This window comes from Achromobacter sp. ACM03 (assembly GCF_014851665.1).
Taxonomy (GTDB): Bacteria; Pseudomonadota; Gammaproteobacteria; order Burkholderiales; family Burkholderiaceae_B; genus Achromobacter; species Achromobacter aegrifaciens.
Genome location: NZ_JACVAD010000005.1, coordinates 56289 through 280351, shown reverse-complemented (window position 1 = coordinate 280351; position 224063 = coordinate 56289). Strand labels below are relative to the sequence as shown.

Here is a 224063-nt window from a genome sequence, read left to right as displayed (position 1 = left end):
CCGGCCAGTTGGACGCCTGCTACACGCTGGAGCCCACGGGCACGGTGGGCAGGCTGAACGGCACCACCCGCGTGCTGGAATCGGGCGTCATCGCCAAGTACGTGCTGGGCGATCCGATGGCGCCGTGGTTCGGCGGGTCGGCATCGCTGACCACCGCCTTCCTGAAGAAGCATCCCGAGGAAAGCAGGAAATTCATCGCCGCCTATGCACGCGGCATCGAACTGATCCGCAGCAAGCCGGAAGAGGCGCGCCCCTACCTCAAGGGCTACACCGCCATCGAAGGTCCGATGACCGAGGAAGTGCCGCTGGCCGCCTACACCCTCTACAACGAGTTCACGCCCGGCGACATCCAGCACTTCCAGAAATTCTTCGACCTGTTCGCCGACAAGGGCGTCTTCGCCCAGAAGGTCGACGTCTCGACCATGCTCTACAAGGGCTAAGCCATGACCGCAACCACTGCAACAACCGCGGCCGGCCCGGCCGCGACAGCGCGGCCCCTGCGCAAATTCGACACGAGCCGCCTGCTGCCGCTGATCGGCCCGCTGGCGCTCTTCGTGGTGTGGGACCTGGTGGTGCGCCTGCAACTGGTCAGCCCTGTGCTGCTGCCCACGCCCAGCGCGGCGCTTGCGGCGCTGGTCAAGGGCATGGCGGGCGGCCCGCTGCTGGCGGACTTCCTGGCGTCGCTGAACCGCACACTGCAGGCCTTCCTCATCGCGGGCGTGATCGGCGTGCCGCTGGGCGTGCTGCTGGGCAGCAACGAAAAGGCTTATCGCAGCGTGGAGTTTCTGATTGATTTCTTCCGCTCCACGCCCTCTTCCGCGCTGATTCCGCTGTTCCTGATGATCTTCGGCGTCACCGACATGAACAAGATTGCCATCGCGGCCTTCGCGGCGGTGCTGGTGATCCTGTTCAACAGCGCTTACGGCGTCATCAACGCCCGCAAGCAGCGTGTCATGGCGGCGCGCGTGATGGGCGCGTCGCGCTGGCGCATCTTCAAGGACGTGCTGATCTGGGAAAGCCTGCAGCCCACGTTCGTGGGCCTGCGCAGCGGCGTGTCGATGGCGCTGGTCATCGTGATCGTGGCCGAAATGTTCATCGGCTCCGACAGCGGCCTGGGCAATCGCATCATCAATGCGCAGCAGGTGCTGAACGTGCGCGACATGTATGCGGCCATCCTCGCCGCCGGCGCGCTCGGCTATGTGCTGAACATTCTTTTTCTCGTGCTGGAAAAGCGCGTGGTCCACTGGAGCGGCCGCTGATGTCCACCGTCCTCAATCCCGTCATCGCCCCCGGCCCTGCCGCCGCGCCGTTCGAGCCCGGCCCGCTGGGCACCCACATCACCATACGCGGGCTGACCAAGTACTTCGCCGGCTGGCCGCTGTACGAGGACTTCAACCTCGACATCCCCAAGGGCAAGATCGTCTCGGTGTTCGGCCCCAACGGCTGCGGCAAGTCGACGTTGATCAACATGATCGCCGGCCTGATTCCGATCGACTCGGGCGAGATCCTGTTCGACGGCAAGTCGCTGGCTCAGACCAAGATCGGCTACGTCTTCCAGAACTACCGCGAGGCCATGTTCCCGTGGCTGCGCACCATCGACAACATCGCCTACCCGCTGCGCCTGGAAGGCCGCAGCAAGGCCGAGGTGGATGCGCGGGTCGCCGAGCTGGTGGCCTCGTTCGACGTCAAGTTCGACCTGAACCGCTACCCCTATGAACTGTCCGGCGGACAGCAGCAGACCGCCTCGATCATGCGCGCGCTGGCGCCCGGACCGGAGGTGCTGTTCCTGGACGAGCCCTTCTCCGCGCTGGACTTCGAGATGACGCTGTTCATCCGCGAAAAGCTGCAGGAGGTCTTCATGCAGACCGGCACCACCATGCTGCTGGTGTCGCACGACCTGGAGGAAGCCGTGTACCTGGCCGACCAGGTGCTGCTGCTGACCAAGCGGCCCACCCGGGTCGCGGAGATCGTGGATTACCGCGACGCGCGCCCCCGCACGGTGGCGACGCTGTCAGAACCCAGCTTCATCGAAATGAAGAAGCTCAGCCTGGAAATCTTCCAGCGCGAAGTGCGCAAGTAAATCACCCGTACCGGAGAGTCCGCCATGACCCAGGAAACCATCGACCAATACGTGCGCAGCGCCCTGGCGCTGGCCGGCTATGCCTTGCGCGAGCAGGCCGTGGCCGACGTGGCGCAGCAGTTCGCGCGCATCCAGGACATCGCGGCCGGCTTCGTCGATGAGCCGCTGGCCGTGGAGCTGGAATCTGCCGCGGTGTTCCGCCCGTGAGCGGCCCCGCGCAGGATATCGCGCGCCAGGTCCGCGCCGGCGAACGCAGCGCAATGGCGGTGCTGGACGCCACGCTGGCGCGCGTGCGCGAGCGCGATCCGCGCTACAACTGCTTCACCGCCATCACCGAAAGCCGGGCGCGGCAGGAAGCGGCGGCCATCGACGCGCGCCGCGCCCGCGGCGAGCCGCTGCCGCCGCTGGCCGGCGTGCCCTATGCGGTCAAGAACCTGTTCGACATCGCCGACCAGGTCACCCTGGCCGGCGCGCGGGTCAACGCCTCCAACCCGCCCGCGCGGCGCGACGCCAGACTGGTCGAACGCATGCGCGAGGCCGGCGCGGTGCTGGTCGGCGCGCTGAACATGGACGAGCACGCTTATGGCTTCACCACGGAAAACAGCCACTACGGCCCCTGCCGCAACCCTCACGACACCACCCGCATCGCCGGCGGCTCGTCCGGCGGCAGCGCCGCCGCGGTCGCGGGCGGCCTGGTGCCGCTGACGCTGGGCTCGGACACCAACGGCTCGATCCGCGTGCCCGCCTCGCTGTGCGGCGTGTTCGGCCTGAAGCCCACCTTCGGCCGCTTGTCGCGCGCAGGCTCGTTTCCGTTCGTCGGCAGCCTCGACCACCTGGGGCCGTTCGCGGCCAGCGCCAGCGACCTTGCCGCCGCCTACGACGCGCTGCAGGGCATGGACGCCGACGACGTGGCCTGCGCCCAACGCCCGGCCGAACCCACGCTGGCGGCGCTGGCCGGCGGCATGCGCGGACTGCGGGTGGCGGTGCTGGGCGGCTACTTCGCCGAATGGGCCGGACCGCAGGCCCGCCGTGCCGTCGAGATCGCGGCGCACGCGCTGGACGCCACGGCCGTCGTCGAACTCCAGGGCGCGGCCCAAGCCCGCGCCGCGGCCTTCGTCATCAGCGCGGCGGAAGGCGGCGCCTTGCACCGCCGCAAACTCGTTACGCACTACGACTACTACGAACCGCTGTCGCGCGACCGGCTGGTCGCAGGCAGCCTTGTGCCCGCAACCTGGGCGCAGCAGGCGCAGCGCATCCGCCATCGCGTCTATCGCGAAGCGCTGACGCTGTTCGAACACTACGACGTACTGATCGCCCCCGCCACGCCGGTGCCGGCCACGCCCATCGGCGCAGACTGGCTGACACTGGCCGGCCAGCGGCTGCCGGCGCGCGCCAGCATGGGCATCCTGACGCAGCCGGTGTCGTGCATCGGGCTGCCGGTCTGCGCCGCGCCGGTCTGGCCCGAAGCCGGACAGGACGATCACCTGCCGTTGGGCGTGCAACTGATCGGCGCGCCGTGGCGCGAAGCCGATTGCCTGCGCGCCGCACATGCGCTGCAGCAGGCCGGCATTGCCCGCCTACGCTCTCTTTAACCACCGCTCCGAGGCCACCACATGGGAACCGCCTTCGCCGTCATCGACATACCGCGCACGCTGGCCGACACCGCCTACGGCACGCTGAAGCGGGACATCCTGGACTTCCGGCTGGCGCCGGGCGACCGCTTCACTGAAACCGAGATCGCCGACCGCCTGCAGGTCAGCCGCACGCCGGTACGCGAGGCCCTGTTCCGGCTGGAGCGGGAAGGCTATCTGGAGGTGCGCCAGCGCAATGGCTGGCTGGTAAAGCCATTGGACTTCAACACGCTGGACCATTTCTACGAGCTGCGCAGCGTGCTGGAGGCGGCCGCGGTGCAGTCGCTGTGCGCAACGGCCAACGCCGCCGAACGCCAGCGCGCGCTGCGCCCGCTGGCCGACATCTGGCTGGTGGACCCAAGCGAACGATCCGCCGACAGCGAGCGGCTGGCGGACCTGGACGAGCGCTTTCACATCGATCTGGTGGCCGCCGCAGGCAACCCCGAGATCGCGCGCGTGCACCGCGCAGCCACCGAGCGCATCCGCATCGTGCGGCGCCTGGACTTCACGCTACCCGAACGCATCGGCAAGACCTACGAAGAGCACGCGGCCATACTCGACGCGGCGCTGGCCGGCGACGCCGCACGCTCGGTTGCGCTGCTGAACGCGCATATCCAGGGCAGCCAGGCGGCGGTGCGCAAGATCACGCTGCACCGGTTGTATTCCTCCCGCAGTGCGCGCGCGGCCTGAACCGGCCGCGCATGCCTGCTTCAGCTCGCCCGCAGCCAGCGCTGCAGCATGCGCGCCACCAGGGGCATGCAGATGAACACCATGACGGGCGTCAACGCTACGCTGGTGATCAGCACCCGCCAGAACACCGGCAAGAGGCTCAACGGTTCGCTGGCCAGCACGGAAAACGCCAGCAACACCGGAAAGTAAGCCAGCCAGATGCTGACGGCCTGCTTCCAGCGCGGCGGCGCGCTGGTCCTGGGCGCGAACCAGTCATCCGTGCCGCTGACGCGGCGCTCGTGGCTGGCGCGCACCAGCGACGCGCCGCGTTCGAGCCACATGCGGCGCGGCAAGGAGTTTTCCCAGCGGGCGAGGCTGGCCGCGTCGGCAAAACGCAGGACTATCTGGTACTGGTCGCCGCCTTCGGCGGGCTGCAGCACACCGGACCCGAGAAAGCCCGGGAAACCTGCCGCGAGGATCTCCCCCTGGCGCATCCAGGACAGGAAATCGCCATAGCGTTCGGGTGCGATGTGCCGGGTGACCAGCATGGTGACCGGGGCGGGAACGGTGGAACGGGACATGGCGGAACTCCTGGATCGGCGCGTAGCTTGTTATGCAGTATTAACCCTAGCAAGCGGCATGCCAGGATCGTCGCGCCGCGCTCCCCCGACGAGGCCGAAAGACCGCGGCCGCGGAGATGGGTGCGCCGCACCGCAAGACACACCACATTGGTGATTACCCCTATATTTCGCACCAGAACGGTGCCAACTGGAGCCGCAAGCATGGATATCAATCTGCCCGACGTCGTGGCGGAGGTCACAGCCGCCCTGGACCGCTACGAAACCGCCCTGGTGAACAACCAGGTGGAAGTGCTGGATGCGCTCTTCTGGAACAGCCCTCACACGCTGCGCTATGGCGCCGGCGAAAACCTCTACGGCTACGATGCCATCCGCGCCTTTCGCGCGGCGCGTTCGCCGCAAGGCCTGGCCCGCCGCGTGTTGCGCACGGTCGTCACCACCTACGGCCAGGATTTCGCGACGGCCAATCTGGAGTTCCAGCGCGACGGCAGCGACCGTATCGGCCGGCAAAGCCAGACCTGGATGCGCACGCCTGAAGGATGGCGCGTGGTCGCTGCCCATGTCAGCCTGATGAGCTGATGCGCCAGCCCGCGCGCAGCCGACATCAGCGCGTCATGATCATGAATAAACATATCCGCGATCGAGATTGAGCGGGCTTGCTTACAGGTCTACACTGACATTCCCGTCCACCCCTTGGAGCCTGCGCCCCATGAGCACCTACAAGATTGCCGTTTTCGTCGGAAGCCTGCGCGCTGCCTCGTTCAACCTGCGGCTGGCCCGCGCGCTGGAAAAGCTGGTGCCCGCGGACTTCAAGTTCGAATACGTGAGCCTGGGCGACGTGCCGCTCTACAACCAGGACAACGAAAACAACCTGCCCGGCCCCGCCGCCAAGCTCAAGCAGCAGATCGCCGACGCCCAGGGCATCCTGTTCGTGTCGCCCGAGCACAACCGCTCCGTGCCCGCCGCCATCAAGAACGCCATCGACTGGGGTTCGCGTCCCTGGGGCCAGAACTCCTGGACCGGCAAGGCCGTCGGCATCGTCGGCACTTCGCCCAGCGCTGCCGGCACCGCGTTGATGCAGCAACACCTGCGCAACATCCTGGCCGCCGAGGGCGCCAACGCCCTGACCACGCCCGAGGTCTTCCTGCAATACACGGAAGGCCTGGTCGATGACCAGTACAACATCACCAACGAAGGCACCCGCAAATTCCTGCAAGGCTGGGTGGACCGCTACGTGGACTGGATCAAGAAGTTCAACCCCTGATCGCCGCCGCTGCCGGCGCGGGCTCCTCCCGGCCGGCAGAGATCGCCCGTCTACCTCCGGGCGATCCAGCCCCCCGATACGTCGGGGGGCTTTTTTTTTCAGCGACGACGGTCGCCGCTGGCGCATCCAATGCCGCCAGGGCACCGGCCCGCCGCCGGGCCGCCCCAAGGCGGGCCAGCCCCCTCGGGGGGCAGCAAGCGAGCGCAGCGAGTGCGGCGTGGGGGCTCACACTTATCCCCGCCAACTGTGGAGAAGGTTGAGGACAGCCTTGGGGCAGAATGAAAAATCCGTGCCCCGCCAAGCACTTGCAAGGGCCGGTCAAAAATTGCGCAATCATCCTTTTGGATGATTTTTGACGCACTTATCCACTGAAATCAGGATGCCCGGGCAGACTTCCGCGGCGGTCTCGCCTGAATGTGGATTTGTCCCCGCGTTCTGTGGAGAAGCATGAGGACAGTATGAGGGCAGGTCGGAAATTCCCTTGCATATCAAGCGCCTGCAAGGGGTGGTCAAAAATGGCCCAAATGCTGTATCGAGGCGCCGAGGTTGTCCCCGCCAAATGTGGATAAGCCTGAGGACAGTATGAGGGCAGGACGCAAAAAGCCTTGTGGGCCAAGCACTTGGAGGGGCCGCTCAAGAAACGCCCACAGCCGGCGGGTTCACGATGCCACGTCGGACCTTGAGCGCCGCAGCCACAAGCGAGACAGGCTTGTCCCCACCGAATGTGGACAAGCCTCTGAACAGTCGGATAACAAGCTGAAAAACTCCTTATCCGACAATCACTTGGAAGGCGTGCTCAAGAAAGAAGCAGCAAGCGGACTCACTCGTTCCCTTCCAGCCGCATGCCTATCTTCAAGCCGACCTGCCAGTACGCCACCTTGCCATCCTTGATATGGCCGCGCACTTCGGTGACTTCGAACCAATCCAGGTTGCGCAGCGTCTCGGAAGCGCGCGCGATGGCCTGCGTGATGGCGTCGTCGGTGGACTTGGTGGAAGAGCCCACCAGTTCGATTTGCTTGTAGACATGATTCGACATAGCTCGTCTCCGCTTAGGGGGTGAGTCGTGCATCGTCGGTCTGGCGGCGGTGTTCCGGCGCTTACGACCGGCAATCCATTCGAACACACAGCATACGCCCACGGCGTTAGAGTGGTGTTACGAGTTCCGTCGCACCGGCCTCGGCGCGGCGGAGCCCGTTCCCGCAACGCAAGCAAGGAGGTGTCGTCATGCCTGAACGAAAAACCCTGGAACGAGCGGCGCGCGACAAACGGCAAGGAAAATCCGCTTCCACGCAGGCCGGAGAATTCGTGCGCGAGGAAATCGACCACGTGCGCGAAGGCAAACATGGCGTGCGGTCCACCAAGCAGGCCATCGCGATCGGGCTGTCCAAGGCGCGCCGCGCCGGCGTGGCCCTGCCTACGCCGAAGAAGGCCAGCGCGGCGACCAAGCGCAAGGCGAAGCAGGACAGCGACGCGTCTCATGATGGGCATGCCAAGTCCACCAAACGCGCCAAGGCCACCACCACCGCCCTGAAGAAGGAAAGCGCCAAGCCCGCTTCGCGCACCGCATTGTCGCGGCAGGCCAGCGCGTCAGCCTCCAAGCGCAGCGCCGCTGCCCGCTCGGCCGCCGCCAAGAAGGCTGCCGCCACCAAGGGCGCTGCAGGCCGGTCCGCTGCCGCGAAGAAAGCCGCCCGCACGCGCGCGGCAAACCAACGGGCCAGCCACGCGCATTGAAGCCCCAGAAGACCGGCTAGCCCGCCTCGAAGGCCTTGAAGCGTTCGTGCAGGAATTCGCGCAGCCGCTTTACCGCCGGCGAGAGCAGCATGCGGTGCACGCACAGCAGGTATAGCGGCGAGGGCTCGCTGGTGTAGTCGGCCAGGACTTCGATGAGCCTGCCCGCCCGCAGGTCGGCCAGCACGTCAAAGCGCGACTTGTAGGCCAGGCCATGGCCAGCCAGGGCCCAGCGGCGCACCAGTTCGCCGTCGTCGCCGACGCGGTCGCCCTTGACCGGTATGGTGAGCGCGGCGCCCTCGTGCCGGAAGGCCCAGCGGTCGTGCAGGGTTTCGCCCAGCACGAAGGACAGGCAATTGTGACGGCGCAGGTCATCGGGCACCTGCGGCACGCCATGGCGCGCAAGGTATGCGGGCGAGGCGCACACCACGCGGCGGTTGTGCTCGGACAGCGGCAGGGCCACCAGTCCCGAGTCGTTCGGCGTGCCATAGCGCACCGCCAGATCCACCGGCTGGCGGTACAGGTCGGCCAGGCGGTCGCTGATGCGCACCTGGAAATTGACGCGCGGATGCTGTTCCTGGAATTCGTCCAGCCACGGCAGCAGCACGTGGCGGCCCAGGTCGGACGGGATCGACAAGGACAGCGTGCCGGAGATCTCCGTCTTGTTGCGCGCTACGGCGTTCCTGCCCGCGTCCAGCGCCGACAGCGCCGCGCGGGCATGCTCCAGATAGCGTGCGCCGTCGCTGGTCAGCCTGAGGCTGCGCGTCGTGCGCACGAACAGGCGCGCATCCAGGGCCTGCTCCAGCCGCTTGAGCGCGGCGCTTGCGACTGCGGGCGTCAGGTCCAGTTCGCGCGCGGCGGCGGAAAAACTGCCTTGGTCCGCCGCCGCCATGAATATCTTCAGATCTTCGAACCGCACCATGCCGGCCTCATTTTCAAAAAATTATTGAAACTGACTGCGATGCTAGCCGCTTTTTCGCTGGTTTGGGCTGGGTAATCATGGCTCCATTCCCCGACACGCAAGGAGTCCCCTTCATGAAAATCGAATTGAACGGCAAGAAAGCCCTGGTTACTGGATCGTCCGGCGGCATTGGCCTGGCCATCGCCGCGGGCCTGGCCGAGGCCGGCGCCGAAGTCGTGCTGCACGGCCGCAACGCCGACAAGCTGGCCCAGGCCGCCGCGTCACTTGCCAAGCAGTTTCCCGCTGCACGCGTGAGCACCGTGCAGGCTGATCTCGCCACTGCCGACGGCGCGGCCTCGATCTCGGCCGCCCATCCCGACGTCGACATCCTGATCAACAACGCCGGCTACTTCGCACCCAAGTCCTTCACCGAAATCACGGATGACGACTGGCAGTACATGCTGGACACCAACGTCATGAGCGGCGTGCGCCTGTCGCGCTACTACCTGCCGCGCATGCTGGCCGCCGGCTGGGGCCGCATCGTGTTCATCTCCAGCGAGTCCGCGGTGCAGATCCCCGCGGAAATGATCCACTACGGCGTCAGCAAGACTGCCTTGCTGGGCGTGTCGCGCGGCCTGGCCGAACTGACCGCCGGCACCGGCGTCACGGTCAACGCGGTGCTGCCCGGCCCCACCCGCTCGGAAGGCGTGTCGGACTTCTTTGCCGAAATGGCCAAGGAACAAGGCGTCACGCAGGACCAGATGGAGCGCGACTTCATCGCCCAGCACCGCCCCACTTCGCTGCTGCGCCGCCTGGCCACCGTGGAAGAAGTGGCCAACATGGTCGTCTACACCTGCTCCACGCAAGCCGCCGCCACCAACGGCGCGGCGCTGCGCGTGGACGGCGGCGTAGTGCGTTCCATCATCTGATCCGGACAAGCCGCCATGAAAGCCATCGCCTATTTCAAGAACCTGCCCGCCGATCACCCGGAGGCGCTGCAAGACATCACCGTCGCCGACCCGGTGCCCGGCGACCATGACCTGCTGGTCGAAGTCCGCGCCATTTCGGTGAATCCGGTGGACGTGAAGATCCGCGCCAACCGCAAGCCCAAGGATGGCCAGGCCGAAGTCATAGGCTGGGACGCCGCCGGCGTGGTGCGCGCCGTGGGCGCAAAGACCAGCCTGTTCAAGCCGGGCGACCGCGTCTGGTATGCCGGCGCGCTGAACCGCCCCGGCGCCAACAGCGAGCTGCACGTGGTAGACGAACGCATCGTCGGCCGCATGCCCGACAGCCTGGACTACGCCCAGGCCGCGGCGCTGCCGCTGACCACGATCACCGCGTGGGAGCTGCTGTTCGACCGGCTGCGCGTGCTGGACAACGCCGCGCCCAGCCAGGGCAGCCTGCTGGTCATCGGCGCCGCGGGCGGCGTGGGATCCATCCTGGTGCAGCTGGCTCGCCAGCTGACCGGACTCACGGTGATCGGCACCGCCTCGCGTCCGGAAACCCAGGCTTGGGTGCGCGAGCTGGGCGCGCATCACGTGATCGATCACAGCCAGCCGCTGGCCGCCGAACTCAAGCGCATCGGCTTCGAACACGTCAGTCATATCGCCGGCCTGACCCAGACCGACCAGCATTTCGCGCAGATGGCCGAAGCGATTGCGCCGCAAGGCAAGATCGCCCTGATCGACGACCCCGCAGCCATCGACGTGCGCCTGCTCAAGTCCAAGTCGGCCTCGCTGCATTGGGAGTTCATGTTCGCGCGTCCGCTGCACGGCACGCCCGACATGATCGCGCAGCATGAACTGCTGAACCAGGCCGCCCGCCTGATCGACGAAGGCACGCTGCGCACCACCCTGGGCGCGCACTACGGCAAGATCAATGCCGAAAACCTGCGCCGGGCGCACGCCTTCATCGAAAGCGGCAAGGCGCAGGGCAAGATCGTGCTGGAAGGGTTCTAGGACCCGTGGGCATGCCTCGCCGCTCGCGGCGGCGGGGCATCTCGCAATTGCAAGCAGAAAGCAGTACAAACTCGACTGCGCGCAAACGCATGCGCGACCCAATCGGGAGTCTCTTCTGCTCGACCACATTCTCAATCAGGCGCTTGAACCCGTGCTCTGGGGGATGGTGGCCTTCACCCTGCTGATGCTGCGGCTGGCTCCCTTGCAAGGATGGAAGGCCGCCATCGTCGCCGGCATCACGGCCGGACTGGTCTTCGACACGGTGCAGTTCCGCGTAGGGCCGCCGCGCCTATGGGACTCGCAAGTGCTGGGTTCGGTGCTGGCCGCCCTGCTGGCGGCCGCCGTGTTGGAGACGCTATTCCTTCTGTTGCGCCGCTCGCGAGCCGAGCGGGCCTGAAGCGCCCGGCCGGCATCCGGTCCGGACTGGACGCTGGATGCGCAGGCAATGCACCGGTCTAGGCGCGCCCTTCCCGCTTGGCGCGGGCGTGGGGATCATTGATCTCGGCTTCCAGTTCGGCGATCAGCCATTCCAACCAGCCATTTTCGCTGCGCGCGTAGACCACCGCGGCGGGCGTCTTGCCCGTGCGCCAGCCTGGCTGGTGTGCGTCCATCCACGCCCCCAGGCTTTTGTGCGGCGCCAGCAGGCCTGACAGCCACGACCACAGATAGTCGGGCACGTTGCGGCGGAATCCTTGCGCGCAGGCATAGAGGGTGGGCTCAAGCGGCAGATTGCCGGCGCGCGCCAGCCTTGCCTGCACACGGCGCAGCGTTTCGGCCGCGGCCTGCAATTGTTCGGTGCTGAGCTTTTTCATCGAAGGACTCCTGGACTTGGTTTGCCCGGATTATCGCCGCAGGCGGCGGCGCTTTCAAAGCGCCGCTTGCGGGCGTCAGGAACGCGCGGCCCGGGGCGGCTCCAGGCCAAACAACGCGGTCGCGGTAAAGCGCGCGCCGGGCTCGAGCGTCCGCATGCCGGTGCGGGTCTCGCCGCCCGCCGCCAGGTTGAACGCGTCCGCCACGTTGGTGACCGGCTCGACGCACAGGAACTCCGACCCGCCCGCCGTATAGACCACCAGGTGCGCAAACGCCGGGTCGGCGTGCAGCGATAGCTGATGTCCATCGGGCCAATGCAGGGTGGCTCGCCCCTCCCACTGCGACAGATAGGTATCGCAGCCGCTGGCCGAACGCCGCAGCTCGCGCACATGGACGGACTTGCTGCCATTGGGCAGGCCGTCGGCGTCCGCCGTCCACTCGCGGCGCGCATGCAGCGTGACGCGCTCGGCCGTGAAGTAGGGGTGCAGGCCCAGGCCGCAAGGCATGGGCGTGTCGCCGAGATTGACGATGGCAAGCGCCACGCTCAGGCCGCGCGCGTCCAGCTGATAGCGCTGCACGCATTCGAAAGGCCAAGGCCAGCCCAGCACGCCGGCGGGCTGCTCCAGCACCAGGTCGACGTTGTCCGGGCCGTGGCTGCGCACGCTCCATGGCTGGTACAGGCCCGCGCCATGGATTGCATGGGGCCGGCCGGCTACCGACTGCAGCGCGTGCCTGGCGCCGTTGAAGGTGAACACGCCATCGCGGATGCGGTTGGAGTAAGGCGCCAGCGGATAGGAGCCTACCCGCGGCCAGCGTCCCGCGGGCCACTGCGTGTCGGTCAGGGGCACGATCCAGTCATGGCCGCCGGTGGACAACCGCGTCAGGCGGCCGCCGCCGCCCGGCGCGAATTCGGCCTGGTGCGGACCGCTGGAGATGGTGATGCGCTCGCTGGCGTCCAGCGTGGCCGGGACGGATAGAACCTGCATGGATAAGAAACTCCGGCGGCGGAAACAGGGCCGCGCGCTGCGATTGTGCCGTTTGCGGACGGGCGCGGGCAAGCAGGCCGGCCTGCTCATCCTGCCGCAGCGGCAACGCCGCACAATGCCAGCAGCCGCCCCAACGCCGGATTCTGATTGGTCTGCAGCCACGCAATGCCGTGCTGCAGCTTAGGGGCGTCCGCGGGCAACGGCCGGAACACCACGCCCTCCATGTTGAAGGACTCGATGTCGCGCGGAATGATGGCCACGCCGGTGCCGGCCGCGACCAGGCACAGCAAAGTCTGGGAAGCCTCCGTTTCCCGCACCACGCGCGGCAGGAAGCCCGCCTCCAGGCAGATCGCATCCATGGCGCCGCGCAAGTGGAAGCCCTTGCCCGAGGGATAGGCAATGAACGGCTCCTGCGCCAGATCCGCGACACGCAATTTGGCCTTGGCGGCCAATGGATGCGCGTCGGCCAGCGCAATGGAAAACTCGCTGAGCATGAACTCGTGCGACACGATGTGCTTGCCCTCCAGCGGCAGAAAACACAAGGCCGCGTCCAGCGTGCCGTCCAGCAGCTTCAGGCGCAGTTCACCCGTGGGCAGCGGCCCCTGGATATCCAGCGCGATATCGCTGTAATGGCGCCGGCAATCGCGCACCAGCCCCGGCAGGCGCACATGGCTGGCGCGTCCGGTATAGCCCAGCCGCAGGCTGCCGGTCTCGCCCCGGCCAGCCTTGCGGCAGGCCTCCACCGCGCCATCGAGCTGCCGGAACATGGGCTGAATGCTATCCAGGAACACGCGGCCCGCCACCGTCAGCGTCACCTTCCGCGTACTGCGGTCGAACAGCTTCACGCCCAGCTCGTCTTCAAGTTCGCGGATGCGCTGGCTCAAGGGCGGTTGGGCGATGTGCAGGCGCAAGGCGGCCCGAGTGAAATTCAGTTCCGTGGCAAGGACCACGAAGCTCTGCAGGTGGCGCAATTCCATGAGTGGTTCCAAGGCTGCTGGCTATTTATATCCACTAAATATAAATCATGCATCGATAATAAATTGGACGACTCAATCTCCACGTCCTAACCTGCCACGCATTCCATAACGACACAGCGTGGAGACAAGCATGGCTGATCTTTCGGGGCGCGTGGCCCTGGTAACCGGTTCGACCAGCGGCATCGGCCTGGCGGTAGCGCGGCGCCTGGCGCGCTCCGGCGCGACCTTGGTGCTCAACGGCCTGGCCGACGCCTCGGCGGCCGACGCCCTCTGCGCCGAATTCCGCGATACCTATGGCGTTCCGGTCCGTTTCCAGCCCTGCGACCTGCGCAAGCCAGCCCAGATCGAGGCCATGATGGCCGAGCTGAACCAGGCCTACGGCGCGCTGGACATCCTGGTCAACAACGCCGGCATCCAGCACGTCAGCCAGATCGAAGCCTTTCCGGTCGACAAGTGGGACGACATGATCGCGGTCAACCTGTCCGCCAGCTTCCACACCATACGCACCGCGTTGCCTGCCATGCGCGCACGCAACTGGGGCCGCATCGTCAACATGGCGTCCATCAGCGGCTTGCGCGGCCGCGCCGGCAAGACCGGCTACAACGCCACCAAGCATGGCCTGATCGGCCTGACCAAATCGGTAGCGCTGGAAACCGCGCAGACCGCCATCACCTGCAATGCCATCTGCCCCGGCTGGGTGCATACGCCGCTGGTGCAGAAGCAGATCGACGCGCTGGCCGAGCGCGAAGGCCTGGACAATGCCGCAGCCACCAACAAGCTGCTGGGCCTGCGCCAGCCTTCGGGCAAGTTCGTCACTCTGGAGCAGATCGCCGGGCTGTGCGAATTCTTCTGCTCGCCCGACGCCGACGAAGTCCGGGGCGTGGCCTGGGCCATGGACGGCGGCACCACCGCGGCCTGAAGCCGCAACGACGGCCTTAGTTGAATATGCGCGCAGGCCGGGCCACAGCGCGCAGCGATACCGATAACGCCCGCGAGGAGTACAAGATGCTGGACCACACCCACGCGCCCACCGCCCAGAGCTGGGTCGACAGCGCAGACGGCCATCCGGATTTTCCGGTGCAGAACCTGCCGATGAGCGTGTTCCGCCGCGATGGCGGCGCGCCACGAATCGGCGTCGCCATCGGCGAGCAGGTGCTGGATGTCCGGGCCGCCGTGGAGCTGGGCCTGCTGGAAAGGCTGGACCCGGCCACGCGCCAGGCGCTGTCGGCGCGCAGGCTCAACGATTGGATGGCTTTGCCCGCCGCCACCCGCAAGGCCGTGCGGCACGCGCTGTTCGCCCTGCTGGACGCCGCAAACCCCGGCCGCGCGCGGCACGAGGCCCAGGGCGCGCGCCTGCTGCATCCCCAGGCGCAGTGCGAACTGCTGCTGCCCGCGGACGTGGGCGACTACACCGATTTCTATGCCGGCATCCATCACGCGAGCCATGTGGGCAAACTGTTCCGCCCCAACAACCCGCTGATGCCGAACTACAGGCATGTGCCCATCGCCTATCATGGCCGCGCATCCTCCATCTGCCCGTCCGACACGCCCGTGCGGCGGCCGCGCGGCCAGGTCAGGACCGCCGCCGGCATCGATACCCCGGCCTTCCGGCCCTCGGCGCAACTGGACTTCGAACTGGAGCTGGCGATCTGGATCGGTCCCGGCAACGCGCTCGGAGAACCGGTGCCGCTGGAACTCGCCGCTGGCCACGTGGCCGGCTACGGCTTGCTGAATGACTGGTCCGCGCGCGATATCCAGGCCTGGGAATACCAGCCGCTGGGCCCCTTCCAGGGCAAGAATTTCGCGTCGACGGTTTCGCCCTGGATCGTGACCAGCGAGGCGCTGGCCCCGTTCCGCCGCGCCGCAATGGCGCGCGGCGACGCCGATCCCGAACTGCTGCCCTACCTGCGCAACGCCGAGGACGCTGCCACGGGCGGGCTGGAGATCGCACTGCAAGCATGGCTGTCCACGCCGCTCATGCGCGAACGCGCGCAGGCGCCGCGGCAGTTGTCCGCATCCGACGCGCGCCACCTGTACTGGACGCCCGCGCAGATGGTCGCGCAGCACACGCTGGGCGGCTGCAACCTGCGCCCGGGCGACCTGCTGGGCTCGGGCACCATCTCCACGCCCGACGAGAGCGGCCACGGCAGCCTGCTCGAACTGACGCACGGCGGCACGCAACCCATTACCCTGCCCTCGGGCGAAACCCGGCTGTTCCTGGAGGCCGGAGACGAAATCACCCTGACGGCCCATTGCAGCCGCGAGGGTTTCCAGCGCATCGGCTTCGGCGCAAGCCGCGCGCGCATCACCGATTGACGTTCAATACCAGGCATCCCGCTAGACCTGGAGACGGCCGGCAAGCCGGCGGCACACAAAGGAGGAATGACATGAAGAAGATCCTGGCAGCAGGCATGATGGTCCTGGCAAGCGCAGGCAGCGCCCCCGCGCTGGCGCAGGACTTTCCCAACCATCCGATCCGCCTGATCATCCCGTACTCCGCCGGCGGCGTCACCGACGTGGTCGGCCGCGCCCTGGCCGAGCAGTCCGGCAAGCGCCTGGGCCAGACCGTGGTGGTCGAGAACAAGACCGGCGCCAACGGCACGCTGGGCGCGACCCAGATGCTCAACACCGCACCCGACGGCTATACCGTCACCATGGTGCCCATCGGCATCTTCCGCATGCCGCACATCACCGGCACGCGCTACGACCCGGTCAAGGACCTGACCTACATCTCGATGATCGCCGGCTACAACTATTACGTAGCGGTCGCCGCGGACTCGCCCTGGAAGACGCTGGACGACCTGGTCGCCTACGCCAAGTCCAAGCCCGACACGATCTCCTACGGCACGCCGGGCGCCTACAGCAGCCAGCACATCGCCATGGTGCAACTGGGCGAAGCCGCCCAGGCCAAATGGACCCACGTGCCGTACAAGGGCGACGCCGACGCGCTGACCGCCATGCTGGGCGGTCACATCCAGGTGCTGGTCGGCGCCAGCACCATCCTGCCCTACGTCGCCTCGGGCAAGGTCCGCATCCTCGCGTCGCTGGGCGACAAGCGCTCCCCCGACCTGCCGGACGTCCCCACCCTGAAGGAAGCCGGCTATCCCGTGGTGCACACCTCGCCCTTCGGCATCGCCGGTCCCAAGGACATGGACCCGGCCGTGATCGCCAAGCTCGACGGTGCCTTCCGCGACACGCTCAAGGATGAAGCCTTCCTGGCCCTGTTGCGCCAGTCTGGTGTGTCGCCGCAGTACATGGATACGGCTGCCTACACCAAGGCCGCCCACGCCAGCGCGGAGACGGAGCGCGAGGTGATCAAGAAGTTGGGGAACATCATGAACAAGTGATGTTCACGCCGCGCCAGCCTGCAACGGGTGTCCACGATAAGCAACACTATTTCAAATAGTTGCACATTCCATGAGACCCCCCGTGCTACGTTGAGTCGCAAGCCATTACACGGGTGATTCGTATTTGAATCTCCGATTGTCGGTTGCCTAGTTCCTACCCAGGTTGTTTCGCGAGTGCCCCGATGGAGGCGTGAATGCGTAACAGGCAGATGGAAGGATGCAATAGCGGCGCGGCGCCACACCCTGCTGAGACATGGATGACGGCTCGCTGGCTGCTGCTGGGGTCGCTGTCATTGGGCGCGGCGGATGCCGTGGCGCAAACGACATGTCCGGCGGGACCCGTCACTCGCTCGGGAAGCGCATGCACGGTCACGCCAGGCAGCACCATCAATGTGCTTAGCGCAACCCAGCCCGGGCTGGACGCCGAGAACACCGGCGGCGCGATTACGGCCAGCGGAGTGCGCCTGAACCTGGGAGGCCCAGGGTCGACCACGCCACGCAACTATGTCGGCGCCATCGCAGGCAATGGCGGTCGCATCACTTTCAACAGCGGCACCATCGTCACGGTGCAAGCGGCGACAGGACAGCAAGGCCTGGTCGCATCGGGTGGCGGCAGCATCGCCACGGCCACGGGTTCCAGCATCACGCTGGGTCTGACCACCACGGTCAATGACAACATTGCCGTCCTTGCGACTGCTGGAGGCACCGTGCAAATGATCGCGTCCAGCGTCGCGACACAAGGTGCGGGCGGCGCGGGTAACCATGCGCTCTATGCCTCCGGCCCGGGAAGCTCGATTGCATTTACGGGCGGAACCGTCAGCACAGCCGGCCGAGGCTCATTCGGAGTCCGCGTCGACGCGGGCGCCACCGCAACCATCGGACCGGGCACATCGATCACAACCACCGGCACCATCACCTCCGGCGGTTCAGCCATCGGCAGCCATGGACTGTGGGCAAGCGGCACGGCCGTAGCCGGCGCTACGGTCGTGCCGAGCCGCATAGACGCGACCGGCGTCTCCATCGTCACCGGAGATCCCGCCGTCAGCACGGCCAGCGGCACCAGCGCCGCGGGAGTCCGCATCGAAAATGGAGCGGCCGTGTCATTGACCGACGTATCGATCAGCACACGCGGCTCCGGCACCACGATCAATCCGGCTGCCGGTGTTCTTGTCATGTCTGGCAGCAGCGTGCGCATGCAGGGAAACAACGTCATCACCGCGGCGGGACAATTCGGGCATGGCCTGTCGGTACAAGGAGCGGGCTCCACTGCGATCGTCAACGGCGGCTCGTTCCAGGTGAATGGCACACGGTCCATCGCGCTGGATGTCTCGGCTGGCGGCGTGGTTACGGTGGATTCAGCCAGCATCGCGGCGGGTAGCGGCGCTTCGATTGGCGCGCAGATCGACGGGACCGGCTCCACGTTGAATGCGACGAACACAACGATATCCGCATCGAACGCAACGGCGCACGCCCTACGAGCCAGCGCTGGCGCCACGGTCAATTTGTCGCAAGGGACGGTCACCAGCCGCGGGATAAATGCCAACGGAATCTTCGGCGCAAACTCGACGGTAGCCGTAGATAACGTCGGGGTGCTTACTACAGGCGACGGCAATGCAATGGGCGTCCTGGCCGACCTGGGCAGCGCCATAACCGTAACGAACTCATCCGTCGCTACTCAAGGAACCGTTTCTGCCGGCGACCGGCGTCCGCACGCGCTAGCAGCGCGCAATCCGGGCGCACAGCTCACAGTGCGAGGCAGTTCGGCTCAGACCGTGGGCGACGAAGCCATGGGGGTTGTCGCCGACGACGGCGGTTCGGTCAACCTGGAAAATGCGTCAGTCACCACCGCCGGCACACTGGCGCTCGGCGCCTACGCTGTCGTTGAGCAGGCCGGGCCCCAATTTCCCGCCGCCATTTCGGCGCAAGGCTCCGCTATCAGGACCTTGGGCTCGCGCGCCTACGGCGCGATGGCTCAGCGCAGCTTCCTGGAAGCGCCGGCAACGATCAGCCTGCTCAACACCACAGTCGCCACCGAGGGCGCGGGCGCCGTGGGCCTGCGCGCGATCAGCGGCGGTGTCATCACATCCAGCGCCAGCAGCGTCGCCACATCGGGAGCCTCGGCGCACGGCGCCCTTGCCCGTGACGCCGGCAGTCTTATCACGATTGGGCAAACCCCAGTGACGGTGACGGGGCCGGAGGCTCATGGTGCCGTTGCGCAGAATGGCGGCCGGATCGTCGGCGACGGCGCCGTGATTCGCGTGAGCGGCGCCGCTGGCATGGGCTTGTTCGCGTTGGGAGATCCTGGACCGGCAGCGGAAATCGAACTGGCGCGATCCAGTGTCACCAGCGCAGCTGGACCGGCAATAGGCGTTGCCGGTCTGGCCAACGTCACGCTTACCGATACGGTTGTCTCCGGCAACGGCAACTGGCTGCGCGTCGCCACCATCGACGACTTTCCCTTGCTGGCGGGCCCCGACGCGCCATTGGGCGGAATACCCGATCCAGACACGCTGCTAAACAATCCGGTTGCTGCGCCGCCGCCAATTCCGGCCGCCTCAATCCCGGGTCAAGCAAACATCACTGTCGTCGGTTCAACCCTGACCGGAGCCGCAACCACCGCGCCGGGCAGCGTATCGAACGTCGCGCTTCAGTCGAACACGCTATGGACGATGACTGGCAACTCCAACATTACCAACTTGACCAACACAGCAAGCCAGATCGTCTACTCGCCTCCCACCGCCAACGTCTACAAGACTCTGACAGTCTCGAACTACGTTGGCGGCGCGGGCAGCGTCGTCGCGCTGAATACCTTTCTTGCAGGCGACGGCGCGCCATCCGACCTGATCGTCATTTCAGGCGCGGCAACCGGACAGAGCGCCCTGCGCATCAGCAATACGGGAGGCCCGGGGGCTCTTACCCAGGCCAGCGGCATCAAGGTGGTCGACGCGGTGGGTGGCGGGACTACGGCGCCTTCCGCATTCACGCTTGCCGGCCGGGCCGTTGCAGGTCCTTACGAGTACCGGCTCTTCCGCGGCGGCGCGACGGCGGGAGAGGCCAATAACTGGTATCTGCGCTCTGAAAAAGATCCCGAGCCTCCACCCCCGGTTCCTCCCGACCCGGTTCCTCCGGATCCAGGTCCTCCGGGTCCTGTACCCCCGGGGCCTCCCCCCGAACCGCCAGCCCCTCCAAAGCCTTTGTATCGTCCGGAAGTGGCGGCATATCTCGCCAACCAACGGCTGGCCGCGCAGATGTTCGTGCACAGCATGCACGACCGGCTGGGCGAACCGCAGTACATCGAAACCCAGCAGTTCGCCGCCGACGACGACAAGCGGCGAGCACTGTGGCTCCGCATGACCGGAAAGTGGGACCGGACGCATAGCAAGAACGGAGAATTCGATGTCAGCAGCGACATGTTTCTCCTGCAAGGCGGCGGCGATCTCGCCCAATGGAAGCTCGGTTCGGAAACGGACCGCCTGCACCTGGGCGCGATGGCCGGCTTCGGCAACAGCCGCAGCACCGCGCGGGCTGACGGCAACCCCTACAAGGCCCGAGGCAGCGTCGAAGGCTATAGCGTCGGGCTTTATGGAACCTGGTTTGAAAACAACGAGACCAAATTGGGAACCTACGTCGACACCTGGTTCCAGTACGGCTGGTTCAAGAACAAGGTCGAAGGGGATAGTTTGCCGGACGTAAAGTACGACGCCCGAGGATGGGCGGTGTCGGGAGAGGTCGGCTACGCCTTCAAACTGCGCAACGATTGGGTTCTGGAACCGCAAGCGCAGTTGATCTACGTACGCTACGACCAGGACAGCGTTGCCGAATCCAACGGCACCAGCGTGGGCAGGGCCGACTCCAACGGTACGATCGGCCGTCTGGGTGTGCGCGCCCACCGCACCTACGAAATGAAGAATGGCCGGAAGATCCAGCCTTTCGTCACCCTGAACTGGTGGCATACGGACACGGACAGCTCGGTGTCATTCAATCAATTGCCCGTCGGCAGCCTGTATCCCCGTGACCGGTATGAGTTGAAGCTCGGTGTGCACGCGGATTTCACCAAGGGGTGGACCGGGTGGACAAACGTTGCGGCCTCCTGGGGCGCTCAGGATTACCGCCAATATGCGGCCAGGATCGGGGTCAAATACACATGGTGATGCGGCCTGGCCCCAGATTTTTCCGACCTGGCGGAATAGCTGGGCGAACATGCCGCAGCATGTGTCGCGCGATCGTAGCGGAAACAGACCAGCCGAACGCAGCAGTATGGACAATTTGATCGCACCCATCCCCCACCCTGTGCCCGCCCGATACAATCACGGGCATGAATTCCGCAACGCAAAACACCGCCGCCGACGCCCACCCGGGCCATACCCCCATGATGCAGCAGTACCTCCGCCTGAAAGCGGAGGCCGGTCCCTTGCTGCTCTTCTACCGCATGGGGGACTTCTATGAAATGTTCTACGAAGACGCGGAGCGCGGCGCGCGTCTGCTGAACCTCACGCTGACCAAGCGCGGCTCTTCCAACGGCACGCCGATCCCGATGGCCGGGCTGCCGGTGCATGCCATGGAGCAGTACCTGGCGCGGCTGGTCGCCATGGGCGAGTCCATCGCCATCTGCGAGCAGATCGGCGATCCGGCGACCTCCAAGGGTCCGGTCGAGCGCCGCATCGTGCGCATCGTCACGCCCGGCACGCTGACCGACGACGCGCTGCTGCCGGCCAAGGCGGACCGCGCGCTGGCCGCCGTGTTCGTGGGCGGCACCGCGCGCGCGCCGCGCGCCGGGCTGGCCTGGCTGAACCTGGCCAGCGGCGAATTCCGCGTGACCGAATGCGCGCCGGCGCAGCTGGAATCCGAGCTGCACCGCATTGCGCCGGCCGAGATCGTCTGCGCCGACAGCGCAGAGTTCGACTTCCCCTTCGAAGGCGCGCGGGCCCGCGTGCCCGACTGGCACTTCGAAGCCGACAGCGCCCGCGCCCACCTGCTGGCGCACTTCAAGACCGATACGCTGGCGGGCTTCGACATCGAAGACATGCCGGCCGGCATTTGCGCCGCGGGCGCGCTGCTGCGCTACGCGGCACGCACCCAGTCGCAGGCCCTGGCCCACGTGCAGAGCCTGTCGGCGGAACGCCCCGGGCAGTACGTGCTGCTGGACCCGGTCACGCGCCGCAACCTGGAGCTGACGCAGACGCTGTCCGGCGAAGATTCGCCGACGCTGTTCTCGCTGCTGGACGGCTGCCGCACGCCCATGGGCAGCCGGCTGCTGCGCCGCTGGCTGCACCATCCGCTACGCGAGAACGAACAGGCGCTGGCGCGCCAGCAAGCCATCTCGGCGCTGCTGGCGGGCCGCATGGACATGGAACAGACCTTCGGCGCGGCCGGCTTCGGTTCGGCCGGGCTGCTGGAGTCCTTGCGCAGCGCATTGAACGCCTTCCCGGACATCGAACGCATCGCCGCCCGCCTGGCATTGCGTTCGGTGCGCCCGCGCGAACTGGCCAGCCTGCGGGACGCGCTGCAGGCCCTGCCGGCGCTGCGCGACCAGGTCGAGCCGATGGCGGATTCGCCGCGGCTGGGCGAACTGGTCTCGCACCTGTCGGTGGACCCGGCCCTGGCCGCCCTGCTGGTGCGCGCCATTGCCGCCGAACCCGCTGTCGCCATCCGCGACGGCGGCGTGCTGGCGGCGGGCTTCGACGCTGAACTGGACGAACTGCGCGGCCTCGCGGCCGACGGCGGCGACTTCCTGGTGCAGCTGGAAGCCCGCGAACGCGAACGCACCGGCATCAGCAACCTGCGCGTGGAGTTCAACCGCGTGCATGGCTTCTACATCGAAGTCACCAAGGGCCAGACCGCCAAGGTGCCGGAGGATTACCGCCGCCGCCAGACGCTGAAGAACGCCGAACGCTACATCACGCCTGAACTCAAGACCTGGGAAGACAAGGTGCTGTCCGCCCAGGACCGTTCGCTGGCTCGGGAAAAATGGTTGTTCGAGCAATTGCTCGATGTGCTGGCCGAACACGTGCGGCCGCTGTCGGACTGCGCCGCCGCGTTGGCCGAACTGGACGCGCTGGCCGCGCTGGCCGATCACGCGCGCCGCCACGACTGGATCGCGCCCGAACTGTCTGAGCAGGCCGACATCGACATCGATGCCGGCCGCCACCCGGTGGTGGAACACGCCATCGAGCGCTTCACGCCCAACGGCTGCCGGTTGGAGCCGGCGCGTCGGATGCTGCTGATCACCGGTCCGAACATGGGCGGTAAATCGACCTATATGCGGCAGGTGGCGCTGATCGTGCTGCTCGCGCGCATCGGCAGTTTCGTGCCCGCTTCGCGCGCCCGCATCGGCAAGATCGACCGCATCTTCACCCGTATCGGAGCGGCCGACGATCTGGCGGGCGGCCGCTCGACCTTCATGATGGAAATGACCGAGGCGGCCGCCATCCTGTCGGCCAGCACGCCCAACAGCCTGGTGCTGATGGACGAAATCGGCCGCGGTACGTCCACCTATGACGGCCTGGCGCTGGCCTGGGCCATCGCCTGCCGCCTGCTTGCCCACAATCGCGCGCTGACGCTGTTCGCCACCCACTATTTCGAGCTGACCCGCCTCCCCGCAGAACAGCCGGCCTCGGCCAACGTGCACCTGGCCGCGGCGGAATCGGCCGGCGGCATCGTGTTCCTGCACGAAGTGCGCGAAGGCCCCGCCAGCCGCAGCTACGGGATCCAGGTGGCGCAGCGCGCGGGCGTGCCCGCCGCCGTGATCCGCCAGGCCTCGCGCGAACTGGAACGCCTGGAGGCGCAAGGCGCCCCCACGCCGCAGCTCGGCCTGTTCGCGGCCGCGGCTGACGCCGACGCCCAGGCCTATGCGGAAGCCGACCGTTCCGACGACCTCGAGGCCCTGGACGCCCTGCGCGAGGAACTCGCCGCCATCGACCCCGACAGCCTGACCCCGCGCGAAGCGCTGGACGCCCTCTACCGCCTGAAGAAGCACCTGCAATGAACCTCGACCATCCCTTGGCCCTGCTGGGCAACCAGAGCCCAAACGACTTCATGCGCCGCTACTGGCAGCGCAAGCCTCTCTTGATCCGCCAGGCCATCCCCGGCTTCAAGCCGCCGGTCACGATCGCCGCCATCAAGAAGCTGGCGCGCCGGGACGATGTGGAATCGCGCCTGATCTGGCGCGAGAACGGCGAATGGCAGATGGAGAACGGCCCCTTCGCGCGCCTGCCCAAGGACAATGAAGGCGACTGGACCTTGCTGGTGCAAAGCGTGGACCTGCACAGCGATGCCGCGTCCGAACTGATGCAGTCGTTCCGCTTCATCCCCGATGCGCGCCTGGACGACGTGATGATCAGCATCGCCAGCCATGGCGGCGGCGTGGGTCCGCATTTCGACAGCTACGACGTGTTCCTGCTGCAAGCGGCGGGCGAGCGTGAATGGCGCTATGGCCGCCAGAAGGACCTGTCGCTGGAACCGGGCCTGCCGCTGAAGATCCTGAGCCGTTTCGAGCCCGAAGAGACGGCCGTGCTGACGCCTGGCGACATGCTCTACCTGCCGCCGCAGGCGGCCCACGACGGCGTCGCCGTGGGCGACGGCTGCATGACGATTTCCATCGGTTTTCGCGCACCCACGCAGGCGACGCTGGCGCGCGGGCTGCTCGAAGCGGCCGCGGATCAGGTCATGGCGCGCGTCGGCCTCTTGGGCGGCCCCTATGGCGAGCCCGCCCTGCCCGGCCCGAAGCTGTCGGCCGTCTATCGCGATCCCGGCCAGCCCGCGGTCGACACCCCCGCCGCGCTGCCGGACGCGCTGGTGGCCGCCACGCTGGAAACCGTGGAAAAGCTGCGCTTCGACGATGCGCTGGCCTCGCGCTTCCTGGGCTGCTGGCTGACCGAGCCCAGCAATCTCAGCGTGTTCGACGCGCCCGAAGGCATGGACGTGGATCTGGAAGAAGACTGGCCCACCGCAGGCCGGCTGGTGCTGGACCGCCGCAGCCGCATGCTCTATCGCGGCAAGCAGCTCTTCATTAATGGCGAAACCGCCATGGTGCCCGCCGACGCCGCCCTGCGCACGCTGGCGGATGCGCGCAGCCTGGATTGCTCAGACCCATCCTGCGCTCGGTTGAGCGACGAAGCCCGCTCCTGCCTGGCGGATTGGCTGGATTCCGGCTGGATCCGCTACGTCGCGGCGTAGCATCCCGACACGGCCCCGTATCAGTCCTGTACAGAAGGAAATCAGGTCTGATACGCGGGACACATCAAGAAAGAGATAACACGAAGCTGAAAGGTTTGTTGCCGTTAGGATGCGACCTTTTTAACTTTCATACGCGTTGCGCCCGTGTGTTCCTGTAGCCTGACCTCTGGTTTCCCCTAATGGGTTTCAAGAGTCGTCATCTACAGGAGTCTAAAAATGATGAGCAAAACCTTGATTATTGCCTCGGTGCTGGCCGTCGCGCTGAGCGCCTGCAACAAGAAGGAAGATGCCCCGGCGCCCGCGACCAACCCCGCTCCGGGCGCAAGCACGCCTGCCCCCACCACGACGCCCCCGGCCACTTCGCCGGCTCCGGCGCCTACGCCCAACACCACGCCGGGTGGCGGTTCGACCACCCCGGGCGGCTCGACCACCCCCGCGTCCTAATAAAAACTCAGCGACGAACCCCCGCTCTGAGGACGCAAGAAAAAAGCCCTGGCTGCTGCAGCCGGGGCTTTTTTGCGTCCAGAGGGCATATGCGCAAGGCGCAGCAACCACAAGCCTTCGCGGCGGGAAGCTCGCCCTTCCTGCCGGCTCGCAAGATCTTCAAAGCGCCCAACAAAAAAAGAGGCCCCCGCAGGGGCCTCTCTTGCGCGGTGCTGCGCGTGAGCGCAGAACCGTCTGGTCTTACATCTTGTCCTTCAGCACGCTCAGCAGACGCTGGGCGGTGGCACTGTTGTCGCGCGCGCCATTGGCATCCAGCACGGTCACCACGGTCTGGTCGCCGTTGGCAGCCAGGTGGATACGGTACTGCGGCGCCTCGGCCTTCTTGTCGCCCGAGAACATGCGGCTGAAGAAGCCCGGCTGGTCGATCTTCTCGCCCGTGTCGGTATCGACATAGCGGACGAAGTAGTCGCCAGCGGAGCGATCGCGGTCGTCCACGGCGAAGCCGCCGCCGTCCAGCGCCACGCCAACACGGCGCCATGCGCGGTCGAACGATTCGCTGACGAGCAGCGAGGCGCCCTGTGCGCGGACGTCCTGCTGCACGGCAGGCTTCTGCGGCGCGGCCTCGGCCTGCTGCACCAGCTTGCGGGCGTTGTCGACGTCGGAACCCAGGTAGACCATCATGCGGGCCAGCATGGCGGCGTTCAGGCCCGGATCTTCCTTGCCGTTCTGCCACTGCACCTGCATGCCGTCGCTGCCCACACGCTTTTCAAGCATCTGGCGGTGGCTGACATAGACCTCGGTATGGCCATTGACGCGTTCGACACGGGTACGGAATTTCTCGCGTTCGCCGCTGTCCCAGGCCGATTCGAGAATCATGCCCAGCGCCTGACGCAGCCAGCTTTCCGGAATCTTGGCCCGGTTTTCAGCCCAGTCGGTTTCGATCAAGCCAGCGCCAGGATTGTTGCTGGCGACGGTAAAGCCGTTTTCGGTCCAGAAGTCCACCAGTCGCGGGAACACGTCTTCCGGCGGACGGTCCACCACCAGCCAACGCAGGTCGCCGTCGCGCTCGACGCGCATGTCCTGGCGGCCGGGCAACACGTTGCTCGTCTTGGGCTGGGTGGCTTGCGCCTGGCCCTGCTGCTGGAACTGCGAATAGGTGGTCGAGCCCGAAGCCGGCGCGCGATAGCGCGGATCGCTGTTGGCCTGGGTCAGGTCGGGCGGGATGCTGAGGGGCTCTCCACGCTGGGTGACTGCGCTCTTGTAATTGACGGACTCTTCATTGCCCAGGAATTGATTGACCTCGCTGCAGCCGGCCAACAACACCAGAGACATCAATGCCGACAAACCGGCATGACGTTTGTTCATACGTATCCTCACGATATTTAGAGCAGGCCCGTTTCCTGGAGCGCGGCACGCACGGTTGCGTGGTGCTGCGATCCCAGTTCAACCAGCGGCAGCCGGTAACCCAGTGCGCTGCGGCCCATTTCGGCCAACGCCCACTTCACGGGGATGGGGTTGGCTTCAACGAACAAAGCCTTGTTCAGACGCGCCAGGTGCGCGTTAAGTTCACGCACCTTGGGCACATTGCCGGCCAGGGCGGCGGCACAGAGCTCGCGCATGAGCTTGGGCGCCACGTTGGCCGTAACGGAAATATTGCCGCGCGCGCCCAGCAGGATCAGGGCGGCGGCGGTGGGGTCATCGCCGCTGAAGACCTGGAAGCTGGCCGGCGCTTCGCGCAGCAGCAGGCCGCCGCGGGCGATGTCGCCCGTGGCGTCCTTGATGCCGATGATGCCCGGCACCTGCGCCAGGCGCAGGACCGTTTCGTTGCTCATGTCGGCAACAGTACGGCCCGGCACGTTGTACAGGATGGTGGGCAGATCGACGGCTTCCGCGATGGTGCGGAAGTGACGGTACAAACCCTCTTGCGAGGGCTTGTTGTAATAGGGAACGACCGACAGGCCGGCCTGCGCGCCCACGGCCTTGGCGTGGCGCGTCAGGTGGATGGCTTCGTCGGTGGAGTTGGCGCCCACGCCGGCGATGACCGGAATGCGGCCCGCAGCGTGTTCGACCGCGACGCGGATCAGCTCCGCATGTTCTTCCATGGAGACCGTGGGCGACTCCCCGGTGGTGCCGACCACCACCAGTGCGTCGGTTCCTTCCTGGATATGCCAGTCGATCAGCGACCGGTAGGCCGCGTAGTCCAGACTGCCGTCGGGCTGCATGGGAGTGACCAGAGCCACCATGCTGCCTTGGAAATTAACGCCTGCGGCGGTTGCAGGGGATGCCATAAATGTAGGGCTCCAAAACCCCGCGGCGGGATGCCCCGGGGCCAGAATCAATGAAACCGATGAGTTTAACGGATATTGGCTGAAATCCTACAGAAACCACTGGACGATGGTCGTCCCCAGAGAGAGTACCGGCCGCATCAATAGCCAGAGCACATCCGTCACCAGCAGGATGACGACGATCACCAGGCCATAAGGCTCGATTTTCGAGTATTGCCAGGCCAGGCGATTGGGTAGCAGGCTGAAAAGGATGCGTCCCCCGTCCAGCGGCAGGATGGGCAGCAGATTCAGGGCCATGAGCACGAGGTTGACGTTCACGCCGGCCACGGCCATCTCGAACCAGAACGATTCCTGCAGGCCGGACTCCAGGAAGATGCGCAGCGAAAACGCCCACAGGACCGCCATGAACAGGTTGGCGGCAGGCCCCGCCAGCGCCACCCACAGCATGTCCTGCTTGGGCCGGCGCAAGCGGCCGAAATCCACCGGCACAGGCTTGGCCCAGCCGAACAGCATGCCCGGACTACCCAAAAGCTTGGAGGCCAGCAGGATCGCCACCGGCACCAGCAGCGTGCCGACGGGATCGATATGCCGCGCAGGGTTCAGGCTGATGCGTCCGGCCTGATAGGCCGTGGGATCGCCGAACATCCGCGCGACGTAGCCGTGCGCGGCTTCGTGCAAGGTGATGGCGAAGATGACCGGTATCGCGTAGACCGCAATGGTTTGGATGATGTCATTCATGGCGAACCGGATTGTAGATGAGCCACGCGCCGGCGCATGCCGGCGTGCAGGTCGGCGCGGCGGGCGCGCTAGGCAAGACCGAGGGTGGCAGGATCGCCGCGTCCGACACGCACGACCACAGGCTCGTCGCCGGTGAGGTCTATCACGGTGGTGGGCGATTGCGGGCAAGCGCCCGCGTCGATGATGGCCGCCAGGGAGTGTTCGTAGCGTTCGCGGATTTCTTCCGCGTCGTTCAACGCTTCGGTCTCGTCCTTGGGGATGAGCGTGGTGGACAGCAAGGGCGCCCCCACCTGCTCCAGCAGGCCCAGCATGACGGGATGGTCCGGCACACGGATGCCGATGGTCTTGCGCGACGGATGCGACACGCGGCGCGGCACTTCCTTGGTCGCTTCGAGGATGAAGGTCCAGGGTCCCGGCGTCGCGGCCTTCAGCAACCGGTACTGGCGGTTGTCGACGCGCGCGAAGTGGCCGATTTCAGCCAGGTCGCGGCACAGCAGCGTGAGATGATGGCGTTCATCCAGGCCACGCACGCGGCGCAGTCCGTCAGCGGCGTTCTTGTCATCCAGCCGCGCGACCACGGCATAGCTCGAATCGGTAGGCACTGCGACCAGCCCGCCATCGGCCAGCCATTGGGCCGCCTGCTTCAGCAGGCGCGGTTGCGGATTCGCGGGATGAATATCGAAATACAAGGCCATGGGTTTATCCTAACACTCTTGAAGGCCGCTCAGTACAGAGCGGCGATGCAAAATGGCGGGAACGCCGACCCGCCCGGAGAAACAGTATGCGCCTTGATGACTCGCGCGAAAGCGACAATGTGGAAGACCGCCGTTCCAGCGGCCCACGCATCGGCGGCCGCGGCACCATCGGCATAGGCACGATCGTGCTGGCCTTGGTCGCCATGTATTTCGGCGTGGACCCCAGCGTGGTCCTGCAGATGGCCGAAGGCCCGCCCGTGCAGCAACAGCAGGGGCCCGCCACGCGTCCGCCCGCCAACGACAAACAGGCAGTGTTCGTCTCCAAGGTCCTGGGCGAAACCGAAGATACCTGGAGCGCCATTTTCCAGAAGGACCTGAACCGCCAATACGTGGCGCCCAAGCTGGTGCTGTTCCGCGGCGCCACGCCCACGGCCTGCGGCACCGGACAGTCGGCCATGGGGCCGTTCTACTGCCCGGGCGACAGCAAGGTGTACATAGACCTGGCGTTCTTCGACGAATTGCAGAACCGCTTCAAGGCGCCGGGCGATTTCGCCCAGGCCTATGTCATCGCGCATGAAGTCGGCCATCACGTCCAGCATCTGCTGGGCATCTCGGACCAGGTGGACAACCTGCGCCGCCGCAATCCCGCGCAGGCCAATGCATTGTCGGTGCGCATGGAACTGCAGGCCGACTGCTTCGCCGGCTTGTGGGCGCAGCGCGCCAACGCCGCCCGCAACATCCTGGAAAGCGGCGACGTGGAAGAGGCCCTGACCGCCGCCACCGCCATCGGCGACGACCGCCTGCAAAAGCAGAGCCAGGGCTATGTGGTGCCCGATTCCTTCACCCACGGCTCCTCGGCCCAGCGCGTGCGCTGGTTCAAGCGCGGTCTGGAGAGCGGCAGCATCAAGCAGTGCGACACGTTCGGCGCCAGCTCGCTATAGCCGCGACGCGCCGCCCTTGGGCTGTACATCCATACAGCAAAAAGGGCGGCGCAGTCTTCATCTTGTAAGATTACGCCCCCTCGCAGTGTTGCGCGTGCGCCCGCCGCCGCGCGGCGCTTGCCAGGCGCGCTGCCCGGCGCGCATTTCCAAGACCCTAGATCAGTTCCATGGCCAACAAGTTCGAACCGCTAATCACCGTTGATGAGGTGCAAGAGATTCTTGCCGAACCCAAGGAAACCGTAAAACCGATCGCCTGGGTGCCCAAGCCCGCCGCCAGCAATCTCCAATGGATGGAATTCGCCTGTGCCTGCCGGGTCAAGGGCGAAGTGCGCGAAGACGTGATCTTCCGCGCCACCTATCGCGGCGCGCGCACGGCCGTGCACGGCCAGGCCACGATTTTCCTGGCCGAAGCGTTCTGCGCCAGCCTCTTCGTAGGCCCGCACCGCGTGTTCGGCGTGGACACCGACGACTCCTTCCACACCAGCCTGGTGGGCGAAGGCCGGCCTCAGTACCGCAAGCCGCTTGCGGACCGCAGCCATGAACACATCTGGGTGGACGATGGCGAAGGTTATGCCGAGCCCATCGTGCCCGCCCTGCAGAATATCGGCGCGCTGATGCAGTACTTCCTGCCGCGGGCGAACCTGACGCTCACCGGCGGATTCGCGCATCCCCTCAAAGGCCGCCAAATCGAACTGATCCTATGAGCACTTTCCTGGAAGCCTCCGGCTGGACCGTCCTGCCGGCGGGCGAGCACGCCATCCGCGCCATATCGCCCATGACACTGGGCCTGGACGGGCAGCACGCGGCCTTCTTCATCGCGCATCCCGACGAGTCCACGTTCTACCTGACCGACGCCTGTGAGACCGCGATGCACGCGTCCAGCTACGGCATCGACCTGGCTGCCAAGCGCATCGACATCCTGAATGAAACCCCGGGCGTCAGCCTGGCGCACTTCGACCGCGACGGCGCCATCGTCGCCAGCGGTCCCAACGAGCAGCTGCAGGAAGCGCTGTGGGACGCGGTCAAGCTGGCGATGGCGCTGTCGTTCCAGTGCGCCAAATGGATGCCGAAGTTCAGCCAGTTGCGCTTTCGCGCCCAGGTCGGGCGGGCGCTGGCGGCGGGCGTGGGCGTGAACCGCATGGTCAAGGGCGCGCGCGCCAAGGGCAGCAGCGGCCACACGGCCGATTTCGCCTTCGCGGTACGCGCCGCCAGCAGCACCGCGTTGACGTACATCGAACCGATCGCCCTGAAGGCCGGCAAGAAAATGGACTGGACGCAGGTCTACCAGACCCACGGCAAGATGTCGGACGTGAAAATGGCGGACGCGCGCAACTCGCGCATGGTCATCCTGGAGGACGGCGCCTCGGCCGAGGAATTCAAGAAGGCCGTGACCATCCTGGAACAGTCCGCGACCGTGCAGACGCTGGCCAAGACGCGCGATTGGCGGGAAGTCTTTTCCGGCTAGAACGGCGTCAGGCTGGCAGGTTGGTCAGGCCGTCGACGATTTCGCGGCCGTGCAGGATCGCTGCATGCACCGCTTCACGCGGACTGTAGACAAAACCGCCCTCGGCAAAACGCGGAACCGGATATTCGTCGCCGCCTTCGAGCACGGCGCCTGCCTGGACCACCATCACCGACGCTATGAATACGGGGCCGCTGGATTGCGCCTGAACCTCGGCGTCTGCGCCCCGGGACACTTTGGCCGTCAGCCGGTATCCCTTGTAGATCAAGTTGTTCTGATGCACTTCGGATGCCCTCTTTGTGCGATCCAGCATACCCCGCTTGACTATGACAGTTCGGATATGTTTTGTAACGATGGCAGAAAATAGAAACACTGTTGCATCGCGATAGGTACGTCCCCGTTTCCCAGGAACGCTACGCGCGGCCCATCCGCGCGCCGCATGTCCAGGGTTGACGCGGCTTGCGGCGCAACGCGGGGCGCTGCCGCAACCCGTCCCCACCCGGGTTCACGGGGATTTCCCTAGATCTGTTGCATATGCACACCTTATTGCAGGCTCATGCGGCGACATTCCGGTCCCGGCGCGCAGCGCTCGCGGCGGACTGCTCATCCGCTGGCCCGAAGAAGGCGGGAAACTGCTTTTCGCCCTTCTTCGTCACGCTCAACGCGCGCGAATCCAAGTCCTTGCTGATCCAGTCGCGGCGCGTCAGCGCCTCCAGCAGCGCCGCGCCCAAGGCGCCGCCCAGATGCGAGCGACGCTCGCTCCAGTCCAGGCAGGAACAGGCGAAACGCCGCCGGCGTTGGCGCGCCTGCATCACGTCCACGCCTATCTGCGCCAGGGCCGCCTCGCCCAAAGGCGTCAGCAGGTAATCGCGCCCGTCCGCCGTCAGCCATTGGCGCGACAGCATCGCGTCATGGATGCGCACGGCCAGGGTGCCCGCCATGTGGTCATAACAGGTACGCGCCTCGCGCAGCGCCGAGGGCGTGCTGGGTTTGAACGGCACGCGCTCCGCGCCGGCCACCACCAGCAAGGCCTCCAGCGCATGTCCGACCTCGCCATTGGCCAGGCGGTAGTAGCGGTGCTTGCCCTGCACGGCCATTTCCACCAGCCCTTGTTCCCGCAGTCGCAGGAAATGGCTGCTGGCGGTGGAGGCGCCGATGTCGGCGGCGGCCGCCAGTTCGGTCGCGGTGCGGGCGCGGCCGTCCAGCAGCACGCACAGCATGCGCGCCCGGGCCGGATCGGCGATGGCGCCAGCCACGGCGGAAAGATTGATGTCGGCGAACTCGGATTCCATGATTCGTCACAGACCAAAGTGTTGTGTGCAGAGTCAAGCATACTGCGACTCAACGCAACAAGACAGCGACCGGCCTGCCCGGACACCCATGCGCGCATCCCGGAAATTCTTTGGCTGGACAGTGCTTTACGCCACCTTCGTGCTGGCGATCTTCGGCTGGGGCGTCGGCTTCTACGGCCCGCCCGTGTTCCTGCATGCCGTGACGCAGCGTACCGGGTGGGGCGTGGCCCTGGTATCCGGCGCCGTCACGCTGCACTTTCTTTGCGGCACCCTGGTGGTCGCCAACCTGCCGCGGCTGTACCGGCGTTGCGGGGTGCCGGCGGTCACGCTGGGCGGCGCCGTGCTGCTCGCGTTCGGCGTGAGCGGCTGGGCCGCGGCCGCACAGCCCTGGCAGCTCTATGCGGCGGCGCTGCTCTCGGGCATGGGCTGGGTGACGCTGGGTGCCGCCGCCGTCAATGCGCTGATCTCACCCTGGTTCGTCCGCCGCCGCCCCGCCGCGCTGGGCATGGCCTACAACGGCGCCAGCGTCGGCGGCATCGTCTTTTCGCCCTTATGGGTTTACCTGATCGGCCAGGCAGGATTTGCCCAGGCGGCCTTGTGGGTAGGCGCGGCGATGGTGGCCGTGATCGCCGTGCTGTCGCGCAAGGTGTTTGCCCTGACGCCGCAACAGCTGGGCCAGGAGCCAGATGGCGCTTGCGCTGCAGCGCAGGCGCCGGCGGCCACGGCAGGCATCGCCTCGCCCGCGCCGCTGGCGGGCCTGTGGCGCAACCGCGCCTTTCTCACCCTGGCCGCCGGCATGGCGCTGGGCCTGTTCGCCCAGATCGGCCTGATCGCGCATCTGCTGTCCCTGCTGGCGCCGCTGCTGGGCGCACAGACCGCAGGCCTGGCAATGGGTCTGGCTACGGCCGCGGCCATCGGCGGGCGCACGCTCGTCGGTTGGCTGATGCCTGCCGGCACCGACCGGCGCAAAGTGGCCTGCCTGGCCTACGCCATCCAGATCGCCGGTTCATTGGTTCTGATGCTGGCCGCAGAGCACGCCTGGGCCATCTGGCTGGGCGTACTGCTGTTCGGATCAGGCATAGGGAACGCGACCTCGCTGCCGCCATTGATCGCGCAGACTGAGTTCGCCCGCGAAGACACGCAACGCGTGGTCCCGCTGATTGTCGCCATGTCGCAAGGCGCCTACGCCTTCGCGCCCGCGTCGTTCGGCATGCTGCGGGCATGGTCCGAACAGGCCGGGCAGCCACTGCTCTGGTTCCTGGCGGCGGCGGCCAGCCTGCAGGCCGCCGCCATCGCCTGTTTCGCGCTGGGGCGCGTTACTCCAGCCCGCCGCGGCGGGCAACCAGCCCAGCCATGACGGCATCGCCGTTTTCGCCGGCCAGGCCTTCGGCCACGCCGCGCCTATCGGCAACCGTTCGGTTCTGGCTGACCTTCCATTTGCCTTCGATGCGCGCAATGGGAATCTCCACGCCGACGATGGCGCGCATCTGGGCCGCGATGAAATCCGCCGGCGCGTCGGCCACGCGCCAGGGCTGCGCGCGCGCTTTCTCCTGGCTGTCGGTCAGCGCATCCAACTGGGCGCGCAGCCAGGCCGGATCATCCTGAATCACCGGCGCGCCCCAGACGTGCACGGCAACGAAGTTCCAGGTGGGCACGACCTTGTGCGTCTCGGCCTTGGTCGGGTACCACGACGGCGTGACGTAAGCCTGCGGCCCGTGGAATACGACCAGGCATTCGCGGCCCGAAGCAAGGTCGGCAAGCTGCGGGTTGGCGCGGGCCACATGCAGGCGCAATACGCCATGCGGTCCTTCCGGATACAGCAGACAGGGAATGTGGTTCGCCATCAGCCCGCCCTCCCCGCTGGTCGTGAGCACGCCCAGCGGATGGGCGCGGATGAAATCGTGCTGGACTTCGGGCGAGTCTTCGCGAAAGGCGGACGGCAGGTACATGGCGGGTTCGGCGGTAGCGGCTGAAAACCACAACATACCGCCATCGTGGCTCCATTTCCAGGACCAGCTGAGGTTCTTTTCATGGAGCCAGCGGCATCAGGCTGGCAAGCGCTTTTCCAGCAGGATGGTGGTGAAGCCGCTGTCCCATTCCTCGTCAGGATAGGTATCGATCTCGGCATAGCCGTGCTTGCCGTAGAACTGGCGGCTGCGCATATTGAAGGAATCCGTCTCCAGCCGCGCCTGAGCAAATCCCGCAGCGCGGATGGCCGTTTCCATCCAGGCCAGCAATGCGCCGCCGACACCCTGCCCTTGCCTTGCGGGATGCACATGCAAGGCCCAGATGAAGTCGTTTTCCCAATCCGCCATGCCCGCCAGCACGCCGTCGATTTCGCACACCATGAAAAGACTGCCCCTGGCGCTCACATACTGGCCCGTCTTGCCGCTTGCGCGAAACTGGGCGTCCCTTTCCGCCGTCATTTCCGGCATCCACGTGCTTTCGTAGGTGCGCATCAGCAGGTCTTCGAGCAAGACTGCGTCCTCAGGCCGGCTCGGCCTGATCATGAATTTCTGTTGTTGGTCCGTCATGCGCGGCAGTGTAGCAATGCCGCTCCCAAGGAGATGCGCGCGCTTATCGTCGCACGCGTTCGTATGCCTGGTTCATGCGATCCCGCGCCCCGGTTTCGTTGGCGTAGGCGCGGTCATAGTTGTCCAGGCAATCCTGGGTGGGATTCGGCCACTTGATCGCGGCGATCGCGGCGGTGAGCTCGTCGCGGGCCCGCTGCCAGTCCTTGACGGCGGCATACCATTGCTTGGCGGTGTCCATAGTTGTCTCCCTATGTTCACTCGTCCATCGTAGTCCCGCGGCGGCTTTCCGCGGCAGCTATTACGGCTTACCCGCAATGGAGTCTTCCACGCCCCGCCGATCTTTCGTTTCAGTTTTCCCAAAATGGAATTCTGCTTTGCAGCGAAACGGGGCTTCCACCCCTGCCAAAGCGGAAAATGCGGCGCGAAACGGGGCAATAATTGGGCCGCCCGCGACACGCGCACGGCCTTTCCATCTGCCGCGCCGGGCGCCATTTTCAGGAAGAGAAGAATATGAAGATCCGTCTCGCTCTGGCCGCCTGCTGTGCAGTGATCGGCCTTGCCGGCTGCACCAACCTGCCCAAGCCGCAGAACTATTCCACGTCCCTGGGTGAAAACCAGAGCCGGCTCAAGCAGGATCCCGACTGGAGCGCTGGCATGGTCTGGGTGCGCCCCGGTCCGCCCATCGGCAGCCAGTACCAGAAAAAACTCATTCTGGAACCGGTGCAATACATCCAGGGCGACCGACCGGACGAGCTGGACATGAAAGCCGATAGCGCCATGCGCGAGCGCGCGCTGGCCTACCTGAACGAAGCGATCCGGCGCGAGTTCGAACAAGCCGGCTACCAACTGCTGACACGGCCCGCGCCACACGCAATGCGCCTGAGCGCCGCCATCACCGGCACCTTCCGCAACGAGCGCGACCCCAGGATGATGGAATACATCCCCATCGGCTTCGTGATCGGCCAGACCGTCAAGGCGGCCGGCTACCGCGACCAGTCGGCGCGCCTGCTGCTCGAGGCCGCCCTGCGCGACGCCAATACCAACGAGCTGCTGATCACTTCGCTGGGCACGGTCACGGGCGGCAACCTCCCCGCTGACCGCAAGCCCACCGCGGACGACGTGCGCAGCGCCATCGATGACTGGGCGCGCAACGCGCGCGAACAGTTCGACCGCATCTGGCAGGAAGACCAGCCGGAAGCCGGTTAGAGGCTGCGCTCGCACCGACGGGAACTTCCTGTCAGAGTTGACAGGTCTTGATCCATAAAGGCGGAACAGAACGGGCCAAAGCGGGTCGAATTCATCGCGTTTTTCAACCGAAAATCACGATGTGATGAATATTGACGTCAACCCTCACTTACCCAGTGCCACGGCTAATGCTACTGTTCCGCCTGTGCAAGGAGTACATGCAATGGATCAGAAAACCAAGCCCTGGGCTTTTCCCAAGCCGCATCCGGAAAATACCCCGCGGGGCGAACGCAACAAACAGGAGTTCGACGCTCCTGCCCAAGACCCGAAACCCGCGCCCAAGCCACGCGCGAAGAAGGAGACGCCGGCCGCCAGCCGGGCTCGCACATGAGCCCGGCCGGGCGCCCCGGCCTGCTCCTCGAATAAGCTTATCCCGCCTGCCCATGGCCCAGCGCCCGCATTCGCGATCAATGGCGCGTGTCTCGCGGAAACCAGCATGGCCATGATCGCCGATCCGCCGCTGCGAGGCAGCGGCAAGATTACCGGAGTGTTCTTCGACCCTGCGGGGGAAATCGCGGCCGTGGCCTCCGAGTTTCCCCTGCTCGCGAACCCTCGCGCCCGCGCGGCGTATGGCGGCCAGACGTTGCGCTATCGCGTGGCGCTGTACCGCCGCGGCAGTCCCATCCCGTTCGCGGCTTTCGACCAACTGCGCCATCCCGTCAACCACATCGCTTTCCATCCCGCCCAATCCGTGGTCGCGATCGGCGCAGGCAGTTATGACGGCGGCTATCTGTTCGAAGGCGACCTGCTGGTCTGGGATTGGCGCAGCGGGCTCTCGCGCCGGTTCTTCCGCAACATCCCTGAAGTTGCGCATTGCGCCTTCACCCCCTCGGGCGACGGGATCGAGGCGTGGGTGCGGCCCTGGGACGAAGAATGGGAAGGGCTGCCCGACGATCCGCCCGACGCCGCATTCAGCACCTTGTTCGTCGTGCGCACGCCCTACGACGCCGCGACCTGGTCCGATGCCGGTCCCGGCGAACTGGAACTGTCAGGCGACGACATCGCGCCGGCAGCAGATCCCCCCGCGCCGGCGCCAGAGTCCCGCCTCGCGCAATGGCTAGGGCTGCCGCAACTGGGAAGCCGCAAGGCCATCCATGATCTTGCGTGGTTGGACGCCAAGCGCATCGCGGTAGCGCATGGCGGCTGCCTGCTGGAAATCCAAGACGTCGAAGACGGCCTGGTCGCCGCATACGCCGGCGCCGGCCATGGCGCCGAGATCATCCGGGCGGCGGGCATCCATGTGCACGTCGTGGAAGCCTCGAAGCGGCCCGACATGAAGTGGCACCAGGATTCCCGGCTGTATACGCTGACGGACGACGGGCTGGACCTCGTCGGCGAGTACGACGGCGAATACACGTTCTCTGCCTCCTCGCAAGGCGTATTGCTGGGCCGCAGGAACCGCAACCCCGCAACCCGCAACGCGTGCGACCTGCTGCGCGACCTGGGCTCGGGCGCCGAACGGCGCGTGGACCTGGGCCATTACGACTGCTTCAATCACTACATCCGCATCAGCGGCGCGCCGTCGCCGTTCTGCGTCCAAGGCACGCCTGCAAGCTCCCACGAGGCCAAACGCCTGTGCATGGTCATGCCCGACGGCCGGGCCAAGCCGCTGTGGCCGGTGCTCAAGGCCAACGGCAAGCCCGACAGCCACGCCATGGAACTTGCCGGCTGCTACGTCGACGACGCGCAAGGCGCTGGCCTGGTCATCAGCGGGCGGCACTACGCTCCCGCCGTCAACGTCGCCTGCGCCGGCTTCATTTACCGCAAACCGCTGGACCGTGACCGCGAACTCTGGCGACATTCCACCACTGCCTCCGCCAGCGCGGTCGTCTTCATGCCCTGCCCCGGGCTGATCGCCGCTGCGTTCCTGGACGGCGGGCTGCTGTTGCTGGATGCCGCGTCGGGCGAGATCCGGTTGCGCGCCAGGATGCGGCTGGAAGGCCTGCCTGCATTGGTCTTCGCGCTGGATGCCCATGAGGAAAAACTGGCTCTGGGAACGGCGGATGGCCGGATCTCCATCATCGCGGTCGACGAACTGCTGGCGCGCGGCGCGGCGCAGGAATGGGTGGAAATCGGCTAAGCGTAATCCCCTAGGCCCGCGGCCCGCGACTGCCGCTATCCTCGCGGACGTATCTATCCGCGACTTCCCATGACCCCTCGTCTGGATCTGTATACCCTGCAGGTGTTCCTGGCCGTGCTGGAAGAAGGCAGCATCGCCGCGGCCGCCGCGCGCGAACATATCGCGCCATCGGCGCTATCGAAGCGCCTGTCCGAACTCGAACGCGTCCTGGACGTCCCATTGTTTCAGCGCCATGCGCGCGGCGTCGAACCGACCAGCGCCGCACACGCGTTGGCGCGGCGCGCACGCACGCTGCTACATCAAACCCAGGACCTGGCCGCCGAAATCCGCGACTACTCCGCCGGCCTGCGCGGCCGCGTGCGCGTCGCGGCCAACCTGTCTTCCATTGCGCAGTTCCTGCCGATGGAACTGCGCCGCTTCCTGACCCAGCACCCCAACGTGCAGATCGACCTGGAAGAGTCCGTCAGCGCCGGCGTCACCCGCGCGGTGATCGACAACGCCGCCGACATCGGCGTCTACACCCAATCCGACGACGAAAACGGGCTGGACATATATCCCTACCACCGCGACGTCATGGCGCTGGTGACGCCCTCGGGACACCCCTTGTCGCGACACCGGCAGGTATCGTTCGCCGATACGCTGGACTATGACCACGTCGGCATGCACCGGGGCAGCGCCGCGAACTATCTGTTCACGCGCGAGGCCGCGTCCATGAACCGTTCTCTGCGGCTGCGCTTCCAGGTCACCTCCTACGACGCGCTGGTGTCCATGGTGCGCGCGGACCTGGGCGTCGGCATCGTGCCCACCAAGGCCCTGTCCGCCTATGTGTGCGACGCGCTCTGCATCATTCCGCTGACTGACGCCTGGGCGCACCGCCAGCTCAAGTTGTGCGTGCGCAGCAATGAATCGCTATCGGGCGCCGCCCGGCTGCTGCTGGATCATCTGATCGCTGAAGCCGCAACGCAGCAATAGGACGCGCGAGCCTGCCCATGCGCGACGCCTGGCCCCCGAGCCATCGCGTTTCGCGATCCCCCGCCGAAGATTGACGATTTGTCCTGCCAGGGTCCATCGCAGAAGATGGTGGCCGACCACCCATGTCCCGGACATCGCCGCGCAAAGCCCTCGCGGGCGCAGGATCCGGGCGCCAGGAGACGACAAGCCATGAGCCTTCCAGACCGAGTCGAAATCGTGGAAGTCGGCATGCGCGACGGACTGCAGATCGAATCCGAGTTCGTGCCCACCGACACCAAGATCCAGATCCTGAACGCGCTGATCGACGCAGGCGTGCGGCACTTCGAAGCCACCTCCTTCGTTTCACCCCGCGCCGTGCCGCAGATGCGCGACGCGCAGGAAGTCCTGCAGGGCGTGCGCAAACGTCCGGGCGTGGTGCTGGGCGCGCTGGCGCCCAACCGCAAGGGCGTCGAACGCGCGCTGCAGTCGCAGGCTGACGAGATCGTCGTGTTCCTGTCGGCCACCGAGAGCCACAACACCAAGAACCTGAACCGCCCGGTCGAACAATCGCTGCGCGACATCGAGGACATCGCGCAGCTGCTGAAAGACCACCCCATCAAGCGCAAGGGCGCCATTGCCGTCGCCTTCGGCTGCCCCTTCGAAGGCGACGTGGACCTGGGCCGCATCCGGACCATCTTCGACCACTTCGCGCGCCAGGGCTTCGACGCCGTGACGTTGGGAGACACCACCGGCATGGCCACGCCCCGGCTGGTGCGCGACACGGTCGAGACTCTGCGGGCCGACCATCCCGGCGTCAAGATATCGCTGCACTTCCACAACACGCGCGGCATCGGCCTGGTGAACGTGGTGGAAGGCCTGCGCGCCGGCGTCACCTCCTACGAATCCTCGCTGGCTGGGTTGGGCGGCTGCCCGTTCGCGCCGGGCGCCACCGGCAACATCTGCACCGAAGACCTGGTCTACCTGCTGGACGAGATGGGCGTGGACAGCGGCATCGACCTGGGCGCGCTGATCAAGGTAGCCCAGCGGCTGGAAGGCATCGTCGGCCGTGGCCTGCCCGGCCAGCTGATGAAGGCAGGGCCGCGCCTGCGCCTGCATGACTATGCCGTAGCCGCCGGCGCGATCGGCTGAGGAGCCCCCATGGACAGCAAATCGAATGGCGGCGCGGTCCTGGACCTGTCGGCGGTGCGCGAGACCGGCGTCAACTTGAACCGCCCCGAATGCGTGCTGAGCACGGCCGCGGGCGATCTCTACGTGTCGGACAAGGCCGGCGGCATACGCCACATCCTGCCCAACGGCGACGCGCGCCTGATCGGCGCCCAGTCCGGACTGATACCCAACGGCTTCGCCCTGTTGCGCGACGGCTCGTTTGCCGTCGCCAACCTGGCCGACGACGGCGGCGTCTGGCGCGTACAGCGCGACGGCACGGCGGAGCCCTACATCATGGAGATCGACGGCGTGGCCCTGCCCGGCGTCAACTTCGTCTGGCTGGACGAGCGCGAACGCCTGTGGATCTGCGTCAGCACCGTGCGCCGCGGCGACCATCAGTTCCGCCGCGACATCGCCGACGGCTTCATCGCCGTGCGCGACGAGCGCGGCACCCGCGTCGTGGCCCAGGACGTGCATTGGACCAACGAATGCCGCACCGATCCGGACGGCACGCACCTGTACGTCAACGAAACCTTCGGCCGGCGCCTGCTGCGCTTTCGCATCGGCGCCAACGGCGACCTGAGCGAACGCGCCGTCATCACCGAATTCGGCAAGGGTACCTATCCCGACGGCATGGCGGTCGATGAAGAGGGCCACATCTGGGTGGTCAGCGTGGTCTCCAACCGGGTCATACGCGTCAGCCCGCAAGGGCAGCAGCAGCTCATGCTGGAGGACGGCGACGCCGCGCACATCGACAGGCTGGAAGCCGAATACCTGGCCAATCGCCTGAGCCGCCCCATGGTTTACGACAACCATAGCAAGCGGCTGCAGAACATCACCAGCCTGGCGTTCGGGGGCCCAGAGCGCAAGACCGCCTACATGGGCTGCATCAATGGGTCCCGCCTGGCGGTGTTCGATTCACCGGTCGCCGGGCTCAAGCCCGTGCACTGGAACTGGTAGGCCGGATCCGCATCCCGGAGGAGACATCATGCACAAGAAAATATCGCAGCAACTGGTCCGCGCCTCGGCAGCCCTGCTGGCGCTTTCGATCACCGCCGCCGGCGCGTTCGCGCCCGCTGGCCAGGCGCAGGCGCGGGAAATGAAGATCGCGACCATCGCCGCCTCCAACAGTCCCTGGGACCATGCCATGCGCGCCTTTGCCGAAGAGGCCGCCAGGCAATCCCAGAACGAACTGCAGGTGCACGTCTACACGGACGGGCAATTGGGCGACATCAGCAAGATCCTCTCATCCATGCAGCTGGGCACGCTGGACATGGGCTACTTCGGCCTCGGGTCCGTGGTGTTCCTGCGCGGCGCCCAACCGCTGAACATCCTGTATGCGCCCTATCTGTTCAAGAGCGGCGAACAGGCCGAGCGCATCATCAACAGCGACGAGTTCGCGCAGATCTTCGATGACGTGGCCAAGAAATCCGGCGTGCGGGTGTTTGCGGCCTTCGGCATACGCTCGCCGCGTGCGCTGCAGACCGTATCGCGGCCCATCAACAAGCCCGAAGACGTCAAGGGCCTGAAGCTGCGCATTCCCGCCATTCCCATCCTGAAGTCCACCTTCGAAAAGCTGGGTGCGCAGGTCGTGCCGCTGGGCATGACCGAAATCTACACCGCGCTGGGCCGCGGCATGATAGACGGCCAGGACAACGGCTTTGATCTTTCGATCCCGCTGCGCTTCCACGAGGAAGCCAAGTACTGGGCGGCGACCGACCACGCCTACGAGCTGACGGGCTGGTTCATTTCCGAACGCGTCTGGCAAGGCCTGGACGCCAGGCAGCGCCAGGCGCTGACCGAGGCGGCCAAGGCGGGCGGCAAGGTCGCCACCCGCCTGGACCAGGAGCTGGACGACAACGCAGTCAAGCTCCTGAAGGAAGCCGGCGTTACCTACACGCAGCCCGACAAGGCCGCGTTCAAGGCGGCGCTGGCCACCGTCTACCAGCAGTACGAAGGCAAGGATTGGCCGGCCGGCATGGTCGAACGCATCCAGAAGATGCAGGAGTAAGCCATGGCCGCGCCCATGCCCGCGCCGACCGTGCGCGCCTCGTCCCACGCGGCCTCCGGCTGGCGCGGCCTGGCGCTGAGCGCCGACCGCGCCGTGTGCTGGATCGGCCGGCTGGCGGTTGCCCTGACCCTGGCCATGGTGCTGGTGTTCTGCTTCGCCCAGGTCCTGGACCGCTATCTGCTGAAGACGCAGTTCGACGCCTGGGACCAGGTCGCGCGCATCGGCATGCTGTGGTGCGCGTTTGTCGGCGCGGCCATGGCGTTGCGCGAGCGCCGCAACGTGGTCATAGACATCATCGACCGCCATCTGCCGGAACGCGTGCGGCGCGCGCGCGACCGCCTGTTCGACACCTGCCTGCTGGCGCTGGCCGCCACCCTGTTCTACAAGGGCCTGGACGTGGTCGCCGTGGGCAACTTCCAGGACATCGTCGGAACGCCTTTCACCTACGCCGTCAGCTACGCCTCGCTGACCGTGGGCATGGTGTTCTTCATGCTGTTCCTGGCCCTGCGCCTGCTCATCCCCGACGCCCCCGCGCCGCAGGACGCCTTCGCGCGCGGCGAGCCCGATACTCCGGGAACGCATCCATGATCCTCTTCTCCGTCGTGCTTTTCGTCGTGCTCATCCTGGCCGGTCTGGACATAGGCTTCGCGATGATCACCGCCGCCCTGATAGGCATGCTGTTCAAGGGCGGCGGCGGGGTCGATATCGCCCAGGCGCCGCTATCGATGCTGGGCGGCATAGACGAGACCGCCCTGGTCGCGATCCCCCTCTTCATCCTGGCCGGCGAACTGATGAACCGCGGCGGCGTCACGCTGCGGCTCATCAACTGGTCCATGGCCATGGTCGGGCATATGCGCGGCAGCCTGTCGCAAGTCTCGCTGACCACCAACCTGGTCATGGCAGGCATCAGCGGCTCCGCCGTGGCCGACGCCAGCGCCATCGGCACCGCCATGATCCCTTCGATGAAGCGCGAGGGCTACCGGCGCGGCTACCCCGAGGCGGTCATCGCCTGCGGGGCGATGCTGGGTCCCATCCTGCCCCCGTCGATCCCGATGATCGTCTATGCGGTGCTGGCCAACCTGTCCATCATCCGCCTGTTCCTGGCGGGCATCATTCCCGGCTTCATGCTGCTGGCGGGCTACATGGCCATATGCGCCTGGCAGGCGCGGCGCCACGGCTACCAATCGCGTCCGCGGGCCAGTTGGCCTGAGCGCGCCAGGGTGACGCGCGCGTCCATCTGGGCCTTGATGATGCCCGTCCTGATCATCGCCGGCATACGCTTCGGCCTGCTGACGGATACGGAGGCCGCGGCGTTCGTGGCCGTGTACGCCCTGCTCGTGGGCCTGGCCGTGTACCGGGAACTGAAGCCGGGCGAGCTGGGATCGGCGTTCTACTCGGCCGGGCGCACCATGGCCGTGGTGCTGTTCCTGCTGGCCGCCGCCGGTCCTTTCAGCTGGCTGATCAGCGAATCGCGCGTCGCGGCCACCATCGCCAAGGGCATCCTGGGCATCTCCGACCAGCCCTGGGTGGTGCTGCTGACGGTGAACGTGTTCCTGATCCTGGTGGGCAAGATCCTGGAGCCGCTGCCGGCCATGATCATCACGCTGCCGGCGCTGCTGCCTATCGGCGCCCAGCTCGGCATGGACCCCATCCAGTACGCCATGATCCTGATCCTGAACCTGATGACGGGCATGCTGACGCCGCCGGTCGGCATCCTGCTGTTCGTCACGTCCGCCGTGGGCCGCACGCCGATAGGCCCCATCGTGCGCGAAATCGTGCCCTTCTTCATCTGGTCGCTGATCGTGCTCGCGCTGATCTGCGCCTTTCCTCCCCTGACCTTGTGGCTGCCGCGACTGGGCGGCTGACCAAAATCCAAGCAGATGCAAACCATGCCACTTACCGGAATCCGCGTCCTGGACCTGACCCGCATCATCTCCGGGCCTTACTGCACATCCATACTGGCCGACATGGGCGCCGAAGTGATCAAGATCGAAGCGCCCGGCGAAGGCGATCCCATTCGCCGCCAGGGCGTGCTCAAGGACGGCCTGAGCTGGTACTTCGCCAACTACAACCGCAACAAGCGGTCAGTGACACTGGACCTGTACAGCGCCGAAGGCAAGGACATCCTGCGCCAGCTGATACCCCACTGCGACGTCGTGATCGAGAACTACCGGCCCGGCATCATGGACAAGATGGGCTTCGGCGATGAAGCGCTGAAGGCGTTGCGGCCGGACATCATCCATTGCAGCATCAACGGCTTCGGCGCGTCCGGTCCCTATCGCGACCGGCCCGCCTTCGACTTCATCGCCCAGGCCATGAGCGGCTTCATGAGCCTGAACGGCGGCGAAGACGATCCGCCCATGCGCGCGGGGCCGCCCATCAGCGACCTGGCCGCCGGCCTGAACGGCGCGCTGGGCGTGGTGGCCGCGCTCTTGCGCCGCGAGCGCACCGGCCGCGGCGACTCCATCAGCGTCAGCCTGCTGTCCAGCATGATAGGGTTGCTCAGCTTCCAGGCATCGAACTACTTCGCCAGCGGCGAGCTGCCTCCGCGCACCGGCAACGACCACGGCATCGTCGCGCCTTACGGGCTGTTCGAGACGGCCGACGGCCAGGTCGCGATCGCCCCGTCCAACGATGCCATGTACGAGAAGTTGCTGGACGCGCTGGAACTGCCCGAACTGCGCGTGCATCCGGAATTCCAGGCCAACGCCGACCGCATGCTGAACCGCGCATCCATCAAGGCCGCCATCGAGGCCCGCACCCGCCAGAAGGACAGCCACTACTGGATCGAACGCCTTAACCAGTACGGCGTGCCCTGCGGGCAGGTGCTGAACCTGCAGGAAGTATTCGACGACCCGCAGGTAGCGGACCAGCAGATGGCCATGGACGTCGCCCATCCCGATGGCCAGCAGGTGCGCATGCTGGGCTTTCCGATCAAGTTCGCCGAAGCGCCCTGCCAGGTCCGCAGCGCCGCGCCCGCATTGGGCGCGGACACCGATGCGGTGCTGGAGGAATTGGGCCTGTCGCGCGACCGAATCAGGGAACTACGCGAACAAGGAACCGTCTAGCCAAACAGGGAGCCTGAAACCGCCCGCCGCAACCGAACCCGCAGTACGCGTCAGCAGCATCCGCAGCAACCGACGTCTGGCGATCACGACCGGACGCGCCCACCAAGGAATGGAGACCACAACCATGCTACGTGCCCTAATGTTCTCGGCCTGCGCGCTCGTCGCCTGCGCCCCCGCCGCCGCCCAGCAGTACCCGAACCAGCCCATCCGCGTCATCGTGCCGTTCACGCCTGGCGGGGGCACCGACTTCCTGTCGCGCACCGTCGCCGCCAAACTGTCCGACTCGGTCAAATGGAACGTCGTCGCCGAGAACCGGCCCGGCGCCGGCGGCACCATAGGCATCACCACCGCCGCGCGCGCCAAGCCCGACGGCTACGAAATCGTCATGGGCCAGGTCGACAACCTGGCCGTGGCACCTTCGCTCTACACCAAGCTGGCCTATGACCCGGTCAAGGACTTCGAACCCATAGGCATCGTCGGCGAAGCCCCCCTGGTGGTCGTCGCAAGCAAGAACGGCCCGTACAAATCCCTCAAGGACCTGATCGCCGCCGCCAAGAAGGCGCCCGGGACCATCAATTACGGCTCGCCCGGCGCAGGCACCATCACGCACCTGGCCGCCGAACTGCTGCAGCTCCAGGCGGGCATCAAGCTCGTGCATGTGCCTTACAAGGGATCGGGTCCGGCCATGGCCGACCTGCTGGGCGGGCAGGTCCCCGTCATTTTCACGTCCATCCCCTCGGCTGCGCCGCAGATCAAGGCCGGCAGCGCCGTCCCGTTGGCCGTGACCTCCCTCAAGCGCAGCCCCGCCATGCCGGATGTGCCCACCGTCGCAGAATCCGGCTATCCGGACTTCGACGTGCGCGTATGGTACGGACTGCTTGCACCCGCCAACACGCCCAAGCCCATCATCCAGACGCTGAACACGGAACTCAACAAGATCCTCGCAATGAAAGACGTCCAGGATGCGCTGGCCGCGCAAGGCGCAACCGCCATGCCCACCACCCCCGCGCAGTTCTCCCAGACTATCGCCGCGGATTACAAGAAGTGGCGCGGCGTCATCCAGTCCGCCAACGTGAAGCTTGAATAGCCTTTGATCCAGGTCTTGCGGCGGCCATCGATCAATACCTCAAACCGCCGCAGCATTTCAACGCACACGCGGCCTCGAAAACAGCCTAGACCAAACGCATGCATCGCCTCATGCTTTTGCACGACGCTTCCCTGGGACGCGCCGCGCATGCGCTTGGATGATGGGCCGCAGCAGCATTGACAGGAATTTTGCCAGTCGAGACGATGACCTCAGCGCCACAGGTTTCAACGTGGCGCAAGTGAAGGAGGCTCATCATGTCAATCTCATGCAGACGACTGGAGGATGTGATTGCGGTCTCGGCAGCAGGAGACCAGTACCGGATCGAGCGACATATCATTCAAGAACCCGCGACGGACGAAAGTCCCGATCCACACATAGTGCTGCAATGCCGCCTCTCCAGCGGCGGCGCCGTGATCTGGGAAGGGAAAGATGTGTACCGGCTGAAGTCAGGCGAAATCCTCAGACCAGTGAATCGGCGGAAGAAAAAGAGTCCTTTTGAAGGGTAGCGAAGAAAAGCCCGCGGCTTGCGCCTGCGGGCTTTTGTTTGGGAGGCGGGCAACTGCCCGCCACAACGTGGCACTCAGGCCATGCTCAAGCCCGCGTGGTGATGACGAAAGTATTCCCAGCGGCCGGCGTACCGTAGTACGTGGCTCGCCACTGCCCCGACGCGGTGCTCTGTTCGCCCCACATCTGTCCCAGCGTTCCGGTGGTGGTCGTAATGTCGGCCATGGCCATTGCGGGTTGCTCCGCGCTGTCGCAGATAGATTCGGCCAGTGAGGTTACGAAAGGATAATCGACTTGGGCGGCCGACAACGTGGCGTAACGCTCCGCGAGCGTATGGAGCGTGCCATCCGCGATCGGGCCATGGTCCTGGACTTGAACAGAATACCCAGTCATGTTGCCCGGAGAACTGGAAGTGCGAGGTTCCGGAAGAACGGTTGCATCATCATCGACATGATGCTTCATTGCTGCCGAATTCTCGGCCGAGCACTTCAGTTGCTGTAGGGAAAGAGTTCTGATCGTCATGTGATATCTCCGGGAAATTTGCCGCTGCTGGGCCAGGGGGCATTCTCTGTTCGCGTATCAGGTCTACATGGCTTTCTCCTGGATGGACGAAAAAACGCCCGCGGAGTGCGGGCTATCTGTTGCAGCATGACCTATCGGATCGCAGTCTCACGACGGGCCGAACCGGGATTTCTCCCAGCTCTGCACCGCCGCACGTTGCCGTGCCGCACACTCTCCGTACAACGCAACCAGCGCGATATAGCTGCGCGCCAGATCGTCCCAGCTATCGCTCGTCACCTCGGGCACTGGCGGGCACGGCTGCGCCAGGTTGGCCGGCAGAATTGGCCAGGCGGCCGGCCTCGTTGATGTGGCGCAGCCGCTCAGCGTCAATGCGGCAGCCAGCAGGTAAGGGACTCTGGACTTCGACACGGGTGTACCTTTCGATGATCTTGGGGCTGGCGTCGCGCAGCGCGGCAAGCGCGACTTCCAGGGATTCGGAGATTCCGCCCAGGCGCGCGGTCTGGCGCTGGAACTCGGTGAGCTCGGCCAGCGTATAGTCGGCGTTTGCCCGATCGACTCCGGCGCGGTACTGAACGGCGCCATACCAGCGCACACACAGGAAGACGGCGGCCACCAGGACGGCGCCGATCAGATACGGCGCCAACGCGCGCAGCGATGCGTTCATGCGCGACCCTTCCAGTTGCGTGGAATCTGGAAATGCGGGCCGTCTTTGAGCGTTTTCCAGTCGCCGCCCCACTCCACCGGCACGCCGAGCTCGGCCGCGCAGGCTTTGACCACCTGAGCCAGAGCGGCGAAGGCCTGCCAGTTGTTCCAGGGAATCGCTCCAGCGATCAAAGGCGCCAGGTCGACGGCATGGCTCAAACCATCCGCCTGCGGCAAGTGGTAGCTGGCCAGCGTCTGGCTGGCACCCTTGGCTACGTTCTCGCGCTGTCGCGCGAGGGTTCGAACGCCTTCCACCACGGTGAAATCCATCGGCGTGCGCTGAATCGCCAATTTGACGATTGCGGCCAGGTCAGGATGTACGCCAACCAGACGGCTCAAGCTACGTTGGGACAGCTGAAACATGCCCACGGATGTAGTCTCCGGACGAATGGAACCATGCACCTCAAACCCCTTTTCCGCGTACCCGGTCGATCACGGCCTGCCACAGCGCGCCGATGGGGACCGTCTGTACCACCTCCCATCCGCGGGAGACGATGGCCATGCCGAACATGCCGGTCAGAAAGCCGGCCAACCCTTCTGGGATGCCGAGCAGCAGTGCCAGATACGGCGATGAGTAATAGGCGACCAATGAGCCGCTACCCGCCATGCTTAGACGCGCCGGCCACGACCCCTGCAGGTAGCGCATGGATACCACCGCGCCCAGCACGCCTGCGAGTTTTGCCGCAAGGGCGTCGAAATCTTGGAGGTCCAATTTCGCCTCCCTCATGGAAAAAAGCGCCTTGCGGCGGACTGGCATTTGATACCGGTTGAACCTGAACGACGCAGCTACGCATCCGTGATAGTGAATGAGCTGCCGGACTTGGTAATGGTTTTCACGTCCCTTTCCGGGTCATTCATATATGCATGGGCCGATTCTTCCGGTACCGGCAGGCCGTCTACGGGCCAGGAACCCGACTCCCGATAGCGGGACCGAAGGACGAATGCATAAAGCGCTCGGGTGTTGGCATCAAAGACATAAGGGAGAGCGGGATCGTAGTCCAGGAATTCGGTCTGGATTGGTTGGAAGGTCTCGGCCATGCTAGTTTCCTATGGCGATGAAATAGAATTCCGGCGCCTGTCCGGTTTCATAGCTGGTGCACCCGACTACCTGCAGCGAGGAGTTGGTGAAAGACGCGACGCTGATGCTATCCATGACATTCGGACTGTTTTGGATTTGCGGTATTGCCACCCAAGCGGCCGTCGGAAATGCCAATGGAAACGAGACAGAAGCAGATCCGGAGTAGTAGCTGCCGGTCGCAGTACCCATGTTCACGCTACCGCGTCCCCACTGGATAATGACACCACCAAGCCAGGAAGGCAGCGCCAGGTATCCGTTGATGCCCAGCGACATCGCCACGCCGAGCCGTAATTTTCTCGGCGTCACAATGGTCGCGTCATCGGCACCGGCATTCGTCTGCGCCGGCGTGGCAACCTTGGCGACGCCTATCACGCTTTCGGTGGCTTGCACCACCTTTCTTGCGATGGCCTGGAACACCTTGAACGGCGTCATCGCTCTTGTGTCATCCGTGCCTACCTCTGCTTCCGCGGTGGAGGCTATCCCCGCAGGCAGCGCGATCCAATTCGCCCCACCCGCATCCGGGTTTGCGGTGTTGTTCTCCACCAGGTTCAGCCAGTAGCCTGCGCCGACCGACTTTCTCAACATCGCGCCCTGCGGATACCCGCCAACGGCTGTGCTGAATGCAGAGTCATAGGGATACGCCCCTCCTGCCTGTTGCCATCGTGCGGCAGCGCTAAGAAAGTTCAGGATGCCATTGAAGTCAGCACCGTATGGCGGGACGCCACCCGCAGCCAACGGTGTCATCGTCAGCGGCGGAAAGCCATCCGTGAAAGACGCCGCCCCCGGCGTCACGCCAATCTGCGACTCAACCGGAATAGTGTTCTTCGTCCCGCTTTCCGCAAACGGGACGGCCGATTTGATAGGTGCATTGCTAGCTTGCATTGATAAGCCCCGAAGAAGTGAAAAGTACGCCCGAGCCGAACGGCTGCATCAGCGCCTCGTTGAATCCGAACGTAGTAGAAAGATCGACCTGCAGGATGTTCGCCAGCACCGCGGCCGGCTTGGGAATCGCGCCTGATTGAGTCAGGATGGCGATTTCGTGCGGCGCCAGCGCGAACTCGAACACGTAGCGGAATTCCATCCTCCCGGTGTCCGACACGTAGCAACGCCCCCGCCCCGCAAAGAGGTTCGACAGCAGCCGGTTCAAACTGGGCGACGTGCAATCCGAGATATTGGCCAGCGCCTTGACCAGGATCAGCGTGCGATACGCGTCATCGGCAAGCCGATACGTCTGCGTGGCCTGCTCGCCTGTGTAGAACGGCGCCTGATTGAAGGGCTGCCAATTCAGCGCCTCGTCAAACCCCAGATAGGTGACGTCTCCCGGTATCGTCAGCATCCGGCCGACGTCGACGATCCTGCCCCAGATGTCCAGCCCGAAGCCCTGCGCGGTCTCGACGTTCCAGACGAAGTCGTGGAACGCGTCGAAATCGGCGTCGGGGTTGATGTAGTCATCCATGTTGTTGATCAACTGGACGAGGGTGGGGCTGTTGGCATACTGGCTGATGAGAGTCCGGGCCGCCAGCCCCGGCTTAGGCACGACGCTCATATCAATGTCACCGCAATATCGTTGGCCGTGATCGTGGGCCGGCGGTTGATCGGAACGGCCAGGCTGGCGGCCGATGGCGTATCGGAGCCCAGAAGCAGGGACAGGATGGAGACCACCGGGCTCAGCGCCGAAATGGGCGCGTAGTAGCGGCTGGCATAAATGGTCGATCCGATGCGTGCGCGCTGCCCGCCATCTCCGCCGTTGAAGGCGTCCATGATCGCCTGCTTGGTCAAGGCAACGATGTCCGACGGCAGGGCCGGGTTGTCCGCCAGTTGCACCGCGAAACGCACGGGCAACGCGGCAGGGGTTTCCCATGTCACGACATACGACGGGTAGGGATAGGCATATCCCTCCTTGTCCTCCACGGTGTACGAGGTGTTGCCGTTGTAGTCGGAGCCATTGCTCTTCTTGCGCCAGATGGCGTCCGCGATGTCCGCCGCCTCGCCGCCCGTCACCGCGACCCAGATGGAGTGCGGACGCAGGACGACGCCGCCCACCGTCTTCGGCACGGAGAGATCGTTCTCCGTCACGTAGGCGTCGATGACGCCCTCCACGTTCGCCACGTTGGCGTAGATTGCGGGGATCGAGCCGCGGGCGTTCAGCGCTACCGACTGCCGCCGGCGCTCCTCGAACTCGGCCCGGCTTTCCACATGGCTGCCCACCGTCCCGGCATCCGCGTTCGACACCGAGTCCCAACCGGGAATGGCCTGATAGATCTGGTTCAGTGCGCCAGGCGCGCAATCCACCGGCCCGTCGACCGAGCAGGCGAATGGCAGGTCGACGCGTCCGCTGGCCGGTATCGTTCCCGCCTGCGTGCACAGGTACAGATTGCCATCCACCGCCTGCGCGCGCGCGCCCACCGGTATCGTCACGCCCGCCAGGCCCGTGCAGGTGGCGATGACGGCGGTGGGCGTACCGGGCTTGCGGTCCAGGAAGTAGATCCGCCCGATGGCGTCCTGCATCCGCCCTTGCGCATAAGCCGGGTCGACCTGGTTCACGTAGGACGCGAACTCGTTGTTCTTGTCGCCGATGATGGCGGTGGTGCTGGAGGCCAGCTGGCCCTGGGGCGTTTCCAGCGCGGGATTCAGCCCGCCACCGAAGGCCGCGTCCATGTCGGACAGGACGCCGGCAAGGATGGCGGATTCGTTGGGCAGCACCAGCCCTTCCGGCGTGAACTGCACGCGCGGCACTTTCGAGATGTTCGGCATGGTTTCCTCAGAAGCTGACGGTTTGCGTCGTTCCGTCTTGCAGGGTGATTGCGACATAGCCCGCCAGGGCGCGGTCGGTATAGGAGGTCAGCGTGCAGGCCGCGTCGGCCACGTCCGGGACCGTCAACGCGGCTCGCCGGACGTGTTCCCGCACCAGCGCCAGCGGCGGCTGATGGCCCAGGAATTCTTCCCAGTACGGAACGCCCGAGGCGGTGTTGTAGAACAGCTCCCCCTTGAAGAGCTTGATGGCGCTGGCGACGTCTTGCGCCACGGCGTAGGGCTTGGACGCCAGTGCGATATTCCCCGCGGCATCGAGCACCAGGTCCCAGGCCGTCCGGTCTAGCAGCATCGTGTTCAATTGGGCGCTCCTGTGTTTGCCGGCCCGCTCTGCACGCCGGAATGCGTGTGGGTGCTGCCCACGTCCTTGCCGTTGTTGCGCAGCGTACCCAGCGTGTGCATGTCGCCCTGCCAGGTAGACGTGCCGCCGAAGGATCCACCGCCTTGTTGCACCGTCCCGTTCAGCACGATCCGTGGAGAATTCAATGCGCACTGCGCGCTGGCGTTCAGTTCGATATTGGGCGCGGCCACCGTCACCTTCGAGGGCGACACGATGTGTATGCCGTCCGCCGTGAACTGCACATACTGCACCGGGGTTCCATTCAACAGACCGCCGAAATACAGCCCGTCCGCCATGTCGTGGGACCGCCAGGAACCGGGGTTGTTCTGCGCCTTCGAGGTCTTCACCAGCGAGATGTCCCGATTCGCGAAAGCCGCCATCCCGATATCCCCGACCTTCGGGTCCAGGATGACAGCGTCCGCTCCGCCCTGAAGGCGAAAGTAGGGAAGACGATGCAGAACCCCATGCGGCACGGCATTGCCGGCGCCATCGAGCTGGTTGACAAGCGGCTGCACATCGACGAAGCCCACGGGCGATAGCCCGCCTGCATTCGTCACCGACACCACCTTGACCAGCGTCGCCGTGCTGACTCGGATCAGCGCCTGGCTGATCAGGAACTGCAAGGCGCCGAACTCGCTGTCACCCTGGCCGGCTTGCGCCAGCCCTGCGTATCCGTATTGCTCAGGCATTGAGGTTCCTTTTGCACACCGCCACCGACTGCCAGACGCCGCCGGGGACCTCCGCATCCAGCTTGTGGGACAAGCTCACAATGATCCACTCGCCATGCGCGGGTTCGACGGTGCTGATGACCTGCACTCTTTTTCCCAATCCGAGATGCGGGTTGTAGAGCGTCGTCAGTTGGAGCCCCTTGCTCGTAAAAGCCGGATATCCGCTCAACCCCGTTTCCGGGGCCACGAGAATCGGATCGCCCTTTCTGTATCCGCCCTCCGGCCAGACTGACAGGACGCCGCGGTCTATCGTGAAGTTGACCCGGGCCGCCTTCGCGCAGCTGCGCAATTGGTCCATGTCGGTTCCGGAAAAATAGGGATCGGCCAACACATAGTCCTCCCCGCTTTTTTCGCCCTTGTATCCCATCGATTCAGCGATATCGCACATGATTTCTTGCGCTTTTTTCGCACCGGGAAACGACCTGGCGGATGCGGGCTTCACCTGCTTGGCCCCGGCCACCTCGGCCTTGACCGTGAATACGCCCCCTGCGGCCGCCTTGCCCTCTGCACCCATTCCGTAGCCAGCCCAGGCCTCAACGATGTCCCCCTCGTAGACCAGGCAGGGAGCACCGGATTCCCCCCCTGCGTCGATCCGGACAAGATTCTTTCCCCGGCGTTCCGTCATGACGGGCCCTATCGTCGTCAGCTTGTTCATCAGGTCTTGATTCAGTCCGTGGATCAGCAGGGTCATCGGACTGTTTTCGAAGGTCGTATAGGCAGGAATGGTCACCGACATCCGGTAGCCGCTGAGCGTTACGTCCGGCCCCTGCTCGTCGCCGAACTTTCCTTTACCCAGGCTGATGGTCACGTCCAGCCGGCGCTTGATGAAGCTCATAGTTCCAGCGGCTCCAGGTAGGCCAGGACGAAGCGCGATCCGAGATCCTGATACTGCGGGTCGGCGTGGCCCTGGGTGTCCACAAAGGCCAGATCCCCAACGAAGCCCAGGTAAGCAGACCGCACCAGCCGTACTCGATCATGGCAAAGCACCGTGGTCACGATGGGCGCATTGTCGAGTTCAATATCCAGATAGAGTCCCGTCGACTTCTGGTAGACGGCGATCTGGCAGTTCTGCCCGGACAGCACGACGCTGAGCATTTGTGCAGGAACGGGCCTCAAGGGAATTCTCTTCATTGGATCGGCTCCAGATCGGCCACCTTGTTCTGATCGCGCCGGGGATAGGCGTCAATCTCGAACGCCTGTACCTGGCCATTGCTAACTTCATTCGCGCCGCTGGGGTCCTGCGTGGCCGGCGATAGCTGGACGGCCGTCTGCCGGACTTCCTGCAGAGTCAGTTCAACGATCAGGAGGCTGGAGCCGTTCTTGTCGGCGCGGGTGTATGAGTACTTCACCAGGTTGGCCGACGGATAGACGATCTCTGGCGTCGCCACTGAATACAGCTCCGTGCTGCCGACGATGCGCTCCAGCACGGACAACATGACTTTGCGCGACACTGGATCGCCGCCATGCGCCAGCTTGATGGTCGCTTCGAACGGCGCATCGACCTTGTTGAAGGACGAGAATCCGCCCTGCTCAACCGGATGGCTGGATATCTGGCCGCTCTGATTGAAGGTGATTCCAAGGAACGTCTCGAAGACCAGCATCTGCCGCCCATCGACGCCATACAGCCCCCAGCGAGGAGGACCGAAGATCCTGTCGGTCAGCGCCGCAAGTTCGAAGCTTGCCGGTTCGGAGACCGAAGGAAGGAACGCGGCGCGAAAGACTGCGGGGACGCCCGGACTGCTCGGAACATCGGGAAAAGGAATAAGCGGCATCAGAACATCCCCGTATTGCCTTGTTGGACGAGATTCTGGGAGCGCCCCACACGCCCCAAATCGCGAGCGACTCCCTCACCATCGGTCGCCTGCGTCACAACCGTAATGGGGCCGTGGATATGGGTTTCGGACGTATTGCTGGTGGTTGCCGTGCTGCTCGGGATGGCGGCAGCGCTGGCTTGGGCGACTGTGGCCGTCGTAGCCGCAGCTGCGGCGCCTCGTTCCTGATCTTCGAGGAAAAGCGTCCCATAAATTGCCCCGGCAGCGGCGGCGAGCTTGCGCTCTTCGCTTGAGCTGGCCCCTTCGGACTTGTTCAATCCGAAGTGGCGGTACACGGCCACGCTGGCCTGGGCCGGGGTGGTGGCAGCGGCCAGATGTACTCCCGCCCTGCGCCTGGTGCTCTCCAACTCACTGGCGACGAAATCCAGTTGCTGTTCAACCGTGGACTCGCGCAGGTCCATGCCATATATGCGCTTGAAGTCGGCCTGGCGTCGCGGATTCCATAGTCCGATGCCGGCGGAAACGCCATCAGCGCCCACGGCCCTGGGGTCCAGGTTGCTTTGGGCCTGCAGGTTGGCCACCACCCCCACGGCCGCCTCCCGGGTGTAGCCCTTCTTGGACTCGAAGTACCTGACCGCATCGAGAACCTCTTTACTCCTCAGCGCGGGATTGTCCCTTGCTGCCAGAAATTCGGCTTCGCCTACGTTCGTGTCCTTGCTATTGAACAACAATGCGATGCCTGCCGCGACAGGTCCTGCCGCTCTCAACGCCGCAGGTCCCAAGCCTCTCAACGCACCCAGTCCACGCGCCGCGCCTGCGCCACCAAGGGTTCCGAGAGCCGTAGCCACGGCCCCCAAGGCAGATGCCAGGCTCAGCAGCGAATTTACCCAGGAAAGAATCTTGAGCGCCCCCAGCGCTAGCAGGACGTTTTGCCATCCTCCCACCGCCTGCGCCGCCGAATCGACTGCATCAATGAACTTCACGATGGCCTGCGCCGCGCCGTCGACCCACTCGACGATCTCGTCTCGGTTCTCAAGCAGATAATCGCCCCAGCCCTGTGCGAGCGAGATAAGCCGCTCGAACGCCGGCATGAGCGCCAGCAACACCTTGACACTCACCGATTCAAAGGTGTCGCGCAGATCCAGGTAACGGTCGCGCAGCTGCGCGGCCGCTTGCGCATCGTTGCCGGAGATGGCTGCGCGTTTCTCCTGGACCTGAAGCATCCGCTCGAGCTCGTCGGGCCCGCGCTTGAACAGATTGAACAGGCCCTCGCTGATGCCCATGTCCTGGGCCGCCAGCGCGGCTTGGCCTCTGTCCTTCTGGTAAAGATCGGCAATGATCCTCGACCTGGCCAGAAGGTAGGTGTTCCCGTCCTTGAGGTCGCCGACATTGCCGCCGTTGCGAAAGAACGCGGGTAGCGAGTCCGCGGCGGATCCGCGGTTGAATCTGGCTACCTCGACCGAGGATTCCCTCAATTGGGCGGAAATGGCTTCCGCAGTTCCGCCAGCCCGCTCGGCCGCCTTCTGCCACGCGGACAGCCGCTCGGTGCTCATATCCAGATTCTGGGCCATTTGGGCCAGACTGACCGCACCAGATAGTCGGTCCGCCGCGGAACGCTTCGGATCGAAACCCGCAGTGACGAGCAAGGCATCGATGATGGTAGCCATGCAATTACCTCGGTTCAGCTAGGACGCGCCTGTTGTGTGCGTCCACCGCAATCACCTCAAGCAGGTTGTACAGGTCTTCGGCACCGTAGACCGTCTGCAGGTCGTGCAGCAGGCCCGGGTGCCGGGAAATCACCACGCCAATGATCCGGGGGATATTGGCGTAGCGAATCAGGCGCGCGCCGCCGTCGTGGACTTGGAGCCCGAAGTCGATGGGACGGCGGCCGTAAAAAAATCCAGGTGCAAGCCCAGGACTTTCTTGCGCAACGCGAACAGCGTCGCCACCTCCTCGACATCGCCTGACATGAGCTCGCGCGTCACGTTCGGGCTGGGCTGGATCTGGACGCAATCCATCATCTTTTCCAGCAGCGGCTTGGCGCTCTCGAAAGGCAGCTTGGCGATGGCCTTCATGCCCATGGCGGCCACGCCGGCCAGCCCTGCCTCTGCGATGTTGTCCGGGATTTCCACCCCGGCGTTCATCAGCGAGAACAGCGCCCGACCGGCCCATTCCTCGGCGTCGTAGGCAGAAAGCTCCGTCAGGATGAACACCTTGCCCTTGTCGCGCCCTTCGGCGCCGATGGTCAGGGTTATTTGCTTTCTGGCCATGTCACACCAGCGCCGGAGAGACGTTCTGCCAGGTGATCTGGAACGCCATGGGTTGGAGCATCGCCTTGGCATCCGGCGCCGGCGGAATCTGCGTCAGCACGCCGCGGGTCAGCGTGTACTTGCGGTCGATCGACGGGATGTTGAGGGTGCCGTTTGCATAGAACACTTCCCGGGCCGTTTCACTGGCTGCCATCCAGATCTCGAAGACGCGCATGGACGGGGAGTCGGGCTGGATCGTGATGGTCTGCACGCGGGGAACCGGCACGTAGCCGGCCGACATGCGGCCGTCCACGCCCATGGTTACCTGCGCGGGCTTGGCAGCCTCGAAGGTGAAGGCGCTGTCGGAAGCGTAGCCCTCGATCTTCTGCGGCACCGGAAAAACGCCGCCCACCGCAAGCATCAGAACCGAGTTGGCACTGGTCAAAGTCGCCATGTTGAATCCTTAAAGAATGGCCAGCGAGGCCAGGGTGATCTGCTGGACGGAACCGCCGTCCAGGTACCAGAACGTCATGGGCGGGGTGCCGCGGGCCTCTCTCACCTGCGGCGTCGCGTCCTTGATCTGCAGATACCAGCCGCGGGTCTGGAGCGTGTCGGAGATATCCACACCGGCCTGGCTGTTGATCTGCGCCTTCTGCTGGCTCGACAGCGTCACGCCGGCGCGGATGGCGCCGAAGTTGACCGCGGCGTTGATCGGGTCCAGGCAGGCAGCGTCGATCAGCGTGTAGCCGTCGATGTTGTAGGGAATGGCGTTCACCTGGGTCAGCAGCGTCATCAGCGCCTGCTGAAACGCCGCGTTCAACCAGATCTGGTTGACGTAGGTGTCGACCCATTTCCAGTTGCCGCTGATCTGGCCCGGGTACAGGAAGCGGAAGCGGTCGTTGCTGGTGGCGTAGTCGCCGTAGAAGTTGTAGCCGTTGTCGATCAGCGTCTGAGCGGTGGTCGCGTCAGTCACGGAGAACGCGAGGCCCGACTGGCCCTTGAACGCCAGGGTGGCGCGGCCGTTGGTACGTTCGAAGTCGAGCGATGCAACGGCGCCCAGGACGAAGGCTGCATGCAGCACGTCCTTGTAGACCGGCACGGAGCCCGAGTATTCATTGGCGCTTACGACAGCCGCCCAGTTGGACGTGTTGCCCTGCTGGGTAGCGGTGATATCGGTGTCCCAGCCGACGTAGGCGTAGCGGTCGCCCTGGGCATTCGTCCACGCCGAAAACGCCACTTTGCCGGCCGTATCGGGCTCGAAGGTCGTCATGAACGCCGCCCAGTTCTGGGTCAGGTCGGTAATCCGGCCCATGTCCACCGCTGGAATGCCGGCCGCGGCGCCCAGCGACACCTTGGCGCCAGCGGCCTGCGTCAGCTTCAAGCCCGACGCGAGGGTGCCGCTGCCATAGGAGATCGTGCTGGCGACGCCATCGGTGGCCGAGACGATCACGAAAGCGGCACGCTGCGCATCGTAGGTGCAGGTGGCGCCCATGGCGGTGAACCCGGCTTCGATGATCGTGGCGGCGTTCGAGAAGCTCGTTGCCGTCGACAGGTCGATGCTGGCGGAGGTCTTCGCCACGCCGTCCACGGTCACCGTCAGGATGCCGGACAGCGCCTGCAGCTGGGTCAGCGTTACCGCGGCCATCGAGCCGCCGCGCAGATAGGCGGAAACCGCTGCCGCCGGATACTGGGCATACAACAGATTGCCCGGCTTGCGGGTCGAGTTGTCGAAGCCGTTGAAGTAGACGTCGGCCAGGGCGGCCTCGGTCGAGGTCGGACCGAAGAAGCGCTGTACGTCGCGCGGGGTCGCGAAACTCTGGACGGTGCCGATGGGGACGGCGGTATCGTGGGTCAGGATCAGGCCGTTCAAATCGAGCGCCGATCCGCCGGCGGAGATCACGCCAGGCACTACCTGGACGATTTCACTGGCGGGAATGGACATAGGATTAAGCTCCCGTAGGGTAGGTGGTGTCGGCCTCGATGAGGCCCACGTGAAGGTGATCCGCAAACTGCTGCGGCATGCTGATGGAAGGGTTGAACTGCAGGACGGCGTCGAACCACCACCGCTCGAAGGTCTGGCTTTCCCCGCTCTCGAAGGGCACTTGCTTGAGCTCGCCCGCGTACAGCGGCTGAGTTCGTCCCAGATTCCCCAGGAACTCGCACCCGTACTGGCTGCGCAGGGCGATCGAGAGCGTGAGCGCCAGGTCCAGGGCCCGCGCCCCGTAGCCATCCACGCGGGCAGACCATTGCGTGGCCTGGGTCATGATCCGCTTCCCCGCCGCGGGCGACGGATCGGCATAGGCCATGACCGGCACGGAAAGTCCCTGCGCCGCCAGCGGAGTGATGACGACGCACTCGCGCGGTGGCGCGGGAACCCAACCGGGTAGACCGCGGACAACGTCGCAGTCGACCAAGGTCTTGAAGAATGCGGCGAGGTCCTCTACCAGCTGGTTTTCAGTGATGCTGATCTGAACGCTCATGGAGTTGGATTCCTGCTGAAGAAGACTGGCGCCGAAATATCGCGCCCAAATGCAAAAGCCCCGGCACGTGGCCGGGGCTGCATTTCGAGGTTGCATTTGTCAGGGGCGCAATGCCCCGGACAAATTGTGACCGATTGCGTGACCGTTGGGGCGGGGTCTTGTGACGGTTCCGTCACATGCAGTGCAAAGAAGTTCGACCCCTGCCCCAGCAGTGAAAAAGCCGGGGCCACGCGCCCAAAACAAAAAGCCCCGGCGCGTGGCCAGGGCTGCATTTGCTTGGGGCGCAATGCCCCGGACCCATTGTGACCGATTGCGTGACCTATGGGGCGCGGTCTTGTGACGGAACCGTCACACGCCATGCATAGGTGCGCCCATGCCCGCCTGTTTCGGGCTCTTGAATCAGCACGCTGCCGGTATCCTGCAGCGCATCCATGGCCCGCTGGATGCCTCTTTGCAGGCGCGTCTTTTCAGGAACAGACAAAGGCCGGCCGCGTGACACATGACGGACCAGCTCCATCAAACGGAATGAGCGACCGGGATAGCAGGCCATCAGATCCATCACCTCGTGCGCGTACTTCACGCCAGCCTCCTTTCCACCAGGCTGCGGAAAAGACCCAGGTACAGTTTGTATTCGGTTTCGGTCATGGCCACGCCGGTCGTATCGGCAATCCAGTCCAGCGCCTTGGCGCGGCGCGCGCGGCCATCCAGCTGGCCGAACATCACATTCTTCTGCGGGTATTCGGCAATGATGATCATGCGCTCGTGCCAGGGCAGCGCGGCATGCATCGCCTCGACCTCCATGGCGTGGTGATGGTTGATGGGCCGGTAGTCCTCCTCTTCGGAAAGGTACACCTCCATGTTTCCCACCGTAGCGCCGGACCAGGTCCAGCGGGCCCAGTTCCAGATCAGATCGTCACCCGTCAATTTACTCATCAGCCACCTCGCATTGTTTACCTGTCTTGCCGCTGGAACCGTTCTGCAGACGGCCCTCCGTATCCTGGCTTTCGCCCTTGGCGCGCTTGAGCATGTCGGCGATGCCCTTGCTCGGGTGGTGGCCGCGCGCAATGCGCGCATCCCACTTTTCAATCCAGCTCCGGGGCGGGCGTCTGCGGTCCCGCAGCACCTTCTGCGCGCCCATTTTCTTGAGCGCCGCCTCGGCCTCTGCGCGCGTGGCCAGCGTCTGGCCGGGCGCGGGCAGCGCTGGACGAGGCAGCGGGATATCCGCCCACACGCCCTTCGCCAACTCCTCGTTCAGCGTCTTCTCCCAGCGCGCCTTGATGGCGCCGTAGGTGCAGCCCAGCAGATCCACCGTGCTGACGCCCACCGCGGCCCAGTACACCGCCGGATGCGACCAGGCACCGGGCTCGCCGCGCCTGCGCGCTGACAAGCCACGCACGGCCTCGTGATAGGCCACTTCGGGAACCATCCACGGGCAACATAATTTGATGAACTGCGGTAGCGTCGGCGGCCATTCCTGGGTCAGGCAGGCGACCAGGCCGCGACGCACCTGCACCTCGTCCAGGCCCGCCAATTTCTGGTTCCATGAATCCTTCAGTTCACGGGCAGTCAGGCCCTGCCATTGCTGCGCGAACTTGGCGCCGTACATCAACAGCATTTCATTGACCACCAGCGCGCCCATGGTGGCAGAAGGCATGTCAGCGGGTTGCATCGATCGTCCCCATGAACCGCTCGCGCGGCCGGCCGTCGTCGGCCAATACTTCTCGCAGCTCCTCGGTCCAGTCGGCCAGGCGTTGCGCCCTGCCTGCCGGCTGGCCGGCTGTAGCGGGCGTGCGCGGAGGGAAGAGGCCCTGGTACCCGCCCGCGATGCTGTTCGCGATCACGGCCCCTGGCGGATGCCCGGCGGCCAGATAGGCGGCAAGCTGTTGCAGCTGACGCCTGGCGCCCTCCTGCGTCACCGGCTTTTTGCGCGCCTTGCGGTCGGCAATCCAACTGACCCAGTCCTCGCGGTCCAGCCAATCCGGCAGTTCGATCACGGACGCGTCGAATCCGGTCCCCCGCTTGCGGGAGGTGTGTTCTTTTGGTTCCTGGTTCTTGGTTCCTGGTTCTTGGTTAGCTTCCGATCCGCCATCTGCCGGGCCATGGCCGGGTTTCTCGTCGAAACCCATGGGAAACCCGCTTGGTTGTTCCAGATTGCGCTCTGCCAGCCTGGGCCGGCCGCCTCGCCGGCCGTTGGCCTTGGCGGTCTCGGCCTTGACGTGATACGCGGCAATCTCCACGTCCGCCCGTTTGTTGTGCCAATGGCCATCGCGCAACACGAAGAACTCGGCCAGCACCTGCGCGGCCGCCTCTCTTTCTTCTTCGCTACGGGCCCCCACCCACCGGAATACCTGCTGCAGGTTGTCCACGATGGGCTGCTCTTCGGCGTAGTACCGGCGCAGCAGGCGGCTGTAGATGGCATCTTCAAGTAAGCTCAGATGCGCCGTGGCCTGCGCGTAATCACCGATGTTGTGGCTGTAGTAGTTCATGCGTGTTTTTGCATCCCCGCCAGTCTTACCTCGCTATCATTTTTAAATCTTAGAATGCTAAGATTCTAAATGCAAGCCAACTAAGATTGTTTTTGTTTAGCATCCTAAGATGACCTTTCAGAAGCGAATCACACAGGCGTTCAACGAGGAAGCGGCCCGTCGTGCGGACGCGGCCGAACCGCGCCTTACCAAGACAGACCTATGGAAGGCAGCCGGCGCCTCTTCCGGCGCGGCGACGCATTGGTTCAATGGGTCCAACGGCATGGATATGGCGACCTGCATCAAGGTCGCCCCGCTGCTGCGCGTGAACGCGCAATGGCTATATGACGGCACCGCCCCGAAACTGCCTGCGAGCGATGGATCCCTGGCCGCAGCGGTGCCGGCGCCCCCTCCGTGGCCCTTCCCCGGCATCCCGGAAGAACAGGTGCGGGCATTGCCCCCGGATCAGCTGAACAAATTGCAGGGCGCGATTGCGTTGGCAATCGCGCAATTGAAGCTGGGGATTGACGTCTCCCCTGCTACCGCCGCGCCACAAATGCCGACGGTCCTGCGCAGCGACTCGCTGGTGGACACCTACTTGTCCCGAGACGAGTTCCCAATGCGCATCGATGGCCTGCCTGCAGCGCCCTGGGAAGGCGGCAAGACCACGCGCCAGACCGAACGCGAAGGCAGGGTCCGGATCAGCACCCAGAAAGGCGTGGTCGCCAATGTGGGCGTGGGCGAACCGCCCGCGGCCAACGACAGGTTCGAGAAGGTCCCGGAACTGGCCGACGTGCGCCTGGCTGCGGGCGACCCCATCGAAAACCATGCCGAAGAACAGACCGGCATGATCCAGTTCCGCAAGTCTTTCCTCAGGTCGGTAGGCGCGGACAACGGCCGGGGCCGCGTGGTGTATGCGAAGGGCGACAGCATGGAGCCCGTCATCCGCGACGGCGCTGCGTTGCTGGTGGTCCCCAACGAAAGCCTGACGCTGCAGGACATCGCCGCCGGCGGGGTTTATGCCATCAACTACGACGGCAAGATGATCGTGAAGACGGTGGCCCGGGAACGGCTAACCGGGCAATGGGTGGCGCGGTCGTTCAATCCCTTGCACGATGACATCCCGCTGGAGAACGGGGCATCGGTGCGGGTGTTGGGGCGGGTCGTGTGGGCGGGGGCAAGGTTGAGGGATGATGAGGCGGGGCAGTGGCGGGCTGAGTGATGGAAAGTCTCGGGGCCTCGCCTTGCGGGTAGTCGTAGAAGCCATCTCCGGATGGCTTTTTCTTGACTGGAATTCAGCCCGCGCTTGCTGAGCAAGCGAAGCACAAGATGCGCCGAAAGCGTAAAGCGCCAGCAAATGAAAAAAGGCACTTCGCTTTCGCGAAAGTGCCTTATCTTCATTGAATTCTTTGGGGTGGCTGATGGGGCTCGAACCCACGACAACCGGAATCACAATCCGGGACTCTACCAACTGAGCTACAGCCACCTCTGATACTACTTTTCTTCCTTGCCGCGCTGCTTTTGAAAGCTGCTCAACAACGAAGAGGCCGAATTCTAGCACGTTTTTTTAATCCGTGTGAAACCGGCCCTGCCGCCCCACTTGCCAGCGCGGGCCACCTTGCTATCCTTCGCCATTGATCATCTACGGAGGCCGCGCTTACGCCATCGCCATGGACCGCATACATGCAATCTTGATCGATTACTGGCCCCATCTGGTGTTTGCCATCAGCATCGTGGCGGGAACGGGCGCGGCGGTGCATGCCGCGATGACCAAACAGGACGTGCGGGCGGCCATAGGCTGGGTGGGGGTGGCGCTATTTTCGCCGCTGTTCGGCGCGTTGTTCTATTTCGTGGCGGGCATCAACCGGATCCGCAAGACTCGGCTGTCGCAGCAGCGCGATGAGGCGATGGTGGTGGATGCGGAGCAGGTCGAGACCGCGCCGGTGGACGTGGCGCCGATCTCGGGCCAGCAGTTCGCGTCGCTGAAGGTGCTGGGCGACCGCGTCAGCCGTTTCCGCCTGCTGGGCGGCAACGCGGTGCGGCCGCTGGCCGGCGGTGACGAGGCCTATCCGGCGATGCTGCAGGCGATCCGCGAAGCGCGCCACGCGGTGGCGATGCAGAGCTATATCTTCGACAACGACGCGATCGGGCGGGAGATGGCGCAGGCGCTGATCGAGGCGCGCGAGCGCGGGGTCGAGGTGCGGGTGCTGATCGACGCCATCGGTTCCAAGTATTCGCGGCCGCCCATCGTGCGCATGCTGTCGCGCGGCGGGGTGCCAGTGGCGCGCTTCATGACCAATCCGTTGGGCGTACTGCGCATGCCCTATGCCAACCTGCGCAGCCACCGCAAGGTGCTGGTGGTGGACGGACGCCTGGGCTTTACCGGAGGGATGAACGTGCGCGCGGCCTTCGTCAGCGCGCTGGCGGGCGATGGCACCAACCGCGATACGCACTTCCGGGTGGAAGGACCGATCGTGACGCAGCTGATGTCGGTGTTTGCGCACGACTGGAACTTCACGACGCACGAATCCCTGCCGGCCAGGCCCTGGTTCGATCCCGAGGCCTTGCCGCCGACGGGCGACGTGCCGATGCGCTGCGTGCCGTCCGGCCCGGACCGCGCGCTGGGCAGCACGCACAATATGCTGCTGGGCGCGCTGGCGGTGGCGCAGCGCCACGTGCGCATCCAGTCGCCCTACTTCCTGCCGGACCAGACGCTGATCGGCGCGCTGGCCACGGCCGCGCGGCGCGGCGTGGTGGTGGACATCGTGATTCCCGGGAAGAACAACCTGCGGCTGGTGGACTACGCGATGACGGCCCAGCTGGACCAGGTGGTGCGCACGGGCTGCCGGGTCTGGCGTTCGCATGGCGCGTTCGACCACTCCAAGCTGATGACGGTGGACGACGCGTGGGCCTATGTGGGTTCGTCCAACCTGGATCCGCGCAGCCTGCGGCTGAACTTCGAGCTGGATACTGAAATCTACGACCCCGGCGTGGCGCGCTGGATCGGCGCGCGGGTCGACGGCTTGATCGCGCAGGGCCAGCGCGAGACGCTGGAGAACCTGCTGCGCGCGCCGTTCGCCAAGCGCCTGCGCAACAAGGTGATCTGGCTGGCTACGCCTTACTTGTAGACCCGCAAGAAGCTCAACCGTCGGAAGCCGGCGCGGGCGCGGCGCGCACCGCGAAGACCGCGTTGGCCTTGAGCATGACGCGGCCTTCGACCTGCAGCAGGCAGGTGGCGTAGATCAGACGGCGGCCCTGCTTGTCGATGCGGACATGGGCTTCGAGCCAGTCCCCGGGCTTGACCGGGTTCAGGTATTCCACCGACATCTGCACCGTGACCACCGAGGCCTGCGCCTGCTCGGCGATGGTATGGCCCAGCGCGCTGTCGGCCAGCGTGGCGAGCAGGCCGCCGTGGGCGATGGCGTGCATATTGGTGTGCGCCATCCCCACGCGCAGGGCCAGCACGCAATCGGCATCGCGCTTGTAGAGCGCGCCGAGGTCGGCCAGATGTTCCATGAAGGGGCTGCTGGGGCGCCAAGGCGCGAAACCGGAAGGAATGGAGTCTGTCATGCTCAAGCCTGGTTTTTTCACGCGGAATACCTCGAGTATCGCAAAGAAGTCTGCTGCCGGCACCGCTATCCGCAGACCTGTGATCGCGGCGCGGACGATCCGCAAGTCAGAGTAAGATTTACGCCATAACAAACCCCTACATGGCAGGAGCAGTGGAAGATGGCGAAAGTCGGCATGGTTGGTATCGGCCTCATGGGCCATGGCATTGCAAGCAATCTGGTCAAGCACGGGCACGCGCTGACCGTGCTTGAGCACCCGGGCAATCAGCCCCTGGACGCGCTGAAGGCTGCGGGCGCAACCAGCGTGACCGATGGCGCCACGCTGGCGGCCCAGTCTGACGTGATCATCCTCTGCGTTACCGGCAGCCCGCAGGTCGAGGCCGTGCTGCTGTCCGAGGGCGGCGTGCTGGCGGGCTTGCGTCCCGGTACGGTGATCATCGATTGCTCGACGGCGATCCCCTCTTCCACCGTCAAGGTGGCGCAGGCCGTGACGGAATCCGGCGGCCGCTTCCTCGATGCGCCGATGACGCGCACCCCCAAGGAAGCCGCCGAGGGCCGGCTCAATCTGCTGGTGGGCGGCGACGCCGCGCTGTTCGAGGAATGCAAGCCGCTGCTGGCCTGCTTCGCCGAGAACATCACGCATGCCGGCCCGATCGGCGCCGGCCATCGCATGAAGCTGCTGCACAACTACGTGTCGCTGGGCGTGGTCGCGCTGCTGTCGGAAGCCGCAGCTTGCGCGCTGCGCGCGGAGATCGATCCGGCGGTGTTCGCCGACGTGCTGGCCAAGGGCGGCGGCGGCGGCGTGGCACTGGAACGCATCAAGCCTTACCTGCTGGAACAGGATCCGTCCTCGCTGCGGTTCTTCATGTCGAATGCGCAGAAGGATTTGTCCTACTACAACACCATGGCCGCGGAAACGGGCGCGGTACGGGAAATCGGCGCGGCCGTGCAGCACACGTTCGACCAGGCCGTCACTCAGGGCGGCGGCGACCGCTACGTGCCGGAACTGGTATCGCTGCTGAAGGACCGCTAGGACGGTCCTGGAGACCATCGCATCCGGCGTCACGGATGCGATGGCAAACGCTGCGGACGGCATCGCCCACAGTCCGCGGGGATCAACGGCCGGCCACCGCTACCGCGCGCGGCAGGCCCCGCGCCGGCAGGCGCAAGGAAATCAGGGCCGCCGCCAACAGCAGCGCGCCCGCTGCCCCGAAGGCCACCCAATGCGTGCCGAAGGTCTCGTAGGCCCAGCCGCCCAGCCATGAGCTGATCATGCCGCCAACCTGGTGGCCCAGGTAGACCAGTCCGTAAAGCACGCCCACCAGCCGCACGCCGTAGACGTCCGCAAGAATGGCCGACGACAGGGCGATGCTGCCTGCCCACGCGATGCCGCCCAGGGTGGCCGCTGCGTACAGTTCCCAATGCGCCCCCACCATGACCAGCGCGAAGAAACCCAGCCCGCGCACCAGATAGATCGCGGCCAGGATGGCGCGCCGTTCGACCTGGTCGGACATGCGCCCCAGCACCAGGGTGCTGAAGATGGCGACCAGGCCGATCAGGCCGATGCCCAGCGAACTGGTGGTGGCGTCAAAGCCATGGTCCATCAGCATGGGCACGCCGTGCGTGCCCAGCAGGTTCATGCTGAAACCACAGGCGAACAGGCCCAGCGCCACCTGCCAGAACGGCAGCGAGTTCAGCGCCGCGCGCACATTGGGCGCCGGCTGCTTCGCCGCGGCTTTGGCCGGTCCCGCCTTGTCGATGATCTGGTGCGGCAGCAGGTCGGTGTGCTCCGGCGCTTCATCGCGCATGACGAAGAGCGCCATCGGCACGGTCAGCAGCGCGAACAGCGCGGCGAAGCCCAGCAGCGTTTCCTGCCAGCCCACGGCCGAGATCGCGAAGGTCAGGGTCGGCGTCATCAGCGCGATGCCGGCCATGGAACCGGTGGACAGGAAGAACAGCGCCATGCCGCGCTGGCGCGTGAACCAGCGGCTGATCACCGGCGTCAACGCTACCGGGCTGGTGAAGCCCAGGCCGATGGACAGCGCCACGCCGAAGGACAGCAGGAATTCGATGGGGCCGCGCGCGTAGACCGTCCAGATGATCGACAACACGACGATGGCGGTGCCGGTCAGCAGCACGAAGCGGGTGCCGCGCGTGCCGACCAGATAACCTGCTACCGGCATGGCCAGCCCATAGCAGAGCATGCCGATCGCGACGATGCCGGACAGCGTACTGCGCGTGAAGCCCAGGGCGTCGGCGATGGGCAGGAAGAACGGCCCGACCCCCATGCGCAGGCCGACCGTCAACAGGGTGAGTACCGTAGCGGCGCCTACGATGTTCCAGCCGAAATACCAGCCGCCCGACTCTTGCTTCTCCACTTGCGCTTCTCCTCGATATCTTCTTGTGGCCGCTTGGCGCGCCCAGGTTCGCCAGCGCCGCCCAAAAAGGCGCGGCGGGAGCGGGAAGAACGAGGCGTGCACCGGCTTGTCGTCTCCGGCGGCCTGACGACGCCGGACGCGTCATATTACTCCTGGCTATATGCCTGCTCCGCCCGGAATCGGGGAATCTGTTCGGTGAGCGGTCACCGAAGCGCTGTATAGTGCTCGCCATTTCGTCGCGCCCGAAGCAGACCGTGAAGTCCAAGACCTCGATGTTCGCCCTGTCCCGCCAGGAAATCGCGCTGGTGCTGGTCACCATGCTGTGGGGCAGCACCTTCCTCATCATCCACATCGCCATGCAGCACAGCGGACCGCTGTTCTTCGTGGGCGTGCGTTTCACCATCGCCGGCCTGATGGCGCTGCTGATGTTCCGCAAGCACATGGCTGCGATCACCCGCCAGGAGGTCGGCGCCGGCATCGCCATCGGCTGCGCCCTGTTCCTGGGCTACTTCCTGCAGACCTACGGCTTGCAGACCATCACCAGCAGCCAGTCCGCCTTCATCACGGCGATGTACGTGCCCATCGTGCCGCTGCTGCAATGGGCCGTGCTGAAGAAGCCGCCAGGCCTGATGAGCTGGGTGGGCGTGGCGCTGGCCTTCGCGGGCCTGATCCTGCTGGCGGGTCCGCAGGCGGGCGCGCTGAATTTCAGCGTGGGCGAAGCGGCGACGCTTGCCGGGGCCGCGGCGATCGCCGCGGAGATCATCCTGATCGGCCACTATGCCAAGAAGGTCGACAGCCGCCGCGTCACCTTCGTGCAGTTGTTGACGGCAGGCCTGGTGTCGTTCGCACTGATGCCCGTGATGGGCGAGGCGGTGCCCGAATTCTCATGGCTGTGGGCGGGCGCGGCCATCGGCCTGGGACTGGCCAGCGCCATCATCCAGCTGACCATGAACTGGGCGCAGAAGTCGGTGTCTCCAACCCGGGCCACCGTCATCTATGCCGGCGAGCCTGTGTGGGGCGGCATCGTGGGACGCCTGGCCGGCGACCGGCTCCCGGCGCTGGCGTTGGTAGGCGCCGGCCTGATCGTGGCGGGCGTACTGGCAAGCGAGGCCAAGTTCACCCGCAGGAAAAAACCGCAAGCACAGGGCGCCGACTAGCGGGCCAGGCGCGCGATCACCCCGGCCTGCGCGGGGTACAGCCGTTGCAGGTCGGCGGCGTCGGCCAACTCGAACTCGCTGAACTCGAAGCCAGGCGCCACCGTGCAGCCGGCCAGCGCATAGCCGGCGGGGTCGGCCAATTCTGCCGCGAACCAGCTGCCGGCCGGCACGACCGCCTGGAACGCGGCCTCAGGGTCCTTCAGCGCGTCGCCCAGCCGCAGGCAGCGGTAAGCGCCGTCCGGCGCCAGCACGTGGACTAGCAGCGCGCCGCCCGCATGGAAATGCCAGAGTTCGTCGGACCGGATGCGATGCCAGGTCGACCAGGCGCCGTCGCATAGCAGGTAATAGATGGCGGTGCTGGCCGAGCGGCGCGCGCCGTCGCCGCGCGTCACGGCATCGGCGGCGCGATAGGTTTCGCGGTAGTAGCCGCCTTCGGGGTGCGGCAGCAGGTCCAGGCGGCGGATGAGATCGGCGGATGCGGTCATGACGGGACGGGCGCGTAGAGGATGACGCCAGTCTAGAGCAAAGCCGCGCGTCCTAGGCCGCCTGCTCCAGAAACGCCTGCAGGGCGGGCACCGTGTTCAGCACATGCTGACGCATGGCCGCTTCGCAACGCGCCGGGTCGCGCGTCTGCAACGCGGCGATCAATTCCTGGTGCGATTCGCGCACGCGCAGGACGCGGCCGGGCTGGGCCACCCACAGGCGCATATAGGGCTCGACGACGGAATGCAGCTCCGAGATCTGGCGCAGCAGGCGCGGCTGCTGGCAGAAGCTGCACAGGTATTCGTGGAATTCGCGATGCGCGGTGATCCAGTCCAGGTGTTCGCCCGGCCCCTGCTCCAGCTGTTCCAGCAGCAGCGACAGGCGGCGGATGTGCTCGGCGCCCATGTGCAGCACCGCGTTACGCATGGCCAGGCCTTCCAGCACGGACCGCATTTCGAACACTTCCAGCATTTCCTGCTGATTCAGGCCGCGCACCACCGCGCCGCGGTTGGCGCGGATCTCGACCAATCCTTCCGAGGCCAGCCGGCGCAGCGCGCCGCGTACCGGCATGCGGCTGGTACCGATTTCGGCCGCGACCACCTCGGGCACCAGGCGCTGGCCGGGCGCGTAGCGGCCCAGGCGGATTTCGCGCTGCAGATGCAGGTAGGCCTCGTCTTCGGCGCTGATGGCTGTCTTTTGGAATTGCAGCATTGGAGTCCCGGGGCTAGGGCCGACGGATAGGCCCACGAAAGCCGCCATGATAGATAACCACAAAAATAACACAAATTGGATCCAATGATCCATGGATGCAAATCCTAATGGTCTTGCAGCGCCCGCTTGCGTCTAATCCCTGCACGCACTCCATAACGCGATCAAGGGGAATTCATGAAGTTTCGTTTCATCCGGGCGCTGGCAGGCGCCGCCGCCGTGGCCTTTGCCGCCCAAGCGGGCGCCCAGGCGACCGACTGGCCGCAGCATCCGGTGCGCATCGTCGTGCCCTTCCAGGCCGGTTCCGCCACCGACCTGATTTCGCGCCAGCTGGGCGCCGCGCTGTCGACGGAACTGGGCCAGCCCTTCGTCGTCGAAGCCCGTCCGGGCGCCGCGGCTGCTATCGGCAGCGCTTCGGTGGCACGCGCAACGCCCGACGGCTACACGCTGTTGATGGGCGGCCCCGCCGCCATCGTGACCAACCGCTTCCTGCAAAAGCGCCTGTCCTACGACCCCGACGCCTTCGCGCTGGTATCCATGGTGGCGTACACCCCCAACATCCTGCTGGCCAATCCGTCGCAGCCGTTCAAGACCTTGCCGGAAATGGTGGCCTACGCCCGCGCCAACCCGGGCAAACTGACCTACGCCTCGTTCGGCACCGGCACGACTTCGCACATGGCGGGCGAAATGCTCAAGTCCGTGGCCGGCATCGACATCCTGCACGTGCCGTACAAGGGCGCCGGCGAAGCCATCCCCGCGCTGCTCAGCGGCCAGGTCTCGATGTACTTCGACACCATCATGACCGGCCTGCCCCAGGCCAAGAGCGGCGCGCTGCTGGCGCTCGGCATGTCCAACGCCAAGCGCTCGGCGCTGGCGCCCGAGATTCCCACGATCGCGGAACAGGGCTACGCCGGCTACGACATCGCGCCGTGGTACGGTCTGGTCGCGCCCGAAGGCACGCCCGCTCCGGTGCTCGACAAGCTCAACCGCGCCGTCAACAAAGTGCTTGCCGATCCGGCGCTGCGCAGTAAGCTCGCGGAAGCCGGCGCGGAGCCCCGCGGCGGCAGCCGCGAGGAATTCGCCGCCTTCATCAAGGCCGAAATCCCGCGCACCAAGCAGCTGATCGATCAGGCCGGCATCACGCCGCAGTAATTTTCACTACGAGTTCCCCGTTTCCATGTCCTTACCCTTCGATTGGTCTTTCCCCTACGCATCCCGGAAGATGCCGGTCCTGGCCGCCAACGCGGTCGCCACCAGCCAGCCGCTGGCGGCCCAAGCCGGGCTGCGCATGCTGCTGGCCGGCGGCAACGCCGTGGACAGCGCCATCGCCACCGCCATCGCGCTGACAGTGGTCGAACCCGTCATGAACGGCATCGGCGGCGACATGTTCGCGCTGGTCTGGCATGACGGCCAGCTGCACGGCCTGAACTCCAGCGGCTGCGCGCCCGCCGCGTGGACGCCGGAGTACTTCGCCGGCCGCGACGCCATGCCCGGCACCGGCTGGGGCACGGTGACCGTGCCGGGCCAGGTCGCGGGATGGAAGGCGCTGTCGGAGCGCTTCGGCAAGCTGCCTTTCGCGCAGTTGTTCGAACCCGCCATCGCCTATGCCGAGGAAGGGTTCGCGGTATCGCCCACCATCGCCCGCCAGTGGGCCACGCAAGCGCCCAAGCTGGCGCAGGAGCCAGGCTTTGCCGCCGCCTTCCTGCCCGAGGGCCGTGCGCCGCAGGCCGGCGAATGGTGGCGCTTTCCCGCGCAGGGCAAGACGCTGCGCGCCATCGCCGAAAGCGGCGGCGAGAGCTTCTACCGCGGCGAGCTCGCCCGCAAGATCGCCGGCTTCGCGCGCCAGACCGGCGGCGCGCTCAGTGCCGAGGACCTGGCGGAGCACCGTCCCGAATGGGTCACGCCAATCTCGCAATCGTTCCGCGGCTACGAACTGCACGAGATCCCGCCCAGCGGCCAGGGCATCTCGGCGCTGATGGCGCTGGGCATGCTGGAACAGTTCGACCTGGAAAGCATGGGCCGCGACAGCGCGGACTACTACCACGTCAGCATCGAAGCGATGAAGCTGGCGTTCGCGGACCTGCACCACCACGTCGCCGATCCGCGCCACATGCGCACCAGCGCCGCCGCCCTGCTGGACCGCAGCTACCTGGCCGAGCGCGCGCGCCAGATTTCCATGGACCGCGCCAGCGTGCCGGTCGCGGGCACGCCCGCCACCGGCGGCACCGTGTACCTGACGGCGGCCGACGCCAGCGGCACCATGGTGTCCTTCATCCAGTCCAACTACCACGGCTTCGGTTCCGGCGTGGTGGTGCCCGACACCGGCATCAGCCTGCACAACCGCGGCCTGAACTTCGTGTTGACGCCCGGCCACGCCAATCAGGTCGCGCCGCGCAAGAAGCCGATGCACACCATCATCCCCGCCTTCGTCACGCGCGGCGGCCAGCCGCTGATGTCGTTCGGCGTGATGGGCGGATCGATGCAGGCCCAGGGTCATCTGCAAATGGTCACGCGCCTGGCGACGTTCGGCCAGAACCCGCAGGCCATGAGCGACGCGCCGCGCTTCCGCGTGGAAAAAGGCCCGGTGGTCAATGTGGAATCGCACCTGCCGGCGGACGTGGTCGACGCGCTGCGCGCACGCGGCCACAACGTCGCCGTGGCGCCCGCCGACAGTCTGGAATTCGGTTCGGCGCAGCTGATCTGCCGCCTGCCGCAAGGCGGCTACGTAGCGGCGTCCGACTCGCGCCGCGACGGCCAGGCCGTCGGCTTCTGAGTCTGGCCGGGCCCGGATCCAGGCCCGGCCCTTGACGATAAAGCCATCGCCGCCGGCCTCCGGCGGCGATCTGCCGGCGTGCCGGCGATCACCAAGACGTAGCGCCGGCTGGTGTAGACCGGCTCAAGCTCCACGCCCGTCTGCTCGCGCACCCGCCGCAGATCCGCTTTTTCCACTGCCAGGAATACCCTGCCGTCCTTGGGCAATACGGCCTCCAAGCCTTCCAGCGGCACCCGTGCGGCCGCGCCCCGCGAGTAGTAGCGCGCCGAGAACGGCAGGCTGTCGACGAAGTAGAGCTTTTCGCCGGGCGCCATCAGCGCGTCGGCCCGGGCGACAAGGTGTTTTTCCGTTTTGAGCCGCTCCGGCTTGGCCAGCAGCAAGCCGCAGAAAACAATCACCGCAATCGGCCCCAACGCCATGCAGGCCGTCGCCACGCGGGCCGGCGCCAGGGCGCGGGCGCGGCTCAGGCATGCGCCTATCGCCAAGGCCAGCGGCGGCAAGGCCGGCAGCGCGTAGGTCCACAGGATGTTGCCCGACAGGGTGAAGAAGAGCGGCGTGGCCGCGCCCCAGGCCAACAGATAGGTCCAGCGTGGCCGGCGCAGCCATCTGCCGGCCCGCCGCACCGGCCCGCGCCAGCGTCGGGCAAGCAGCCAGACGCCGAACACTCCCCAAGGCAACGACGCCACGATCCCGTCCAGCCAGATGGCGCCGTAGGGCCGGCTGTGCGCCGAGCCGTAGAGATCGCCGGTCCAGCCCGGATCCACGAAGCGCAGGACGTGCTCGCCTACGATGAAATACTGGATGAAGCCCGGCGTCTTGATCTCCGCCGCCACGTACCAGGGCAACACCAGGACCGCCGTCATCACGCTTCCCGCTGCCCATGGCAGGCGCCGCAGGCTGGCCCGGACGTTCCCATGCCAGAGCATCCAGGGCACGATGGCGCCCGCCACCAACACCACGGCCAGCGGTCCCTTGGACAACAGGCCGATCGCCACTCCCAGGAAAAATCCGTAGCGCCAGAACCCCGCCGCCGGCCCGCGCGCCAGGATGAATGACGCCATGCTCAGCGTGACGCCCAGGGCAAGGAACGGATCGGTCAACACTGCCCCGGCCGCGACCAGGGGCAGGAACATGGATGCGTACACCAGCACGGTCCATCTGGCGGCCTGTAGCGTAAACAGGCGGCGCCCCAGCGCATGAAGAATGGCAAGGGTCGCCGCCGTGGCCAGCAGCGACGGCAGCCTGATGCTGAATTCGCTCAACCCCAGCAATCGGATCGACAGCGCCTCGGCCCAGAACCCCAACGGGGGCTTGCCCCAGAACGGCACGCCCGGTGCGAACCAGGGCGTGATCCAGTCGCCCGTTTCCGCCATCAGCCTGGCGATCTCCGCATAGCGTGGCTCGGACGTGTCGGCGAATGGCACCAGGACCATCGCCAAGAGGCGCACGCCCAGTATCGCCGCCAGCCCGGCGGCCATGGTCCGCGCGCTCAGCTGCAAGCCGCATCCCTCCCATGGCCCGATGCCGCCATGCCCGCCGCTCCGCTGTGCTGCACGTCGCGCACCAGATAGACCGGCCGCTGCTTGCTTTCCATATAGGTCTTGCCCACGTACTCGCCCAACAGACCGATGGTGATGAGTTGCACGCCGCCCATGAAGGTCATCATCGCCATCAGCGAGGGATAGCCGGCGACGTCATCGCCGAACATCAGGGTCTTGAAGATGATGGCGGCGCCGAAGACCGCGCCGCCCAGGGCCGCGGCCGCCCCCAGCCCCGTCGCCCAGCGCAGGGGCGCGGTGGAGAACGAGGTGATGCCTTCCATGGCCAGGCGGAACAGCGCCAGGTAGCTCCATTTGGTGACGCCAGCGGCGCGGGGCTCGCGGTCGTAATCGATGATCCGGGTCGGCATGCCCACCCAGGCGTACAGGCCCTTCATGTAGCGGCACCGTTCGGGCAGCTGCAGCAAAGCCGTCACGGCGCGTCGGCTCATCAGCCGGAAATCGCCGGTGTCGGGCGGGATAGCGGCCTTGCTCAAGCGGCTCAGCAGCCTGTAGTAGGCATAGGCGGAAAGGCGCTTCAGGACGCTTTCCCCCGCACGGCTGCGCCGCCGCATGCTGACGACGTCGGCGCCCTCTTTCCAGGCCCGCACCATGGCGGGGATGGCCTCGGGCGGATCCTGCAGATCGGCATCCAGCATGATGACCGCGGCTCCGGCCGCATGTTCTATCCCTGCGGTCATCGCGGCCTCCTTGCCGAAATTCCGGCTCAGCCTGACCAGCTTGATGCCGCGTTCCTCGCGCAGCAGGGCCTGCAGGTATTCGGCGCTGCCGTCGCTGCTGCCGTCGTCGACGAACACGATCTCGTAGGACAGCCCCAACGTCTTCAAGACCCGCCGCAGGCGTTCGTGGCAGGCCGGCAGCACCTCCATTTCGTTGAGGAATGGAATGATGACGGATAGCTGTATCGGGCTGATTGCGCCCAGCACAGCGATATCGATATCGGGTCTGGCATTCATCGGATCGCCTCCGTAACGGACCTATTCCCGGGCCAAGGCCGGTTTCGACAGTTCAAGTTCGTCGGCGTCGTCGTTCCTGTGCGCCAGGCGGTAAAGGGCCGGCAGTACCAGCAACGTGAGGATGGTGGAAGAGATGATGCCGCCGATCACCACGGTGGCCAGCGGACGCTGGACCTCGGCGCCCGTGCCGGTGGCGATCGCCATCGGCACGAAGCCCAGCGAGGCCACCAGCGCCGTCATCAGCACCGGACGCAGGCGCGTCAGCGCCCCGATACGCACGGCCTCGGCCACGGACTTGCCTTCCACGCGCAGGCCGCTGATGAACGACAGCATCACCAGGCCGTTCAGCACCGCTACGCCGCACAGCGCGATGAAGCCCACCGCGGCGGTTATGGACAACGGTATGCCGCGCATCCACAAGGCGATCACGCCGCCGGTCAGCGCGAAGGGGATACCGGTGAACACCAGCAACCCGTCCTTGACGTTGCCGAACATCGCGAACAGCAACGCGAACACCAGCACCAGCGCCGCCGGCACCACGATCTGCAGGCGCTTGGCCGCGGATTGCAACTGCTCGAAGGTGCCGCCCCAGGAGGTCCAGTAGCCCGCCGGCACCTGCACCTTTTGCCCGATGGCCACGGTGGCCTCGGACACGAACGTGCCCAGGTCGCGGCCGCGCACGTTGGCGCTGACCACGATGCGGCGCTTGCCGTCCTCGCGCGAGATCTGGTTGGGGCCCGGCGCCAGATCGAAGGTGGCGACCTCGCTCAGCGGGATGTAGGCGGCCTGCGCCTGCCCGTCCTGCCTGGGCAGGGCAATGGGCAGCTTCTTCAACGCGGACAGGTTCTCGCGCACGGTTTCGGGCAGACGCACCACGATGTCGAAGCGCCGGTCTCCCTGAAAAAAGGTCCCCGCCTCTCGACCTCCCACGGCGATGGCCAGCGTGTCCTGCACGTCCGCCATGCTCAGCCCGTAACGCGCGGCGCGGGCGCGGTCGATGTTGACCGTCAGCATCGGCAGCCCGGTGGTCTGCTCGACTTTCACTTCCGAAGCGCCCGGTATCGTCTGCAAGACCTCGGCGATCTCTGCTGCCGTACGATTCAGCACGTCGTTGTCATCGCCGAACACCTTCACCGCCACGTCGCTGCGCACGCCCGAGATCAGCTCGTTGAAGCGCAGCTGGATGGGCTGGGAGAACTCATAGTTGCTGCCGGGAACCTGGCTGGCTTCCTCCTGGATCGCCGCCAGCAGTTCGGCGCGGGTCTTCCTGGGGCTGGGCCACTGGTCCATCTGCTTGAGCATGATGTAGCCGTCGGAAATGCTGGGCGGCATGGCATCGGAGGCGATCTCCGCGGTGCCGGTGCGGGCGAACACGCGCTCGATCTCCGGGAACTTCTGCTTCAGCCTGGTCTCCAGTTGCTTCTGCATCTCGACTGACTGCGTGAGGCTGGTGCCCGGGATCCGCAGCGCCTGGATCGCCATGTCGCCTTCGTTCAGGTTGGGGATGAACTCGCTGCCCATGCGCGCCGCCAGCACCCCGCTCAACACCACCAAGACGGTTGCTCCCGCCAGGATCAGCGGCGTGCGGCGCAGCGCGACGTCGAGCAGGGGCTCGTAGCGGCGCTTGGCCCAGGCCATCAGGCGATTCTCCTTTTCGGAGACGTTGTTCCCCATGAACAGCGCCACGGCGGCCGGCACGAAGGTCACGGACAGGATCATCGCCCCCAGCAGCGCCAGCACCACGGTCAGCGCCATGGGATGGAACATGCGTCCTTCCACCCCGCTCAGGGCGAAGATCGGCAGGTACACGACCATGATGATCAACTGGCCGAACAGCAGCGGCCTGCGGGCCTCGCGCGCGGCCGCGAACACCTCGTGGAAGCGTTCGCTGCGCGTGAGCGGCCTGCCATGGTGCGCCCGCGCGTGGCTCAGGCGCCGCACGCAGTTCTCCACGATGACGACCGCGCCGTCGACGATGATGCCGAAGTCCAGCGCGCCCAGGCTCATCAGGTTGGCGCTGACCTTGTAGCTCACCATGCCGGTGAAGGTAAACAGCATGGACAGCGGGATGATCATCGCCGTGATCAGCGCCGCGCGGATGTTCCCCAGGAACACGAACAGGATGACGATGACCAGCGCCGCGCCTTCCAGCAGGTTCTTCTTGACGGTGGCGATGGCCTTGTCGATCAGGGTGGTGCGGTCGTAGACCGTCACCGCCTGCACGCCCGCCGGCAGCGATTTATTGATGGCTTCCAGCTTGACGGACACGGCTTGGGACACCGCGCGGCTGTTCTCGCCTATCAGCATGAACACCGTGCCCAGCACCACCTCCTCGCCGTTGCTGGTCGCCGCCCCCGTGCGCAGCTCGCGCCCGATGGACACCTCGGCCACGTCGCGTATCCGGATCGCCTGGCCCTCCACGGTTGCCAGCACCACGTCGCGGATGTCGTCCATGGACCGGACCTGCCCGGGCGCCCGGATCAGGTACTGCTCCCCCTTGCGTTCGATGTAGCCCGCACCGGTGTTGGCGTTGTTCCTGTCCAGCGCGGCCATGATGTCGGTCAGCGCCAGGCCGTAGGAGGCCAGCTTCTCGGTGCTGGGCGCTACCTGGTACTCCTTGGCATAGCCGCCGATGGCGTTGATCTCGGTGACGCCGGGAATATTGCGCAGCTGCGGCTTGATGATCCAGTCCTGGATCTCGCGCAGGTCCATGGGGGTGTAGGGCGTGCCGTCGGGTTTCCTGGCATCGTCCTGCGCCTCCACCGTCCACAAGTAGATCTCGCCCAGGCCCGAGGATATCGGCCCCATCATGGGCGTCACGCCTTCGGGCAGGTTTTCCTTCGCTTCCTGCAGGCGCTGGTTCACCAGCTGGCGGGCGAAATAGATGTCGGTGCCGTCCTTGAAGATGACGGTCACCTGCGACAGGCCGTAGCGCGATAGCGAGCGCGTCTGCTGCAACCCCGGCAGGCCGGCCATCACCGTCTCTATCGGATAGGTGATGCGCTGCTCGGTCTCCAGCGGCGAGTACCCAGGCGCCCCGGCATTGATCTGGACCTGGACGTTGGTGATGTCCGGCACCGCGTCGATGGCGAGCCGGGAATAGTTGTAGACGCCGATGGCGGCCATGCCCAAGGTGACGAACAGCACCAGCCAGCGCTGCTCAATGGCGAAACGGATCAAGCGTTCAAACATGTTCCGCCCCGGCTCAGTGTGCGTGCTCGGCGCCGGCCTTGCCCAGCTCCGACTTGAGGACGAAGGTGTTCTCGACGGCATAGCGCGTACCGGGGGCAAGCCCAGACAGCACCTCTACCCGGTCATTCGAAGCCTTGCCCAGCTTCACCGGCTGCACCACAAAGCCGCCGGGCGCCTCCACGAACACGGCAGGCTGGTTGTCGATGGTCTGGACCGCGTCGGCCGCCACCGTCACCGCGGCGTCCGACATCCGCGTGACCACGTCGACGGAAACGAAAAGCCCTGGACGCCAGGCCATGTCCGGATTCTCCAGCGTGACGCGCGCAGTGGCCGTGCGCGTCTGCTGCCCCAGCAACGAGCCGATGTACGAGACCGTGCCCTCGGCCCTGCCGGCGAACGCGGCGGAGCTCACGCTGGCCGCTTCGCCCACGCGTACATCCTGCAAATCCTTGGGCGCGATCACGAATTCGGCCCAGACGGTGCGCAGGTCCGACAAGGTGAAGATGCTGGCGTTGTCGGGCAAGGCTTCGCCCAGCGCGATGTGCTTTTCCACCACCACGCCGTCAAAGGGCGCGCGGATCTCCAGGCTGCCCAGGTCCTTGGAGCGCGGCTCGGCGCCCACGGTGCGCAATTTCTGCTCCGCGTTCTGCACGGCGATTTCCGCCTCCTGCAGCGCGGTGCGGGCCGCCTGGTAGTCCTGTTCCGCTGATACCTTTTCCTGCCACAGGCGCAATTCGCGCCTGTGGGTCTGGGCGGCCAGGTCGCGCCGCTTGGCCGCCGCCAGCCATTCGCTGCGCAACTCGGACAGCGCCGAGCTGGACAAGACGGCCAGCAGTTCGCCCTTCTTGACCTGCTGGCCCAGGTCGGCCGACACGCTTTGCACCACGCCGGCCATGCGCGGCACCACGTGCGCGGTCCGGTCCGCATTGAACTTGATCTCGCCGGGGAACTGCGCCGATGTCGCCAGCGCGGCGGGCGCAGCGACCTCGGACTTGATGCCGGCCACCGCGATCTGCTCGGGCGTGAGCGCGATTTTTTCCTGTTCCTTCTCGGCCTGCTCGCCCTGCCCGGTCTCGGCATGTCCGTGCTCCGCCTCGCCTGCCGCCTGCGCCGGATACACGGACGCCAACAGCAGCGCCGCGCACAGGCCGGCCGCGGTCCACATCTTGGGGGGTTGCTTGCTCTTGTGCTTTGCCATTTTCTTATGCTCGTTTCAACGTCCGAGAATGCGGTCTATATCCGCGGAAGCCTGGTACACGGATGCCAGCACCGTCAGGTAGGCGATGTTTCCGTCGGAGAGGGTGCGCTGCGCGTCCAGCACTTCCAGGAAGCCGAACTTCCCCGCCTCGAAGCCTTTGCGCGCAGCCTCATAGGCCTGGGTGGCCCCCGGCAGCACGGCGCTCCGATACTCGCGCGCGGAACCCGCTGCCAGATCGAATCGGGTCACGGCCTGCAACAGCTCTCCCATCAGGCCGGATTCCAGCTCGCGGTATTGGTCCCGCGCCTTGTAGGCCTGCATGGTGGCGGCGTAGACATTGCCCTGGTTGCGGTCGAAGATCGGCAGCGGAATGGACACGCCAAGCTGGGCCTTGTCGCGGCCCGCTTCGTTGTCGCGGGCCACGCCGGCGCTCAGCGTGATGTCGGGATAGCGCTTGCTCTTCTCGACTTCCAGCTGCGCCTGCCCCAGGTCGACGGCAAGCTTGCCGCCCTGCATCCTGGGCGATGCGGCCAGGCCTGCCCGCAACTCGTCTATCGACGCCCGTTCCGGCAATGCGTTCAGATCCGCGCCCACGCTGGCAAAACCCGGCTCTGCTTCGCCCCACAGCAGGCCGAGCTTGCGGCGTGCGCCCAGCAGCGCAGCCTCGGCCGCGCGCGCCTCGATGCGCGCGCTGGCCAACGCGACCTGGGCCTTGCTGCCCTCCAGCGGCGGCGCCTTGCCCGCGGCCACGCGCCTCTCCGCCAGCCGCAAGGCGCCGCTGGCGATATCCACGGTGCCGCGCGTCACGCGCACGGACTCCTGCGCCACCGCCACATCGAAATAGGCCGCGATGACTGCCGCGCGCAGGCCGGCCCGCGTGTCCGCGACGCCCTGGCGCGCCATGTCCCTGGACAGCTCAGCCGCCTTGACCCGCGCGGCGCGCTTGCCGCCGGTTTCCAGCGGGACGTTCAACATGGCGGTGGTGGTGCGCGTGGCCGATTGCGTGTCGTCCACGCTCACGTCGATGGAAGGGTTGGGCAGCACGCCCGCCTGCGTGAGCAGGCCCTCGCTCGCCGCGGCCTCGTTCTTCGCCGCGGCAAACCCGGGATTGCGTTCGAGCGCCGCGGCCAGGGCGCGCTCCAGCGTCAGCACGGCGCCGTTCTCGCTCTGCGCCGTGGGTACGGAAGTTCGGGCTGCGCCCGCGTTCTGCGCGGATGCGGCAGCAGACGCGGCGATCATCGAGGCCGCCAGGATCAGCGGCATAGCGGATACATGCATGGTTCAACCAGGAAAGGGGCGAGCCGGCAATGTATCCAGACGGGTTCGTCAATCGAGCGACAGAAAAATGACATTTCCGTAAGGTTCGCGGCCTTACGAAAACGTAATCAGGGCGTCGGCGAATTGACGGGCATGGGTCCGTAGAGTGTCACCGTCGCTACACAAACAGCGTGTATGCGCCTGACGCAACACCGCGACCGGCGCCGCGCTCAACCTGGGAGATATCCATGAAGATCAAAACCGTTACCGCTGCCCTCGCCCTGGGTTCCGCCCTGGCCCTTCCTTTTGCCGCCAGCGCATCGAGCACCTGGCACCAGACCAACACGGAGATCGGCTACGCCATCGCGCCGGACCACGCCGTCAGCGGCAAGACGCGCGACGAGGTGAAGACCGAATTGGCCGTGGCCAAGTCCGACCCGAAGCAGTGGTTTCTGACCAATCTGAACGCCGCCAAGCCGGGCTGGGCCAAGCAGGGCACCTCCCGTACCCGCGCCGACGCGATGGCGGAGCTGGAAGCCATGACGCCGGCCGAACGCGCCCGCCTGGACGAGATCTACACCCCGGGCTGAGCGCCGGGCCCGTGGCGCACGCGCCCCGCGTGCCCGCCGGCGCTGCGCAGGGCGGCTGGGCCGCCCTGTTTGCGTTTATTCCCCAGAACGATTCCGCCTAGAATAGACGCAGCATCCGAGGACTTCCGCGCACTCTTTTTATTTCCGCTGACATGAAAGTACTCGTAATCGAAGACGAAAAAAAACTCGCCGAGTACTTGCGGCGAGCGCTGACCGAACACAACTACGTGGTCGACGTGGCCCAGGACGGCGTCACCGGACTGCATCTGGTGCGTGAAAGCCAGTACGACCTGGTCCTGCTGGACGTGATGCTGCCCGCCATGGACGGCTTTTCGGTGCTGGCCGAGATCCGCAAGACCAGCCGCGTCCCCGTCCTGATGCTGACCGCGCGCGACAAGCTCGAAGACCGCGTCAAGGGCCTGCGCGACGGGGCCGACGACTACCTGGCCAAGCCTTTCGCCTTGTCGGAACTGCTGGCCCGCGTGCTGGCGCTGGGCCGGCGCAGCGGCCACGGCCAGATCGAGACCATCGCCCAGAACGTGCTGCGCATCGACGGGCTGGAACTGGACCTGCTGCGCCGGCGCGCCAGCCGCGACGGCGTGCGGCTGGACCTGACCGCCAAGGAATTCACCCTGCTGGCCCTGCTGATGCGCAAGCAAGGCGAAGTCCTGTCGCGGCTGGAGCTGGCCGAACAGGTGTGGGACATCAACTTCAACAGCAACACCAACGTGGTCGAAGTCGCGATCCGCCGCCTGCGCGGCAAGGTCGACGAACCCTTCGACAAGAAACTGCTGCACACCGTGCGCGGCATGGGCTACGTGCTGGAACCGCGGAGCGACTGATGCCCGGGCAGCGCCCCAAATCGCTGCACCGCTGGCTGTCGCGCTGGCTGGCGATCCAGACTTTCATCGCGCTCGGCCTGGTATGCGCGGTGGTCTATTACGCGACCAACCTCAACCTGGCCAGCCGCCAGGAAGCCTTGCTGCAGCAGAAGGTCGAGGTCGTACGGCACCTGGTCGAAGAAAACGCCGCCAGCCAGGACTCCACCCGCTTGCGCCACAAGCTCAGCGACTTCTTCTATGGCCGCCCCGATTTTTCGCTGGTGTTGGAGATCGACGGCGAAAAGGTCTACTACGGCAGCCCCATCGCCGGCGACAACGACTTCAAGCATGAGCGGCGCATCGCTTTCACGCTGCCCTTTCCCGGCGCGCCCGGCGACGCCATGAACGCCGAACTGGTGCTGGACATCTCCAGCGATATCCTCCTGCGCAAGGCGCTGGCCTGGACCTTGTTCGCCTGCGCCCTGGCCGGCGCCATCGTCGTGGCGGCGGTCGGAACCCTGCTGGTGCGCAGAGGGCTGGCGCCGCTGGACGCGCTGGGCAAGCAGGCCGCGCAGCTAGCCCCGGACCGCATCGGCGAACGGCTCGACGAAAGCGGCCAGCCCTGCGAGATCCGGCCCCTGGTGCGCCAGTTCAACGCCGTGCTGCAGCGGCTGGAGCGCGCCTACGTGCAGATGGAGGGATTCAATGCCGACGTGGCCCACGAGATGCGCACGCCACTCGCAACGCTGATCGGCGAGACCGAGCTGGCGCTGAGCACGCGCCCGTCGCCGCAGGCCTTGCGCGAAACGCTGGGTTCCAACCTGGAAGAACTGCAGCGCCTCTCCAGCATCGTCAACGACATGCTGTTCCTGTCGCAGGCCGACCGCGGCGCGCAGGCCCGGGGCAGCTGGCAGGCCAGCCTGGCCGCCATCGTCCAGGAGGTGACGCAATACCACGAGGCCGAGGCCCTGGACGCGGGGGTCGATATCGCGGTAGTGGGCGATGCGTCGGCCCAGGTCGATCGCGCACTGTTCCAGCGCGCCGTGTCGAACCTGGTCTCGAACGCGGTGCGCTATGCCGCTTCCGGCAGCGTGATCGAGGTCGATATCTCCCGCGGCGACGCTGGCGAAATCCTGATCTCCGTGCGCAACACCGGCGAACCCATACCGGAAGAACATCTGCCACGGCTTTTCTACCGCTTCTACCGCAGCGACACCTCCCGCGAATTCGATGCCAACCATCATGGACTGGGATTGGCCATCGTCGCCGCCATCGCCCGCATGCACGGCGGCCGCAGCTACGCCAGATCGGCCAACCGGACCACCGCCATAGGCTTCAGCATCGCGGCGGCCGACAGTACAAAAACCTGATTGGCGCTGTGGAAGCGCCCGGGCATGGACAATCTGTACCGCGGATCGCAGGAGCCGGACGTCTTCAGCCTAAAGTACGGCCGGTCCCCCGAAAGGCGGAAGCGGCCCGGCCTCAGTCCTCTTCGACGAACGCTTCTTCGCGCTTCTTGCGGATGTTCGGCAGCGCGACCAGCACGACCAGCACCACTGCCGCGCCCAGCAGGGAAGCAGATAGCGGCCGCTCAATGAATGTCGTGAAATCGCCGCGCGACAACAACAGCGCGCGGCGGAAGTTCTCTTCCATCATCGGGCCGAGCACCAAGCCAAGCAGAAGCGGCGCGCCCTCGCAGCGCAGCTTGCTCCAGATGTAGCCGACGACCCCGAAGAAGGCCGTCATGTACAAATCGAAGGTGTTGTAGTTAAGCGAATACACCCCAATCGTGCAGAACACCAGAATCGCCGGAAACAGGACGCGGTAGGGAACCTTGAGCAGCTTGACCCAAAGCCCGACCAACGGCAGGTTGAGGATGACCAGCATCAAGTTGCCGATCCACATCGATGCGATCAGGCCCCAGAACAGGTCGGGATGGCTGGTCATGACCTGGGGGCCGGGCTGGATATTGTGGATGGTCATCGCGCCCACCATCAGCGCCATCACCGCGTTGCCCGGGATGCCCAACGTCAGCAAGGGGATGAACGACGTCTGCGCCCCCGCATTGTTGGCCGACTCCGGCCCGGCCAGGCCGGCCGGGTGGCCTTTGCCGAAACGCCCGGGTTCCTTGGACAGCTTCTTTTCCAGAGTGTAGGAAGCGAAGGCCGACAGCACCGAGCCGCCTCCGGGGAGGATGCCCAGCATCGATCCGACCGCGGTGCCGCGCACGATCGCGGGCGCCGCTTCGCGGACCTCCTGCCGGTTGGGATACAGCGAACCCACCTTGTCCGTGATCTCGACCCGCTTGTCCTTCAGTTCCAGGTTGTTCATGATCTCGGCAAAGCCGAACACACCCATCGCCACGATCGCGAAATTGATGCCGTCCTGCAGCTCCGGGATGCCGAAGTCATATCGGGCGACGCCCGAATTGACGTCCGTGCCAACCAGGCCGAGCAGCAGCCCCAACAGGATCATGCAGATCGCCTTGACCAGCGAGCCCGAAGCCAGCACCACCGCCCCGACCAGGCCCAGCGTCATCAGCGAGAAGTACTCGGCCGGCCCGAACTTGAACGCGACCTCGGCCAGCGGCGGCGCGAATGCCGCGATCAGCATGGTGGCCACAGAGCCCGCGAAGAAGGAGCCGATGGCGGCCAGCGACAGCGCGGCGCCGCCGCGGCCGTTGCGGGCCATCTGGTGGCCGTCGAGCACGGTGACGACCGCCGATGTCTCGCCTGGCAGGTTGACGAGTATGGCGGTGGTCGAGCCGCCGTACTGTGTCCCGTAGTAGATGCCCGCCAGCATGATCAGCCCCGCAACGGGCGGCAGCACATAGGTGATCGGCAGCAGCATCGCGATGGTGGGCACAGGGCCCAAGCCAGGCAACACGCCCACCAGCGTGCCCAGGACGCATCCCAACAGCGCATACAGCAGGTTCTCCGGCGTGAACGCCACGGAGAACCCCAGCATGAGGTTATCGATAAGTTCCATCCCCGCTCCTTGGTGTTTTTATCGTCATACGAAAATAGATCGTAGTGCGATATAAAAAGCCAAGGAACCCGGGTTTTTACGGACTGGAGATCGGTGAGATCAGGGCGGATCGGCGCGCTTGAACGCTGCGCGCGCCATCCGCCGTGGCGCGCAAGAAGGCCATGCCGCTGACGCGGCAAAGCCGTCCCGTCACATCGGCTTCAGGTCGACCTCTTTGGCGATCTTGCCAAAGGTTTCCAGGTCGCTCTGCACACGGGCCGTGGTCTCGGCCGGCGTGGACACGCGCGGAATCATCGCCAGGTCCAGCAGGCGCTGCTTCATTTCCGGCTTGGCGAACTCGCGCGCCAGGGCCTGCTGGATCTTGTCGACGATCTCGTCCGGCGTGCCCTTGGGCGCGGCCAGGCCGAACCAGGCGACCGCGGAGAACCCGGGCAGGCCGGCTTCTGGCGCGGTGGGCACATCGGGCAAGGCCGCCACGCGTTCCGGGTTCGTGACGAACAAGGGCCGCACCTTGCCTGCCTTGATGAAGGGCGTCTGCACGCCGGTATTGTCCAGCACCGCGTCGATGTGGCCGCCCAGCAGGTCGTTCATGGCCGGGCTGCTGCCCTTGTAGGGCACGATGTTGACCTGCATGCCGGCGGCGCGCGCAAACATGAGTTGGGTCAGGTGTTGCTGGGTGCCCAGGCCGGCATTGCCGAAGGTGATCTTGTTCGGGTTCTTGCGGCCGTAGTCGATGAATTCCTTGAGATTCTTGGCGGGGAATTCATTGTTCGTGACCACCACGAAAGGCAGGTCGACCAGTACCGTGATCTGCTTGAAGTCTTCCAGCGGCTTGTAGCGCAGCTTGTAGACGTAGGGATTGACGGCCATGGTGCCGCTGGCGGTCAACGCCAGCGTGTAGCCGTCCGGCTCGGCGCGCGAGACGAACTCAGTGCCCAGCACGCCGCCCGCGCCCGGCTTGGCCTCGACGATGGCCGGCTTGCCCAGTTCAGTCTGTAAAGCCTGCGCGGCGAAGCGCGCCAGCATGTCGGCGGACCCGCCCGTCGCGTAGGGCAGGACGATCGTGATCGGCTTGCTGGGATAGGCGTCCGCGGCCATCGCGGGCGCGGCGATCCCGGCCGCCAGACAGGCAGCGGCCAGAGTTTTCAGATGCTTGACCATCAATGATTTCCCCTCGTGGTGTATCGACTGCGCTTGCACCCGGGGAAGATTAAGCGGTCCCGCGTTATATGGCTAATCAACAATTAAAATAGATCTCTATCACCAATGTTGATAATCACCCAGGACTGCGATGCTGACCTCGATGGACTTGAACCTGCTGCGCATCTTCGATGCGGTCATGACCGAACGCAACGTCACGCGCGCGGCCTCCGCGCTGCACATGACGCAGCCCGCGGTCAGCAACGCCATCAACCGGCTGCGCCTGACCTTGAAGGATCCGCTGTTCGTGAAGATCCAGGGCGGCGTGCTGCCCACGCAGCGCGCCGAACTGCTGTGGCCCCCGATCCGCGACGCGCTGGCCCGCATCGCCGACACGCTGGAGCGCAACGATTTCGACCCGGCGCGTTCCGAGGCCGTGTTCCGCATGGCCATGTCCGACTACGTGGCGGACCAGGTCATCCGGCCGCTGTTCGTGGAGCAGCAGACGGTGGCGCCCAATGTCCGCATCCATCTGCATCCCTACTCGCTGGACAACGCCGGCGTGCTGCTGGAAAAAGGCGAAGTCGACATGGCGGCGGGCGTGTATTCGAACTTCGGCTCGTCCCTGCGCACCCTGCCGCTGGAAACGCTGACCTACGTCTGCGCCATGCGCAAGGGCCACCCGCTGCTGGCGCAGCCGCGCTTCACGCTGGACAGCTTCCTGCGCGCGCGCCATCTGATGGTCAGCCTGCTGGGCACGCCGACCCTGATCGACCATGAGCTCGCGCCCCACGGCTACAAGCGCAACGTGGTGCTCACCATCAACCAGTTCGCCCTGGCGCCGCGCCTGCTGGCCGAAACCGACCTGATCTGCGTGGTGCCGCTGAACACCGTGCGCAACAGCCCCTACAGCCATCTGCTGGAAGCCGTCGAGGCGCCCTTCCCGTTCGCGCCGCGCACGGTCAACCTGATCTGGCACGAACGCTCGGACAACATCCCCGCGCATCGCTGGCTACGCGAAGAGATACTCAAGGTCTGCCAGGCGCAAGGAATGGTGTTCGACCAGGCGCAGCCGGCAGAGTCCCATCCGTACTGATCCGTACCGACAAGTCATTCACAATAGTGATAATCACTGATACCAATCTTTGATTGGACCGAATGATGGTGCGTCAATAGCATTCTGGTCATCCCACTCCCGGCGCCTTGCGCGCCAGCATCCTGGAGACCAGCGTGACCCAGACCGCATCCGCCCCGGGCGCCCGCCGTTTTCGCGTCGGCTTCGACGTAGGCGGCACGTTCACCGATTTCACCCTGCTCGCCGAGCACACCGGTGAACTGCATTATTTCAAGGTGCCTTCGACACCGCACGATCCGTCCGAGGCCATCCAGACGGGCCTGGCCCATCTAATCCGCGAACACGAGATCGCCGGCTCCGAGCTGGCGCACGTGGGCCACGGCACCACGGTGGCCACCAACATGGTCATCGAGCGCAGGGGTTCGCGCTGCGCGCTGGTCACCACCCGCGGCTTTCGCGACGTGCTGGAGATCGGCCGGCAGACACGCCCCCATCTGTACGACTACAACGTCACCAAGCCGCAACCCCTGGCGCCGCGCGAGTGGCGCTTCGAAGTGACCGAGCGCGTCGGCGCCGACGGTTCCGTGCTGCAGGCGCTGGACGAAGACGAGGTGGTGGCGGTGGCGCGCGAGCTGGCCGCAGCCCGCGTCGAATCGGTTGCCATCTGCTTCATGCACAGCTACCGCAACGATGCCCACGAACGCCGCACCCGCGACATCCTGGCCGAACACCTGCCGGGCGTCTATCTGAGCGTGTCCAGCGAGATCCTGCCTGAGTTCCGCGAATATGAACGCATGTCCACCACCGCGCTCAATGCCTATGTCGGCCCGCGCATGGCTGGCTACATGCGCAACCTGGTAAGTTCGGTGCGCGCCATGGGCGTGGCGGCCGAGCCGACCACGGTGCATTCCAATGGCGGTCTGATGTCGGTGGAATCGGTGCTGACGGCTCCGGTGCGCACCTGCGTTTCGGGCCCCGCCGCCGGCGTGATCGGCGCGACCGAACTGGGCCGCGTGGCTGCGCTGCCCAACCTGATCACCTTTGACGTGGGCGGGACCAGCACCGACGTGTCGCTGGTGGCCGAACTGCGGCCGTTGTTCACCTCCAGCCGCCTGGTGGCCGACTATCCGGTCAAGACCCAGATGGTGGACGTGCACGTCATCGGCGCGGGCGGCGGCAGCATCGCGCGCATCGACGACGCGGGCGCGCTCAAGGTCGGCCCGCAGAGCGCGGGTGCGGTGCCCGGCCCCATCGCCTACAACCGGGGCGGCCAGGTCGTGACCATCACCGACGCCCACGTCGTGCTGGGCCGGCTGAATCCAGTCGCGCTGCTGGAAGGCCGCATGGCCGTGCATGCGCGCCAGGCGCGCGAGGCGCTGGAGGCGCAGATCGCCCGCCCGCTGGGACTGAGCGTGGAAGAAGCCGCCTACGGCATTCTGCGCATCGCCAACTCCAACATGGCGCGCGCGGTACGCGCGGTCTCCACCGAACGGGGCCATGACATCCGCAAGTTCGCCCTCTGCGCCTTTGGCGGCGCGGGCGGCCTGCATGCCGCCGAACTGGCGCGCGATTGCGGCATCGGCACCCTGCTGATTCCGCAGGAGCCGGGCACCATGTGCGCGCGCGGCATCCTGCTGTCCGACATTTCCATGGACTTCGTGCAGACGCTGATGGCGCACGCCACCGCGGACAGCTGGACCGCCGTGCGGCAGGCGCTGGAAGCCCTGGCCGGCAAGGCGCGCGCCTGGCTGTCCAGCGAAGGCGTGAACGACTCGGAGCAGCGCCTGTCCGCCGTGATCGACGCGCGCTACCAGGGCCAGAACTTCGAAATCGCCGTGCCGCTGGATGGCATGCAGCTGATGCCGCTGGATGCGTTCGTCGCGGCATTCAGCGCGGCACACGTGCGCGAGTATGGCTATGACGCCGCCGGCCGTCCGGTGGAGATCGTCAATTGCCGGGTGCGCGCCATCGGCCTGGTGCCACGCGCGCCCCTGGCCCGCGTGCAAGGCGGCGAAAGCGTGGCCGGCGCCCTGAAGGAACGCCGCAACGTGTACTTCGAAGGGGCGGGCTGGGTGGACACGCCCATTCTGCGCCGCGCCCTGCTGCCGGTGGGCGTGCCCGTGGACGGGCCGGCCGTGATCGAGGAAATGAGCTCGACCACCGTCGTGCTGCCGGGCCAGCAGGCGCGCGCCGACGAATACGGCAACCTCGTCGTCAACCTCAACAGCTAAGGCGTACGCCATGACCAATCGATCGACTTCCGCTGCCGGCACGGACACCTTCGACCCCATCGAAATGGAGGTCTTCAGCAACCGCCTGCTGTCCATTACCGAGGAAATGGGCAACACGCTGATCCGTTCGTCCTTTTCCACCAACATCAAGGAACGCAAGGATTGCTCCGTGGCGCTGTTCGACGCCGCCGGCCGCCTGGTAGCGCAGGCGGCCCACGTGCCGGTGCACCTGGGATCGTTGTCCGGCGGCATAGACGCCGTGCTGCGGCGTTACGGCGCGGCCGGCGTGCGCCCGGGCGACGCGTTCCTGTGCAACGACGCCTATCTGGCCGGCGGCACGCACGCGCCCGACATCACCGTCATCACTCCCATCTTTCACGAAGGCGTGCTGCGTTTCTTCGCGGCAAACATCGGCCACCATACCGACGTCGGCGGCGCCGTTCCCGGCTCCACGTCGCACCATCTGAAGACAGTTTGGGAGGAAGGCATCCGCCTGCCGGCCATGCGCATCGTGCGCGAGGGCGAGCTGGACATGGACCTGCTGGAGATGATTGCGCACAACACGCGCGAACCGGACAACCGGATGCACGATATCCGCGCCCAGATCGCCACCAACGACAAGGGCGCCAGGCTGATGCTGGAACTGGTGCAGCAGTCGGGCCTGGAGACCGTGCTGTCCGCCATCGACAGCATCATGGTGTACACCGAAAGACGCCTGCGCAACCGCATCGCGCAACTGCCGACCGGGACCTATACCTTCACCGAGCGCATGGACGACGACGGCATGGGCGGCGATCCCGTCACCATCCAGGCCAACGTAGAGGCGCGCGACGGCCAGCTCCATGTCGATTTCACCGGCACCAGCAAGCAGGCGCGCGGCGCATTCAACCTGCCCGCCAGCGCCCTGAACGCCAGCGTCTACTTCGCGGTGAAGGCCATGCTCGACCCCGAGCTCATGCCCAACAACGGCCTGTTCCAGCCCATCACCATCACCGCCCCCGAGGGCACCATTACCAACCCGCGCTTTCCGGCGGCGGTGGGCGCGCGCGTCACCACCGCGCAGCGCGTGGCCGGCACGGTGATCGGCGCGCTGGGCCAGCTGTTGCCGCCAGACCGCGCCATGGCTTCGTGCAACGACGTCATGCCTTCCATGCTGTTCTCCGTGCCCATGCAGGACGGCAAGGGCACCTTCGTCTACCTGGAAACGCTGGGCGGCGGCGCGGGCGGACGCGCGCAGGGCGACGGCATGGACGGCATCCAGGTGCACGTGACCAATACCTCCAACCTGCCCGCCGAAGCGCTGGAGATCGAGTACCCGCTGCTGGTCGAGGAGTACGCGCTGGTCAACGACAGCGGCGGCGCGGGCCGCCACCGCGGGGGCATGGGCATCGCGCGCCAGATCCGTTCGCTGCATGATCAGCTGATCTGCACCATCCGCTGCGACGCCGCGCTGTTTGGCGCGGCCGGCCTGAACGGCGGCCTGGCGGGAGGCACCTCGCGCGTGATCCAGAACCCCGGCCGCGCCGACGAGCAGCGCCTGCCCAACAAGATCGCCAGCCACGGCCTGGCCAGCGGCCAGTCCGTGCGCCTGGAAACGCCCGGCGGCGGCGGCTACGGCGCGCCCGCTGACCGTAGCGCGACCGCCATCCGCAACGACGTGCTGGGCGGCAAGGTCAGCCGGGCCGCGGCCGAACGCGACTATGGCGCGGAACGCGTGGCGCTGGCGCTGCAAGGAGACGCGGCATGAACGCGCCTGCCCCCGGCCCCCGCAGCGGCGGCGAACTGCTGGTCGCGCAGCTGCAGGCCTATGGCGTGGAGCGCGTGTTCATGGTGCCGGGCGAAAGCTTCCTGCCATGCATCGATGCGCTCTACGCCCGGCGCGACGCGATCGAAGCGGTGGTCTGCCGCCAGGAAGGAGGCGCCGCCTACATGGCCGAGGCGCATGGCAAGCTGACCGGCCAGCCGGGCATCTGCTTTGTCTCGCGCGGCCCGGGCGCCACCAATGCGGCGATCGGCGTGCACACCGCAAGGGAAGACTCCACGCCCATGATCCTGTTCATCGGCCAGGTCGGCGGCGACACCGCCGACCGCCAATGCTTCCAGGAAGTGGACTACCGCGCCATGTACGCGCCGCTGGCGAAATGGGTCGCGCAGATCGAGCGGGCCGACCGCATTCCCGAATACCTGGCGCGCGCCTGGGCGATCGCCACTAGCGGACGCCCCGGGCCAGTGGTCCTCTCCCTGCCCGAAGACATGCTGTCCAGCGTCGCCGACGTGGCTCTGGCCGCTACGCCACAGCCGCCCTGCGCCCGTCCGGCCGACGCCGACATGCTGCGCCTGCGTGACTTGCTGGAAGCGGCGGAGCGGCCCTTGCTGCTGCTGGGCGGCTCGCGCTGGCCGCAAGCCGCGCGCGAGGCCGTGCGCGACTTCGCGCTGCGCTTCGACCTGCCCGTGGCCACCGCCTGGCGACGCCTGGAACTGTTCGACAACGACCATCCCAATTTCGTGGGCCAGGTCAGCGCCAGCATGCCGCCGCACCAGAAGCGCGCCGTCATGGACAGCGACCTCGTCATCGCGCTGGGCACCCGCCTGTGCGAACCGACGACCATCAACTATGAATGGCTGGCCTCGCCCACGCCGCGCCAGACGCTGATCCACATCCACCCGGACGCCAACGAGATCGGGCGGCTGTGCACGCCGGCGCTGGGCATGGTCGCCAGTGTGGACGGCTTCGCCCAGGCCGCATCGGGACTGGCGCCGACGCCGGGCTGGCAGCCGCGCCGCCGGGGCACTGTAGCGGCCGCCCCAGCGCCTGCGCTGCCGCCCACGCCCGGCCCGCTGGACCTGAACGCGGCGGCGCGCCACGTCGCGGCCACGCTGCCGCCGCATTCCTGCGTCACGGTGGGCGCGGGAAATTACGCGCTCTATGCGCACCGGCACATTGCCTTCAAGGGACCGGGCAGCCAGCTTGCGCCCGCCGTCGGCGCCATGGGCTACGGCCTGCCCGCAGCCATCGCGGCCAAGCTGCGCGACCGCGATGCGGCCGTGGTCTGCTTCGCCGGCGACGGCTGTTTCCAGATGACCATGCAGGAGCTGGCCACCGCGGCGCAGTACCGGCTGGGCATTGTGGTGCTGGTCTTCAACAATGGCCTGTTCGGCACCATCCGCCTGCATCAGGAGCGCGCCTATCCCGGACGCGCCCTGGCGACGGAACTGGTCAACCCCGATTTCGCGCGGCTCGCGCACAGCTATGGCGGCTACGGCGCTGCGGTCGAGCGCACGGAGGATTTCGCGCCGGCCTATGATGCCGCGCTGGCGTATGCCCGGGAGCATCGCATGCCGGCCATCGTGGAGCTGCGCTACGACGCCGACATCATCCTGCCCGACCGCACCCTGTCGCAACTGCGCCGCGCGGAGACCGCCGCATGAAACCGCTGCTGCGCCGCGTGTCGGCGCCCGCCTCGACGCCGCTGCGCCTGACCTGGAACGGCTTGCCGCTGCAAGCCCATGAGGGCGACACCGTGCTGACGGCGTTGCTGCTGGCCGCGCAGCACCTGCGCGTCACCTTGGGCGAAGGCGCGCCGCGCGCCGGCTTCTGCCTGATGGGCGCCTGCCAGGATTGCTGGGTGCAGACGGCGGACGGCGCACGCCTGCGCGCCTGTTCCACCGCAGTCGAAGACGGCATGGAACTGGTCAGCGCCCAGCCCGGAGAACTCGCATGCAAATGAACCCGCCCGGCGCCGATGACTCGCCGCGCATGGTGGTGGTGGGCGCCGGGCCCGCGGGCGTGCGCGCCGCGCAGACGCTGCTGCGCCACGGCCTGCGTCCGGTGATCGTGGACGAAGCCGCCTTGCCTGGCGGCCAGATCTATCGCCAGGGCGCGGCCCCTCGCGGCACCGCGCGCCAGCGCTATGGCTTCGAATGGAAGCGCGCGCAAGCCATCCATGCGGCGGGCGCGGACCTGGCCGCCCGCGCCGACTATCGCGCCGCCACCGCGGTGTGGAATGCCGCCCCGGGCTGCCTGGACCTGGTCCGCGACGGCGAACTGGAAACCCTGCCCTATTCACGGCTGCTGCTCGCCACCGGCGCCACCGACCGAGTCCTGCCCTTCCCGGGCTGGACCCTGCCCGGCGTCTACTCGCTGGGCGGCGCGCAGATCGCGCTGAAGAGCCAGGGCTGTACGTTTGGGCCGCGCATCGTGTTCGCCGGCACTGGCCCCCTGCTCTATCTGGTCGCCTACCAATATGCGCGCGCCGGCGCCCAGGTGCAGGCCGTGCTGGACTGCGCGCCGCCAGGCAGCCAGGTCCGCGCCGCGCCGGCGCTGCTGAGCCAGCCCGGCATGCTGGCCAAAGGCATGTACTACCTGGGCTGGCTGCGCGCCCACGGCGTGCCGGTGCACCATGGCGCACGGCTGGATGCGGCCGAGGGCGCGGGCCGCGTCGAGCGCGCGCTTGCGACCCTGGGCGGCAAGCAGCGCGCCATTGCTTGCGACGCGCTTGCGGTCGGCCACGGGCTGCGCGCGGAAACGCAGCTTGCCGACCTGCTGGACTGCGCCTTCGACTTCGATGCCGCGCAGCGCGCCTGGCTGCCGCGCCGCGACCCGGACGGCCGCAGCACGGCGACCGGCGTCTATCTGGCCGGCGACGGCGCCGGCATCGGCGGCGCGGTCCTGGCCGAGCTTGCGGGCGAACGCGCCGCGCTGGCCATGCTGGCAGACAGCGGCATCGACGTCAGCGCCGCCAGGGTGCAGTGGCTGGCCCGCCGCCAGGCGCGCTGGGCGCAATTCCGCCGCGGCCTGGACCGGGCCTTTCCCCTGCCGGGCGCGGGCGCCGACTGCGACGACTCCGTCATGGTCTGCCGCTGCGAGGAAGTGCGCGCCGGCACGTTGCGCGCCGCGGCCGCGCAATACGCCATCCACGATCTCAACCGCTTGAAGGCGCTGACGCGCATCGGCATGGGCCTGTGCCAGGGACGCATGTGCCAGGCGGGCGCGGCCGAGCTGCTGGCCGACTGCCGCGGACTGGCCTTGGCGGACATAGGCCGGCTACGCGGGCAGGCGCCCGTCAAGCCCCTGAACCTGTCCATGCTCGGCAAGGTGAAACCATGAACCCGCTGCACACGGAAGTCGCCATCATCGGCGCCGGCCTGGTGGGCGCCAGCGCCGCCCTGGCGCTGCGCCGCATGGGGGTCGCCACGGCGCTGATCGACGGCGGCGCAAGCGGCGCACGCGCCAGCGGCGTCAACTTCGGTGGCGTACGCCGCCAGGGACGCTCGATCGAGCAGCTGTATCTGGCGCAGCGCGCACACGGCATCTGGTCGCGCCTGCCGGACCTCATCGGCACCGATGCGGAATACGTGCGCAGCGGCCACCTGAAGCTGGCGCGCTCCGAGTCCGACCTGGACAAGCTTTGTGCCTACCGCGACAAGGTCAGCGACTTCGACCTGGGCCTGGAGATCATCGACGCCGCCGAGCTGCGTCGCCGCTTTCCCGCGCTGGATCCGGGCATTGCCGGCGGCTCGCTATGTCCGGAGGATGGCCAGGCCAATCCGCGACTGGTCGCGCCCGCCTTCGCCCATGCCGCTGCGCGCGCCGGCGCAAGCCTGCTCGAACACTGCGCCATCACGCAGGCAGACACCCAGGGCAACGGCTTCCTGCTGACCGTCGCCGACGGCCGGCGCATACACGCCGACACCGTCATCAATGCAGCAGGCGCCTGGGGCGCGGCGGTAGCCCGTTGGTTCGGCGACGACCTGCCCCTGCAGGTCAAGTATCCGACCATGCTGGTCACCGAGCCTCTCACGCCGCAGATCGGCGTGTCGTTGGGCGTGGAGGGCGGCGGCTTCTATGCCCGCCAGGTCGCGCGCGGCAATGTGGTCATGGGCGGCGGCTACGGCAGCGCGCTGCCGGGAGACCGCAGCCGGCCGGGCCGCGCCGCGCTCGCCGAACTCGGCCGCATCGCTCCGACCGTGCTCCCGGCGCTGGCCTGCGCCAGCGTGATCCGCTGCTGGTCAGGCATCGAAGGCTATTTCAGCGACAAGAACCCGGTCATCGGCTTCAGCCCCAGAGTGCCGCGGCTGCTGCATGCTTTCGGCTTCTCGGGCGGGGGCTTTCAGATCGCGCCGGCGGTGGGCGAGGTCATCGCCGAAATGGCGACGGGGCGCGGCGGCTTGATGATGGCGGAGAAGTTCTCGGCCAGCCGCTGGGAGGCCGCCCAGGCCTGATCGGTGCGAGAGCCTGGGCGCGGCCCTCACAGGCATGCGAGTTGCTCGCTTCCCGCGGGGCGGCATTTCCTGCCGCCATCCACGGCAAAGGAGCACTATCCATGGTCAGAAAATCCATAGTTCACGGCCTGGGCGCAGCAATGCTCGCCTTGGCGCTGGCAGGCTGCGCGGCGCAGGACGGTCATCGCAGCACGGGCCAGTACACCGATGACGTCACTACCACGGCGCGCGTGCGGGAGGCGTTGCTGAAGACGCCCAATTTACGGTCCAACACCATACAGGTTGAAACCTACCAGGGCGTGGTCCAGCTCAGCGGCTTTGCGGACAACGAAGACAGCGCGGCCTCCGCCGTCGGCGCGGCCCGGGGCGTGGCGGGCGTGAAGGAGATCCGCAACAACATCCAGGTGCGAAATCCGCAGTAATGCGCGGCGGCGCTCGGGAGGATGGGCCAGCCGGGCACGCGGCTTGCTGCGCAACGTCTCATAGAGCCCATTGCAGCCCTACGGAGAATCATCATGCCTGGCACGCCCGTCAACTCCCTGCCCGATCCCCAGACCGATCCCTCCCCCCGCCCCGACCTGGGTCCCAGCGATTCGTCGGACTCGGCCAGCGACCTGCCTCAGGACCTGGTCCATACCGATAGCGATGCTCAAGGCACAGGCGACCGCGAAAGCGCCAACCCGCGCGACCGCGACCACGAAGGCGCCGACATAGGCGCGGACCGGGTCACCGATGCAGACCATGCCGGCGTATCGCGCAAGCCGCCCGACCCGGTGCGCAACGGCGGCTAGGCCAGGCGATCCTCAACCGGAAAGCGCCATCCGCCATGGACGCGATCGAACGGGTTGCCGCGTACATGCATGAACACGCCCTGACGCTGGTCACGGCGGAATCATGCACGGCCGGCCTCATCGCCGCCACGCTGGCGGATGTGGCGGGCGCCGGTTCGCTGCTGGACTGCGCATTCGTGGTCTATTCCCCGCAGGCAAAGATGCGTTGCCTTGGGGTGACGCCCGCGACCCTGGCGCGACATAACCTCACGAGCGAGCCGGTAGCGCGGGAGATGGCGCTGGGCGCATCGCGGCAAAGCCCGGCGCTGATCGCCATTTCCAATACAGGCGTCACCGACTCGGTCGACGACGACATTCCCGCTGGCACGCAGTGCTATGCCTGGGTCTTCAAGGCGGGCCAGGCCGATGCCGCGCCGGCAATCTACGCCGAAACCCGGCGCTTCTCCGGCAACCGCAACGGCATACGCCTGGCCAGCGCCCGCTATGCCCTGCAGCGTCTGGTGGAGTACCACGCCGAACTGACGGGCAAGCCCAAGCCCCGCTGAAGTCGCTGACGGGCGGGAACAGCGATTGCTGGTGGCTGCAGGCTCCCACCCATAACGGCGCACCGCGCCCAAATCTGGAGGTTTCCATGAAAACCCGCTATCTGACCGCCACGATCCTCGCCTCGCTGACGTTGGCTGCCGCCCATGCTGCGCAGGCGCAAACCGCGCCCGCCGCGCCTCCCACGGCCGCGGCAGCGAAATTGGACAGCGCCGACCGGGACTTCCTGGAGAACGCAGCCCAGGCCGGCCACCTGGAAGTCGCTGGCAGCAAGCTCGCTCTTGAAAAAGCCCGCGATCCGGACGTGAAGGCGTTTGCCCAGAAAATGATCGACGACCACGGCAAGGCCGGCCAGCAATTGGCCACACTTGCGCAAGGCAAGGGTTATCAGGCGCCGACCGAACCCTCGCTGGTGCAGCAGGCAAAACTGAAGGCGCTGGGCTTGCGCGACGACAGCTTCGACAAGGCCTATGTGGACGAGATTGGCGTATCCGCGCACCAGGACGCGGTGAAGCTCTTCGAGAAAGCCTCGAACGACGTGAAGGATCCCGACGTCAAGCAATTCGCGATCGAGACCCTGCCGGTGCTGCAACAACACCTGGAAATGGCGACAGCCATGCAGCAACGCCTGGATGCCGCCAAGAAATAGGAGTCTTCCCGAGGATTAGTACCAGCGAAGGAACAGATGCGCATACCTGCGGGCGCATCTGCAACCAGTGCGCTTGCTGCGGAACATGCATATGGATCGCGAGGAACTATTGGCACAAATGATCGCCACGCCAGCGGTCGACCGGGACTTCCATGACTGGCCCGAGGTGCTGGCCAACTATGCGGAATGCCTGATGGCGCTGCAGCCCAGGCTGCAGCCCGAAGAGCTGGAAAGGCTGATACGGGTTGGCGCGGATTTCTATCGCACGCTGGCGCGCGCCGAACAATATCGGCATGCGTCAGTCTGGGACGAACCGCAGCAGTAACGCTCAACCATAGGAGCCATATGAGCGCCTGTGGTACGCCTCCCTGACGTAGCGCTTGAGTTCTGCCTCAACTGAAGAGACGGCGGCAGCTGGTTCCGCCTGCGGATCGAGCAAGCGCCGCGCTGCTTCGAGCGTGCGCCGCGCCCTCAGTTCACCTTCGCTCAAGATCTCGGCGGGCGCCGCCGTCGTATCGCGCTCTTTGTCCATGACGCTGCTCCTGAAGGCGGGCGGAATGCCGCCGCCTCGCTATCAGCAAACCACGTGCCCGCGCGGACGGCACGGCAATTGCTGCGTTGCGGCTTTCCTCCAGGAGACGGCATGCTCGCAAACTGGTTGCCTGAGGTCCGGGGCCTTTCGGACCATCCGCTGATGCTGTGGGCATTGGCGCTGACGGCGGGCGCCGCGTTGTTCTTCGCGCTGAGCGCCGCCTTGCGGATCACGCGGTCGCGGCTGCGGCAGCGCGCCGACACGCCAGGCCATCCTCTTGCGCGTTCGGTCTCCGAGGTCCTGCGGCGCACCAACTGTGTCATCTTGCTGTTGCTGTCCATCCTGATCGGCGCCGAATTCATCGGCGCCCCACTGCCCTGGAGCGCGGGCAAAGCCCAGCATCTTTGGTTCGTGCTGTTGACGCTTCAGCTCGCCCTGTGGCTCGACCGGGCAGTCGAGGTGGGACTGGATCATGCACTGGCCGCGCGCGGCCAGGTCAATGCCGTCACCGCCACCTTGTTCCGGTTCCTGCTGCGCACACTGGTTGCCGTCATCGCCCTGCTGGCCATGCTGGACAATCTGGGCGTGAACATCACCGCGCTGGTGGCCAGCCTGGGCATCGGCGGCGTCGCCGTCGCGCTGGCGGTCCAGACCATACTGAGCGATCTGTTCGCCTCGATCTCGATCGGGCTCGACAAGCCCTTCGAGGCTGGGGATTTCATCGTCTTCGGACAGGTGGCCGGCAGCATCGAGCACGTGGGCCTGAAGACGACGCGCATCCGCAGCCTGGGCGGCGAACAGATCGTGTGTTCCAACACGGAGCTGCTCAAGCAGACCATCCAGAACTACAAGCGGATGCAGCAACGGCGCATCATCTTCACCGTCCGCATCACCTACATGACGCCGGTGGACCGCGCCGCCACCGTGCCGGAGCTGATCCGACAGCAGATCGAACGCCAATCCGGCACCCGCTACGACCGGGCGCACCTGGCCCGTTTCGGCGACAACGCGCTGGAGTACGAAGCCGTCTACTACGTCATGACAGCGGACTACAACCGCTACATGGACATACAACAGGAGATCAACCTGGGCATCATGCGCGAGCTGGACACGGCAGGCATCGCGCTGGCGCTCCCCGAACGCATCGTGCACCTGCCGGCGCCCGCCCGGCAGGACGCCGATGAGCAAGCCGGCTAGCGGAGCGCCGGTGGGACCAACGCGCGGTCCAGCAGCGCGGCCAGGCGGGCGAGCCCCGCCTCCACCGGCCCCGAGATGTGCACGCGCAAGCACGGCCGGCCCCGCGAGGCCAACTCTTCCATGTCGCCCAAGGCCTGCGCACGCTGCATGGCGGCGAAACCCAGGGCGTGGCCGGGCGCTTCCAGCTCCTCCCCGGCGTCCGCGGTAATGAACAGGAATCGTCCGCCCGCGGGGCCGCCCTTGTGCAGCTGGCCTATGGAATGCAGGTAGCGCGGACCGAACCCGACCATGGTTGCAGCGCCGGTCGCCTGGCGCAGCCGGCAGCGCATCCCGGCGAGGCGCGCGTCATGGACCGGATTCCGGGCGACATAGGCCAGCAGCGACACGTAGTCGCCCTGATCCATTCCCGCAAAGTACGACGCCAGCAGCTCGATCGCGGTCGCCCCCTCGGCCTCGCCATGGAAGGCCAGCGCGCCTTCGACCAGCCGGGGCATAACGTCGGCTACGCCGATGCCGGCTTCGTGGCGCGCCGCCAGGGCCTGCGTGCGCGCCTTGCTGGCTTCCACGTCCGGCTGATCGAACGGATTGACGCGCAGCACGGCGGCGGCCACGGCGGTGGCCATTTCCCAACGAAAGAACTCCTGGCCGAGCGACTGGGCAGACGGCAGTTCGCAACGCGCCACCGGGAATCCCGCAGCGGCCAGCCGCCGCATGCGCGTGTCCAGCTCGGCGCCGGGCGTATCGCAGCGCGCAAGATGGACGAACATGCGGTCGCGGCCATAATCGCACGCATCCCCGGCGGGCTCGTGGGCCACGGGAATGATGCCCCGCCCATTCTTGCCGGTGGATTCGGCCAGCAATTGCTCGAGCCAACACCCCACGTACTCCAGCCCGGGCGCGGCCAGGATGGTGAGCTTGTTGCGGCCGTCCAATGCGGCCTCGCCCAGCAGCGCTCCCAGAAGCAACCCCGGATTGGTGCGCGCCTGGGCCTGCCCCGCGCATGCCCGCACCATGGGGCGGGCGCTGCGCAGGAATGCCGCTGGATCGTGCCCCAGCAGCGCCAGCGCGACCAGTCCGAAGGGCGACAGCACGGAGTTGCGCCCGCCCACGGACGACTCGCCCTCGAAGACGGCGGCATAACCGTCCGCCCGCGCGCGGTCCAGCATCGGAGACCCCGGATCGGTAATGGCGACAAAGCGCTGCCCCGCCTCCTGCCGTCCAAGCCGCCGCGCCACCTGTTCATGGAAGTAGGCAGCGAGCATGCGCGATTCCAGGGTCGATCCGGACTTGCTGCAGACGACAAACAGGCAACGCGTGAGATCCACCGCGGACTGCACCGCGCGCACCTGGGCCGCGTCGGTGGAGTCCAGCACGTGCAGGCGCAAGCCTCCGCTGGCCACGCCCAGCGTGCGGGCCAGCGCCTCCGCGCCGAGGCTGGCGCCCCCCATGCCCAGCAACACCGCATCGGAGAACCCGGCCACGCACAACCTGCGGCAGATTGCCGTCATGCGGCCGAGCGCCCGGGGCGCCATGCCCGGTTGCAGCCAACCCAGCCAGCGATCCTCATCGGTCCCGGTCCACAGCGTGGCGTCGCGTTGCCACAGACGCGCCATCCAGGCTTCGTTTTCGGCTTGCTCGATACGCTGGCGGATACGCGCGGCCAGACCGGCCGGCGCCTGGAAGCTGAAGCCGTTGAGCGCCGCCTGACGGCCCAGGGAGACAGGGGCTCGTTCGCCGTGGCGTCTTCCCAAAAACCGGGCCGGGCGTATTGCCTGAACAGCATCGTGGGTAAGAGGAGTATGCATGGGAAGGGCCGGCCGACCGGCATGGGAAGAAGAAAGGGAAAAAAATGGAGGGGAAAAAGGGCGGCTCGCGGCCGCCCTCCCGAGCTGCGCCCTACCAGTAGGGATCCTGGTTGTAGTACTTGTGCACGCTCAACGCCCAGCTTTCGTCCGCCATCCTGGGCCAGTCGTCCTTGTCGAAGCCCGGCGCGTTCTTCAAGACCTCCTTGTCGACATTCAGGATGAAGCACTTGCGGTCGGTGTCCAGCGTCAAGGCCGCCCACGGAATCGCGAAGAGCTTGTCGCCCATGCCCAGGATGCCGCCGCGCGACAGCACGGCGTAGGCCACGCGTCCCCGCGGCACGTCGATCATGATGTCCTTGATCGACCCCAGGCTTTCCCCCGAGGCGTTGACGACGTCGTTGCCGTCAAGGGTGTCCGCCGCCATGATCTCGGGGCCAGGCCCGGTCGCGGAATCCTTGGGGCCGCCAACGATATTGGTTTGATGCTCCATACGTCTCTCCTATGCGGGGACCATCCCCACGTTGAACCACGGTCATGGCTGTATCGCTACGCCATTTCTTGCGCTCGATCCGAGTGGACCTATTCAGCAAGCGCCATGCCCATCCGGCCACTCGAAGACGTCCCGCCTTGCTTACGCGGTGGCGGGACGGTACGCAGCGGCCGCTCAGCCCTTGCTGCGCGCCCCAGCGCCTCGATTGCGCCGGCTTTGCTGATCCTGTCCGGTGCCTATTTGGCTGACATGGCCCTCCTTCTTGGTCCGGTTCTGCCCATCGCGGTGGCTGGCCTGGAGTTCCCGGTCGGTGTCATCGGCCGAAGGATTGGGTTTGCGGTCTTTGGGTTTCATGGCGGTCGTCCTCGTGATGGATCACGACCTCTCAGCAAATGCCATGCCCCAACTGCGTCTGTGCCGGCGCTGCCCGCACGCGGCACGGCGCTTGCTATCGAAACGCCATGGAAAAATTCGCCCAAATCTTCGAGTTGCAGGCGGGCTTTGCCGAAATGATCATCCGCGGCACGACCATGTATTGGGTGCTGTACGCGTTGCTGCGTATTTCCGGCAGACGTGACATGGGCTCCCTGGGAATGGCGGACATGCTGGTGCTGGTCTTGGTGGCGGATGCCGCGGGCAATGCCATGTCGGGCGATTCGTACTCCATGGGGGACGGCATCATCGTTGTCGCCACCATAGTCGGCTGGAGCTACCTGCTGGATCGGGTGGGCTATTACGTTCCTCCCTTGCGTCGCCTGCTTGAGCCACAGCGCGTCTGCCTGATCCGGTCCGGCAAAGTGCTGGTCCATGGACTCAGGAAAGAGCACATCACCCGCAGCGAACTGATGGAGCAACTAAGGTTGAAAGGCGTCGCCAACCTGGCTGAGGTCGAAAGAGCCTATCTGGAGGCAACAGGAGAGTTCAGTGTGGTACGCGTGCAAGAGCGCTCCAAGGCGGGCGCCTCCACGCTGGAAGACGACGATGCCTGCGGTTAGCGTCCACCCGCAGCAGGAATGCGCACGACCGGCGAGGAAGCGGCGCGAATCGGTATATTTTTCCGGTGCGTTCGAGCTTGGGATGGAACGCCCGCTAGCGACGCGAGGCGTTCACAAGGTAAAGCACCTTTCCTTTCAGGATCACCGAGAGACGTGCGCAGCCGGGCATGACGCTTGCGGATAGGTTCCAGCATTTCCCACATAGGAGCGTACTCATGAAAATCCGAGCCTTCACCTACGCGCTGGCCCTGTCCGCCGGACTGGCTTCGGCCGGTGCGCTGGCGCAGTCAGCCATGCCCACCTCGCCGTCCAACACGCCCAACGACAGCACCGCCGTCCCCCCCAACCAGCCCGTGCCGCCCGGACAGAAGCCGCCCGCGCCAAATGCGACGCCGAACACGCCGACCAACCCGCCCAACCTGAACAAGAGCGACCACACCCGGTCGGACATGCACAAGACCGACAAGCAGGGCCGCCACCGCGAAGCCAACGACAACGTGCCCAGCACCAAGGGCGGTGGCGCGGCGCCGCCTCCGGGCTACCCGAACTCGGGCGGTTCCAAGTAAGCGCGCAACGACGACGTGAACGCGAACCGCATACGGGCGTAGTTGTTTAGTTGTGTAAAGCACGTCCGGCAGGTTCTTCACACTCCTTAAAAGACCTCGGAAAGATTCATTCGACTGGATCGATACATTGCGCGGCAGCGGTCTGCGGACCTCCAAAAAACTGCCGTGCAAACGAGGTTGCCCATGTCGGAAGTCGTCGTCTATGTCAGAAGCCAGCCCCGGCTGGGCGACCAGATCGTCGCCCTGCCGGCGCTCTATCAACTGAAAACCTGGTGGGCTTCCAGGCGGATCCGGGTGGTGGCCCGCGACGACCTGGCCGGCTTCTACCGCGGCGTGCCCTGGGTCGACGAGTTCGTCCGGGCCGCCACGTTCGGTGACTATCTGCGCACGCTCAAAAAGCACACCCCGGTTTGCGTCAGCCTGCATCACAGCAGCGAACGCTTCGGCCTGATCAACCTGCTGCGCCGGCCAACCATGCGCTTCGGCTTTCACAACGCGCGGATGAGCGACCTGGCCTGGACGCACTCCCATCGCAAGAGCGTTGCCGAATACATCGGCTTGGCCAATCTCCGGCTGTTGGCGTCGTACCGGCAGTTCGACGCCGAGGCCGTGGCGCGCCGCTGCTTCCAGACGCTGGCCCAACCTCATCGGCACGAGGAACCAGGGGCCGACGTGGTCATGATCCCTGGCGGCGGCTCCGGCGCGTTCAAGCGCTGGAGCCTGCTGAACTACCTGCGCCTGGCCGAGAGGCTAAAGCTGCTGCTGGGCCCGGACACCCGCTACCTGTTCGTGCTGGGAGAACAAGAGGTCATCGAACGCGACAAGCTGGAAGCCATGCGGCGTCCTGAATTTTCCATCGCCTACTGCCGCTCGGTGCCGGAGCTCAGCGCTCTCATGCTGCGTGCGCGCCTGATCGTGGCCAACGATTGCGGCCCGTCGCATATCGCCCAAGGCGCTTGCGTGCCCTACGTGGGCGTATTCAACGAGTCCAACCCGGAGTGGTTCTGGGACCGCCCCTACTCCGCCGCGGTCGTTCCCCGCCATCCCCGCGACGGCATCAATTCCATCACGCCCGACGATGTGCTGGGCGCCTGCCGCAAAGTCCTGGAGCATCATGCGCATCCTGCATACGCTGGCTGAGCGCAGCCTGGGCGGGCTGGAATTCCGCGTCCTCGAGCAATCCTCCTGGCTGCAGCGCCATGGCTACGAAGTGGCGATCGCGGCTCCGGCGGACAGCGAAATCGGGCGCGAAGCCCGGCAGCGCGGCCTGCGCGCCGTGGACATAGACTTCGACGCCGCCTACTCGCCGGCCACGGTCCTGAAGCTGCGGCGCGCGGTCAAGACGCTGCGCATCGACCTGATCGACAGCCACAGTCGCGCCGACGGCAAGACCGCCGCGCTGTGCCGCGACCTGTGCTCGGTCGTCAGGACGCGCCACTTCGCCAAGCCCATGCCTTCCTCGCCGCGTCGCCGGCTGGAATGGAAAATCGGCTGCGACCACGTCATCGCGACCAGCCTGCTGGGCAAGCAGGAACTCGTCGCGGCGCGCCTGGCGGCCGCGCAGCGGATCAGCGTGGTCGGAGAATGGGCCGCGGACGAATTCTTCCAATCCGGCGACACGCCGCAGTCACGCCTGCGCACCCGGCAAGCACTGGGCATCCGTGCCCCCGACAGCGCCTGCGTCATTGCCACCATAGGCATGCTGCGTCCCGAGAAGGGCCAGGCCGATCTGTTGCGCGTGGTGCACCGGCTGCGCCGCCAGGGCCTGCCCGCCATCGCGCTGGTGGTCGGCATGCCCACCGCCAGCACCAAGCCCTATGCCTATGCGCTGCACCAGCTGACCGTGGATCTGGGCATTTCCGAACATGTGGTGTTCGCCGGTCATCGCAACAATATTGCGGAGATGATCCGCGCCGCCGACGTGGTGCTGGTGCCTTCGGCCACCGAAGCCTGGTCGCGCGTGGTACCCGAGTCGTTCGCCGCGCGCCGCCCCGTGGTCGCCAGCGACGTGGGCGGATTGCCGGAAATCGTCACGCCGGGCCAGACCGGTTGGCTGGCTGCGCCCGGCGACGTCGCCGGCTACGCGGACCGCATCATGCAAATCCGCGGCGATCCGGGACAAACCGAAGCCATGATCGGTAACGCCCGGGCCTACGCCGAAGCCAATTTCCGGCTTGCGGGCAAGATGTTCAGCACCTTGGAAGCGTACAAGCGGGCATTGCGCCCCGCCTGAAGGGCGGGCGCCACGGCGGAAGGGGTATCATGGTGCCCCCGATTTGTTTACCCGATTCAGTACCGTGACCAAGCCCGCCCTACTGCTCGTTCTGGCAATCGCCTTGACGGGTTGCTCCAAGCAGGAAGAGACCCCCTGGGAACGGCTTCAAGCCGCCACGCCGCAACTGCAGCTGGCCGCCAACACGCCGGAAGCGGCGGTGAAATCCTGGTGGCAGGTGCGCGACGCGCACGACCGCTATACCGCCACCGCCTGCAAGGAACTGGCCGAACTCTACCGTCCCTTCAGCGCCGCCGAAGACGCGCTGAGCACCGCACAGCTGCAGGCCCGGCAGAACGGCGACCAAAAATGCAGCGTCGAGATCTACGAGCGCAGTGTCGTCAACGTCGATGTCCAATCCGACACGCGCGCCTTCGTCGTCGCCCAGATCCGCAACACCACGCCCTCCACGCCCGGCTTTCCGGTGGACAACGACGAACGCGACCGCAAGGAGCGCGGCGTGCGCATGCAGTACCTGCTGGAACGCGCCGACAAGACCCAGGACTGGAAGATCGCCCAGGTGTATGGCCGCAACCGGTATTGCGAAGTGGCCCCGGTCAACGGCTGGTGCCCGCTGTACAACCAAGCGGCAGGGTCGGCGAATAGTTATGTTTATGAGTTCGGGCAGTAGGTGAACCTCGGGCAGAAGCGCGTTCTGCCCGCATCCTCTTCAGGCCACCAGGAACACAGCTGGCCGCACCCGCACCGTCTTGCCCAACGTGCGCGCAACCGGCGATGCCTGCGCCGCGTCGCGAACCAGATCCTGCTGCGCCGCCGTCAGCGCCGCAGCGAAGCGCAAACTCACCTCGAATCCGGTTTCGTCATCCAGCCTATCGATGTCCACCTGCACCGTCGCCTCGGGCAACGCAACGCCGGCGCGGTCCGCGGCCATGCCGATGGACATGCAGACACAGGCCGCTAGCGCGCTTTCAAGAAGTTCGTGCGGCCGCATGCCCGCAGTTCCTCCCTTGCCGTCTTTTTGCGTGTCGGAGAGCAGGACGTTTTGGCCGTTCGTTACTTCCACGCCATAGGGCACGCCCACCCGTTTCGCTTTCACCATGCGGGTCTCCTGTCGAAGATGAAAGAGCCGACAGGCTAGGCCTGGATCGGGGACCGGGGAAGGCCAGCGGAGATGCTGGTATGGGATGTGACAGGGTGGACGTCATTGCAGCGCAACCGAAAAAATGGGCCTGCACGCGACCTGGCAGCACGGATACACCGTGCTCACCGACGGGCCGGCCGAAGGCGTAACATCCTCGGGGCTGACCCTCGACGATCCGAAGGAGCCGTTCGCGTGGGCTCCAGGCGCCAGCTCTGGCTCGTCGCCCTTAAGTTCTGTCTGGAACAATTAGGCAGATTTTTTGAATTTTTAGGCAGAATTCCGATTTGAAAAAGTGATTCACTCAAGGTTCAGGCAAGCTTTCGCCTGCCATGCCCGCCCACCAAGGATTCCTCCATGACCCAACTTCAAATCAATGGCCAGGCCAAGGATATCGACGTCCCGGGCGAAACGCCCTTGCTCTGGACTTTACGGGATGAACTCGGCATGACCGGCACCAAATTCGGGTGCGGCATGGCGTTGTGCGGCGCCTGTACCGTGCACATGGACGGCGCGCCCATCCGGTCCTGTGTCACCCCGCTCTCCGCCGTGGCAGGCCACAGCATCACGACCATCGAAGGGATAGAGGCGGATGCGGTCGGCCGGGCGGTGCAACAGGCCTGGATAGAACAGAACGTTGCCCAATGCGGCTACTGCCAGGCGGGCCAGATCATGACGGCGGTAAGCCTGCTCAAGGTCTCGGCGCAGCCGACCGACCAAGACATCGAGGACGCCATGAGCGGCAATATCTGCCGTTGCGGCACCTATCCTCGCATCCGCGCAGCCATCCAGCAGGCGGCCAGGCTCCTCGCCCAGGGAGGCAAGCAATGACGCACATCGCTCAACTTTCCCGGCGCGGCTTTCTGCAGGGCGCCTTGGGCGCGCTCACCCTGACGGTCACGGCCAGGGGTTTGATCACGGCAGCCTGGGCCGCCGAGTCCCCCGCCCAGAAGTACGGCGCTGACAGCATGCCCGGCGGCACCGTCGACGACCCGCTGGTTTTCGTCAGCATCGCCGCGGACGGCACCGTCACCATCGTCGCGCACCGCGCCGAAATGGGCACGGGCGTGCGCACCAGCCTGCCCATGGTGGTGGCCGACGAAATGGAAGCGCGCTGGGACCGCGTCAAGGTCATGCAGGCGCAGGCCGATGAAGCGCGCTATGGCAACCAGAACGTGGATGGCTCGCGCAGCGTGCGGCACTTCCTGATGCCCATGCGACGCGTCGGTGCGGCCGCCCGCCAGATGCTCGAAGCAGCGGCGGCAGCGCGCTGGTCGGTTCCTGTGGCCGAGGTCAAAGCGGTGCAACACGAGGTGCTGCACCAGCCCTCCGGGCGCCGGTTGACTTATGGCGAGTTGGCGGCGGACGCGGCCAAACAGCCGGTTCCCGCGGGCGATGCCCTCAAGCTCAAGGATCGGGCCGAGTTCCGCTATATCGGGAAGGAGCACGTGCGCCTGGTGGACCTGGAGGCCATCGGCAAGGGCCAGGCCAGCTACGGCATGGATATGCGCCTGCCCGGCATGGTCTATGCCGTCGTCGCACGTCCTCCTGTCGTCGGCGGCAAGCTGCGCCGTCTCGACAGCGCCAAGGCGCTGGCCGTGCCCGGCGTGCTGAAGGTCGTGGAGATTCCGCCAATGCAAGGGGCGCCCGCATTCCAGCCCCTGGGCGGCGTCGCAATCGTCGCGCGCAACACCTGGGCGGCCCGCCAAGGCCGCGACGCGCTGCAAATCGAATGGGACGACGGCCCCAACGGCAGCTACGACTCAAGTGCCTACCGCCAGACGCTGGAATCGGCAGCGCGCAAGCCCGGCAAGACCATGCGCAGCCAGGGCGATGCCGCGCAAGCCTGGGCCAAGGCGCCCGAAGCCGAGCGCGTCGCCGCGGAGTACTACGTTCCCCATCTGGCCCATGCCTCGATGGAACCGCCAGCGGCCACCGTCCGGATCAAGGATGGCCGCGCCGAGGTCTGGACGTCGATCCAGAACCCCATCGCCGCGCGCGATGCCGTCGCCGCCCGGCTGAAACTGGAGCCCGCCGACGTCACGGTCAATGTCTTGCTGCTGGGCGGCGGGTTCGGCCGCAAGTCCAAGCCCGATTTCGTGGACGAGGCAGCCATCGTCGCCCGCGCCATGCCCGAAGGCACGCCAGTCAAGCTGGTGTGGACTCGCGAGGACGACATTCATCATGACTATCTGCATACCGTGTCGGTCGAACGCCTGGAGGCCGTTCTGGACAAGAACGGCCAGGTCCAGTCCTGGCTGCACCGCAGTGCCGCCCCCACCATCGCCTCCCTCTTTTCGGAAGGCGCCAAGGGCCAGCAGCTCTTCGAATCGGCCATGTCGGCCATCAACATGCCGTACCGCATTCCCAACGTCCGGGTGGAAACGGCCGAAGTGGAGGCCCATGCCCGTATTGGCTGGTTCCGCTCGGTAGCCAACATTCCGCACGCTTACGCTGCCCAGTGCTTCATCGCCGAATTGGCCCACCGCGCGGGCAAGGACCCCAAGGATTTCGCGCTCGACCTCATCGGCCCGGCGCGCAGGATCGACCCGGGCACAATGGCCGACACCTGGAACTACTCAGAATCCCCCGAGCTCTATCCCTACGACACGGGCCGCCTGCGCGGCGTGATCGAAGCGGCCTGCAAAGGCGCGGAATGGGGCAGAACACTGCCCCAGGGCCACGGCCTTGGGCTGGCATTCTGCTACAGCTTCATGAGCTACACCGCCACCGTGGTCGAGGTGGCCGTGGATGCAAAGGGCGAGGTGCGCGTGGTGGCCGTGGACATGGCGATGGACTGCGGTCCGCAAATCAACCCCGAACGCATCCGCGCACAGATGGAAGGCGGCGCCATCATGGGCCTGGGCCTTGCCCTTGCCAGCGAGATCACGTTCGAACGCGGCCGCGTGAAGCAGAGCAACTTCCACGACTATGAAGTGCTGCGCCACAATGCCTCGCCGCGTGTGATCCGCACGCATCTGGTCAACGACGATCACTCCCTGCCTCCTGGCGGCGTGGGCGAGCCCCCGGTGCCGCCCGTGGCGCCCGCGCTGAGCAATGCCATCTTTGCCGCCACCGGCAAGCGGATCCGCAGCCTGCCGGTGCGCAGGGTAGCCTAGGCATGGAGACGGTCGACGTCCGCGTGTTGCGCGAAGCCCGCGCCTGGCTGGCGGACGGGCACAGGCTGCTGCTGGCCACGGTGGTCAAGACCTGGGGCTCCTCCCCGCGCCCCGTCGGCTCCATGATGGCGCTGCGCGAAGACGGGCGCTGCGTCGGCTCTGTTTCGGGCGGGTGCATCGAAGACGACCTGATTCATCGATACACCCGCGCCCATGGCACAGGCGCCATCGCGCAAGGCGCGCCTGAACTGGTGCGCTACGGGATCGAAGCCGACGAAGCGCGCCGGTTCGGACTGCCTTGCGGCGGCACGCTGGAGCTGCTGCTGGAGTTCCAGCCGGACTACGAAACGCTGGACGCCCTGGTCCGGCGGCTCGAATCCGGCCAGTTGGTCCAGCGCACCGTTGACGTAGCCACCGGAGCAGTGACATTGGCGCCGGCCTCGACGCCCGCCACAGTGCAATTCGACGGCGCGACGCTTTGTTCCACGCTGGGGCCGCAGTACCGGATGCTGCTCATCGGCGCAGGCGCATTGGCGGAATACCTGGCCACCATGGCCTTGTTCAACGACTTTGCGGTGACCGTCTGCGATCCGCGCGGAGAACAAGTGGGCAGCTGGTCCGTGCCCGGCGTGCACATCACCCGGGAAATGCCCGATGACGCCGTGCTGGCCCTCGCCCCCGACACGCGCACCTGCATCGTCGCCTTGAGCCACGATCCCAAGCTGGACGACCTCGCGCTCCTGGAAGCGCTGCACAGCCCGGCGTTTTACGTGGGCGCCATCGGTTCACGCCGCAATACGGGCATCCGCAGGCAACGCTTCATGGAGCATTTCGGCGAAACCGCCGCATCCCTGGAACGGCTGCATGCGCCAGTCGGCATCAATATCGGCAGCAAGACGCCCGCGGAAATCGCGGTGAGCATCATGGCGGAGATACTTGCCGTGAAGAACGAGGTTGTATTGCCTGCCATCGTCGATGGTTCTTGCCGGGGGCTACCTGCAGCACACGGTCCCGTGGCGATGACCCAACCCCTGACGCCATGAGCATCGCGCCCTGGGTAGTGAAAGGGTAAATGAAAAGCCCCGTGCAAGACATGGCTCGGAGCACTCAGGTGTGTGCCATACACACCTGGACAGCAAGAAACTGATCAAATAGCTAGAGCGGTCCGCGTGGAAACTGGGAGGAGGTCAGCACCAGCAGTCCCCGTAAGCGCCCCTGTATATCTTGCGGAATTATTTAGGACATCGAGTCAGCACCTATCACTCATAGCCGGCGGACGGCCAGCTTCCGCCTGTCGACAGTTGCAGTAAAGCAAAGGACAAATTCGGACAGGTCGTCTCCACGCGCCTACTGCACTGGCGACAGGTTCGCCTCCTTGGCGGCCGCGGCATACATCGGAATCTCCCGGGCCATGGTATCGGCCAGGACCTGCGGTGCGCTACCTACAGGATCGATGCCCAGTTCCAGCAGGCGATCGGCCACGGCGGGCTCTCGCACGGCTGCGGATACGGCGTTCTGCAGCTTCTCGATGACGGCTTGCGGCGTGCCCGCAGGGGCGTACAGGGACGACCAGAATGACATTGCGAAATCCGGCACGCCAGACTCCGCGACGGTAGGCACGTCGGGCAACAAGGTAAAGCGCTTCGCCCCCGTGACGGCCAGCGCTTTCAGCCGGCCGCTGCGAATCTGGGGCAATACGGCCGCAGTGTCGATCAGCGCAAAGTCGATCTCGTTGGCCAACAAGGCCGCGACCACGGCAGAGTTCCCTTTGTAGTTGACCACCTCCGCTTCCAGGCCGACGCGCTTGGCGAAGAGTCCGGTCGCGAGCTGGAAGGAGTTGGCGCCCGAGCCTGCAAACAGAGGCTTGCCGCTCTTCTTGCCCTGGCCGACCAGATCGGCCACCGAGCGCGCCGAGCTTTCAGCCTTGACGGTCAGGATCATCGGAATATCCCCCACAAGGGAGATCGGCGCGAAATCGGCGACCGGGTCGTAGTCCAGGTTGTTGTAGATGGCCGGATTGACGGTCATGCCGCTGCTCGGCCCCACCAGCAAGGTATAGCCGTCGGCCTCGGCCCGCTTGACGGCGCCGATCGCAATGGCGCCGCTGGCGCCCGGCCGGTTCTCCACGATGAAGGGCTGGCCCAGGCGGCGCTGCAACTGCTCGGCCATCAGGCGGGCCAGGATATCGTTGCCGCCGCCCGGCGCGAAGCCCACGATCATGCGCACGGGCCGTGCCGGATACTCTTGCGCCGCGACACAGAAAGCCGACAACGCGAGCGCTGCACCTGCCCACAAAGATAGAAACCGTTTCATGCCACGCTCCATTCGTTGAACACAGTACGCCGTTACTGGGGAATGCACGGATGGCCCATTCTCCACTGCCTCGCTACATTGGGCACGACCCAACGTGCCAGCCGATGCCGCTGGCAGCGACAGCACGCAACGGACCCCGGAGCCGAAATGGCACCTGAATGGCACAACTGGAGCACCCACGACCACGGCCAGCACGCCCTGGCGTTCTGGCAGGATGCGGTCTGCGCCGGTGTGCTCGATTCTGAATTCCGCGCCGAACCCGACGCCGGATTCGCCGGCACCATGTCCAGCCAGAACCGCGCGGGAGTCCGGCTCGTGAACTTCGCGAGCTCCCCGCACATGATCCGCCGCTCCCAGCGGCAAGTCAGCCGTCTCAATGGCGATCACATCATGCTCAGCCTGCAATTGCAGGGCAGCGCCTTGATGTCCCAGGGTGACGAGCAGTTGTGCCTGCGGCCCGGAGAATTCGGGCTGCTCGACACCGGATCCGCGTTCGACATCACGTTCCCAGAAACAACCTCGCGCCGGCTGGTGCTGTTGCCACGCCACGCCTTGAGCGCGCGCGCCCCGGGCATGCGGCGGCTACGCGCGCCGGCCAGCCTGCCGGCCGATATGCCGTTCGCGCCCGTGCTTACCGAAGCCATGCGCCTGCTGACCGATACGACGGTCAAACTGCAGGACCGCACCGTCGACACGCTGCTGGATGCCGTCATCGAAATCGTGGCGCTGCATTGCGCATCCCTGGCGGACGCCGCGGCGCCCCCTTCCACCGAACTGAGCTTCGTCGGCGTGAAGCGCCATATCGATACGGCGATCGCCAACCCGGACCTGTCGCCCGCAACGGTGGCCGCAGCCTGCCGCATATCGGTCCGCACCCTACACCGCCTGTTCGCGCGGCATGCCGCCTTGTCGTTCGAAGCCTACGTGGTGCAGGCCCGCCTGACGCTCGCGCATGAGCTGCTGGCGGCCGGCAAGACCCGCACGGTCAGCGAGGCCGCCTTCGCCTGCGGCTTCAACAATCTCTCCCACTTCACGCGGCGCTTCTCCGAGCGATACGGCGAATTGCCCGTAAATCTGCTCAAGCAAGGGCAGACCCGCGGCTGACTGACGCCCTGGGCGGCGTCCGCTGACGCGCTGGGCACAGCCCCGCGCACGGCCCGACGGCAGAATGAGCTTCATCCCGGCCCTGGCCGGCAAGCTTCCGTCGCACCATGCCCAAGACCATCACCATTCACCGCCCCGACGCGGTCCGCGCTGCCGCCGAGAGTTGCGTGCATTTCGGCTTCTGCACCGCAGTCTGTCCCACCTACGTGCTCGATGGCGAAGAGCTGGATTCACCGCGCGGCCGGATCGCCCTGGCGCGCGAAATGCGGGACAGCGGCGCAGCGCCCAGCCCGGCCGCCGTGCGCCACCTGGACCGCTGCCTGTCGTGCCTGTCGTGCGAAACCACCTGCGCGGCCGGCGTTTCGTATCACGCCATCATCGACGGCGCGCGCGAGCACATCGAAAAAAGCAAGGCCCGCCCGCTGACGCAGCGCTTGCTGCGCTCAGCGCTGGCCCGGGTACTGACAACCCCCGCGCTGCTGCGTCCGGCCGCGGCCGCGGGCCGGTTGCTGCGCGGCGCCGCCGGCCGCCTCGGCGGCCCGTTGGGCGCGTTGGCCTCCCTATCCAGCGCCCCCGCACTCGCGGCGTTTGCGCCACGCACCGAAGCCGCTCCGCAGCAGCCCGCCAACCCGACGCGCCGCGTCGCGCTGCTGAACGGCTGCGCCCAATCGGTGCTCGGCGCCGAGATCAACGCCTCGGCCAAGCGGCTGCTCACACGCGCCGGCATCGCCGTCGTCGACGTGCCCGGCGTGCAATGCTGCGGCGCGCTCGAACTGCACATGGGACGGCGCGAGGCCGCCACCCGGCACATGGAACAGGCTGTCCGCAGCTGGTCGGCCGCGCTGCTGGCGGGGCAGATCGACGCCATCATCAGCACCACATCGGGCTGCGGCTCCGTCATCAAACGCTATGAAGAGCTACTGTCTGACCGCCCCGAACTGTCGACGCAGGTGCGCCTGGTGGTCGAGGCCACTCAGGACATCTCGCAAATCGCCGCCAGTCTGTCGCTGACCGCCAGCGGCTCGGCGCTAGGCCTGGCCGTTTCGTATCACGACTCCTGTTCACTCAAGCACGGCCTGAAAATCGAACGGCCGCCGCGCCGCGCGCTGGGCAAGCTGGACATGGAGGTGCGCGATATCGGGGAATCGCATCTGTGCTGTGGCTCGGCGGGGACCTACAACATCCTCGAGCCGGCCATCTCGGACCGGCTGGGACAACGCAAGGCGGCCCACGCCTCGGCCGGCCAACCGGACGTGATCGCCGCTGGCAACATGGGATGCCTGGTGCAGATCTCGCGCTTCACGCCGGTGCCCGTGGCGCATACGGTCCAGCTGCTGGACTGGGCCACCGGCGGGCCGCCCCCACGCGGTCTTGAAGACTTCCGGCCCAAGCCGCCGCAGGCAGCGGCCGACACTCCAACGCCGGCGGCCACGCCGGTTCCGACAACCGCCGGCAGCGGCGATCTTCTGTGGTGAAAGACGTATGCCTTCCAATGACCCTATCGTAGATTTCGCCCATGCGGCGGCGGCCGAGCTTGGCGCGGACGCGATCTCGCTGAGTGACGACGTCCTCGGACGCTATGGCGAACATACCCTGCCCTGCGCCGACGTGCGCCCCGGCGCGGTCGCCTACCCCGACTCGACCGAGGCGGTGCAAACGCTGGTGCGCCTGGCCAATCGCTTCCGCGTTCAGCTCTATCCCATCAGCAATGGTCAGAACATCGGTCTGGGCACCCGCTCGCCCATCCGTCCCGGCCAGGTAGTGGTGGACCTGGGCCGGCGCATGAATCGCATCCTGGAAGTCAACGAGACGCTGGGCTATTGCGTGCTCGAACCCGGCGTGAGCTTCCGCGCCATGCACGACGAGCTGCAGCGCCGGGAAAGCAAGCTGATGATCTCGCCGACCGCAGGTCCATCGCAGGGCAGCATCCTCGCCAACGCCCTGGACAAGGGCGGCGGCAGCGGCGCCTACGCCGATCACTTCGGCATGAGTTGCGGCATGGAAGTTGTGCTCGGCAATGGCGACGTGATCCGCACCGGCGACGGCAGCCTGGCGGGTTCCTCGCATCCCAACTGGCACGTCTCCAAATACAGCTTCGGCCCCACGCTGGACGGCCTGTTTTCCCAATCCAACTTTGGCATCGTCACCCGCGTAGGCATGTGGCTCATGCCCCGGCCGCCGCATATCGAACCCTTCTTTTTCACCTTCCCCGACGACGAAGATCTGGGGGAGATCGTCGAACGCATCCGTCCGCTGAAGCTCAGCAATTTCGTGCCGACGCTGATTCGCGCCACCAACGACCTGTATCTGCTGTCCTCGGCGGCCACCAACCCCGAATACGCGGCCAGCGGCGGCAAACACGCGCTGTCCGACGAGGGCCGCGCCGCGCTGCGCAGGCAGTATGACCTGGGATCCTGGACCGTATCAGGCGCCGTGTACGGCGCGAGTCGCGCCGCCGTACAGCCCCAGATCGACCGCATCGCCCAGCATTTCCTGGCCTCGGGCAAGGGACGCCAGATTCCCCTGGAGGAAGCCGAGGACATCGGCCCCCTGCACATCGCCATCAACTCCAACACCGGCGTGCCGACCGACAGCGAATTGAAGATGCTGGGCTGGCGGCCGGGCGGCGGCGCGATCTGGCTGTCGGCGGGTTCCCCGGTTGCGGGTGACATCGTCAATAGCCTGCAGGCAGATGCACGCCGCATCTGCCGCGACCACGGGCTGGAATACCTGCTGTCAAACGTTTGCGGCGCTCGATTCGCCCGCGCCATCCACGCGATCATCTACAACCGCGAGGACGCCGACGAAACCGCCCGCGCCGATGCCTGCTACCGGACACTGGCCAAGCTGTTCGCCGATCGAGGCATTTTCGTGGGGCGTGCGCCGACGATGTATCACGAGTTCCACCAGGCGCAGCGCATGCCGGAGCTGGTGCGAGCTTGCGCATCGATCAAGGCGGCCCTGGATCCGAATGGGGTGATTGCGCCGGGGAAGTACGGGATCGAATGAAGATATTGGCGCGGCAGGAGGGGCTCGAACCCCCGACCTCAGGCTTAGAAGGCCCGTGGAAAATCGACCTAACGCGTTGATTTTTCGCGGGTCTCTAATATTTGCGTTAGAACAGCTCTCTTTTTTCTGCTACGGTTTTATGCGGTTCATAGACCGTCTGTTCTAACGCAAAGGTCCATCAACGTGCAGCCGCCACACCGCGCTCAAGAAGCTGGAACAGATGGAGAAGTGCTTCCGGGCCCGGGGCATCCCATTGCCGGCCAAGTCAGATTGTGGCCCGGATACCTGGGGCCGCTCATCCGTTGGCCTCCAGAGCACGATGCCTGAGACGACGCGGTACCGGGCCGAGAAGCCGTCATCGGCCGCTGGGGCATGATTGCACCGAGTACTCCGTCGATAAGTTGGTGAAGGTGGAGAAGATCGCGACTTTCAAAGTCCAGAGCGAGACCGCACACACACTTTGGATATTTCGCCTAATGTTGGCCAACGGCCAGCGCTACATCATTACCATGGAGGCCATCTTCGAGCCCGATCGGCGCCCCGTGTATGAGCAGCGATACGCCACAAAGCAGCGCGATAACTACTCACGAACTTCTCGAACATCACATCCGCACACGGCCTGCTGTCACCGCTCAACCATGTCGCGTAGCCATTGAGCAGAGGATATTAAGGACGATTCATCCCCAAAAGCGATCATGCACATTGATGCGTTAGATCGCCGGCTTGATCTCCTTGACCAATTCCAGGCGACAAGGCCAAGCACACCGCCCCGTCGAGTGGCTTTCGAGCCCGAGAGCCCTAGGTGCAGCCACGGCCGTCAATCGCGCGGTAGCTGGCACGTTCATTAAGAATCCTTGTTTCCTCTGAGGAACACTGCAACCCTTGCTTTTAGCAGCGAGGCATCATAGGTAGAGTTGCTGAGAGCACTCTGTAGCACCTTTCTCCGGACTTCAGTCGGCATTTCACGCCAGACGCTCAAGATCGCTGCCCCAAGGCAGGCAATGACTCGCCGCTCGCCTTCGTCAAGCACGCCAGTGTCTAACATTTCAACTGACGTGGGCAATCGGATGCCGCCGTCATTTAGCCAGCGCTCAATGTCCGCGTCATCAGGATCGTGAATCATATTTGCTGCCCCGAAAAATCCCCTTCAGCGATGCGCGCAATCCTCGCCTTGAGTGCAGACCTGTCGAATGCTGCTTGAGCGATTTCGCGATTCAATACCCGCCGACGCGCATTGAGCGGGAGCTCATCCCAGAGGCTCAGTACCGACGCCCCGAGAAAAGCCAGAATTCGACGTTCAGACACCTCGAATTCCTCAATAGCGAACGACTGAGCCAGAGAAGCCAGTTGCGAGCCCCCCTCATCGTCCCATCGCTCTAGCGCTTTAGTACCGGTTGTCTGTGACATGCTGCAGCCTCCCACAGGGTTTCATACAGCCAGTGTAGGGCAGGCACTGCTCGACGCCTTACGCCTGTTTCAATTTAGTCTTAGGCCAGACCTACCACAGAGCGTACTGTGGGGATGTGGTACTCGCCACGACAACCAAAAAGGTAAACATCATGACATTTCCTACCCGCTTCAGCGCCGCAGGTCCCCCCACCCAGCCTGGTCAATCAGACGTGCCTAACAAGCAGCAAGAACAGCAAAGCCAGGAACAAAAAGAAGAGGCAGCTCGTAAGCAAGCACAGAACGACCCGCTGAAACAGCGTACCCCTCAGTAGCGAATCGCACGCTTTCGGCCCCTTCCCGTCACGGAAAGTGCAGCTGCTTGGCCGGTGATGGATGACTGAAAGCTTGTGAGCAGACGCTGACTCATCGCATGATTGCGAGGGCCAGCGTTGTCGTGTATCCGTCCCGACACGATACTTCTGCACCGGTTCAAAGGCCACGACAGAGGCCAATCGGCCCAGAAAACAAAAACTCGGACCCGATCAGCTGATTCACTCTTTCGCGTATACGCCGCGCTGCGATTCATTCAGACCGCTACCCATCATGAAGCCTTTTAGCAAGTCATTTGCGCGCCTCACTACTGCTTGCCGAAAATTCCTCCCTGCAACGACATCGTTCAATCACTACGGCGGCCACCGAGAACATCGGCCCTCTCCCCACGCGGCGACCTTGTCGCCCTGGCGTGTGTACATAATCTATGCTCGCCCTAGGCGTCTGTTTCTCCGGAATGAGCAAGGCAGAATCTTTGACTTCGGCGTTATGAAAGGACCTGAGCCCACGTTAGCCTATCGGCTGTCCATGCGAGGTCTCACTGGCCAGGGGTTTGCTTCGCGCTAGCTGTTGCTCGATGACATTACCAGTCGAATTGAGGCCGGTGAAATTACGAGCGAACAGCTTGACCTTCACGAGTGTGCTGCTGGGTCAGGAGTCGATCTGGATCGCGGCACGCACATAGACGTCGCTATGAAATTGGCTGGATAGGCTCGAGCGCGTACCCCAAGTCGAAGTTGCGGCATAGCGAACGTGCGCTTCGAAAAGATAGCGATGGTGGAGGCAGTGTATCGCTCCCTAACAACCAAGCTGCGCAAAGGGTTGGTGCAGCCCTAGTACGTGTTGACGTCGTACTCTGGTACGGAAACACCATTGCACTCGCATCCCAACTCATTTCATACTTTCCATTCGACCATCTACTTTTGGAGGGTTCAGGAATGTATGACGACATCCGAAAGCAGGGAGGAGCCGCCGCCCGCCAAGGATCGCCCCTTTGGGACTGCCCCTACCTCAAGGCCCAGGCGATGCCCGGGCACACGGGAGAATCACCCAGAGTTTGGCAGGCCAAGGTCGATGCGTGGGAAGCAGGATGGGCGAAGGAAAAGGAAGTGACAAGACCGCCGCCGAGCCCCGTTCAATTTGCAGGCCTACATGCGGTGTAAGTCTCAAGCACGCGCCCATTACGGGGCGCGTACCTGAATCGCCGCGAGGTTCACTCCGCGGAAGAATGACGCGTAAACGTGCGGCGATAGTCTTCAGCACGCGCGAGAGTCCGATAGAACTGGCCGCCCACGCCAACCAGTTCGTGAGTCTCCTCCACGGTCAACCGCGCTTCTATCCGCTCCAACACTGCAGCGTAGGCGTAGAGCACCTCCGTCCAGTCTCCGAATCCCAAATTCTCAAGGCCGGCGGTCACGATCATCTTAGAAACAAACTCGTCCGTATTCACATCGATCCCCAAGAGTTCTTGTTGAGAGCAGCAAGATTCATACCCAGGGTAGCACTGGACATACAACGAGCTAAAGACCCGGGTGTTGCCATCTGCTACGTCTGGCATGGGGCCCAAGACTTGGAATCGCCGCAAGCTGCGCAAGGGGAAGGCGCCCGCTAGGGGTTGCTACGGCTGATTTCGCCGTGCCTCGCATCCCGCACCCGCTTAAAGAGCTCAGTGATGCGCGCGTCTAGCGCCCTTCGGCGCCGAGTTTCCAGCTGTAGGCGGCGCAGCTGGATGAAGAGCATGATACAGGCGACGGGAAACGCCATTGCTGAAAGAAGCAAGACCTCAGCGAGTTGAGAGTGCTCATGCTGAATTACAAGGATTCGGATCAGCTCGTAGGCATCCGCGCCCACTAAGACCTGATGGCCGACAAGTAAATATGCCACAGTGAGGAATGCGACCTCTCCCCAACCCTCCCATACTTCTCCGGCTTTAGCCCAATCGCTCTCACGAAACATCGCCTTCTCCCGTATGGTGTAACCAATTGATAGAGGGATTTCGTGACGCTATCACAATATCGGACGGCGGCGTGGGTATTGTTGTCGCACTTTCGCTCTATGGCGATTTGCGCTGTTTGCTTCGCCGACATCTCGATTCAGTTGCATCACTATTGACGTAGTGCATCATATATCCGCTCGCAGGTCAGTCCCGCGACACGGGCACCGTCTGCAATGTCCGCAAGCTGCGTAGCTCGGTCGCTAACGCGTCTGAGCATGTAGGCGAGCAGGTCGACGCCGTCGGCCCCTGGCGGGCTTCCGCCGGCAGCGGCGGGATCTCGGCCGCTTGCGGCGCGAGCCAGTGCGTCGGCGCGGTCGCGCAACCTGTTGTGCTCAGTACGAGCGCTAGCAGCACTAGCAACCGCGGCAGCGGCTTGTTTCTTTGCATCATCTCGGGCTTTCTCCAATTCGGCGGTGCGCCGTCTTCCTTCCTCTCGTGCCGCCTCGATGGCGGTCATTTTGGCTTGGGCTTCGGCCAGCCGCTCCTTGTCGCGATCCGAGGCGACCTTGGCCTCGGACGCGTCGGCCAGCCAGCCGCGAGCCGTCCACGCCGAACCACCTACCACGCCAGCCACCAGCAGCGCGACAACCGCGTAGCCCCTCCACCCTGCCAGCACGTCGGCCGCGCGCGTCAAGGCGGTCATGGAGCCACCTCTGCAACTGCCTGGGCGTAGTTGCGGCCCCACTTGGCGCGAAGCTCTGCGCGCTGGGCGGGTGTGCCGTGGTCGTAAGCGCCGGGCCGCCAGGTGCGCAGATACAACCGCCAGGCGCCCTCTATGTCACCCATAAGCGGCAGCCGGCCTGGGTCGCTCCACAACAGCAGACGGGCCAGGCCGGCCGCCAGCACGTCGTCATGCTCGATGGCGTCCCAGATCGCGCCATCGCGCGCGGGCACGCCCCGGGCCTGGTAGAGGTGGGCAGCCGCGGCGCTCGTTGCCGCATGCAGCCGGACGCCGTGCACCATGCCGCCGCCCCGCTCCGCTTGCCAGAAGCTCTTGGCGGGACCAACCGGCCGCAGCGGGCTTCCGACCAGTTGACGGCGGTCCACAAAGCGACTTTCTTGCAGACCGGTAGCCAGCATCTGGACGCGTGCCGCAGGCGTGTCCATATCGGCTGGCAACAGCGCCAGCGCCGGGTTGATCGCCCCCGCGACAATCTCTTTCAGCGTCATGAATTAACCCTCACAATGCACGCCACATTCCCCTGGGCGCGATAAACCAACACGGCGATCAGCACCGCTACCACCGCCTGCCACACCGTCACAGGCTCATGCCGAACAAGCACATCCAGGGCCTGGCCGCCCGTGCCTACAATCAGCAGGTAGGCCAGCCAAGACATCCCTCTCCGGAACCGCGCGCCGTTGCGCCGGTAAAGCAGCAGCCGCACGGCCGAAGCGAAATTCGCCACCACAAACAAAAGGGCCACCAGATGCTGGTGGCCCATACTGATCATTTCGGCAGGTTGCATCTCAGCTCCCCTTCTTGAAGACCGTGGTGAAGTCGAACGTCTTGATGCGCTCGATAGCCGCCAAGGCGATGGTCACGACCAGCGCAGCAGCGCCGAATGCCGCGATGGCGGTTTCCTTGACAGGCGTCAGCGCCACCACATCCGGTGCGGCCAGGTAGCCAATCACGAAGGAAATCGCCCAGTAGATTCCTCGCGACAGCAAACCCCCATCCTTTCGCGACACCACGAACAGTGATGCCCCAGCAAACGCCCCGATAAGAGCGTTGCCATCGATCCCCGGCAGCAGGCCGGCGAACGTCACGCCCGCCGCTGCTGCCGCAACAACACCTGTGCTTGCAGGTTCAGCCATCACTTCTCCTTTTTAGAATTTCCAGCAATAGAATTGGGCCGCCGAAACGGGCCCATGCAATAGCCAAAGGCCTAGCGAACGAACGACAGCAGCGCCAGATTTCCCGAGACAGACACAGTGCCAGTGCCTGGTCGAGGGAATACCAAACTAATGGTGTGCAGCCCAGCAGGGATGTTGGTCCGGATAGAGCTCCCGGACTTCGTGTTTTCCTGTTCGCTTGACGTGTAGTTCACTACAGGCACCCTGCTCACTTCGGCACCATCAAAATAGAGCCGCACGTATTCGGCCACGACGACCTGGGCCGAGCTCGATTTCGCCGCAAACTCATAGCTAATCAACGCGGAGCCGGCTGAAGGCAGATTGAAAGTGATGGAAGCGGAGTTACTACCGCTGCCCGAGCCGAACTGCAGGTTCAAGGGAACGGCGCTTCCGGCCGACACCGCCCCATTCTGCAGTTGAAGAGTACCTACCTGTGCGAAACCAATATTCGCCGTCTTGACGTAGGCAGTATCTAGGTTGGCCACCTTGGCGGAGAACGAGTTTGCATCGATCCGATCAGCGCTCATGAAGCCAGTTGTCACCTTGGCGGCATCCAAAGACTCGATATTGGCGCTCTTGATCCAAGCCGTGCCAATCAGCGCCTGACTGATGAACGTCTGCCCACCTTGAATGACGAACGGTACGGTTACCTGCGTCCCATTCGGGTGAACAACGCCGAACCTATCGACACCCACCAAGAACTGGGACTCCGTTATGCCGCCGGAGCTTTCGACGCCAAGCCCGATTGAGGCTGCGTAGTAGCGCCCTCCCACTGTCACCCCGGCTCGTACATTCCACATCGCTGCGACGTCCCCGTTGACCTTGGCAATTGCCTGGCTCGTCTGTTGCACCCCCGCGAATGCCTGGTCCGCCTTTCCTGAAGCTGTGTCGGCCGTCGCCTGGACACTGGTAATGCGCAGGCCCAACGCACCGGTTTCGTTTGCTCGCGTCGTCGATTCCTCCTGAATCAGCGACGTGTTTTGCTCCACCTTCGCGCTGACAGTGCTGATGGTCTGGGCCATCGCCTCATTCTGAGTCTGTCGAGTCGTCTCCTCCTGGGCTATCCGCGTTTCAAGCGCGGGTATCTTGTCAATCGGAGCAAGGATGTCTTGCGCCAGCTGTGTCCGCGTGATCTTGTCTTTGAGGTATTCAAGAATTTCACCCGCGTCCGCGCTTGCCTGACCAAGCACACCGTTCCCCGCCGGGTAGCGTGGACCTGGTACGCCATTCCGATCACGCAGGATGGCCCAAAAGTACAGCCGCGCGCCGGCGGACAAGCCCATGAGCGTCGTGCTGTCTTGTGGGAACGCATAGTCCCCCAACTTCTGCGCCGACTCGAACTCTGGCGAGGCGCTGTACCAGATCTCCGTTCGCTCAATGATTGACGGTCCAGCAGGGAAGCCCCAGCGCAGCCGAATAGCAAACACCAACGACGTCGGAATAAGGCTCGTTACTGCTGGCGGTGGGGCCAAGATCCCGTCCAGCTGCGTTAGCAATGACGTGGCCCAGATGGACGATATATCCATTGGATTGAACGCCCTCACTCGGCACATAAAGCCGCCAGCAAAGATGTTCTGAACCTCTATGCTGGTAGACCCAGTCGGCGGCAGGCTAATCCATTCGGAATTGTCCCGCCGCCACTGCACCTCGTACTTCACGGCGCCCTCGGCAGCAGCCCACGAAAAAACCGCCGTATGGCTTGCCATACCCTGACTGATCAACGGGTAGGAACTGATGGTGACGTTGGTCGGTGGCGGCTGAACACCGGGGGGAACTACTGTGATCGGTACGGGATCCAGGCGAGTGCCAAAGTCCACGTTGTCAAACTTTCCAGGCTCGTGTTGAATGGCCGCGATTTCCGCGATGAGCCCTTCCTTACGCTTCACACTGATGATGCGAAAGCGCTGCGCAGACAGCACCTCAGATTCTAGTGTCCACACGCATTCGGCTTCCGGCACCTCGGAGAATGGCGCTATTACCGTGATGATGAGGACCATTCCCGGCACGCCGAGCATATCTGCGGTCAACTCCGTGGAGTCAACCGTGAAGGTCGTCAAATCCGCAGTCAGACCTTGCCCCACTGCTGCGCTGACAATCCGGGTTTCCGAAACGCCGCTGGGCAAATTGACGACCAGGCGATCCCCCGGTCTAACCCCCAGCGCAGCATCGACTGTAATAACGGTAGAAGTCGCCGAGTGGATGCGCCCTCCCACTCGGCGCCCCGCCAGGTGTTGATCCGCGATCCGAACAATGCTGCCGGGACGCACACGACACGCATCAAGCCCGACGGAGAATGATACGGACCTGGTTTCCATCCGCGAGGTGAGCAGAAGCCACTTACCAACCCGGTTAGCTTGACCGCGAGACGTGCAGCCAAACGCGCTTACCTCAATCTGCTTAAGCCCAAACCGCGCCAAGCCTTTACGATCTTCGACATACTCAACTTTCTGCCGCCCCATGTCTGAAAGATCATTCCAGGACACAAGGGCTGCGGTATAGCGAGCATTCAACGAAGAGCCGACGTAATTAAATCGGCCGTCGATCACGTTGGCCGACGTGAAGGTATAGACGGGATCGCCGGGCATATCTGCGACGGCAAAGACCGACGAATTTGCCCAGTACGTCATTCCCCGGAACACCGACGCCAGGTCCTGCAAAACCCGATACGCGTCCGCGGCTGTCTGCAAATAGCAGTTGCAGGTGAAGCGTGGCTCTTGCCCGCCAAATCCATCGGGCACCAGCTCATCGCAGTACCGGGCTATCTGATACAACCCCCACTTATCCAACCAGCCGGAGGGTATGCGCTCACCCAGGCCATACCGATCATTGGTCACGAGGTCATAGAAAATCCACGCAGGGTTGTCAGTCCACGCAAGCTTGAAAGTTCCGTCCCAGGTGCCCGCGTATGCGCGACGATCCTCGTCATAGTTCGACGGGACGCGAATGATTCTCCCCTTCCAGTCATAGGATCGCGCGGGTATTGATTGGAACTGGGAGGCATCAATCTTGATGCCGACCAGAGCAGACATCGGGTACCTAAGCTTCGCGTCTATTACCTCCGTAATCCCATCTACATAGGTTCGATCAGAAATGACACTGCTATTAGCGTTCGCCGTAATTCGCCGAACTCGCACCGACCAGCCAGACCGCGCGGCCGGGAGGTCAATTCGATGCGACCGCGAATAGCGTTGCGTTGTCTTCCCGTCAAATGCACTCGCAAGCGCGAGCTGGTAGACACCACCGTCCGCACTTACTTCGATCTGGTACTCAACGCGGTAGCCACCGATATCTCCATTCGAGGTGTTTGCCTTGCTCAGCCCCGTCACAGCCAACGTGATGCGCACAGCCGATAGCTGCAGGTCTGTGATAGTTCGTACCCACGGGCTTCCTTGGGTAAGCTCCACATTCACCGCACTGGTGACTTCGGATGCAGGGAAGCCCGGCAAAGGCTCTTGCGTCTGCGTTCCTGTGCGATAGTCAATCGCCATGTTCGGAAAATTCACCGAACCATCCTGGTTCGCTCCCGGCGTACCATCCAGATACACGTCACGCAACGCGCCATCAGGTCCATGCGCTGGGCCGAACACCTCGCCCTCAGAGATCAGATCGACGACGCGCGCAAATGCGGTGCTGTGCAGGCTGTCTGGGGCCTCGCGGGGGCTCCGGCCGCCTCCTCCGCCTTTCCCGCCACCGAAACCCGTTATGGGCTGCAAATTCCTTGCCGAGACGCCAGAAACGACAAGGGCGCCGTTGGGCGCCCTTTTCACTGCAAGATTATTTGCTCTCATACTTGGTCCTCGGCGTAAATTCCGGCCGATATAACGGAACTTCCAACGATCATTCGCCCGTACAAGAGAGGCACCGGATTGCCTTGGGCCATCGTGTTCACTGGACCGTTAAAGTTGTAGGAAGCGCCGTTCTCAGGGCCGTCAGCACTGCTTAGCCCCCGCTGCTGAGGCGAAAGCATCTGCACCACACCCCCCAACGCCATCGCCGCGCCAATTTTCATCATCGGCGTACCAATCGGGGCGCCGACCCCGGTGTATGTCAGCACCGCTCCGACAACGATCAGCACCGCGCCCAGAATCGTCTGAAATAGACCCGCGCGCTTTGCTCCCGCAAGGACAGGCGCTATCCGAATCGGCTCTCCTCCAACCGGATACTGCATTTCCTCCACGCCGATGTTTCGGTTGCCTACGAAGCACGCAAACTTCACACCATGTGCGTCGCTATTCGCCAGATCGCGCTCAAATCCGGGAAGCAGTATGCATAGGGCCCTGATCGCTTCCGCCGGGCAGTTCACGGCAAGCCAGTGGGTTCGTCCGTACTTCCCCCCAAGCCGCCCATAGATCCGCACCTCTCTCAGCGTCTCGGTCATTCCACGCCCTCATGACGAAGGATCAATCGGGTTGCCTCGCGCCAATAACCGCCGTAAACCACACGTTCGGAGTCTCGCCCATACAAGTGATGCAGCATTGCATTTGGAATAGGAAAGAGATCAGGCGCTTCCCGCAGCGGCCGGTCACCGATGAACATGCCGGAGTGGTTGACTCGATCCGAGCGGATCTGCATCAGCACCACATCGCCGAACTGCGTCCGTTCGCCTGCCGCAAGAGGTCGAAAGCCAGCCTCGGCATAGTGGTCCATGTAAAGATCGCCCTCCCTGCCTGGCTCCCACCAGCCATCATCCCGACGAAAATTCGGCAGGATGATGTTCAGTTCCCGAGCGTACCCATCGCGGATCAAGCTGTAGCAATCCAGAACCCCGTGAGCAAAAGGCCGCCCCAAAAGTGGCGCCTCGTAGCCCTCAGGGGCAAAGCTGACCAGTTGGCGCGTCTCTACATGGCCGGCTTCGGAACGGCCAACGGCAACAATGAACCAAGGCACCTCGCTCTCTTCGCACGCAACACGATCCGCTTCATGGATCAAGAGGGGCTGTTGGTCCGGATGGGAATGAATCACTGCCCTGACAGTCCCGGCATCGGCCGCAGCGGTGTAATCCCGAGGATCCATAACGAAATGTTCAGCGCCTGTCGCGAGGTTCCTGCACGGCCAATAGATCTCCCGACGAGCCACCTGCACCACTAGGCCACAACACTCGCGCGGGTACTCCGCCATCGCATGAGCACGGATGGCGTCAATCGTCTTCTTCCGCATGGTTACCCTCGAATGCGGTCCGCAGAAGGGAAGCCGCCGAAATTAATCACTTCGTACTCGCCGAAGCGCTGCTTGCAGTCGCTCAGCAACCCAGAACATCGATCGCGCGCTGGGTCGGAAACGGGATTCCCTTCCACATCGAACATGCGAGAGCCCGTATATCCGCAATAGGGCCCGCGATAGCCGCCCCTGGTGAGCCAGCCGCAAACGCCGGCGATGATCTGACGACCAGGGAGTTTTTGACCGTTGAAATCTAGAGCGCTCGACAGCTCAAACTCCACAACCTCGGCAGTTTCAGCCGTCTTCTGCTGGACAATCCACACCTCAGGCGGCAACTCTTCCTCGGACGAGGCGGTCGGATTTCCATCTGGAAAATTTCGCGCATCCAGATATTTCCCAAGTGTTCGGCGAACGACCACGCGGGCACCGACAAGATCGTCCAGCGCGATGCAGAGGGCCGAAATCACACCAGGAATGGGGTTGCCTGCGGTGTCTAGCCCAATATTGCCTACAGACAGAGTGGGGGTTGGCTGTTGCCCCTCACCCACCTGCTCAAACCCCTCAGCCTGGATAGCCCAGGGGTCGTATTGATTCTCTTGCCACCAGATCGGGCCTACCTGGGCATATCCGTGAAAGCGCTGAAGCGTGCCGCCAATGCCGGTGGCGTCCAGCTCGAACAAGTCGACCAACTGGCCAACCTCCAGCTTTTGAACATCCGCATAGATCCCCATTGCACTACTCCGGGGTAGCGGGCGAGCCCGCAGCTTCCAGTTGCGCGATCCTGCTGTTGGCCGTCACCAACGATCTGTTGGTTTCCTCCAGCATCTGGGTCAGGCGCTGCACCGCAGCCACCATGTCGGGCATGATGCGTGACATGTCCACGCCCTGGTATCTGGGCACCTCCGGCGCATCGGGACCGCCAGGCCCAGCCATCATCTCGTCCTTCTTGCCCACCACCGCGTTGGGGACTTTCTCTTGTAGTTCGTGCGCGATGAAGCCCCGCTGGATCTCGGAGCCTTCCGGCGCCTCATTCATACGGAACAGAATGGGACGCAGGGCGTTGATGGTGGCAAGCGAGTTCTCGGGGTCCAGGTTCCCCAAATCGGTCTTGGCCCGATAGTCCGAGGTCGTGGCGTAGGTCGTCGTCAGCGCCTGCGTCGAATAGATGTAGCCCGCGACGCCGCCAGAGGACGACTGGAACTGGATAGCTGTGGAGTCCGATGCATTGACTGGACGGGTCACAATGCCGTACTCCAGGCCGCCGCCGTTGAAGGAGACGTGGAGCTTCGTTTGCACGTTGGGCTGCACAAACCGACCGAATTGCCAACGACCGTCCTCGACCACACGGCCACATTCCCCAGAGCCGGAGCTGATAATCAAATTGGGGGGAACCGCAGCAGTTCCGTGTCGGCTGAATAGCAGATAACACCCGCCCGAGCTAGCCGACATACCTACAAATTGCGAATTGGCCGAATCGGCGTTTCGTGCAAGAAGGCCCGCCACCGACCCGCCGGCGCCCGGTACAGCCGCCAGATAGGTGTCCCCAGAGTAGGACATGAAGCGGTTCCCTGTGGCCGATGCTTGACCGGGAAATTCCCCCATGATCACTGCGCTCGGCTTCATCAGCAGTACGCCCGTAACCGGAGTCTGGGGCGTGTAGTTCGTGCCGTTCCACTGGTATACGCCAACCCCATCCACGTACACCTCGCCGCAGTCGGCCACAGGCAGGAACGCAGACGAGCTGAGACTTGCGGTGATCCTCCAGCTTTCCCAGGAGCTACCTGCGCCGAACCGCTGGAACACACGGGGCTTCTGGGCGTTACCCAGCAGCGTACAACGCTGCACGATCGCGCCAGAAGAGATACAGAACACCTCCAGGAAGCCTGCACCGACCGTACCGTTATTCACGGGGGGCCAGTTGGCGCCGCCGGCGCCCGTGATGGTGGAGCCAGACTCCCAGGTGTAGAACGTATTGTCCGCAGTCAACGTGTTGGCGTTAATGCCTGCGGCGGCACTCAGGGCCACCCGGTGCATGGCGTCCTTGAGCCTGGCCTGTTCCAGCCAGGGCCCCCAAACCTTGGAAGCGCCGAACCGAACGCGCTTGTAGGTCACCGGGCTGGTTTCTGGGAAGGCCGTGTAGGTCTGAGTGACCTGCAGATTACTGGCCTGGGATGAGACGACTTCCAGAATCCCGGCCAGCTGCACCGGGTAGTTCAAGGCAGGCGTGGCCTCAGCGCTGACGTTGCAAGCGTAAGCGCCGGGAACATCTACCGAGTTCAAGTCGATACTGACCAGCGTCTTGGCCCAGCTGCGGCGCGCGTAAGCCGACCCGTTCCAGGCGTACCAGCCGTCGCCATCCACATAGACATCACCGTGGTTCGCTGTGGGCAAGTCCACCGTCGAGCTGAGCGGCGCGACTACAAACCAGGGGTCCCATGCTCCATTGATGCGAGCCCGCTGAAGGCAGACCGGCCGGCGGCCAACGCCTGTCAGCAGCTCCAGGCTCTGAATCACAGTCGTCGTGGCCATCACAGCTACGGTCAGCGCTCCAGACCCCGGGACAACCGCCGGCCAGTTAACGCCCCCAGACACCACAGCGCCTGGACCCCAGGTGTAGAAAGTGTTGGCTGCGGTCAGCGTGTTGGCATCGGTGCCGACAGAGAGCGCGACGCTTTTCATCGCCTCGTCGAGTCGAGCCAACTCCTGCCAGGCATACCAGGTATTGGACGTTGCAAACCGCACGCGTTTGTAGGTGCGCGATACGCCACCAGAACCGCCGCGAGTCGTGTAGGTCTGAGTGACCTGCGCGTTCCCCGCGCCAGCGCGCTCCACCACCAGCGTGCCCGCCCGCAACTCGGGCCAATTGAGAGCCAGCGTCGCGTCGGCGTCGCTGTTGATGTAGTAGGAGCCGGGGTCGGTGACCGTGTTGGCGTCGGTGCCGGCCACGACAGGCACCGCGGTCAGGACTGGCAGCTGCTCGCGCGGGATCGTTCTGTCGGCGCCCAGCGATGCGGCACCGTTGGCAGCGCCCAGCATTGAGGCATCGAGCATTCTCACCCATTCAGCCCAGTCGCCTCCAGCGCGAGTCCGCCAATAGCTACGGCGCCCCGTGGTCACGTACCGCTGATACACAAACGACGTACCCGCTGCCACGACCTGCAGCAAGCCTGCGGTACCCTCGGGATAGTTCGTACCACCCACGGCCCCCGCGTTCGCGGACTGGTGGAACGTGCCGGTGGTCGTGTAGGCGTTCAGATTCGCGAACGCCGGAATCTCCACAGTCTTGAACGCGTCTTCCAGCGCCGCTTTCAGCGCCGCCATATTCCGGTTCGTTTTTTGAAATGAATCCCGGTGCGTATCGCCGGTGCCATCATTGGGCGCTTGCCCAACATTGATGATTTCGAGGTTCACCATGGTCATCAGGGAATGAATTTCTGTTTGAAGGTGACGGCCAACGTGAACCAGCCGCCACCCAGAGGCACAGGGCTGTAACCCCGCTCCATCAGGAAGGCCGCCTGCTGCGCCAGGGGCGGCGTCCAAAGGAACGCCGTCCAGGTTCCGTGGCGGTCAAGGAACTTTTTGATTGGCTGGATCTCAGCCTCGGTCCCGAAGAACTCGAGCGGCCAAGACTCAGAGCGGGAATTGATGCCGTCTTCGGCGACCTGCGCGAATCCATCGCCGAATTGCGCGCTCAACCCGCGAAAGGCGACCTCCCCCTTCGGATTCCTCCGGGGGCACCAGGTAAAAATTTCCACAAAGCTCACCTACCGTTCTGACGGTTCCAAGAAGTCCCCCCGGGCCGGTAGGACCGGGCCAGGAGGCGCTCAAACCGCTGGTCAACGAATTCGCCGATTTCCTTGCCGAACTGCTCCAGGCCGGCCGGCGCGTTCGTGCGAACTCCCTCCCCTTCTTGCAGATAGATCTGCACCTGGACTGGGCGATTGCCTGCCCGCGGGTCATCGCCCGCGGCGGCCTGGGAGAAGTTCGGGATCTGTGCGCGGACACCAAGACTCCCGTCCGGCGCGCGCTTCAGCGGCATGATTGCTTCAGGGCCTGCCTCGGCAAAGACACCTGCGCCCTTCGCGAAGGCGAAGACCTGCGGTGTGTCATAGACCCCGTTCGAATAGGCGGACAAGCTGGGCGACGAATAGACGTTGCCCTTTGCGTTCGCCACCCAGCCGTTAGAGGCGATCAGCGATCCAATGCCGTCCCATCCTGCGGCCTGAACATTACTGGCCATAGCCTCCGTACCGGCGGCAGCACCCGATCCAACGCCAAATAGGCTTCCAGCAACACTGGTTACGAACCCGACCATGGCCTGGCGCGCCGCAATCTTTGCGATATCCGCCAGAACGCTGCGGGTGAAGTCCGAGAATTTCGCCTTCCCGGTGGTCACGAAGCTCGCAACGACGTTCTCCATCCCGGTGAACAGGGATGAAAAGACCTGCTTCGACTGCGCCATCAAATTCGCAGTGCCGTCGAGCCAGTCGTTGACAGCAAGCAGCGCGCCATTCTTCCAGTCAGACTGGATGGCGACACGCTCCTGCATGTAGGAGCGCTCACGCTCAACCTGGGCCAGCATGGCCGCATCGATCTTGGCGAGGCCCTCCTGATACTGCGAGGAATCCAGAGCCCGCGCACCACCTTCGCGCAGCACCTTGTCGGTAAAGCCGTCTCGGAGCCGGCGAAAACGATCCTGCGCCTGGTTGATCGAATCGACCAGAGCGCGATCGTTCGCCCCCAGCGTCATCGCGTTTATCTGACGACTGGCCTGCTGGTCACGCGTCCCCTGGTAGTTCTCGATATCGAGCTGAGTAGCCCGCAATGCTCCGCGGATCTTCTCCTGGTACTTCTCGATATCGGTGGCCTCTTGCTCCTGGGAGCGAACGATCTGGGCCTCAAGCTCCTTTACGCGGCCAAGGTAGCGCTCCCGCTCCGAAAGCTGCTTCTTGCCTCCGGCTATCTCCGCCTGCTTGCGAGCCACCTCCAGCTCATCTTGCAGGGCCGCGCGCTGTGCCTCGGCGCGCCGGTGGATGAATTGCTCCTCCGACAGCAGACCGCGGGCACGTTCGCCCTCCAGGCGCGTGGTTTCCCGTCGAAGCTCCTCCTCTCGCAAGCGCGCCTGCGCCTGCATTGCGGCCAGCTGAGCAGAAATGCCGCTTTGGACTCCTGCGCCTGCGCCCTTGTCCTCAAAACGCTTTCGGGTGGCAGCTTCCCGTGCGCGGATGGCGGTGGCGGATATCCGATCATCGTTCGGGTCGATTGCCCTCAGACTCGCTTCATTTCGTGCGTTTTCTTCGAGCGCCTTTTCCAGCCGACGCGACTTGTTTGTCGCCTCATCCAGCGAGTCGAGGGCCTTTGCCGCAGTGATGGCGCTGGCATTGGCGGCGGCATTGAGTCCGTGGACCTGTGAAGCCGCCTCCGCCAAGGCTCTCTGATCCTCGGCATCCCGCAGCCGCCCTTCCGCAGCCGCCAATTTGGCCTGGCCCGCCGCGTTAATACCGGCAGGCCCGTTTGCCCTGTCTCGGATAAGGTCAAGATTCTTGCGGAGTGACGCAATGCGAGCCTCAAGCGGATCTTGCTCCTGCCCAACCTGCTTCATCGCCTCCCAGGCGCCGGAGACTTCCTGTTTGACGCCGCGCCAGGCTCGCTCCAGCAAACCCAGCTTCGCAGGAGCCTCATCGCCCAGGTAATCATGCAGAGCCTTCGAAGTCGCCTGCATCGCGGCTTCGCGATTGCCGCTTTCCTCCAGCGTGCGGATGTACTCCCATTGCGCCAGGCTCATGAAGTTCATCGAGCGGTTATGTTCTTCCGCCCACTTCGTGACACCTTCCGGCATCCGAGCAAAGTCCTTGGAGATTTCGTCCATGGACTGCTTGGAAACGCGCTCCAGCTCCACCATCGTGGCGCTCAGATCGGCAATTGTGGCCTTCGAGATTTGGCCGGTGGCGACCAATCCCTCAACCGCATCACGCGCATTTCCGATGCCTCCGCCCCCGATCTTGGCGGAAGCGGCCGACATTTCGCGGATACTCGCGGCGGTGACGCCTGCATAGTTCCCGGTCAGGCGGATCGTCCGATTAAGCCGATCCGTCTCCTGGTCGCCTTGATAAGCCGCAATGCCCCAGGCCACTGCCGCGCCGGCGAGTAGCGTCCACGGGCTCACCATCCCCAACAGGGTGGATCCCAACGCACGGGCGGCAGGGACCATTCCGCCGAACATATCTTTCAGCTGACCGCCTTGCTGAAGCGCCACGGTCATGGGCTGCTGTCCGCTCTGCAGCGAAACCACAATATCGGTGATCTGCGCGGGTACGCCACGCATCGCAGCTTCCGTCTGAGCGGCCGACCTGGCGTGCTTATTGAAGGCCACCGCCCCTGAATTCAAGGCGGACTCTTGCGCCTTTAGGTGGCCAATCATTGGCGCGGCCTGTGCCGCTACGCCGAGTTCCGCAGCACGCAACTCCAACAGCTGGGACCGGGTCTTGCCCGCGGCCTGCGCCTGGCGCTCCAGACTCTGCAGGAACCTATCACCAGCGGTCGCATATGCCTGGGCACCAGCGGACGCAGCATTGACCGCCAGGGACATTTGGCTGGACGACGTCCCCACCCTATCCGCCGCGGTGGCTGCGCGAGTCAGCGAAGCTTCCGTGGCCGCGGCAAACTGCGCCGACGCAGCACTGCCAGCGCCGAACGCGCGCAACAAGTCCGCCTCGTCGCCGGTCATCCGAACGGCAAGGATCTTATCGGTCATATTGATTTCCGGCGTTGCGCCTATTCGTTGCTTTCGAAGACCTCAAGGGCGGCCCGCTCCATCGCCCGCAGCTCGATGAACATCTCGCGACGCATCCGCCGCTTCACCCGAAGCAGGCGCAGCGTCGATTCGATTTCTGCAGACGGGATTCCCACCCTCACGGGCCGCCCCATTGCCGGCGCCACCCAGATCCAGCAGTGGCTCAGAGCAATGAACGCCTCAAACGTCGGCCAGTTTTCTGGCCACACCTCAAACGCTTCGTCGTCGGACGCCGATGCTGGCCTGGCCGCATCTAGAACTTCCACTGGCGCGCCCGCTGCCCGAAGCGCCGCCAGCACCTGGTCGTCAGGATCAAAGCCGCCGGCCTGTGGTGCGCCAGCTCCTGCCCAGCGCCTGGCGGCCTCGATCAGTTTTTTTTCTGTGCACCCTGGTGCGCGGAATAGAAGCCGCTGAACAACGGAGCGATCAGTTCCGGCCAATCGGTAATCACCGCCTGCAGCGATTCCCGGCTGAAGGTGAGGGAGTCCCCCGCCGCATCCCTCACGCCCAGCCAGTTGGCCAGCTTTGCTTGCACGAACTCGAGGTCGCTCGAGTAGGGATACTCGGGAGCCTGGGAGCCATCGGGCCGCAGGAGGGGGGGCAAATTCTGGGTGGCGCGCGCCTTGTTGACCATACCGTCGGTCAGATCAGCCAACTGCTCCGGCGTGTGCCGGTGATACTGAGCGACGAAGCTGATTTCCAGCGGGTCGCCATTCGTGCCGTTGACGACGAGGGAGATAGGGAAGGCAGCGACCGGGCGCTTGGTGACGACGAAGGACATATAGGGCTCCAAAAGCAAAATGCCCGGGAGATCCCGGGCATGTCGTGGTAAGAATGGTGGAAGGGCGATAACTGCGGCGCTACCTGACGATGATCTCCAGCTCGTCGTTGCCGACCGCGCCGGGGTTGATGTTCGTGTCCAGGTTCAGCATCGCCACCCCTTCCTGGTCCGAGTACGTCGGATTGGTCATCTGGGCCGCGCTGGCTTTGACTTCCACGATATGGCCTGCGACCACCCCATGGGTGACCGACAGTGGCGATCCGGCGCCTGACAGGACCATGGTCGGCCAGTCAAGGTCAGCAATGCGCGGCAGCTCCAGAACGAGCTTTCCCGTCGGCTTGCGGTCCGTGATCTCCGCCCCCTCACAACCGATGAGCGAGCGCCAGACCAGCTGGTTCGCCACATCGAAGGTCATAGACTGCAAGCAGCCCGAATAGGCGCCGAGCAACCAGGCCGGCGTGTTCGCCTTGTTCACCGCCTTCGGGATCTGAAAAGCAGTGAAATCCACGCCTGAAGGCATGACGCCGTCCGTGATCGGCACATAGGCGCCCATGAACCGATAGCGCAGGACCGGAATGCTCTTGGCCGTCAGATCGAAGGCGACCGTTCCCCGGGCATCCACGATCTTGTGGAACAGCCCGTCCAGGAAGTAATGCAGGGTGATCAGTTCAAAGTCGGTCGACACCGGCAGATAGCGCACGTCGGTGCCCACCGTAACCGTCTCCGCGAATCCGCAGGAGCGCAGCAGCGGACCCCACGCAGGCGCCTTGCCCGCGGTGCCTGCTCCTGCGAGTTCCACTTCGAATTCGAGCTGGGCATACTGCGTGGTCGCAATTTGCCCGGAATTCCCCATGTAGGGCCGCAGGAGTTCGCGTTCCACGAACTCTGCCGACAGAGGCGTCGCCGTCAGGCTTCGGACCAGCACCGCGTCCGTGGCCCCGGCAGGCTGAGCGGCAGTGCCGGCCGTGGTCTGCAGCTTCGCCAACACGACGGAATTGCGAGTTTTCTTTGCCATCATGGGCTCCAAGAATGAAGGCCCAATATGGGCCAGATTGATAGCGAGACGGCCCTATCGGGCCTGGCAGCCTGAGCAGGGTTCGGTCCGCTCGATCAGAATTCGCTCGCCGGTAGCCGAATCACGGAGATAGCTCCCGCCGCGGCCATGGTGTTCATCGATCTGGGGCCCGGTCACCGCCTGCGCAGGCTGGGCGATATCGGTACTCACCGGATCGTCGGCGACTGATTTCCTTTCTTTGTTCATGCTTTCTCCGATAGTTCAGGCGCTTAGGGAGTGCTCATCGGTTTGGTAGGTGATGCGGTAGCGCTTGTTCACAATCTGCCGCCGCAGGTCGCCATTGACGTACTTGGGCTCATCGGTCCCGAACTCGGCAACCTCGACCACGTTGGGGCCGGCGTATGCCATAACGACGGGGTGGGCCTGCTCGAACACCGCCTCTGCGAAGGCCTGATGGTCATCGCCTGCTGTGTGAACGAGGACATGGATTTCACGTACGCGGGTGGCGCGCGGCGGGTGAATGCTCTCCACCGACTCCCCGCCCAACTGCACGGAGATCACCATCGGATCCTCTCTGGCGATTGCCCGTACAGGCGATGCCTCGACTTCGGCGGGGAATCCGGGCGCCGCCTTGAGGGCGGCACGGAGGTCCACTACGTATTGCATTGCCAGCGTGGTCATGGAAGCTGCTCCAGCATCGCGCGCGACCAGAAGCCGTCGCCTACCGCGGTCGGCTCCTGGCGGACTCGGTACCGGACGCCCCCGATTTCCACCTGACTTTGGTACGCAAGGTCGGGGACGTCGGCGGTGGTGTACTCGATCTCGTAGTCGGTCGAGTGCACCAGGTCCCCTTCGTCGATGACCTGCGGGCGGTCGAACCGAACCTTGAATGGGACGGGAGGCTCCGTATCCAGCAGCAACGCCGGCTCGCGCAGACCCACCGCATCGAAGGCTTCGTCGAACACGGAGTTATCCCATTCCATGGCTTCAGGTGCCCATCTTCAGTTTGATGATGGCCTTGGGCCGCGTCGGCAGATGCAGCGGATTGGACTGGCTTTCGATCTCAAGCCCCTTCCCGAACGGCAACGGCTCGACCCGCGTGTAATACGGCAGGCCATCGGTGTTGACCGTTTCCATATAGTCGGCCGGCGCGAAGCGCGTGATGAAGAAATCGGACACGCCATCGGGAAAGGCGTAAGCCTCCTCGTCGCCGATGAAGGGAGCGCCCCCCAGCTTGCCGCGGTAGCGTTCGTAGGTAATGCCGCCGATCTCGAAGGAGTCGGCCGGTTTGCCCCGCAGTTCGGCTGCTTGCGCGGTATTCAGGTACGTCTCGCGTACGCTCTTGTGGTTGATCAGCGTCTTCCAGAAGTCCTTGCCGCACAGCGCGCGAACGCCGCTGGCCGGGGTGGCGCCCAGGGCATCCTCGACCAGATCCACGACGTCGTCCGATTTCTGGCGAACGAGGGTGGTTGCGCTCGTGAGTTCCATCGGGAATTCCTGCTGGACGATGCCGAAGGAATGGTAAACGTCGAGCAACACCGAAGTGCCGTCGGCATCCAGGATCTGCCCCTTGATGCCGCCCACGCGCTGATATTCGTGCGTCAGATCGAGTTGCTGGCGATGCTTCCTCTGGTACTTGGCAACCCGCGCCTCGGCCGATTCCAGCTCCGATTGGCTCCCGAACGCGCGGATGCCCTGGATTTCGTCGGCCAGCATCGTGGAACGTTGCGGCAAGTGCACGGTGTTGAACGGAATCAGCTTGCGGCCGGTCAGGACGACCGATTGACCGACACCACCACGGGGCTTGGCGGACACCAGACCCAGTGTCTGGCCGTCGTATTCGATTTGCACCACGGTGGAGGAAACGCCCTCTTCCGAGTAAAGGCCGAGCTTGCCGATGCGGCCCGGGATGCTCTCCAGCTCGTTGATGGCGGCGGTCAAGGCGGAAACCGTGAATTTCTCGTCTTGGAAGATATTGATATCGGCCATGTCAGGCTCCAGAAATAGAAACGGCCGCCCGGAGGCGACCGCGAATGTTGGATAGATGGAGTTGTGTTGGTGGGATCAGCGGACGATGATGCCAGCCGACTGCAGGGCAACGCGCGCCGGCGCATCCAAGCCGACAAGCAGCACGCCCGCCAGTTCCGCGTCACGCGCGATGACGACGATCTGCTGATCATCGTCGGACACCGGGGCATTGCCGTACAGCACGGCGTCGGCGGTGATCGGCGCGCCGGGGTCCGCCCCCGGGCCGGCGTAGGCGGCATATTTGCCGTCGTCGCCCAGCGTGAGCAATTGCCCTGCAGCCAGGGCGACGAGGGTGGCAGCCAAGATTGCGTTTTCGCGCGAACGCTGGCCGTTGGCTTCGGAGAGGATGAAATCGGCCGTTCTGGCCTGTTGATGGATGAAAGGCATGGTGCTGACTCCTAGTGGGCAGAGAGGGCTTTTCGTTTGGCGTAGATCGCCTGGGGATTCGGCCCGCTCTGCTTCTGGGCCGATGAATTGGTGGGAGGTCGGTTATTGATAGAGTCGCCCGCATCGGCCACGACATGCTCGAACAGGCGCGCACGCGCCTGGTCTACCGTGAGGCCCGCAGACACGAAAGCGGCAGCCTTCTCAGGCAGCTTTGCTGCCAAGCAGATGGCGGCGATCTCTTTGGCTTGCGTGACCCGTTGATCCGCCAGTTCAAGACTATCCAGCGCACCGCTGAGCAGCACACCTTCCGCCAGATCCGCAATCCCCTCTTGCCGGCAAGACGCATAGACACGGGCGGCCAGCGCAGATGCCGTCGGCGCATCCGCCGGAGCAGCCGGGGACGGCTCGAGCTCGAGCTCGGGCCCGGGCTCGGGCTCGGGCCCGGGCTTCGGATTCGGCGCGGGCTCGGGGTCGCTCTCTTCCAGGGACTTGAGCATAGCTTTCACGTCGTCAGGCAGATTCTTGTGCTTTTGCAGCACGGCAGCCGCACTATCCGACATCTGCAGACGCACGGGCTCCTCGATCAGGTCGCAGAATCCCAACGCCTGCGCCTCGAGCGCAGACATCCACGTGGTCGCGTCCATCATTTCGATGATCTTGTCACTGTCCAGTCCACTCTTACGGGAGTAGGCTGCCACCACGCCGTCTCGGATCCGATCCATCATTTCTGCAGTGGTGCGCAGATCCTCGGCCGTACCACCAGTGATGATCCAAGCGTTGTGGATCATCATCTGCGTATTCTCGGGCATGATCGTTGGCTTGCCGGCCATCGCGATCAATGAGGCCGCGGAGGCGGCGACGCCGTCCACTCGCGTGGTTACCCGACCGGCGTACCGATGAAGCGCGTTGTAGATTGCAAACGCGTCGAAAACGTCGCCCCCAGGGCTGTTCAGCGACACCAAGATGTCGGCACCACCTGCCGCTGCTGCGTCCAGTTCTGCGACGAACGCTTCGGCCGTAGTTCCCCAGAACCCAATTTCGCCATAAATGCGAATCTCGACCACGGGCTTATCCGCCTGCGCATTGACGCTGATCGAATACCAAGCCTTCTTTGCCATATTGGCTCCATTCATTGATTGAGAGGGTCGGGGCTGCCGCCCCCTTCTGATCCCGTCGCCTTACCGGCGCTGGTCGTATGCCGAGGATCGCTATCGAACACAAAGCCCTCGGCGTCGGCTGTTTCGTTGTCGGCGCGAATCTCCGCCGCAATGTGGTCTGGATCGTCGCCCTTCTTGAGGATGATTGACGACCGGCTGGAAAAGCCGCTTCGCACCGACTCCTTGTCGGCCTGCGCGTCCTGCACGGGGTTGAAGTACGGCCATCCCTGGGGCACCCACAGCACGCGCAACCATTCACGGCGGCGGCGGTGGAAATCCGGCATGGGGAAGGTGCCGGAAAGCGCCAGGGCGTCGATCCAGGCATTCCAGACGGGGCGGCAGAGCTGATGGATCACGCAGTGCCATTGGTATTGCTCGATGAGCCGGTGAAACTCGTTGACCACCACCCGCAGCGTTCGATCGCTGATACCGCGCAGGTCGCCTGTTGCGATTTCATAAGGCACGCCGACAGAGGCAAACGCCCCCATCAACTGCTGCCGCATAAATCCCTCGTAGTTGTTGCCGGCATCTGGCGGACTGGAGAATGTCACCTCTTCACCTGGTGCCAGCTCCTGCATCGTGCCCGGCTCCATGGAGACGAGCGGCGTGCCGTCGTCATCGATCTCATAACCGTCCGCCTCGCCTGTAAGAGGGTTATTCGGATCGGCATCGGGATCCGGTTTGGTGATGAAGCCCGCGAAGAGGTTTGCCACCTCCTGCCGGTACATGACAGCGTCGTCCAAGTTGTCGATGGACTTCAGGCGGAGCAGGACGGTAGCCAGAGCAGTCACCCCCCGTACCTGCCCGGGCCGCAACATTGGATAGGCGTGGATGACCTGCTCGGCTGGCACCCTGACCGTATCCTGCCCAGCCGCGTTTCGGCCGAATTCGCCAGGATGATGACGCCACATGTGATAGGCAGTGCGCCGCCCGATAGCATCGAACTCCACGCCATTCACGATCTCGCCGCCGTTCGGCAGGGTAAGCGACCGCTCGACCGGCAGCTGGTCTCCCTCCATCTGCTGCAATTGCAGAGGTACGGACAATCCGTCCTGAGGTCGCCGAGCGCGCAAACGGAACAAGGTCTCACCATCCTGGAAGATGCTGCGCACAGCCAGGGCCTGCATTCCGTAGAAGTCCAGCCTGCCGTCGGCATCGGCCTCCTGCACCCAGTCGGCCCACAGTTCCTTCAGCGCCCGTCGGACGTTGGGGTCCGGGTGCTTGGGGTACGGCTGGATCCCCGTGCCGACCACGTTGGATACCCAGCGTGTGGTCGCAGTCAATGCCCATGGATCATTGCGCACGGCGTCGCGCGCGCGGCGACGCTGCAGACCCAGGTTCTGCGTCGCCGCGGCGTTCGGCCCCGACCCCGAGGGATTCCAATTTCGGGCCCGGCTGCCCGTGGCGCTTCCGCTTTCGTAGCTGCTGCTCATCTGCGCGCTAAGGCGACGAGGCACAAGCAGACTGGAACCACGATGTTTCAGATAGCTCATCGGATCCCCTTGCCGGCGTTGCGCAGCCTGAACTGCCGCGAGCGCCCCTTTCCTTTGCTGAGTTCCCGCTCCACATGGGCGCGGGCGCGCATCAATTCGTCCGTGCTGCGGAAACGCACGCGCTTGCCGTCGTACTGGACCTCCAATTGGCTGTTCGCTATCGCGCGATCCAGCCGTTCCAGGTCCGCCTGGGTGTATGCCATGACCTTGCCTTATTGGTTTCTGTTCTGCGGCCTACCTGCGCCCCCGGAGGTAGCTGGAAGCCGCCACTCGCCGGCGCGCCGGCTTGACGGCCGGCCCGGCACGCGCCGCTGGCGCCACTGGCGCGGCCTTCGCCGGGGCGGCCGGCCGCGTGGTTGACGGCGGCGGCGCCTCAGCCTCCTCGTCCCGCGGTGGCGGCAACGCATCAAGCTTTTCCGCCATGGCATCCCACCAAGCGTCCGACTTGCGAGAAAGGCCCAGATGCTCCGCCACCCATAGCGCATACACCGCGCAGTCCAGTGCTTCGACGCGCTTGCGCAGCGCCGTCCACAGCGTACGAACTCCGGTCGCCGTCTTGCGCGACACCCGCGCTTCGCCTGAGAACTGCCGGAACCATTCGTCCGACAAGTCCTCCGAAAGGTGGACATAGCCCGGGCCCGGCGTCTCGATAGCCAGGCGACTGTGCAGCAGATCCTTGGCCAGGTTCGTGCCGACGTGCCACAGGATCACGCCCTTCTTGATCCGCTTCCCTCGCCAGTCGATATCCACCTGGCCGGCGCCATCCTTGATGGCCTTCTCACCGAAGGGGCGACCGCGGACGGCAAAGACCCGGCGCGCCTTGTTGCGGCGCGCGAAATCGTAGACCGCATTCGAATGGTGGCCGCCGCTGTCAATGGCCGTGGCGTAGATACTCATCTGCTGGCCGCCTTCATGCTGGAAGCGCCGCTCGAACAGGTAAGCCGCCACGTTGGACCAGACCTCGTCCTCCGCCGGGTTCCCGTGGAATATCTGGTGATCGACGGTCCACATTTCTCCGCCGCGACCGAATCCCCAGACGCCAACCTCCACCCGATTGCCCTGGGTGTCGCAGCCTGCGAGCAACAACGAACAGCCCATAGGAACGAGGTTCTCGGCCAAGCCTGGAAGGCGATAGGCCTCGATCTCGGCGCGCCGCTTCAGCTCGTCCGCCTCGATCTTGTCGACCTCGCCCTCCCAGGCCTGGCCCAGGGTGGTGTTCCAGAAGGTCTTCAGCGGCTCGTCATCGCCCAGCTTTGCCTTGGCGTAGGCCTCCAGGAACTCACGGACCAGCTTGGCCCAGCTAACCATTGGGCTGTACGCAGTCCACACGTGGAAAGCGACGCGCCGATGAGCCGGTATTACCTCGCCAGCCGCGCTACGGAAAACTCCGTCGCGGTCGATGGTGGTGCCGTCCGAACCGCACCAGAATCCAGATTCCGATGCCTCCAGGTACTCGCTCTGGGTGATAAGGCAACCACAGTGCGGGCATAAGTGCTTCACCGATTCTGGATCGCCGTCGATCCACTTGAACCCGTGCGGTTCGTCCTTACCTCCCCAGGTCAGCGCGTGATGCCCGTCGCAGTGAGGGCACGTGATGTGATAGTCATATCGCGCATCGGCGCCGGCTGCGCGCTTATCCATCAGGCAGGTCTCTTTCAGCTTGGGCGTGGACCCAACCACCATCTTCGGGAACGTGGCCCCCTCAAGACGCTTGGCCGCCAGCTGGCCGGGGTCTCCCTCACCGTCAATGTTCGAATCGAACGAACTGAACTCGTCCAAGAATGCGACACCGATAGACAGCCGTCGGTAGTTGTCGCCCGAACGACCGCCGCGAAGGTGCAGCACGCTGCCACGGAATTTCTTAACCAGGAGCGTGTTGTCCTTGTGACGCGCCAGGCGAGTCGGAAAGATCGGATGCATCGCCGTCACGTCGCGCAGCATCGGTTCCAGTTCGGTCTTGACGAACTCGTCGCGGGCGCTATCCGTGGGCTGCCAAAGCGCCTGATTGCGCCGCTTATGCTCCGCGAAGTACCCAATGGCCGCCAGCAGGATCTTCGTGTAACCAACGCGGGCCGACTTGATTACGTCAACCTCGTGCACATCGTCGCTACCAACGCAGGCAAGGATGGCACGCTGAAACGGCCAAGCCTCCCAACGCTGTTCGACATACGACGATTCGGCCGAAAGATAAAAGTTGCGCTCGGCCCACTCCCGCAACGTCATTGGCTCGGGAGTGGCGAAGGTTGCAAGCCCACGTCGCAGCGCGCGCGCGACCGCGGCGCGATTGGACTCTATGAGCATTACTCACCCTCGTTCTCTTCGTCAGCCTCCAGATCCTCCAGCGACAGGGATGCAATTGCGTTGCGAGCCCTTGCAAGCTCGCGGCGCACAATCGTCAGATCCGCATCAGTCAGATTCGGCAGCCGGCGCTTCAGTGCCGTGGGAATAGCATCCATAGCCGCGCTTACCTTCGTGCCTGCCCGAGTCAAGACCTCCTCCAGCACGCTGACGGGCGCAAGCTCCCCGCGGGCAACCGAGTTCTCCATCTCGATCTTGTCGGCCTGTGCCGCATATAGCCGCGCCTTTTCCTCCGCAGGATCGAGCGTTCTTGTTTCCTCGCCGGCCTGGCGCCCTGCCGCTATGTCTCGAATGTGCCCACAGTAGGACAGCAGCCAGTTTGCCAGCGTATCGCCCGCGACCATGACACCACGCATGAGCAAGCCGCTGACGGCAGGCTGCGTGATCCCGACCAGTTGCCCGAACCGGGCCTGGGTCGTCTTCTTGTCAAGGTCGATCATCTTGCTGTGGACAGGGCCAGATCTAGGGCGGTGGAAAATTCGGCGTCGTAGCGTTCGCCATAGACCGCCTCGGCCGTTTCGTAGAAGGGGAATCGCTGCGTATACGAAGGCTGAGCCACAGCCAAAAGAACCGGCTTGACGTCAACCCCGTGCGTCCCAGACTTCTGCCACACGCCCGCGGGGAGGCGCTGCTGGCGATTTCCAGACATGGACCCTTTCCCGCGGGAAACGAAATACTGCACACCATTGATGCGCTTGTAGCCTTCGGCGGTCCTTCCAACCTTGGCCGTTCGCGCACGGCTGCGGGGAGTAGAGTTCGCCCTGTAGCCCTGCTCGCCGAATGCCTGCAGGTAGGACAGCAAACGCACGATCTGACCGCGCGACATATTGCCGTAGGCGTCGATCTCGGCCGCCGCCGCCGGCACCGTATAGGCCCCGGCAGGCAATCCGACCCGAGAAAACGCCCGCTCGGAACGTTTGAATCGACGCCCTCCTCCAAGCACCTGGGGCGGCAAGTATTTGTCGGCAGAAAGACCCTTACCAGCGCCATCGCGGTAATCAACGGTGGCCACCAGGTTGTCCTTGGTGGCACGGACCAGCCGCAAGGCGCGCATCGTGTACGGCGTTGGCCGGTCGAACACTTCGCCCGTGGCCCGTACCAGCGCGTCCAGGATGTGCTGCCCGACCCGGTTCAATGCCAGCGACGTGGCGTAGGGCAACTGGCGCTGCGCCTGACCATAGAAGTCCACGCCCTCTCGGATCGACGAGTGGTGCCGCAGCTTCATAAAGCCTCCAGATATAAGCCCTCCGCAGAGGGGGATGCCCAGCGGAATAAATTCGTCGGCTGCCCGGAATCGGCATGAATCATGGATTGGAGGGGCAAAATTATTATTACCCCCCATAGCGCGCCCGTGACTAGCGAGCGTTCGGGGTTCGAATTACCCTTACCGGACTGATTTCCGCAGGGGCCCCCGGGGTTTCCCTAGAACCTTAGTCATCCGTCTTCGATCTGGCAACGGGCCTCGTTGAGCCCATCAACACAGCGTCTAAGTGGCTCGGATGGCCCACGCTCACCCAAATATCTGCTTGTTCACTTTCCGATAAGAGTGTTATCTCTATGACCGATCCTGTACTGCCTATGTTCTATTGAAGCATCCCGTAGCTTGTTCCAACTAGATGAGGCGTTCAATGACCACAAGACGCGAGTTCCTAGGCTCGGGTGCACTCGTAGCACTCGCTGGCGCAACAATAGTGTCCGGCCCGGCTAGCGCACAGACAAGCGCTGATCGACCTGGATTCTTCAGCGCCAAGGACATTGCTGAGGCAGGGTTCATCTACGGCTTGCCTATCGTGATGAACTATGCGGTGATGTACGAGTACGCCGTAGATCGCAATTCGGGGCAGTTCAAGGCCCCGTTCAATCACATCAAGAACGAACCGAACGTCTTCACCTATAAAGATACGGCAATCGTCACACCAAACAGTGACACCCCATATTCCTTTGTTTGGATGGATCTGCGAGCGGAGCCCGTGGTGCTCTCCGTTCCGGAGGTCGAACCCGAGCGCTATTACTCGGTCATGCTCTGCGACGGCAATACTTACAACTATGGCTACATCGGCACGCGTGCCACAGGAAGCGAGGCTGGCGACTACATGGTGGTCGGCCCTGCCTGGAAGGGCGATACCCCACCGGGCATCAAGCGGGTGTTCCGTTCGAGCACACAATTCTCCCTTGCGGGCTATCGCACTCAGCTTTTCGGGCCGGATGATCTCGATAACGTTAAGAAGGTACAGGCCGGCTACAAAGTGCAGATGCTCTCGGCCTACCTGAAACAAACTCCGCCGCCAGCCGCACCATCCATCGACTTCCCCAAGATCGACAAGGAACTTGTGAAGACGAACTTCTTCGAGTTTCTCGACTTTGCGTTGCAGTTCGCACCGCCGGAATCCAACGAGATGGGAATCCGCTCTCAGCTCGCACGCATTGGCATTGGCCCTGGCAAGGCCTTGAACTTTAAGGATCTTCCTCTGGAGCAAAAGCTGGAACTTGGTCTCGGCATGAAAGAGGGCCAGCGAAAGGTCGACGAGGCGGTCGCCAACGTTGGTAAGACGATAAACGGCTGGCGGGTTAGTGGTCTTCCAGGCGATAGCGCTCACTACGATGGCGACTGGTTAAAGCGAGCCGTCGCTGCTCAGGCCGGCATTTATGGCAATGATCCGGCAGAGGCTACCTATCCTTTCACACGCGTTGACAAAGATGGGCAAACGTTAGACGGCAGCAAGCATAGTTACACGCTAACCTTCCCGGCGGGGCAGTTGCCACCTGTGAATTCGTTCTGGTCGCTCACGATGTATGACGGAAAGTCCCAACTTCTTATCGAAAATCCGATCCACCGCTATCTAATTAATTCACCCATGTTACCCACCATGGCCACGAATGCAGACGGGTCCCGAACGCTCTACATACAAAACAAGTCCCCGGGCGCAGACAAAGAAGCTAACTGGCTGCCCGCTCCGAACGGGCCAATTTACTTGGTAATGCGGCTCTACTGGCCAAAGACGACGCCACCTTCGATCCTGCCAGTAGGGGAAGGGACATGGTCCCCCCCCGGAATAGAACGTGTCTCCTAGTCACAGACCGCGTGAATCCTCGCTGTGTGGCGTGTAAGGCCGACGGCACACCATGCGCATGCCTGCTGAAACGCAAGAGCTCTGACCGGAGTCTATATATCGGGGCTTTTTGGTGTGGGGGTACCCTGAAGTGTAGCGGGCTACGGGGAACGAACCCACGTAAGAGGCTTGGAAGGTCCCTGCCTGAGCACTCTGCCAAGCCCACAGAATTGAAACAAACTTCGACCATAGCGCGCATGGCTGCTGGATGTGAGCTGAAGTTGTATTGACCAACCAACGGCACAGTGAATCAATGGTTGCAGGAAGGTATGCCTCAACGGAGAGGACTATGCAACCACACTACACAAAACGAACAATTGAAGTTATCGCTGTGGCATTGGACGGTACTAAATACGTCATCCAACGACGCTGCAAGGTTCTGGCGGGAGATGACGGCGAATATGCATACTTCTACAGCAGCCTCGCCGACGGACGTGTGGTTTCATGGCTCGGCGCAAACCGCTATCGGTTGCCCGACGGCACGGCCGTCCAGGCAATATCGTCTCGCTTAATCGTCGCCGGCAGTAGTTGAAGGGAAAGCGGAGTGAATCGCCCTTTTACTGCGTTGCTTGAAATACCGCTGCCTACCATGGGAAAGTCCGCAGAAATGTGAAAACCGCCTTTCGCAAGGCGGTTTCGAGTCGAGCATGGCGTAAGGCATAGGCCCGCTCTCAGCTTTCACATGTCAGCCTGATCGTGAGAGTCTGCTCGACAGTCTCTCATCGACTGTCGGGCATTGCGTTCGCTGATCGGCCGCGGGGCATTCATCCGAAGCAGACGCCCCAGCAGATACCGCACTCATCTCAAGCGTCGCCCACTGCGATGAACATGTTTCGCTCTATGGCGTCTGCCATCTCACGCAGCCGACTGGCCCGCTCGTACTTTGTCATTTTCTGAGCCAGCATCGTGCCACCTTCCTACACATCTGAAAAAGCCCATCAGCTTCATGCGCAGGAAATCTAGCGGACGTCTATCAGAAAGGTCGAACATGAGCGTCGACCAAATGACGCCCATGATTTATTGCCGCATCCACCGCGATTACAGGGCTTGAAACAAACCCTCCAGAGGCAAAGAGTGGCACCTCCTGTGGCTCGTTCAACTCATGCTGGTCCGAAACGGCACCCAATGCCACAGTTGCGACAAAAGCGGGCCGCTGACTGCCTCCAACCGATATGCGAGAGACACTAGCCGTTAGTCGATAACCTTTATAGACCACGTTGTTGGGGAACATTAGTCCTCCCTGTCTATTCATCAGTCCAGGACCGTTGTTCACAATGCACGAATTTGCGTTGCATGCGGGCCTTTAGCCCCTTGCGCGGTGACGTAGCTCACGCGTTGATTCTCGACCAATACTTTGTGGCCATCGCCACTGACGATTTCAGAGAAATGAGCAAATAGGTCCTTGCCGCCATCCTCTGGCATGATGAACCCAAAGCCCTTGGCGTCGTTGAACCACTTAACTATTCCGGTTTCCATTTTTCAACTCCTTGCATAGCGGGCGAAGCCCGAAAAGGGAGCTAATCAAGGAAAGGACTGCGAACAATGAGGCACCCTGAAGGGTACAAAACCGGACGGAAATCGCGATGCTCGAAAAGCCGCTAACCCACTATGGGCGCATAACTTTCGAAAGTCAACCTACGTTTCTAATTAGCATCAAACCGCAATTTAGACCTTGGCCGCAGGGTGTCGGGCAGAGTGCAACACGCTCGCTAAGTCTTGTGTAACGACTTCCCTTTATTGCGATGGGCCAGTCGCGGGTCGCGTATGCTGAACACATGGAGTTTGAACGTGCGTCACCTCGCCGTATCGCCATGTGGGAGTACAAACATGCAACAAGTCCAATGCCAGCACGATCCATCCTTGCAACTTGAAAGGCAGAGGACGGCGTTCACGTCCGCACGATCATCGGCGATAACGTGAACGCTATCAGAAGGTCCATTGCTAGACTCGCGCACACCTTTGTTAAGCTTTTCCCTCCTGCATCACCCCAAAATGCGGGGAGAGAATCGAGCATAAGAACAAAACCTTCACATCCCGTCATTTCGTCGCCATGGCGTATCTACCGCATCTACGCCCGCCCAGGCCATTTGCTAATTCGAAACGAGCAAGGTCAAGTACTCGATCTGGGGGTCATGAAGGGCCAAGTACCCAACCTCACCTATCGACTTTTCATCGGTGGATTGAGCGGCAGAAACTTCGCGAATCGCACCCAATTGCTCGATGATGTAGCTCGCCGCTTCCAAGCTGGCGAAGTTGGCAAGGAACTGCTTTCTCTCCCTCAGTGGGAAAAAACACCCGGAGCAGATCTAGATCGGGGCACGCATGTGGACGTGTCCATGAGGGTTAAGCGTTGAAGCACTAGCGAGTTAACGCCCAGCGAGGATTGCCAAAAGGACACATGAAAAAACCCGCCTGCTTTCGCCTGGCGGGTTTTCGGGTGCATTACATGCGGGCGCACCTGTGGACGGAGAAATTGTCGCGGTTCCTGTCGCACTAATCAACTACTTCATGTCGCACTTTTCCACCGATACACAGCAGCGTTGCGAACACCGGGGCGGCTGGGCCGGCGCAACACTTGCCCGTGATCGATAAGTGCGGTGACCGCGCGCAGTACGCCTTGCCGCGCCGCCGTGCGCTCCTTGATTGTCAGTTCCCGCGCCCCCGTCGCGGCTCTCACGAGATCCGCCATCTTGAATTCTCGACCGGGATACGGGGCCATCAACCCGATGATTTCCTTAGCAAACTTCACGTTTCACCTTGTCTTTGAAAAGCCCCAGATACAGCCTGTATTCGGTGGCCGAAATTGCCTTGCCCGTCACCTGGGCAATCCAGCGCAGGGCTGCCGCGCGCCGCTGGTGCGCCTCCAGCCCTGCGAACCGTTCATGACGCTGCGGATACTCGGCGATGATGATCATGCGTTCAAGGAGAGGTAGCGCCTGATGCAGACGCTCAACCGCCATCGCATGGTCCACCTCGATCGGGTGGTAATCCTCAGTCGCCGGCTCGTACCACACCATGTTTCCAACTGATGCACCGGACCAGCACCAGCGCGCCCAGTTCCACAAAACGGCGTTAGCGTCGAATCGGTCAGCCATTGCGCCCCCGAGCCTTAGCCCAGCTCCTTAAGGAGCGTGGCAATCTGCTTGACCTTGGCCAACTCTTTCGCATCCGCTGCCGCGCGCTCCTCGATCATGATTGCGGCCTGGTCGATCTCTTCGGCCAACGTCCCCAGCCCAGCCATAACCGTCCGAACCTTTTCGGCGATGATCGCCAGCACGTCCATGGGCGCCGCTTGCTTTGTGCCCCCGAGTACATCAACGGGTTCCTTGCCGTGGAAGGTGTTGCTCATCATCTGCTGCCCCTGATTCGTCATCGTCAATTTTTCCTTCACCTCAATGCGCCGGAACGACCCCGGCACAACCTCTTTGATCAACCCCGCCTCCCTCAGCCTCCTCAAGCATCCGCGCATGGTGTGGATATCCGGGGATGCGCCCGTGGTGTCCTTCATGGCCTGAGCAATCCGCAACGCGGTAAAGGCGGTGGTGCGCTCGGCCGGCAAGACCGCATAGATCTTCTGAGCCAACGCCGTCTGTCCTGCCAGCAAGGCCGCATTTCGTCCCGGGGTCATCAAATCACCCCCGGGGAATAAGTCACTTTCGGATTCAGGTATTCCAGCAGGACGGATCGCGCTTGATCAAAGCTGCGGCACACCTCGACGCGATATCCCGCGCCCTTGAGGTATGCAATCCAGTCTTTCTGGCTTGTGCTGACCCGGCCGTCGCTGGTCTTCATTTCGATCCACAGCCCCGGGCATCCGAAGCGCGGCACCGGCAAACAAAGATCTGGCACCCCAGGCTTCACGCCCTGCCCCTTCAGCTTTGCCGCTACAGCCGCGTGCCGCTGACCGCCGTTGGGAACATGGAAGAGGCGCGATAGCTCCGGGTACACACCGGCCTGAAGGTTGGCCCAACGTATAACCTGGGCTTGAATGGTGTCTTCGCTGGGTCTAGCGAGAACCGCCACGCGACTGGTCGTGCAATGCGTGCGAGTAGCAGCAGTGTTGGGCCATCGCTTCATGCCTGCGCCCCCTGGTCCGTGCCCATGCGCAGCGCATTGCGCGCCATGGCGACAATCCCTGGCGAGTAGCGCTTGCCATTGGGGTTTTCGGTTTCAGCGATCACCCGCTTCCACCCGCGCAACGGATCACGGCCCGACTGGTTCAGGATCGCACCCACTCCCGTTGCCTCCAGCGCCTTGGCGGCCTCTGCCGGCGTCGCATGAGTCGCCCCAGGCGGAGGCAATGCGACAGCGGGCACGGGGATGGCTGCCCATTCGCCCCGGCCCAGTTCATCCGACAGTGCCCGCTCCCAACGTGACTGCATCACCGAGTAGCCGCAGTTCAGCAGGTCATGGGAGCCGACGCGCACCGCAGCCCAGTACACGGCCGGATGGCTCCATTGCCCCACCTCGCCGCGGCGGCGCGCCGTCATCCCCGCAACAGCGTCATGGAATGCGTTCTCCGGGATCAGGCCTGGCCGGCACGCGCGGATGAACTCGCCTACGGCGGGCGGCCAGTCGGGGAACATGCGGCGGCAGGTCCGCAGCCCCTCGGCCACTTCCTGAGGCGTCACGCGGTCCTCGTCCAGCGCTTCGGCCCAGGCCTCTTTCCAGTTCTCGATACTCTGCATGTCCGGGAAGTCCTTCAGCCAGCGCCCCCCGTACGTGCCCGACAGCCGGTTCCACAGATGGTCAATCGGCGTGATGCCATCCAGCTTTTCACGGGGCACGAGCCAGCCGTTTCCCTCAGACGTTGATCGTGCGACCGTCGTCATAGTCGTTGCCTCCTGAGGCTCGATTGCGATTCACGTATTCCGTGGGGTTGAACTTGCCGCCCCGGCCGGATGGTTGCCCACCTGGGGCGAACAGCCCTTGCCAGCTTTTGCCGATGGCATGGGCAATGACCGCTTCCGGCGTGTGGCCCTGGTGCCGGAACCCGGCCAGGTCTTTCACCTGCTGCTTGGCAGCCTCTTCGGTCAATGGCTTCCGAATCTGCACGCGGTGACGCACCCAGCGCCCCCACAGTTCCGCATCCAGCCAATCCGGCAATTCCACGCACATCGGATCGAACCCCGGCGAGCGCTTGCGCGCGCCTGTGACGGTTCTTGATGGTTCTGACGGTTCTATGACGGTTATATGCGGGTGCAACCCGTTGCACCCTTTCATGTCGCCGTTTGCACCCTTTGCGTCGTCAGTTGCACCCTTTGTGTCGTGGTTTGCACCCTTTTCCGCCGGTTCAGGTGGTGCAAAATCTGCACCGTTTTCCTGCTCCGGGTCCGTCGGTTTGAGGGATGCAAAATCTGCACCCTTTATCCAAGCCTCAGAAATCCGGTACTCACGGCGCTGATTGCGGCCGCCGTTGCCAGCATTCACAAGGATCAACCAGCCGGCCTTTTCCATGCCGCGCAGTTGGTACTGAACGGCGCGCACGGACTGGCGGGTCTTCTCGGCCAGGGACGCGATGGACGGATAGATGCCCGTACCTTGATCGCTCGAATGGTCCGCGAGCGCCAGCGCGAGAATCATCTCCCCACCGCCGTTCGGATACCGCTCGAACACCATCCCCATGACTTTCACGCTCATGGCGACACTCCATACAAACGTTGGTACCCGCGCTCGGCTTCCTCGGGCCATTTGCCCAAGGCGATGATGCGCAAGCGCGTAAGACGCAGCCCAGGAACGAAGTAGCTCAGCTTCATTTCCCACGGCGCGGTTGATTGATCGAGGAAGTAATGGCATCCGCCGCAGCCAAAGGCGATCGCCCAGTCATGGGCCTTGATCCCCTTTCCTTTCCCGTCGCGTATCTGGTTGGAATGGCATGCCACTGTCGTGTCTGTACCGCCCTGGCAGTACTTGGGCACGCGCAGCAAGCATTCCTCGCCCTTGGCAAGGTCCAGCAGCGCCGGGTTGCGGTAGACGGTCTTGGGCGGCTTCTTGCCCTTCTTGCGCGCCTTCATGGAAGCGCGGGGCGGCGGCAGCGCCTTTGCGCGCATCATCGGGGCCTTGGCCTTCAGCGGCGCGCCACGCTTCATCGGCGTCTTCTGGCGAAGCGGCGTCTTGCGTTGCAGCGTCATGCAGCCCCCGCTTGCTTTCGAACACGCCACCATGCTGGCAGATGCCACGCATTCACGCGTTGCTTGACCAGCCCGTCTCGAACGGCATCGAACAGGAAGGCATTGACTGCGCAGCTGGCGGCCATGGCGCGTGATGTGCTGAACCAGGGATCTACCGGCAACAACGCGGGCTCAACGATGGCTCGCAGCGCCCCCACATCCACACGGCGCGGCGTTTCGATAATGGCCTGGCGGACAGCTTCCACCGTCGCCAGCGGCACGCAGTAGCCCCTGAACATGTGCAGGCAGTCAGCCATAGATGCCGCTCCATGCCACGAACGGCTTGCGGATGGCCGTATGAAACAGCCCTGCTGCCGTAGCGTTGTGGTCCAACTCCGCGCGACTGGTGACCCCGCACATGTCGCGCACGTACTGCGCTGCATGCTGGCTCGAGGACACGCCCACAGGGGCGGCACCGATGCGGGAAACAACCCACCGCTGGAACTTCGCTCTGCTGCACATCATTGCAGCCGTGCGCGACAGCGCCGCCCCCTTACGCTCCGCGGACGGGACACGCGCCCGCACGGGTACACCCGATGTTCCGCGCTGCATCATTCTTCGGCCATCCCGCTCAGACGGTTCGCAACACTCGCCACAGCCTCCATGACCACGCGTCCAGCCGCGGTGACGCGTGCAACCTCCTGCTGGTCCACGCCGCCGTCGGCCAGGGCGTCGTACACCTCATGGCCAAACTTGCCATGGGCGACCATCAGGCCGGCGACCTGTTCCAGCACGGAGATGTCGCTTTCACCGCAGGATTCTGGGGCCTTCACCAGCAGATACCCGTTGCTGTGCGCGAATGCGGCCAAGATCCGAGGATCGCCCGTCATGCGGACGATGCGATCCGCCTCGGTAAGGGTCAGGTGGTGCGTGGTGTTGTTGGGGTTGACCTTGTTGCGCAGGACGGCCGCTGAGATGCCAACCAGCGGCCCCAGGGACTCACTCCCACCCTTGTATTCATGCACCGTCAGATCGGCCGCAGTAGTGATGTTCATCTCATGAATTCCTGAACGTATTAATTGCTGCGCAGCGGCCTTACGCTTCGCAGCATGGAAACAAGAATCTCGCCCCGCCCATCAATCGCCACTGGCTGGACGTCGCCCCACGCTCTTTTGGGACCTGTTGGTTCAGGTGTCAGCGATATCTGCACCGGCACGCTACTCACCGGGCCTCGCGCGAGAATCGGGCGGAGGCACCGGCAACGGCGAGTGCTCTGTGTTCGGGATCTTCTCGGTTCCACGCAACGTAGAATCAGTGGTTCCTACGCCACCGTTTCCTACCCTGGGGGAACCTTCTTGGACTTTTCTCTCATCACTAGCGCAGTCGCTGCCATCAATGGCGCCATCGACCTCGGCAAGGGGGCTATGTCCGTCAGAGACGAGGCCAAAGCGATGGACATAGTCCGGGCCATGAACGAAAAGCTGCTCGATGCCCAACAGCGTCTTTTCGAACTCAGCGCTGCCATCAACGCGCTGCAACATGAGAACTTCCATGCCACACAAGAACTCCGAGAAGTTAGAGAAGCCCTCGCAGAGCGCGGCCGCTACTCGCTTGTCGAGATCAGTAACGGCCAGCTGACTTATCGGATAAATCCCTCCCCAACACTTTGCGGGGCCAGCGACCCAAGCTCCCCGGAGCCTGATCACTACATCTGTCAGAAGTGCTTTGACGGCCCAGGTAAGAACAAGGTTGTCCTGCAACGCCGGTTCCGCACCGGAGGCCGGAATTCGTACTGGCACTGCGCCGGCTGCAATATGGGATGGGCCTTCGACAAATGATTGAGCGCGTCTGCTAGCGTCGTGGCTACGCATAGGAGGGCTCCCGAAGCGGAGTGAGCAGCTCCCGACTGCTATGACTTGCGCCCTCAATCCACACACCCTCTGAAAAGGAATTGCCATGGCGACGCTCAATCGCGAGACTCAGCTGATTTGCCTTCAACGCCTGGCCGCGGAGTATCCGAACGAGGTAAATGTAGATTCCTGGGAAAACGAGTTCCCTGACTGCGCCGTGAACCTTGCGTACCTGCATGAACACGGCTTGATCAACGCAACCATCGTGCGCCCCATGTCCGGGCCTGCTCAGGTCGTTGCTGCCTGCATCACCGCGCAAGGGATGGATTTCCTTGCCGACGATGGAGGCCTCGGCGCGATCCTCGGTGTAGTGACCGTGCGGCTCCATGACGACACCATCAAGGCGATGATTGAATCTACGATCCTGCAATCGGACCTCCCGCAGCCAGAAAAGAAGAGATGGCTCGATCAGCTTCGATCGCTGCCCGCCGAGACCACAAAACACCTCGTACTGAAGCTCGTTGATAAAGGCCTGGAGTCGGGACCGGCTGCACTTGCTGCAGTCGGAACCGTGCTGGGGATGACCTCATGAACAGCGCGAATCCCGCTTCTGGGCCAAGTTCGACCCAGAATCCGTCAACGCCGGTCGATACCTCCATGACGCACTGGCCGTTGTGAAATACCAAGGAGGTGGGAAGCAGCTCAAGCGTCTGCACCGACCTATGCATGGGAGGGCTCTTGATAGACGTGAAAGCCGAAATGCAGATTGCGGTGCATTGATGTCATGCCGCCCTCGCCTCACTAGCCATCTCAGGCCAAATTCGCTGCCAGTCCTCAGGACGCAGTTCGCGACGCGTAACAGCGCTAGCCGTGGCGAGTTCGATCGCGACCGCCCGCTCTGGGGAGATTGGAGCCAGCCCCGAAGCCATTTGCGACAGGTAGGAAGGCGAGATGGACAGCGCCTTGGCCAGGCCAGAGGCCGTGCCGCGGGGGCTGTTGGCGATGTAGGTTTTCAGGTCCATGCGCGGAGTTTAGTAGCCACTAAACCGCATGGTCAAGTGTTTACTAATTTAGTGACCTATAAACTTCGGCCATGAGCATTCAAGACATTCGGAGAGCGAACCTCCGCGCCTGGGTCCAGCAACATGGGGCCCCTGCCAAGGAGAAGAGCTACTTTTCACAAATCCTGTCCGGGACGTCACCCATCGGCGAGCGAGCCGCGCGCCGGCTTGAACGCGACTATCGGATGGGGGAAGGCTTCCTAGATGTTGAGAATGCGGCGACTGTTGAAGTCGCGCCACAGCAGCCAGAAGTGTCTGCCGAGCCTGTATGGCCTTTTCGGTCGGTCCTCGAAGCTGATGTCCGAGCGTTGCCGGCCAATCAATTGAGCGAACTTGAAGGCGCCATAGCGCTTGCGATTGCCCAGTTGAAGCTTGGCCTCAAGGTTTCTACTGCCGCGTCTGCAGCGCAGTCTCGGGCCGCGACACCCGTAAATCCTCCCAAGGCTGGCGGGCTCGTGGATATGGATACCGCGCACGATCCCTTCCCAATGGGTAGCCGCACCCCTATTCCGCAGGAAGGCGAACAGCGCGCCAGAATCAGAACCGAGACAGGCATCATCGCAAATGTAGGGGTGGGCGAACCACCCGCGGCCAACGATAAGTTCGAGAAGATTCCCGAGCTGGCGGACGTGCGCCTGGCGGCCGGCGACCCTATCGAGAACCATGCCGAAGAACAGACCGGCATGATCCAGTTCCGTAAGTCGTTCCTGAAGTCGGTGGGCGCGGACAACGGCAAGGCGCTGGTCGTGTATGCGAAAGGCGACAGTATGGAACCCGTCATCCGCGACGGAGCCGCCCTGCTCGTCGTGCCGAACGAAAGCCTGACGCTGCGCGACCTCGCGGCGGGCGGAGTCTATGCCATCAACTACGACGGCAAGATGATCGTAAAAGCGGTGGCCAAGGATCGGCTGACCGGGCGCTGGGTTGCCCGGTCGTTCAACCGTTCCTATGACGACATCCCGCTTGAGAACGGCCACCCTGTGCGCGTACTTGGCCAGGTCGTCTGGGCGGGCGCCAGGCTGCGGGATGATGAGGCGGGGCAGTGGATTCGCTCGTAGCGCCCCTACGACCTCAGCAACAACATGGGTGTGCGGTTGTTGTGGGGGAACACCCGCAGCCCTAATGAGGTCCTCACTGTATGGCAAAAGCTATGCTTCGATTTTCACCGCACATTGTTGCCCTAATGCTAAGCCTCTTAGCTGCGAGAGCGACCCACGCCGCGACGCCCCCCCTCTCTCCCGCTCAGTCTGCCGTGATCGCCGCTGAGATCGGAAAGATCAAGATTTCCGAAGGGCGTTCCATTACCGACACTTGGTCGTCCGCGAAGAAGGTCGCGGAGTTCATTTGCCAGCCCTTGGCCAAGGCAACGTTACGCTGGCAGGAGAATGCAGACCGCGTGTTTCTCGGTACGAGCGATACCGCCGGGCTAGCCCTTGAAGGCAACACGACGCTTACCGGCCACGGGAGTTACCGAGCACGGAATAGTTGGGTGAACATCCAGTTCACGTGTCGACTTGACCCCGAGACCGGAAGGGCTACTGCCTTCACTTGGGGGCCTGAGAAGAAGCGTTGATCGTGGAAGCCTTCGGCAGGAATGGCGGGCCGCGTAGTCTGGAGGAGGTGGGGCTGAGAGATGATGAGGCTGGGCAGTGGGTGCGGTCGTAGCGATGCGCTTCCGCACTAGGTTCCTCGCAATCCAAAGACTTATCGGGCGCTTCCAACCGCAAAGTCGAGTAATCTTTAGTAACTGGGTGAAGTGACCCAATCTGCACGGGCTTAGGCCCGCCCCAAAGTTGCTATAGATCAGAGGCTTAGGAGGTTTATATGGCGGATCAGTCCCGGGGTACGCTGAAGGCGCAGCACGCTCTATTCAAAGTCGAAGCCCAGGCTGAAATTGATGGGGTCGAGATGGGCGTCCTCGATACGGGCATTCCATATTTGACGGAAAGTGGTCTTGCGAGGATGTGTGGTATCGATCGCAAAGTTCTCAATCGTCTGGCAATCAACTGGGACGACGAGCAAGTTAAGCCTCGCGGCCGACAAATCTCCCAGCTACTTGAGCAAGGCGGATACCGTGAAGACACGCTCTTCCTAAAGTCAGAACACAAGGGTTCAGAAGTCAACGCATATACAGAGCCCGTTTGCCTAGCCTTGCTGGAATATTATGCGTTTGTTGTCGACGATCCTCGCCCCGAAGCTGTGCGCGCCTTTCGGTCACTCGCCCGGCTTACCTTCCGAAAGTTTGTCTACGATGCGGTAGGCTATTCTCCCGAACAAAAGGTTCTCGACAGTTGGCGCCATTTCCACGATCGCATCGACATGACCGCAACTGCGGTTCCCTCGGGTTACTTTAGCGTTTTCAAAGAAATCGCTTCCATGATTGTTCCAATGATCAGAGCGGGGGTGATCATTAGCGACAAGGTGGTCCCGGACATCTCCGTGGGCAAAGCGTGGAGCAAGTACTGGGAAGAAGCTGAGCTCGCCAACATTCACGGGCCACGCACTAAGTACGACCATGAATACCCTCTGTACTACCCTCAGTCAAAGAGCAACCCCCAACCTTCTTTTGCTTATCCTAATTCGGCTCTAGGAGAGTTTCGAGACTGGCTCGAAAAGACGTACATCACTACCAAGTATCCGGCCTATGTATTAGGGCAGTCAAAGAAAGGCCTGTTGCCCGGGGTTACTGCCGATCAAGCTATCGCCGCTCTAGCAGCTCCTGCCACAGCAAAACGACTATCTAGCTAAAGATCCCGATTCTTCAAGCCACCTCCGGGTGGCTTTTGGTTGCCTGCTCATTTCTATCTGCAGTTGATCATGACTTTCCATGTACCTGGGCAATGGTGCTCAGATGCAGGAGCCCGCATGATGAAGATCATCATCTGGGTGACGGTAGCGCTAGTACTGGCCCTCTGGGGCCAGCCAGCCTACTAAGTCCCCCTTCCCCCCAAAGCCCGCCTCGAGCGGGCTTTTTTGCGCCCGCCTGTTTAGTAAATACTTGACAATGAGTTTAGTGAACACTAATATTCACTTAACAACTGCAGCACCGAACCCGCAGAACGCCTAGGCGGAAGCCAGCTAGTAGAGGGTCGGCAGCAGCACCAGCAGTACCGCTCTTTAACAACCGAGGCCGCCCGCCCCCACCCGGGAAGGGCGAAACAGGACAACCAGGCGCCAGCGCGCCCCCGGACCCTGTGTGCTTGGCCCCGACGGTCAGGCAACGCCCAGCCGGGCGTGGCGACGATAACCCCGGCCTCTTTCCGATTCCGCTGAAAAGTGGGTTTCGGCCAGCGCCGCGTGCGGCGCTTACCGAAGCCTTCCCACCCCTGCGCATGCCCACGCAAAGGAATCCCATGGAACTGAAAGTCACTATCGACCTGGAAGCAGCGCTGGCCCAGGCACTCGCCCCCGAGAAGCTCCAGCCCATTTTGGACAAGCACATCATTGGAGCCATCACCAGCGCCATTGATGACGCCACAGGCTATCGCAGCACTTTCCGCACCGCACTGAAGGAGCAACTTGCTGGCGCAATGCCCCATGGCCTTCACGTGGCAGACGTGGCGAAGTTCCAGCACGTCTTGAACGAAGCCCTACGCGCGGCGGTCCACGGCCAGAATGCAGCGACCATAAACGCCGCCCTGGCCGAAGCAGCCGCTAGTGTGCTGCCGGACGTGCCGGCCACAGTCAAGCTGTCTGACCTGATGAAGGGTGTACGCGAGGGTCTGCACGTCGATGGGCACGCCGAATTCTTTGCTCACCTTGAAGAATCGTCGTACGGATACAAGCACCTCTCTCTCGACAGTCAGACACGCAAGTCGCGCGGCTACGGGGATGCACCCATAGACAGATTCGGCGCCGATTACCAGCTTGCATTCACCTCCGAAGGCGAATGCTATTCGCTGCGCTTGAACGGCAATCAGGTGACCCCCTCGTCCCTGCCGAACGCGGTCGGCGGCTTCCAGGCCACGCTACTCGCCCTGTACGTTGGTCGCACCCGCCTCGAGTTCGACATGGATCCGGATGACGTGGAATCGGCCGCTTCCGAGCAGTACGACGACTGACAGTCCCGGCGCTTATCTACTTATTCCTCAACGATCCGACCCAAAACATAGGCGTCGTATCTGTTGCCAGAATTGGAGCCTTCCTGAAAGTGGTTGAGTAGTTCAGTTAACTCGCGTTCGGACCCTGCGCCAAGTCTTAACAGAAGCTCATGCACATCTATGCACTGCGCCGAGGCGGATAGACTCGCAAATCGCCAGCATTCCAGAACCCAAATATCCTCAGCCCGGATCGCAGCCGCGCCACTGGACGCGAGTCCGATCCGCGAGAATGCGGCGCGACAGCTCTCATGCTCTGCGCTCACCCGCTCTAACCCACGGCGAATGGCTGCTCCAAAACGACGATTCCAATCTTCCATATTGCCCCCCCGGAGTCGCCGAATATCGTAGCCAGCCTTTCAATCATTTGCACATAGAGAATCCGCTACATAGAAATCCGAGAAGACTTCACTTCCCGGAGATCCTGACACCTCCGGCTCATGCCCCGCGTGCGGGGTATCGGCAGGCGCTGTTGCCTGACTTTGAACGGACCCGGCCAACTCAGCAAGTTGCGGCTGACCGCCCACGGGTAAATGGGTGGCAACGGTAGGTCAACGCCGATAGCCCATCGCAGCAATCGGTAGCGGGTCGCTGTGTCACCAGCCCCCGCAGCGCGCAGAAGCTTGCGCGAAGTGTCGTGGTGGTACGCGGCGCCAGACACCCCGGAAAGACGGGGACCATCATCGGGTCGGTAGCTCAGTGGACAGAGCGCCCGGCGTCCCGGAGGTTCGGCAATGCCAAGGGGTCGCGCCCCAGACGCATCCGAAGGCAGGCATGCCTCGCTGGTTCGAATCCAGCCCGACCCGATGATGGTGAAGCGCCTTCGGGCGCTCGCTCTTAGGAGCGCGGCGACGGCCGGCCCATCCCCCTTCCCGCCATTCAGGCCGGCGCATCCCCCTCGGCAGTTCGCCGACCGGGGGGGGCCAACTTTGTACGAAAGGCGCGCCCCTGGCGACGAGGTGCGCCGGCCTGAGTGGCCTTTTCCCTCCACCTCCCCCCCGAGGACATCCATCATGTTCGCAATGCTCACGCACTCGCTGCGCCAGTTCGGCGCGGCCCTGTTCAACGTCCTGCACGTGATCGCCAAGGCGAATCACTGGTAACGCGCGCAGCAGCCAGATTTTCAACCCGTGGCGCCCGGTCGGCGCCGATCATCCCAGAGGAATCTATGTCCGAAATTACCGTCGGCCAAACCTACACCCTGAAACCCTCGACCCCGCGCGGGAAGCCCCTCGGCGCCAACGTCACAGCGATCAAGCGTCGCGGCCTCGGCTATACCGTCGAGTATCGAAGCGGCGGCAAGACGATGCAGTGCTCGATGGGAAAGTTCAAAGACCGCCTGGCCAGCTAAATAGCCTCCCCCTGCGCCTCAGGCGGTCGGGGGAATTCGGAGAGCGGGCCTACCCCGGCCCTCGCTCCAGTAAAGAAGGAAGGACGAAACAGGACAACTAGGCGTAAGCCCCCCGGAACCTGTGTGCCTGGGCTTCTTAAGCGTGGTCACACCCAGCCGGGCTGGCAACGATCATCCCCACCATTCACCTGCGCCGCAACAGGACGCAGACAGATAAGTTTCCCGCTACTTTGGTTCCTATTTTTGAGAAGGGACGGTGTCAGCGAAACACCGTTGCAAGACAGCATTCGCCGTTTAATAATTGATCACCCCAGCATCGCGAATCGGAGCAATGATGAGCACCGTTGAGCCCCCGGAACAAGGGAATACTGTTCACCTTAGCAGCTTGGTCCTACAGGATGAACCGTACCGCTACAAGCTTCTGGTAGAGGCCGTTCTCGACTATGCGATTTTTCTGCTCGACGCCAATGGCTTCGTCGCAAGCTGGAATGCTGGCGCCCAGCGCTTCAAAGGCTACGAAGCAGCCGAAATCATCGGACAACACTTCTCCCGCTTCTACACAGATGAAGAACGGGCTGCAGGCGTGCCAGAGCAGGCTTTGGCGATCGCATCGAACGAAGGTAGATTTGAGGCCGAAGGTTGGCGAGTGCGCAAGGACGGCTCGCGATTCTGGGCCAGCGTAGTAATAGACCCCATACGGGATAGCTCGGGCCACCTCATCGGTTTCGCCAAGGTCACACGGGATATCACAGAAAAGCAACGAAGCCAGCAGGAGCTACAGGCTACGCAGCTGGCCCTGCATCGAGCTCAACGCCTGGAAGCGCTTGGGCGCGTGACTGGTGGGTTGGCTCACGATTTCAACAATTTCATTTCAGTCATCGGTGGCGCTACGGAATTGCTGCGCAATACCGAACTCGCTCCCGAAAAGCGCCTCAAGTACCTCAATGCAATTGCGGATACGGTGCAGCGCGCAACTCATCTAACGCAACAGATGCTCGCATATGCGCGCCGTCAGCCTCTTGAGCCGTCCAACGTGGACGTGGGCTTATGTGTCGAAGGAATGAAACCGATTTTCCAAGCCACACTGGGGTCTGCGGTTCGGGTGCAATACCAGCTACCTAGCGAACCATGCCTAATATGCGCCGACGTCAGCCAGCTAGAAAACGCACTGCTAAATTTGGTGGTCAACGCTGGAGACGCAATGCCTTTCGGCGGCAATGTAAAAATTACCGTCAATTGTGCCGACTCGCGCCCGGATGGGGATGGCCCCATGGTCACAGGCCAATTTGTAGTTGTGAGCGTTGCAGACGACGGCGAAGGTATTCCCCAGGAGGTTCTGCATCACATCTTCGAACCTTTCTTTACCACCAAACCGGAAGGGAAAGGAACGGGGTTAGGGCTGAGCCAAGTTTTCGGATACGTTTCGCAAACGGGAGGACATGTCAATGTGGTCAGCTCTTCCGAAGGAGGAACGACGTTCACCCTCTACTTTCCGAAGGTCTGCCCCCCTCAGTAGCTGCAACACAGCACTGTTTCCAGCAAACGAATCAGATCATCCGCGGCCCAAGGCTTCTGGATGAACTTCGTCCCCGGTGGAAGCGCATCGGTGGCCGGGTAACGACGCCCAGACGTCAAAAGCACAGCAATTGTTGGGGATTGGCCGCGTATTAGCTCCGCCATCTCCAGACCATCCATAGAGCCAGGCATCTCGATATCCGTGACGACCGCGCGAATGTCGGCGCGCGCGCGAAGGCAGACCAGCGCATCATCAGCATTACTTGCCTCGACGACGACATAACCTTCTCCCGCCAAGATCTCCGCGAGGATCCACCGGGCGGTAGAGTCGTCATCCACGACGAGTACAACCTTCTGCTTTGCGCAAGGTTTGGCGTCTGTCATGTGTCGTAATCCGGTTTGCAGCGGGCGAAGATTCCACGTGCAGTCGCCCGCTCGCACGCGTGGCGGGATTTCTTGTTTGTTGGCACCGCAGAAGGGCGAACTGGCGCTCTTCTTGGCCTGTTACGCCGTCGCTCGATAGCAGCAAGTCTCATGCCTGTCTATGGCATCCACGGTATCGGCAGGCGCTGTTGCCTAATCAAGAGTTTCTTGAAGCCCTGCTCGACATCCTCGCGCCCATTCTCAACGTGCTGGACAGCAACGGCGACCTGAAAGACCTCCCCAACCTCCCCGATCATCGGGGCGGCCTCGGAAAGCAGGCCGGCGATGATCGGGCTTCCGGCCTGCTCTCCGAATCCCACCACCGCACACACCGCGCAGATCCACATGCAAATGAGCAGATGTAGAGGATCAACTGCCAACCAGAAGCGGACTACGATTGCATTGGTCTGTTAGGTCAAATACGACTACTCGGGCGACTCGCCTCAAAGCTGATGATCCGAGCGCCGTTGCGGGGATGGCGCCCATGCTGGTAGTCACCCGACACCACCACATCTACAAATCCAGTTTCCCGCAATGCGAGAGCCAACTCTTCGACACCCCACCAGCGCAAATGGAATAGGTCAAGTTCTGTCGACAGCAACGCTCCATCCCGCCAGTGTTCGTAGCGCAGATGATCAAGGGTTGTTTGTTTGATGTAATCAATCTCGGCCCGATGACTGGTCAGTGTCAGCAAATCGCTACCGTCCACCGCCCAACTGCGCACGGAGCTCGCCTCTCCAATGAGGCTCTCGATGGGATCAATATCCACGATTAGCCTGCCACCGGGCAGTAGATGATCCCAAAACCGCTTGAGCACTACCATTGCCGACGCGGTCTCCGTAATCAACTGCAGCGACCCCGCCGGCATGACAATGCAAGCGAAGCGTCGATCGTAGCTAAATTGTTCGAATGTTTGACAGGTAAGTGCGGGAGCAAGGCCTCTACTTAGGCATTCCTGCCTACAGTAGTCGAGCATGTCTTGCGACGCGTCGAAACCTTCCATCGCTAGCCCCATCTCAAGCATCGGTATGAAAATCCGGCCATTGCCGACCGCCGGTTCCAAGATCGGGCCATCACATCCAGTTAGGCGCTGCCGATAAAATTCCAGATCGCCGAATGAGTGGCCAATGGGCTTATCTAGGTGATAGATCCAGGAAGCAAGTTTTCCGTACCTGTTGGGCATTTCTTCTCCATGTCAAGATGAGTAGGCTACCTTACGTGACTCGGACATGAATACAAACTTGGCGGTAGAAGACAAGGTCTTACTTGGACGCAGAACGGTGGATCAAGCTTCGCTGAACCACGATCGAAAGCGGGCAACTGGGCCTCGGCCTAGGCTAAGCGCCTGCACTTCACCCTGAGTATGCTGGCGCAAAGAGCGGGACGATAAAAAGTTGCCCGACGGCAGGAAAAGCCCCCATATACGCGGGGAGACGGCGCCATCCGTGTCTTTTCTACATCGGCAGTAGCATCACCCAACAACCGATCTGTCGGCCACAAACCAAAGGGCCGAATCCACTGTTTCAATGGATCCGGCCCCGTACCGCAAGCAGCTTGCCTTAGGGCAAGCTGCCGAATTAAATCGCTTTGATCATCGTCGCCGTGGGGCCTTTTTGCCCTTGACCGGCCACGAAGGAGACGCGCTGGTTCTCTTCCAGAGATTTGTGGCCATCACCCTGAATTTCAGAGAAATGGGCGAAGAGGTCTTTGCCACCCAGCTCCGGCATGATAAAGCCGAAGCCCTTGTCGTTGTTGAACCACTTCACGATACCAGTTTCAATCTTCAATGTAAGTCCTAGATTTGCAGGGAAAATGTTCCCGCGGCCACTATCAATGATTAGCTGCAACAAAGATATAGCCGTTACGAATTAACACATTCCCTGAATCCCATTTCTCGTGGCTTCAGAGAGCGGGCCGGCGCCGCAACGTCACCGGCGCGAAAGTGACTTTCCAACGTGAAACGATGATCGGGCCTCCGGCCTGCTCTCCGAAGCCCACCACCGCGCAATCCGCGCAGATCCCCATGCCATCAACTATCCCCGCCATCTGGTGGGGCCTGGCGCTGCTCGCCCTGCTGGCGGTGGCCCTGGTCCCCATCGGCAACTACTTCACCCGCCGCTATGTCGCGGCCGATCCCTGGAGCCCCACATGAACACCATCAGCGCAAGCGCGCCCCCGGTGCGCATCCGCCCCTTGCAAGCCATCGCGAAGGCCTGCCGCAAGCTGGGCAACTTGATCGCACCGCGCGACCACGCCGGCCGCGGCAACTGGAGCAAGGATGCGGATATCCCGTGGTGGGCCTGGCCCGCCAGCCTGGCCCTGACGGCGTTTTTCCTCTTCGGCCCTCAGATCCTGGGCTGGCTGCTCCGCTTCGTCCTATGAACGGTATCGAGTTCATCGTAAGGGACCGCAGCGGCTGGCGCCCGCAGATCCCATTACCCCGACGCCATATCAGCGACGAAGAAGTTAGCCAAGTCCGCGCTCTGAAGAAATTCAGCCCCGCTCCTACATCGATCAAGGTGCCAGCATGACCAAAGCAACAATCCAGATTGACCATACCGCCCTGAAAGCCGCTTGCCGGATCATGGCGAAGAACGATATCCGCTACTACCTCAACGGTGTCTACGTGGAAGCGACCAAGGATCAAACCCTTGTGGTCGCCACCGATGGGCATCGCTTGATCCTCATTCGCACTCAGACTGACAACGAGGTCGAGGACGCGGAGAGCCTGATCATTGCCGGTGATGTCGCCAAACGAATTGTGGACGGCTCCATGCGCTCGATTCGTCAGATTTCGATGACGAGAACAGAGGCGGGGAAGTGGCAAATCCCCCTATTCAAATGGGGAGTTGAACTCTCATTCGGCGCCGTGGAAGGTCTGTTTCCGGATTGGCGAAAAGTCGTGCCAAAGCGGACTACAGGGGAACCCGCAAACTTCAACCCCCAATACCTCGCCGACTTCCAAGCCGCTGCACTCGATTACTTCGGCGGCAGCCGGGGAAGGCTCGGCCTCATAGAGGTCAGCCAGAACGGCCGCGGCGGCGCGCTCGTTACCTCCTCACGGGCAGATGACGACTTCATCGGCGTGGTCATGCCGTTTGAAGCGGGAGCCAGTCAACAGGCTGAGCCACCGGCCTGGACGCTCACGCCCGCCCCAAAGGCCATAGCAGCCCGATACAGGCCCGCCCCCGCAAACACCGCCGGTCAAACCGAGGCTCGCGCGTAAGCCGCCCTCTTTCGCAACGCTTGGAGTTACCCCAATGTGGTTCAAGAACCTGAAGATCTACCGCCTGTCCGCCGCCTGGTCGCTGTTCGGTGATGACCTGGAAGACGCGCTGGCCCGCCAGGCATTCCATCCGGGCAACAACGTGGAAATGCAGTCCATTGGCTGGATTCCACCCCGCGAGAATGGCGGACTCGCCCACGTTGTCGGCGGTCAGATCCTGCTGACCCTGCGCGCCGAAAAGAAGCTGCTCCCTGGCACGGTCATCAACCAGGTGGCGAAGTTCCGCTCCCAGGAAATCGAAGAGCAGCAAGGCTACAAGCCGGGCCGAACGCAGATGAAGGAAATCAAGGAGCGCGTGATGGATGAACTCCTGCCCCGCGCCTTCAGCGTCTACCGCGATACCCGTGTGTGGATTGATCCGCTCAACCGCTGGCTGGTGATCGACGCGGCAACCTCCAGCAAGGCCGATGAGGTGATCGGCATCCTGGCGAAGTGCATCGACCCGTTCCCGCTGGAAAACCTCTATGTCGCCCAGTCGCCCGCCTCCGCCATGACCGGCTGGCTCGCCGAGGACGAGGCCCCGGCCAACTTCAGCATCGACCAGGACACCGAGCTACGCTCATCCGGCGAAAGCGGCGCAGCTATCCGCTACATCAAGCATTCCATCGACGCCGACGACGTGCGCCGCCACATCCAGTCCGGCAAGCAATGCGCCCGTCTCGCCATGACCTGGGCTGACCGCATTTCCTTCGTCCTCTCCGAAGGGCTGGATATCAAGCGCGTGTATCCCCTCGATGTGCTGAAGGAAGGCAATGAAGGCGTGGCCGCCAACGACGACGAGAAATTCAATTCGGACATGCTGCTGATGACGGGCGAGCTCGCCAAGATGATGGCCGAGCTGGTCGATGCCCTGGGCGGCGAAAAACGATTCTGACGAACCTCAAACGTCCTTGTGCTCAGGCAAGCCGTCAACAAAAGCCTTTCCCCTTGCCTCGCCGTCTTTATAGGCCGAATCGGAATCCGCGAAGTGCATCCCGTTCCCGACGGGCACCCAGTCCCCTCCTTCCGGTTGCACAGTCACATTAGCCCGCCATAACCCGGTCGAGAATCCGGCCGATTCGTCGGAGATCTCGCGAACGCGGACATAAACACGGCAACCCCGGTAGTCGAATTCCGTATCCATCACAACCCCGTCTGTAGTCGATTTGAGAATCGTACTCCACTGAGGATTTCCCATGTCCGATCAATCCACTGCACCGGTCTCCTTCAGGCAGAAGATTCTGTCCAAGGAAATCAAGCGCGCTCACGCAATGCAGGTCCGCTATGAGGATCTGTACGTCGAACCTGATTTCAACCTGCGTACCCCTATCGAACTCCTGGAAGGCGAGGAACGCGAGGCCGCCGAGCAAGACGACAAGGCGCTGTTTGAACACATCATGGCCGGCGGCAAGGTTCCCCCGCTGGAGGTCCGCCCCCGCCCCGGCGCAGGGGTTTGGATCGTTGACGGTCACCGCCGTCACGAACAGATCGGCCGGGCAATCGCAAAGGGTGCACCACTCCAGGACGAAGACGGCATCGTCTGGATTGACGTTGTGGCATTCGTGGGTAACGACGCCGACCGGACCGCCCGAGTGATCAGCAGCGCAAAGGGCCGCCACCTCCGCCCGCTTGAGGTCGCATTCGGCTATGCCAAGCTCGCAGGTTTCAGGTGGGAAAACGAACGTATCGCCCGCCTGGACAATGTCTCGCCGCAGTGGGTCGCCAAGATGCTCGCCCTGGCCCACGCAAACAGCGACGTACACGCCCTGGTCCGTTCAGGCGTTGTCAAGGCGTCCACGGCCATCGACGCAATCGCTATGCATGGCGAAGGTGCCGGCGCGTTCTTGCAAGCCCAGTTTGACAAGGCCAAGGCTGCGGGCAGATCAAAGGTGACGCCCAGCACCATCCACGGCCGCGCCCTCCCCCGCAAAGTCCTCTCCCCGCTCATCAGCGGCGTGGACTCCTTCATCAAGGGGCTGGACGCGAACCAGCGCGCAATCCTCATCGACATCCAGGAGGGCCGCGTAGCCGCAGACACCATCACGGTCAAGGCCCAAGATCTGCTGGACCTGTTCGAAGCCCACGGAGCCGTCGAAACCGTCCGCGCCAAACGCGCCGAGAAAGCCGCCAAGGAGGCACAGCAAGCCGCCCCCGATACACAGGCACCTATGGACCTTGAACAAGAGGAAGTCACAGCATGAGCGCCCCCGAGATATCCATCCCCGTTGAAGTCGTAGACGCCGCCATCAATGGCTGGTTCAGCACCCTGCCGGACAGCCGGGATCAGCAGGAGCATTTCCGTATCCGCATGCGCGCCGCCCTCGCGGCGGCGGGCTATACCGCCGCTCCTGCTGCTGGCGATGCGCAGGATGCGCGGCGGTATCGCGGCTGGCGCGACGCAATGATGGCCGAGGACACCGAGCTCCGGCAGGCCGTCGCCGCTGCCCTTCCCTGCGACGTAGGAGACACGCGACCGCCGACCGGCGCGGAATGGGATGCCGCCATCGACGCCGCCATCGCCGCCCAGCGCGGTAAAAGGGGGTGAACGATGGTGCCCGACCATATTTTCGACAGGCCCGCCTAGTGCGGGCTTCGCTTTGGAGATTCAGATGAACGAGTATCTATCGGCGTCTGACCTGGCCGAACTGGTCGGGTGCAGGCCGAATCAACGAGCAATGATGGCGCGCTGGCTCGACCGACATGGATGGCGCTATGCCATCGACAAGAATGGTGTCCCGCGGGTTCTGCGGTCCTATCGAGATAAGAAACTTGGAGTATCAGATGGCCCGCAAAAAGCCAGCCTCACCGGCGCGCCAAACCGAGAAGCGTTCGCCCGCATGGGAAAAAACCGCAGTACCCCGGCTGTACAAGCGCGTCGGTAAGCAGCGCATTAGCTGGATCTACAAACACATGGATGGCCGGTCCCAAACGTTGGCGTCATGTGATGTCGGGGACCGAGAAGCACGCTTTGCTGCTGAACGAAAGGCGAGCCGAACCGCCATTGAGATTCAGGAAGGCGCAGTGGTTGCGGGCTCGGTCGCCGACATGATCGAGCGATTCGAACTTCAGGTAGATCCGGAATACTACGCAGACCAATCAAAGGACGGCCGCAAGATCCGAAAAGCGATGTACGAAAACCTCGTCAAGTTCTTCGGGAAGATGGGGCCGGCACAGTTGACCACCCAACACGGCTATCAATACCTGGAGGACCGTGCCGCAGGCGGCGCCCCCATCAAAGCCAATAAGGAAATAAGCCAATTCTCCGTCATCTGCCACTACGGGGTGCGCTGGGGCCTGCTCGCAGCCAACCCGTTCATCAATATGATGAAGAACAGGGGAACGGCGGAAGCCAAGGCCGTGCCGCGCAGGCTGATCCTTCGGTTCTACCTGTGGGGCCTAAAGCAACGGCAGAACTTCCGCACGATGGGATGCGCTGCCATGTTCACCTATCTCACGGGCTTTCGCTCATCCGAAGCACGGCCATTCTTGAAGTCTGGAATTCAGAAGGATGCCGTACGAGTCATTGCGACGAAGCGCCGGAAGGGCGAAGTCATCACCGAAAAAGAGCGGACTTGGTCCACGCGGTTGCGCTGTGTCGTGGCCCGTTCTCTCGACCGTCAGGACCAAGACAGCCCGTACCTGTTCGCGCCAACGAAACGAAGCGGTTTCTATACACGATGGGGATGGGCTTCAACCTGGAAAGATGCCATGCTGGCTTGGATTCAGACCTACGATCCGGCGGTTAGCGAGAAGAGCCTCACTGCGCACGCGATGTACTTCAATCTCCAGGACATTCGACCCACCGCAATCACTTCGAAGCTGCAAAAACGCGAGGCAGATGCATACGATTTTGCCGCACACGCAAACCCTGCGACCACTCACCGGCACTACGACCGACGACGCGTAAAACGCGCTTCCGCGACTGAGTAAAATTCTAACGCTGGCTATTTAGTTCTAATGCTTGCCATGTTAGCGAATCGAAGCCGCTAATAAGCGATTGATCTTTCGGGAGATTTTGGCGCGGCAGGAGGGGCTCGAACCCCCGACCTCAGGCTTAGAAGGCCCGTGCTCTATCCAGCTGAGCTACTGCCGCGCGGTGTGGTGATGGCCCGGAAAGGATCCGGGCGCCGCATTTTACCTTGTTGCGGGCGGCTTGGGCGGCCGGCCCGCAATACCTGGGTTTGAACCCTACTCTTCGCCTATATCCGCATGGGTCGACACCCACAGCACCAGGGCGTCTTCGGGGCTCAGGCTGATCACCCGGTGGCCCATGCGGCTGTCTATATAGAAGCTTTCCCCGGTCTTCAGCCGGGCGGGTTCGTAGAACTCGGTGTAAAGCTCGACCTCGCCTTCCAGGACGTAGACGAATTCCTCGCCGCGGTGGCGGCTCCAGTCGTGGAATTCGTCGAAGGAGCGGGCCTTGACCCGGGTGTGGAAGGGCATCATGCGCTTGTGCGACAGCGCGGTGCAGAGCAGGCGGTGGTCGTAGTACGGGGTTTCGTACTGGCGCCCTTCCCCTTGGCGGCTGAGGCTGCGGCGGCCGGTGCCCATGTGGGCGTCGGACGCGGTGAAGAGTTCGGCCACGTCCAGCTCCAGGCCTGCCGCGATCTTGATCAGGTTGTCATAGGTGGGCGACAGCAGGCTGTTTTCGATCTTGGACAACGTGGACGCGGACACGCCGGTGGCCGCGGCCGCCTGCTTCAAGGTCCACGCCCGCGCCTGGCGCAAGGCTCGCAGCCGCTGTGCCAACACGCTTTGTTTGTTGCCTTCCATCTATGCACCCTGTCATGCCCGCGACCGCCGCTCCCGCCACCAGTCGCGCGCCTGGTAAGACCAATAAGTAAGTTGCACCGCTGCCGTGCCCAGACCGCCGCCGTTCCAGGCCAGCCCGAACGGCGCGTACAGCTTGTAGCGCTGGGTGTCGCCCGCGATCCCTTCGGCGACGACCCGGCCGCCGATCGACGCGGTGTTCATGCCGTGTCCGCCGAACGCCGTGCAGTACCAGACGTCCGGCGTCAGCTGGCCGATCTGCGGCATCAGATGCCGCGCGTAGGCCATGCGTCCCGACCACGCCGTCTCCACGTGCAGCCCCTGCAATTGGGGGTAGACGGAAAGGAGCTCGCGGCGCAGCGACTCCGCCAGATCGGGCGGGTCGTCGACACGGGTGGTGATTCTACTGCCCCAGCCGATGCGCCCGCCATCGAGCACGCGGTAATAGTTGCCGGCGCGCCGGTCGTCGCCGATGGCGGCGGTGGTGCGTATGGCTTCCAGCACCCGGTCGCCCAGCGGCTCGGTCAGCATGATGTAGGTGGCGATGGGCAGCATCGCGCGGCGCAGCGCGGGCACCACGCCCTCGGTGTAGCCGCCGGTGGCCAGCACCACGGTGCGGGCATCGATCTGGCCTCGCTCTGTTTTCAGGCGCTTTACGGCGCCGTCCAGCGATGCCTGCACGACAGGCGAGTCCTCGTGGATGCGTACGCCCAGGCGCGCGCATTCCCGGGCCAGCGCGCGGGCGTAGTTCAGCGGGTGGAAGTGGAAGGACGTGGGGTCCTCGACGCCCTGGAAGTAGACGTCGGACAGCAGCCGTTCGCGGACCTGGCTGCGGCTCAAAAGGCGCACGTCGCGGCCGAAGTCGCGTTGCTGGCTGTCGCACCACTGCCGCAGGGCGTCGGTCGCCTCGTAGCGCACCACGCGCAGCCGGCCGTCAACCTTGCGGGCGTCGGTGATGTCCAGGTCGCGGATGTTGTTGCGGATGATCTCCACGCCTTCCATCGACAGGCGGTAGAGCTTGCGGTAGTGGTCTTCGTCGACGTGCTTTCTGATGGCGTCGGCGCCGGCCGAGTATGCCGGCGAGACGGAACCGCCGTTGCGCCCGGATGCGCCCCAGGCGATGCGCCGCCCTTCCAGCAAGGTGACGTCGCGGCCGCGCCGGGCCAGTTCCAGCGCGGCAGACAAGCCCGCCATCCCTGCCCCGACCACGCAGACGTCGGTGCTGGCCGCGCCGGACAGCGGCACATAACGGGTGTCGCCGTCGGCCAGCGTGCGCTTGTAATAGGTGTCGATGTACTCGGAAGCCATGGAGGTCGGCATCAGTTCAGGCCCGCGCCCTGCAAGCCGCCCGTCAGGCGCTTTTCCAGCCAGTTGGCCAGTCGCAGCAGCGGGTAGCAGTAAATGAAGTAGATGGCGGCGATCATGCCGTAGATGAACAGCGACTTGGCCGGGAAGGTGATGATGAAGACCTCGCCCTGCCGCGTCAGCTCGGTAATGCCCACCACCGACAGAATGGCCGTGCTTTTGATCAGCATGACGTAGACGCCGCTCATGGGCTGCACGATCAGGCGCATGGCCTGCGGCAGGATGACCAGGCGCAGGATCTGGAACGGCCGCAGGCCCAACGTCATCGCGCCTTCGGTCTGGCCGCGCGGCACGGCCTGGATCGCGCCCATGACGATTTCCGCGACATAGCAGGACGTGTAGACCGACAACGATACGAAGGCGGCCGTGCCGGAATCCCAATGCAGCATCTCGATGCCCGAGCTGGGCAGCACGAAATAGAAGATGTAGAGCTGCACCAGGAACGGCGTGCCGCGCAGGATGTGGATGTATAAGCCCAGCAGCTGGTGCACGCCGCGGATGCGGTAGCTGCGGATCACGCCGATCACGAAGCCCAGCAGGGATCCCGCGATGATGGCCACGAAGGAGATCTTCAGGGTCTCCCAGAAGCCTTTCAGCAGGAAGGGCAGCACGACGCCCGCGGTGGAGAGATAGGAATCCAGCATGCTTACCTCGCGTTCCAGGCGGGTCCCGCCAGCCAGATGCTCACACCGCGCGACAGCAGCAGCATGCAGGCATAGATCAGCAGATAGCCGGCCGCGATGGTCAGGAAGCTTTCGTTGGGCACGATGCGGTCGCTGTTCATCTGCACGCCGGCCGCGACCAGTTCGAACACCGTGATCAGCGACAGCAGCGAGGTGTCCTTGATCAGCACGGCGGTCTGGCCCAGGAGCGGCGGCAGCGTATTGGCGAAAGCCTGCGGCAGCACCACGTAGCGCAGGCGCTGGTGGTAATTCATGCCGCAGGCCTTGGCGCCTTCGATCTGGCCGCGCGGCACGGATTCGATGCCCACGCGGATGATTTCGCTCATGTAGGCCGCATGATGCAGCGTCATGGCGAGGATGCCCAGCAGCATCTCGCTCCAGCCCTTGGCGCCCGGCACCAGCATGGGCACCGCGTAATAGACCAGGTAGATCTGCACCAGCAAGGGGGTTGAACGGATGAATTGCACATACGCCGCCACCGGCCGCCAGATGGCGGCGCGGGGCGACATATGGGCAAGCGCCAGCGGGATGCCGGCCAGCACCGACAGCACCAGGCTTGCGCCCGCTGCGATCAGGGTGTTGGCCAGGCCGGTGGCGAACTGGCCCGTGTACTGGCTGACGATGCGCCAGTTATAGAAGTCGAGCAGCCAGTCCATGGGCTCAGTGGTCTTTCTTCCAGTCCGTGGAGTACCAGTACTTCACCTGTTCTGGCAGCGTGTTGTCGGCCGTCTTCAGCGTCTGCCAGTTGTCCAGCCAGAACTTCAGGCGGAAGGCGTTGGGACCGACGGCGAAGGCCAGCGGCTCGCGCACCATGATGCCGTCCAGCACGCGCAGGTTGCCGAAGTCGACCAGGAACTGGTTGGCGGTGGACAGCGACATGATGCCGGCGTCCAGGCGGCCGCTGGACAGGGCTTGCCCCACGGGTGCGCTACCGCCCGAAAACTCCTTCATGGTGGCCTTGGGCAGCATCTTCTTGCCCACTTCCGCATAGGTGCTGGCGCCCAGCACGCCCACGGTCACGCCGTCCTTGTTGAGTTCCTCGTACGATTTGTAGGGCGAATCCTTGGGCACCACGGCCACGGTATCGGCGTAGAACATGGGCGTGGAGAACAGTACCTGGGCCGCGCGCTGCGGGGTCGGCGTCATGTCGGCGGCCACCATGTCGGCCTTGCCGGACAAGAGCGCGGGAATCAGGCCCTTCCACTCGTAGTCCTGCAGCACCAGCTTCACGCCCAGGTCGTCGGCCATGCGCTTGGCCACTTCCACGGCCAGGCCGGTGCGCTTGCCGCTCTTGTCCATGAAGCTCATCAGCGGCCCGGAGGTCTGCACCGCGACGCGCAACTCGCCGCGCTTGAGGATGTCGGCCAGTTCGTCCGCTTGCGCGGGCAAGGCGACAGTGGCGGCCGCCAGGGCGATGCCGGCCATGCCCAGCCATTGTTTGATTTTCAGCATTTCCTACCCCTTGTGGTGAATGGACTCACATCATTCCGGGCAAAGCACAGAGCGCCGGCAGCGCCCGGATCAGCCGGACCGGCCCTGGTTACCGCCGGGCGCCGCGCATGCGGACGACCCGTTGCTTCCTTGCTGCTAGGAACTACAGAATCTTTTCCAGGAAAGCGCGGGTGCGCGCTTCCCTGGGGTGGCCGAACACCTCGTCCGGCGTGCCCATTTCCACGATGCGGCCCGCGTCCATGAAGAGCGCGCGATCGCCCACGTCGCGGGCGAAGCCCATCTCATGGGTCACCACGGCCATGGTCATGCCGTCGCGCGCCAGCGCGCGCATCAGTTCAAGAATGCCGCCCACGGTTTCGGGGTCGAGCGCCGACGTGGCCTCGTCGAACAACATCAGCTTGGGGTCCATGGCCAGCGCCCGCGCGATCGCCACGCGCTGCTGCTGGCCGCCGGAGAGCTGGCTGGGATAGCGCGCACCGTAGTCGCCCATGCCCACGCGGCCCAGCAGTTCGCGCGCGTAGCGCTCGGCGTCGGCGCGGGCGCGCCCGCGCACCACGCGTTGGGGTAGCGCGACGTTGTCCAGCGCAGTACGGTGTTGGAACAGATTGAAGTGCTGGAACACCATGCCGACTTCGGTGCGCCAGCGGTTGACGTCGGTGGCCGGATCGGTGAGCGACACGCCGTCCACGCGGATGGCGCCGCTGTCGATGCTCTCCAGTCCGTTGAGCGTGCGCAGCAAGGTGCTCTTGCCGGATCCGGAGGGGCCGACCACCACCATGACCTCGCCGCGGCCGAGCTGGCAGTCGATGCCGTCCAACGCCAGATGCGGGGCCTGCCCGTCGCGTTGATAGGTCTTGCTGACTGCCTGGACTACCAGCAGAGGTTCCGCCACGGATCCACCTTCGTATGAGTGCTGCCCTGGTTAAAAAGGTTTCGCAATTCACGCTGGAGTTTCGTATAGTAAATTTTTTTCCAGAATCGCCACTTAGGCATAACCCTTAAGCGAAGACAGGCTCTTCGCAGGCAACCCAAGGAACCGGCATGGACACTCCCCAAGACATCCTGCGCGCGCTCGGGCTGAACCCGGAATCGCTCACTGGCGGCACGCTGCGCGCGCGCAGCCCGATAGACGGCGTCGAGCTGGCTCAGGTGCATGAGCACACGGTGGCCCAGGCCCATTCCGCCATCACCCGCGCGCGCCAGGCCAGCCTGGCGTGGCGCGACGTGCCGGCGCCGCGCCGCGGCGAGCTGCTGCGCCTGTTCGGCGAAACGCTGCGTCAGCACAAGCGCGAGCTGGGCCGCCTGGTGAGCCTGGAAGCCGGCAAGATCGTGGCCGAAGGCGAAGGCGAAGTGCAGGAGATGATCGACATCTGCGACTTCGCCGTGGGCCTGTCACGCCAGCTGTACGGTCTGACCATCGCTTCTGAACGCCCCGGCCACCGCATGATGGAAACCTGGCATCCGCTGGGCGTGGTCGGCGTGATCAGCGCGTTCAACTTCCCCGTCGCCGTGTGGTCCTGGAACGCCGCGCTGGCGCTGGTCTGCGGCAACGCCGTGGTCTGGAAGCCGTCGGAAAAAACCCCGCTGACCGCGCTGGCCTGCCAGGCGCTCTTCGCACAGGCCGCGCAACGCTTCGGCGACGCGCCCCCCGGCCTGTCCGAAGTGCTGATCGGCGGACGCGACATCGGCGAAGCGCTGGTGGATTCGCACGCCGTGGCCCTGGTCTCGGCCACCGGTTCGACCCGCATGGGCCGCCAGGTGGGCCCGCGCGTGGCGCAGCGCTTTGGCCGCGTGCTGCTGGAGCTGGGCGGCAACAACGCCATCATCGTCGGCCCCACGGCCGACCTGGACATGGCCGCGCGCGGCATCGTGTTCGGCGCCATCGGCACGGCCGGCCAGCGCTGCACCACCACGCGCCGTCTGATCGTGCACGAGAGCGTGGCCGAAGATCTGGTGCAACGCCTGCACAAGGCCTATGCCAGCGCCACCATTGGCAACCCGCTGGAAAGCGGCACGCTGGTCGGTCCGCTGATCGACCGCGTGTCCTATGACGCCATGCAGGCGGCGCTGACGGCGGCGCGCGAACAAGGCGGCAAGGTCACGGGAGGCGAGCGCGTGCTGGCCGAGCAATATCCCGACGCCTGGTACGTGCGTCCCGCCATCGCTGAAATGCCGGGCCAGACCGACGTGGTCTGCCACGAGACCTTCGCGCCTATCCTCTACGTGATGCGCTACGCCGACTTCAACCAGGCGCTGGCCTTGCAGAATGGCGTGCCGCAGGGCCTGTCGTCGGCCATCTTCACCAATGACCTGCGCGAAGCCGAGACCTTCCTGTCGGCGGCCGGCTCGGACTGCGGCATCGCCAACGTCAATATCGGCACCTCGGGCGCCGAGATCGGCGGCGCGTTCGGCGGCGAAAAGGAAACCGGCGGCGGCCGCGAATCGGGTTCGGACGCCTGGCGCAACTACATGCGCCGCGCCACCAATACGATCAACTATTCGCGCCAGCTGCCGTTGGCCCAGGGCATCAAGTTCGGCGAATAAGCCCGCGCGCAACGCTGTCCCCACAAGCCCCCGCCATGCGCGGGGGCTTACGCTTTCTACATACGATTAGCCTGCCTTACAAACTGTAGCGGGGGTCGATGCTACATTTCCTGGTCACAAAACTACGTTATGACCAGATGACCATCAGCCGTCCTGCACGATCCGCCCTCCCCCTGCGCACCCTGGCCGCCGCCCTGGCCATGGGCCTGGCGGGCGCAGCCACCGCGGGCGTGTCGTACCGGCTGGATCGCCCCTCGGCCGCCCCCGGAGAGACCGTCACCATCGAGGCGGTGTACTTCAACGAAGGCACTTCCCGCTCCACCTGGGAAGCGCCACCGGAACTGGTGCTGCAATGGCGCGGCCAGGACGGCCAGATCGTGCGCAGCCTGGCCAAGCTGCGCGGCGGCACGGCCAGCTTCAGCGTGCCCGTCAACAACTTCGCGCGCATGGCCTGGACCGCCGTCGTGCCCGCCACGGCCCAGGGCCTGCAGGCCGTATCCATCGAAGGCCAGCCCGCGATGATGGCGCTGGACGCCACCGGCCGCGACAGCGGCACCCTGGCCAGCACGCCCGCGCGCGGCCCGGTGGTGGACGCCAGCAGCGGAGAACCCGTGCCCGCCGCGGCCGTGGCCGCGGTCGGCGCATCGCCCGAAGGCGGCCCCTCGCCCGACGCGTCCGCCGTGCCGACGGTACAGCAGCAGACCGCGTTCGACCGCTTCCGCAGTTCCATTTCCGAATACAAGCCGGTGTACTTCGACGTCGGCACCCGCGGGCAGACCACCGCGCGCTTTCAGATCAGCGCCAAGTACCGACTCTTCAGCCCCGCGGGCGACCGTCCCGCGACCTGGGACGAGAATTTCTACCTGGCGTACACGCAGACCTCGCTGTGGGACCTGGAAGGCGATTCCATGCCCTTCATCGACACCACCTTCAATCCCAGCGCCTTCTGGCTGTCCGACAACATCTGGCAGTCCGCCAGCCAGAACTGGCGCTTCGGCATGAATACCGGCGTCGAGCACAACTCCAACGGCAAGGACGGCGAGGATTCGCGCTCGCTCAACGACGGCTATATCGAGCCGCGCTTCCACTACCGCTTCGACGGCGGCAGCACGCTCACCTTTGCGCCGCGAGTCAAGGCCTACTTCGGCGTCGCCAGCGAGAACAGCGACTATGCCGACTACGCCGGCCACGTCGACTGGCAATTGCGCTGGGCCCAGGACAATGGCGCGGTCATCTCCGCCATGTACCGCCAGGGCGACCAGAAGCGCCGAACCACCCAGCTCGATTTCGCCTGGCCGCTGCAGCGCACCTGGCTGAACATGAACGGCTACCTGCATCTGCAGTACTTCAACGGCTACGGCGAAACGCTGCTGGGCTACAACCAGCGCAACGAATCGCAGTTCCGCATCGGCCTGTCGCTGGTGCCGTAAGGCGCGCCGCCAGGCTCGCGTAGGCGTCCTAGCCTTCCACCGCCAGCTCTTCCCAGCCCAGTTCGCGGGTGCGCTCCAGCGCCACCGTGACCTGGGCGGCGGCCGAGCGCACCGCCTCGACCAGCACCTGCCCGTTCAGCAGTTGCGCCGTAACGCCGGCCATGAACACGTCGCCAGTACCGTGCACCGAAGGCGGTATCGCAATCTCCGGATGCGTCACGACCGTGGCCTGATCCCGCGTCACCACCGCCAGCTGCAAGGTGCCGGCCGCGGCGGCCATGGGCGCGGCGCTGGTCACGACTATCCAGTCCGGACCGCGCGCGATCAGTTCGCGCGCCGCCGCCACGACCTCGTCGATCGACGACAGGGCGCGCCCCACCAGCAACTCCAGCTCGAAGTGGTTCGGCGTCATGCCGTCGGCCAGCGGCACCAGCAGGTCCCGGTATTGTTCGACCAGGCCTTCGTTCACGTACAGCCCGTCGTTACGGTCGCCCATGACGGGGTCGATGTGCACCTTCAGATCAGGCCGGGATGCGCGCAGCGCAGGCAGCCAGCCGGCCAGAAGCCCGGCCTGCCCGGGTTGGCCCAGGTATCCGCAGACCACCGCGCGCGCAGTCCGGGTGACGCCGCGCTCGTCCAGGCCCTGCAACAGGCCCTCGAACCAGTCCAACGGCACCGCGCCGCCATGCAGGGTCGGATAGTGCGGCGTGTTGCTCAGGATCACGGTAGGCACCGCGATCGCGTGCAGGCTGGCCTTGCGGAAGACGGGCATGGCGGCGTTGTTGCCGACGCAGCCGTACACGACCTGGGATTGGACGGAAACGATATCCACCTGCGCGGTAACGGCGGGGATTGCGCTCATGGGGCTGGCTCCTGGGCTGCCGCGGTCTACGCGGCGCTACATGCGGGTGATGAAATAGATCTTCTTGACGAACTGGTCCACTTCCCAGCGGCCGGTATAGCCTTCGGGCATGACGAAAGCCTCGCCCACGGTCAGTTCATGCACGGTGCCGTCCGGATCGACCAGGCGCGCCGCGCCTTCGACGATGTAGCCGAACTCGATATAGCCCGTGGTGTTGGACTGGAACACGCCCGCGGTGCTTTCCCAGACGCCGGCTTCAGCCTTGCCGCCGTTGCCTTCGAAGGCAGTCACGGTGCGGAACGCCGCGTCGCCCGAGATCGGGCGGCGGGGCTTTCCAGGCACCGGATTCTTCATGGGGCCGGCATCGATGCGGACGAGCCGCGATTGATCGTTCTTCATGGCACTCCTGTATGCGGATAGATGATGAGTCCGAAGGCCTGCTCAGTGCGAGGCCACCACCAGCACCTCGGCCATGGCCCGGCTGACGGTGCGCATGCGGTGCGGCAGTTCGGAGTCGAAATAGACGGAATCCCCGGTCTCCAGGCGGAACTGGCGTTCGCCCACATGGACCTCGATGGCGCCCTTGAGCACCAGCAGGAATTCCTCGCCGGGGTGCGGAAACACCGCGGTCGCATCGGGAAAATCGCGGGGCGGATGCACCACAAAAGGCTCCATCGCCTTGACCTTGCGGCGGCCGGCCAGCGACTCGTAGTGATACTCGCTGCCCAGCCCCCGGCGCTGCAAGGCTTCGCGGTCCGCCACCCGCACCACGCTGACCACTTCTTCCTGCGCAGCATCGTCCGTGCCCACCAGCTCCGACACGCCCAGGCCATAGGCTTCCGCCAGCCGCAACACGGTGGAAATGGAGGGTTCGCTCAGGCCCCGCTCCAGTTTGGAGAGGTAGCTCTTGGTCAATCCGGTGCGCTGCGCCAGCTGTTCCAGGGACAGGGTTTGCTGGCGACGCAGGGCGCGCAGGCGGTGCGGCAGGTCTATCATGGACGGGGTTGCAAAAATACGGTCGCGGAATACGACCGGTAAGCATGCCCTAATCCGGCCCTGCCGTCGAGCCGGCCCCGCCCGCCGCCGCCATCAGGCCAGCACGTCGGGATGCGCCCGCAGCGCGCGCCGCGCATAGTACGAAAAGCCGACCTGCGAACGCTTGGGCGTCAGGATCCAGTCATGGGCCTCGCGGCCCAGCGCCGGCGGAATGGGCTGGATCTTGCCGGCGGCCATGGCCAGCAACTGCATGCGGGCGGCGCGCTCGAACTGCAGCGCCAGCACGCAGGCCTCTTCCACCGAACCCGCCGCAATCAGCATGCCGTGGTGCGACAGCAGGATGGCGCGTTTCGAACCCAGCGCGGCCGAGATGATCTCCCCTTCCTCGTTGCCCACCGGCACGCCGGGCCAATCCTTCAGGAAGGCCACGTCGTCGTACAGCGGGCAGTTGTCCATATGCGAGATTTCCAGCGGCACCTCCAGCATCGACAACGAAGCCGCGTGCAGCGGATGCGTGTGGATGATGCAGTTCACGTCCGGACGCGCGCGGTAGATCCAGGAGTGAAAACGGTTGGCCGGATTGGGCATGCCGCCGCCTTCCTGCACGCGCAGGTCTTCGTCCACCAGCAGCAGATTGCTGGCGGTGATCTCGTCAAAGCCCAGGCCCAGGCGTTGCGTGAAATAGCGGTTCGGCTCCGGCGCGCGCGCCGTGATCTGTCCGGCCAGGCCGGAGTCATGTCCGCCGTCGAACAGGATGCGGCAGGTCAGCGCCAGGCGCTCGCGCAGGCTCCAGTCGGGCGTCTCGAACTGGCGCTGCATTTCGGCTTTCGCCCGCGCGATCAGTTCGTCCTTGCCCAGGTGCATCGTATCGGCCATCGTCGTCACTCCTAAGATAGTGTCTCTGTCATGCCGCTTCGATCAGCGGCGTAAACCCTGGCAAGGCGCGCATGCGCGCCAGCCAGGCATCGATATGGGTAAAGCCGGACAGGTCGTAACCGCCCTCGGCCGCCATGCTCGTATAGGGATACAGCGCAACGTCGGCAATGGTCGGCGCGGTACCCACCAGATAATCGCGGCCGGCCAGATGCGCGTCCATCAACGCGGCCGCCTTCATGCCGATCTCGCGCCACGCCCGCATCGCCGGGTCATCCACCTGCGCGGTGTTGCGCAGATGGATCAGCAGGCGCGGCTGCGCAAAGGCGTGCATGTGCTGGGTCTGCTCGAAACTGAGCCAGCTGCTGACCTGCGACTGCTCCAGGCGGCCGGCGGGCAGCCAGGGCGTGCCCATCGCCAGATACCAGAGTATCGCCTGCGACTCGGCCAGCCACTCGCCCTCCGGCGTCAGCAAGGCCGGCACCTGGCGCCACGGATTGATGCGCGCGAACGCCTCCGTTTCCAGGTCGCCCTGCACGATGTCGAAGGTGCGCCGCTTGATCGGCAGCCCCATGTAGCCGCAGGCCAGCCGGATCTTCCAGGCATTGCCCGAACGCAGCGTATCGGCCAGTTCCAGCGGCTTGCCCGCCAAGGGATGCGGTATCTGGTTCATCGTCAGTCCATCTTGATGTTGGCGCGCTTCACGATCTCGGTCCACTTGGCCTTCTCGCCGGCGATGAAGCGCTGATACTCATCCGGCTTGCCCGTGTACAGCTGCGTCCCCTGCGACGCCAGCCGGTCCTTCAGTTCCGGCGACGCCAGCGTCTTCTGCAGCGCCGCGTTCAGCTTTTCCATCACGTCGGGCGGCGTACCTGCGGGCGCGAAGAACGCGTTCCACGAGCTGATCTGCAGGGCCGCGTCGCCCACCTCGCTGCTGGCGGGCACGTCCGGCGCGGACGGCAGGCGCTTGTCGGCGGCCACCGCCAGCGCGCGCAGCTTGCCAGACGCCGCATGTGGCATGATCACCGGGCTGGCGTCCATCACCACGTCGACCTGCTCGCCGATGGCGGCATTGACGGCTTCGCTACCGCTCTTGAACGGCACGTGCACGATGTCCAGCCCGGCCGTCAGCTTCAGCAGCTCCAGGCCCAGGTGCGGCGAACTCGCATTGCCCGCCGAACCGAAGTTCAGCTTGGCCGGATTGGCCTTGGCATAGGCCACGAACTCGCCGAAAGTCTTGGCCGGCACGCCCGCACGCACGGCCAGCAAATACGGCGATCCCGACACCATGCCCACCGGCGCGAACTTGTCCGCGTCATAGCTGAGCTTGCTGTAGATCAGCGGGTTGACCACCTGCGTGCCCACCGTACCCATGAAGATCGTATAGCCATCGGCCGGCGCGGTGGCGGCCACCTGCGCCGCGATCACTCCGCCCGCGCCCGGCCGGTTCTCGATCACGATGCTCTGCCCCAGCGCGTCGCCCATGCCCTTGCCGACCTGACGCGCCACGATGTCCGTGATCCCGCCCGCGCCGAAAGGCACCACCAGCCGGATCGGCCGGTCCGGATAGGCCGCCTGGGCCCCATTGCCCGCCATTGCCGCAACCAACGCCAGCGCGCCGGCGATTCCCGAAATCTTCATGTCATCCCCCTACGGGCGCCGCCTATCGGCACCATCATGACACGAAGTGTCCTATAGGAGATTGATTTTCCGCAAGGAAAATGAGTTTAGGGAAAACCCTGGGCCGCAGGAATATAGTTCGCCTTTGAAGTTCGCCTTTTGGCTTTGGCGCGCGAGGCGCGGCATTGCGCACGCATCTTGCGCTCGTCTCTGCGCATGGAGACGCAGCGTCATACTGACGCTGCGGTGCCAATACTGGGAAGTACGCGGATCAGACCGGGCGGTGACACACCGCTTCTATGTTGTAGCCATCCGGGTCCAGGATGAACGCGCCGTAATAGTGCGGGTGGTATTGCGGACGCAAGCCAGGCCCGCCGTTATCGCGCCCTCCAGCCGCCAGCGCCGCCTGGTGAAAGGAATCGACCTCGGCACGGCTGCGGGCGCGAAAAGCCAGATGCACGCGCGGGGTGCTGGGCGTGCCCTGATGGATCCAGAATTCGCCGCCCGGGTCTTCAGACTCGTGAGGCTGGCCTACTCCGAAGCCCATCCCGGTCGCGAGCACTTTGCGCGGTATGTAGCCTAGCGCCGCGAGCGCGCTGCGGTAGAACATCCGGCTGCGCTCGAAGTCGCTCACGTGAATTTCGACATGATCCAGCATGCGCTGACCCTTCGGAAAGCGGCCCCAGCGGGCCAGAAAGATCAGGATAGGTCAGTTGGCAAGCCAGGGAAGCTTCGATTTGCAACGCGGGCCTCGCGGTTTCTCCGCATTCGCGCACCGCAAGCGCAACTCCGGCTCGCCGCGATCAACGCTCAAACGCGGCCTGCGACACTCGTTTGGGAGAACGGAATGATCTTGCGCTCCATCAGCACCCCCAGCCAGTGCTTCACGCAGGCCTCGGTGTCGTAGGTTTGCGTGAAGCCCGCCTGCTTGATCTTGACCGTGCTGACAAATGCGGGCGCGGGCGGGGTCTTCAGGCCATAGCCGAAACGGGCGTCGGCGGAGTAATGGGATTCGCCAAGGATCTGCGCCATGCTCAGCGGCCGCAAGCCATGCTGCTTGACGATCTCGTTCCACAGGTCCGCCCGGCCGGGCAGGTACTCGGCCAGGCGCAGGGGCTGGTCCGGACCCGCTTCGACGTCCAGGAACTCCGCCAGGGACGGCCATAGGTCATGCCAGCTGAACACTTCGCCGTTGGTAAGGTTGTAGTGCTCGTTCCAGGACGCCGGATTCTCCGCCGCCCAGACGCCTGCATCGCCGATCAGGCGCGCGTCCACGGCTTCACGCGGATAGGAAATGTGGCCGGGATAGCAGAACGGCTTGCCTTCGGCGCGGCACACTGCCGCGTAGACGCCTATGACCGGCACCGTGTTCATGGCCACGCCCACATTGGGGCCCAGCACGATGGTGGGACGGAATATCGTCCAGCCAAAGCCGGACTGCGCGGCCTTTTCCCGGATGTAGTCTTCCTGGAACCAGTACGAGTTCGGATGATCGTCCCGCGGCTGGCATTCGCGCGCCGGCGTGCGGATGGGATGCAGGTGTACGCCATAGGCCTTGGTACCCTGCAGCACGCTGACATGCTGCAGCCTGCCGCTGGCGGCCAACGGCTCGATGACGTTCCTGATCATGCCCAGGTTGGTGGCCATCTGCTCAGGGTCCTGCCAGCCGGCGATGAGCCCTGGCTTCTCATAGACGGCCGCATAGAAAACGTGCGTGGCTTCAGGCATATCCCCGAAGGCGCGGCGGCAAGCCTCCGCGTCCTGCAGATCGACCGGCAGATGGGTGTACGGCCGTTGGCTGATGATCTCCGGACGCCGGCGGGAAACCGCGATGACTTCCCAGCCCGCGTTGAGGAATGAATCGACGGCAGCGGAGCCGACCAGCCCGCTGGCGCCAGTAACGATTACGGTGCGTGACATGATTCCGTCAATCCATGACCAGGTTGATCTGCTTGAACAATTCCTTGAAACGGACGTACTCGTCCGCCATGCGCTTGCCGAAGTCCGCCCGGCTGTCCGCTGAAGGAACGATACCGAGGCCGGCGAATTTCTCCTGGGTTTCCGGGTTGTTCACGGCCTTGACGATTTCGTCGTGGAGACGGTCCAGGATCGCCTGCGGCGTGCCGGCAGGCGCGACGATGCCATACCAGGCGACGCTCTCCGCACCGGGCAGTCCGGCTTCGGCAACAGTGGGGACGTCCGGCAGCAAGGGCGAACGCTTGGTATCGGCCACGGCCAGGGCGCGCAGCTGGCCGGACTTCACGAACGACAGGATGGGCGGGACGCCGCTGATGACCATCTGGGTGCGCCCGCCCAGGGTGTCCGTAATCGCATCGCTGTTGCCCTTGTAGGGCACGTGCAGGATTTCGGTCTTGGACAAGTGCTGGAACAGCTCGCCGGCGATATGACCGCTGGTGCCGACGCCAGCCGAGGCGTAGTTGACCTTGTTCGGATTGGCCTTGATGTAGGCAATCAGCTCCTTCAGGTTGGTCACCGGAATCGACGGGTTGACCAGGATGACGTTCGGTCCCGTCGCCACCAGGGCAACCGGCGCCAGATCCTTGAGCGGGTCATAGGGCATCTTGCTGCGGGCATTGGGATTGACCGTGATCGGCCCGGCCGAGGCGAAGCCGATGGTGTAGCCGTCCTTGCCGGACTTGGCGACGATGTCGGTGGCCAGGTCGCCGCCGGCGCCGGGCTTGTTCTCTACGATCACCGGCTGGCCGAGTTGCTCGGCCAGGGGCTTGGCCACCAGGCGCGCAATGATGTCGATGGAACTGCCGGGGCCGAAGGTGGCGATCAGGCGTATGGGGCGCGCAGGGTACGCATCGGCGGCCTGCGCGCCTGTGACGGCGGCCAGGCTCAGGGCCAGGCCGGCGATCAATCGAAAAGCAATCATGATGTTGTCTCCCATGGATAGTGGTTTTTTTGCGGATCGTGTTCGCGGCGCGCGGCTCAGTCCCGGTGCGAGTACATCCGCTTGCCGGGATGCGGCAGCCGGGCGCGCAGGATGACGCCCTGCTCCGCTTCGGTGATGAACAAGGAGCGCCCGTCCTCGCCGCCGAAAGCGACGTTGGTGGTGCGCAGGCCCGCGCAGGAACGGATGCGGTAGAGGGGTTCGCCCAGCGGGCTGAACAGCCATACGGTGCCCGCCTGCGCGTGGACGATGGCCAGGTTGCCGGCCTCATCCAGGGCCATGCCGTCCGGCCCGGCCGTGCTGCCCGATAGCTGGATGAAACGGCTGGCCTTCTTCATCTGGCCATCCGGCTCCAGCCGCAGGGCGTAGATGGCGTTGTCGTGCGTGATGGCCACGTAGAGCACGTTCTCGGCCCTGTTCATGACCAGGCCGTTGGGGCCCGCCAGGCCATCCATGATGAGGTCCACCGTCTTGCCGTCGGCGCGCAGGCGGAACACGCGGCCGGTGGGGTTTTCCAAGGCGCTTTCACCCTGATCGGTGAAGTACAGGTCGCCGTTGGAAGCGAAGAACAGATCGTTCAGTCCCTTCAAGCCTTCCCGCCGCACGTGCTGCAGGTAGGGCCGGATGCTGCGGGTCTCGGGATCCAGAAGCATCAGGCCATGCAGATGGTCGGCAACGAAGATGCGGCCGTCGCGATGGATCTTCAGGCCGTTGGGTTCGCCTTCGTAGCTGACGATGACCTCGAAATTGCCTGCCGGATCCACGCGCAGGATGCGTCCATGCGCCAGGTCGACGCACCAGAGATTGCCCAAGCGATCGAAGGCGGGCCCCTCCAGAAAGGAGTGCATCTTCACGTGACGCGCGGCGAGCCAGGTCGAGGCCTGATCGGTCAGGTGCAGGGATTCGGGCAGCCGGGCGTAGACCTCGGTGCCCATGGGTTCAGCGGGAGGGTACATTACTGTTCCTTTCAGGATTGCGATGGGCTGGCCGGAAGCTCGATTCCCAGCATCAACGAACTGAGCGACTTGCCATGGGGATCCAGGCGCAGCGAGCGCGTGACGCCGCCGGACAGTACGTCCGGGATGACAAAGTTCAGCGCCCTCAGGCTTTCGACCTCGTAGCGCCTCACCTTTCCTGCTCCCAGATGGGCAAAGGCCTGCTCGACGCGCTCGGCGGTAAGCGCCTGGCGCAGCAGGCGCCAGGCGTCCTCGTCGTAGGCAATGACGGCGATGCTCGAGGTATTGCCCTTGTCGCCAGCGCGCGCATGCGCAAGGTCATGAACCAGAATGCTCATGGTCAGGCTCCCACCGTAATGACTTCGGGCGTGACCCAGTCGCGCGGAATCAACAGGGCGTCCACGGCTATGACTTCCTTGGCGCCCAGGTTGACGGGACCGCCTGCGCCATAAGGTCCCTGCATGTTCAGTTGCCGCACGTGATCCCCCAACAAGTGCGCGCTCTTTTTGTCGGGACAGCGGGCCGACACGCGCAACCGGACTTCGTAGGGGTGGCCGGCGACGGCCTGCGGATGATCGCCATGCAGGCTGCTCACGCCGATCAGATCGACCTGGATCTCGCTGGCCGCGCCGCCGTCGAGCCGGAACCGCTCTTTCACCGTGTCGGCCGCCAGCCGCGCCCGCGCGATCGCGTTCACGCCTGCATAGGCGACCTCGCCAGTGCCTATCCAGCCATCGAAGTAGCCGACCACGACCTTGTAGCTATCGGTGCGCGGCGCGGCGCGTATGCCGCGCACGGCCACGCGGTCCGCGTGCTGCTCTTCAAAATGCAGGCCTTCCAGGCTCAACACGCAATCTGGCGTGATGTAGGCCGAGGGATCATGGATTTCGTATAGCGCCTGCTCGGTACAGGTCATGCGGTCGAGGCGGCCGCCCGAGCCGGCGGGCTTGCCTATGTACAGTTCGCCGTCGCTGTAAAGATCGGCATAGGGATAAGCCAGTTCGGCCAGGCGGGGCACGTCTTTCTTTCCCGGGTCGGCGAAATAGCCGCCGGTGATCTGCGCGGAACACTCCAGCAGGTGGCCCATGATGGTGCCCGCCGCCAGCTTGGGCAGGTCCTCGTAGCTCCAGCCGTGATGATGCAGGGCAACGCCCAGAAACAGCGAGGGATCGGCGACCCGGCCCGTCAACACCACGTGCGCGCCGGTGGCCAGCGCATCGCGGACCACATCGGCGCCCAGGTAGGCATTTGCCGAGGCCAGCTGGGGCAGGATCGCCTCCAGCGGCAGATCGCGATCCAGCAGGCGCAGTTCAGGATGCAGGCGCACGCGCTCGGCCACGTCGTCGCCGACTACGGCGGCGCACTTGAGCTCCTGCCATCCCAAGGCGTGTCCTATGTCCAGCGCGGCCTGCGCGGCGCCGGCCGGATTGGCCGCGCCCATGTTGGACACCAGCCGTACACCTTTCTCCCGGCACGCCGGCAGGAAGGCACGCATGCGCTCCTCCAGCATCGGGTTGTAGCCATGAGCGCCGTCATGCTTGCGTGACAGCGTTTCGCGCGCAATGGTCCGTTCGGCCAGGCATTCGCACACCAGGTAATCGATATCGCAGTCTTCCAGCAGCGGCATGGCCGGACCGATGCGGTCGTCCGCCATGCCGGCCCCTACGCCGATGCGCAGCCGCTTGCGCGGTTCATTCATGTCTGTCTCCGTCCGTATTGCTACTTTGCAGCCTAGTATGCTGCGGCCAGCCTGATCTGAAAATTGATATATTTATATCTTCGTAATAACCCAAACGCATCACGCAGGCCATGACCCTGACCATTTCCGAATTGGAGGCGGTGCTGTTGGTGGCGGAAACGCTCAACTTCCGCATGGCCGCCGAACGCGTGCCGATTTCGCAGCCGGCGCTCAGCCGGCGCGTACAGGCGGCGGAACAGAAGCTCGGCGCCAGGCTGTTCGACCGTGACAAGCATGGCGTGGCGCTGACCTCCGCTGGCGCGGAACTGGTGCCTATTGCGATGCGGATGCTGTCGGAGTTCCGCGACTCGCTTAGCGATCTGTCCGAATTCATCGCGGGCCGTCGCGGCAGCATCAACATCTGGGCCCTTCCCTCCGTCGCCTCCGCACTGCTGCCCGCGGCGACGCGCACTTTCCAGAAGTCGCACCCGCAGGTACGCCTGAACATCCACGCGGTTTCCGCGCGCCAGATCACGCAGGCCGTATCGGAAGGCAATGCCGACATCGGCATCTCCATCGAGATCCCCGACCAGCCGGCCAGCGTGCAATTCACGCAACTGCTGAAAGAGAACTTCGTGCTGATCTGCCCTATCGGCGATCCGCTGGCGCAACGCAAGCGCGTGGATTGGAGCGTTTTTGCCGACCGGCCTTACGTTGCGAGCGGGCCCGCCAGCAGCATCCGCCAGGTCACCGACCAGATCCTGGCAGCCTCCGGCCGGCTGCCGGAAATGAACTACGTGTCCGACAATATTTCGGTAGTAGGCGCAATGGTGGCTGCCGGCGTGGGCATAGCGGCAGTGCCGCAACTGGCCCTGCGCCTGATGGATACCACGCGCCTGTGCAGCGTGGCGCTGCACTCGCCCGCCGCGTCACGGAACATCGGCATCTTGCTCAAGCGCCAACGATCCCTGTCGGCGGCGGCGCAACGCTTCCTGGACACCTTGCGGCAGACGGATCCGGGTTAGGAGCGTAGCGCTCGGTCTGCTGCCATCATCCACCTTAGAAAGTCATCCTGAAACCCGCGGTAGCGGTGACGACATGGCTGCCGGAGAAATCCGAGTCCGCGTCGACCTGGCCGTAGATCGCATAGCGTTCCCCCCAGCCGTAATTCACGCCCGCCCCCACGCTGCCCCAGGTTCGAGCCATGCGACTGGCGACCTGCGTGTCGGCCACGCGTACACGCGTTCCGTCCAGGAATTCATGTTTCACGTTGACGACGCCATAGACGCTGGACTCGCGCTTTACACCGGCCGTTTGCCAATTGCTCTTGTAATCCAGCGCAATGCCAAGGCGGCCCAGCAGGCTGTCGCCCTTGTCGCTTTCGACGCGCGCGCCGAATCTGTCGTTGAAGCGGTCGAAGCGGGTCGATACGTATGTCAGCTGCGCCTGCGGAATCAGGGCGAACCCCTCGCTCAGACCGAACGCCTTGCCTGCCTCGATACCCAGCCCATAGCTCTGGGCCTTCTGGCCGCCTTTCAGTTTTCCTGCCAGCCGTGAATTGAGGTCGCTGTCGAACCAGGTCGCCTGAGCCTGGGCATCGATATAGACGCCATTCTTGCCATACCAGGTCAAAGTTGGCGTCAGGCCATAGGCAGTGGTGTCGATGGTGCCGTCGCCATACACCGACGACACACGCGTGTCGGCCTTGCCGTAGTAAAAGGCCAGGCCGCCCACCAGACGGGAGCCCTCTTCCTGGCCCGCCAGGATACGGTCAACGCCGAATTGCGCTTTCCAGCTATCGATGTCCTGGCGCGCGCCCGTAGTCGACGCCGCGGGATCGAGCCGGCCCGTCGAGCCCTCCACGCGGCTCCATACGCCGTTGCGGCCGGCGTCCGCCGGATCATAGAGGCGATTGCCGACCCGCTGGCGCAGGGTAGGCAGCTGGCTCAGGTGTAGCAGCGTATTGGCATAGGCCTCATAGACCGGCACGCCGGGCTGATAGAGCAAGGGCGGCTCGGCGCCCGGCGTACCGCCGCCGGGCGAGGGTGTGCCAGGATCGGTCGGCGTAGTGCCCGGGTCCGTCGGGGTAGTGCCTGGATCCGTCGGGGTAGTGCCTGGATCCGTCGGGGTAGTGCCTGGATCCGTCGGGGTAGTGCCGGGATCCGTGGGAGTGGTGCCGGGATTGGTCAGGGACGACCGCAAGTACCAGCCGCCGTCGGCCGAATCCTGTTGCAGCACATAGCCATAGGCGCCGGCCACCAAGGCCGGACGCCCCCCGATGACGTAGTCGCCGTTGGCCAGATCGAATCTTCCCGCCGACAGGCCATGGACCTGTACCACCTGGATGCCCCGTTGGGTCTGCGCGCCGGCGCCTCCCATGTTCTTCACCGTGACCGGTGTCGTGCCAGCGCTGTCGCCCGTGATCACCAGCTTGTCCGTCGGCGAATCATCGGCGCCAAGCTGCGTGCGAATTTCCAGATTGCCGCCCTGCGCCGCATAGTCGCCCGCGATCGAGAGGGTGCCGAAGCCACTGCGCGGACCCGGTGCGATCGTGCCCTGGTTGACCGTTGCGCCTACGCGTCCCGTGCCGGTCAGCCGTGCTGCCACAAGCACATTCACCGGGCCGCCCAGGACGCCATCCACCTGCAGCGTCCCAGCTTGAATGTCAGTGGTTCCCGTGAACGCCGCGCTATTGCCTGACAGAGTCAGCGTACCGGCGCCCTGCTTGTTCAAGCGCGACGTCCCCGAGAACGCGGTAGAAACGCCCACGTCGTGGCCGTTCGTATCAAACCAGGCGCCACCGCTGCCCACGGCCTGCGTGGCGAAACCGTTCAGGAAATTACCCTCGTCACGATTGGCCCGCAGGATGCCGCCGTCCAGGTTGAACGTGGCGTTGCCCGCGCCCTTGATGACCGAGCCGGTCTCAAGCACGCCGCGGCCGCTGGCATCGCCGGTCAGGTTGAGCGTGCCGGTGGAAGTGCCGGCAGGGGCAAGCCACGTGTTGCGGGCGGCGACCGCAACCCCGCCCTTGGTTATGGTCAGCGTGCCCGTGCCTTCCGAACCGATTTCGATGCGGTCGCTGGCGGTGAGCGTGGAGATATCGGCCGTCGCGCTCGATACGGTCACCGTGCCGACGCTGCCCGCGCTCTTGCCGATGTAAACCGCTGCCGCGGCGCCTGGCCCGCCCGAGCCGACGGTGCTGACGCTGGCGCCATCCAGGACGCGCAAGTCGCCAGTTCCTTCGAAACCCACGTATATATTGTTCAGCGGGTCCCAGACCGCCTTCGGGCCCGATACCGTGACGCTCCCCTCGCCGCCGGCGTTCCAGCCGATGATCGCCTGGCCGCTGTGCACGACGCCGTTGTCGATCTGCAGCGTGCCCTTGCCGCCCGTGCCGATCTCGAACGCGCCGATGGTGTTGAGATTCCAGGTGGACCCCGCCCCGGAAACAAGAACGTTCCCGACGCTGCCATTGTCGACGCCGATTCTGGCCGAGTCGCTATGCGCCACGCCGCCGTCCAGGATACTCAGCGTGCCGATGCTGCCGGCCTCGCCCCCGATCAGCACCGGGCTGGCGCTGGTCCAGGTGGACGCCGTGCCATTGCCGTCGCGGCCCTTCACCGTCACGGCGCCTGGAGCGCCATTAAAAATTCCAACGTTGGCCCAGTCATTTTCTACGGAACCGCCCGCATCGATGACCAGCTCCCCGGCCAGGGTATCTCCGACCGTCAGATCGCCCCCGACATTCCAATGCGGCGTCTGGACGGGCCCCGGCAAGACCTGGCCAGTGACGGAGACCGATTGGGCATTTGCGGGACTGGCGAAGTTCGCCGCGTAGACAACGAGGGCAGCCGACTTCAGCCATCCCGTGCGCGAGCAATTCCTGGCGACCATGAACAATCCTTTCTGAGTAGACGAGATCTCCTGTCGGTACGGCATGCAACCTGGCTTTCTTAATAGGTATTTTCACCAAAAGCGCGGGATTGCATACGCGGGTTGGAGCTCGCCCTCAGAACGCCCAGCGCACACGCACCTGCGCCGATTGGTCGCGGTTGCCTCCTCCGAATTCGCCGTTGTAGCCCAGCGCCAGGGCGGCGCGATTGCTCAGGTCCACCTCGGCCTCCAGGCCGACTACCGCCGCGTTGCGCGCCAGCGGCACGCCAGCCACAGTGAAGTCCTGCCCGCCTTCGAAAGCCATGGTGGACTGGGTGGCCAAGTCGCCAAACGCATGACGCCAGCCCAGCGTGGCGCGCAGACGCCCGTCCCTGCCGCCTGCCGCGAAGTCGCTATGGGCGCGCACGCCCAGCGTCGTGCTGGCCAGGTCGTCGCTGCTATTGTTGCCGCGCAGGGCCGCAAAGCCGCCGCTTTCCTGGAAACCGCGCGTACGTTGCTGGCCCAGGCTGACGCCGGCGAAGGGCTCGATGCCTGCCTTGTCGTCCTGGCCCATGGCGTAGCCCACTTCGGCAAACACCTGCGTGGTGCTGGCGTGATAGTCGGCCTTGAGGGTCTGGCTCAAGGACGTCACCTGGCGTTGCGACGCGATGTCGTGCCAGGTGTAAGCCAGGCCGCCCATGACGTTCAGGCGGCCCGCCCCCAGGCCAAAGGATTTGCCGCCATAGATGGCGGCGCTGTAGCTGTCCACCGTGGCCTTGGAGCTGCGGTCGGACACCTGGCCATCGGCGCGCGTGTAGCCCAACGATCCGCCCAACCGCCAGCCGCTGGCAGCCACTTCGGCGTCGCCCCCCAAGAACAGGCCGCCGGTGTTTTGTTTCCAGCTGGCGGCATTGCCGTCGCCCGCGTAGTTTTGCCAATGTCCGACGACCTCGGCCCACATGGGCAAGGCGTTGGACGCTGGCCAGGCGGATGCCGCAATCGTGCCGCCGGACTGCGCGGTCGGAGCGCCAGGGCGCAGCGTGGCAGTGAGATTGCCGTGCAGGTGATTGAGCGCACTGGCGCCGAACATGGCGGCGCCGGCGCGCATGCTGCCTTTGGCCGTGGCGTGGCTTTCGCCGGACAGGCTGTCGAACACGGCCTGGGGCGTTCCCGCAGGCAGCGTTTCAACGTAGCGGTACAGGGCGCTTGCAGGCGCCAGGCTCTCCGCCCCGTTGGCCACGGCGGCCTGATTGCGGGTCTCGGCCAGATCGGCAAAGGTCATGCTGCCAAAGCTGCCGTTGGATTTGCGCCGCAACTGCAGCGTCACGTCGGTGCTGGTGTAGTTCAGCGTCGGGGCCAGGTAGGCGTAGTCCGAAGCCACGGTATCGAATCGGCCGATCAGGCTGTTCGCCGACAGGATGGAGTAGGTTTTGGCGACCTCGAAACTGCCCGGCGCACCCATATGAACCACGCCTCCGGCCAGCGTAGCCGTGCCTGCCACCTGGGTCAGCGTGCTGGCGCTGCTGTCGGGGTCGGCCCGCACCTCGTAGGTAGAGCCCGCCTGCAGTTCCAGATCGCCCTGTACGCGCAACGTCCCATAGGGCGTTGCCGCATCGGGGCTCAGGCCCGCTGCCAAGGCTCCGCCGCTCTGGATGATGGTCTTCGCGCCAGAGGATCCTACCGAGCCCGTGCCCGCCAGCTTGCCGCCGCCGGCTACGGTGAGCGCGCCGCCCAGGTTGCCGTCCACGACCAGATAGCTCTGCTGCACGGTCGTGCTGCCGGCAAAGCCGCTGCTGTCGCCTGTCAACGTCAGCGTGCCCGCGCCGGTCTTGGTCAAGCTGCCGTTGCCAAGCAGGGTTTGGCCCATGCTGGCATCCAGCGTCTGGCGCAGCTCCAGGGCGGCATTGTTGGTGATGACGCCGCTGCCCAGGTTGGCCGCCGATGCCACCAGGCGGCCGGCGCTGATGAACGTGGCGCCCGTGGAGGTGTTGGCGCCCGTCAGGGTCAGAGTGCCTGCGCCCGTCTTGCTCAGGCTGCCGCTGCCGCTGAAGGCTTGCGCCATGCTGGCATCCACGGCCTGGTTCAGTTCCAGCGCCGCATTGTTGATGATGGCGCCGCTGCCCAGGCTGGCCGCCGATGCCACCAGGCGGCCGGCGTTGATGAGCGTGGCGCCGGTGTATGTGTTGGCCCCCGTCAAAGTCAGCGTGCCGGCGCCGGTCTTGCTCAGGCTGCCGCCGCCGCTGATGGCCTGGGCCAGCGCGCCGTCCGCGGCCTGGTTCAGTTCCAGCGCCGCATTGTTGATGATGGCGCCGCTGCCCAGGCTGTGCGAAGACGCAATGAGGCGTCCTGCATTGATGAGGGTGACGCCGCTGGAGGTGTTGGCTCCGGTCAGGCTCAGTGTGCCCGCTCCGGTTTTGGTCAGGCTGCCGCCGCCGCTGATGGCTTGGCTCAGCGTGGCGTCCGCGGCCTGGTTCAACTCCAGCGCGGCGTTGTTGACGATGGCGCCGCTGCCCAGGCTGGCGGCGGAGGCCACCAGCCGGCCTGCGTTGATGGTGGTGCCGCCGGTCGACGCATTCGCGCCCGTAAGAATCAACGTGGCATCGCCCGTCTTGATCAGGCTGCCGCTACCGCTGATGGTTTGGGCCAGGATGGCATCGCTGGCCTGGTTCAGCTCCAGCGCCGCATTGTTGATGATGGCGCCGCTGCCGATGCTGGTCGCCGACGCCACCAGACGCCCGGCGTTGATGGTTGTGCCGCCGGTGGCGCTGTTCGGCCCCGTCAAGGTCAGCGTCGCGTTTCCTTGCTTGATGAGGTCGCCAGTGCCCCTGATTGCGCCGCTCAGGAGCAGATCGTGGCTGCCGTCCACCGTCAACGCCTGATCGAGCTGTATGCGATTGCCCACCGTCATGCTGCTGGCGGTATCCAGATGGGCAGCGCCGGTGACGTGCAACCTACCGCTTCCGAGGGCCGCTTGCTGCCCCAGTATCAAGGTACCGGCATTGAGCTGCGTGTTCCCTGAGTATTGGTTATTACCGTTGAGTTCGAGCGTACCGCTGCCCAGCTTGACCAGCCCCCCTGCGCCGGCAATGTCGCCGTTCAGCGCAAGGTTGTTGCTTCCCGCCAAGGTCAGATCCGCGTCCAGGGCAATGGCGTTGGACAGCGCGATTGCAGCGCTGCTGTCCAACGCAGCCGCCCCCGTGACGCGCAGGCTGCCACTGCCCAGCGCGCTGCCAGTGCCCAGCAACAGTTTGCCTCCCGCCAGGCGGGTGCCGCCGGTGTAGCTGTTGTTGCCATTGAGCGCCAAGGTGCCAGCGTCCAGCTTGGCCAGCGTGGCGTTGCCGCCCAGGTCGACATTCAGCGTGGCCGTCTTGCCGGCGTCTACGCGGATGGCGGCATAGCCGGCGGATCCGTCCACCAGTTCCAGCTTCCCGGCCGCTCCCGCCGTCAGCAGATAGCCGTCACTGGTGAACTGCATCCCGGTGGTGCGCTGGGTTCCTTCCACGGTAACCGTGCCGGGGCTGCCCGCGAACACCGCAAAGCTGTCATTCCATCCCGCATTGAACCCGCCGCTGGCGATGGTCCAGTTGGTGTTGCTGCTATTCCATACACCGCTGCCGCCCTCGACGTTACCGTTGCCGGCAGGCCCGCTGCCGTCCCAGAAGCGGACGTTGGACGTTCCCCCCACCACCAGATTGACCTGACTGGCAACGCTGGTCTGTACTTCCAGGTCGTTGGCGCGTACGCCTGAGGGCAGTGTCCCGAACGCCAGTCCGCGATCGGTCAGCGTGCCGACGTAGTCGAACAGGCGATACACGCCGATCCCGAAGCCACCGGTGTCGATGATGTTGAGCTTGCCATCCAAACTCAGGTTGCCAGCGACCTTGGCCAAGGCTGGCGCATTGGGCGAGGCGACGCCCAAGGCCGCGTCGATCTGGGAGTCGCCATTGAGCGCCAGCGCCCCCAGACGCAATGTCGCGCCGCTGACCAGCCCCAGGCGGCCGCCATCGGCAATGCTGACGGCTCCGGTCAGCGTGCCCGAGCCCGTCAGCGTGGCGCCGCTGGCCACGGCAACGCTGCCAGATCCCAGCGTGCCGTCCACGCGCAGCGTACCCGCATCCACCGTCGTGGCGCCGGCCAGGATGCTATTGCCGCTGAGAACCAAGGAGCCGTTTCCGGTCTTGTTCAGGCCGCCGTTGCCGTTCAGCGCGCCGCTGAAGCTGCCTGCCTGCACATTGAAGGATCCGGCCCGGAGGTCCACGCTGCCCGCGCCATTGAGTTGCCCCGCGCTGCCGCCCTGGTTCAACTGCAGGGTGGCGCCGGACGCGACGTTGACCTGGCTTGGGCTGCCCAGGCCACTGGCGGCGCTGCCGATCAAGCGGCCGGCATCGATGTTGTAGACGCCGCCAAAGGTATTCACGCCGCTCAGGGTCAGCGTGCTGGCCCCGGACTTGGTCAGGCCGCCGTTGCCGCTGAGCGTGCCCGTCAGCGCCAGGCCCTGGGTGCCGGCGAAGGTCAGCGAACCGCTGATGTCTACCGCGTTGGCCAGCGTCACGAAAGCGGTGCTGTCCAGCCTCGCAGTGCCAGCCACGTCCAGACGGCCGCTGCCCAGCGCCTTGTCATGGCCCAGAGCCAGGGTGCCGGCGTTGAGCGTGGTGACGCCGCTGCGGCTCAGGTTGCTGCCGCCAAGGATCAGCGTGCCGTTGCCGTTCTTGATCAGATCGCCGCCGCTCCTCATCTCGCCCGTCAGGGCCAGGCTATTGGCGCCATCCACGGTCAATGCCGCGCCCAGGTGCACCTCGTTGGCCACGGTGATGCTGTTGGCAGCCTGCAAGGTAGAGGCCGAATTCACGTTTAGAAGCGTGTTGCCCAGCGATGTGTCCTGCCCCAGGCGCAGGCCGCCGCCGTTCAGGGTAGTCTGGCCGTCCAGCGCATTGGCGCCTGTCAGGCTTAGCGTACTGTTGCCCTGCTTGACCAGGTCGCCGGTGCCAGACAACGTGCCAGAGAGGGTCAAGTCTCGATCGCCGACGAGGGCCACGGTCCCGCTGACCCACACATTGGTGCCGACATTCATGCCCGCCACGCCCGCCTCGATCGACGTGCCATTGATGGCGTTGAGGATCCCCGTACCGAGCGCCAACGGATTGCCGATGACCAGCCTCCCGCCGGTCAGATTGAGGTTGCCGAGCATGTTGTTGACGCCGTTGAGCGTCAGGGTGCCGCTGCCCGCTTTGATCAGGCCGCCGACACCACTGACGTTTCCGTTCAGGGTCAGATTGGTTCCCACACCCGTCTGCACCGTGGACACGCCATTGAGCACCTGGCTGTTGGCCAGTGCGACATCGATGATATCGGTCGCCAAGATCGTGCCGCTCCCCAGCGCCACGCTGCCTGTGCCCAATGCCCGGTCGTGGCGCACGACCACGGTGCCGGCGCTGAGCGCAGTGCCTCCCGTCCAGCTGTTGTTTCCGCTCAAGATCAAGGAACCCGCGCCTGTCTTGGTGAGCTTGCCGGCGCCCTGGATTGGCGCGCCGATCAGCGCGCTGACGTCGGTATCTGTGATTACCTGCGCGATGCCGTTTGAGCCGTTTATAAGGTTCAGCGCACCGGACGCGTCAAGCTGGCCGACGATGTAGCCGTCGGTTTTGAATTGCATGGCGCGGACATCCTGGGCGCCGTTCACCATTACCAGGCCGTTCTGCCCCAGGAACACCGCGTTGGTGCCTTTCCAGACGCCGTTGTCATTGCCGGAAGACTTGGTCCAGTTGCTGTTGACGCTATTCCATATCCCGCTGCCGCCCTCCACGACGCCGTTGGCGACAGTATTGCCGCCATCCCAATACTGCGTGCCGAGGGTAGGCGAATTGATGACGAGGGTCAGCGTCTTGCCTGCGATGTCGAAGACCCGCCCCACATCGACGGTGCTCAGATCGCTGGGCGTACTGGCGGCAACGAGGTTGGTGCCGGTCAGGCTACCGGTGTAATTGAACAGACGGTAGTTGCCATTGGCCAGGTTGCCCGCGTCGATGATGTTGAAGGTGCTGCTGGTGATCGACAAGTTGCCCTGGATGTTGACCATCGGCGTAAGGCTCGGCGCGCCCAAGGCGAGATCGAGTGTGGCGCCGTTGCTCAGAGTCAAGGAACCCGTGGTCAGGGTATTGCCGCTGCTCAGGGCGAGGCGGCCGCCGCCGGCGACGGTCACGGCGCCGCTCAGGGCGCCGCTGCCGCCAAGCGTGCCGCCGCTGCGGACGTTGACCATGCCGCTGGCCAGGCTTGCGCCGGCAGCGAGGTCCAGGCGTCCGCCGTCTATCGTGGTGAAACCGCTGAAGGTGTTGATGCCGCCCAGGGTCAGCTTGCCGCTGCCCGTCTTGGTGAGGGTGGCGCCCGCAGAGCCGGAGATCGCGCCATTGAGGGTGATGGCGTTGGAACCCGTCACGGTCAGGCCATTGGTCCCCGCAGGCACGTTCAATGCCAGGGAGATGGGATTGTTCACGGTCAGCTGGCTGGCCGAGCTGCGCAGGGTCCCCCCCGCGGCCGTAATTACGCCGCTGCCAGCGAAACCGCCGTTGTCCACCACCAACTCGCCGCCCGTCAGGCTGGTGCTGGTGGCCGCGCCGCTCAACAGCGCGCCGTTGACGGCCCAGGTCCCGCCTTCGACTTGCAGGTTGCTGAAGTTGGTGTACACCGACGAGAAAATCGCACCGCTCCCGGCGGCGCTCGAATCAAACCCGTTGCGCAGGGTCAGCGTGTTGTTGCCATTGGCACCGCCATCGACGATGCCGACCGGCGCGAATGCCAGGTTGACGCCCAGATTGTTGCCCAGGACGCCGCTGGAGCCGCTGCCCGAGACGCTGCTGCCGGTGACCGCGATGAACTGGTTGGTACTGCCCGCCCCCAGCGACACGCTGCCATATATCGTGCCGCTATTGGTGACGACATTGCCCTGGCCTGACGTTTCGAACGCAACCCGGCCATGGATGGTGGCGCGATTATTCAGGTGGACCCGGCCGCCGCCATAGACGGCGATCACCGGCCTGACATCGGCAGCCTCGATGGCGCCGCTTAGCGCCCTGGAGCCGATGGTGCCATTGTTGTCGATGGCGGTCAGCCCGCCGCCGGCATTTTTCACCTCGATCGCCATGCCGTCGAACGTGGACAGGCTCGGCGGCAAATTGCCTGACGCGCCGTATATGGCGGCGCCGCTGCTGTTGGTGATGGTCAGGTTGGATGCGACGCCTCCCTCCATTTTCAGCGCCGTGGTGGACTGGTTGAAAGTGCCCCCGCCCGTCGGGTCGAAGACGCCGCTGTTGTTCACCGTAATCCCGCGGCCGAGCAGGTGCATCGAGGGCAGGCCGATGACGCTGGAACTGACCGTAGCACCGTTCTGAATATCAAAGAGGAGGTCGTTGCCGGTGACGAAGTAGTCCTGGACCGTGCCGCTACAGGTGAGCGTAGTGCCGTCCGCAGGCGCCACAGGCGTACAGGCGGCGTAGGCCGCGCTGTTGCCAAGCGCGGCGGCCAGCAGCGTGGTCGCGGCGGTCAGCGTGGGCAAGCCGGCCCGGCGCGCGCGCCGCGGGCGTTGGCGGCCTTTGCCCGGGCCTCCAGCGATTTCGCTGACAGCCTGCCACACGCCTACGGCTGCGTTGAACACCACGCGGTAAATTCGGTTCATGGCACCTCCCAGGGGTGCATGGCCCTGGTCTACGAGTGAGATTGCAAGGATTGGAAGGGCCGTTCCGCCCGTCGTGACGCCGCATTGGACGCGGCTGGAGCCAACGTCGCTTTTGTATGCAAATTTTTACAGATCCGCACAATAAGCGATAAGCGGTAACACTGCAACGCTGGATTCTTGCGTGGCCAACATCGCGCGCCGTACCCGATCGGAAAAGATGCCAGCTAGAACAGCACGCCGTCCTGCGGCGACAACGGCGGCGGCAAATTCTTGTCGCCCAGCAATTCCCCGACGTTGATCTCGATGCCGCGGCACAAGGCATCCAGGGGCAGGTTGTTGGGCAGGCGGTCGAAGGGTTCCTCGATCTGTTCGCCCAAGGCGTCCAGCCCGAAGAACGTGTAGGACAGCACGCCTACCATGAACGGCGTCACCCAGCCTATGCTGCCAACCAGACAGAACGGCAGCAGCAGGCAATAGATGTAGACGGTCCGGTGCAGCAGCAGGATGTAGGCAAAGGGAATCGGCGTGCTGCGTATCCGCTCGCAGCCGCCGCCTATGTATGACAGGCGCGTGATCTGGGCATCGATGTCCGCGAGCAGGATGCTGTCCAGCCGCCCTTCCCGCCGCAACTGGGCATAGGCTTGGCTCAAGTCGCCCAGAAGCACACTGGGCGGATTCTCCGCCTGCATGATGCGGGTCGCAGTAGCGGCGGGCAGCCAGGGCTGCAGGTCTTCCTTGGGATCGCTCTGCCTCAGCATGTGCCGCAAGGCATGGGCATAGGCGATGAGGCCGTGCGCCAGTTCACGCTGGCGCACGGCGGGCAGGCCGTCGGGAAGGCTCAGCGTCTGCCGCGTCAGGTTGCGGATGACGATGAGCAGCTCGCCCCAGAGCTTGCGCGCCTCCCACCAGCGTTCGTAGGCCACGCTGTTGCGGAACCCCAGGAAGATGGCCAGGGTCAGTCCGACCAGCGTCAACGGCACCGCGCCCAGCCCCACCCCGCTCAAGGGCAGCCGATGCTCCGCCAGCACCACGGCGGTGGCCAGCAGCATCATGGCGACGACGCGCTTCCAGATGATGGAAACAATCGATCCCTTCAACGTGAACAGCAGCAGCCAGGGAGAGCGGGATGCGGGGCGGACGATCATGACGGCTTACGCTTGGGCGCCTCCCTGCGCGGCTTTGCGGATGCGCACCGGTATCGACTTGTAGGAAGGCGTGCCGCATTCCTTATCGATATAGTCCAGCGGAACCAGGACATTGGCCTCGGGATAGTAGGCCGCGACCGAGCCCCGCGCGATGCTGTATTCAATCGCGGTGATGCCTGCCAGCCGCAGCGTCCGATTCCGCGACACGGTTTCTATGTCCACCAGATCACCGTGTTCCAGGCCCTGCGCGGCCAGGTCTTCCGGATTCATGAAAAGCACGTCGCGGCGGCCGAAGACGCCGCGGTAGCGGTCGTCCAATCCGTAGATCGTGGTGTTGTACTGGTCGTGGCTGCGTATGGTCACCAGCCGCAGCACCTCGTCCGGCCAGGGTTCATAACGCTCGCGCACGCCGGGGAATACCGAGAACATGGCCTTGCCGGTGGGCGTGTTCCACTTGCGCTCGGTCGGCGGCAAGGGCATGCGAAAGCCGCCGGGCACGCGGATGCGTGCGTTGTAGTCGTCGAAACCCGGAACCGTGCGCTCGATCAGGTCGCGGATGCGATCGTAGTTTTGCACCAGCCCCAGCCAGTCGACCTTGCTGTGGGGCAAGGTCGACCGGGCCATGGCGGCGACGATGGCCGGTTCCGAGCGCAGCTCGGCGGACGCCGGCTTGAGCTTGCCCGCCGAGGCGTGGACCATGGACATCGAGTCCTCCACCGTCACCGATTGTGGGCCGTCGGCCTGGACGTCGAGTTCGGTGCGTCCCAGCACCGGCAGCAGGAAGGTCTCGCGCCCCACCAGCAGATGCGAGCGGTTGAGCTTGGTACCCAGATGCACGCTGAGCGTCAGTTCCTTCATGGCCGCGAAACAGAGTTCGGGATCGGGCAGGGCCACGGCGAAGTTCCCGCCCAGGCAGATGAGCGCTCGGGCGGTGCCGTCGACCATCGCTTCCATGGCCTGCACCGCGTCATGGCCATGGCCCTGCGGCGGCGTGAAGCCGAACTCCGCTTCCAGCTTTGCCAGGAACTCCGGGCTGGGCTTTTCCGTGATGCCGACCGTGCGGTTGCCCTGCACGTTGGAATGGCCGCGCAGGGGGCAGATGCCGGCGCCGGGCTTGCCGAAGTTGCCGCGCATGAGCAGCAGGTCGGCGATCAGCTTGACATTGGCCGTGCCCGTGTTGTGCTGGGTGATCCCCATGCCGTAGGTGACGATGGTGGCGTTGGACTTGGCGTAGGCCTCGGCCACATGCTCCAGGTCGGCGCGCTGCAGGCCGCTTTCGGTTTCGATGTCGGCCCAGGAGGTTGCCTCCAGGTCCGCGGCCAGCGCGTCAAAGCCCAGCGTGTGTTCCGCGATGAACTGGCGATCCAGGACGTTCCCGCGCTGCGCTTCGAGCGCCAGCAGCGCCTTCATGATGCCCTTGAGCGCGGCTGCGTCGCCACCCGCCCGGACCTGATAGTAGGTCGAGGCGATATTGGTCGAGCTGAAGGTCGCCATTTCCACGATGCTCTGCGGATCGGCGAAGCGTTCCAAAGCGCGTTCGCGCAAGGGGTTGAAGACGATGATGGGAACCTTGCGGCGCGCCAATTCGTGCAGCGTGCCCATCATGCGCGGATGATTGGTGCCAGGGTTATGGCCAATGGAAAGGATGAGCTCCGCATGGTCGAAGTCCTCCAGCGAGACCGTGCCCTTGCCTATGCCGATGGATTGCGGCAAGCCCACGCTGGTCGCCTCATGGCACATGTTCGAACAGTCGGGGAAATTATTGGTGCCGAATTCCCGCGCGAACAGCTGAAACAGATAGGCCGCCTCGTTGGAGGCCCGCCCCGAGGTATAGAACTCGGCCTGGTCAGGCGCGTCCAGGCTGCGCAGCGCCTCGCCGATGCGTTCGAACGCGGCATCCCACGATACGGGAACGAATTTGTCCGTGGCCGCGTCGTAGGCCATCGGGTGAGTCAGGCGGCCGAAGTCCTCCAGCTCGTAGTCCGACAGCGCCAGCAATGAAGACACCGTGTGCTGGGCGAAGAAATCCGGCGTCACGCGCTTGCTCGTCGCTTCCCAGGTAACCGCCTTGGCGCCGTTCTCGCAAAACTGGAACGTGGAGCGGTGCTCCTTGTCCGGCCACGCACAGCCTGGACAATCGAAACCCGCCGGCTGGTTGGTACGCAGCAGGACGACGGGGGCCTCCACCACTTCCATCTGTTGCCGCACGGCCTGGGCCGTGGCCTTCAATGCCCCCCAGCCGCCCGCCGGACCGTCATAGGGGCGGATGCCGGGTACTTCACGTCGTTGTTTCATGGCTGGTCTCCTTCAAGCGCCCAATTCCCGCCAGCATGCGGCAACGACAAGAAATGATCTAATTTTTCCTGTGAACCTTTTGATAATCCATGGTTATCAAGGTTTGGCCGCCAACGAGTGGTTGAGGACGGCCTCCAGGTCCATTTGGCCGGCGATCTGCCAGGCGGCGTCCGATAAGGCAGGCGGCTTGTCGCGCCGCAGCCTGACCAGGCAGACGTCCTCGGCGTGTTCGGGAATGATGGGATGCGCCAGCAGCCCGGCCCCTTCATACTGGGCGGGCAAGGCGCTCAGGGGCATGATGGAGAATGCCCGCCCGCTCTGGCATTCCGTCAGCAGCACGCGGATGTCGTTGCTTTGCAGCACCACGCGCGGCTTGGCTTCCACGCTCTCGAAACATTTGTTCAAGGTCTGGCGGTTTTGCATGTCCGGGCTGAGCAGGCAGAGCGGAAGTTCGCCCACTTCCGACCAATCCAATTGGCGCGGCAAGGAGGCCTGCTCGTTCGCCACCAGCACGTAGCGCTCGGCGTACAGCGGCATCACGTCAAAGTCGGCGCTGTCGAGCACGGACCGCTCATAGAGGATGCCCAACTGGATTTCCTGGGCCTTCAGCCGGCGCAGGATTTCCGGAGTGCTGAGCGAGGTGACTTCCAGCGTCAGTTGGGGAAGGATCTCCCGATACTGGGCGCTGAGCAGCGTCGCCGCATGGTTGGCAGTGGGAATGGCGCCTATCGCCAGGTGGCCTTGCGGCACGCTGCGCACGAGATCGGCCTCCTGCCGCAGCCCCTCCAGCGAAGCCATCACCTGCCGCACCCATTGGATCACCCGCTCGCCTTCGGGCGTAATGCCTTCGAAGGTCCGGTTGCGCTTGACGATCGTGATTCCGAGTTCGCGCTCCAGTTCGCGGATGCCGTTGGACAGCGCGGGTTGCGAGACATGACAGCTTTCCGCCGCCCGTCCAAAATGCCGGTATTTGTCCAGGGCCAGGAGATAGGAGAGCTGACGGATAAACATGGACATCCCCGGATTTCATCGTCGACTTCACGGCTTATAGCGCAAAGCGGTTCAGGTCCGCTTGCAAGCCATGCGGCCGATCTTACTCCCGGCGCTTGCTGGCGCGATGCGCCATGTAGCCGAAGACGCAGGCGGCGGCGATGCTTGCCACCCAGACCGCAAGATGCAGCGGCCGTGCCCAAGCCGACCTCAGGCTCTCGTCGAACGCCATCGCCAGCATATCGGCAGAAGCCACGGCCAGCCATAGCAGCGCCGCCGCCCGCCATTGCTCCGTCCACAAGCGGCGCTCGCCTCGCACCAAGGCATGCACGCCGCAAACCATCCATGCCAGAAAGAAAGCCGTCACCTCGCGTTCATGCAACCCCGCCGCATGTGGCCACGCCAGGCGATTGGCCAGCAGGTACGCGGCGCAGGCGCACGTCGGGCCGCAGATCATCGCCACATTCAACCGGTGCGCAGCGCGGCCGAAGCGGGAGGCGGCCGCCGCCGGCCGCGCCGCGTACAGGACCAGTCCCGTCGCGATCATGGCGGCGCCTGACAGGGCCAGCAGGAAGTACAGCGCGCGCAGCAGCGGCGCGGCGTAGTAGCCATAGTGCAGCCCTCCGAGCGTCCGGATCAGTTGCAAGGATCCAGGATAGGCGGTTTGCGCATCGACGACCCGGCCCGTCGCCGCATCCAGGCTGACGCGGTCGGGAAAGGCCAGCAGGCGGTCATCGTACCGGCGCCAGACATCCGCAAGCGCGCCTTGAGTGCCAGGCTGCCTGACCGTGATCGCGGCGATCTTGCCCGCGCCCAGTTCCGCCTCGGCGCGCTGCGCCAGGGCGGCCAGCGGCAGCATTGCGCTCGCACCGCTGCGCGGCGAACTGGCCGGCGGCTGCGGAAACACGTCCGCCACCATCGCCGCCACGTCGCCGCCATAGCGGCTTTGCACGCCTGCGGGCAGATAGCCCAGCAACAGCGTGCTCAAGGCGGTGAGCAGGATCATGCAATGAAACGGCAGCGGCAGCACCGACAGGACGTTGTGCGCATCGAGCCACGCGCGGCCGGGCGAAGCACGCGGCCTGAATAGGAAGAAATCCGCGAAGAAGCGCCGGTGCACAATGACGCCGGAAACCAGCGCCGCCAGCAGCGCCAGGGTACAGGCGCCGACCACCCAGATGCCGGCCTGGCCAGCATGCAGGCTGTAGTGGAACTCGACCAGGAAGTCGCCGCCCTCGGTGTCACGCGGCACGATCTCGCGCCCGCTGGCCGGATCGAGCAGCACGGCGCCGCCGCCCTTTTCATCCTCCCATGACAGCCCCAGCAGGGAACGGCGCGCATCCGGCAGCTCGATGCGCCAGGAAGCCGCCGCCGCGGCATTGCGCGCCAGCCAGTCTTGCGCGCGCTCCAGGGTTGACGGCTGGTCCGCTCGACCAGCCGCGGAACTCTCCGGCTTCATCCAGAGGCTGATTTCAGGCGCGTAGACACTGAGCGCGCCCGTCAGGAACACTGCAAACGCCAGCCAGCCGAACAACAGGCCGACCCAGGTATGCAGCCAGGCCATGCGCTGGCGCAGGCTTCCTTCCGGATAGGCGTTCATGCCGCCGCTCCCCACGCCATGGCCCAGCAGCCCGCGCAGCCTGCGGCAATGATCAGCCACACGCGGCCCACGCTGCGGGCCGCGAAAGCCCATATCGCGAGGCCCACGTGCGCGGGAATGGCGGCCAAGGCCGGATAGAGGATGGCGTCGGCAGGCGGCAGCGGCAGTCGCGCCGCCGCTGCCACAGCGGCCCAAACCAGCGCATACGCGCCCAGCGTGGCCGCGCCCGCGCGCGCCGTCACGCCGCGCCAATTGCCGTGCGGCCTCACCATGCGTACCGCAGCGTGGCCAACACCAGCCGCCCGGCGCCGTAGGTGCACGACGTGGTGGTCACGCAAGTGCCCACATACGTGCGGTCGAACAGGTTGCTGGCGTTCAGCGACAGCGTCATGCCCCGCATCGCGGGCTGCATCCGGCCCAGGTCGTAGGACAGGGCGGCATCGACCAGCGTCACCGCCGGAATGCGCAAGGTGTTGGCCGCATCGCCCCAGTCGGCGCCGATGTAGCGCACGCCCGCTCCCAGTCCCAGACCCTGCAGCGGCCCCTCCTGCACCTTGTATGCCAGCCATGCCGCGGCTTGGTGCGCCGGCGCGTAGTACTGCTTCTTGCCCTGCCGCGACTGCGGCGCGCCATCGACGATGTCGACGTTGGAACTCTTGGTCACCACGGCGTCGACGTAGGAGTACGAGGCGATCACGTCCCAGCCGCGCGCGAGGCTGGCCTTGCCTTCCAGTTCGATCCCGCGCGAGCGGACCTCGCCCGCCTGCAGCTGGAAGCCCGGCGGACGGCCCGGCGTGGTATCGCTGGTCAGCACGTTGGTTTGCGTCAATTGATAGGCCGACAGCGTCACCATGCTGTCGCTGCCCGGCGGCTGGTACTTCAATCCCGCCTCGATCTGCCGGCCCTTGGTCGGCTGGAAGGGGTTGCTCTCGTAGTCGGTGCCGCCCGTGGGCGCGAAGGACGTCGAGTACGCCACATAAGGCGCCAGGCCGCTTTCCAGCATGTAGGTCAGGCCCGCCCTGCCGGTAAAGGCCGAATCGTTCTGCGCGACCTTGCCGGACGTCAGCAGATTGCGGGTCGTGCCGCGCGCCATGTCGTAGCGGCCGCCCAGCGTCAGCAGCCAGTTGCCGTACGAGATCTGGTCCTGCGCGTAGACGCCGGACTGTTCGGTGCGCTGGCGCGAATCGATGCGGGGAATCAGGTCCGAGAGGCCCGGCCGGGGCCGCCCATACACCGGATCGTAGAGGTCCAGCGGCGGCACGCCGGCGATGACGTTGGCGAACTGGTAGGTGTCGCGCATGTCCAGATAGTCGAAGCCAGCCAGGAACTCGTGCCCGACCTGGCCGGTGTTGAAGCGCGCGACGGCCTGGGTATCCACATTCAGCGTCGCCCCGGTGCCCTTGCCCTGCGACATCGAACGCGACCAGGTGCGCATGTCCACCGGATTGAGCATATAGCCCACGGTGGTGCGCGCCTCGCCCCGCATGTGGCTGTAGCGCAGTTGCTGCCTGACGGTCCAGGTGTCGTTGAACTGGTGCGAAAACAGATAGCCCGCCGAGTACTGCTCCCGGTCATAGGTATCCCAGCCGGGTTCGCCGGTATAGCGGTCGCGGGGAATGCGGCCGTTGGGATTGGAGTAAAGCGTGCCTGCCGCCGGCAGATTGCCGTACATGGGCACCTGGTGGTCCTTTTGATAGAAGCCCAGCAAGGTCAGCGAGGTGGCCGCCGACGGCCGCCACGTCAATGCCGGAGCGACGAAGGTCCGGTCCTCTTCCGAGTAATGGGCGGACTGGGCCGCATCGCGCTGCAATGCGACCAGGCGATAGCTCCACTGTCCGTCCTGGTCCATCGGGCCGCTCAAATCGGCGGCAGCCTGGATCCGGCCATAGCTCCCGGTCTGCAACTCGATCTCGCGCTGGGGCGCCGGCGTCGGCAGCTTGCTGACCATATTGATGAGGCCGCCGGGCGTATTCTGGCCGTACAGCACCGAGGACGGCCCTTTCAGCACCTCCACCCGCTCCAGCCCGTAGGGCTCGATCTGCAGCATGCCAAAGCTGTATGCGCCAAATGGCAGCCGGGCGCCGTCCAGGTTGTTGCGCGCGGCGTGGCCGCCGCGCAGGTAGATGTTGTCGTAGCGCAGATCGGCGCTGCCGCCCGGCGAATAGGCGCCCGGCGTGTAGGCCAACGCCTCGACGATGCTGCGCGCGCCTCGCATCGTTATCTCGTCGCGCGTGACCACGTTCACCGTCTGCGGGATCTCCAGGATGGGCGTGTCGGTCTTGGTGCCGCTGGCGCTGCGCTGCGCCACGATGCCGGCTACGGGTCCGTAGGCCGACTCGTCCGTGCCCTCCACCCGCACCGCCGGCAGCACTGCCGCCGGCTCGTTGGGCACGCGCCTCAGCGTGTAGACATTGGCGCCATCGCGCCGCGCCGCCAACGGCGTGCCCGCCAGCAATTTGGCCAGCCCCGCCTCGACCGTCCATGCGCCTTGCAGCCCGGCCGTGCGCAAGCCTTCGGCCAGCGCCGGGTCGAACGAAAGATTGATGCGAGCCACCCCGGCGAAGGCCGACAGCGCCGGTCCCAGCGGGCCCGCCGGAATGTCGAACCGTGCCTGGACGGCTGCGCCGGACGTATTCGCAGCCGGCTGCGCGTGGATGGCCGGCGCCACAGCCACCAGTGCCGCGCAGAGCGCGCCAGCGGCGGCGCGGCGGTTCGTGCGGCAAGCTGGCCTGGCCGCGTTGTTCTTGCTTGAAAGCATGCTGATCCCGACGAAGTACGAGCGAAGGTGCTATATGGACTTGTCGGACGAAGCGAAAAAAGGGGCCAAAAATCCGCGCGCCACGGTCAGGCCGGCGCCACGCTGACCCAGTAGCGGCTGCGCGAAACCACCCGCACCGGCAGGCTGCGCGACACCGCCAGCAGCACCGCATCGGTGTCATCCACCTGGAACCCGCCCGAGATGCGCAGATCGGCCACCGCCGGATCGCAGCGCAACAGGCCCGGGCGATAGCGCGCCAGCTCCTTCAGGAAGTCGGCCAGCCTCATGTCGTCCGCATAAAGCACGCCATCCAGCCAGGCTTGCGGCGGATGGACATAGGCGCGAGGCGCCAGGACTTCACGGTCCGAAAACTCGGCGCATTGCCCTGCCGCCAGCACGACGCCCGCCGCCGCCGCACGCGGCTGCAGCCGAACCTGCCCTTCGATCACCGCGACCCGGCTGCGCGCATCCAGTTGCCGCACGCCGAAGTACGTGCCCAAGGCCTGCACGCTGCCTTCGGCGGTGCGCACCCGCAGCGGCCGAGGGTCCGGCGGCGCCGCATGGGCCGAACGCAGCAGGATTTCGCCCTCCCGCAGCAGCACCAGACGTTGTTCCGCCGAATAGTCCAGGTCCACCGCCGAGGCGGTATTGAGCGCCAGCACGCTGCCGTCCGGCAGCTGGAACTGCCGGCGTTCGCCACTGCTGGTGGCGTAGTCCGCCGTCCAGCTTTGCCAGGGCGCCGTGCGCCATGCCAGCCAGCCCGCCGGCACCCCCACGATCAGCCCCGCCAGCACCCGCAGACCCGCGCGTCGCGTTGCGTCCGCGTTCATGGCGGCCCGCCCCAGCCCCGGCGGCAAGCCGCCGAACTTGGCCAGGACAGCCTGCGCCCGGGTCCAGGCGCGGTCGTGCTCGGGGCTGCGTTGGCGCCAACGCTCACAGGCCAGCTTGTCCGCATCGGAGAAGCGCCCCGAATGCAACCGCACCAGCCAATCCGCGGCTTCGCCCGCGATCTTCGGATCGATGGCGTCCGTCGCTGCCGTCATGACGCCGCCAGGATGCAATGCTTGAAGGCCTCGGCCATGTAGCGCTTGACCGTGCGCACGCTCACCCCCATCTCGACGCCGATCTGCTCGTACGTCAGGCCGTCGAGTTGCGACAGCAGGAATGCGATCCGGGCCTTGTCCGGCAGGGCCGCCAGCAAGGCGTCCACCTCGCGCAGCGTCTGCAGCACCATCAGGCGCTGCTCTTCCGACGGCGCATGCCGCGCCGGCATGGCCGCGAGGGCGTCGAGGTAGGCCTGCTCCAGCGCATGGCGCCGGTACAGGTCCACCATCAAGCGCTTGGCGATGGTGGTCAGGTAGGCGCGCGGCTCCTGCAACTCCGGCATGGCGCGCCGGCGATAGCTGCTCAGCAACCCGACAAACGTGTCCTGGGCCAGGTCGGCGGCGTCGGCGCTGTTGCCCAGCCGCCGGCGCAGCCAGCCGAACAGCCAGCCGTGATGCGCGTCGTAGATGCGCTGCACGGCGACGGCGGAAGTCGGGTCGGGGGGAGACATGGCGAGGACGTGGTCGGATTACTTCGATAATGGGAATTAATCGCAATTATCGCCACAAATCCGCCCTCCGGCAATCCACGGTTTCCGATCGCACGGCCTCCGGCCGGCGCGGCCGATCGAGCGAACGGAACCGGATTGGACTGGGAGCCTGCGCCAGCTCGCGGCCAGCGGCGGCCGCTTTCAAAGCGCTTTGCCGTATGCCTCGAAGTCCTCCGGATCCAGCCAATCTTTCAAAGCCTCGGCATCCGGCGGCTGCGGCGCCGTCGGCCTGGCGCTGGGCGTCCTGCTGAAGCGCGGAGCCGGCGCGGGCTGCGTGATGCCGTCCACCTCCAGCAGCGTGCCGCGCGCCCTGACCTGCGGATGCATGGCGGCGTCCCTCAGCGTCTGCACGGGCGCCACGCATACATCCAGATGTGCCAGCCTTTCGCACCAGTCGTCGCGACTGCGCTGGGCGAAGGCCGCAGCCAGCACCGTCCGCAAACGGGGCCACGTGTTCCTGTCCTGGTGATCCCCCAGTTCGCGGATGGCATTGTCGTCCAGGCCCAACTGCCGCAGCAGCAGCTCGTGGAAGCGGCGTTCTATCGGGCCGACCGAAAGCCATAGGCCGTCGGCGCACGGGTACACGTCATAGAACGGCGCGCCCGAATCGAGGATGTTGCTGCCCCGTTGGGACTGCCATGCGCCCGACGCGGCCAGGCCGTAGAACGCCGTTGCCATCGAGGCCACGCCGTCCATCACGGCGGCATCCACCACCTGGCCCTGCCCGGACTGGCGCGCTTCGATGATGGCGGCCAGCATGCCCAATGCGAGATAGGGGCCGCCGCCGCCGAAATCGCCCACCAGCGCGAGCGGCGGCGTGGGCGGCTGGCCTGCGCGGCCGATGGCGTCCAGCACGCCGGTGACGGCGATGTAGTTGATGTCATGTCCGGCCACTTGCGCCAGCGGGCCGTCCTGCCCCCAGCCGGTGATGCGGCCGTAGACCAGCCGGGGGTTCTCCGCCAGGCAGGCTTGCGGCCCCAGGCCCAGCCGCTCGGTCACGCCGGGACGGAATCCTTCGATCAGCCCGTCGGCCTTGCGCAGCAACCGCAGCACCAGGGCGACGGCGCGCGGGTCCTTCAGGTCCAGCGCGATGGAACGCCGGCTGCGCAGCAGCAGGTTGTACTTCAGCTCGCGCTTGACCCCCAGGTCGGCGGGCTCCTTGCGTTCGATCCGCAGGACGGTCGCGCCCATGTCGGCCAGCAGCATGGCCGCCATCGGTCCCGGACCGATGCCGGCCAGCTCGATGATCCTGATTCCAGCCAAAGGTCCCATGTGTTCGTCTCCCCATGCATGGCGGCGCATGTGCCGCCGGATCAACACAATTCAATGGCGATGGCCGTGGCTTCGCCTCCGCCCAGGCACAGGCTGGCCACGCCGCGGCGCAGGCCGCGCCGCTCGAGCGAGTGCAGCAGCGTGACGATGATGCGCGCGCCGGTCGCGCCCACGGGATGCCCCAACGCGCAGGCGCCCCCTTCGACGTTGACCCGCTCGGCGGGCAGGCCCAGGTCGCGCAGCGCGATCAGGGCAACCACCGCGAAGGCTTCGTTGATCTCGTACAGGTCCACCGAGTCGCGACTCCAGCCCACCCGGTCGAGCAGACGCGCGATAGCGTGCACCGGGGCGACCGGGAACTGTCCCGGCGCCAGCGCTGCGGCGGCATGTCCGACGATACGCGCGCGCGGCGTCAGTCCCAGCGCCGCCACATGGCTTTGGCGCGTCAGCGCCAGCGCGGCCGCACCATCCGAGATCGAGGACGCGTTGCCGGCCGTGACCGTGCCGTCCGTGGAGAATACCGGCTTCAGACCGGCCAGCCGCGTCGCGTCGCAAAGGCCCGGCGTCTCGTCGTCGACAACCAGCGCGCCTGGCGCCACGCCGCGGCGATTCCGCGCCGCGATGGGCGCAATCTCCGCCGCGAAAGCCCCGGAGGCGATGCTGCCCTGAGCCCGCAATACGCTCTGTTCCGCATAGATATCCTGTTGGGCGCGGCTGAAACCGTGCTCGCGCGCCGCCAGATCGGCGTAGTGCCCCATCAGATGGCCTTCGTAGGCGTCCTGTAGGCCATCGCGGTACATATGGTCCAGCAATTGCCCATCGCCCAGCCGGTATCCCTGCCGCGCCCTGGGTATCAGGTGCGGCGCGTTGCTCATCGACTCCATCCCGCCGGCCAGCACCAGGTCCGCCGATCCGGCGCTCAAGATGTCGTGCGCCAGGGTTACGGCCTTCATGCCCGAGCCGCACATCTTGCTTAGCGTGGTCGCCTGCACCGTGATTGGCAGCCCCGCGCCCAGCACGGCCTGGCGCGCGGGCGCCTGCCCCAGTCCGGCGAACAGGCAGCAGCCCATCAATGCCTCCTGGGCGGCCTCGGGTGCCAGACCCGCCTGACGGATTGCGGCAGCCAGCGCATGAGCGCCCAGCTCGGGCGCGGTGTAGTGCGACAAGGCTCCCTGAAAAGCGCCAATGGGCGTGCGCTGCGCGCCGACGATGACGACGGGATCTGAATGGTTGGACATGAGTCGATACCTCGATTGCAAGGGAGTTCGAAGAATGCGCGGCTGTCGGTCCGCCTTGCGCTACGCGGCAACGCGCGCCGGCACAGCCGACATGACGCCGCGCACGAAGTCCAGCAAGGTCGGGCTGTCGCCGGCCAGCAGTTGCCTGCCGATCAGGCTGGCGCACTCGTCTTCGCTCGTGCCGATGGCGCGCCACTCATGCAGCCGCGTGGTGTATATGCCCAGGGCCAGCTCTTCGGTGATCCCGATTGCGCCGTGTATTGCGTGCGCCAGGGCGCACACCAGTGGAATGGCTTCGCCTGCCCGCAGCCGCGCGCAGGCCGCAAGCGTGGCGTCGGGAAACAGGGCCCCGCTGGCGCATGCCAGCCGTGCTGCCATGGCGGTGGATGCCACCTGCTCCGCGAGCATGCTGATCTCTTGCTGGATCGCCTGGAAGCGCCCCAGCGCTTTGCCGAACTGCTGGCGCTCGCCTACAAAGGCGACGCAGCGATCGAGCACCGCCTGCATCGCGCCGGCTATTCCGGCGGCGTCGGCGGCGTCACGCCAGGCCCGCACGGCGTCGTCCGGCAAGGCGATGCGGCCAAGGACCGCCGGTAAGTCCGCCCATTCGGGCGCGGCGCTCGCGCGCGGCCGGAACAAGCCGGGGTCCGACGCGGCGGGCGCGGCCACCAGCAACAGGCCGTCATCGCGCTGGACCAACAGGGTGCGCGCCAGTCCGGCTCCTGGCGTCTGGACGCAACGCAGGCCGCGCGGCCCCGGCAGCGCTCGGGCCAGGGCGATGGGCCCTTCGGGCACGGTCTGGCCGCTGGTGCGCAACAAGGCGCGCGCGAGCATGGTGTCGGCCAGCGGGTAAGGCAGCGCCAGGGCGCCCGCCGCACGCAGCAAACCCTCGGCGTCCTCCAGCGACAGTCCTGCGCCGCCCAGTTCCGCGGGCGTCAACGCGTCCACGTAACCGAGCGCATCGATGTCCCGCCACGTATCGGCGACGAGATTGTCCGCCCCAGCGCCCTCGCCGGCCGCCTCGATCTCGCGGACCCGCTCCAGCGGACACAAGCCAGCCAGGGCGCGCGCAAATTCGTCGTACAGGTCTTGCTGCATGGATGCCGGCATGGGCCCTCCTTCAGTGTTCGATGGGCCTTAGCGCAGGCCTAGCTCGCGCGCGATGATGCCGCGCAGGATATGGCGGGTGCCGCCGCGCAGTGAAAAGGTCGGATTGATCAGGGTCAGGTAGGCCAGCGTGCGGGCAAGCGTCTCGTCAGGCGCCGCATTGGCGTTCGCGCGCAAGGCCTGGCCTATCCATTCGGGCACGGCCTGTTCGAACTCCGTACCCAGGTCCTTCACCAGCACGGCCGCAAGACTGGCGTCGGCCCCTTCGTTCAGGCGCTGCGTCACCGCCAGCGACATGGCCCGCAGCACCGTCAGCCGCCCGGCCAAGCGCCCCGCCAGGCGGATCTGCGCCTCGTCCGGCGAGGAAGCCCGGCGCAGATGCGCGAGCCAGCCGTCCATCAGCACCATGCTGGAATAGATCCGCTCCGGACCGCTGCGTTCCAGCGCCAGTTCAGCCGTGACCTGCCGCCAGCCGCTGCCCTCTTCGCCTACCAGCGCATCGCGCGGCAGGCGGACGTTGTCGAACAGGACTTCACAGAAATGCGCATCTCCCGCGATGTCGCGGATCGGACGAATTTCAATGCCGGGCAAGGACAGGTCGAAGATCATCTGCGACAGCCCTTTGTGCCGGTCTTCCGGCACGCCCGAGGTGCGTACCAGCGCGCACATGTAATGCGAGCGGTGGGCGTTGGTGGTCCAGATCTTGCGGCCGTTGAGCAGCCAGCCGTCGCCATCAGGGGTAGCGCGCGTGCGCACGCTGGCGAGGTCGGATCCGGTATCGGGCTCGCTCATGCCAATGGCGAAGAAGGCTTCGCCCCGGATGATGCGCGGCAGGTAGAAGTCGCGCTGCGCCTGCGAGCCGTAACGCAGAATCAATGGCGCGGTCTGGCGATCGGCGATCCAATGCGCCGACACCGGCGCTCCCGCCGCGAGCAGCTCCTCGCTCAACACGAAGCGGGCGAAATTGCTGCGTTGCGCGCCGCCATAGGCGGCGGGCAAGGTCAGGCCCAGCCATCCCTGCCTCGCCAGCGCGCGGCTGAACTCCGCGTCATAGCCCATCCAGGAGCGCGCCCGTAGGTCCGCCGGCATGTCCTTCAGCGCCTCGCGCAGAAAGGCGCGCACTGACGGACGCAACGCCTCATCCTGCGCAGGAATCGCGGCAAGCTGCAGTGCCTCGTTGATAGCGCCCAATGTGATCCCCGGAACGCGCGGCGTCACGGCGCCGCCGCGCGCATTCCAATTTGCGAAAGTGCCGTGCAAACCCGGCCCGCGGCGGAGCGCGCGGGCTTCATGGCAATCTACACGGGGGGCACATCACGGTCTAATATTAGATGTGGACCGGGCAATACATCACAAATATCGCGAGCCCGGCGCATCAAGGGAGGCGCCCGTGGAGCTACGCCAGCTCAAGCAGCTGTTGGTCCTGTCCGAAACACTCAACTTCCATCGGGCCGCCGAGCGGCTGCACATGGCACAGCCGCCACTGTCGACCGCGATCAAGAAGCTGGAACAAGAGCTCGGCGTACAGCTTTTCGATAGGCTGCCGGCCGGCCTGCAGCCCACGCCAGCAGGCCAGGTTGTGCTGCGGTATGCACGTACCACTCTGTTCTATGCCGAGGAGATCCGCCGCGCGGCGAGGGAAGGTGCCAGCGGCGAACAAGGTGTCCTGAAGGTGGGCTTTGTCGGCTCGTCCACCTACTCGCTGATGCCGCGGCTGCTGTCGGAATTCCGCAAGGACTACCCGCGCGTCGACCTGATCATCGAGGAGTCCACCACCGTCGATCTGCTGCGCCGGCTGGACGCGCACACGCTGGACGTGGCGCTAGTTCGATTCCCTGTGCTCGAACCCACGGCCGCTCGCATCACCTTGCTGCAACCCGATCATCTGATGCTGGCAGTGCCAGCGGGCAGCCGCCACGCGCAGCGCGAGGACGTCGCGTTGAGCGAACTGGCGGATGAGCCGTTCATCGGCTATTCGCGCACGCATGTTCCGGGCATGCACGCGCTGGTCATGTATGCCTTCCAGCAGGCAGGCGTGGTGCCGCGCATTGCGCAAGAAGCGATCCAGGTGCAGACCATCCTGAGCCTGGTCGAAAGCGGGCTGGGCGTGGCCATCGTGCCGGCGGTGGCCCGCCGGCAAGCGGGCAGCAATGTGCGCCTGGTCAATGTTTCGCAGCTGGCCGAAACCATCAAGGTGGGCATCGCCCTGGCAGTGCACCCGGACAATGCCACCCCTACCACCGCCAATTTCGTCGAGATGGCCTGCCGCCTGATGCGGCCGGCGCCCACGGTCGCGGCCCCCGAATGACGGGGCCTGGACGCGTCTACTCCTGCTGGATATTGGCCAGCTTGGCGATGCGCCGCATGGACTCGAGCTCGTCCTTCTGGAAGGCCGCGAGCGTCTCGGGGCCGCCGACAAACGACTCGCCGCCCAGATTGGCCATGAACGCGCGGCCCTCGTCGCTGCGCACCAGCGCCTGCACTGCATCCGACACGCGCGCCACGATGGCGGGATCGACCTTCGCGGGAAAGAACGCAGCCGTCCAGGCATAGGCCTCGTAGCCCTTGGTGCCGCTCTCCTGCATCGTAGGCACGTCCGGCAGGTCCTTGATGCGCTTCGCGCTGGTCACTGCCAGCGGCCTCAGCTTGCCGCCGCGTATCAGCGGCAGCGCGGCGCTGACGTCGGCCAGGCTGTACTGCACCACGCCGCCCGCCAGATCCGCCAGGGCGGCCGACGTGCCCTTGTACGGCACGTGCGTGGCCTTGATCCCGTTCTGCTCATGGAACAGCTCCAGCACCACCTGATAGGTCGCGGTTCCGCTCGCGAAGTTCAGCTTGCCGGGCGCTTCCCTGGCGGCCGATACCAGGTCCGCCACGTTGCGGTATGGCGAGTTGGCCGGCACCACCAGCACCATGGGAAAACGCGCGATGGGCGCGACCGGCGAAAAATCCTTGATCGCGTCATAGGGCAGGTGCTTGAAGACGGCGGCATTGGTCGTCATGGGCGAATTGCTGGCCACGAACATCGTGTAGCCATCCGGCGCGGCGGTCGCCACCGCCTGGGCGGCGATGAAGCTGTTGGCGCCCGGCCGGTTCTCGACGATGAACGGCTGTCCGAACTGCTCGGCCAGATGTTTGGACAGGAATCGCGCCGTGGTGTCGGCGCCGCTGCCGGGCGGCAGCGAGACGATGATCTTCACCGGATGCGAGGGATACTTTTCCGCGGCGCGGGCGTTGCCGCCCAGCGCCAGCGCCGCGCCCAGCATCGCCGTCATGGCCAGGGTCCTGATATTCATACTTGTCTCCGCAAGGCTGTTCCATTCATAGTCATGGCCTCGCGGCCATGGCGTTTGCCATATTCATTCAGGCTGTATGCCTGCCATCCTGACCGCGTCGCCCCAGCGCCGGACCTCCTGCCCCAGATAAGCCTGGAACTCGGCGGGCGAGGAATTGCGCAGGTCTACCCCCTGCGCCGTAAACGGTCCGGCGATGGCCGGATCGCGCACCGCCGCGGCCACCGCCTGGTTCAGGCGCTGGATCACCGGCTGCGGCGTGGCAGCCGGCGCCAGCACGCCTTGCCAAGTACTCATCGTAAGGTCCTGCAAGCCGGCTTCGCGCAGCGTCGGCACCTGCGGCAACGCGGGCGACCGTTCGGCGCCGGTCACGGCCAGCGCCTTGACCCTGCCGTCACGGATATAAGGCAGCGCCGAGCTGATCGCGTCCACCATGAACTGCACCTGGCCGCCCAGCATCGCCACCATGGCCGGATTGGTGCCCTTGAAGGGAATGCCCACGGCGCGCGTGCCGGTGGCATGCAGGAACAGCGCCACGCTCAAATGCGTGATGTTGCCGACGCCGCCAGTGCCATAGCTGAGCGCATCGGGACGCGCCTTGAGGTAGGCGATGAATTCGCTGGTGTCCCTGGGCGGCAAGGCATTGGTCGTCATCAGCACCAACGGGATCGAGGCCGTCAGCCCCACCGGCGCGAAATCGCGCAATGGGTCATAGGGCAGCTGCCGGTACAGCGCGGGGCTGATAGCCAGGCCCGACGAGTGATATAGCAGGGTGTATCCGTCGGGCCGCGCGCGCGCCACGGTTTCGCCAGCGATGTTGCCGCTGGCGCCGGTCTTGTTCTCGACGATCACGGGCTGGTCCAGTTGCCGCGCCACGTGCTGCGCCACGGCCCGGGCCAGCACATCGGTCGGACCGCCCGCCGCGTAAGGCAGGATCAGCCGCAAGGGCTGCGCCGGCCACGCCGCGGGATTGGCGACGGCGCGCGCCAGCGGCAGGCCAGCCAGCGCGCCTAAAGCGGCCACCAGCGTTCTTCTTTTTGTCTCCATGGATCTCCTCCTTATGTCGCCTCGTTATCGGTTGCGCGTCGGCGAGGCTGCCGTGGCCAGGGCGCAAGCCTCAGCCGCGCGTCTTGTCCAGGTATGCGTCCAGTGCGCTGGCGTGCTCTTGGGTGTGGTGCGCCAACGCCTGGAAGCCGGCCGATAATTCCAATAGGGTATCCAGCCGGGTGTGCTGGCCTTCGCGCAGCAAGCGCTTGGTCAGACGCAGCGCATGGCCGGAATGCTGGGCAATCTCCTGTGCCAAGGCCATGGCGGCCGGCAGCAGCGCCTCCTGGCTGAGCACCTGCGAAACCAGCCCCATGTCCAACGCCTGGGCGGCGTCGACGCTACGGCCGGTAAACGCCAGCTCGCACGCGCGCGACATGCCGACCACCCGCGGCAGCAGCCAGGCGCCGCCGTCTCCCGGCGTCAGGCCCAGCTTGACGAAGCTCTCGGCGAAGCGCGCCTCCTCGGCGGCCAGACGCATGTCGCACATGCAGGCCAGGTCGCAGCCCGCGCCGATGGCCGGCCCGTTGACCGCCGCTATCGTCGGCACTTCCAGATTGCACAGAGCCAGCGGCACGCGCTGGATGCCATCGCGGTAGGCCTGCCGGCTGCGCACCGGCTCGCCCAGGCCGGCGCCGACGGCTGCGGACAAGGTCTTGAGATTGCCGCCGGAAGAGAACACGCCGTGCGCGCCGGTCAGCACCACGGCGCGCACCGACATGTCCGCGTTGACCTCGGCGCAGACGTCCACAAGCGCGTCGATCGCGTCGGGATCGGACAGCGCGTTACGTGTAGCCGCGCGGTCCATGGTCAGGAGCAGCACGGCCCCATGGCGCTCGAGTTTCAGGAAATCAGTCATGGGCAGCTCCGGTCACTGCGGCATCGTTGGTCGCCGTCAAGGTCACGCCATCCCTTAGCAGCGTGGCAATGGCTTCATCCGGGTAGCCGGCCTCCTTCAGCACCTCGACGCTGTGTTCGCCCAGCCGCGGCGCATGCCGCGAGGGGTCGGGGGGCGTGCCGGACCAGCGCGACGGCACCGCCATCGTGCGCAGCTTGCCCTCGCTGGGATGCTCGACCGTGTTGAAGAACCCGACAGCTTCCAATTGTGGATCGCGCAGCAGCGACTCCACCGTGTGCATGGGCATGGCCGGAATATCCGCCGCCTCAAACTCCTCGAGCCATTGCGCGGTCGTGCGCTTGGCGATCTCGTCCGACACCAGGCGATAGATCGCATGGATGTGCTGGGTGCGAGTCCCTATGTCGCGGAACCACGGGTCGGTGGACTCGCGCCCAGGCTGGCCGATCAATTCGAAGAATGCCGCCCATTGCTTGTCCGCGTAGATCAACACGCAGATATGCCCGTCCAGCGTGGCATAGGGGCGCCGGTCCGCGTTCAGGATGCGCGGATAGCCGGGAGGGCCCAAGGGCGGCTCGAAGGACTGGCCTGCCATGTGATCGCCCAGAATCAATTGCGCCATGGTCTCGAACATGGGCACATCGATGGCCTGCCCCTGTCCTGTCCGGGCCCGGTGGTATAGGCCGGCGCTGACCGCGTTGGCCGCGCTGATGCCCACGATGCGGTCGGCAATGGCGCTGGGCGCGTACCGAGGTGTTTCACTGCCAGCCTGGACCGACAGCGCCGGGATGGCCACCGCGCCCTGGATCAGGTCGTCGTAGGCGGCGCGCGCCGCATAGGGCCCCCGCTGATCGTAGCCGTAGACGCCCACATACAGGATCGCCGGATTGACCTGCGCCAGCTCCTGATAAGACAGCCCCAGCCGCGCCATGGCCTGGGGCCGCACGTTGTAGATCAGGACGTCGCAGGTCGCCGCCAGCTTCAGCAGCGCGTCGCGGCCGGCGGGCCGCTTCAAGTCCAGCACGACGCTGCGCTTGCTGCGGTTGGCGTGCAGAAAGATTCCGCCCATGCCAGGATGCCGCGCCGGGCCGATGCCGCGCACGTTGTCGCCGGCCGGAGGTTCGACCTTGACCACGTCCGCGCCCAGGTCTCCCAGTATCTGCGTGGCGTAGGGGCCCATCAGCACCGTGGTGACATCCAGGATGCGCACGCCTTCCAACGGGCCACTCATGCCCTGCACCCCGAACGCCCCGCCCGCACGCGCATCCCGCGCGGCCCGGATATCCTGCAAACACCACCTTCGAACATGACAGCTCCCATTCCAGAATGTCTTGCTGGACATCCTAGGTAAGAACTGCAAGCGCCGGAAATACTATATTTGGGTCAGCCGATACATCCAGGATATTGGCGGGAGATCGCGGCCGAGCCGGCCCTAGTTCAGGGCAGCGCGCCGCCGACCGTGCGCGCCAACTCCCCGTACCGCAACTTTTCGGCCTGAATTTCCCGGGAGAATTCCTTGCTCCCAATCCCCACCACTTCGCCACCGCTCTGCTGGGCCAGTTGCGCCCGCAGCGCCGGATCGTCCATGACCTGTCGCATCATGTCTTCAAGCTTGCCGGCTATCGCCGGAGGCGTCTTGGCGTGTATGGCGAAGCCTATGAAAATGTACAGGGAGTAGCCGGGATAGCCCGATTCCTGCACGGTCGCCACGTCGGGCAACAGCGGATGACGCTGGTCTCCGGCTACGGCCAGCGCCCGGATTTTCCCCGAGGCGACCAGGGGCGCGGCGCCGGCGATGTCTATCAACGCCAGATCCACCGAGCCCCCCACCACGTCCGCCACTGCCTGCGCGGCGCCCTTGTATGGGACATGGTTGAAATCCACGCCCGCGCGGCTGGCCAGGTCGAGCGCGCCCAGGCGATAGCTGTTGCCGTAGGTGGCCAGGCTGACACCGCCCTTGTCGCGGCGGGCTGCCGCGACGACGTCGCCCAGGTTCTTGTATGGCGAACTCACCGATGCGACCAGCACTGCCACGTGCCGGGTCACGTTGATCATCGGCAGCAGATCCTCGGGGCGATACGGCAAGTCTTTTACAAACAATGGGTTGATCACTGTCGCGCTGGGGCTGATCAACACCACGGTGTAGCCGTCGGCTGGCGCGCTCAGCGCCACCTGGGTGCCTAGCGAGAGTTCGGCGCCGGGCCGGTTCTCCACCAGTGTGGACTGGCCCGCCACTTTGCGCAGGTGCTCGGCGAAGGTGCGCGTCATCGTATCGCCGCTGCTGCCGGGTCCGATGGGCACGATGAAGCGTATGGGCCGTGAAGGATAGGCATCGGCTCCGGCTCCTGCGGCCGGCATCGAAGCAAGCAGTGCGGCGCAGGCGAGCACTGCAGCGCGCCACGCGGTTCTGGCAACGGACATGGTTTCGTCTCCTCGGGTTCTTGTGGCCTGTCACGATAGCGACAAGAACTCCGGCGTGCCATGCGGGAACCGACGATCAGCTATGCACGGTCTGAACAGCTGTCTGCCAGGCCTTGGCCCAGCGCGCCTCGCGCATCTGCGCGGCCTGCTGCAATCGGACGAAGTGCTCTCCCAGCACCGCGACCAGGCAGCGCTCTACCGCAAGGCTGGCGCGGTTGATGCGGTGCTTGGCGCCGGTGGCGCAGAAGGTGTGCAAGGTGAGCGCCGGTTCGACGATGCGGGAAATCGCCAGGTCGCCTTCGTCCAGGTAGTCCTCGATGCGATGCACCTGGGTAATGGCATGGCGGCCGCAGCGGCGCACCACCTCGCGGATCATCGCGCCGGAGTTGATCTCCAGTTCCGCGCGCAACTCCAGCTGCATGTCGCGGGTGCGTTCACGCACCACGGCCTCCACGGGGTTGGGCGAAGGCGGCATCACGATGGACAAGCCGTTCAATGCGGCCAGCGGCACGGTGGGGTCGCGCAACAGCGGCGAATCGCGCCGGCCCAGCAGCACCAGGTCGGACGAAAACAGGCGCTGTGCCTGGGCGGGCGGCTCGGGCTGGCAGCTGTTGAAGACGCCGATATCGAGCTTGCCCGCCGCCAGCCTGTCCATCACGTCGCGGCTGTAGCTTTCGTGTATAACCAGATGGATCCTGGGAAACTGGGACGTTATGCGATTCACCAGCATCGACACCGGGCCTTCGGCGGCCCAGCGCGGCAAGGCGATCTCCACCGTGCCGGACGGCTGCTCATTGGTGGAGGAAGCCAGCTCCAGGAAGCCGGTGGCGCCATCCAGCAGTCCCTGCGCCACGGGCAGCAGCGCCACGCCCAACTCGGTCAGCAGCACGCCGCGGCCAGTGCGGTTGAACAGGCGGCCGCCCAACTGTTCTTCCAGTTCCAATACCCGCCGGCTCAGCATGGACTGCGAGCATCCCCGCAGCACCGCCGCCTGCGAAAAACTGCCTGACTCCGCAGTCGCGACGAAAGCGGACACGTTCTCGATCTTCAGCTCATCGGCTGCGCGGGCCACCAGTTTCACTTTCTGTCTCCTGCCGGGATGGGACAGCCTGCATTGGTTTTTTTTGATCATATCAGGGCGTATCGCGCCCATGCGGCCTGGCGCGGCGCCGCGTCAAAGGTGCTGCGTTGCGGCAAGCGCGCGCCGACCGGCTGCTTCATCCATGCCGGATCGGGATCAACCCGCAGCAGCTCCGGGAGCGTTCTTGCTGCCACGCAGCACGGACCGAATCACCGCGAATCGACCTGAGCGTTGCCGATCCTGCATACCTGCCATCCGCTGCGCGTGCTTACCCCGCTCGCCCTCCATGCCTACAGTTGGCCCATCCCGATTCCGGGTGTACGGATCAACCTGCCAAGGAGATGAAATGGCTGGAGTACTTGAAGGGAAAGTCGTTCTGGTCACCGGCGCCGGCCGCGGCGTCGGCCGCGAAATCGCCCTGCTGGCGGCGCGCGAGGGCGCAGCCGTGGTGGTCAACGATCTGGGCGGCAGTCCGAACGGCGAAGGCGCAGGCACGCTGGACCCGGCATCCGAGGTGGTCGCGGAAATCCGCCAGGCAGGCGGGCGCGCCGTCGCCAACGGCGACAGCGTCTCCGACCCGGATGCGGCGGCGCGCATGGTACAGACCGCCGTCGATAACTTCGGA

At 64.8% G+C, this 224063-nt stretch carries 228 protein-coding genes, 3 tRNA genes and 1 pseudogene (2 of these 232 cut by a window edge); 95 read left to right on the top strand and 137 right to left on the bottom strand.

Annotation, left to right across the window (positions count from 1 at the left end):
* The 6 genes in view from IB257_RS23015 to IB257_RS22990 are tightly spaced (at most 24 nt apart) and all read left to right on the top strand, a layout consistent with a single transcriptional unit that may run on beyond the window.
* Positions 1 to 440: the end of an ABC transporter substrate-binding protein gene (locus tag IB257_RS23015; RefSeq protein WP_054453217.1), read on the top strand. It extends 568 nt beyond the left edge of the window; the window shows 440 of its 1008 coding nt (coding positions 569–1008); its start codon lies beyond the left edge, outside the window; its stop codon occupies positions 438 to 440.
* 3 nt (positions 441 to 443) lie between these two features.
* Entirely contained in the window at positions 444 to 1259 is an 816-nt protein-coding gene (locus IB257_RS23010) for an ABC transporter permease (RefSeq protein ID WP_054453219.1), read from the top strand.
* Positions 1259 to 2080 (top strand): ABC transporter ATP-binding protein, encoded by an 822-nt coding sequence (locus IB257_RS23005; RefSeq protein WP_192492878.1) that lies wholly within the window; start codon positions 1259 to 1261, stop codon positions 2078 to 2080. Before IB257_RS23010 ends, IB257_RS23005 begins: the two co-directional genes overlap by 1 nt.
* Positions 2081 to 2104: 24 nt before the next feature.
* Positions 2105 to 2287, top strand: a complete 183-nt coding sequence (locus IB257_RS23000; RefSeq protein WP_054453222.1) for a DUF4089 domain-containing protein — start codon at positions 2105 to 2107, stop codon at positions 2285 to 2287.
* On the top strand, positions 2284 to 3672 hold the full coding sequence (locus tag IB257_RS22995) for an AtzE family amidohydrolase (RefSeq protein ID WP_192354995.1): 1389 nt from the start codon (positions 2284 to 2286) through the stop codon (positions 3670 to 3672). Before IB257_RS23000 ends, IB257_RS22995 begins: the two co-directional genes overlap by 4 nt.
* 21 nt (positions 3673 to 3693) lie before the next feature.
* On the top strand, positions 3694 to 4401 hold the full coding sequence (locus tag IB257_RS22990; protein WP_054453224.1) for a GntR family transcriptional regulator: 708 nt from the start codon (positions 3694 to 3696) through the stop codon (positions 4399 to 4401).
* Between the two features lie 20 nt (positions 4402 to 4421).
* Here the strand turns inward: IB257_RS22990 and IB257_RS22985 are convergent, their stop codons facing one another.
* Entirely contained in the window at positions 4422 to 4961 is a 540-nt protein-coding gene (locus IB257_RS22985; RefSeq protein WP_054453226.1) for an antibiotic biosynthesis monooxygenase, read from the bottom strand.
* 201 nt (positions 4962 to 5162) lie between these two features.
* On the opposite strand from IB257_RS22985, the gene hpxZ reads away from it, so the two are divergent.
* Both hpxZ and IB257_RS22975 read left to right on the top strand, forming a co-directional pair.
* Positions 5163 to 5537 carry an oxalurate catabolism protein HpxZ gene (gene hpxZ / locus IB257_RS22980; protein ID WP_054453228.1) on the top strand — a complete coding sequence of 125 codons (375 nt, stop codon included), beginning with the start codon at positions 5163 to 5165 and terminating at the stop codon, positions 5535 to 5537.
* Positions 5538 to 5667: 130 nt separating this feature from the next.
* Entirely contained in the window at positions 5668 to 6222 is a 555-nt protein-coding gene (locus IB257_RS22975) for an NADPH-dependent FMN reductase (RefSeq protein ID WP_054453230.1), read from the top strand.
* Positions 6223 to 7042: 820 nt separating this feature from the next.
* On the opposite strand, the gene IB257_RS22970 is transcribed toward IB257_RS22975, so the two are convergent.
* Positions 7043 to 7258: a dodecin gene (locus IB257_RS22970; protein WP_054453233.1), complete on the bottom strand. Its 216-nt coding sequence runs from the start codon at positions 7256 to 7258 to the stop codon at positions 7043 to 7045.
* 188 nt (positions 7259 to 7446) lie between these two features.
* Between IB257_RS22970 and IB257_RS22965 the strand changes: the two genes are divergently transcribed.
* A complete protein-coding gene (locus IB257_RS22965; RefSeq protein ID WP_054453235.1) occupies positions 7447 to 7953 on the top strand; it encodes a DUF6496 domain-containing protein in 507 nt (168 codons plus the stop codon).
* 16 nt (positions 7954 to 7969) lie between these two features.
* Here IB257_RS22965 and IB257_RS22960 read toward each other — a convergent pair whose 3' ends face one another.
* The gene (locus tag IB257_RS22960; protein WP_054453237.1) at positions 7970 to 8872 is read right to left on the bottom strand and encodes a LysR family transcriptional regulator; all 903 of its coding nucleotides are present in this window, start codon (positions 8870 to 8872) and stop codon (positions 7970 to 7972) included.
* A gap of 113 nt (positions 8873 to 8985) precedes the next feature.
* Here IB257_RS22960 and IB257_RS22955 point away from each other — a divergent pair, with 113 nt between their 5' ends.
* The 3 genes from IB257_RS22955 to IB257_RS22945 all read left to right on the top strand — a co-directional run bounded on the left by IB257_RS22955 (position 8986) and on the right by IB257_RS22945 (position 11206).
* Positions 8986 to 9780: an SDR family NAD(P)-dependent oxidoreductase gene (locus tag IB257_RS22955; RefSeq protein ID WP_119450069.1), complete on the top strand. Its 795-nt coding sequence runs from the start codon at positions 8986 to 8988 to the stop codon at positions 9778 to 9780.
* Between the two features lie 15 nt (positions 9781 to 9795).
* On the top strand, positions 9796 to 10809 hold the full coding sequence (locus IB257_RS22950; RefSeq protein WP_054453241.1) for a zinc-binding alcohol dehydrogenase family protein: 1014 nt from the start codon (positions 9796 to 9798) through the stop codon (positions 10807 to 10809).
* A gap of 163 nt (positions 10810 to 10972) precedes the next feature.
* A complete protein-coding gene (locus tag IB257_RS22945) occupies positions 10973 to 11206 on the top strand; it encodes a hypothetical protein (RefSeq protein WP_054453243.1) in 234 nt (77 codons plus the stop codon).
* 58 nt (positions 11207 to 11264) lie between these two features.
* On the opposite strand, the gene IB257_RS22940 is transcribed toward IB257_RS22945, so the two are convergent.
* The 3 genes from IB257_RS22940 to IB257_RS22930 form a co-directional block, all read right to left on the bottom strand.
* Entirely contained in the window at positions 11265 to 11621 is a 357-nt protein-coding gene (locus tag IB257_RS22940; protein WP_054453246.1) for a hypothetical protein, read from the bottom strand.
* Between the two features lie 75 nt (positions 11622 to 11696).
* A complete protein-coding gene (locus tag IB257_RS22935) occupies positions 11697 to 12605 on the bottom strand; it encodes an aldose 1-epimerase (protein ID WP_192492877.1) in 909 nt (302 codons plus the stop codon).
* Positions 12606 to 12691: 86 nt separating this feature from the next.
* Entirely contained in the window at positions 12692 to 13582 is an 891-nt protein-coding gene (locus IB257_RS22930; protein ID WP_054453248.1) for a LysR substrate-binding domain-containing protein, read from the bottom strand.
* A 130-nt stretch (positions 13583 to 13712) separates the two neighbouring features.
* Here IB257_RS22930 and IB257_RS22925 point away from each other — a divergent pair, with 130 nt between their 5' ends.
* The 7 genes from IB257_RS22925 to IB257_RS22895 all read left to right on the top strand — a co-directional run bounded on the left by IB257_RS22925 (position 13713) and on the right by IB257_RS22895 (position 25548).
* Entirely contained in the window at positions 13713 to 14501 is a 789-nt protein-coding gene (locus IB257_RS22925; RefSeq protein WP_054453250.1) for a 3-hydroxybutyrate dehydrogenase, read from the top strand.
* An 86-nt stretch (positions 14502 to 14587) separates the two neighbouring features.
* Positions 14588 to 15898 (top strand): fumarylacetoacetase, encoded by a 1311-nt coding sequence (gene fahA / locus IB257_RS22920; protein ID WP_192492876.1) that lies wholly within the window; start codon positions 14588 to 14590, stop codon positions 15896 to 15898.
* 71 nt (positions 15899 to 15969) lie between these two features.
* Positions 15970 to 16929 (top strand): tripartite tricarboxylate transporter substrate binding protein, encoded by a 960-nt coding sequence (locus IB257_RS22915; RefSeq protein WP_125471996.1) that lies wholly within the window; start codon positions 15970 to 15972, stop codon positions 16927 to 16929.
* Positions 16930 to 17186: 257 nt separating this feature from the next.
* A complete protein-coding gene (locus tag IB257_RS22910) occupies positions 17187 to 21080 on the top strand; it encodes an autotransporter outer membrane beta-barrel domain-containing protein (protein ID WP_192492875.1) in 3894 nt (1297 codons plus the stop codon).
* A gap of 164 nt (positions 21081 to 21244) precedes the next feature.
* A complete protein-coding gene (gene mutS / locus IB257_RS22905; RefSeq protein WP_225590524.1) occupies positions 21245 to 23914 on the top strand; it encodes a DNA mismatch repair protein MutS in 2670 nt (889 codons plus the stop codon).
* Positions 23911 to 25104: a cupin domain-containing protein gene (locus tag IB257_RS22900; RefSeq protein WP_192492874.1), complete on the top strand. Its 1194-nt coding sequence runs from the start codon at positions 23911 to 23913 to the stop codon at positions 25102 to 25104. The genes mutS and IB257_RS22900 overlap by 4 nt, the downstream gene beginning before the upstream one ends.
* A 216-nt stretch (positions 25105 to 25320) precedes the next feature.
* A complete protein-coding gene (locus IB257_RS22895; protein ID WP_013395215.1) occupies positions 25321 to 25548 on the top strand; it encodes a hypothetical protein in 228 nt (75 codons plus the stop codon).
* A gap of 240 nt (positions 25549 to 25788) precedes the next feature.
* Here IB257_RS22895 and bamC read toward each other — a convergent pair whose 3' ends face one another.
* The 4 genes from bamC to IB257_RS22875 form a co-directional block, all read right to left on the bottom strand.
* Positions 25789 to 26913, bottom strand: a complete 1125-nt coding sequence (gene bamC / locus IB257_RS22890; RefSeq protein ID WP_054453258.1) for an outer membrane protein assembly factor BamC — start codon at positions 26911 to 26913, stop codon at positions 25789 to 25791.
* A 17-nt stretch (positions 26914 to 26930) separates the two neighbouring features.
* Positions 26931 to 27836, bottom strand: a complete 906-nt coding sequence (gene dapA / locus IB257_RS22885) for a 4-hydroxy-tetrahydrodipicolinate synthase (RefSeq protein ID WP_054453260.1) — start codon at positions 27834 to 27836, stop codon at positions 26931 to 26933.
* Between the two features lie 87 nt (positions 27837 to 27923).
* A complete protein-coding gene (locus tag IB257_RS22880; protein ID WP_054453262.1) occupies positions 27924 to 28571 on the bottom strand; it encodes a site-2 protease family protein in 648 nt (215 codons plus the stop codon).
* A 68-nt stretch (positions 28572 to 28639) separates the two neighbouring features.
* Positions 28640 to 29266, bottom strand: coding sequence for an L-threonylcarbamoyladenylate synthase (locus IB257_RS22875; protein ID WP_192492873.1), 627 nt, complete (start codon positions 29264 to 29266; stop codon positions 28640 to 28642).
* A gap of 86 nt (positions 29267 to 29352) precedes the next feature.
* On the opposite strand from IB257_RS22875, the gene IB257_RS22870 reads away from it, so the two are divergent.
* The 3 genes from IB257_RS22870 (at position 29353) to IB257_RS22860 (ending at position 31672) form a co-directional block, all read left to right on the top strand.
* Entirely contained in the window at positions 29353 to 30207 is an 855-nt protein-coding gene (locus IB257_RS22870; protein ID WP_054453266.1) for a neutral zinc metallopeptidase, read from the top strand.
* 167 nt (positions 30208 to 30374) lie between these two features.
* Entirely contained in the window at positions 30375 to 30911 is a 537-nt protein-coding gene (locus IB257_RS22865; protein ID WP_054453268.1) for a hypothetical protein, read from the top strand.
* Complete coding sequence (locus IB257_RS22860) at positions 30908 to 31672, top strand: DUF1828 domain-containing protein (RefSeq protein WP_054453270.1); 765 nt, start codon at positions 30908 to 30910, stop codon at positions 31670 to 31672. Before IB257_RS22865 ends, IB257_RS22860 begins: the two co-directional genes overlap by 4 nt.
* Before the next feature lie 7 nt (positions 31673 to 31679).
* Here the strand turns inward: IB257_RS22860 and IB257_RS22855 are convergent, their stop codons facing one another.
* Both IB257_RS22855 and IB257_RS22850 read right to left on the bottom strand, forming a co-directional pair.
* The gene (locus IB257_RS22855; protein WP_054453716.1) at positions 31680 to 31952 is read right to left on the bottom strand and encodes a hypothetical protein; all 273 of its coding nucleotides are present in this window, start codon (positions 31950 to 31952) and stop codon (positions 31680 to 31682) included.
* Positions 31953 to 32223: 271 nt separating this feature from the next.
* Positions 32224 to 32961 carry a helix-turn-helix transcriptional regulator gene (locus IB257_RS22850; protein ID WP_119450075.1) on the bottom strand — a complete coding sequence of 246 codons (738 nt, stop codon included), beginning with the start codon at positions 32959 to 32961 and terminating at the stop codon, positions 32224 to 32226.
* Positions 32962 to 33049: 88 nt separating this feature from the next.
* Between IB257_RS22850 and IB257_RS22845 the strand changes: the two genes are divergently transcribed.
* Positions 33050 to 34318, top strand: a complete 1269-nt coding sequence (locus IB257_RS22845; RefSeq protein WP_119450076.1) for an MFS transporter — start codon at positions 33050 to 33052, stop codon at positions 34316 to 34318.
* On the opposite strand, the gene IB257_RS22840 is transcribed toward IB257_RS22845, so the two are convergent.
* From IB257_RS22840 to IB257_RS22830, 3 genes are all read right to left on the bottom strand, one after another.
* A complete protein-coding gene (locus IB257_RS22840) occupies positions 34278 to 34910 on the bottom strand; it encodes an FMN-binding negative transcriptional regulator (RefSeq protein ID WP_192492899.1) in 633 nt (210 codons plus the stop codon). The two genes, IB257_RS22845 and IB257_RS22840, sit on opposite strands and share 41 nt — an antisense overlap.
* Before the next feature lie 96 nt (positions 34911 to 35006).
* Positions 35007 to 35495: a GNAT family N-acetyltransferase gene (locus IB257_RS22835; RefSeq protein ID WP_054453276.1), complete on the bottom strand. Its 489-nt coding sequence runs from the start codon at positions 35493 to 35495 to the stop codon at positions 35007 to 35009.
* 43 nt (positions 35496 to 35538) lie between these two features.
* Entirely contained in the window at positions 35539 to 35733 is a 195-nt protein-coding gene (locus IB257_RS22830) for a hypothetical protein (protein WP_054453278.1), read from the bottom strand.
* Positions 35734 to 36005: 272 nt separating this feature from the next.
* On the opposite strand from IB257_RS22830, the gene IB257_RS22825 reads away from it, so the two are divergent.
* From IB257_RS22825 to IB257_RS22770, 12 genes are all read left to right on the top strand, one after another.
* Complete coding sequence (locus IB257_RS22825) at positions 36006 to 36701, top strand: DUF3313 domain-containing protein (RefSeq protein WP_054453280.1); 696 nt, start codon at positions 36006 to 36008, stop codon at positions 36699 to 36701.
* Between the two features lie 202 nt (positions 36702 to 36903).
* Positions 36904 to 37071 (top strand): hypothetical protein, encoded by a 168-nt coding sequence (locus IB257_RS22820; RefSeq protein ID WP_165867876.1) that lies wholly within the window; start codon positions 36904 to 36906, stop codon positions 37069 to 37071.
* Between the two features lie 105 nt (positions 37072 to 37176).
* Positions 37177 to 38820: a hypothetical protein gene (locus tag IB257_RS22815; protein WP_192492872.1), complete on the top strand. Its 1644-nt coding sequence runs from the start codon at positions 37177 to 37179 to the stop codon at positions 38818 to 38820.
* A gap of 69 nt (positions 38821 to 38889) precedes the next feature.
* Positions 38890 to 39792 carry a LysR family transcriptional regulator gene (locus tag IB257_RS22810; RefSeq protein WP_054453284.1) on the top strand — a complete coding sequence of 301 codons (903 nt, stop codon included), beginning with the start codon at positions 38890 to 38892 and terminating at the stop codon, positions 39790 to 39792.
* 189 nt (positions 39793 to 39981) lie between these two features.
* Positions 39982 to 40920, top strand: coding sequence for a hydroxymethylglutaryl-CoA lyase (locus IB257_RS22805; protein ID WP_175161727.1), 939 nt, complete (start codon positions 39982 to 39984; stop codon positions 40918 to 40920).
* 9 nt (positions 40921 to 40929) lie between these two features.
* Positions 40930 to 41898, top strand: a complete 969-nt coding sequence (locus IB257_RS22800) for an SMP-30/gluconolactonase/LRE family protein (RefSeq protein ID WP_054453288.1) — start codon at positions 40930 to 40932, stop codon at positions 41896 to 41898.
* Positions 41899 to 41926: 28 nt separating this feature from the next.
* Entirely contained in the window at positions 41927 to 42949 is a 1023-nt protein-coding gene (locus IB257_RS22795) for a TRAP transporter substrate-binding protein (RefSeq protein WP_054453290.1), read from the top strand.
* A 3-nt stretch (positions 42950 to 42952) separates the two neighbouring features.
* On the top strand, positions 42953 to 43537 hold the full coding sequence (locus tag IB257_RS22790; protein WP_119450078.1) for a TRAP transporter small permease: 585 nt from the start codon (positions 42953 to 42955) through the stop codon (positions 43535 to 43537).
* Positions 43534 to 44814: a TRAP transporter large permease gene (locus IB257_RS22785; protein WP_054453293.1), complete on the top strand. Its 1281-nt coding sequence runs from the start codon at positions 43534 to 43536 to the stop codon at positions 44812 to 44814. Before IB257_RS22790 ends, IB257_RS22785 begins: the two co-directional genes overlap by 4 nt.
* Positions 44815 to 44838: 24 nt before the next feature.
* Positions 44839 to 46017 carry a CaiB/BaiF CoA-transferase family protein gene (locus IB257_RS22780; RefSeq protein WP_225589088.1) on the top strand — a complete coding sequence of 393 codons (1179 nt, stop codon included), beginning with the start codon at positions 44839 to 44841 and terminating at the stop codon, positions 46015 to 46017.
* Between the two features lie 124 nt (positions 46018 to 46141).
* On the top strand, positions 46142 to 47104 hold the full coding sequence (locus IB257_RS22775; protein ID WP_192492871.1) for a tripartite tricarboxylate transporter substrate binding protein: 963 nt from the start codon (positions 46142 to 46144) through the stop codon (positions 47102 to 47104).
* 254 nt (positions 47105 to 47358) lie between these two features.
* Positions 47359 to 47610: a hypothetical protein gene (locus IB257_RS22770; RefSeq protein WP_192492870.1), complete on the top strand. Its 252-nt coding sequence runs from the start codon at positions 47359 to 47361 to the stop codon at positions 47608 to 47610.
* 85 nt (positions 47611 to 47695) lie between these two features.
* On the opposite strand, the gene IB257_RS22765 is transcribed toward IB257_RS22770, so the two are convergent.
* From IB257_RS22765 to IB257_RS22660, 22 genes are all read right to left on the bottom strand, one after another.
* Positions 47696 to 48130 (bottom strand): hypothetical protein, encoded by a 435-nt coding sequence (locus IB257_RS22765; protein WP_192492869.1) that lies wholly within the window; start codon positions 48128 to 48130, stop codon positions 47696 to 47698.
* A 262-nt stretch (positions 48131 to 48392) separates the two neighbouring features.
* The gene (locus IB257_RS22760) at positions 48393 to 48794 is read right to left on the bottom strand and encodes a hypothetical protein (protein WP_192353415.1); all 402 of its coding nucleotides are present in this window, start codon (positions 48792 to 48794) and stop codon (positions 48393 to 48395) included.
* Positions 48791 to 49201 (bottom strand): M15 family metallopeptidase, encoded by a 411-nt coding sequence (locus IB257_RS22755; protein ID WP_192492868.1) that lies wholly within the window; start codon positions 49199 to 49201, stop codon positions 48791 to 48793. Before IB257_RS22755 ends, IB257_RS22760 begins: the two co-directional genes overlap by 4 nt.
* Positions 49202 to 49235: 34 nt before the next feature.
* Positions 49236 to 49544 (bottom strand): hypothetical protein, encoded by a 309-nt coding sequence (locus IB257_RS22750; protein ID WP_175161715.1) that lies wholly within the window; start codon positions 49542 to 49544, stop codon positions 49236 to 49238.
* A 74-nt stretch (positions 49545 to 49618) separates the two neighbouring features.
* Positions 49619 to 49870: a hypothetical protein gene (locus IB257_RS22745; RefSeq protein ID WP_175161713.1), complete on the bottom strand. Its 252-nt coding sequence runs from the start codon at positions 49868 to 49870 to the stop codon at positions 49619 to 49621.
* A 1-nt stretch (position 49871) separates the two neighbouring features.
* A complete protein-coding gene (locus IB257_RS22740) occupies positions 49872 to 50792 on the bottom strand; it encodes a hypothetical protein (protein ID WP_175161711.1) in 921 nt (306 codons plus the stop codon).
* The gene (locus IB257_RS22735; protein ID WP_175161709.1) at positions 50782 to 51456 is read right to left on the bottom strand and encodes a DUF2612 domain-containing protein; all 675 of its coding nucleotides are present in this window, start codon (positions 51454 to 51456) and stop codon (positions 50782 to 50784) included. The genes IB257_RS22740 and IB257_RS22735 overlap by 11 nt, the downstream gene beginning before the upstream one ends.
* Entirely contained in the window at positions 51453 to 52664 is a 1212-nt protein-coding gene (locus tag IB257_RS22730) for a baseplate J/gp47 family protein (protein WP_192354987.1), read from the bottom strand. Before IB257_RS22730 ends, IB257_RS22735 begins: the two co-directional genes overlap by 4 nt.
* Positions 52665 to 52671: 7 nt before the next feature.
* Positions 52672 to 53013 (bottom strand): hypothetical protein, encoded by a 342-nt coding sequence (locus IB257_RS22725; protein ID WP_225589106.1) that lies wholly within the window; start codon positions 53011 to 53013, stop codon positions 52672 to 52674.
* Positions 53014 to 53018: 5 nt separating this feature from the next.
* Positions 53019 to 53750, bottom strand: coding sequence for an oxidoreductase (locus IB257_RS22720; protein WP_119450087.1), 732 nt, complete (start codon positions 53748 to 53750; stop codon positions 53019 to 53021).
* Positions 53743 to 54624 carry a hypothetical protein gene (locus IB257_RS22715; protein WP_192492867.1) on the bottom strand — a complete coding sequence of 294 codons (882 nt, stop codon included), beginning with the start codon at positions 54622 to 54624 and terminating at the stop codon, positions 53743 to 53745. Before IB257_RS22715 ends, IB257_RS22720 begins: the two co-directional genes overlap by 8 nt.
* A complete protein-coding gene (locus IB257_RS22710) occupies positions 54621 to 54905 on the bottom strand; it encodes a hypothetical protein (protein WP_225589086.1) in 285 nt (94 codons plus the stop codon). The genes IB257_RS22715 and IB257_RS22710 overlap by 4 nt, the downstream gene beginning before the upstream one ends.
* An 11-nt stretch (positions 54906 to 54916) precedes the next feature.
* The gene (locus tag IB257_RS22705; protein ID WP_192492865.1) at positions 54917 to 55561 is read right to left on the bottom strand and encodes a phage baseplate protein; all 645 of its coding nucleotides are present in this window, start codon (positions 55559 to 55561) and stop codon (positions 54917 to 54919) included.
* Positions 55561 to 57228 (bottom strand): phage tail tip lysozyme, encoded by a 1668-nt coding sequence (locus IB257_RS22700; protein WP_192492864.1) that lies wholly within the window; start codon positions 57226 to 57228, stop codon positions 55561 to 55563. Before IB257_RS22700 ends, IB257_RS22705 begins: the two co-directional genes overlap by 1 nt.
* A gap of 168 nt (positions 57229 to 57396) precedes the next feature.
* The gene (locus tag IB257_RS22695) at positions 57397 to 57831 is read right to left on the bottom strand and encodes a hypothetical protein (RefSeq protein WP_054453326.1); all 435 of its coding nucleotides are present in this window, start codon (positions 57829 to 57831) and stop codon (positions 57397 to 57399) included.
* A gap of 1 nt (position 57832) precedes the next feature.
* Entirely contained in the window at positions 57833 to 58264 is a 432-nt protein-coding gene (locus tag IB257_RS22690) for a hypothetical protein (protein ID WP_054453328.1), read from the bottom strand.
* Between the two features lie 9 nt (positions 58265 to 58273).
* Complete coding sequence (locus tag IB257_RS22685) at positions 58274 to 59752, bottom strand: DUF3383 domain-containing protein (protein WP_054453330.1); 1479 nt, start codon at positions 59750 to 59752, stop codon at positions 58274 to 58276.
* 4 nt (positions 59753 to 59756) lie between these two features.
* Entirely contained in the window at positions 59757 to 60290 is a 534-nt protein-coding gene (locus IB257_RS22680; RefSeq protein ID WP_192492863.1) for a hypothetical protein, read from the bottom strand.
* A 319-nt stretch (positions 60291 to 60609) separates the two neighbouring features.
* Positions 60610 to 60870, bottom strand: coding sequence for a hypothetical protein (locus IB257_RS22675; protein ID WP_192492862.1), 261 nt, complete (start codon positions 60868 to 60870; stop codon positions 60610 to 60612).
* The gene (locus tag IB257_RS22670) at positions 60867 to 61223 is read right to left on the bottom strand and encodes a hypothetical protein (protein WP_119450092.1); all 357 of its coding nucleotides are present in this window, start codon (positions 61221 to 61223) and stop codon (positions 60867 to 60869) included. Before IB257_RS22670 ends, IB257_RS22675 begins: the two co-directional genes overlap by 4 nt.
* Entirely contained in the window at positions 61216 to 61944 is a 729-nt protein-coding gene (locus tag IB257_RS22665) for a hypothetical protein (RefSeq protein WP_370540120.1), read from the bottom strand. Before IB257_RS22665 ends, IB257_RS22670 begins: the two co-directional genes overlap by 8 nt.
* A 1-nt stretch (position 61945) precedes the next feature.
* Positions 61946 to 62776 carry a YdaU family protein gene (locus tag IB257_RS22660; RefSeq protein WP_192492860.1) on the bottom strand — a complete coding sequence of 277 codons (831 nt, stop codon included), beginning with the start codon at positions 62774 to 62776 and terminating at the stop codon, positions 61946 to 61948.
* Positions 62777 to 62885: 109 nt separating this feature from the next.
* Here IB257_RS22660 and IB257_RS22655 point away from each other — a divergent pair, with 109 nt between their 5' ends.
* A complete protein-coding gene (locus tag IB257_RS22655; protein WP_192492859.1) occupies positions 62886 to 63977 on the top strand; it encodes a helix-turn-helix transcriptional regulator in 1092 nt (363 codons plus the stop codon).
* A gap of 188 nt (positions 63978 to 64165) precedes the next feature.
* Here IB257_RS22655 and IB257_RS22650 read toward each other — a convergent pair.
* Positions 64166 to 64241 (bottom strand) — tRNA-His (locus tag IB257_RS22650).
* 184 nt (positions 64242 to 64425) lie between these two features.
* On the opposite strand from IB257_RS22650, the gene cls reads away from it, so the two are divergent.
* A complete protein-coding gene (gene cls / locus IB257_RS22645; protein WP_175161679.1) occupies positions 64426 to 65883 on the top strand; it encodes a cardiolipin synthase in 1458 nt (485 codons plus the stop codon).
* Between the two features lie 13 nt (positions 65884 to 65896).
* On the opposite strand, the gene IB257_RS22640 is transcribed toward cls, so the two are convergent.
* Complete coding sequence (locus IB257_RS22640) at positions 65897 to 66325, bottom strand: PaaI family thioesterase (RefSeq protein WP_054453468.1); 429 nt, start codon at positions 66323 to 66325, stop codon at positions 65897 to 65899.
* A 159-nt stretch (positions 66326 to 66484) separates the two neighbouring features.
* On the opposite strand from IB257_RS22640, the gene IB257_RS22635 reads away from it, so the two are divergent.
* Entirely contained in the window at positions 66485 to 67357 is an 873-nt protein-coding gene (locus IB257_RS22635; RefSeq protein ID WP_119449596.1) for an NAD(P)-dependent oxidoreductase, read from the top strand.
* An 82-nt stretch (positions 67358 to 67439) separates the two neighbouring features.
* On the opposite strand, the gene IB257_RS22630 is transcribed toward IB257_RS22635, so the two are convergent.
* Positions 67440 to 68702: an MFS transporter gene (locus IB257_RS22630; RefSeq protein ID WP_054453472.1), complete on the bottom strand. Its 1263-nt coding sequence runs from the start codon at positions 68700 to 68702 to the stop codon at positions 67440 to 67442.
* A 272-nt stretch (positions 68703 to 68974) separates the two neighbouring features.
* Between IB257_RS22630 and IB257_RS22625 the strand changes: the two genes are divergently transcribed.
* Entirely contained in the window at positions 68975 to 69859 is an 885-nt protein-coding gene (locus tag IB257_RS22625; RefSeq protein ID WP_119449606.1) for a DMT family transporter, read from the top strand.
* On the opposite strand, the gene IB257_RS22620 is transcribed toward IB257_RS22625, so the two are convergent.
* Both IB257_RS22620 and IB257_RS22615 read right to left on the bottom strand, forming a co-directional pair.
* Positions 69856 to 70344: a cupin domain-containing protein gene (locus tag IB257_RS22620; protein WP_175161657.1), complete on the bottom strand. Its 489-nt coding sequence runs from the start codon at positions 70342 to 70344 to the stop codon at positions 69856 to 69858. The genes IB257_RS22625 and IB257_RS22620 overlap by 4 nt on opposite strands.
* Before the next feature lie 52 nt (positions 70345 to 70396).
* Positions 70397 to 71053 (bottom strand): GntR family transcriptional regulator, encoded by a 657-nt coding sequence (locus IB257_RS22615; protein ID WP_013395291.1) that lies wholly within the window; start codon positions 71051 to 71053, stop codon positions 70397 to 70399.
* Between the two features lie 174 nt (positions 71054 to 71227).
* Between IB257_RS22615 and IB257_RS22610 the strand changes: the two genes are divergently transcribed.
* Both IB257_RS22610 and ggt read left to right on the top strand, forming a co-directional pair.
* Positions 71228 to 72202, top strand: a complete 975-nt coding sequence (locus tag IB257_RS22610) for a tripartite tricarboxylate transporter substrate binding protein (protein ID WP_054453478.1) — start codon at positions 71228 to 71230, stop codon at positions 72200 to 72202.
* A 25-nt stretch (positions 72203 to 72227) separates the two neighbouring features.
* A complete protein-coding gene (gene ggt / locus IB257_RS22605; RefSeq protein WP_225589085.1) occupies positions 72228 to 73823 on the top strand; it encodes a gamma-glutamyltransferase in 1596 nt (531 codons plus the stop codon).
* On the opposite strand, the gene IB257_RS22600 is transcribed toward ggt, so the two are convergent.
* Genes IB257_RS22600 through IB257_RS22580 form a run of 5 tightly spaced genes read right to left on the bottom strand, consistent with a single transcriptional unit; the run spans position 73772 to position 82006 of the window.
* Positions 73772 to 75322: a glycosyltransferase family 39 protein gene (locus tag IB257_RS22600; protein WP_192492857.1), complete on the bottom strand. Its 1551-nt coding sequence runs from the start codon at positions 75320 to 75322 to the stop codon at positions 73772 to 73774. The two genes, ggt and IB257_RS22600, sit on opposite strands and share 52 nt — an antisense overlap.
* Positions 75313 to 76338, bottom strand: a complete 1026-nt coding sequence (locus IB257_RS22595) for a glycosyltransferase family 2 protein (protein WP_192492856.1) — start codon at positions 76336 to 76338, stop codon at positions 75313 to 75315. The genes IB257_RS22600 and IB257_RS22595 overlap by 10 nt, the downstream gene beginning before the upstream one ends.
* Before the next feature lie 21 nt (positions 76339 to 76359).
* Positions 76360 to 79530 carry a CusA/CzcA family heavy metal efflux RND transporter gene (locus IB257_RS22590; protein ID WP_192492855.1) on the bottom strand — a complete coding sequence of 1057 codons (3171 nt, stop codon included), beginning with the start codon at positions 79528 to 79530 and terminating at the stop codon, positions 76360 to 76362.
* A 13-nt stretch (positions 79531 to 79543) separates the two neighbouring features.
* The gene (locus tag IB257_RS22585) at positions 79544 to 80728 is read right to left on the bottom strand and encodes an efflux RND transporter periplasmic adaptor subunit (RefSeq protein ID WP_119449590.1); all 1185 of its coding nucleotides are present in this window, start codon (positions 80726 to 80728) and stop codon (positions 79544 to 79546) included.
* Between the two features lie 15 nt (positions 80729 to 80743).
* Positions 80744 to 82006 (bottom strand): TolC family protein, encoded by a 1263-nt coding sequence (locus tag IB257_RS22580; protein WP_192492854.1) that lies wholly within the window; start codon positions 82004 to 82006, stop codon positions 80744 to 80746.
* A gap of 227 nt (positions 82007 to 82233) precedes the next feature.
* Here IB257_RS22580 and IB257_RS22575 point away from each other — a divergent pair, with 227 nt between their 5' ends.
* From IB257_RS22575 to IB257_RS22565, 3 genes are all read left to right on the top strand, one after another.
* Positions 82234 to 82575, top strand: a complete 342-nt coding sequence (locus IB257_RS22575) for a DUF4148 domain-containing protein (protein ID WP_175161644.1) — start codon at positions 82234 to 82236, stop codon at positions 82573 to 82575.
* Positions 82576 to 82727: 152 nt separating this feature from the next.
* Positions 82728 to 83417 (top strand): heavy metal response regulator transcription factor, encoded by a 690-nt coding sequence (locus tag IB257_RS22570; protein WP_192492853.1) that lies wholly within the window; start codon positions 82728 to 82730, stop codon positions 83415 to 83417.
* The gene (locus tag IB257_RS22565; protein ID WP_192492852.1) at positions 83417 to 84766 is read left to right on the top strand and encodes a heavy metal sensor histidine kinase; all 1350 of its coding nucleotides are present in this window, start codon (positions 83417 to 83419) and stop codon (positions 84764 to 84766) included. Before IB257_RS22570 ends, IB257_RS22565 begins: the two co-directional genes overlap by 1 nt.
* A 112-nt stretch (positions 84767 to 84878) precedes the next feature.
* On the opposite strand, the gene IB257_RS22560 is transcribed toward IB257_RS22565, so the two are convergent.
* Both IB257_RS22560 and IB257_RS22555 read right to left on the bottom strand, forming a co-directional pair.
* Positions 84879 to 86384 carry a tripartite tricarboxylate transporter permease gene (locus IB257_RS22560; protein ID WP_054453493.1) on the bottom strand — a complete coding sequence of 502 codons (1506 nt, stop codon included), beginning with the start codon at positions 86382 to 86384 and terminating at the stop codon, positions 84879 to 84881.
* Between the two features lie 189 nt (positions 86385 to 86573).
* The gene (locus IB257_RS22555; protein WP_192492851.1) at positions 86574 to 87545 is read right to left on the bottom strand and encodes a tripartite tricarboxylate transporter substrate binding protein; all 972 of its coding nucleotides are present in this window, start codon (positions 87543 to 87545) and stop codon (positions 86574 to 86576) included.
* Positions 87546 to 87675: 130 nt separating this feature from the next.
* Here IB257_RS22555 and IB257_RS22550 point away from each other — a divergent pair, with 130 nt between their 5' ends.
* The 12 genes from IB257_RS22550 to IB257_RS22495 all read left to right on the top strand — a co-directional run bounded on the left by IB257_RS22550 (position 87676) and on the right by IB257_RS22495 (position 99360).
* Positions 87676 to 88620 (top strand): LysR family transcriptional regulator, encoded by a 945-nt coding sequence (locus IB257_RS22550; RefSeq protein ID WP_054453496.1) that lies wholly within the window; start codon positions 87676 to 87678, stop codon positions 88618 to 88620.
* Positions 88621 to 88754: 134 nt separating this feature from the next.
* Positions 88755 to 90830, top strand: coding sequence for a hydantoinase/oxoprolinase family protein (locus tag IB257_RS22545; RefSeq protein ID WP_192492850.1), 2076 nt, complete (start codon positions 88755 to 88757; stop codon positions 90828 to 90830).
* A gap of 10 nt (positions 90831 to 90840) precedes the next feature.
* Positions 90841 to 92577 carry a hydantoinase B/oxoprolinase family protein gene (locus IB257_RS22540; protein WP_192492849.1) on the top strand — a complete coding sequence of 579 codons (1737 nt, stop codon included), beginning with the start codon at positions 90841 to 90843 and terminating at the stop codon, positions 92575 to 92577.
* Entirely contained in the window at positions 92574 to 94259 is a 1686-nt protein-coding gene (locus tag IB257_RS22535; protein ID WP_192492848.1) for a thiamine pyrophosphate-dependent enzyme, read from the top strand. Before IB257_RS22540 ends, IB257_RS22535 begins: the two co-directional genes overlap by 4 nt.
* The gene (locus IB257_RS22530) at positions 94256 to 94558 is read left to right on the top strand and encodes a (2Fe-2S)-binding protein (RefSeq protein WP_054453500.1); all 303 of its coding nucleotides are present in this window, start codon (positions 94256 to 94258) and stop codon (positions 94556 to 94558) included. Before IB257_RS22535 ends, IB257_RS22530 begins: the two co-directional genes overlap by 4 nt.
* Positions 94549 to 95937, top strand: a complete 1389-nt coding sequence (locus tag IB257_RS22525; protein ID WP_192492847.1) for an NAD(P)/FAD-dependent oxidoreductase — start codon at positions 94549 to 94551, stop codon at positions 95935 to 95937. The genes IB257_RS22530 and IB257_RS22525 overlap by 10 nt, the downstream gene beginning before the upstream one ends.
* Positions 95934 to 97052 carry an FAD-binding oxidoreductase gene (locus IB257_RS22520; RefSeq protein ID WP_192492846.1) on the top strand — a complete coding sequence of 373 codons (1119 nt, stop codon included), beginning with the start codon at positions 95934 to 95936 and terminating at the stop codon, positions 97050 to 97052. The genes IB257_RS22525 and IB257_RS22520 overlap by 4 nt, the downstream gene beginning before the upstream one ends.
* A gap of 101 nt (positions 97053 to 97153) precedes the next feature.
* On the top strand, positions 97154 to 97474 hold the full coding sequence (locus IB257_RS22515; RefSeq protein ID WP_054453503.1) for a BON domain-containing protein: 321 nt from the start codon (positions 97154 to 97156) through the stop codon (positions 97472 to 97474).
* A gap of 93 nt (positions 97475 to 97567) precedes the next feature.
* Positions 97568 to 97843 carry a hypothetical protein gene (locus IB257_RS22510; protein ID WP_054453505.1) on the top strand — a complete coding sequence of 92 codons (276 nt, stop codon included), beginning with the start codon at positions 97568 to 97570 and terminating at the stop codon, positions 97841 to 97843.
* A 35-nt stretch (positions 97844 to 97878) separates the two neighbouring features.
* Complete coding sequence (locus IB257_RS22505; RefSeq protein WP_119449579.1) at positions 97879 to 98388, top strand: CinA family protein; 510 nt, start codon at positions 97879 to 97881, stop codon at positions 98386 to 98388.
* Positions 98389 to 98474: 86 nt separating this feature from the next.
* On the top strand, positions 98475 to 99035 hold the full coding sequence (locus IB257_RS22500) for a DUF4142 domain-containing protein (protein ID WP_119449578.1): 561 nt from the start codon (positions 98475 to 98477) through the stop codon (positions 99033 to 99035).
* A gap of 91 nt (positions 99036 to 99126) precedes the next feature.
* Positions 99127 to 99360, top strand: coding sequence for a DNA-3-methyladenine glycosylase (locus tag IB257_RS22495; RefSeq protein WP_192492845.1), 234 nt, complete (start codon positions 99127 to 99129; stop codon positions 99358 to 99360).
* 3 nt (positions 99361 to 99363) lie between these two features.
* Here IB257_RS22495 and IB257_RS22490 read toward each other — a convergent pair whose 3' ends face one another.
* The gene (locus tag IB257_RS22490; protein ID WP_054453512.1) at positions 99364 to 99567 is read right to left on the bottom strand and encodes a hypothetical protein; all 204 of its coding nucleotides are present in this window, start codon (positions 99565 to 99567) and stop codon (positions 99364 to 99366) included.
* 111 nt (positions 99568 to 99678) lie between these two features.
* Between IB257_RS22490 and IB257_RS22485 the strand changes: the two genes are divergently transcribed.
* Complete coding sequence (locus IB257_RS22485; protein ID WP_192492844.1) at positions 99679 to 100764, top strand: mechanosensitive ion channel family protein; 1086 nt, start codon at positions 99679 to 99681, stop codon at positions 100762 to 100764.
* On the opposite strand, the gene IB257_RS22480 is transcribed toward IB257_RS22485, so the two are convergent.
* From IB257_RS22480 to IB257_RS22470, 3 genes are all read right to left on the bottom strand, one after another.
* On the bottom strand, positions 100761 to 102515 hold the full coding sequence (locus IB257_RS22480) for a hypothetical protein (protein ID WP_192492843.1): 1755 nt from the start codon (positions 102513 to 102515) through the stop codon (positions 100761 to 100763). The genes IB257_RS22485 and IB257_RS22480 overlap by 4 nt on opposite strands.
* A 145-nt stretch (positions 102516 to 102660) precedes the next feature.
* Positions 102661 to 103059: a PRC-barrel domain-containing protein gene (locus tag IB257_RS22475; protein WP_054453518.1), complete on the bottom strand. Its 399-nt coding sequence runs from the start codon at positions 103057 to 103059 to the stop codon at positions 102661 to 102663.
* Positions 103060 to 103233: 174 nt separating this feature from the next.
* Entirely contained in the window at positions 103234 to 103413 is a 180-nt protein-coding gene (locus IB257_RS22470) for a hypothetical protein (protein WP_125472928.1), read from the bottom strand.
* 107 nt (positions 103414 to 103520) lie between these two features.
* On the opposite strand from IB257_RS22470, the gene IB257_RS22465 reads away from it, so the two are divergent.
* The 5 genes from IB257_RS22465 (at position 103521) to IB257_RS22445 (ending at position 107523) form a co-directional block, all read left to right on the top strand.
* A complete protein-coding gene (locus tag IB257_RS22465) occupies positions 103521 to 104054 on the top strand; it encodes a DUF421 domain-containing protein (protein WP_125472929.1) in 534 nt (177 codons plus the stop codon).
* Between the two features lie 215 nt (positions 104055 to 104269).
* Positions 104270 to 104620, top strand: coding sequence for a hypothetical protein (locus IB257_RS22460; protein ID WP_054453523.1), 351 nt, complete (start codon positions 104270 to 104272; stop codon positions 104618 to 104620).
* Positions 104621 to 104803: 183 nt separating this feature from the next.
* Positions 104804 to 105760: a glycosyltransferase family 9 protein gene (locus IB257_RS22455; protein WP_192492842.1), complete on the top strand. Its 957-nt coding sequence runs from the start codon at positions 104804 to 104806 to the stop codon at positions 105758 to 105760.
* Positions 105735 to 106853, top strand: a complete 1119-nt coding sequence (locus tag IB257_RS22450) for a glycosyltransferase family 4 protein (RefSeq protein ID WP_192492841.1) — start codon at positions 105735 to 105737, stop codon at positions 106851 to 106853. Before IB257_RS22455 ends, IB257_RS22450 begins: the two co-directional genes overlap by 26 nt.
* A 64-nt stretch (positions 106854 to 106917) precedes the next feature.
* Positions 106918 to 107523, top strand: a complete 606-nt coding sequence (locus IB257_RS22445) for a hypothetical protein (RefSeq protein ID WP_192353434.1) — start codon at positions 106918 to 106920, stop codon at positions 107521 to 107523.
* Between the two features lie 39 nt (positions 107524 to 107562).
* On the opposite strand, the gene IB257_RS22440 is transcribed toward IB257_RS22445, so the two are convergent.
* The gene (locus IB257_RS22440; RefSeq protein ID WP_054453530.1) at positions 107563 to 107952 is read right to left on the bottom strand and encodes an OsmC family protein; all 390 of its coding nucleotides are present in this window, start codon (positions 107950 to 107952) and stop codon (positions 107563 to 107565) included.
* Between the two features lie 396 nt (positions 107953 to 108348).
* Here IB257_RS22440 and IB257_RS22435 point away from each other — a divergent pair, with 396 nt between their 5' ends.
* The 3 genes from IB257_RS22435 to IB257_RS22425 are packed head-to-tail and all read left to right on the top strand — an operon-like array spanning position 108349 to position 112153.
* Positions 108349 to 108822: a (2Fe-2S)-binding protein gene (locus tag IB257_RS22435; RefSeq protein WP_054453532.1), complete on the top strand. Its 474-nt coding sequence runs from the start codon at positions 108349 to 108351 to the stop codon at positions 108820 to 108822.
* Positions 108819 to 111110 (top strand): xanthine dehydrogenase family protein molybdopterin-binding subunit, encoded by a 2292-nt coding sequence (locus tag IB257_RS22430; RefSeq protein WP_192492840.1) that lies wholly within the window; start codon positions 108819 to 108821, stop codon positions 111108 to 111110. Before IB257_RS22435 ends, IB257_RS22430 begins: the two co-directional genes overlap by 4 nt.
* Before the next feature lie 2 nt (positions 111111 to 111112).
* Positions 111113 to 112153, top strand: a complete 1041-nt coding sequence (locus IB257_RS22425; RefSeq protein ID WP_192492839.1) for an XdhC family protein — start codon at positions 111113 to 111115, stop codon at positions 112151 to 112153.
* A gap of 304 nt (positions 112154 to 112457) precedes the next feature.
* On the opposite strand, the gene IB257_RS22420 is transcribed toward IB257_RS22425, so the two are convergent.
* Positions 112458 to 113423 carry a tripartite tricarboxylate transporter substrate binding protein gene (locus IB257_RS22420; protein ID WP_054453538.1) on the bottom strand — a complete coding sequence of 322 codons (966 nt, stop codon included), beginning with the start codon at positions 113421 to 113423 and terminating at the stop codon, positions 112458 to 112460.
* Positions 113424 to 113570: 147 nt separating this feature from the next.
* Between IB257_RS22420 and IB257_RS22415 the strand changes: the two genes are divergently transcribed.
* The 3 genes from IB257_RS22415 (at position 113571) to IB257_RS22405 (ending at position 117536) form a co-directional block, all read left to right on the top strand.
* Positions 113571 to 114527, top strand: coding sequence for a helix-turn-helix domain-containing protein (locus tag IB257_RS22415; protein ID WP_054453540.1), 957 nt, complete (start codon positions 113571 to 113573; stop codon positions 114525 to 114527).
* A gap of 107 nt (positions 114528 to 114634) precedes the next feature.
* The gene (gene glcF, locus IB257_RS22410) at positions 114635 to 116002 is read left to right on the top strand and encodes a glycolate oxidase subunit GlcF (RefSeq protein ID WP_175214190.1); all 1368 of its coding nucleotides are present in this window, start codon (positions 114635 to 114637) and stop codon (positions 116000 to 116002) included.
* A 7-nt stretch (positions 116003 to 116009) separates the two neighbouring features.
* The gene (locus IB257_RS22405) at positions 116010 to 117536 is read left to right on the top strand and encodes an FAD-binding oxidoreductase (RefSeq protein ID WP_054453543.1); all 1527 of its coding nucleotides are present in this window, start codon (positions 116010 to 116012) and stop codon (positions 117534 to 117536) included.
* Positions 117537 to 118380: 844 nt separating this feature from the next.
* Here IB257_RS22405 and IB257_RS22400 read toward each other — a convergent pair.
* On the bottom strand, positions 118381 to 118659 hold the full coding sequence (locus IB257_RS22400) for a hypothetical protein (protein WP_054453545.1): 279 nt from the start codon (positions 118657 to 118659) through the stop codon (positions 118381 to 118383).
* The gene (locus IB257_RS22395) at positions 118656 to 118943 is read right to left on the bottom strand and encodes a hypothetical protein (RefSeq protein ID WP_175214191.1); all 288 of its coding nucleotides are present in this window, start codon (positions 118941 to 118943) and stop codon (positions 118656 to 118658) included. Before IB257_RS22395 ends, IB257_RS22400 begins: the two co-directional genes overlap by 4 nt.
* A 585-nt stretch (positions 118944 to 119528) precedes the next feature.
* Here IB257_RS22395 and IB257_RS31590 point away from each other — a divergent pair.
* Positions 119529 to 119966, top strand: a pseudogene (locus tag IB257_RS31590) (hypothetical protein).
* A 227-nt stretch (positions 119967 to 120193) separates the two neighbouring features.
* Entirely contained in the window at positions 120194 to 120418 is a 225-nt protein-coding gene (locus IB257_RS31805) for a CrpP-related protein (protein WP_082400914.1), read from the top strand.
* A 50-nt stretch (positions 120419 to 120468) separates the two neighbouring features.
* Here the strand turns inward: IB257_RS31805 and IB257_RS22390 are convergent, their stop codons facing one another.
* The 26 genes from IB257_RS22390 to IB257_RS22265 all read right to left on the bottom strand — a co-directional run bounded on the left by IB257_RS22390 (position 120469) and on the right by IB257_RS22265 (position 145499).
* Entirely contained in the window at positions 120469 to 120705 is a 237-nt protein-coding gene (locus IB257_RS22390) for a DNA-3-methyladenine glycosylase (protein WP_192492838.1), read from the bottom strand.
* A gap of 655 nt (positions 120706 to 121360) precedes the next feature.
* Positions 121361 to 121894 carry a DUF2514 family protein gene (locus IB257_RS22385; RefSeq protein ID WP_225589083.1) on the bottom strand — a complete coding sequence of 178 codons (534 nt, stop codon included), beginning with the start codon at positions 121892 to 121894 and terminating at the stop codon, positions 121361 to 121363.
* Positions 121891 to 122421 carry a hypothetical protein gene (locus IB257_RS22380; RefSeq protein ID WP_192492837.1) on the bottom strand — a complete coding sequence of 177 codons (531 nt, stop codon included), beginning with the start codon at positions 122419 to 122421 and terminating at the stop codon, positions 121891 to 121893. The genes IB257_RS22385 and IB257_RS22380 overlap by 4 nt, the downstream gene beginning before the upstream one ends.
* On the bottom strand, positions 122418 to 122717 hold the full coding sequence (locus tag IB257_RS22375; protein ID WP_217278776.1) for a phage holin family protein: 300 nt from the start codon (positions 122715 to 122717) through the stop codon (positions 122418 to 122420). Before IB257_RS22375 ends, IB257_RS22380 begins: the two co-directional genes overlap by 4 nt.
* A gap of 1 nt (position 122718) precedes the next feature.
* Positions 122719 to 123066, bottom strand: coding sequence for a putative holin (locus IB257_RS22370; protein WP_192492836.1), 348 nt, complete (start codon positions 123064 to 123066; stop codon positions 122719 to 122721).
* A gap of 71 nt (positions 123067 to 123137) precedes the next feature.
* Positions 123138 to 126893, bottom strand: coding sequence for a phage tail protein (locus IB257_RS22365; protein ID WP_192492835.1), 3756 nt, complete (start codon positions 126891 to 126893; stop codon positions 123138 to 123140).
* A complete protein-coding gene (locus tag IB257_RS22360) occupies positions 126890 to 127483 on the bottom strand; it encodes a tail assembly protein (RefSeq protein WP_175160978.1) in 594 nt (197 codons plus the stop codon). The genes IB257_RS22365 and IB257_RS22360 overlap by 4 nt, the downstream gene beginning before the upstream one ends.
* On the bottom strand, positions 127480 to 128262 hold the full coding sequence (locus tag IB257_RS22355; RefSeq protein ID WP_192492834.1) for a C40 family peptidase: 783 nt from the start codon (positions 128260 to 128262) through the stop codon (positions 127480 to 127482). Before IB257_RS22355 ends, IB257_RS22360 begins: the two co-directional genes overlap by 4 nt.
* Positions 128263 to 128264: 2 nt before the next feature.
* Entirely contained in the window at positions 128265 to 128993 is a 729-nt protein-coding gene (locus IB257_RS22350) for a phage minor tail protein L (RefSeq protein WP_192492833.1), read from the bottom strand.
* Positions 128994 to 128997: 4 nt separating this feature from the next.
* Positions 128998 to 131682: a pyocin knob domain-containing S74 family peptidase gene (locus tag IB257_RS22345; protein ID WP_192492832.1), complete on the bottom strand. Its 2685-nt coding sequence runs from the start codon at positions 131680 to 131682 to the stop codon at positions 128998 to 129000.
* Positions 131682 to 132017, bottom strand: a complete 336-nt coding sequence (locus tag IB257_RS22340) for a phage tail protein (RefSeq protein ID WP_192492831.1) — start codon at positions 132015 to 132017, stop codon at positions 131682 to 131684. The genes IB257_RS22345 and IB257_RS22340 overlap by 1 nt, the downstream gene beginning before the upstream one ends.
* 5 nt (positions 132018 to 132022) lie before the next feature.
* Complete coding sequence (locus IB257_RS22335) at positions 132023 to 135016, bottom strand: phage tail tape measure protein (protein ID WP_192492830.1); 2994 nt, start codon at positions 135014 to 135016, stop codon at positions 132023 to 132025.
* A gap of 20 nt (positions 135017 to 135036) precedes the next feature.
* Entirely contained in the window at positions 135037 to 135495 is a 459-nt protein-coding gene (locus IB257_RS22330; RefSeq protein WP_192492829.1) for a DUF1799 domain-containing protein, read from the bottom strand.
* Positions 135423 to 135836, bottom strand: coding sequence for a hypothetical protein (locus IB257_RS22325; RefSeq protein ID WP_192492828.1), 414 nt, complete (start codon positions 135834 to 135836; stop codon positions 135423 to 135425). The genes IB257_RS22330 and IB257_RS22325 overlap by 73 nt, the downstream gene beginning before the upstream one ends.
* Positions 135837 to 135915: 79 nt before the next feature.
* Positions 135916 to 136854, bottom strand: coding sequence for a phage tail tube protein (locus IB257_RS22320; RefSeq protein ID WP_225589082.1), 939 nt, complete (start codon positions 136852 to 136854; stop codon positions 135916 to 135918).
* Between the two features lie 51 nt (positions 136855 to 136905).
* A complete protein-coding gene (locus IB257_RS22315; RefSeq protein WP_124260410.1) occupies positions 136906 to 137097 on the bottom strand; it encodes a hypothetical protein in 192 nt (63 codons plus the stop codon).
* A gap of 15 nt (positions 137098 to 137112) precedes the next feature.
* Entirely contained in the window at positions 137113 to 137532 is a 420-nt protein-coding gene (locus IB257_RS22310; protein WP_054453576.1) for a hypothetical protein, read from the bottom strand.
* Positions 137529 to 137816, bottom strand: a complete 288-nt coding sequence (locus IB257_RS22305) for a hypothetical protein (protein ID WP_124260411.1) — start codon at positions 137814 to 137816, stop codon at positions 137529 to 137531. Before IB257_RS22305 ends, IB257_RS22310 begins: the two co-directional genes overlap by 4 nt.
* A 22-nt stretch (positions 137817 to 137838) precedes the next feature.
* Complete coding sequence (locus tag IB257_RS22300; RefSeq protein WP_054453580.1) at positions 137839 to 138840, bottom strand: major capsid protein; 1002 nt, start codon at positions 138838 to 138840, stop codon at positions 137839 to 137841.
* A 75-nt stretch (positions 138841 to 138915) separates the two neighbouring features.
* Complete coding sequence (locus IB257_RS22295) at positions 138916 to 139266, bottom strand: head decoration protein (RefSeq protein WP_054453587.1); 351 nt, start codon at positions 139264 to 139266, stop codon at positions 138916 to 138918.
* Positions 139267 to 139277: 11 nt separating this feature from the next.
* The gene (locus IB257_RS22290) at positions 139278 to 140384 is read right to left on the bottom strand and encodes a head maturation protease, ClpP-related (RefSeq protein WP_192492827.1); all 1107 of its coding nucleotides are present in this window, start codon (positions 140382 to 140384) and stop codon (positions 139278 to 139280) included.
* Between the two features lie 11 nt (positions 140385 to 140395).
* Positions 140396 to 141916, bottom strand: coding sequence for a phage portal protein (locus tag IB257_RS22285; protein ID WP_192492826.1), 1521 nt, complete (start codon positions 141914 to 141916; stop codon positions 140396 to 140398).
* On the bottom strand, positions 141913 to 142119 hold the full coding sequence (locus IB257_RS22280; RefSeq protein ID WP_043544039.1) for a phage head-tail joining protein: 207 nt from the start codon (positions 142117 to 142119) through the stop codon (positions 141913 to 141915). Before IB257_RS22280 ends, IB257_RS22285 begins: the two co-directional genes overlap by 4 nt.
* Before the next feature lie 31 nt (positions 142120 to 142150).
* Positions 142151 to 144217: a phage terminase large subunit family protein gene (locus IB257_RS22275; RefSeq protein ID WP_192492825.1), complete on the bottom strand. Its 2067-nt coding sequence runs from the start codon at positions 144215 to 144217 to the stop codon at positions 142151 to 142153.
* The gene (locus tag IB257_RS22270; protein ID WP_192492824.1) at positions 144217 to 144714 is read right to left on the bottom strand and encodes a terminase small subunit; all 498 of its coding nucleotides are present in this window, start codon (positions 144712 to 144714) and stop codon (positions 144217 to 144219) included. Before IB257_RS22270 ends, IB257_RS22275 begins: the two co-directional genes overlap by 1 nt.
* The gene (locus tag IB257_RS22265) at positions 144711 to 145499 is read right to left on the bottom strand and encodes a hypothetical protein (protein ID WP_192492823.1); all 789 of its coding nucleotides are present in this window, start codon (positions 145497 to 145499) and stop codon (positions 144711 to 144713) included. The genes IB257_RS22270 and IB257_RS22265 overlap by 4 nt, the downstream gene beginning before the upstream one ends.
* A gap of 403 nt (positions 145500 to 145902) precedes the next feature.
* Between IB257_RS22265 and IB257_RS22260 the strand changes: the two genes are divergently transcribed.
* A complete protein-coding gene (locus IB257_RS22260; protein ID WP_118934027.1) occupies positions 145903 to 147345 on the top strand; it encodes a DUF1254 domain-containing protein in 1443 nt (480 codons plus the stop codon).
* Positions 147346 to 147673: 328 nt separating this feature from the next.
* On the top strand, positions 147674 to 147916 hold the full coding sequence (locus IB257_RS22255) for a hypothetical protein (protein ID WP_124260398.1): 243 nt from the start codon (positions 147674 to 147676) through the stop codon (positions 147914 to 147916).
* A 441-nt stretch (positions 147917 to 148357) separates the two neighbouring features.
* Here the strand turns inward: IB257_RS22255 and IB257_RS31585 are convergent, their stop codons facing one another.
* Together IB257_RS31585 and IB257_RS22250 are read right to left on the bottom strand one after the other, a co-directional pair.
* Complete coding sequence (locus tag IB257_RS31585; protein ID WP_082400922.1) at positions 148358 to 148615, bottom strand: hypothetical protein; 258 nt, start codon at positions 148613 to 148615, stop codon at positions 148358 to 148360.
* Positions 148616 to 148653: 38 nt separating this feature from the next.
* Positions 148654 to 148860 (bottom strand): cold-shock protein, encoded by a 207-nt coding sequence (locus tag IB257_RS22250; RefSeq protein ID WP_054453614.1) that lies wholly within the window; start codon positions 148858 to 148860, stop codon positions 148654 to 148656.
* 440 nt (positions 148861 to 149300) lie between these two features.
* On the opposite strand from IB257_RS22250, the gene IB257_RS31580 reads away from it, so the two are divergent.
* Complete coding sequence (locus IB257_RS31580; protein ID WP_082400924.1) at positions 149301 to 149738, top strand: hypothetical protein; 438 nt, start codon at positions 149301 to 149303, stop codon at positions 149736 to 149738.
* A 381-nt stretch (positions 149739 to 150119) separates the two neighbouring features.
* On the opposite strand, the gene IB257_RS22245 is transcribed toward IB257_RS31580, so the two are convergent.
* From IB257_RS22245 to IB257_RS22210, 8 genes are all read right to left on the bottom strand, one after another.
* Positions 150120 to 150479, bottom strand: a complete 360-nt coding sequence (locus IB257_RS22245) for a hypothetical protein (protein ID WP_054453617.1) — start codon at positions 150477 to 150479, stop codon at positions 150120 to 150122.
* Between the two features lie 14 nt (positions 150480 to 150493).
* On the bottom strand, positions 150494 to 151012 hold the full coding sequence (locus tag IB257_RS22240; RefSeq protein ID WP_054453622.1) for a hypothetical protein: 519 nt from the start codon (positions 151010 to 151012) through the stop codon (positions 150494 to 150496).
* On the bottom strand, positions 151012 to 151461 hold the full coding sequence (locus tag IB257_RS22235) for a VRR-NUC domain-containing protein (protein ID WP_118934026.1): 450 nt from the start codon (positions 151459 to 151461) through the stop codon (positions 151012 to 151014). Before IB257_RS22235 ends, IB257_RS22240 begins: the two co-directional genes overlap by 1 nt.
* Positions 151458 to 152216, bottom strand: coding sequence for a replication protein P (locus IB257_RS22230; protein WP_124260397.1), 759 nt, complete (start codon positions 152214 to 152216; stop codon positions 151458 to 151460). Before IB257_RS22230 ends, IB257_RS22235 begins: the two co-directional genes overlap by 4 nt.
* A complete protein-coding gene (locus IB257_RS22225; protein WP_118934024.1) occupies positions 152188 to 153024 on the bottom strand; it encodes a helix-turn-helix domain-containing protein in 837 nt (278 codons plus the stop codon). The genes IB257_RS22230 and IB257_RS22225 overlap by 29 nt, the downstream gene beginning before the upstream one ends.
* Positions 153021 to 153515: a nuclease domain-containing protein gene (locus IB257_RS22220; protein WP_192492822.1), complete on the bottom strand. Its 495-nt coding sequence runs from the start codon at positions 153513 to 153515 to the stop codon at positions 153021 to 153023. The genes IB257_RS22225 and IB257_RS22220 overlap by 4 nt, the downstream gene beginning before the upstream one ends.
* Positions 153512 to 153811 carry a hypothetical protein gene (locus IB257_RS22215; RefSeq protein WP_118934022.1) on the bottom strand — a complete coding sequence of 100 codons (300 nt, stop codon included), beginning with the start codon at positions 153809 to 153811 and terminating at the stop codon, positions 153512 to 153514. Before IB257_RS22215 ends, IB257_RS22220 begins: the two co-directional genes overlap by 4 nt.
* Before the next feature lie 294 nt (positions 153812 to 154105).
* Entirely contained in the window at positions 154106 to 154549 is a 444-nt protein-coding gene (locus IB257_RS22210; RefSeq protein ID WP_118934020.1) for a phage regulatory CII family protein, read from the bottom strand.
* Positions 154550 to 154849: 300 nt separating this feature from the next.
* Here IB257_RS22210 and IB257_RS22205 point away from each other — a divergent pair, with 300 nt between their 5' ends.
* Positions 154850 to 155332 carry a hypothetical protein gene (locus tag IB257_RS22205; RefSeq protein ID WP_118934019.1) on the top strand — a complete coding sequence of 161 codons (483 nt, stop codon included), beginning with the start codon at positions 154850 to 154852 and terminating at the stop codon, positions 155330 to 155332.
* 118 nt (positions 155333 to 155450) lie between these two features.
* Positions 155451 to 155936 (top strand): hypothetical protein, encoded by a 486-nt coding sequence (locus IB257_RS22200; RefSeq protein ID WP_192492821.1) that lies wholly within the window; start codon positions 155451 to 155453, stop codon positions 155934 to 155936.
* Positions 155937 to 156126: 190 nt separating this feature from the next.
* Here IB257_RS22200 and IB257_RS31870 read toward each other — a convergent pair whose 3' ends face one another.
* Positions 156127 to 156366: a YdaS family helix-turn-helix protein gene (locus IB257_RS31870; RefSeq protein WP_192492820.1), complete on the bottom strand. Its 240-nt coding sequence runs from the start codon at positions 156364 to 156366 to the stop codon at positions 156127 to 156129.
* Positions 156367 to 156437: 71 nt separating this feature from the next.
* Between IB257_RS31870 and IB257_RS22190 the strand changes: the two genes are divergently transcribed.
* The 6 genes from IB257_RS22190 (at position 156438) to IB257_RS22165 (ending at position 163369) form a co-directional block, all read left to right on the top strand.
* Positions 156438 to 157463, top strand: coding sequence for a S24 family peptidase (locus IB257_RS22190; protein WP_225589081.1), 1026 nt, complete (start codon positions 156438 to 156440; stop codon positions 157461 to 157463).
* A gap of 766 nt (positions 157464 to 158229) precedes the next feature.
* Positions 158230 to 159153, top strand: a complete 924-nt coding sequence (locus IB257_RS22185) for a hypothetical protein (RefSeq protein WP_192492819.1) — start codon at positions 158230 to 158232, stop codon at positions 159151 to 159153.
* 605 nt (positions 159154 to 159758) lie between these two features.
* Entirely contained in the window at positions 159759 to 160466 is a 708-nt protein-coding gene (locus IB257_RS22180; RefSeq protein WP_175214213.1) for a hypothetical protein, read from the top strand.
* 721 nt (positions 160467 to 161187) lie between these two features.
* A tRNA-OTHER gene (locus IB257_RS22175) sits at positions 161188 to 161308 on the top strand.
* 362 nt (positions 161309 to 161670) lie between these two features.
* Complete coding sequence (locus tag IB257_RS22170; protein ID WP_175214214.1) at positions 161671 to 161853, top strand: hypothetical protein; 183 nt, start codon at positions 161671 to 161673, stop codon at positions 161851 to 161853.
* 334 nt (positions 161854 to 162187) lie between these two features.
* Positions 162188 to 163369, top strand: coding sequence for a nitrogen regulation protein NR(II) (locus IB257_RS22165; protein ID WP_192492818.1), 1182 nt, complete (start codon positions 162188 to 162190; stop codon positions 163367 to 163369).
* Here the strand turns inward: IB257_RS22165 and IB257_RS22160 are convergent.
* Positions 163363 to 163752 carry a response regulator gene (locus IB257_RS22160; protein ID WP_192492817.1) on the bottom strand — a complete coding sequence of 130 codons (390 nt, stop codon included), beginning with the start codon at positions 163750 to 163752 and terminating at the stop codon, positions 163363 to 163365. The two genes, IB257_RS22165 and IB257_RS22160, sit on opposite strands and share 7 nt — an antisense overlap.
* 188 nt (positions 163753 to 163940) lie before the next feature.
* On the opposite strand from IB257_RS22160, the gene IB257_RS22155 reads away from it, so the two are divergent.
* Positions 163941 to 164156, top strand: a complete 216-nt coding sequence (locus IB257_RS22155; RefSeq protein ID WP_192492816.1) for a hypothetical protein — start codon at positions 163941 to 163943, stop codon at positions 164154 to 164156.
* Positions 164157 to 164206: 50 nt separating this feature from the next.
* On the opposite strand, the gene IB257_RS22150 is transcribed toward IB257_RS22155, so the two are convergent.
* Positions 164207 to 164974, bottom strand: a complete 768-nt coding sequence (locus IB257_RS22150; RefSeq protein ID WP_192492815.1) for a class I SAM-dependent methyltransferase — start codon at positions 164972 to 164974, stop codon at positions 164207 to 164209.
* A 394-nt stretch (positions 164975 to 165368) separates the two neighbouring features.
* Positions 165369 to 165578 carry a cold-shock protein gene (locus IB257_RS22145; RefSeq protein ID WP_054451283.1) on the bottom strand — a complete coding sequence of 70 codons (210 nt, stop codon included), beginning with the start codon at positions 165576 to 165578 and terminating at the stop codon, positions 165369 to 165371.
* 236 nt (positions 165579 to 165814) lie between these two features.
* Here IB257_RS22145 and IB257_RS31740 point away from each other — a divergent pair, with 236 nt between their 5' ends.
* The 4 genes from IB257_RS31740 to IB257_RS22130 all read left to right on the top strand — a co-directional run bounded on the left by IB257_RS31740 (position 165815) and on the right by IB257_RS22130 (position 167951).
* The gene (locus IB257_RS31740) at positions 165815 to 165943 is read left to right on the top strand and encodes a hypothetical protein (protein ID WP_255509208.1); all 129 of its coding nucleotides are present in this window, start codon (positions 165815 to 165817) and stop codon (positions 165941 to 165943) included.
* Positions 165940 to 166173, top strand: coding sequence for a hypothetical protein (locus IB257_RS22140; RefSeq protein ID WP_192492814.1), 234 nt, complete (start codon positions 165940 to 165942; stop codon positions 166171 to 166173). The genes IB257_RS31740 and IB257_RS22140 overlap by 4 nt, the downstream gene beginning before the upstream one ends.
* Positions 166174 to 166318: 145 nt before the next feature.
* A complete protein-coding gene (locus IB257_RS22135; protein WP_192492813.1) occupies positions 166319 to 167017 on the top strand; it encodes a hypothetical protein in 699 nt (232 codons plus the stop codon).
* 34 nt (positions 167018 to 167051) lie between these two features.
* A complete protein-coding gene (locus IB257_RS22130) occupies positions 167052 to 167951 on the top strand; it encodes a recombination-associated protein RdgC (protein ID WP_192492812.1) in 900 nt (299 codons plus the stop codon).
* A gap of 6 nt (positions 167952 to 167957) precedes the next feature.
* On the opposite strand, the gene IB257_RS22125 is transcribed toward IB257_RS22130, so the two are convergent.
* Positions 167958 to 168200 carry a hypothetical protein gene (locus IB257_RS22125; protein WP_192492811.1) on the bottom strand — a complete coding sequence of 81 codons (243 nt, stop codon included), beginning with the start codon at positions 168198 to 168200 and terminating at the stop codon, positions 167958 to 167960.
* A 52-nt stretch (positions 168201 to 168252) separates the two neighbouring features.
* Here IB257_RS22125 and IB257_RS22120 point away from each other — a divergent pair, with 52 nt between their 5' ends.
* The 4 genes from IB257_RS22120 to IB257_RS22105 are packed head-to-tail and all read left to right on the top strand — an operon-like array spanning position 168253 to position 170986.
* On the top strand, positions 168253 to 169257 hold the full coding sequence (locus IB257_RS22120) for a hypothetical protein (RefSeq protein WP_192492810.1): 1005 nt from the start codon (positions 168253 to 168255) through the stop codon (positions 169255 to 169257).
* Positions 169254 to 169601, top strand: coding sequence for a hypothetical protein (locus IB257_RS22115; protein ID WP_192492809.1), 348 nt, complete (start codon positions 169254 to 169256; stop codon positions 169599 to 169601). Before IB257_RS22120 ends, IB257_RS22115 begins: the two co-directional genes overlap by 4 nt.
* Positions 169552 to 169938 (top strand): DUF4224 domain-containing protein, encoded by a 387-nt coding sequence (locus IB257_RS31865; RefSeq protein WP_370540119.1) that lies wholly within the window; start codon positions 169552 to 169554, stop codon positions 169936 to 169938. The genes IB257_RS22115 and IB257_RS31865 overlap by 50 nt, the downstream gene beginning before the upstream one ends.
* A complete protein-coding gene (locus IB257_RS22105; RefSeq protein ID WP_192492808.1) occupies positions 169838 to 170986 on the top strand; it encodes a hypothetical protein in 1149 nt (382 codons plus the stop codon). Before IB257_RS31865 ends, IB257_RS22105 begins: the two co-directional genes overlap by 101 nt.
* Positions 170987 to 171072: 86 nt before the next feature.
* Here IB257_RS22105 and IB257_RS22100 read toward each other — a convergent pair.
* The 7 genes from IB257_RS22100 to IB257_RS22070 all read right to left on the bottom strand — a co-directional run bounded on the left by IB257_RS22100 (position 171073) and on the right by IB257_RS22070 (position 176218).
* Positions 171073 to 171149: transfer RNA gene (locus tag IB257_RS22100), tRNA-Arg, on the bottom strand.
* 95 nt (positions 171150 to 171244) lie between these two features.
* Positions 171245 to 171829: a helix-turn-helix domain-containing protein gene (locus tag IB257_RS22095; protein WP_054451277.1), complete on the bottom strand. Its 585-nt coding sequence runs from the start codon at positions 171827 to 171829 to the stop codon at positions 171245 to 171247.
* A 12-nt stretch (positions 171830 to 171841) separates the two neighbouring features.
* Positions 171842 to 173134 (bottom strand): FAD-binding oxidoreductase, encoded by a 1293-nt coding sequence (locus IB257_RS22090; protein WP_175214223.1) that lies wholly within the window; start codon positions 173132 to 173134, stop codon positions 171842 to 171844.
* Positions 173135 to 173145: 11 nt separating this feature from the next.
* Entirely contained in the window at positions 173146 to 173835 is a 690-nt protein-coding gene (locus IB257_RS22085; RefSeq protein WP_054451276.1) for an amino acid ABC transporter permease, read from the bottom strand.
* Between the two features lie 2 nt (positions 173836 to 173837).
* On the bottom strand, positions 173838 to 174530 hold the full coding sequence (locus IB257_RS22080; protein ID WP_054451275.1) for an amino acid ABC transporter permease: 693 nt from the start codon (positions 174528 to 174530) through the stop codon (positions 173838 to 173840).
* Positions 174531 to 174534: 4 nt separating this feature from the next.
* Complete coding sequence (locus IB257_RS22075) at positions 174535 to 175326, bottom strand: ABC transporter substrate-binding protein (protein ID WP_054451274.1); 792 nt, start codon at positions 175324 to 175326, stop codon at positions 174535 to 174537.
* Between the two features lie 142 nt (positions 175327 to 175468).
* Positions 175469 to 176218 carry an amino acid ABC transporter ATP-binding protein gene (locus IB257_RS22070; protein ID WP_054451273.1) on the bottom strand — a complete coding sequence of 250 codons (750 nt, stop codon included), beginning with the start codon at positions 176216 to 176218 and terminating at the stop codon, positions 175469 to 175471.
* 149 nt (positions 176219 to 176367) lie between these two features.
* Between IB257_RS22070 and IB257_RS22065 the strand changes: the two genes are divergently transcribed.
* Both IB257_RS22065 and IB257_RS22060 read left to right on the top strand, forming a co-directional pair.
* On the top strand, positions 176368 to 177870 hold the full coding sequence (locus IB257_RS22065) for an aldehyde dehydrogenase family protein (RefSeq protein WP_054451272.1): 1503 nt from the start codon (positions 176368 to 176370) through the stop codon (positions 177868 to 177870).
* A 137-nt stretch (positions 177871 to 178007) separates the two neighbouring features.
* On the top strand, positions 178008 to 179300 hold the full coding sequence (locus IB257_RS22060; RefSeq protein ID WP_175214224.1) for a phospholipase A: 1293 nt from the start codon (positions 178008 to 178010) through the stop codon (positions 179298 to 179300).
* 28 nt (positions 179301 to 179328) lie between these two features.
* Here the strand turns inward: IB257_RS22060 and pdxK are convergent, their stop codons facing one another.
* The 12 genes from pdxK to IB257_RS22000 all read right to left on the bottom strand — a co-directional run bounded on the left by pdxK (position 179329) and on the right by IB257_RS22000 (position 189223).
* Positions 179329 to 180162, bottom strand: coding sequence for a pyridoxine/pyridoxal/pyridoxamine kinase (gene pdxK, locus IB257_RS22055; RefSeq protein ID WP_054451270.1), 834 nt, complete (start codon positions 180160 to 180162; stop codon positions 179329 to 179331).
* A 36-nt stretch (positions 180163 to 180198) separates the two neighbouring features.
* Positions 180199 to 180561 (bottom strand): cupin domain-containing protein, encoded by a 363-nt coding sequence (locus IB257_RS22050; RefSeq protein ID WP_054451269.1) that lies wholly within the window; start codon positions 180559 to 180561, stop codon positions 180199 to 180201.
* A gap of 42 nt (positions 180562 to 180603) precedes the next feature.
* A complete protein-coding gene (locus tag IB257_RS22045; protein ID WP_054451268.1) occupies positions 180604 to 181158 on the bottom strand; it encodes a helix-turn-helix domain-containing protein in 555 nt (184 codons plus the stop codon).
* Between the two features lie 93 nt (positions 181159 to 181251).
* Positions 181252 to 182034 (bottom strand): aldolase, encoded by a 783-nt coding sequence (locus IB257_RS22040; RefSeq protein ID WP_054451267.1) that lies wholly within the window; start codon positions 182032 to 182034, stop codon positions 181252 to 181254.
* A 28-nt stretch (positions 182035 to 182062) separates the two neighbouring features.
* Complete coding sequence (locus IB257_RS22035; RefSeq protein ID WP_054451266.1) at positions 182063 to 182704, bottom strand: glutathione S-transferase family protein; 642 nt, start codon at positions 182702 to 182704, stop codon at positions 182063 to 182065.
* Positions 182705 to 182706: 2 nt separating this feature from the next.
* The gene (locus IB257_RS22030; protein WP_054451265.1) at positions 182707 to 183672 is read right to left on the bottom strand and encodes a tripartite tricarboxylate transporter substrate binding protein; all 966 of its coding nucleotides are present in this window, start codon (positions 183670 to 183672) and stop codon (positions 182707 to 182709) included.
* Positions 183673 to 183922: 250 nt separating this feature from the next.
* Positions 183923 to 184309: a VOC family protein gene (locus tag IB257_RS22025; RefSeq protein ID WP_054451254.1), complete on the bottom strand. Its 387-nt coding sequence runs from the start codon at positions 184307 to 184309 to the stop codon at positions 183923 to 183925.
* A gap of 152 nt (positions 184310 to 184461) precedes the next feature.
* Positions 184462 to 185571, bottom strand: a complete 1110-nt coding sequence (locus tag IB257_RS22020; RefSeq protein ID WP_192492807.1) for an SDR family oxidoreductase — start codon at positions 185569 to 185571, stop codon at positions 184462 to 184464.
* A 7-nt stretch (positions 185572 to 185578) separates the two neighbouring features.
* Complete coding sequence (locus IB257_RS22015) at positions 185579 to 186550, bottom strand: tripartite tricarboxylate transporter substrate binding protein (RefSeq protein WP_119449600.1); 972 nt, start codon at positions 186548 to 186550, stop codon at positions 185579 to 185581.
* 56 nt (positions 186551 to 186606) lie between these two features.
* Entirely contained in the window at positions 186607 to 187524 is a 918-nt protein-coding gene (locus IB257_RS22010; protein WP_119449542.1) for an SMP-30/gluconolactonase/LRE family protein, read from the bottom strand.
* 11 nt (positions 187525 to 187535) lie between these two features.
* The gene (locus tag IB257_RS22005) at positions 187536 to 187862 is read right to left on the bottom strand and encodes a hypothetical protein (protein WP_054451251.1); all 327 of its coding nucleotides are present in this window, start codon (positions 187860 to 187862) and stop codon (positions 187536 to 187538) included.
* Positions 187863 to 187864: 2 nt separating this feature from the next.
* Positions 187865 to 189223 carry an acyclic terpene utilization AtuA family protein gene (locus IB257_RS22000; RefSeq protein ID WP_119449541.1) on the bottom strand — a complete coding sequence of 453 codons (1359 nt, stop codon included), beginning with the start codon at positions 189221 to 189223 and terminating at the stop codon, positions 187865 to 187867.
* A gap of 110 nt (positions 189224 to 189333) precedes the next feature.
* Between IB257_RS22000 and IB257_RS21995 the strand changes: the two genes are divergently transcribed.
* Positions 189334 to 190227 carry a LysR family transcriptional regulator gene (locus IB257_RS21995; RefSeq protein ID WP_054451249.1) on the top strand — a complete coding sequence of 298 codons (894 nt, stop codon included), beginning with the start codon at positions 189334 to 189336 and terminating at the stop codon, positions 190225 to 190227.
* Between the two features lie 34 nt (positions 190228 to 190261).
* On the opposite strand, the gene IB257_RS21990 is transcribed toward IB257_RS21995, so the two are convergent.
* The 14 genes from IB257_RS21990 to IB257_RS21925 form a co-directional block, all read right to left on the bottom strand.
* A complete protein-coding gene (locus IB257_RS21990) occupies positions 190262 to 193096 on the bottom strand; it encodes an autotransporter outer membrane beta-barrel domain-containing protein (protein WP_192492806.1) in 2835 nt (944 codons plus the stop codon).
* A 115-nt stretch (positions 193097 to 193211) separates the two neighbouring features.
* Positions 193212 to 200744, bottom strand: coding sequence for an autotransporter-associated beta strand repeat-containing protein (locus IB257_RS21985; protein ID WP_192492805.1), 7533 nt, complete (start codon positions 200742 to 200744; stop codon positions 193212 to 193214).
* A gap of 224 nt (positions 200745 to 200968) precedes the next feature.
* Positions 200969 to 201889, bottom strand: a complete 921-nt coding sequence (locus IB257_RS21980) for a bestrophin family protein (RefSeq protein WP_175214230.1) — start codon at positions 201887 to 201889, stop codon at positions 200969 to 200971.
* 6 nt (positions 201890 to 201895) lie between these two features.
* A complete protein-coding gene (locus IB257_RS21975; RefSeq protein WP_054451235.1) occupies positions 201896 to 204184 on the bottom strand; it encodes an FdhF/YdeP family oxidoreductase in 2289 nt (762 codons plus the stop codon).
* Between the two features lie 96 nt (positions 204185 to 204280).
* Complete coding sequence (locus tag IB257_RS21970; RefSeq protein ID WP_125471094.1) at positions 204281 to 205201, bottom strand: LysR family transcriptional regulator; 921 nt, start codon at positions 205199 to 205201, stop codon at positions 204281 to 204283.
* A gap of 76 nt (positions 205202 to 205277) precedes the next feature.
* On the bottom strand, positions 205278 to 206774 hold the full coding sequence (locus IB257_RS21965) for a PepSY domain-containing protein (RefSeq protein WP_192492804.1): 1497 nt from the start codon (positions 206772 to 206774) through the stop codon (positions 205278 to 205280).
* Positions 206771 to 207046, bottom strand: a complete 276-nt coding sequence (locus IB257_RS21960) for a hypothetical protein (RefSeq protein ID WP_054451232.1) — start codon at positions 207044 to 207046, stop codon at positions 206771 to 206773. Before IB257_RS21960 ends, IB257_RS21965 begins: the two co-directional genes overlap by 4 nt.
* The gene (locus tag IB257_RS21955; protein WP_192492803.1) at positions 207040 to 209532 is read right to left on the bottom strand and encodes a TonB-dependent siderophore receptor; all 2493 of its coding nucleotides are present in this window, start codon (positions 209530 to 209532) and stop codon (positions 207040 to 207042) included. Before IB257_RS21955 ends, IB257_RS21960 begins: the two co-directional genes overlap by 7 nt.
* Before the next feature lie 86 nt (positions 209533 to 209618).
* Positions 209619 to 210575 carry a FecR domain-containing protein gene (locus IB257_RS21950; RefSeq protein ID WP_192353511.1) on the bottom strand — a complete coding sequence of 319 codons (957 nt, stop codon included), beginning with the start codon at positions 210573 to 210575 and terminating at the stop codon, positions 209619 to 209621.
* The gene (locus IB257_RS21945; RefSeq protein ID WP_054451229.1) at positions 210572 to 211087 is read right to left on the bottom strand and encodes a sigma-70 family RNA polymerase sigma factor; all 516 of its coding nucleotides are present in this window, start codon (positions 211085 to 211087) and stop codon (positions 210572 to 210574) included. The genes IB257_RS21950 and IB257_RS21945 overlap by 4 nt, the downstream gene beginning before the upstream one ends.
* A gap of 180 nt (positions 211088 to 211267) precedes the next feature.
* Positions 211268 to 212398, bottom strand: coding sequence for a CaiB/BaiF CoA-transferase family protein (locus tag IB257_RS21940; protein WP_175161853.1), 1131 nt, complete (start codon positions 212396 to 212398; stop codon positions 211268 to 211270).
* A 41-nt stretch (positions 212399 to 212439) separates the two neighbouring features.
* Positions 212440 to 213636, bottom strand: coding sequence for a thiolase family protein (locus tag IB257_RS21935; protein ID WP_192492802.1), 1197 nt, complete (start codon positions 213634 to 213636; stop codon positions 212440 to 212442).
* 60 nt (positions 213637 to 213696) lie between these two features.
* Positions 213697 to 214746 carry an acyl-CoA dehydrogenase family protein gene (locus IB257_RS21930; protein WP_192492801.1) on the bottom strand — a complete coding sequence of 350 codons (1050 nt, stop codon included), beginning with the start codon at positions 214744 to 214746 and terminating at the stop codon, positions 213697 to 213699.
* 27 nt (positions 214747 to 214773) lie between these two features.
* Positions 214774 to 215934: an acyl-CoA dehydrogenase family protein gene (locus IB257_RS21925; RefSeq protein WP_175214236.1), complete on the bottom strand. Its 1161-nt coding sequence runs from the start codon at positions 215932 to 215934 to the stop codon at positions 214774 to 214776.
* Positions 215935 to 216133: 199 nt separating this feature from the next.
* On the opposite strand from IB257_RS21925, the gene IB257_RS21920 reads away from it, so the two are divergent.
* Positions 216134 to 217051, top strand: a complete 918-nt coding sequence (locus IB257_RS21920) for a LysR family transcriptional regulator (protein WP_175161845.1) — start codon at positions 216134 to 216136, stop codon at positions 217049 to 217051.
* Between the two features lie 16 nt (positions 217052 to 217067).
* Here the strand turns inward: IB257_RS21920 and IB257_RS21915 are convergent, their stop codons facing one another.
* The 6 genes from IB257_RS21915 to IB257_RS21890 all read right to left on the bottom strand — a co-directional run bounded on the left by IB257_RS21915 (position 217068) and on the right by IB257_RS21890 (position 223438).
* Entirely contained in the window at positions 217068 to 218039 is a 972-nt protein-coding gene (locus IB257_RS21915) for a tripartite tricarboxylate transporter substrate binding protein (RefSeq protein WP_088159533.1), read from the bottom strand.
* A 63-nt stretch (positions 218040 to 218102) separates the two neighbouring features.
* Positions 218103 to 219083, bottom strand: coding sequence for a tripartite tricarboxylate transporter substrate binding protein (locus tag IB257_RS21910; RefSeq protein WP_192492800.1), 981 nt, complete (start codon positions 219081 to 219083; stop codon positions 218103 to 218105).
* A gap of 70 nt (positions 219084 to 219153) precedes the next feature.
* The gene (locus IB257_RS21905) at positions 219154 to 219939 is read right to left on the bottom strand and encodes a crotonase/enoyl-CoA hydratase family protein (protein ID WP_175161839.1); all 786 of its coding nucleotides are present in this window, start codon (positions 219937 to 219939) and stop codon (positions 219154 to 219156) included.
* Positions 219932 to 221167, bottom strand: a complete 1236-nt coding sequence (locus IB257_RS21900) for a CaiB/BaiF CoA-transferase family protein (protein WP_192492799.1) — start codon at positions 221165 to 221167, stop codon at positions 219932 to 219934. Before IB257_RS21900 ends, IB257_RS21905 begins: the two co-directional genes overlap by 8 nt.
* Positions 221168 to 221373: 206 nt before the next feature.
* Entirely contained in the window at positions 221374 to 222357 is a 984-nt protein-coding gene (locus IB257_RS21895) for a tripartite tricarboxylate transporter substrate binding protein (RefSeq protein WP_175214240.1), read from the bottom strand.
* A gap of 76 nt (positions 222358 to 222433) precedes the next feature.
* Positions 222434 to 223438 (bottom strand): LysR family transcriptional regulator, encoded by a 1005-nt coding sequence (locus IB257_RS21890; protein WP_175161834.1) that lies wholly within the window; start codon positions 223436 to 223438, stop codon positions 222434 to 222436.
* A 346-nt stretch (positions 223439 to 223784) separates the two neighbouring features.
* Here IB257_RS21890 and IB257_RS21885 point away from each other — a divergent pair, with 346 nt between their 5' ends.
* Positions 223785 to 224063: the beginning of an SDR family NAD(P)-dependent oxidoreductase gene (locus IB257_RS21885; RefSeq protein WP_175214241.1), read on the top strand. 639 nt of this gene lie beyond the right edge of the window; 279 of the gene's 918 nt are visible here — the first part of the coding sequence; the start codon lies at positions 223785 to 223787; the stop codon falls past the right edge of the window.

Bases quoted from the DNA above. Each gene is read 5' to 3' on its own strand.
- IB257_RS22845 (WP_119450076.1), top strand. From the start codon at position 33,050: ATGCGCGCATCCCGGAAATTCTTTGGCTGGACAGTGCTTTACGCCACC.
- IB257_RS22035 (WP_054451266.1), bottom strand. From the start codon at position 182,704: ATGAACCAGATACCGCATCCCTTGGCGGGCAAGCCGCTGGAACTGGCC.
- IB257_RS22825 (WP_054453280.1), top strand. From the start codon at position 36,006: ATGAAGATCCGTCTCGCTCTGGCCGCCTGCTGTGCAGTGATCGGCCTT.
- IB257_RS22065 (WP_054451272.1), top strand. From the start codon at position 176,368: ATGGACACTCCCCAAGACATCCTGCGCGCGCTCGGGCTGAACCCGGAA.
- IB257_RS22060 (WP_175214224.1), top strand. From the start codon at position 178,008: ATGACCATCAGCCGTCCTGCACGATCCGCCCTCCCCCTGCGCACCCTG.
- IB257_RS21990 (WP_192492806.1), bottom strand. From the start codon at position 193,096: ATGGTCGCCAGGAATTGCTCGCGCACGGGATGGCTGAAGTCGGCTGCC.
- IB257_RS22575 (WP_175161644.1), top strand. From the start codon at position 82,234: ATGAAGATCAAAACCGTTACCGCTGCCCTCGCCCTGGGTTCCGCCCTG.
- IB257_RS22210 (WP_118934020.1), bottom strand. From the start codon at position 154,549: ATGAACATCACTACTGCGGCCGATCTGACGGTGCATGAATACAAGGGT.
- IB257_RS22140 (WP_192492814.1), top strand. From the start codon at position 165,940: ATGAACACCATCAGCGCAAGCGCGCCCCCGGTGCGCATCCGCCCCTTG.
- IB257_RS22695 (WP_054453326.1), bottom strand. From the start codon at position 57,831: ATGGCCAGAAAGCAAATAACCCTGACCATCGGCGCCGAAGGGCGCGAC.
- IB257_RS22190 (WP_225589081.1), top strand. From the start codon at position 156,438: ATGAGCATTCAAGACATTCGGAGAGCGAACCTCCGCGCCTGGGTCCAG.
- IB257_RS22495 (WP_192492845.1), top strand. From the start codon at position 99,127: ATGGATCGCGAGGAACTATTGGCACAAATGATCGCCACGCCAGCGGTC.
- IB257_RS22120 (WP_192492810.1), top strand. From the start codon at position 168,253: ATGTCCGATCAATCCACTGCACCGGTCTCCTTCAGGCAGAAGATTCTG.
- IB257_RS22625 (WP_119449606.1), top strand. From the start codon at position 68,975: ATGTTCGCCCTGTCCCGCCAGGAAATCGCGCTGGTGCTGGTCACCATG.
- IB257_RS22430 (WP_192492840.1), top strand. From the start codon at position 108,819: ATGACGCACATCGCTCAACTTTCCCGGCGCGGCTTTCTGCAGGGCGCC.
- IB257_RS22300 (WP_054453580.1), bottom strand. From the start codon at position 138,840: ATGGCCGATATCAATATCTTCCAAGACGAGAAATTCACGGTTTCCGCC.
- IB257_RS22405 (WP_054453543.1), top strand. From the start codon at position 116,010: ATGCCTTCCAATGACCCTATCGTAGATTTCGCCCATGCGGCGGCGGCC.
- IB257_RS22160 (WP_192492817.1), bottom strand. From the start codon at position 163,752: ATGACAGACGCCAAACCTTGCGCAAAGCAGAAGGTTGTACTCGTCGTG.
- IB257_RS22280 (WP_043544039.1), bottom strand. From the start codon at position 142,119: ATGGCATACACCCAGGCGGACCTGGAACGGCTGGATCGCGCGATAGCG.
- IB257_RS22475 (WP_054453518.1), bottom strand. From the start codon at position 103,059: ATGGAGCATCAAACCAATATCGTTGGCGGCCCCAAGGATTCCGCGACC.
- IB257_RS22900 (WP_192492874.1), top strand. From the start codon at position 23,911: ATGAACCTCGACCATCCCTTGGCCCTGCTGGGCAACCAGAGCCCAAAC.
- IB257_RS22360 (WP_175160978.1), bottom strand. From the start codon at position 127,483: ATGACCGAGACGCTGAGAGAGGTGCGGATCTATGGGCGGCTTGGGGGG.
- IB257_RS22620 (WP_175161657.1), bottom strand. From the start codon at position 70,344: ATGACCGCATCCGCCGATCTCATCCGCCGCCTGGACCTGCTGCCGCAC.
- IB257_RS22810 (WP_054453284.1), top strand. From the start codon at position 38,890: ATGACCCCTCGTCTGGATCTGTATACCCTGCAGGTGTTCCTGGCCGTG.
- IB257_RS22950 (WP_054453241.1), top strand. From the start codon at position 9,796: ATGAAAGCCATCGCCTATTTCAAGAACCTGCCCGCCGATCACCCGGAG.
- IB257_RS22725 (WP_225589106.1), bottom strand. From the start codon at position 53,013: ATGCTGCTAGACCGGACGGCCTGGGACCTGGTGCTCGATGCCGCGGGG.
- IB257_RS21965 (WP_192492804.1), bottom strand. From the start codon at position 206,774: ATGAACGCCTATCCGGAAGGAAGCCTGCGCCAGCGCATGGCCTGGCTG.
- cls (WP_175161679.1), top strand. From the start codon at position 64,426: ATGGACCGCATACATGCAATCTTGATCGATTACTGGCCCCATCTGGTG.
- IB257_RS22730 (WP_192354987.1), bottom strand. From the start codon at position 52,664: ATGCCGAACATCTCGAAAGTGCCGCGCGTGCAGTTCACGCCGGAAGGG.
- IB257_RS22705 (WP_192492865.1), bottom strand. From the start codon at position 55,561: ATGCCGCTTATTCCTTTTCCCGATGTTCCGAGCAGTCCGGGCGTCCCC.
- IB257_RS22250 (WP_054453614.1), bottom strand. From the start codon at position 148,860: ATGGAAACCGGAATAGTTAAGTGGTTCAACGACGCCAAGGGCTTTGGG.
- IB257_RS22365 (WP_192492835.1), bottom strand. From the start codon at position 126,893: ATGAGAGCAAATAATCTTGCAGTGAAAAGGGCGCCCAACGGCGCCCTT.
- IB257_RS22375 (WP_217278776.1), bottom strand. From the start codon at position 122,717: ATGCAACCTGCCGAAATGATCAGTATGGGCCACCAGCATCTGGTGGCC.
- IB257_RS22380 (WP_192492837.1), bottom strand. From the start codon at position 122,421: ATGACGCTGAAAGAGATTGTCGCGGGGGCGATCAACCCGGCGCTGGCG.
- IB257_RS22500 (WP_119449578.1), top strand. From the start codon at position 98,475: ATGAAAACCCGCTATCTGACCGCCACGATCCTCGCCTCGCTGACGTTG.
- IB257_RS22800 (WP_054453288.1), top strand. From the start codon at position 40,930: ATGGACAGCAAATCGAATGGCGGCGCGGTCCTGGACCTGTCGGCGGTG.
- pdxK (WP_054451270.1), bottom strand. From the start codon at position 180,162: ATGAGCGCAATCCCCGCCGTTACCGCGCAGGTGGATATCGTTTCCGTC.
- IB257_RS22775 (WP_192492871.1), top strand. From the start codon at position 46,142: ATGCTACGTGCCCTAATGTTCTCGGCCTGCGCGCTCGTCGCCTGCGCC.
- IB257_RS23005 (WP_192492878.1), top strand. From the start codon at position 1,259: ATGTCCACCGTCCTCAATCCCGTCATCGCCCCCGGCCCTGCCGCCGCG.
- IB257_RS22795 (WP_054453290.1), top strand. From the start codon at position 41,927: ATGCACAAGAAAATATCGCAGCAACTGGTCCGCGCCTCGGCAGCCCTG.
- IB257_RS22015 (WP_119449600.1), bottom strand. From the start codon at position 186,550: ATGATTGCTTTTCGATTGATCGCCGGCCTGGCCCTGAGCCTGGCCGCC.
- IB257_RS21960 (WP_054451232.1), bottom strand. From the start codon at position 207,046: ATGGTGAGGCCGCACGGCAATTGGCGCGGCGTGACGGCGCGCGCGGGC.
- IB257_RS22505 (WP_119449579.1), top strand. From the start codon at position 97,879: ATGGACGCGATCGAACGGGTTGCCGCGTACATGCATGAACACGCCCTG.
- IB257_RS22170 (WP_175214214.1), top strand. From the start codon at position 161,671: ATGTCCGAAATTACCGTCGGCCAAACCTACACCCTGAAACCCTCGACC.
- IB257_RS22350 (WP_192492833.1), bottom strand. From the start codon at position 128,993: ATGGGGATCTATGCGGATGTTCAAAAGCTGGAGGTTGGCCAGTTGGTC.
- IB257_RS22265 (WP_192492823.1), bottom strand. From the start codon at position 145,499: ATGAAGCTGCGGCACCACTCGTCGATCCGAGAGGGCGTGGACTTCTAT.
- IB257_RS22870 (WP_054453266.1), top strand. From the start codon at position 29,353: ATGCGCCTTGATGACTCGCGCGAAAGCGACAATGTGGAAGACCGCCGT.
- IB257_RS22490 (WP_054453512.1), bottom strand. From the start codon at position 99,567: ATGGACAAAGAGCGCGATACGACGGCGGCGCCCGCCGAGATCTTGAGC.
- IB257_RS22370 (WP_192492836.1), bottom strand. From the start codon at position 123,066: ATGGCTGAACCTGCAAGCACAGGTGTTGTTGCGGCAGCAGCGGCGGGC.
- IB257_RS22965 (WP_054453235.1), top strand. From the start codon at position 7,447: ATGCCTGAACGAAAAACCCTGGAACGAGCGGCGCGCGACAAACGGCAA.
- IB257_RS22000 (WP_119449541.1), bottom strand. From the start codon at position 189,223: ATGAATGAACCGCGCAAGCGGCTGCGCATCGGCGTAGGGGCCGGCATG.
- IB257_RS22485 (WP_192492844.1), top strand. From the start codon at position 99,679: ATGCTCGCAAACTGGTTGCCTGAGGTCCGGGGCCTTTCGGACCATCCG.
- IB257_RS22955 (WP_119450069.1), top strand. From the start codon at position 8,986: ATGAAAATCGAATTGAACGGCAAGAAAGCCCTGGTTACTGGATCGTCC.
- IB257_RS22025 (WP_054451254.1), bottom strand. From the start codon at position 184,309: ATGCTGGATCATGTCGAAATTCACGTGAGCGACTTCGAGCGCAGCCGG.
- IB257_RS22820 (WP_165867876.1), top strand. From the start codon at position 36,904: ATGGATCAGAAAACCAAGCCCTGGGCTTTTCCCAAGCCGCATCCGGAA.
- IB257_RS22420 (WP_054453538.1), bottom strand. From the start codon at position 113,423: ATGAAACGGTTTCTATCTTTGTGGGCAGGTGCAGCGCTCGCGTTGTCG.
- IB257_RS22005 (WP_054451251.1), bottom strand. From the start codon at position 187,862: ATGAGCATTCTGGTTCATGACCTTGCGCATGCGCGCGCTGGCGACAAG.
- IB257_RS22150 (WP_192492815.1), bottom strand. From the start codon at position 164,974: ATGCCCAACAGGTACGGAAAACTTGCTTCCTGGATCTATCACCTAGAT.
- IB257_RS22425 (WP_192492839.1), top strand. From the start codon at position 111,113: ATGGAGACGGTCGACGTCCGCGTGTTGCGCGAAGCCCGCGCCTGGCTG.
- IB257_RS22105 (WP_192492808.1), top strand. From the start codon at position 169,838: ATGGCCCGCAAAAAGCCAGCCTCACCGGCGCGCCAAACCGAGAAGCGT.
- IB257_RS22050 (WP_054451269.1), bottom strand. From the start codon at position 180,561: ATGAAGAACGATCAATCGCGGCTCGTCCGCATCGATGCCGGCCCCATG.
- IB257_RS22875 (WP_192492873.1), bottom strand. From the start codon at position 29,266: ATGGCCTTGTATTTCGATATTCATCCCGCGAATCCGCAACCGCGCCTG.
- IB257_RS22610 (WP_054453478.1), top strand. From the start codon at position 71,228: ATGAAGTTTCGTTTCATCCGGGCGCTGGCAGGCGCCGCCGCCGTGGCC.
- IB257_RS31805 (WP_082400914.1), top strand. From the start codon at position 120,194: ATGTATGACGACATCCGAAAGCAGGGAGGAGCCGCCGCCCGCCAAGGA.
- IB257_RS22135 (WP_192492813.1), top strand. From the start codon at position 166,319: ATGACCAAAGCAACAATCCAGATTGACCATACCGCCCTGAAAGCCGCT.
- IB257_RS22165 (WP_192492818.1), top strand. From the start codon at position 162,188: ATGAGCACCGTTGAGCCCCCGGAACAAGGGAATACTGTTCACCTTAGC.
- IB257_RS31585 (WP_082400922.1), bottom strand. From the start codon at position 148,615: ATGTTCCCCAACAACGTGGTCTATAAAGGTTATCGACTAACGGCTAGT.
- IB257_RS22990 (WP_054453224.1), top strand. From the start codon at position 3,694: ATGGGAACCGCCTTCGCCGTCATCGACATACCGCGCACGCTGGCCGAC.
- IB257_RS22455 (WP_192492842.1), top strand. From the start codon at position 104,804: ATGTCGGAAGTCGTCGTCTATGTCAGAAGCCAGCCCCGGCTGGGCGAC.
- IB257_RS22075 (WP_054451274.1), bottom strand. From the start codon at position 175,326: ATGCTGAAAATCAAACAATGGCTGGGCATGGCCGGCATCGCCCTGGCG.
- IB257_RS22690 (WP_054453328.1), bottom strand. From the start codon at position 58,264: ATGGCGACTTTGACCAGTGCCAACTCGGTTCTGATGCTTGCGGTGGGC.
- IB257_RS22290 (WP_192492827.1), bottom strand. From the start codon at position 140,384: ATGGCAAAGAAGGCTTGGTATTCGATCAGCGTCAATGCGCAGGCGGAT.
- IB257_RS22840 (WP_192492899.1), bottom strand. From the start codon at position 34,910: ATGTACCTGCCGTCCGCCTTTCGCGAAGACTCGCCCGAAGTCCAGCAC.
- IB257_RS22225 (WP_118934024.1), bottom strand. From the start codon at position 153,024: ATGAGCGTGAAAGTCATGGGGATGGTGTTCGAGCGGTATCCGAACGGC.
- fahA (WP_192492876.1), top strand. From the start codon at position 14,588: ATGCTGGACCACACCCACGCGCCCACCGCCCAGAGCTGGGTCGACAGC.
- IB257_RS22465 (WP_125472929.1), top strand. From the start codon at position 103,521: ATGGAAAAATTCGCCCAAATCTTCGAGTTGCAGGCGGGCTTTGCCGAA.
- IB257_RS22270 (WP_192492824.1), bottom strand. From the start codon at position 144,714: ATGATCGACCTTGACAAGAAGACGACCCAGGCCCGGTTCGGGCAACTG.
- IB257_RS22740 (WP_175161711.1), bottom strand. From the start codon at position 50,792: ATGCAAGCTAGCAATGCACCTATCAAATCGGCCGTCCCGTTTGCGGAA.
- IB257_RS22745 (WP_175161713.1), bottom strand. From the start codon at position 49,870: ATGGCCGAGACCTTCCAACCAATCCAGACCGAATTCCTGGACTACGAT.
- IB257_RS22530 (WP_054453500.1), top strand. From the start codon at position 94,256: ATGAAACCGCTGCTGCGCCGCGTGTCGGCGCCCGCCTCGACGCCGCTG.
- IB257_RS22320 (WP_225589082.1), bottom strand. From the start codon at position 136,854: ATGATGGCAAAGAAAACTCGCAATTCCGTCGTGTTGGCGAAGCTGCAG.
- IB257_RS22580 (WP_192492854.1), bottom strand. From the start codon at position 82,006: ATGCATGTATCCGCTATGCCGCTGATCCTGGCGGCCTCGATGATCGCC.
- IB257_RS22770 (WP_192492870.1), top strand. From the start codon at position 47,359: ATGTCAATCTCATGCAGACGACTGGAGGATGTGATTGCGGTCTCGGCA.
- IB257_RS31870 (WP_192492820.1), bottom strand. From the start codon at position 156,366: ATGGACCTGAAAACCTACATCGCCAACAGCCCCCGCGGCACGGCCTCT.
- IB257_RS21945 (WP_054451229.1), bottom strand. From the start codon at position 211,087: ATGTCTCCCCCCGACCCGACTTCCGCCGTCGCCGTGCAGCGCATCTAC.
- mutS (WP_225590524.1), top strand. From the start codon at position 21,245: ATGAATTCCGCAACGCAAAACACCGCCGCCGACGCCCACCCGGGCCAT.
- IB257_RS31740 (WP_255509208.1), top strand. From the start codon at position 165,815: ATGCCATCAACTATCCCCGCCATCTGGTGGGGCCTGGCGCTGCTCGCC.
- IB257_RS22985 (WP_054453226.1), bottom strand. From the start codon at position 4,961: ATGTCCCGTTCCACCGTTCCCGCCCCGGTCACCATGCTGGTCACCCGG.
- IB257_RS22385 (WP_225589083.1), bottom strand. From the start codon at position 121,894: ATGACCGCCTTGACGCGCGCGGCCGACGTGCTGGCAGGGTGGAGGGGC.
- IB257_RS22080 (WP_054451275.1), bottom strand. From the start codon at position 174,530: ATGGACTGGCTGCTCGACTTCTATAACTGGCGCATCGTCAGCCAGTAC.
- IB257_RS22085 (WP_054451276.1), bottom strand. From the start codon at position 173,835: ATGCTGGATTCCTATCTCTCCACCGCGGGCGTCGTGCTGCCCTTCCTG.
- IB257_RS21940 (WP_175161853.1), bottom strand. From the start codon at position 212,398: ATGGGACCTTTGGCTGGAATCAGGATCATCGAGCTGGCCGGCATCGGT.
- IB257_RS22295 (WP_054453587.1), bottom strand. From the start codon at position 139,266: ATGCCTTTCATCCATCAACAGGCCAGAACGGCCGATTTCATCCTCTCC.
- IB257_RS22640 (WP_054453468.1), bottom strand. From the start codon at position 66,325: ATGACAGACTCCATTCCTTCCGGTTTCGCGCCTTGGCGCCCCAGCAGC.
- IB257_RS22450 (WP_192492841.1), top strand. From the start codon at position 105,735: ATGCGCATCCTGCATACGCTGGCTGAGCGCAGCCTGGGCGGGCTGGAA.
- IB257_RS22585 (WP_119449590.1), bottom strand. From the start codon at position 80,728: ATGGCAAAGCACAAGAGCAAGCAACCCCCCAAGATGTGGACCGCGGCC.
- IB257_RS22095 (WP_054451277.1), bottom strand. From the start codon at position 171,829: ATGGAAGGCAACAAACAAAGCGTGTTGGCACAGCGGCTGCGAGCCTTG.
- IB257_RS21930 (WP_192492801.1), bottom strand. From the start codon at position 214,746: ATGCCGGCATCCATGCAGCAAGACCTGTACGACGAATTTGCGCGCGCC.
- IB257_RS22125 (WP_192492811.1), bottom strand. From the start codon at position 168,200: ATGGATACGGAATTCGACTACCGGGGTTGCCGTGTTTATGTCCGCGTT.
- IB257_RS22595 (WP_192492856.1), bottom strand. From the start codon at position 76,338: ATGAATGCCAGACCCGATATCGATATCGCTGTGCTGGGCGCAATCAGC.
- bamC (WP_054453258.1), bottom strand. From the start codon at position 26,913: ATGAACAAACGTCATGCCGGTTTGTCGGCATTGATGTCTCTGGTGTTG.
- IB257_RS22615 (WP_013395291.1), bottom strand. From the start codon at position 71,053: ATGCTGCAATTCCAAAAGACAGCCATCAGCGCCGAAGACGAGGCCTAC.
- IB257_RS21895 (WP_175214240.1), bottom strand. From the start codon at position 222,357: ATGTCCGTTGCCAGAACCGCGTGGCGCGCTGCAGTGCTCGCCTGCGCC.
- IB257_RS22570 (WP_192492853.1), top strand. From the start codon at position 82,728: ATGAAAGTACTCGTAATCGAAGACGAAAAAAAACTCGCCGAGTACTTG.
- IB257_RS22130 (WP_192492812.1), top strand. From the start codon at position 167,052: ATGTGGTTCAAGAACCTGAAGATCTACCGCCTGTCCGCCGCCTGGTCG.
- IB257_RS23000 (WP_054453222.1), top strand. From the start codon at position 2,105: ATGACCCAGGAAACCATCGACCAATACGTGCGCAGCGCCCTGGCGCTG.
- IB257_RS22760 (WP_192353415.1), bottom strand. From the start codon at position 48,794: ATGAACGCATCGCTGCGCGCGTTGGCGCCGTATCTGATCGGCGCCGTC.
- IB257_RS22785 (WP_054453293.1), top strand. From the start codon at position 43,534: ATGATCCTCTTCTCCGTCGTGCTTTTCGTCGTGCTCATCCTGGCCGGT.
- IB257_RS22935 (WP_192492877.1), bottom strand. From the start codon at position 12,605: ATGCAGGTTCTATCCGTCCCGGCCACGCTGGACGCCAGCGAGCGCATC.
- IB257_RS22880 (WP_054453262.1), bottom strand. From the start codon at position 28,571: ATGAATGACATCATCCAAACCATTGCGGTCTACGCGATACCGGTCATC.
- IB257_RS22115 (WP_192492809.1), top strand. From the start codon at position 169,254: ATGAGCGCCCCCGAGATATCCATCCCCGTTGAAGTCGTAGACGCCGCC.
- IB257_RS22245 (WP_054453617.1), bottom strand. From the start codon at position 150,479: ATGGCTGACCGATTCGACGCTAACGCCGTTTTGTGGAACTGGGCGCGC.
- IB257_RS21975 (WP_054451235.1), bottom strand. From the start codon at position 204,184: ATGAAACAACGACGTGAAGTACCCGGCATCCGCCCCTATGACGGTCCG.
- IB257_RS22310 (WP_054453576.1), bottom strand. From the start codon at position 137,532: ATGACCACGCTGGCAATGCAATACGTAGTGGACCTCCGTGCCGCCCTC.
- IB257_RS22470 (WP_125472928.1), bottom strand. From the start codon at position 103,413: ATGAAACCCAAAGACCGCAAACCCAATCCTTCGGCCGATGACACCGAC.
- IB257_RS22230 (WP_124260397.1), bottom strand. From the start codon at position 152,216: ATGACGACGGTCGCACGATCAACGTCTGAGGGAAACGGCTGGCTCGTG.
- IB257_RS22400 (WP_054453545.1), bottom strand. From the start codon at position 118,659: ATGATTCACGATCCTGATGACGCGGACATTGAGCGCTGGCTAAATGAC.
- IB257_RS21935 (WP_192492802.1), bottom strand. From the start codon at position 213,636: ATGTCCAACCATTCAGATCCCGTCGTCATCGTCGGCGCGCAGCGCACG.
- IB257_RS22930 (WP_054453248.1), bottom strand. From the start codon at position 13,582: ATGGAATTGCGCCACCTGCAGAGCTTCGTGGTCCTTGCCACGGAACTG.
- IB257_RS22020 (WP_192492807.1), bottom strand. From the start codon at position 185,571: ATGTCACGCACCGTAATCGTTACTGGCGCCAGCGGGCTGGTCGGCTCC.
- IB257_RS22510 (WP_054453505.1), top strand. From the start codon at position 97,568: ATGCCTGGCACGCCCGTCAACTCCCTGCCCGATCCCCAGACCGATCCC.
- IB257_RS22415 (WP_054453540.1), top strand. From the start codon at position 113,571: ATGGCACCTGAATGGCACAACTGGAGCACCCACGACCACGGCCAGCAC.
- IB257_RS22355 (WP_192492834.1), bottom strand. From the start codon at position 128,262: ATGCGGAAGAAGACGATTGACGCCATCCGTGCTCATGCGATGGCGGAG.
- IB257_RS22895 (WP_013395215.1), top strand. From the start codon at position 25,321: ATGATGAGCAAAACCTTGATTATTGCCTCGGTGCTGGCCGTCGCGCTG.
- IB257_RS22830 (WP_054453278.1), bottom strand. From the start codon at position 35,733: ATGGACACCGCCAAGCAATGGTATGCCGCCGTCAAGGACTGGCAGCGG.
- IB257_RS22685 (WP_054453330.1), bottom strand. From the start codon at position 59,752: ATGTCCATTCCCGCCAGTGAAATCGTCCAGGTAGTGCCTGGCGTGATC.
- IB257_RS22680 (WP_192492863.1), bottom strand. From the start codon at position 60,290: ATGAGCGTTCAGATCAGCATCACTGAAAACCAGCTGGTAGAGGACCTC.
- IB257_RS22550 (WP_054453496.1), top strand. From the start codon at position 87,676: ATGCTGACCTCGATGGACTTGAACCTGCTGCGCATCTTCGATGCGGTC.
- IB257_RS22565 (WP_192492852.1), top strand. From the start codon at position 83,417: ATGCCCGGGCAGCGCCCCAAATCGCTGCACCGCTGGCTGTCGCGCTGG.
- IB257_RS22865 (WP_054453268.1), top strand. From the start codon at position 30,375: ATGGCCAACAAGTTCGAACCGCTAATCACCGTTGATGAGGTGCAAGAG.
- IB257_RS22460 (WP_054453523.1), top strand. From the start codon at position 104,270: ATGAAAATCCGAGCCTTCACCTACGCGCTGGCCCTGTCCGCCGGACTG.
- IB257_RS22815 (WP_192492872.1), top strand. From the start codon at position 37,177: ATGGCCATGATCGCCGATCCGCCGCTGCGAGGCAGCGGCAAGATTACC.
- IB257_RS21970 (WP_125471094.1), bottom strand. From the start codon at position 205,201: ATGTCCATGTTTATCCGTCAGCTCTCCTATCTCCTGGCCCTGGACAAA.
- IB257_RS22515 (WP_054453503.1), top strand. From the start codon at position 97,154: ATGGTCAGAAAATCCATAGTTCACGGCCTGGGCGCAGCAATGCTCGCC.
- IB257_RS22040 (WP_054451267.1), bottom strand. From the start codon at position 182,034: ATGGCCGATACGATGCACCTGGGCAAGGACGAACTGATCGCGCGGGCG.
- IB257_RS22395 (WP_175214191.1), bottom strand. From the start codon at position 118,943: ATGTCACAGACAACCGGTACTAAAGCGCTAGAGCGATGGGACGATGAG.
- IB257_RS22010 (WP_119449542.1), bottom strand. From the start codon at position 187,524: ATGTACCCTCCCGCTGAACCCATGGGCACCGAGGTCTACGCCCGGCTG.
- IB257_RS22590 (WP_192492855.1), bottom strand. From the start codon at position 79,530: ATGTTTGAACGCTTGATCCGTTTCGCCATTGAGCAGCGCTGGCTGGTG.
- IB257_RS22635 (WP_119449596.1), top strand. From the start codon at position 66,485: ATGGCGAAAGTCGGCATGGTTGGTATCGGCCTCATGGGCCATGGCATT.
- glcF (WP_175214190.1), top strand. From the start codon at position 114,635: ATGCCCAAGACCATCACCATTCACCGCCCCGACGCGGTCCGCGCTGCC.
- IB257_RS22235 (WP_118934026.1), bottom strand. From the start codon at position 151,461: ATGAAGCGATGGCCCAACACTGCTGCTACTCGCACGCATTGCACGACC.
- IB257_RS22540 (WP_192492849.1), top strand. From the start codon at position 90,841: ATGACCAATCGATCGACTTCCGCTGCCGGCACGGACACCTTCGACCCC.
- IB257_RS22090 (WP_175214223.1), bottom strand. From the start codon at position 173,134: ATGGCTTCCGAGTACATCGACACCTATTACAAGCGCACGCTGGCCGAC.
- IB257_RS22345 (WP_192492832.1), bottom strand. From the start codon at position 131,682: ATGACCATGGTGAACCTCGAAATCATCAATGTTGGGCAAGCGCCCAAT.
- IB257_RS22720 (WP_119450087.1), bottom strand. From the start codon at position 53,750: ATGCCTGAGCAATACGGATACGCAGGGCTGGCGCAAGCCGGCCAGGGT.
- IB257_RS22715 (WP_192492867.1), bottom strand. From the start codon at position 54,624: ATGAGCTTCATCAAGCGCCGGCTGGACGTGACCATCAGCCTGGGTAAA.
- IB257_RS22765 (WP_192492869.1), bottom strand. From the start codon at position 48,130: ATGACGATCAGAACTCTTTCCCTACAGCAACTGAAGTGCTCGGCCGAG.
- IB257_RS22735 (WP_175161709.1), bottom strand. From the start codon at position 51,456: ATGAGCGTCGTGCCTAAGCCGGGGCTGGCGGCCCGGACTCTCATCAGC.
- IB257_RS22925 (WP_054453250.1), top strand. From the start codon at position 13,713: ATGGCTGATCTTTCGGGGCGCGTGGCCCTGGTAACCGGTTCGACCAGC.
- IB257_RS22945 (WP_054453243.1), top strand. From the start codon at position 10,973: ATGGTGGCCTTCACCCTGCTGATGCTGCGGCTGGCTCCCTTGCAAGGA.
- IB257_RS22970 (WP_054453233.1), bottom strand. From the start codon at position 7,258: ATGTCGAATCATGTCTACAAGCAAATCGAACTGGTGGGCTCTTCCACC.
- IB257_RS22700 (WP_192492864.1), bottom strand. From the start codon at position 57,228: ATGGCTACCATCATCGATGCCTTGCTCGTCACTGCGGGTTTCGATCCG.
- IB257_RS21910 (WP_192492800.1), bottom strand. From the start codon at position 219,083: ATGGAGACAAAAAGAAGAACGCTGGTGGCCGCTTTAGGCGCGCTGGCT.
- IB257_RS21980 (WP_175214230.1), bottom strand. From the start codon at position 201,889: ATGATCGTCCGCCCCGCATCCCGCTCTCCCTGGCTGCTGCTGTTCACG.
- IB257_RS22030 (WP_054451265.1), bottom strand. From the start codon at position 183,672: ATGAAGATTTCGGGAATCGCCGGCGCGCTGGCGTTGGTTGCGGCAATG.
- IB257_RS22440 (WP_054453530.1), bottom strand. From the start codon at position 107,952: ATGGTGAAAGCGAAACGGGTGGGCGTGCCCTATGGCGTGGAAGTAACG.
- IB257_RS21905 (WP_175161839.1), bottom strand. From the start codon at position 219,939: ATGACTGATTTCCTGAAACTCGAGCGCCATGGGGCCGTGCTGCTCCTG.
- IB257_RS22975 (WP_054453230.1), top strand. From the start codon at position 5,668: ATGAGCACCTACAAGATTGCCGTTTTCGTCGGAAGCCTGCGCGCTGCC.
- IB257_RS22665 (WP_370540120.1), bottom strand. From the start codon at position 61,944: ATGCCTTCTGCCACCATGGGCGCGCTGGTGGTCAATGAAATGCTGTTG.
- IB257_RS22285 (WP_192492826.1), bottom strand. From the start codon at position 141,916: ATGAGCTATCTGAAACATCGTGGTTCCAGTCTGCTTGTGCCTCGTCGC.
- IB257_RS22670 (WP_119450092.1), bottom strand. From the start codon at position 61,223: ATGAGTAAATTGACGGGTGACGATCTGATCTGGAACTGGGCCCGCTGG.
- IB257_RS22435 (WP_054453532.1), top strand. From the start codon at position 108,349: ATGACCCAACTTCAAATCAATGGCCAGGCCAAGGATATCGACGTCCCG.
- IB257_RS22660 (WP_192492860.1), bottom strand. From the start codon at position 62,776: ATGAACTACTACAGCCACAACATCGGTGATTACGCGCAGGCCACGGCG.
- IB257_RS22220 (WP_192492822.1), bottom strand. From the start codon at position 153,515: ATGACGCTGCAACGCAAGACGCCGCTTCGCCAGAAGACGCCGATGAAG.
- IB257_RS22525 (WP_192492847.1), top strand. From the start codon at position 94,549: ATGCAAATGAACCCGCCCGGCGCCGATGACTCGCCGCGCATGGTGGTG.
- IB257_RS22315 (WP_124260410.1), bottom strand. From the start codon at position 137,097: ATGAACAAAGAAAGGAAATCAGTCGCCGACGATCCGGTGAGTACCGAT.
- IB257_RS22560 (WP_054453493.1), bottom strand. From the start codon at position 86,384: ATGGAACTTATCGATAACCTCATGCTGGGGTTCTCCGTGGCGTTCACG.
- IB257_RS21950 (WP_192353511.1), bottom strand. From the start codon at position 210,575: ATGACGGCAGCGACGGACGCCATCGATCCGAAGATCGCGGGCGAAGCC.
- IB257_RS22790 (WP_119450078.1), top strand. From the start codon at position 42,953: ATGGCCGCGCCCATGCCCGCGCCGACCGTGCGCGCCTCGTCCCACGCG.
- IB257_RS22535 (WP_192492848.1), top strand. From the start codon at position 92,574: ATGAACGCGCCTGCCCCCGGCCCCCGCAGCGGCGGCGAACTGCTGGTC.
- IB257_RS21900 (WP_192492799.1), bottom strand. From the start codon at position 221,167: ATGAGTGGCCCGTTGGAAGGCGTGCGCATCCTGGATGTCACCACGGTG.
- IB257_RS22255 (WP_124260398.1), top strand. From the start codon at position 147,674: ATGCAACCACACTACACAAAACGAACAATTGAAGTTATCGCTGTGGCA.
- IB257_RS23010 (WP_054453219.1), top strand. From the start codon at position 444: ATGACCGCAACCACTGCAACAACCGCGGCCGGCCCGGCCGCGACAGCG.
- IB257_RS31865 (WP_370540119.1), top strand. From the start codon at position 169,552: ATGCCGCCATCGACGCCGCCATCGCCGCCCAGCGCGGTAAAAGGGGGT.
- IB257_RS22185 (WP_192492819.1), top strand. From the start codon at position 158,230: ATGGCGGATCAGTCCCGGGGTACGCTGAAGGCGCAGCACGCTCTATTC.
- IB257_RS22260 (WP_118934027.1), top strand. From the start codon at position 145,903: ATGACCACAAGACGCGAGTTCCTAGGCTCGGGTGCACTCGTAGCACTC.
- hpxZ (WP_054453228.1), top strand. From the start codon at position 5,163: ATGGATATCAATCTGCCCGACGTCGTGGCGGAGGTCACAGCCGCCCTG.
- IB257_RS21955 (WP_192492803.1), bottom strand. From the start codon at position 209,532: ATGCTTTCAAGCAAGAACAACGCGGCCAGGCCAGCTTGCCGCACGAAC.
- IB257_RS22275 (WP_192492825.1), bottom strand. From the start codon at position 144,217: ATGCTCATAGAGTCCAATCGCGCCGCGGTCGCGCGCGCGCTGCGACGT.
- dapA (WP_054453260.1), bottom strand. From the start codon at position 27,836: ATGGCATCCCCTGCAACCGCCGCAGGCGTTAATTTCCAAGGCAGCATG.
- IB257_RS22780 (WP_225589088.1), top strand. From the start codon at position 44,839: ATGCCACTTACCGGAATCCGCGTCCTGGACCTGACCCGCATCATCTCC.
- IB257_RS22850 (WP_119450075.1), bottom strand. From the start codon at position 32,961: ATGGAATCCGAGTTCGCCGACATCAATCTTTCCGCCGTGGCTGGCGCC.
- IB257_RS22045 (WP_054451268.1), bottom strand. From the start codon at position 181,158: ATGATAGACCTGCCGCACCGCCTGCGCGCCCTGCGTCGCCAGCAAACC.
- IB257_RS22555 (WP_192492851.1), bottom strand. From the start codon at position 87,545: ATGGTCAAGCATCTGAAAACTCTGGCCGCTGCCTGTCTGGCGGCCGGG.
- IB257_RS21995 (WP_054451249.1), top strand. From the start codon at position 189,334: ATGACCCTGACCATTTCCGAATTGGAGGCGGTGCTGTTGGTGGCGGAA.
- IB257_RS22325 (WP_192492828.1), bottom strand. From the start codon at position 135,836: ATGTCCTTCGTCGTCACCAAGCGCCCGGTCGCTGCCTTCCCTATCTCC.
- IB257_RS22335 (WP_192492830.1), bottom strand. From the start codon at position 135,016: ATGACCGATAAGATCCTTGCCGTTCGGATGACCGGCGACGAGGCGGAC.
- IB257_RS22200 (WP_192492821.1), top strand. From the start codon at position 155,451: ATGGCGACGCTCAATCGCGAGACTCAGCTGATTTGCCTTCAACGCCTG.
- IB257_RS22910 (WP_192492875.1), top strand. From the start codon at position 17,187: ATGACGGCTCGCTGGCTGCTGCTGGGGTCGCTGTCATTGGGCGCGGCG.
- IB257_RS22520 (WP_192492846.1), top strand. From the start codon at position 95,934: ATGAACCCGCTGCACACGGAAGTCGCCATCATCGGCGCCGGCCTGGTG.
- IB257_RS22835 (WP_054453276.1), bottom strand. From the start codon at position 35,495: ATGACGGACCAACAACAGAAATTCATGATCAGGCCGAGCCGGCCTGAG.
- IB257_RS22215 (WP_118934022.1), bottom strand. From the start codon at position 153,811: ATGGCTGACTGCCTGCACATGTTCAGGGGCTACTGCGTGCCGCTGGCG.
- IB257_RS22940 (WP_054453246.1), bottom strand. From the start codon at position 11,621: ATGAAAAAGCTCAGCACCGAACAATTGCAGGCCGCGGCCGAAACGCTG.
- IB257_RS22860 (WP_054453270.1), top strand. From the start codon at position 30,908: ATGAGCACTTTCCTGGAAGCCTCCGGCTGGACCGTCCTGCCGGCGGGC.
- IB257_RS21985 (WP_192492805.1), bottom strand. From the start codon at position 200,744: ATGAACCGAATTTACCGCGTGGTGTTCAACGCAGCCGTAGGCGTGTGG.
- IB257_RS22915 (WP_125471996.1), top strand. From the start codon at position 15,970: ATGAAGAAGATCCTGGCAGCAGGCATGATGGTCCTGGCAAGCGCAGGC.
- IB257_RS22805 (WP_175161727.1), top strand. From the start codon at position 39,982: ATGAGCCTTCCAGACCGAGTCGAAATCGTGGAAGTCGGCATGCGCGAC.
- ggt (WP_225589085.1), top strand. From the start codon at position 72,228: ATGTCCTTACCCTTCGATTGGTCTTTCCCCTACGCATCCCGGAAGATG.
- IB257_RS22180 (WP_175214213.1), top strand. From the start codon at position 159,759: ATGGAACTGAAAGTCACTATCGACCTGGAAGCAGCGCTGGCCCAGGCA.
- IB257_RS22960 (WP_054453237.1), bottom strand. From the start codon at position 8,872: ATGGTGCGGTTCGAAGATCTGAAGATATTCATGGCGGCGGCGGACCAA.
- IB257_RS22655 (WP_192492859.1), top strand. From the start codon at position 62,886: ATGACCTTTCAGAAGCGAATCACACAGGCGTTCAACGAGGAAGCGGCC.
- IB257_RS21915 (WP_088159533.1), bottom strand. From the start codon at position 218,039: ATGAATATCAGGACCCTGGCCATGACGGCGATGCTGGGCGCGGCGCTG.
- IB257_RS22240 (WP_054453622.1), bottom strand. From the start codon at position 151,012: ATGACCCCGGGACGAAATGCGGCCTTGCTGGCAGGACAGACGGCGTTG.